Source organism: Streptomyces sp. Root431 (assembly GCF_001426585.1).
GTDB classification, from domain to species: Bacteria; Actinomycetota; Actinomycetes; order Streptomycetales; family Streptomycetaceae; genus Streptomyces; species Streptomyces stackebrandtii.
The window spans coordinates 572,003-798,015 of sequence record NZ_LMEI01000001.1; the positions used below are offsets into that span (position 1 = coordinate 572,003).

Consider the following 226,013-nt stretch of genomic DNA (forward strand, 5'->3'; position numbering starts at 1 on the left):
CAGGGCGACCATGTAGTGGGCGTGCAGGGGTTCGTTGGTGCGGTAGCGGGCGACGAGCCCGGAGAGTTCGGAGACCAGCTCGGCGTGGTGACCGAGGCCCAGCTGGGCCTCGACCCACTGGTCGAGCACGCTCAGGCGGGACGCTTCGAGGCGCTCGATCTCGCGGCGGAGCCGGGGGCCCGCCGCGACGCCCGCGTACGGCTCGCCGCGCCACAGGGCGAGTGCCTCGCCGAGCCGGAGCGCGGCGCGCGGGAGGTCGCCCGCCTCCATCGCCCGGTATCCGGCGCCCGCCGCGCGCTCGAACTGCCAGACGTCGTGGGCTCCGCCGCCGGTGTCGAGGCGGTAGCCGCCGGGCTGGGAGACGAGGATCGCGTCGGCGGTGCGCCGGTCGGACCAGCCCGGACGGGGCTCCGCCGGGTCGGCGCCGCGCAGCGCGCTCGCGATGAGCGTCCGCAGCTCCGCTATGTGGGACTGGAGTTCGGTCCGGGCGCCGCGTGGGGCGCCGGAGGGCCAGAGCTCCTCGGTCAGGACCGTCACGGGGACGACCTGGTCGGCGCTGGCGGTGAGCAGGGCGAGCAGCTGCCGCGGTGCGGCTGCCGTCGGGGTGATGGACACGCCGTTCTCCCGAACCGACAGTCCCCCCAGAATCCGGACGTCCACCTTGCCCCCTCAGTGCCTGTGCGGTGCCTGTGCGCGCGGGATGACCCTCGTTGATTAGAAAAGACCCCCGTAGGCATGTCAATAAGAAACCGTAGGGTACGGAAACCCGACCCGTGATATCGGGGTGCTTCACCCCATTTGTGGGGATATTTCGGCGTCAGGATTTCGTCACTGGCTCAGACCTTTGCCCGCCGAAAGACTGTTTCAGGACTCGGGGGTACGCTTTCGCAGGGTCCTTGCGGATGCCGGAGAGGTCTTCAACCGCGATTTCACGCCAGAAACCGCCCGGTGGGTACGGTTCAGAGGACGGCGGCGGCGGTGATCAGGCCGAACGCGATGACGATCAGGGCCGTACGGACCCGGTGGAATCCGTTCCACCGCTTCTCGAAGGCGGCCCGTACGGCCGCCGGGTCCTCGGCGCCCCCCGGGCGCTCCGAGGCGGCGAGCGCCACGTTCAGCGGGACGTTCCCGGCGACGGTGACCAGGTGGTTGAGGGCCGCGCACACGAGCCCCGCGAGGACCAGCCACTTCTGGGTGTCCGTGCGCCCGTCGACGGGGACGAGGAACGCGGCGGCGGGGAAGGCGACGACCCCGAGGAAGACGAGCAGGAACACGGCCCTCGGGACGCATTCGTTGATCCGGCGCATCGCCGTGACGAACTCCGCGTCCGACAACCGGGCGAGGGCGGGCATGATCCCGGTCTGGAAGATCAGCAGGAAACCGGCGTAGAGCCCGGTGCATCCGACGGCGAGGGCGAGCAGCAGGGTGGCCATGCGGGCCATTCTGTCCCGCCGGCCGCCCCGCGCGTCAGATGTACAACAACTGTGTGGGGGAACCGACTTCGGCTGTGCGGGTCACGTGCACGTCAGCTGTACGGGTCACCCGACCGCAGTTCGCCCTCCCGGGAGGCATCGCCGCCCGGCTCCGCGGCCGGCCCGCGCAGCCGCTCGGCCTGCCGGACCGCCTCCGCGAGCTCCCGGACCGTTGCCGACCCCGACCGTCCCGCGATGGCCTCCGCCCGCTCGGCGAGCGCCGGGAGCCCGGGGTCGCCCGGCAGGTCACCGCCGCGCAGCGCGTCCGCGAAGTAGGCGGCGATCGCCGTCAGCTGGAGGCTGTCGTGGCCGCCGTCCCAGATTCCCGCGGTGAGCGCCTCGACCGCGACCGTGCCGGAGCGCTCCTTCGGCGCCCGGGTCGCCGGGTCGAGCCAGCGGACCGTGGCGGTGGCGACGCGGCCGGTCGCCCCGGGCCGGGTCTTCACCGCGTACAGCGCGGTGACGGTGTGGCCGGCGCCGATCTCGCCGCCGTCCACCGAGTCGTTCCGGAAGTCCTCGTCGGCGACCTCCCTGTTCTCGTACCCGATCAGCCGGAAGCTCTCGACGGTCCCCCGGTCGAAGGCGACCTGCGCCTTGGCGTCGCGGGCGCGCAGCTCGACGTGGGTGGGCAGCTGGTCGACGAAGACCTTCCGGGCCTGCGCGGGCGTGGAGACGTACGTCGTGTGGCCGTCGCCCTTGTCGGCGAGCTTCTCCATGAGGTCGTCGCCGTAGTCGCTGCCGACGCCGACGCCGAAGAGGGTGATGCCGTACTGCCTGCGCTCCTCCTCGATCCGGGCCAGGATCGTCTCCGCCTCGGTCGCGCCGGTGTTGGCGAGGGCGTCGGAGAGCAGCACGACCCGGTTGGTCGCGCCCTCGCGGCGGCCCTCGACGGCGACGTCGTAGCCGGTGCGGACGCCGGCCTCGACGTTGGTGGACGAGGTCGTCTCCAGGGCCTCCACGACCTCGCGGATCCGGCCGCGGGACTCCCCGACGCGGGTCATGGGCAGCCGGGTCTCGGCCTCGTCGCTGAAGGTGACGAGGGCCATCGAGTCGTCGTCGCGGAGCTCGCCCGCGAGGAGCCCGAGGGACTCCTTCACCAGGTCGAGCCGACCGGGCTCGGCCATCGAGCCGGAGATGTCGACGACGAAGGTGAGGGCGGCGGGCGGACGTTCGCCGCCCCGGTCCGCGGCGCGGGTGGCGAGCCCCACCCGGACCAGGGACCAGCCGTCCCGGCCGGTGCGCGCGCCGTCGAGGCTCACGCCGAAGCCGTTGTCGGCGGGGCGCGGGTAGTCGGGGCGGAAGCTGTTGACGAACTCCTCCGGGCGCACCGTCGACGGGTCGGGCAGCCGCCCCTCGGCGAGGGTGCGGCGGGCGTAGCCGTACGAGGCGGTGTCGACGTCGAGGGCGAAGGTGGAGAGGTAGTCGGGGGCGGGCGGCTTCGTGCGCTGCTCGCCCTCCTCGGGTGCGGCGGCGTCGGCACCCGGCGTCGCCGTTCCCGGGGCGACGTACCCCGGGCTCGCGGCCCCGCCGCGGGAGGTGTCCGGTGCGGTGCGGCCGTCCTTGGCGTGCGAGGCGTCCTGGTTCTCGCCCGACGCGGCGCAGCCGCCGACGGCCAGTCCGGCGGCGAGCAGCCCCGCGATCGTGGCCCCGAACCGGGCCCTGCGGCGCCCGTTCGGCACCGCGCTCTGTCGACTCATGTCATGTCCCCCTCTTCGTCCGGCACTTGTGAATGTGACGAACAAAGGGGCTTGGCGGAGCCGTCGGAGGAGTTGCGGATGGATCTCGATGTGGCAACGGCGACGGGGGCTCACGAGGGTGGCATGGATTCGCCATCCTTTTCAACAGGGCTTGTCACCGTGTGCAGTCGCGTGCGTACATGGAGTGGACATCGATCGGGCGGGGGTGGTCAGCGGTGGCAGAGAGCGCGGGCTCCGTGATGCTCGCCCGTTCGGCGATGAACAGGGCCGCGGCCGAGGGACAGCGGCCCGCGGGGCGCCCGGTCCGGGGCGCACGGCGCATCAGCGCCGCGCTCGCCGGGCTGGCCGCTTCCACCCGGCACGAGCTGCTGACCTTCGACGATCCCGTCGCCTCCGCGGGCCGCGCGATCCCCGGGCCGTTCCTGGAACTGGCAGGAGCGTGCATGCGGGCCGCGGCGGAGCGGGCCGAGGAGGTCCGGCGGATCGTGCCGCGGCACGCCCTGCCCAGGCTGGAGGACGGGCTGCGGATCCCCGGCCGGGCCCGGCTCGCGGACGCGATCCCGTTCAAACTGATCGTCGTGGACCGGACGGTGGCGGCGGTCCCGCTCGATCTGGAGCTGCTCTACAACGGGTTGCTGCTGATCCGCGACCCGGTGGTGGTGCAGGCCCTCGTCCGGGCGCACCACGCCTGCTGGGCGGCGGCCGAGGAGCTGACGTACGTACCGCCTCCGCCGCCCCCGCCGCGGGACCTCCCGCCGCAGCTGCGGCCGGTCCTCGACGCGCTCCTGTCGGGGCTCACGGACGAGACGGCGGCGGCCCGGCTCGGCATGTCGGCGCGCACGTACAGCCGCCGGGTGGGCGAGCTGATGGCCGCCCTCGGCACGACGAGCCGCTTCCGCGCGGGTGCGGAAGCGGCTCGAAGGGGGTGGGTGTGAGGGGCCGGCAGCCCCGCTACGACACGATGTCCTTGCGGGCGAAGCCGCGGAAGGCGAGCGCGAAGAGGACCACGGCGTACGTCACCGAGATCGCCGCTCCCTTGACCATGCCGCCCCACTCCAGCTGCGGCTGGAGCGCGTCGATCCAGGCGAACTGCCAGTGCGCGGGCAGGAAGTCGCGCCAGTCGCCGAGCGCCGTGACGGCGTCCAGGACGTTGCCGACGATGGTCAGGCCGACGGCGCCGCCCACCGCGCCGAGCGGGGCGTCGGTGCGGGTGGAGAGCCAGAAGGCGAGCCCGGCGGTGACCAGTTGGGAGACGAAGACGAAGGCGACGGCGATCCCGATGCGCAGGACCGCGTCCATGGCGGGCACGGAGCCGCCGGTCGGGAGCTGGAGCGGACCCCAGCCGTAGGCGACCGTGCCCGCGGCGAGCGCCACGAGCGGCAGCAGGACCATCGCGGCCGCGCTGTAGCCGAGGGCCACCGCCAGCTTCGAGGCGAGGAGCCGGGAGCGGGGCACGGGCGCGGCCAGGAGGTAGCGCAGCGAGGACCAGCTCGCCTCGGAGGCGACGGTGTCGCCACAGAAGAGGGCGACGGGCACGACGAGGAGGAAGCCGGCCGAGACGAAGAGGCAGGTCGCCGCGAAGTTGGCGCCGGAGGCCGTCGCCGTGTCCATGAGCGTGATCCGGCCGTTGCGGTCGCCGTCCCCGGCGCCGCCGATCGCGAAGGCGGCGATCAGGACGAAGGGGAGGGCGACGAGGATCCCGCCCATGATCAGGGTGCGGCGCCGCTTCCACTGGCGCAGGGCCTCGACGCGCAGGGGCAGGGTGCGTCCGGCCCGGTAGCCGGGGGCGGGGACCTCCGACGGGGTCGCGGTGGCCATGGTGGTGGTCGGCGCGCTCACGCGGCTCCTCCTCCGATCAGGGTCAGGAACGCGTCTTCCAGGCGCCGGTGCGGTCCGACCCCGGTCAGCGGTACGTCCAGGCGGACGAGGTCGCCGATGAGGGCGGTCGCGTCCCCGCCGTCGAGGCGGACGAGGAGTCCGCCGTCGGCGCGGGCGGCGGAGCCGACGCCCGGGAGGGCGCCGATCTTCTCGACGAGCGGGTCGTCGACGTCTCCGTCGAGCGTCACGAGCAGGGTGTCGCCGGAGCCGGTGATCTCGGCGACCGGTCCGGCCTGGACGAGCTGCCCTCGGTCCATGACGACGAGGTGCGTGCAGGACTGCTCGACCTCCGCGAGGAGGTGGCTGGAGACGATGACGGTCCGGCCCTCGGCCGCGTACCGGATCATCACCTCCCGCATCTCGCGGATCTGCGGCGGGTCGAGGCCGTTGGTCGGCTCGTCGAGGATGAGCAGGTCCGGCAGGCCGAGCATGGCCTGGGCGATGGCGAGGCGCTGCCGCATGCCCTGCGAGTAGGTGCGTACGGCGCGTTCGAGGGCGCTGCCCAGGTTCGCGATGCGCAGGGCGTCGTCGACGTGGGCGTCCTCGGCGGGGCGGCCGGTGGCCTTCCAGTACAGCTCCAGGTTCTCCCGGCCGGAGAGGTGCGGCAGGAAGCCGGCGCCCTCGACGAAGGAGCCGACCCGGGAGAGGACCGGGGCGCCGGGGCGGATGGCCTGGCCGAAGACCCGGATCTCGCCCTCGTCGGGCCGGATGAGGCCCATCAGCATGCGCAGGGTGGTGGTCTTGCCGGCGCCGTTCGGGCCGAGGAGACCGAGGACCTGGCCCTGTTCGACGCGGAAGGAGAGGTCCTTGACGCTGTACCGGTCGCCGCCCGCGTACTTCTTGGAGAGCCCGGTGATCTGGAGGGGTACGGAGGTGAGCTCCGGGTCCGGCGCGGGGGCGGTGGTGCGGCGGCGGGCGGTCAGGAGGAGGGCCGCGGCGACGGCGAGGCCGAGGAGCGGCAGGCCCCAGACCCACCAGGGCAGGGCGGCGGCCTGCGTGTCGAGGCCGGGCGCGGTCGGGACGGTGAGCGGGCCCTCGACGGCGACGGTGTAGCCGGCGGGGACGGTCGGGGAGGCGTAGCCGAGGTCGGTGGCGGCGAGGACGAGCCGCAGCCGGTGGCCGGCCTCCACCTCGTGGTCGATCGCGGGCAGGGTCAGGGTGACGCTGCGGCCGGCCTTGGCGTCCTCGACGCGGACGGGGGTGACGAGCTGGGAGGGCAGCACCTGCTGCCGTCCGTCGGGCCCGACGTCGTACACCTTGGCGAAGAGGACGGCGGAGCCGTCGGCGGCGGTGGAGGTGACCTTGACGCGGACGGTCGGGGTGCCGGTGATCCGGACGGCCCCGGTCTGCGGCTTCGCGTCGAAGCGGGCGTACTGGCCGGGGAAGTCGAGGGAGAGACCGACGCCGAGGGAGGAGAGGCCGGAGAGCCCGCCGCCGAGGCCGGGGACGGCGGAGATGGCCGGCGGGGCGGCGCCGGCCGGGTTGGCGAAGGTCTGCGGCGGCCCGGCGAGGGCGAACGTCTCGGTGGCGGCGGTGAGGCCCGGGTAGCGGTCGGCGGTGGCGGCGCGCAGGGTGGCCTGGCCGTCGGTGGAGTCGACGCCTCCGGTGCGGCTGACGCGGAAGGCGGGGCCGGTGTCGGCGGAGGTGTCGCGCTTCAGCCAGCGGTCGAACCAGGTGCTGATCCGCCGCTCGACGCGCTCGGTCTCGCGGTCGCCGCCGTCGTGGCCGCCGGCGATCCAGTCGACGGCGACGGGGGCGCCGTTGGCGGTGAGGGTGCGGGCCATGGCGTCGGACTGGGCGAGGGTGAAGAGGGAGTCGGACTGGCCCTGGACGATGAGCGCGGGCACCTTGATGTCCGCGCCGACGGCGGAGGGGCTGCGGGCTTCGAGGAGGGCGCGGGCGGCGGCGTCGGGCTTTCCGCCGACGGCGACGCGCTGGTAGAGGGAGCAGAGTTCGGCGGTGAAGCGCCCGCAGCCGTCGGCGGCGGCCTTGGCGCCGGCGTTCCCGGCGCCGCCTCGCTGGTCGCCCGCCGAGAAGAAGATCCCGGCCCAGAGCTTCTTGAAGACGTCGTTCGGGAAGAGGGCGTCGGCGAGGTTCCAGTAGGTGATCTGGGGCGCGATGGCGTCGACGCGTGGGTCGTGTCCGGCGGCGAGCAGCGAGATCGCGCCGCCGTAGGAGGCGCCGGTGACGCCGACGCGCGGGTCTCCGGCCTTGTCGAGGAGGACCTCGGGGCGGTCCGCGAGCCAGTCGATCAGCTTGCGGACGTCCGCGACCTCGTGGTCGGGGTCGTTGAGGCCGATCTCCCCGGTGGAGTCGCCGAAGCCGCGGGCGGACCAGGTGAGGACGGCGTAGCCGTCGCGGGCGAGCTGTTCGGCCTGGGCGCGGACGTCGTTCTTGGAGCCGCCGAAGCCGTGGCCGAGGAGGACGGCGGGACGCCGCCCGTCTCCGCCGCTCGTGAAGTACGAGGTGTCCAGCCGTACGCCGTCGATGTCGAGCGCCTTGTCCGCGCGGTGCACGGGCGGCGGTTCGTCCGAGGCGACGGCGGTCCAGGTGCCGGCACCCGCGAGGACGGCGAGGACGGCGGTGACCGCGGCCCACCGGGGAAGTCGGAGTCGCATGGGTCGAGCCTATGCGGGCCGACTCGTGCGGCACTGCGGTCCACAGGGGGAGGCGCCCGACCTCCTTGAGGCGTACGGGCGGGCGTGTCGTACACCGGACGCGGTATCCGCACCCGTATCCGCGCGGCTCCTCCACTCGCGCCGGTGGGACCGGACGCGAACGGCCCCCGGTGTGCGGCGGTACGCACACCGGGGGCCGTTCGTCAGGAGCCGCTCGTCACGGCCACGACCGGAAGGTCAGTGGTTGCGGGGGAAGCCCAGGTCCACGCCCGCCGGGGCGTCGGACGGGTCCGGCCAGCGGGTGGTGACGACCTTGCCGCGCGTGTAGAAGTGCACGCCGTCGTTGCCGTAGATGTGGTGGTCGCCGAAGAGCGAGTCCTTCCAGCCGCCGAAGGAGTGGTAGCCCACCGGCACCGGGATCGGCACGTTGACGCCGACCATGCCGGCCTCGACCTCCATCTGGAAGCGGCGGGCCGCGCCGCCGTCACGGGTGAAGATCGCGGTGCCGTTGCCGAAGCGCGAGCCGTTGATGAGGGCCAGGCCCTCCTCGTACGTCTCGGCGCGCAGCACGCAGAGCACCGGGCCGAAGATCTCGTCCTGGTAGGCCGCGGCCGTCGTCGGCACGTGGTCCAGGAGGGACAGGCCGATCCAGTGGCCGTTCTCGTGGCCCTCGACCGTGTAGCCGGTGCCGTCGAGGACGACCTCGCAGCCCTCGGCCGCCGCGCCCGTGACGTACGAGGCGACCTTGTCGCGGTGGACGGCCGTGATGAGCGGGCCCATCTCGGAGGTCGGGTCGTTGCCGGGACCGATCTTGATCTTCTCGGCGCGCTCGCGGATCTTCTCGACGAGCAGGTCGCCGATGGAGCCGACGGCCACGACCGCCGAGATCGCCATGCAGCGCTCGCCGGCCGAGCCGTACGCCGCCGAGACGGCCGCGTCGGCCGCCGCGTCGAGGTCGGCGTCCGGGAGGACCAGCATGTGGTTCTTCGCGCCGCCGAGCGCCTGGACGCGCTTGCCGTTGGCGGAGGCGGTGGTGTGGATGTGGCGGGCGATCGGGGTCGAGCCCACGAAGGAGATCGCGGAGACGTCCGGGTGCTCCAGGAGGCGGTCCACGGAGACCTTGTCGCCGTTCAGGACGTTGAAGACGCCGTCCGGGAGGCCCGCCTCGGCGAGCAGCTCGGCGATCTTCAGGGCCGGCGACGGGTCCTTCTCGCTCGGCTTGAGGATGAAGGTGTTGCCGGTCGCGATGGCGATCGGGAACATCCACATCGGGACCATGGCCGGGAAGTTGAAGGGCGTGATGCCCGCGACGACGCCCACCGGCTGGCGGATCGAGGCCACGTCCACGCGGTTCGACACCTGGGTGGAGAGCTCGCCCTTGAGCTGGACGGTGATGCCGCAGGCCAGGTCGACGATCTCCAGGCCGCGGGCGACCTCGCCGAGCGCGTCCGAGTGGACCTTGCCGTGCTCGGCGGTGATCAGCTCGGCGATCGCGTCGCGGTTGGCGTCGAGCAGCGCGCGGAACTTGAAGAGGATCGTGGTGCGCTGCGCGAGGGACGAGGTGCCCCAGGTCAGAAACGCGTCCTTGGCGGCGGCGACGGCGGCGTCCACCTCCTCGACGGAGGCGAGCGCGACACGGGTGGTCACGGCGCCGGTGGCCGGGTCGGTGACCGGGCCCCAGTTGCCCGACGTGCCCTCGACGGCCTTGCCACCGATCCAGTGATTGACAGTCTTGACGGTGTTCGTCATGACGAGATGCTCCTTCAGAGATGGCGGCGTCGGGCGGTGACGTGCCGGTCGTACTCCTCGCGGGCCTTGACCGCCGACGGGCGGGTCGACGTCTCGGCCACGGGCACATCCCACCATGCCTGGGCCGGGGGCGGGCCCGACACTGTGTCTGCCGTTTCGGTCTCGACGTAGACACATGTGGGAACCGTCGTGGTCCGTGCGTCCGCGAGGGCTTCTCGCAGGTCACGCACGGTGCGGGGGCGCAGCACCCGCATGCCGAGGGAGGCCGCGTTGGCCCCGAGGTCGACGGGGAGCGGCGCTCCGGTGAAACCGCCCCACGCGTCCCGGTGGCGGTAGTCGGTGCCGTACCGCTCGGCTCCGACGGCCTCCGAGAGGCCGCCGATGGAGGCGTAGCCGTGGTTCTGCAGGATGATCAGCCGCAGGGGCAGCCGTTCCTGCACGGCGGTGACGATTTCGGTGGGGTTCATCAGATACGTACCGTCGCCGACGAGCGCCCAGACGGGCCGGTCGGGTGCGGCGAGCAGGACGCCGAGGGCCGCCGGGATCTCGTAGCCCATGCAGGAGTAGCCGTATTCGACGTGGTACTGGTCGGTGGAGCGGGGCCGCCAGAGCTTGTGGAGGTCGCCGGGGAGCGAGCCGGCGGCGTTGATCAGGATGTCGCTGCCGTCGACCAGAGTGTCGAGTACGCCGAGGACCTGGGCCTGGGTGGGGCGGGCGTCCTCGTCGGGGACGGCGTAGGCGGTGTCGACACGGGTCTGCCAGCGGAGTCTGTCCTCGGCGTACTCGTGCACGTAGTGCTCGGTGACGTGGTGCGGCTCCAGGAGCGAGTGGAGCTGTTCCAGGCCCTCGCGGGCGTCCGCCACGAGCGGCAGCGCGGCCATCTTGTGGGAGTCGAAGGCGGCGATGTTGAGGTTGACGAACTGCACGGAGGGGTGGCCGAAGAGCGTTCCGGAGGCGGTGGTGAAGTCGGTCCAGCGGGTGCCGATGCCGATGACCACGTCGGCGGTACGGGCCAGGTGGTCGGCGGCGGCGGTGCCGGTGTGGCCGAGGCCGCCGACGTCCTGGGGGTGGCCGTGCGGCAGCGCCCCCTTGCCGGCCTGGGTGGAGGCGACGGGGATGCCGGTCAGCGCGGCGAAGTCGTGGAGCGCCTCCTCGGCCCCGCTGTAGCGGACGCCGCCGCCGGCGACGATCAGCGGCCGGGTGGCCCCGCCGATCGCCGCGACCGCCGCGTCGAGTTCGTCCTCGTCCGGGGAGGGGCGGCGGACCCGCCAGACCCGGTCGGCGAAGAACCGCTCCGGCCAGTCGTACGCCTCCGCCTGGACGTCCTGGGGCAGCGCGAGGGTGACGGCGCCGGTCTCGACGGGGTCGGCGAGGACGCGCATGGCGGCGAGCGCGGCCGGGATCAGGGCCTCGGGCCGTCCGATCCGGTCGAAGTACTTCGAGACGGGACGCAGGCAGTCGTTGACCGACACGTCACCGGCGTACGGGAGTTGGAGCTGCTGGAGGACGGGGTCGGCCGGGCGGGTGGCGAAGGTGTCGCCGGGGAGGAGCAGCACCGGCAGGTGGTTGATCGTGGCGAGGGCGGCGCCGGTGACGAGGTTGGTGGCGCCGGGGCCGATCGAGGTGGTGACGGCGTGCGCGGAGAGCCGGTTCGACTGGCGGGCGTAGCCGACGGCGGCGTGGACCATGGCCTGTTCGTTACGGCCCTGATGGAAGGGCATCCCCTCCTCCTGGACCAGCGCCTGGCCGATCCCGGCGACGTTCCCGTGGCCGAAGATGCCCCAGGTGGCCGCGATCAGCCGCTGCCGGGTCCCGTCGCGCTCCGTGTACTGGGCGGCGAGGAAGCGGACGAGCGCCTGGGCGACGGTCAGCCGGATGGTCATGCGTATCCCTCCGTGTGGTCCGGATGGAAGGAGATCTTCCACTCCCGCTCGGCTCCGGGGCCCGCCATGACGTTGAGGTAGTAGAGGTCGTGACCCGGCTGGGCGATCGACGGCCCGTGCCAGCCGTCCGGTACGAGCACGGCGTCGCCGTCCCCGACCTCGGCGAGGAGCTCGGCGCCGCCGGGCCGGGAGGGCGAGATCCGCTGGTAGGCGAGGCCGTGCGGGCCGGCGATCTCGTAGTAGTAGATCTCCTCCAGGACGGACTCGGCGCCCGGGCGGTGCTCGTCGTGCTTGTGCGGCGGGTAGGAGGACCAGTTGCCGCCGGGGGTGACGACCTCGACGGCGATCAGCCGGTCGCAGTCGAAGGCTCCGGCGGCGGCGAAGTTCCGCACCTGGCGGGCGCGGTTGCCGCTGCCCCGCGTCTCGACGGGAACCTCCGGCGCGGGGCCGTAGCGGGCGGGGAGTCGTCGCTCGCACTTCGCTCCTGCCAAAGCGAAGCGGCCTCCCGCGCCGGAGGCGATCTGGGCGTGGGCGCCGCGCGGTACGTAGGCGAAGTCGGTGACTCCCGCGAACACGTCGTCGCGGCCCTGGAGTTCGATCACTTGGCCGTCCACGCGCACGCTACAGGCACCGGCTAGAGGAAGCACGACCCATTCGGAATCCCCGCTCTCGAAGGGCTGGTTCTCGCCCGGCCCGAGGGTGAGGACCCGGAGGGCGGAGTGCTCCCAGCCGGCCTGTCCGGGGTCGATGCGGAGCGCGTACGGCCCGTGGGCGGTGGATCCGGCGGGCAGGTGGAGGCGGCCGGTTCGCGTGGGGCCGGGGGCAGAGCCGGGGTCGGGGGCGGAGCCGGGGTCGGGGGCGGGTCCGGGGTCGGGGTCGGGTCCGGGGTCGGGGCCGGGGTTCATGGCGGGGCCGGGGTTCATGGGCGCATCCCTACCCCTTCTCCGGGATCGTTCCCGTGCCCGCCGCGAGTGCCTCGGCGATCTCCTCCGCGTACGGCATGGCGGAGGAGCAGGCGAGGCGACCGGCGACGATCGCGCCGGCGGCGTTGGCGTGGCGCAGGGTCGTTTCGAGGTCCCGGCCGGCGAGGAGGCCGTGGACGAGGGCTCCGCCGAACGCGTCGCCCGCGCCGAGCCCGTTGACGACCTCCACCGGCAGCGGCGGGACCTCGGCGGACGTGCCGTCGGCGGCGACCGCGAGGACGCCGGCGGGTCCCCGCTTCACGACGGCGAGCCGGACCGTGCCGGTGGCGAGGAGGGCGCGGGCGGCGGCGTGCGGCTCGCGCTCCCCGGTGGCGACCTCGCACTCGTCGAGGTTGCCGACGGCGACGGTCGCGTGGCGCAGGGCCTCTGCGTAGTACGGGCGGGCCTCGGCCGGGTCCGTCCAGAACACGGGCCGCCAGTCCAGGTCGAGGACCGTCACCTCCCGGCCGGCCCGGGCGCGCAGCGCCTCCAGGGTCGCGGCGCGGCTCGGTTCGGCGCAGAGGCCGGTGCCGGTCGCCCAGAAGACCCGGGCGGCGCGGATCGCGTCGAGGTCGAGCTCGTGCGGGTGGATCTCCAGGTCGGGGGCCTTGGGACGGCGGTAGAAGTGGAGCGGGAAGTCGTCGGGCGGGAACAGCTCGCAGAAGGTGACGGGGGTGGGGTAGGCGGGGACCTCGGTCACCCAGCGGTCGTCCACGCCGAAGCCCTTGAGATCGTGGTGGAGCGCGGCGCCGAAGGGGTCGGCGCCGGTGCGGGAGACGAGCGCGGTGCGGCGGCCGAGCCGGGCGGCGGCGACGGCGACGTTGGCCGGGGAGCCGCCGAGGAACCTGCGGAAGGTCTCGACGCGGTCGAGCCCGACGCCGCTCTGGAGCGGGTACAGGTCCACGCCGAGGCGCCCCATGGTGATCAGGTCGTACGGCTCCGGTTCCACGCGCCCCTCTTTCGCCTGCGGCCCCGCCCTCAGGTCTAGTCGGGCGCCCGGAGGCGTGTCAACGACATGTCCGGACATTCGGACGCCTTGTCCCTGGGTCCGCCCGCCTGCTTGACGCTCCTCTCCGGCCCCGGCCAAGGTGGCAGACATGACGAAGCCGTCGTTGTCGCCGTCGCATCCGTCCCGCATCCGTGTCGGCTCCGCCCCGGACTCCTGGGGGGTGTGGTTCCCCGACGATCCCCGGCAGGTGCCGTGGCAGCGCTTCCTCGACGAGGTGTCCGGCGCGGGCTACGGGTGGATCGAGCTCGGGCCGTACGGCTATCTGCCCACCGATCCGGCCGTCCTCACGGAGGAGACCGCCCGGCGCGGGCTGCGGGTCTCGGCGGGGACGGTCTTCACCGGGCTGCACCACGGCCCGGCCGTCTGGGAGCGCACCTGGGCGCACGTCGCCGAGAACGCCGCCCTCGCCCAGGCCATGGGCGCCGGTCATCTCGTCGTCATCCCGTCGTTCTGGCGGGACGACCGGACGGGCGAGGTCCTGGAGGAGCGCACGCTCACCGCGGAGCAGTGGCGGGATCTGACCCGTCTGACGGAACGTCTGGGGCGGGAGGTGCGGGAGCGGTACGGGCTGCGGCTCGTCGTCCATCCGCACGCCGACACCCATCTCGACGGCGAGGAGAGCGTGACCCGCTTCCTCGACGCCACCGATCCGGAGGCCGTCGCGCTCTGCCTGGACACCGGGCACTACGCGTACGCCGGCGGGGACAGCGTCAAGCTGATCGAGAGTTACGGGGAGCGGATCGGCTACCTCCACCTCAAGCAGGTCGATCCGGAGGTGCTGGCCCGGGTGGTGGCCGACGAGGTGCCGTTCGGCCCGGCGGTGGCGCGGGGCGTGATGTGCGAACCGCCGTCCGGGGTACCGGCCCTGGAGCCGGTGATCGCCGCCGCGCAGGCCCTGGACGTGGACCTCTTCGCGATCGTGGAGCAGGACATGTACCCGTGCGAGCCGGACGTTCCGTACCCGATCGCGCTGCGTACCCGGCGCTTCCTGCGCTCCTGCGGGGTGTGAGCGGCGCATACCTGTGTGACCAGGGGTGACGCACGCGGACACGCCGTCGTCCGCGCGAGTCCCTGTGCCTCACTTCCGTCACACAGGTCCCCTCCCCGTCACGCATATCTCCATTACGCGGGTCTTCCGTCACAGGCGCTCGACAGCCGCTCTCCTCCTGTCGGCAGGGGTCGTTCAACGGGCACAGGCTCAGTGATCACCAACGCCCGCCCGCAGCGCCCCCGAACGGCACCCCCTGCCGCCGCTGCGCGGTGCGCAGGGAGGTACCAGGCATGACGGACAGAAGGCTCTGGTCGTACAAGGACATCGCCGCGCACATCCGCGTCCAGCCGGACACGGTCCGCTCCTACCGGAAGCACGGCCTCCTGCCGGCCCCCGACCAGGTCGAGTCGGGCAAGCCCTACTGGTACGCGGACACGATCCGCGCCTGGGTCGCCAGCCGCCCCGGCAACCGGGCCCGCCGCGACTGACCGTCGCCCCCGCTCCCCCGGCAGGCGAGGACGCCGGGCCCCGGAACGCTCCGGGGCCCGGCGTCCTGCCGCGTCCGGGGGTCAGCGCGAGGCGCCGGCGGTCACCTTCTCGGCGGCCGGCTCCGCCAGCGGCGCGGGGCCGTCCGACTCGCTGACGCCGAAGCGGTCGTGGAAGCGGCGCAGCGGCCCCGGGGCCCACCAGGTGAGGCGGCCGGTCAGCTTCATCACGGCGGGGACGAGGAGGCTGCGGACCACCATCGCGTCCATGAGGACGGCGAGGGCGACGCCGAGGCCGAGCATCTTGGTGTTGGTGACCCGTGAGGTGCCGATCGCGACCATGACGACGGCGAGGATCACGGCGGCGGCGGTGATCAGGCCGCCGGTCCTGCGCAGGCCGAAGCGGACGGAGTGCTCGTGGTCGCCGGTGGCGTCGTACTCCTCCTTGACGCGGGAGAGCAGGAAGACGCCGTAGTCCATGGAGAGTCCGAAGGCCACGCAGAACATGAGCACGGGCAGCGTGGTCTCGATGTCGCCGGTGGGGGTGAAGCCGAGGAGTCCGGCGAGGTGGCCCTCCTGGAAGACCCAGACGACCGCGCCGAACATCGCCGTGAGGCTGAGGGCGTTGAGGACGACCGCCTGGACGGGTATGAGGACGCTGCCGGTGAGCAGGAAGACGAGGAGCAGGGTGGCGAGGACGACGATCGCCGCCGCCCAGGGCAGCCGCTCGCCGAGGGCGTCCTTGGAGTCGACGAGGACGGCGGCCTGGCCGGTGACGGAGGTGTCGAAGGGGGCGGGCGCGGCGCGGAGTTCGCCCACGACCCGCTGGGCTCCGGCGCCGACGGTCTCGCCCTCGGGCACGACGGTGAAGTAGGCGTGGCCGGTGCCGCCGCCGCTCGCGGTGACGGGGCCGTCGACCCGGCCGACGCCGTCGAGCGCGGCGATCCGCTCGCGGTAGGCCGCGTACTGGGCGGGGGTGGCCCGGCCCTCGGCGAGGACGGTGATCGCGCCGCCGGGGTCGCCGGGGAAGCCGCCGCGGAGCTGGTCCTGGACGACCCGGGAGGTGGCGGTGGTGGGGAGCTGGCGGTCGTCGGCGGTGCCGAATTTCACGCCGAGGAAGGGCAGTCCGAGGAGGACGAGGCCGGCGGCGGTGGCGACGGCGAAGACCGGCGCGCGGCGCATCACGAGGTCGGCGGCCCGGGCCCAGCCGGAGCCTTCGGCGGCGTCCTGCTTGGGCGGGCGGCCGCGCCGGAGGAGGCGCCGCAGGTCCAGGGCGTTGACCCGGTCGCCGAGCAGCACGAGGGCCGCGGGGAGCAGGGTGAGGGCGGCGGTCGCGGCGAGGACGACGACGGCGATCCCGGCGTAGGCGAAGGAGCGCAGGAAGTACTGCGGGAAGACGAGCATCGCGGAGAGCGAGACGGCGACGGTCAGCGCGGAGAACAGCACGGTCCGCCCCGCGGTGCGCAGCGTGGTGCGGACGGCGGTGTACGTGTCGGCGCCGGCGGCGAGCTCCTCGCGGTAGCGGCGGACGACGAAGAGGGCGTAGTCGATCGCGAGTCCGAGACCGAGGGCGGTCGTCAGGTTCTGGGCGAAGACCGAGACGTCCGTGAACTCGGTGATGCCGCGCAGGACGGCGTTGGTGCCGAGGATGGCGACGATGCCGACGCCGAGCGGCAGCAGGGCGGCGACGGCGCTGCCGAAGACCATGACGAGGAGGACGAGGGTGAGGGGCAGGGCGATGAGCTCGGCCCGCAGCAGGTCCTCCTGGATGATCACCTGCATCTCGTGGCGGACGGCGAGGCCGCCGCCGAGGGTGACCTCGACGGGGCCGTGCGTGCCCCGGTACTCGGGGGCGATCCGGTCGAGGATGGCGCCGGCGTCCTTCTCCTCGCCGGCGATCCGGGCGGCGATCAGCGCCTGTCGGCCGTCCTCGGAGCGGAGGGCGGGCGAGCCGGTGGACCAGTAGGAGCCGACGCCGTCGACGCCCGGCTCGGCGTCGAGGCGCTCGGCGAGCCTCCGGGCCTCGGCGGCGACGGCGGGGGCGTCCGCCCCGGCCTCTCCGGCGTCGAGGAGGAGGAGCAGGTTGGGCTGCGAGCCGGGGAACTCCCGGGCCAGCGCCTCCGTCGCGTACGTGGACTCGGCGGCCGGGTCCTCCCAGCCGCCGCTGCCCATCCGGTCGGCGACGCCGCCGCCCGCCAGGACGGCGAGGGCGGTGAGCACGAGCGCCACGAGGAGCGTGAGGCGCGGCCGGGCGGTGACGAACCGCGTCCACCCGCCGCCCGTACGCGCGCCGCCCGTCCTCCCGGAGGACGTCCCCCCGGAGGCCGTACCCCCGGAGGCCGTACCCCCTGCGGGCGGTGATTTCTTGACTTCGGCCATGACGCGGTGTCCCCTTCACCTGACCCATGTGCGCGCTTCCCGGCAGGTCACATGGGTCGCCCATTGCCATAGAATGACAAACACGAGTGATCGCTCGCGTTTCCTTAGAATGCGAGCGACCTCTCGCATTTGTCAAACGTGTGTTGAGGAGAGCTGGGGACAGCCATGTCCGAGAAGCCCGAGATGTCCGAGGATCCGAAGCCGCGCCGCCGCCAGGCGCGCGGCGAGCGCCGCATCACGCAGCTGCTCCAGGCCGCCGCGAACGTCTTCTGCGCGAACGGCTACACGGCGGCCAGCACCAACGCCATCGCCCGCGAGGCGCACGTCTCGCCCGGCACGCTCTACCAGTACTTCCCGAACAAGGAAGCCATCGCCGTCGAGCTCGGCGGCCGCCTCATGCACGAGATGCGCGAGGCCCACGGTCAGGCCTTCACCCCGGAGAACCTGGCCCTGCCGCTGCCCGAGCTGCTCGACGCGGTCGTCGACCCGCTGATCGAGTTCAACTGCGCCAACCCGGTCTTCCTCGCCCTGATGCACGGCTCCGAGATCCCCGGCCGGATCGCGGAGGAGCACGACGCCCTGCACGCCTCGCTGATCGAGCGGGTCCGCGTCCTGATCGCGCACTACCTCCCGGACAGCCCGCCCGAGGAGTGCGTACGGATCGCCGACATGGCCTTCGCGGTCTTCAAGGGCGGCCTCGCCTTGGTCCTCGCCGCCCCCGAGGGGCCCGAGCGGGACGCCACGGTCGACGAGCTGAAGCTCGTCCTCCTGCGCTACCTCGACCCGGTCATCGGCGGCACCCACCACGCCCGCGACACGCTCACCACGTCTCGGAACCACTGACCTCCTCGGAGGGCGACACCTCCTCTCCCGCCCGCGCCCGCAGCTTCAGCGCGAGCAGCGGGAAGACGAGGACGGAGACCATGCCGGCCCCGACGAGCGCCGCCGCGTCGCCCGCCGACAGCTCGTGGTCGTCCACGCCGATGGTCGTGATCGCGACGACGAGCGGCAGCGCCGTGGAGCCGTAGAGGACGAGCCCGCCCCGGTCCGCGCGGTCGAGGTCGCGCGGGGCGAGGAACCAGATCGGCCCGCCGCGCACGACCAGGAAGAGCAGCAGGAAGACCGGCAGGAGGAGCAGGGTCCGGCCGCCGGAGAGCAGCGAGTCCAGGTCGAACTCGATGCCGGTGACGACGAAGAAGACCGGGACGAGGAAGCCGAAGCCGACGGCCTCGATCTTCGCCAGGATCTCCGGGCCGGAATCGGGCGCGGCCCCGGTCAGTACGAGCCGGGTGACGAGCCCGGCCGCGAAGGCGCCGAGCAGCACGTCGAGCCCGAGCGCCGTCGAGGCCCCCAGCATCAGCGCGAGCAGCAGGAAGACGAACCGGACGGCGAACTGGCCGCTGCTGTGCAGGGTCTTGGCGATGACCCGGGAGAACCACGGCGGGCGCGGGCGCAGCGCCCAGAAGACGGCGGCGGCCGTGAGCGCGGCGAAGACCGCGAGGAGCGCGGTCGACTCGGCCGCGGCGCGCCCGCTGAGCAGCAGCGCCATCGCGATGATCGGGCCGAACTCGCCGACCGCGCCGAAGGCCATGACGACGGAGCCGAAGCGGCCGTGGAGCTGCCCGGCGTCCCGCAGCACGGGCAGGACGGTGCCGAGCGCGGTGCTGGTGAGCGCCACCCCGATGAAGACGCCCTTGGCATAGCCGCCGCCGAGCAGGATCCCGGTGCCGAGCCCGAGGGCGAGGGCGGCGACCCAGGCCCAGACGGCGCGCTTGAGGGTGTCGCCGCGGACCTTGCCGAACTCGATCTCGTACCCCGCGAGGAAGATCAGCATGGTGAGGCCGAGCTGGGAGAGGCCGTCGATCAGCTCGCTGGGGTGGGCCCAGCCCAGGACGTCGGGGCCGATGAGGATGCCGAGCAGGATCTCGAAGATGACGAGGGGTACGGGGATCCGGCGTCCCACCGCGTAGGCGAGCAGCGGCGCCAGGACGGCGATCGCCATGATCAGGATCAGCGTGCTCCCCGAATGCGACATAACGGGTATTTACCATAGGATCCGGCCATACGCCTCCGTCAGTTGCCCTGCCGGCGGAGGGACTTGGCGGAGGGACTTGGAGGTCTTCCGGTGCACGAGTACCCGCCCACCACACAGACACCCCCGCCCCCCGCGGCCCCGCCGACCCCGCAGCCGCGCCCCGGCCTCTGGAAGCGGTGCCTGGGGGGCGGCCTGGCGCTCTGGATCCTGACGGCGGTCGTCACGTACGCCACCGAGAACACCACCCTGCTCCCCACCCTCATCCTGCTCGGCAGCTTCCTCGTCCCGGCGGTCTTCGTGCTCTGGGCGTACGAGCGGCACGGCCGGGACTTCGGCGTGCCGGTGATCCTCGGCTGCTTCCTCACCGGCGGCATCCTCGGCGTGCTCGGCGCCTCCGTCATGGAGTACTACCTGCTCCACCCCTCCCTGTGGATGTTCCTGGGGGTCGGACTCATCGAGGAGGCCGTGAAGCTGGCGGCCCTCATGTTCGTCGTACGCCGCTATCCGCAGCTGCGCGGGATCCGCGCCGGACTCGTCCTCGGCGGCAGCGTCGGCTTCGGCTTCGCCGCCTTCGAGAGCGCCGGATACGCCTTCAACGCCGCCGTCACCATGGACGGCATCGACCTGCGCTCGCTCCTGGAGACGGAGATCCTGCGCGGGGTGCTCGCCCCCTTCGGGCACGGCCTGTGGACGGCGATTGCCGGCGCGGTCCTGCTCGCCTACCGCCGCCCCGACGGCCGCTTCCGCTTCGCGGGGCCCGTCATCGGCACGTACCTCGGGGTCGCGGTGCTGCACGCGCTCTGGGACTCCATGCACGGCATCGCGCTCTGGCTGGTGCTGCGCGTGACCACCACCGACCTCGACCGTTCTCTCTTCGCCCAGGGATACCTCCCGCAGCCCACCTCCCAGCAGGAGCACCTCTTCACCCTCTTCTCGGTGGGCGGGCTCGTCCTGGTCACCCTGGCGGGGCTCGGTTGGCTGAGATCGCTCGCGCGGCGCGATGGGCCGGGCGCCATCGGCGGCACCCGGGGCACCGGGAGCGGCGGAACTGGAATTTATACCCCCTAGGGGTATAGTCTGGATTTGTACGGCTCTGAACCCCCGAAGGAGAACGCCATGACCGCTGAGACGAAGACCGAACTCACCACCGTCTACCAGGTCAAGGGCATGACCTGCGGCCACTGCGAGGGCGCGGTCTCCAGCGAGATCTCCGAGCTCCCCGGCGTCTCCTCGGTCACCGCCGTCGCCAAGACCGGCGAGGTCACCGTCGTCTCCGAGGCCCCGCTCGACGTGGAGGCCGTGCGCGCCGCCGTCGACGAGGCCGGCTACGAACTGGTCTGACCGACCCTTCGTGGTCGACACCCCGCAGGGTCGTACCGTTACCGCGTACGGCCCTGCTCTCGTTTGGAACCGCTCATGACGTCCACGATCACCGAGCTGACGATCGGTGGCATGACCTGTGCCTCCTGCGCCGCCCGCGTCGAGAAGAAGCTCAACCGCCTCGACGGGGTGACCGCGACGGTCAACTACGCCACCGAGAAGGCACGGGTCGAGCACCCCCCGGAGCTCACGGTCGACGACCTCATCGCGACCGTCGTGAAGACCGGCTACACCGCCGAGGAACCCCTGCCGCCGGCGCCCGAGCCCGAGCCCGACGAGACGCCCGCGGAGGACCCCGAGCTCGCCTCCCTCCGGCAGCGGCTGACCGTCTCCGCCGTCCTCGCCGCACCCGTGGTCCTGCTCGCCATGGTCCCGGCGCTCCAGTTCGACAACTGGCAGTGGCTCTCGCTCACCCTCGCCTCCCCCGTCGTCGTCTGGGGCGGGCTCCCCTTCCACCGGGCCGCCTGGACCAACCTCCGGCACGGCGCCGCCACCATGGACACCCTCGTCTCGGTCGGCACCCTCGCCGCCTACGGCTGGTCCCTGTGGGCCCTCTTCCTCGGCGACGCCGGCATGACCGGCATGCGCCACGGCTTCGACCTCACCGTCGACCGCGCCGACGGCACCTCCACGATCTACCTGGAGGTCGCGGCCGGCGTCATCACCTTCATCCTGCTCGGCCGCTACCTGGAGGCCCGCGCCAAGCGGAAGGCCGGCGCCGCACTGCGGGCCCTCATGGAGCTCGGCGCCAAGGACGTCGCCGTCCTGCGCGGGAGCACGGAGGTACGGATCCCGGTCACGGAACTGCGGGCCGGCGACCTCTTCGTCGTACGCCCCGGGGAGAAGATCGCCACCGACGGCACCGTCACCGCGGGCGCCTCGGCCGTCGACGCCTCCCTGCTCACCGGCGAATCCATGCCGCTGGACGTCACCGAGGGCTCCGAGGTCACCGGCGGCTGCGTCAACGTCTCCGGCCGGCTCGTCGTCCGGGCCGCCGCCGTCGGCGCCGACACCCGGCTCGCCCGCATGGCCAAGCTCGTCGAGGACGCCCAGAACGGCAAGGCCGAGGTGCAGCGGCTCGCCGACCGGATCTCCGCCGTCTTCGTCCCCGTCGTCCTCCTCATCGCGCTCGGCACCCTCGTCACCTGGCTCCTGCTCACGGACGACCCGACCGCCTCGTTCACCGCCGCCGTCGCCGTCCTGATCATCGCCTGCCCCTGCGCCCTCGGCCTCGCCACCCCGACCGCCCTCATGGTCGGCACCGGCCGCGGCGCCCAGCTCGGCATCCTCATCAAGGGCCCGGAAGTCCTGGAGTCCACCCGCCGCGTCGACACCGTCGTCCTCGACAAGACGGGGACGGTCACCACGGGCCGCATGCGCCTGACCGGCGTCCACGTGTACGGCGGCGGTTACGGCACCTCCGGCACCGACGAGACCGAGCTGCTGCGCCTCGCGGGCGCCCTGGAGCACTCCTCCGAGCACCCCGTCGCCCGCGCCGTCGCGGCCGGCGCCGCCGAGCGGTGCGGCGAGCTCCCCGTACCGAAGACCTTCGAGAACGTCCCCGGGCTCGGGGTCCGCGGCTCCGTCGACGGCCGGCTCGTCCTCGTCGGCCGCGCCGCCCTCCTCGCCTCCGAAGGCGTCGAGGTGCCCGCCGCCGCCGAGCCCGGCGCCGTCCACGTCGCCTGGGACGGCGTCGCCCGCGGCACCCTGACCGTCGCCGACACCGTCAAGGACACCAGCGCCGAGGCCGTCGCCCGGCTCCGCGGCCTCGGACTCCACCCCGTCCTCCTCACCGGGGACCACCGGGCCGTCGCGGAGGCCGTCGCGGCGGAGGTCGGCATCGACGAGGTGATCGCCGGCGTGCTCCCCGAGGAGAAGGCCGGGGTGATCCGGCGGCTCCAGGAGCAGGGAAAGACGGTCGCGATGGTCGGCGACGGGGTCAACGACGCCGCCGCCCTCGCCACCGCCGACCTCGGCCTGGCGATGGGCACGGGCACGGACGCGGCCATCGAGGCGAGCGACCTGACACTGGTCCGCGGCGACCTGCGCGTCGCCGCCGACGCCATCCGGCTCTCCCGCCGCACCCTGGCCACGATCAAGGGCAACCTCGGCTGGGCCTTCGGCTACAACCTCGCGGCCCTGCCCCTCGCGGCGGCCGGACTGCTCAACCCGATGATCGCGGGCCTCGCGATGGCCTTTTCGTCCGTGTTCGTCGTGACGAACAGCCTGCGGCTGCGGCGCTTCTCGTGAATTGACCTACACGTGACGCACAGGACCTTCACAAAGAGATCTAGATCACAGATATTGGGGGGTAACCATCTGGGCTGTTCGCGAGTCTAAGTGGGCGATGCCGAGAACGTCTTGGGGGACGTTCATGGGATGTCTTGGGGGACGTCCCTAGGCAAGCGTTGGCCGGGGCACGTGCACCGGGGAGCTTTGAGCGGCCCTCCCGTACGTACCCCGGCAGACCGCCCCGCGCCCGACCCGCGCAGCTACTGCTGACGCCGGCAGACGCCCGGCCCGGATCCCGTGGGGGGAATCCGCACCGGGGGATATGGGAAGCGCCCCGACCGTCGACCCGTGGGGGGATCGGCGGCGGGGCGCTTCTTGCTGCTCTTTTCGAGGCTCGGTTCGCCTCCGGGGCGCTTCAGTCGGTGTCGAGAGGGCGAACGTGCTCGACCCTCCTTCGTCGGGCCTGCGCGCGATCGCCCTCTCGACACCGACCGCGCCCCTTCGGCTCACTCGCCGGGGCGCGGTCGGGTCAGGTCCTGTGACCGGACTTAGCGGGCCTCGACCGGGACGAAGTCGCGGAGGACCTCACCCGTGTAGATCTGGCGCGGGCGGCCGATGCGCGAACCCGGCTCCTTGATCATCTCGTGCCACTGGGCGATCCAGCCGGGGAGCCGGCCGAGCGCGAAGAGCACGGTGAACATCTCGGTCGGGAAGCCCATGGCGCGGTAGATCAGACCCGTGTAGAAGTCCACGTTCGGGTAGAGGTTGCGCGAGACAAAGTACTCGTCGGAGAGCGCGTGCTCCTCCAGCTTGAGCGCGATGTCCAGCAGCGCGTCGTCCTTGCCGAGCGCCGAGAGGACGTCGTGCGCCGCCGCCTTGATGATCTTGGCGCGGGGGTCGAAGGACTTGTACACCCGGTGGCCGAAGCCCATCAGGCGGACGCCGTCCTCCTTGTTCTTCACCTTGCGGATGAAGGAGTCGACATCGCCGCCGTTGGCCTGGATGCCTTCCAGCATCTCCAGGACCGACTGGTTGGCGCCACCGTGCAGCGGGCCCCACAGGGCCGAGATGCCGGCGGAGATCGAGGCGAACATGTTCGCCTGCGAGGAACCGACCAGACGCACGGTGGACGTCGAACAGTTCTGCTCGTGGTCCGCGTGCAGGATCAGCAGCTTGTCGAGCGCGGCGACGACGACCGGGTCCAGGTCGTACTCCTGCGCCGGGACCGAGAAGGTCATGCGCAGGAAGTTCTCGACGTACCCGAGGTCGTTGCGCGGGTAGACGAAGGGGTGGCCGATCGACTTCTTGTACGCGTACGCCGCGATCGTCGGAAGCTTCGCGAGCAGCCGGATCGTGGAGAGGTGGCGCTGCTTCTCGTCGAACGGGTTGTGGCTGTCCTGGTAGAAGGTGGACAGCGCGGAGACCACCGAGGACAGCATCGCCATCGGGTGGGCGTCCCGCGGGAAACCGCGGAAGAAGTTCTTGACGTCCTCGTGGACCAGCGTGTGCTGCGTGATCTCGTTCTTGAAGGTCGACAGCTCGTCGACCTTGGGCAGCTCACCGTTGATCAGCAGGTACGCCACCTCAAGGAAGGTGGAGCGCTCGGCCAGCTGCTCGATGGGATAGCCGCGGTACCGCAGAATGCCCTGCTCACCGTCGAGGTAAGTGATCGCGGATTTATAGGCGGCGGTGTTGCCGTATCCGCTGTCCAGGGTGACCAGACCGGTCTGGGCTCGGAGTTTCCCGATGTCGAAGCCCTTGTCGCCGACGGTGCTCTCGACCACCGGGTAGGTGTATTCACCGTCCGCGTACCGCAGTACTACAGAGTTGTCGCTCACGTCATCCCTCACCGACGTAGTGCCTCTTCTTCGAGGTGCCCTGACTGTCTCTACCATCCCCCATTTGGCTCAGGAGAGTGCACTCGGGGTCGACCATTGGGCCAATCGGCGGCACTCAGTGCCGCCAACCTTCATATCCTGCCCCCTTCGCCCCGGTTCCGGTAGACCTCCGTGATCTTTCACACGGGAGCTCCACCTGTGAGGCGATGGGACAGTGCGGTAAAGCGCCGGCCCGCGGAGACCGTGCGGACCGCCTGGGCTATCGCCCGCCGCGAGCCGACGAGGACGACCAGCTTCTTGGCGCGCGTCACGGCCGTGTAGAGCAGGTTCCGCTGGAGCATCATCCAGGCACTCATCGTGACGGGGATCACCACCGCCGGATACTCGCTGCCCTGCGAGCGGTGGATGGTGACCGCGTACGCGTGGGCGAGTTCGTCCAGCTCATCGAAGTCGTACGGCACCTCCTCGTCCTCGTCCGTGCGCACGGTCAGGCGCTGCTCGACGGCGTCCAGGGCGGTGACGACGCCGACCGTGCCGTTGAAGACGCCGTTCGCGCCTTTGTCGTAGTTGTTCCTGATCTGGGTGACTTTGTCGCCGACGCGGAAGACCCGGCCGCCGAACCGCTTCTCCGGCAGGTCGGGGCGGGCCGGGGTGATCGCCTGCTGGAGCAGTCCGTTGAGCGCGCCCGCGCCGGCCGGGCCGCGGTGCATAGGGGCGAGAACCTGGACGTCCCGCCGCGGGTCGAGGCCGAACTTGGCCGGAATGCGGCGGGCCGCGACCTCCACGGCGACCCGTGCGGCGTCCTCGGTCTCCTCCTCGACGAAGAGGAAGAAGTCCGGTAGGCCCTGGGTGAGGGGCGGTGTGCCGGCGTTGATCCGGTGCGCGTTGGTGACGACCCCGGACTGCTGGGCCTGCCGGAAGATCCGGGTCAGCCGCACGGCGGGGACGGGGCTGCCGGGGGCGAGCAGGTCGCCGAGGACCTCGCCGGCGCCGACCGAGGGGAGCTGGTCGACGTCCCCCACGAGGAGCAGGTGGGCACCGGGTGCCACGGCCTTGACCAGCTTGTTCGCCAGGAGCAGGTCGAGCATGGAGGCCTCGTCGACGACGACCAGGTCGGCGTCGAGCGGCCGGTCCCGGTCGTAGGCCGCGTCCCCGCCCGGTTTGAGCTCCAGGAGCCGGTGGACGGTGGAGGCCTCGGCGCCGGTCAGCTCGGCGAGCCGCTTGGCGGCCCGCCCGGTGGGCGCGGCGAGGACCACCTTCGCCCGCTTGGCGCGGGCCAGCTCCACGATCGAGCGGACCGTGAAGGACTTGCCGCAGCCGGGGCCGCCGGTGAGGACCGCGACCTTGCAGGTCAGGGCGAGCCGGACGGCCTGCTCCTGCTCGGGCGCGAGGGTGGCCCCGGTGCGCTGGGCGAGCCAGGCCAGCGCCTTGTCCCAGGCCACGTCCCGGAAGGCTGGCATCCGGTCCTCCTCGGTCCGCAGCAGCCGTCCCACCTGCCCGGCGAGGGACAGCTCGGCGCGGTGGAAGGGCACCAGGTACACGGCGGTGACCGGCGCCCCCTCGGGGCCGGGCACCGACTCCCGTACGACCCCTTCGGGGTCCTCGGCGAGCTCGGCCAGGCACTCGATGACGAGCCCCGTGTCGACCTGGAGGAGCTTGACCGCGTCGGCGATCAGCCGCTCCTCGGGCAGGAAGCAGTGGCCCTGGTCGGTGGATTGGGACAGGGCGTACTGCAGGCCGGCCTTCACCCGGTCCGGGCTGTCGTGCGGGATGCCGACGGCCTGGGCGATCTTGTCGGCGGTGAGGAAGCCGATGCCCCACACGTCGGCGGCGAGCCGGTAGGGCTGGTTCCGGACGACGGAGATGGAGGCGTCCCCGTACTTCTTGTAGATCCGCACCGCGATGGAGGTGGAGACGCCGACTCCCTGGAGGAAGACCATGACCTCCTTGATCGCCTTCTGCTCCTCCCAGGCGGCGGTGATGTTCCTGGTCCGCTTGGGGCCGAGCCCCGGCACCTCGACGAGACGCGCGGGGGACTCTTCGAGGATGTCGAGGGTGTCGAGCCCGAAGTGCTGCGTGATGCGGTCGGCGAAGACGGGGCCGATGCCCTTGACGAGACCGGAGCCGAGGTAGCGGCGGATGCCCTGGATGGTGGCGGGGAGGATCGTCGTGTAGTTGTCCACACTGAACTGCTTGCCGTACTGCGGGTGGGACCCCCAGCGGCCCTCCATCCGCAGCGACTCCCCCGGCTGGGCCCCGAGCAGCGCGCCGACGACCGTGAGGAGGTCCCCGGCGCCTCGCCCGGTGTCGACGCGGGCGACCGTGTACCCGCTCTCCTCGTTGGCATAGGTGATCCTCTCCAGCACCCCTTCGAGCACTGCCGGACCACGACCCTCGTTGGACATGCACCGACCGTAGCGAAGGCCTCGGACACCCCGCCGGGGCCTGGGGACAACTCCCTTCCCGGGGTGCCGGGAAACCGGATGAAAAGTAGCGTTTCCGGCATGAGTGAATCTTCCTTCCAGGACGAGGTCCTGACCGAGCTCGGCGACGACCGGCTCCAGGAGATCGCCGGACTCCTCGGCACCGACGCCGGCGGAGCCCAGGAGCTCGTGGGCAGTTCGGTCGCGGAGCTCTCCGGCGAACTGCGGCAGGCGGCGGCCGAGCCGGCCAGCGCGGACGAGGTCCGCGCCGCCGTCGACGAGGTCACCTCGACCGAGCCGCCGCTCCAGGGCGTCGCGACGCTCGGCGGCCTGGCGGCCGGGGGCCTGATGGCGGGTGTCCTCGGCAAACTCGCCCGGCCCGCGGCGAACGCCGTCGCCAAGCGCACCGGCATCCCGCCCGCCACCGTGAACCGGGCCGTCGACATCCTCGTCCCGGTCGTCCTCGCGGTCCTCACCAAGCGCGCCGCCACGAAGAAGGGCGGCGGCACGCCGGCCGGCGGCCTGGGCGACCTGCTGGGCGGCGGCGCCAAGAAGTAACGGCCGCCGGGAAGCGGCGTCCACCGGAAAGCGGCGTCCGCCGGACGCGGTCGTACGGTCCTGGCGCGGCCCCCACCGCACACGGGGGCCGTGCCGTTCCATGGGTCAGACCGCCAGGAAGCGTTCCAGGGTCTCCTCCAGGACCTCCACGCCGTCCCGCGCCCACAGGTCGTCGTTGAAGATCTCCACCTCCACCGGGCCCGTCCAGCCCGCCTTCTCGACCAGGTCCGACCAGGCCCGGAGGTCGATCGCGCCGGTGCCCAACTGACCCCGGCCGTTGAGCACTCCGGCGGGGAGCGGGGTCGTCCAGTCGGCGAGCTGGAAGGAGTGGAGACGGCCCGTCGCGCCCGCGCGCTCCACCGCGGCCGGGGCGCGGTCGTCCCACCAGAGGTGGTACGTGTCGACCACCACGCCCACCTGCTCGGGCGGGAAGTGCTCGGCGATGGCCAGCGCCTGGTCCAGGGTGGAGACCGCGCAGCGGTCGGAGGCGTACATCGGGTGCAGTGGCTCGATGGCGAGGCGGATGCCGTGCTCCCCCGCGTAGGGGGCGAGTTCGCCGATGGCCTCAGTGATGCGGGCCCGGGCGGAGGGCAGGTCGGGGCAGGCGGGGGTCAGGCCGCCGGAGACCAGGACGAGGGTGTCGGTGCCGAGCGCCACCGCCTCGTCGATGGCGGCGCGGTTCTCCGCCTCCCAGCCGTCCGTGGTGAAGAAGCCGCCCCGGCAGAGGGTCGTGACGGCCAGGTCCGCGTCCCGTACGAGCGCGGCGGCGGCCTCGATCCCGTACTCCCGCACGGGTTCGCGCCACAGGCCGATGCCGGGGATGCCGAGGCGGACGCAGTGGGCGACCAGGTCGGGCAGGGCCAGCTGCTTGACGGTCATCTGGTTGATCGAGAAGCGGTCCTGGTTCATCGCGGGACTCCGTGGACCGTGAGGAGGGAGCGCATCCGGGCCTCGGCGAGCGCGGGGTCGGGGAACAGTCCGAGTCCGTCGGCGAGTTCGTAGGCGCGGGCGAGGTGCGGGAGCGAGCGGGCGGACTGGAGGCCGCCGACCATCGTGAAGTGGTCCTGGTGGCCCGCGAGCCAGGCCAGGAGGACGACGCCCGTCTTGTAGAAGCGGGTCGGGGCGGCGAAGAGGTGGCGGGAGAGTGCGACGGTGGGGTCGAGGATCTTGCGGAAGCCCGCGACGTCGCCGGTGTCGAGGGTCCTGACCGCCTCGGCGGCGAGCGGGGCGAGGGGGTCGAAGATCCCCAGCAGGGCGTGGCTGAAGCCCTGTTCGTCGCCGGCGATGAGCTCCGGGTAGTGGAAGTCGTCGCCCGTGTAGCAGCGGACGCCCGCCGGGAGGCGGCGGCGCAGCTCGACCTCGCGCCGCGCGTCGAGGAGGGAGACCTTGATGCCGTCGACCTTGTCGGGGTGGGCCGAGATCACTTCGAGGAAGGTCTCGGTGGCGGCGTCGAGGTCCGCCGAGCCCCAGTAGCCCTCCAGCGCCGGGTCGAACATCGGGCCGAGCCAGTGCAGGACCACCGGCTCGCTCGCCTGGCGGAGGAGGTGGCCGTACAGGTCGAGGTAGTCCTCGGGGCCTGACGCCGCCGCCGCGAGAGCGCGGGAGGCCATCAGGATGGCCTGGGAGCCGGTCTCCTCGACGAGGGCGAGCTGCTCCTCGTACGCCTGGCGGACGGTCGGCAGATCGGCGGGGGCGGTGAGTTGGTCCGTGCCGACTCCGCAGGCGATGCGGCCGCCGACCGCCTTGGCCTCCGCCGCGCTGCGGCGGATCAGCTCGGCCGCGCCGGCCCAGTCGAGGCCCATCCCGCGCTGGGCGGTGTCCATGGCCTCGGCGACCCCGAGGCCGTGGGCCCAGAGGTGGCGGCGGAAGGCGAGGGTGGCGTCCCAGTCGACGGCGGCGGGCGAGTCGGGGGTGGTGTCGGCGTACGGGTCGGCGACGACGTGCGCGGCGGAGAAGACCGTACGGGAGGCCAGGGCGCCGCCCGGGGGTCCGCCGGGGCGATCGCCGCGGGGCTCGGCGTGCGGCGCGTACTCCCGTACGCCTCCGCCGGCCTGCGGGAGGCGGATCACAGGGAGACCTCCGGGACGTCGAAGCGGCGGCCCTCGGCGGCCGACTTCAGTCCCAGCTCGGCGAGTTGGACGCCACGGGCGCCGGCGAGCAGGTCCCAGTGGTACGGCTCGCCGAGCGCGACGTGCCGCAGGAAGAGCTCCCACTGGGCCTTGAAGCCGTTGTCGAACTCGGCGTTGTCGGGGACCTCCTGCCACTGCTCGCGGAAGGACTCGGTCGCCGGGATGTCGGGGTTCCAGACGGGCTTGGGGGTGGCCGAGCGGTGCTGGACACGGCAGTTGCGCAGGCCCGCGACGGCGGAGCCGTGGGTGCCGTCGACCTGGAACTCGACGAGCTCGTCGCGGTTGACGCGGACGGTCCAGGAGGAGTTGATCTGGGCGATCGCGCCGCCCTCCAGCTGGAAGATGCCGTACGCGGCGTCGTCGGCGGTCGCGGCGTACGGCTTGCCCTGCTCGTCCCAGCGCTGCGGGACGTGCGTGGCGACGTGCGCGGTGACGCTCGTGACCCGGCCGAAGAGCTCGTGGAGCACGTACTCCCAGTGCGGGAACATGTCGACGACGATGCCGCCGCCGTCCTCCGAGCGGTAGTTCCAGCTGGGGCGCTGGGCGTCCTGCCAGTCGCCCTCGAAGACCCAGTAGCCGAACTCGCCGCGCACGGACAGGATCTCGCCGAAGAAGCCGCCGTCGATGAGGCGCTTGAGCTTGAGCAGGCCGGGGAGGAAGAGCTTGTCCTGGACGACGCCGTGCTTGATGCCCTTCGCCTCGGCGAGCCGGGCGAGCTCCAGGGCGCCGGCGAGGTCGGCGGCGGTGGGCTTCTCGGTGTAGATGTGCTTTCCGGCGTCGATGGCCTTGGTGAGGGCGTCGACGCGGGCGGAGGTGACCTGGGCGTCGAAGTAGACGTCGATGGTGTCGTCGGCGAGGACGGCGTCGAGGTCGGTGGACCACTCGGTGAGGCCGTGGCGCTCGGCGAGCGCGCGCAGGGCGTGCTCGCGGCGGCCGACGAGGACGGGCTCGGGCCAGAGGGTCTCGCCGTTGCCGAGGTCGAGTCCGCCCTGCTCGCGCAGCGCGAGGATCGAGCGGACGAGGTGCTGGCGGTAGCCCATGCGTCCGGTGACGCCGTTCATGGCGATGCGGACTGTCCTGCGTGTCACGAAATCTTCCTCTCCCCGGCAACTCCGCGCCTCTATAGAAAGCGCTTTCTGTCTGGGAGGAAGCTAACCTGCCGACATCACGCCGGACAAGGGCCTCGGAGGTACGCACACGATGACCGTCACCCTGGCCGACGTGGCCGCCCGCGCCCGGGTCTCCCCCGCGACCGTGTCCCGGGTCCTGAACGGCAACTACCCGGTCGCCGCCTCGACCCGCGAGCGGGTCCTGCGGGCGGTGGACGAACTGGACTACGTCCTCAACGGCCCCGCGAGCTCGCTGGCCGCCGCCACGTCCGACCTGGTCGGCGTGCTGGTCAACGACATCGCCGACCCCTTCTTCGGGATCATGGCGAGCGCGGCGCAGAGCGCGATCGGGGAGGTCGCGTCGGGGCGGGCCGGGGGCGAGAAGCTCGCCGTCGTCTGCAACACCGGCGGCTCCCCCGAGCGCGAGCTGACCTACCTCACGCTGCTCCAGCGGCAGCGGGCCGCGGCCGTCATCCTCATGGGCGGCTCGCTGGAGGACCCGGAGCACCTGGCGGCAACGGCGGGCAAGCTGGCCAAGCTCGCGGAGGCGGGCACCCGGGTGGTGCTCTGCGGGCGGCCGCCGGTGCCGGGCGACGCGCACACGGCGGCGCTCGTCTTCGACAACCGCACCGGCGCGCGGCTCCTGACCGAGCACCTGCTCGGGCTCGGACACCGGCGCGTCGGATACGTGGCGGGGCCGGCCGACCGGACGACGACCCGGCACCGGCTCGAAGGCCACCGTGCGGCGCTCGCGGCGGCCGGGGTCGCCGAGGGTCCGACCGTCCACGGCCCGTACGACCGCCGGTCCGGCTACGAGGCGACCGCCGAACTCCTCGACCGCGCCCCGGACCTGACGGCGGTCGTCGCCGCCAACGACACGGTGGCCCTCGGCGTCTGCGCGGCCCTGCGGGAACGGGGCCTGTCGATCCCCGGCGACGTCTCGGTGGCGGGCTTCGACGACCTGCCCTTCTCGGTCGACGCGGTCCCGGCCCTCACGACCGTCCGCCTGCCGCTGCACGAGGCGGGCATCAGGGCGGGCCGCCTGGCGATGGGCGCGGAGGAGCCCCCGGCGGGGGGTTCGGTGACGGTCCCGGGGGAGCTGGTGGTGCGGGGGTCGACGGGGGCGCCGCGGAGGTAGCAGCGCTGGAAGGCGTCAACCTGCCCGGCGGCTATCGGGTGGAGATCACGGACGGGAAGATCATCCTGACCCCGGGAAGTCGATCGCGACCTGCGACAGGATCCTGCCGCGGTCGGCCGGCTGTTGATCGATCAGGACCTGACCCTCCCCCTCGAAGGGCGGGAGATCGTCGTGAAGACCGACGGATTCCCCCGCTCCGAGAGCCGACCTACTTCTCCGGCGTCAGGCCCGTCGCCGCCAGGACCGCTTCCACCGTCTCCTCGACCGTCTGGTCCGCGTTGTCGATCCAGACGCCCTCGCCGGAGAGCTCCTCGCGCATGGCCTCGTCGAGGAAGGCCCAGTTCGTCGTGAGCTTCTTGTGGCGGGCGTTGTTGCGTTCCCAGGCCTTGTCCGGGCCGGGGGCCAGGATCACCACGTGGAGCTTCGCCGCCTTCGCGTGGGCGCGGTAGAAGTCCAGGTGGGAGCGGCGTACGACCACGTCGTCGAGGACCGGCAGGAAGCCGGCCGCGGCGAAGCTGTCCGCGAGCAGGCAGGCGTTGCGGGCGCGCAGCAGGATCTGGCGGTCCGCCTCCGGGTCGCCGTCCGGGCTGGGCCAGTGGCCGCCCTGGACGATCAGCTCCTGGAGGTCGTCGACCTCGATGTGCGCGGAGCGGGCGAAGCGGGCCGCGAGGGCGGCCGCGACGGTCGACTTGCCGCTGCCCGGGATGCCGGCGAGCAGGAGGGCGACGGGCGCGGGCTCGGGAGTGTCGACGGTGATGTGCGCGAAGGTCATACGGGCCTTTCCTCGCTGGTGGGACCGGACGACGATACGGTCACGGGTTCCCGTACCGCCAGCGAATTCCCGCGCGCAGGCGCCGGGCGCGCACCCGGCGCGAAGGACGTCAGCGCCACTCCCCCGACCAGCAGCGCCGCCGCGCACCAGCGGAGCGGGCTCACGCCCTCCCCCAGGAACAGGGCGGCCGAGGACATGCCGAAGACGGGGACGAGGAGCGAGAAGGGGGCGACGGACGAGGCCGGGTAGCGGCGGAGCAGCCACCCCCAGGCGCCGAAGCCGAAGACGGTCGTGATCCAGGCGACGTAGAGGATGACGCCGACGCCCGTCCAGTCGAGTCCGCGCAGGGCCGCGAGGTCGCGCTCGGGACCTTCCAGGAGGAGGGAGAGGGCGAGGAGCGGCAGGACGGGCACGGTGCTGACCCACACCATGAAGTTGAGGGCGTCGGGCGGGGAGGCCTTGCGGGTCAGGACGTTGGACACGCCCCAGCAGGCCGCCGCCGCGATCACCAGGGCGAAGCCCGTGAGTGCCCCCGCCGCACCGTCGAACGCGCCCTCGTCGACCGCCGCGACGCCGATGCCCGCGAGGGCGACCGCCATGCCCGCCGCCTTGAGGCGGCCGGGGCGTTCGCCGAGGGCCGCGAAGGCGAAGAGGGCGGTGAAGACCGCCTGGACCTGGAGGACCAGGGAGGAGAGCCCGGCCGGGGCGCCGAGGTCCATGCCGGTGAAGAGCAGCCCGAACTTGGCCACGCCCAGGACGAGTCCGACGCCCACGATCCACTTCCAGGCCACGGTGGGGCGGCCCACCAGGAAGACGGCCGGGAGGGCGGCGGCGAGGAAGCGGAGGGCGGAGAAGAGCAGCGGCGGGAAGTGGTCGAGGCCGATCTCGATGACGACGAAGTTGACGCCCCAGACGGCCGCGACGAGGGCGGCGAGGGCGAGATGGGCCGGGGCGAGGCGGGAGGGGGCGGGGCTCATGTGTCGAGCATCGCGCCGGCGACCGTGTAGCACCAGCACGGGTTCCTTCATGGTGAGATGAAGCAACGCTTCATTCTCTCCGTCCGACGGGAGCCCCTCGTGCTGGACCTCGGCCGTCTGCGCGCCCTCCACGCCGTCGCCGTCCACGGCAGCGTCGGCGCCGCCGCCTCCGCCCTCGGCTACACCCCGTCCGCCGTCTCGCAGCAGATCGCGAAGCTGGAGCGGGAGACCCGTACGACCCTGCTCGAACGCAGCGGCCGCGGCATCCGCCTCACCGACGAGGCCCATCAGCTTGCCGCCACGGCGCAGCAGTTGCTGGCCCTCGTGGAGGAGGCCGAGGTGCGGATCGAGGAGCGGCGCGGCCTGCCGTCCGGGCGGCTGACGATCGGCTGTTTCGCGAGCGCGGCGCGCGGCCTGATGCCCCGGGCGCTCGCGGAGCTGGCCCGGCGCCACCCCGACCTCGACGCCCGCCTGTCGGAGGTGGACCCGCACCTCTCGATCGACCTGGTGGCGCGGGGCGTGATCGATCTGGCCGTGGTGCACGACTGGGACATCGCCCCGCTGCCGACGCCGCCGGGGGTCGAGCGGGCGGCCGTCGGCGACGACCTGTGCGACATCCTGGTCCACCGGGACCACCCGCTGGCGGGCCGGGAGTCGGTGCGGCGGGAGGAGCTGGCGGACGAGCGGTGGATCTCGCAGCCGCCGGGGACGGTCTGCCACACCTGGCTGACGCGGACGCTGCGGGCGACGGGGTTCGAGCCGCTGATCGCCCATCAGGCGGAGGAGAACCACACCCAGGTCGCCCTGGTGGCGGCCGGTCTGGGCATCGCGCTCGTCCCGCGGCTCGGCCGTGGCGCACTGCCGCCGGAGGTGACGCCGGTCCACCTCGACCCGGTGCCGACGCGCCGGCTGCACGCCATGTGGAGGACGGGGGCGGCGCGGCGCCCGGCGATCCGGGAGACGGTCCGTACGCTCCAGGAACTCTGGCCCTCTGTCACCTCGACCGTCGAGGCGTAGGAACCTCGATTCCTGCGCGGATCCTTGACCTGGCAGTTACTTTCGGGCTATCCGTGACTCCTTGGAAGTTTCCTTCAATCTCGCACGGCCGGAAGGAGCATCAGTGCACCACCGCGCCCCCGCCCCCTCCCGACGCACCCTTCTCACGGTGACCGCCGCAGCCGCGGCGGCCGCCGTCACCGGCGTCACCGCCCCGGTGGCCCACGCCGAGCAGGAACGGCACGACGACAGGAAGCTCCAGCGGATCATCGACCGGATGTCCCTGGAGGAGAAGGTCGGCCAGCTCTTCGTCATGCGCGTGTACGGCCACTCCGCGACCGCCCCCGACCAGGCCGACATCGACGCCAACCTCAAGGAGATCGGCGTCCGCACCGCCGCCGAGCTGGTCGGGCGCTACCACGTCGGTGGCGTCATCTACTTCTCCTGGGCCCACAACACCCGCGACCCGCACCAGATCGCCGAGCTCTCCAACGGCATCCAGCAGGCCGGTCTCGCGCAGCCGACGCCGATCCCCCTGCTCATCTCCACCGACCAGGAGCACGGCATCGTCTGCCGGGTCGGCGAGCCGGCCACCCTGGTGCCCGGGGCGATGGCCCTCGGCGCGGGCGGCTCGCTCGCGGACGCCCGCAAGGCCGCGCAGATCGCGGGCGCCGAGCTCGCCGCCGTCGGCATCCGGCAGAACTACGCCCCGGTCGCGGACGTCAACGTCAACCCGGCCAACCCGGTCATCGGCGTCCGCTCCTTCGGCTCCGACCCCCGGGCGGTCGCCGGCCTGGTCGCCGCCCAGGTCAAGGGCTACCAGCGGGCCGGGGTCGCGGCCACCTCCAAGCACTTCCCGGGCCACGGCGACACCGCCGTCGACAGCCACTACGGCCTGCCGACGATCACCCACACCCGCGCCCAGTGGACCGAACTCGACGCGCCGCCCTTCGAGTCGGCGATCGACGCCGGGATCGACTCGATCATGACCGCGCACATCGTGGTGCCCGCGCTCGACCCCAGCGAGGACCCGGCGACCCTCTCCCGGCCCATCCTCACCGGCATCCTGCGCCAACAGCTCGGCTACGACGGCGTGGTGGTGACGGACTCGCTCGGCATGGAGGGCGTGCGCACCAAGTACGGCGACGAGCGCGTCCCGGTCCTCGCGCTCAAGGCCGGCGTGGACCAGCTGCTCAACCCGCCGAACCTCGACGTGGCCTGGAAGGCCGTCCTGGCGGCGGTCAAGGGCGGCGAGCTGACGGAGGACCGGCTCGACGAATCGATCCTGCGCATCCTGCGGCTCAAGACGAAGCTGGGCCTCTTCCGGCAGCCGTACGTCACCCGCGCGGGCGTCGACCGGGTGGTCGGCACCCGCGCGCACCTCGACCGGGCCGACCGGATCGCCGAGCAGACCACGACCCTGCTCCTCAACGAGGACGGCTTCCTGCCGCTGAGCCCCGCCCGCCACGGCAAGGTCCTCGTCGTCGGCGCCGACCCGGCCTCGCCGTCCGGCACGACGGGGCCGCCCACGACGACCCTGGCGACGGCCCTCGGGGAGCTCGGGTTCACCGCGACCGCGCTCTCCACCGGGATCACCCCGACGGCCGCGAGGATCGAGGAGGCGGTGGCCGCGGCGGCCGGGCAGGACGTGGTCGTCGTGGGCACGTACAACGTCACCGCGGCCGGCCCGCAGCGCACGCTCGTCGCGCGGCTCGTCGCGAGCGGCGTCCCCGTCGTGACGATCGCGATCCGCAACCCGTACGACATCGCCCGGATCAGCGGCCAGCGGGCGACCCTCGCCGCCTACTCCTGGACCGACGTCGAACTCCGCGCCGCCGTCCGGGTCCTGGCCGGGCGGGCGCGGCCGAAGGGGCGGCTGCCCGTACCGGTGCAGAGCGCGGACGACGCGACCGTGGTGCTGTACCCGGTGGGTCACGGCCTGTCCTACAGCTGACACCCGAGCCGGCACGCGATACGGGTGTGCCCGGCGGCCCTCAGGGGACCGCCGGGCACACCCGCGCGTACGGACAGGAGAGTGACGTACAGGAGAGTTACGGGCGCAGCCCGTGCTCCCGCGTCACGTCCTCGTCGACCGGCTTGTCGAGGCGGGCGTCGAAGCGCGCCAGCGGCTTCGCCGCATCGACGGCCGGGGCGGAGACGCCGGCCCAGGCCAGGATGCGGGCGGTGGCGTTCTCCCGCTCGGCGTCGACGAGCCCGGCGACGTTCGCGCCGTGGTTCGCGCCCGGCGCCGTGTAGACGTAGCTGTCGCGCGCGCCCTTGCCGAGGTGGAACGGCTCGGCGCCCCACGGGTCGTTGCCGCCGTAGACGAAGAGCATCTGATTCGCGTTCCGGCGGACCCAGTTGTCGACGTCCCGCATGGCCTGCGGCTGGAACTTCATCGGGATCGAGCTCGGCACGAAGTTGCGGGCCGGCTGGTAGCCGTAGCGGCTGAGACCCGCGAGGTGCGGCTGCTTGATGCTGGGCGAGCCGAGCTGCGTGGCCGCCTGGTAGTAGTACGGCGTGTAGTAGTCCAGGCCCTGGTCGGTGTACGCGGCCCAGCCCGAGTAGGCGTCGATCGTCTCGTAGACGGTGTCGTCGCTCGCGGTCGCCGCGTCCGGGATCTGGTCGCAGACGTCCTGGCCGTAGTACTGCCAGAAGCCCCAGACGAAGTCGAGGACGACGGCCTCGTAGGCCTTGTCGACGCTGCCGATGGTGTTGAAGGTGGCGCCGTCGGCGTCCGACTTCTCCTTGAACTTCTTCTGCAGCGGCTCGCGGCGGACGAGGGCCTCGCGCTGCATGTTGTTCAGGCGGTCGCGGCACTCCTTGGTGCCCACGTTCTCGAAGAACCGGTCGTAGGCCGAGTCCTCGTTGTTCACCACGTCGTTCGGGGCGACGTACGCGACGACGCCGTCCATGTCACGCGGGTAGAAGCGCTCGTAGTACGTGGCGGTCATGCCGCCCTTCGAGCCGCCGGTGGAGAGCCAGTTCTCCGGGTAGATCTTCTTCAGCGCCTTGAAGATCCGGTGCTGGTCGCTGGCCGCCTGCCAGATGTCGAGCTTCGACCAGTCGGCCGGCTGCGGCCGGGACGGCGTGAAGAAGCGGTACTCCATGGAGATCTGGTTGCCGTCGATGATCCGGGTCGGCTCGGCGCGGCTGGGGGTGGTGCTCAGGCCGTAGCCGCTGGTGCGGAAGACGGTCGGGCGGCTCGAGTCCTTGTGGAGGACGGAGAGCCGCTGCTTGAAGGTGCCCGCCCACGGGCGTCGGTGGTCGACCGGCTGCGTGTACTCCAGGACGAAGTAGCGGTAGCCGGCGTAGGGCTTCTCCTCGATCAGGCTCATCCCGGGGATCGCCAGGATGCGGTCCTTGATGTCCGCGCTCTGCGCATCGGCGACGGCCTGGGTGCCGCTGTCCTCCGTGTCCGCGGCGGTAGCCACGCCCGTGGAGCCGACGGTGCCTATGAGCACCGAGAGCGACACCAGCCATCTGAGCGACTTGCGCATTCGTCCTCCCCTTGGTTCACAACGGTGTCGCGAACCTAGCGGGGGCAACGTGTGGACCGCCAGACCCAGTTGGTCCTTACTCTTGGACTTTCCTGTGCATCTGCAGAGGAACCGGGTGGGAGTCGGCACGGGATCGGGTCGGTGTCAGCACAGGATCCAGCCCGTGGACCTGCCCTGTCCGGCCACCGAACCGTAGGCGCGGACGCAGCGGTTGAGGGCGTGGACGGTGACCGGGCCGGTCTGCCGGCCGAACCGTCCGGCCTTGACGGCGGCGCGGCCGCCGCGCGGCTGGAGGGAGACGCGCATGGGGCGGGCGGCGCCGGGCCGATGGGCGACGGTGACGGCGCAGGCGTAGTCCCGGGTCCGGTAGAGGCGCAGCTCGCCGGTGGCGAAGCGGTAGGTCTTGGCCGGGCGGCCGTGGCAGACGGAGACGGCCTCGGCGGTGGCGCCGCCCGGGCCGGTCCCGGGGGTCAGGAGCAGGGCGAGGGCCGCGAGGAACGGGACGAGGACGCGGGCGATCAGCCGTCGGCGGGGGCGTGGTGCGCGCGTCGTGTGCATGGGCCTGTCCGTGGGCATGCGGTCCCCTCCCGAGCGAGTCGCCGTACGGACGTACGGAGATTCAGGCGTACGGGCGTACGACGCACGAGCCACCGGAATGGTTGCCTCCGGAATGCGGAGGGGAGACGGAGTGAGGTTGCGGGCGGCCTACGCGAAGGTCGTCAGGACGAACAGCAGGAAGACGGCCTCGGCACCGAGCTGGGTCCACAGCGCCGCTCGCCGGACGTCGGCGCGGGAGGTGCTCTGCACGGTCACGAAGGCCGCGCCGGCGACCACCAGGCTCGCGACGTACAGGTAGCCCGGGGCGCCGCCGCAGCCGGTCCCCTTGGCGATGCAGGTGCTCGCCGCCTCGGTCAGGAGGGTGAGGAACCCGGCGACCAGGGTCGCGGGCAGCAGCAGCCCGGCCCAGATCAGCGACCGCTTCCGCAGACGCGCGCCCTCCACGTCCGGCGGGGTGACGGGGACGGGCGAGGCGGCGCGGGTGCGGAGGTCGGGGCTCATGCCCCCATCCAAGCCCGCGGGGCGGGTGGCCGGGAATCCGTCCGGCTACTCATCCGGACGGACCTCCCGTACTCAGACCCGTGCTCGCACCCGTGGTCGCCTTCGTGCTCACGCCCGTGGTCACCCTCGCGCTCACACCCGTGGTCACCCTCGCGCTCACACCCGTACGCGCCCCGTGCTCACACCCGCTCCGGCTCTGCCTCCGCCTCCGGCTCCCCGATGAACGTGCTCCACAGCGCCGCGTACCTGCCGCCCAGGGCGAGCAGTTCGTCGTGGGTGCCGTCCTCCGCGACCCGGCCGTGGTCCATCACGACCACCCGGTCGGCGCGCGCCGCAGTCGTCAGGCGGTGGGCGACGACGAGCGTCGTCCGGCGGCCCGCGAGCCGGTCGGTGGCCTGGTTGACCTGCGCTTCGGTGGCGAGGTCGAGGGCGGCCGTGGCCTCGTCGAGGAGCAGGACGTCCGGGTCGACGAGCTCGGCGCGGGCGAGCGCGATGAGCTGGCGCTGGCCCGCGGAGAGATTGCGGCCGCGCTCGGCGACCTCGTGGAGGTAGCCGCCGTCGAGCGTGGCGATCATGTCGTGCGCGCCGACCGCGCGGGCCGCCGCCTCGACCTCGGCGTCGGTCGCCTCGGGACGCCCGTACGCGATGGCGTCGCGGACCGTCCCGGCGAAGAGGTACGCCTCCTGGGGGACGACCCCGAGCCGGTGGCGGTACGCGGTGAGGTCCAGGTCCCGCAGGTCGGTGCCGTCGGCGGTGACCCGGCCGCCCGTCGGGTCGTAGAACCGCGCGACCAGCTTGACCAGGGTCGACTTGCCCGCGCCGGTCTCGCCGACGAAGGCGACGGTCTGCCCGGCCGGGATGCGCAGGTCGATGCCGGTGAGGGCCTCTTCCTTGGCGTCGTACGCGAACGACACGTCCTCGAAGGCGATCTCGCCGCGCAGCGCCGTCACGTCCCGGGGCGCGTCGGCCGCGGCCGTCGACGTCGGCTCCTGGAGCAGTTCCTGCATCCGCTTCAGCGAGACGGCGGCCTGCTGGTAGCCGTCGAAGACCTGCGAGAGCTGCTGCACGGGGGCGAAGAAGAGGTCGATGTAGAGGAGGTAGGCGACGAGCGCGCCGGTGGTGAGGGTGCCGCCGTCGATGCGGTTCGCGCCGACGATCATGACGGCCGCCGCGGCCACCGAGGACAGCAGGGTCACGAACGGGAAGTAGATCGAAATCAGCCACTGGCCGCGGACGCGGGCCTCGCGGTAGTCGTCGCTGCGGGCGGCGAACCGGGCCGCGCCCGAGCGCTCGCGGCGGAAGGCCTGGACGATCCGCAGCCCGGAGACGGACTCCTGGAGGTCGGCGTTGACGACGCTGATCCGCTCGCGCGCCAGCTCGTACGCCTTCACGCTCGACCGGCGGAAGAAGTACGTGGCGACGGCGAGGACCGGCAGGGTCGCGAAGACGACCAGGGCGAGCTGGAGGTCGAGCACGAGCAGCGCGACCATGATCCCGAAGAAGGTCACGACCGAGACGAAGGCGGTGACCAGACCCGTCTGGAGGAAGGTGGAGAGCGCGTCCACGTCCGTGGTCATGCGGGTCATGATCCGGCCGGTGAGCTCGCGCTCGTAGTAGTCCAGGCCGAGGCGCTGGAGCTGGGAGAAGATCTTCAGGCGCAGGGCGTAGAGGACCCGCTCGCCGGTGCGGCCCGTCATCCGGGTCTCGGCGGTCTGCGCGACCCACTGCACGAGGACGGTGACCAGGGCGAGCGCGGAGGCCGCCCAGACGGCGCCGATCGCGAGCCGGTTCACGCCCTCGTCGATGCCGTGCCGGATCAGGACCGGCAGGAGGAGGCCGGCGCCCGCGTCGAGGGCGACCAGGCCGAGGCTGATGAGCAGGGGGACGCCGAAGCCGCGGAGCAGCCGGCGCAGACCGTACGTGTCCTCGGGCGACACGGCCCGGGTCTCGTCGATGCCGGGGGTGTCGGTGGCGGGCGGCAGGGCCTCGACGGCGGCGAGCAGCTCGGGGGTGGCGCCGGGGGCCGGGCTCTCCTCGGCGGCGCTGCCGTCGCGTACCCACAGGGCCGGGGTGATGCCCCGCTCGGCGTCGAACTCGGCGTCGAGCTCGGCCCGCAGCGTGGCGTCCTCCAGGGGCTCGGCCGGGAGCACGTGGCCGGGCGAGACGGCGCCCAGCTCGTCGGGGTCGGTGAGGAGCCGCCGGTAGAGGGCGGAGCGCTCCTCCAGCTCCTCGTGGGTGCCGATGTCGGAGAGCCGCCCGTCGTCGAGGACGGCGATGCGGTCGGCGAGGCCGAGGGTGGAGCGGCGGTGGGCGATGAGCAGGGTCGTACGGCCCGCCATGACCGACTTGAGGGCCTCGTGGATCTCGTGCTCGACCTTGGCGTCGACGGCGGAGGTGGCGTCGTCGAGGAGGAGGAGCCGGGGGTCGGTGAGGATCGCGCGGGCGAGGGCGACGCGCTGGCGCTGGCCGCCGGAGAGGGTGAGGCCGTGCTCACCGACCGTGGTGTCGTACCCCTCGGGCAGCTCGGCGATGAACCGGTCGGCCTGGGCGGCGCGGGCGGCGGCCTCGATCTGCTCCTGGGTGGCGTCGGGGGCGCCGTACGCGATGTTGGCGCGGACCGTGTCGGAGAAGAGGAACGAGTCCTCGGGGACGAGGCCGATCGCGGCGCGCAGGGAGTCGAGGGTGAGCTCGCGGACGTCGTGGCCGCCGACGAGGACGGCGCCGTGGGTGACGTCGTAGAAGCGGGGCAGGAGGAGCGAGACGGTCGACTTGCCGGAGCCGGAGGCGCCGACGACGGCGACGGTCTCGCCGGAGCGGATGTCCAGGGAGAAGCCGTCGAGGACGGGCCGGCCGTCCTGGTACGCGAAGGACACGTCGTCGAACTCGACGGTGGCGGGCGCGTCGGCCGGGAGCTCCTTCGTGCCGTCCTGGATCACCGGCTCGGTGTCGACGAGGTCGAGGACCCGCTCGACGCCGGCGCGGGCCTGCTGGCCGACGGTGAGGACCATGGCGAGCATGCGGACCGGGCCGACGAGGGACGCCAGGTAGGCGGAGAAGGCGACGAAGGTGCCGAGGGTGATCTGGCCCTTGTAGGCGAGCCAGCCGCCGAGGGCGAGGACGGCGACCTGGCCGAGGGCGGGCACGGCCTGGAGGGCGGGGGTGTACTTCGAGTTCAGCCTGATCGTCCGCAGCCGGCCGGCGAAGAGCTTGCGCCCGGCCTCGCGGATCTTGCCGGTCTCCTGGTCCTCCTGGCCGAAGCCCTTGACGACCCGGACGCCGGTCACGGCCCCGTCGACGACCCCGGCGACGACCGCGGCCTGCTGCTGGGCGTGCCAGGTGGCCGGGTGGAGGCGGGTGCGGCTGCGCTTGGCGATGAACCAGAGGGCGGGGGCGACGGCGAGCGCGACGAGCGTGAGGGGGATCGACAGCCAGGCCATGACGGCCAGCGAGATGACGAAGAGCAGGACGTTCCCGATCGTCATCGGGAGCATGAAGAGAAGACCCTGGATGAGTTGCAGGTCGCTGGTGGCCCGCCCCACGACCTGCCCGGTGGACAGCTCGTCCTGCCGCCGCCCGTCGAGCCGGGTGACGGTGTCGTACATGTCGGTACGGAGGTCGTGCTGCACGTCGAGGGCGAGGCGGCCGCCGTAGTAGCGGCGGACGTACGTGAGGACGTACACGAGGACGGCGGCGCCTATGAGGAGCCCGGTCCAGGTGCCGAGGTCCTTGGTCTTCGTCCCGATGACGTCGTCGATGATCACCTTGGTGACCAGCGGCACGAGGGCGAGCACGGCCATGCCGACGAGCGACGAGCCGAGCGCGAGCACCACGTTGGCCTTGTAGCGCCACGCGTACCCGGCCAGCCTCCGGGCCCAGCCCTGCTGCCGCTCGCCCGTCTGTTTCTGCCCGACCGCCGCCACGAGTGGCCTCCCGTTCGTCCTGCTCTACCGGAAGGCCCAACACACCTGGGCTGCGATTTCATCCCGCCGCAACAAACCGAGTGACCACTCGGTGACAGGGTCGCCGGGGCGCCGGGCGGGGTAGGGAGCCCGGGGGCCGTCGTTCGGGCGGTGCCGGGGTCGGACCGGAAGGGGAGCACATGGCGCGGGTCGAGGAAGGGAAGCCGTACACATGGGGGCGGCTGTACGCGGCGTTCCAGGTCCTTGAGGGGCTCGCCGAGGGGCGGTCGGAGCTGGGGCTGCCGACGAGGCTGAAAGTGACGGTCGGCAAGCCCCGGACCACGTTCGAGGGCCTCCTGGCCAAGGCGGGACCGCAGCTGCTCGCCGCCCGGGAGAAGGGCGGCGACCGGGCCAAGGCCGTCGAGGTGGTCTTCGCGGACGTGGCGAAGCTGATACCTCCGGGGCCGATGAGCAGGGGCGGGCTGGGCCAGGACGAGGCCGAGGCGTTCCGTCAGGGGTACGAGCACCAGATCGCCCTGTACCGCAAGGAGTGGGAGGCGCTCGTCGTCTGAGGCCGACGGCCCCGCCGCCCGCCGGGGTCGGCGGGTGGCGGGGCCGGGGCGCGGCTCAGCGGTGGGTCGGCTCAGAGTGGGTCGGCTCAGAGGTCGGTCGGCTCAGAGGTGGGTCGGTTCGAACATCCTCAGGAGGGCCGGGAGGACGACGACCGAGGGGCCCGGGGCGGCGAGGGCCTTCGCGAGGTCCGCCGTCAGGGTTTCCGGGGTCGTCAGGGTCGCCGGTACGCCGAAGGACTCGGCGAGCGCGACGAAGTCCGGGCGGCTGAGCTCGGTGCCCGTGGCCTCGCCGAACGCGCCCGTCATGTACTCGCGCAGGATGCCGTAGCCGCCGTCGTCGACGATCAGCCAGGTCACGTCGAGGCCGTACTGCTTCGCCGTGGCCAGCTCCGCGATCGAGTACATCGCGCCGCCGTCGCCGGAGACGGCGAGGACCGGCTGCGACGGGTCCGCGGCGGCCGCGCCGAGGGCGGCGGGGAAGCCGTAGCCGAGGCCGCCGGCGCCCTGGGCGGAGTGCATCGTGTTCGGGTGCCGGGCGTCGAAGGCCGACCACGCCCAGTACGCCAGGATCGTCATGTCCCAGAAGCTCGGGGCCCGGTCCGGGAGCGCCTCCCGTACCGCCGCGACGATCCGCTGCTCCAGGCCGAGGTCCTGGGCCGCGATCCGGTCCCGGACCTTCGTCAGGACGGCCGAGACCCGCTCGGGGGCCGTCGGGTCCGTGCGCTCCGGCACCGTCTCCAGGAGCGCCTGGAGCGCGAGCCGGGCGTCCGCGTGGATGCCGAGCGCCGGGTGGTTGGACTCCAGCTTCCCGGCGTCCGCCTCGATCTGGATCACCCGGCCGCGCGGGGCGAACGTGTGGTAGTTCGAGGACAGCTCGCCGAGGCCCGAGCCGATGACGAGGAGGACGTCGGCGTCCTCCAGGAAGTCGGTGGTGTGCCGGTCCTCCAGCCAGGACTGGAGCGACAGGGGGTGCTCCCAGGGGAAGGCGCCCTTGCCGCCGAAGGTCGTCACGACGGGGATGTCGAGCCGCTCCGCGAGCGCGAGGAGCTTGCCCGAGGCGTCGGAGCGGACGACTCCGCCGCCCGCGATGATCGCCGGGCGTTCGGCGTTCGCCAGGAGGTGCGCCGCGACCGCCGTCAGTTCGGGGCGAGGGGCGATGTCCTCGGGCGTCGCGTCCATCGCGGTCACGACCGGCAGGGTGGTCTCCGCGAGGAGCACGTCCTGCGGGATCTCGACCCAGACCGGTCCGTGCGGGGCGGTGAGCGCCGACTCCCAGGCCGCGGCGATGGCGGAGGGGATCTGGGACTGCGTACGGACCGTGTGGACCGACTTCACGACGTCCCGGAAGGAGGCCTGCTGGTCGCGCAGCTCGTGCAGGTAGCCGTGCCGCCCGCCGCCGAGCCCGGCGACCGGGATCTGGCTGCCGATCGCGAGGACCGGCGCGGAGGCGGCGGCCGCCTCCTGGAGCGCGGCGAGCGACATGAGCGCACCGGGGCCGGTGGAGAGCAGCAGCGGGGCCGCCTCGCCGGTGATCCGGCCGTAGGCGTCGGCGGCGAAGCCCGCGTTGTTCTCGACGCGGAGGCCGACGTACCGGAGGGCGGAGCGGCGCAGGGCGTCGAACATGCCGAGGGCGTGCTGGCCGGGGAGGCCGAAGACGGTGGTCGCGCCGAGGCCGGTGAGGGTCTCGACGACGAGGTCGCCGCCGTTGCGCCCTGCGGGCGGGTTGAGCGCGGCCTCCGTCTGGGCGGCGGTCGGGCGCAGGACCAGGTCGTGGTCGTGAGTCATGGACGGGTCCCTCGTGGCGTGGCGTGGTCGGTACGGTGCGGCCCGGTGGCCGGGTGCGGCACGTTGCTCGCGGCGAGCGTGCCACACCCGGCGGGAGCGCCTTACTTCGCGGCGCGGCTCTCGGCGATCTGGCGGGACATGATCGTCGTCAGTTCGTACGCCGTGTGCGAGGCGGCGACGGCGGTGATCTCGGCGTGGTCGTAGGCCGGGGCGACCTCGACGACGTCGGCGGAGACCAGGTTGCAGGAGGAGAGGCCGCGCAGGATCTCCAGGAGCTCGCGGGAGGTCATGCCGCCGGCCTCGGGGGTGCCGGTGCCGGGCGCGTGGGCCGGGTCGAGGCAGTCGATGTCGATGGAGATGTACAGCGGGCGGTTGCCGATGCGCTGGCGGAGCTGGTCGGCGACCTCGTCGGCGCCGCGGCGGTAGATGTCGGCCGAGGTGACGATGCCGAAGCCCATCTTCTCGTCGTCGGTGAGGTCCTGCTTGCCGTAGAGCGGGCCGCGGGTGCCGACGTGGGACAGCGCCTCGGTGTCGAGGATGCCCTCCTCGACGGCCCGGCGGAACGGGGTGCCGTGGGTGTACTCGGCGCCGAAGTACGTGTCCCAGGTGTCGAGGTGCGCGTCGAAGTGGAGCAGGGCGACGGGGCCGTGCTTCTTGGCGACGGAGCGCAGCAGCGGCAGCGCGATGGTGTGGTCGCCGCCGAGGGTCATCATGCGGGCGCCGGTGCCGAGGAGGTCGTCGGCGGCGGCCTCGATGGTCTCGACGGCCTCGTTGATGTTGAACGGGTTGGCGGCGATGTCACCGGCGTCCGCGACCTGGGCGAGGGCGAAGGGGGAGGCGTCCTGCGCGGGGTTGTAGGGGCGCAGGAGGCGGGAGGCCTCGCGGATGGCGTTGCCGCCGAAGCGGGCGCCGGGGCGGTAGGAGACGCCGCTGTCGAAGGGGACGCCGACCACGGCGATGTCGGTGGTGCCGACCTCGTCGAGTCGCGGCAGGCGGGCGAACGTCGCGGGACCGGCGTACCGCGGGGTGCGGGACGAGTCGATCGGGCCGCGCGGGGTGTTCTGGTCGCTGCTGCTCATGGTCGGGTCCTCCTGGGTGGCGGGGTGTCGTCCGGACGGGTCTCGTCCGGAGGTGCGGGTGGTTCAGCCGGTCGTGGCCGCAGGGATGGCCTCGGCCTCCGGCTCCGGTGCTCCGGTGGTGTCCTGGCCCGCGAGCCGGGCTCGCCAGTGCGCGAGCACGGCGGCGTCCGTCGGGCGGGTGGCCAGGGAAACGATCACATACGCGGCGAGTGAGGCCAACAAACCATAGTAAACAGGCTCATTTGCCAAGATTCCGTAAGTCCACATCAGGCCAATGACGGCCAGACCGCCGACGGTGACCGCGGCGAGCGCGCCCTGGACGGTGCCGCGGCGCCAGAGCAGTCCGCCGAGGATCGGCACGAGGAGGCCGCCGACCAGCAGGTTGTAGGCGACGGTGAGGGCCTGCACGACGTCGTTGAGGGCGATGGCGATGACGATGACCGCGGCGCCCATGATCAGGATGAAGAGGCGGTTGCCCTTCACCTCGTCGTGGTCGTCCTCGGCCACCGACGCGGTGCCGCGCAGCCGCGACCAGATGTCGTTGTTGGCGACGGTGGCGCAGGCGATGAGCGCGCCGGAGGAGGTGGACATGACGGCGGCGAGCGCGGCGGCGAGGACGAGGCCGCGGACGCCCATCGGCAGCTCGTCCTTGACGATGGTCGCGAAGGCGTCGTCGGCGCTGGGCAGGTTCGGGTAGAGCACCTTGGCCGCGGTGCCGATGACGGCTCCGGCCAGCGCGTACGCCAGACAGTAGGTGCCGGCGACGGTGCCGCCCCACTTGGCGACCTTGTCGGTGCGGGCGGTGAAGACCCGCTGCCAGATGTCCTGGCCGATGAGCATGCCGAAGGTGTAGATCAGCACGTACGTGAAGATCGTCTCGCCGCCGATGCCGAGGGGCTCGAAGTACGAGGTGGGCAGCGCGGCCTTCATCTCGGCGAAGCCGCCGGCCTTGACGACGGCGATCGGCAGGAGCAGGAGCAGCACGCCGATGGTCTTCACGACGAACTGGACCATGTCGGTGATGGTGATCGACCACATGCCGCCGAGCGTCGAGTAGGCGACGACGATGGTCCCGCCGAGGACGATCGCGACGGTCCGGGGCAGGTCGAAGAGGACGTCGAAGATCGTGGCGTACGCGATGGTCGAGGTGACCGCGAGCATCAGCGTGTACGCCCACATGACGACGCCCGAGATGACGCCGGCCCGGCCGCCGTAGCGCAGGTCGAGCATCTCGGAGACGGTGTAGACCTTCAGCCGCGCGATCCGGGCGGAGAAGAAGACGGAGAGGGCGAGCAGGCCGAGGCCGATGGCGAAGACCATCCAGGCGCCCGAGAGGCCGTACTTGTACCCGAGGCCGACACCGCCGATGGTGGAGGCGCCGCCGAGGACGATGGCGGCCATGGTCCCGGAGTACATCCAGGGCCCGAGGCGGCGGCCCGCGACCAGGAACTCGCTCTTGGACTTGGCGCGGCGCATGCCCCACCAGCCCATCGCCAGCATGCCGGCCAGATACAGGGCGATCACTGTGTAGTCGACGGCCATGCGGCCCTCCTTCGCGAACCTCGGTGGCGTGTCGTGCGGGGGATTGACCCAGGTGCTGATCGCGGGGACATCCGCCCGTACCCGCGGCCCTGGGATGTCACGACAGTAGGTGGCCGGAAAGCGACGAAGAAGTGTACGTTTCCTCCACTGTCCGGGCGGGGGATGTACGAAAGGCCCATGCCGCCCATGACCTCCACGACCCCCTGGGAACCGGCCTCCACTCCCCCGGCGCCACCGGTCCCGCTGGCCGCGCTGCTCGCCCGCCGGGACCTCGGGCTGCGGCTGCTCACCGGGGCCGAGGACGTCCCGCTCCACTGGGTGCACACCTCGGAGATGGCCGACCCGTATCCGTACCTCCTCGGCGGCGAGCTGCTCATGACGGCGGGCGTGCTGCTCACCGACCCGGCGCACTACGTCGCGCGGGTGGTGGAGGCGGGGGCGGCGGCGCTCGGTTTCGGGGTGACGCCCGTCTACGACACGGTCCCGGCGGCGCTCGTCGAGGCCTGCGCCCGGCACGGTCTCCCCCTGGTCGAGGTGCCGCCGAAGACCCCGTTCACGGCGGTGGCGCGGGCGCTGTGGCGGCTGATGGCGGAGGCCCGGCTGCACGAGCTGCGCCGGGTGACGGAGGCGCAGCAGTCCCTGGCGACGGCCGCGGCCCGGCCCGCCCCGGTCCCGGCGGTGCTCGGCGCGCTGGCGTCCCGGCTCGGCGGGCGGGCGGTGCTGTTCGGGGCGGACGGCACGGAGTCGGCGGCGGCGGGCCGCTCGGTCCCCGCGGAGGCGGCGCGGGCGCTGCGCGAGCTGGTGGGCGTCCTCGGCCCGCGCCCGGGCGGCCCGGCCTCGGCAAGCGGGGACGGCGGCGGGCTGCGGCTCGCCGCGTACGCGCTGGGCGGCGGGGACGGACTGACGCTCGGGGTGGCGGCGGAGCGGCGCGACCCCGGCGACCACACGATCGCGGGCGTCGCGGTCGTCCTGCTCTCCCTGCTCACGGCCCCGCACCGGGGCGCGGACGCGACGGTGCGGGACGGTGCCCTCGTACGGCTCCTCCTGGGCGCGGCCCCGGAGGAGGTCGCGGGCGTGCTGGGCGCGGGCCCCTGGACGGTGGTCCACGCCCGCGGCGGCGATGGCACCCCGTTCGCGGCGGCGGCCCTCGCGGCGGCGCTCGGGACACCCCTGGTGGACACGGGGGCGGGCGGGCACGCGGGCCCGGGCGCGACGGACTCCGGCGCCGGAGTCGCGCCCGGGACGGCCGAAGCGGCGCCCCGGGCCGGAACCGTACGGCTCCTCCTCCCCGCCTCGGCCGCCGACCCGGTCCCCCAGCCCGGGTGGACGCTCGGGGTCGCCGCCCCGGCCGGCGCCCGGGACCTCGCCGCGGCCGACACCGAGGCCGCGCGGGCCCTGCGGCGCGCGGAGGCGGCCCGCACCCCGCTGGCCCGGCACCGGCCCGCCGGGTTCGCGGGGCTCGTGGACCCGGCGGAGGCCGCCGCGTACGCCCGCACCCTCCTCGCCCCGCTCACCGAACCGCTCACCGAGACCCTGCGCGTCTGGCTCTCGCTGCACGGCAGCTGGGACCGGACGGCGGTGGCGACGGGCCTGCACCGCAACACCGTCCGGCAGCGGATCGCCCGCTGCGCGGCGCTCCTCGACCGGGATCTGGACGACCCGGACGTCCGCATGGAGCTGTGGTTCGCGCTCGGGTCCGCGTCCGGGTGATCCCGGGGCCGGATCAGTAGAGCTTGTTGACGGCGGTCTTCGTCGTCGTGCGGAAGGCGGTCAGCGGGGCGTCCTTGAAGTCGCCCATCTGACCCCAGCGGACGAGGGTGACGGTGCGGCCGTCGCGGCCGACGGAGAAGAGGTGGATGTCGGTGTTGCCGATCTGCGGGTCGGCGGTGTCCAGGCTGTAGACCCAGGCACCCTCCTCGACGGCGAGCTTGCCGTGGGAGGCGCTGACGGCGTGCAGGCCCGGGTTCTGCCGCTCCAGCAGCGGTCCGCAGCCGGCGAGGGCCTTGCGGAGGGTGTCGACCAGCTTCACGGCGTCGGCCTCGGTGCGGGCGACGGTGGTGACCTGGACGCCGTTGGTGTCGAGCTCGGTGCTGAACTCGCGGTAGCGGGTGTTCTGCGCCGGGATCTTGTACGGGGCGCAGAGGACGCCGCCGTTCTCCGGGACGCCGGTGAAGACCTGGGTGGCGGTCCACGGCGTCGACGACGGCGGCATCTGGGAGGCCGCGAGGAAGGCGGGCTGGGCGGCGGCCTGCGCCGGGGCCGTGGCGAAGGCCGCGAGGCCCAGGGCGGCGGCGGTGGCGAGCGCGGTGCGGAACTTGTTCATGGTGGTGGATCCCCCGTCGGGTCGTTCGGTCAGTGCTCGACCAGCTTCGGGTCGGCGCCCGCCGCCTGCAACGGTGACGCGCCCTCCACCCGTCCCGGAACCATTCCACCCCCACTGACGTGCAAGGACATGAAGCGTGGGACGCAGGGTCGAGGGGGATGGAATGCCGAAGGACGCCGCTGTCGAGGAGTTCTCGGCGCGGCTGCGCGCGCTCAAGGCACGCGGCGGCCGCAGCTACGAAGCGCTGGGCCGCCGGCTCAACGTGAGCGCGTCCACGCTGCACCGGTACTGCTCCGGCGCGACGGTGCCGGAACGGTTCACCGTGATCGACCGGATGGCCCGCCTCTGCGGCGCCGACGAGGACGAACACCGGAACCTGGAAGAACTGTGGACCCGCGCGGACCGCTCCCGCCGCCCGATCCCGCAGGAGCGGGAGCCGGAGCCGGAGCCGGAGCCGGATCCGCAGTCGGAGCCGGAGGTGCAGGAAAGCGAGCACGCACCGGAACCGGAGCCGGAGGTGCAGGAATGCGAACGCGCACCGGAACCGCAACCGGAGGAGCAGGAAAGCGAACGCGCACCGGAACTCGCCGCCCTCGACACCCTCACCACCGCCCCCGCCCCGCGCGCCGCCCGGTCCCGGTCCCGCTCGTGGCGGGGCGCGCTCGTCGCCGGGGCCGGGGCCGCCGTGGTCGCCCTCGCGCTCGTCCTCGTCCTCGTGCGCCCCGGCCTCCCCACCGGCCCGGAGGCCACGGCCCCTCCCACGCCCACGACACCCCCGTCCACCCCCGCCGAGTCCGCCCCGCCCCCCTTCACCTGGACCGCCGATTCCCAGGTCTGGCAGGACGGCTGCGGGCACGTCTATCTCGTCGACCGCGGCCCGCGGGGCTTCGGCCCGCCTCCGCCGCCGGGCGACGCCGCCACCTGGGCGGGCGCGAAGGCGGCCGTGCACGGCGGCGAGACGCGCGTGCGGATCTCGCTCCAGGGCCGGTCGCCCTCGTCCGCCGTCGTCCTCCAGGCCCTGCACGTACGGGTCGTGGGCCGTGCCCAGCCGCTCCCCTGGACCGCCTACCGGATGGACAACGGCTGCGGCGGCGCCGTCACCCCGCGCCACTTCGCCGTCGACCTCGACCGGCCCCGTCCGCTCGCGCGGCCGGTCGACGGGTACGACGCCTCCGGCGCCGAGGGCCGGACGATCCCCGCCGTCTCCTTTCCGTACGCGGTCACCTCCGCCGACCCCGAGGAGCTGCTCGTCACCGCCCGGACCGCGGGCTGCGACTGCCGCTGGTACCTGGAGCTGGTGTGGAGCTCCGAGGGCCGTACGGGCACGGTCCGGATCGGGGACGGCGGGGGGAAGCCGTTCCGCACCAGTGGGATCGAGGGGAGGCCCGTCCACGAGTACGACCCCGTCGGTAGGCGCTGGATCACAGGCGCGGACTCTGGACAGAGCGGGTGACCGATGGGTAACTTCGACAGAGAACCCTGAGCAAGCGCTTAGACAACTGGGCCCGCCCGCACACCGGAGGAGTCGTACCGTGCGCCGTACCGTATTCAACGAGGACCACGAGGCGTTCCGGGAGACCATCCGCGCCTTCATCGAGGCCGAGGTCGCTCCCGTCTACGACGAGTGGTTCGCGGCGGGCCAGGCGCCCCGCGACTTCTACTACAAGCTCGGTGAGCTGGGCATCTTCGGCATCAACGTGCCCGAGGAGTTCGGCGGCGCCGGCCTGGACACCCACAAGTTCGAGGCCGTCCTGTACGAGGAGACCTCGCGCGCGGGCGTGAACTTCGGCGGCTCCGGCGTGCACGTGCTGCTCGCCCTCCCCTACATCAAGATGCTCGCCACCGACGAGCAGAAGAAGCGCTACCTGCCGAAGTTCGTCACCGGCGAGGAGATGTGGGCGCTGGCGATGACCGAGCCGGGCACCGGCTCCGACGTCGCGGGCATGAAGACCACCGCCAAGCTCTCCGAGGACGGCACGCACTACGTCCTCAACGGCTCGAAGACCTTCATCACCGGTGGCGTCCACGCCGACCGCGTGATCGTCTGCGCCCGGACGTCCGCCCCGTCGGCCGACGACCGCCGCTTCGGCATCTCCCTCTTCGCCGTGGACACCAAGTCCGAGGGCTACTCCATCGGCCGCAAGCTGGACAAGCTGGGCCTGCGCACCTCCGACACGGCCGAGCTGGCCTTCGTCGACGTCAAGGTCCCCGTCGAGGACCTGATGGGCGAGGAGGGCAAGGGCTTCTACTACCTCGGCCACAACCTGGCCTCCGAGCGCTGGGGCATCGCCTTCGGCGCCTACGCCCAGGCCAAGGCCGCCGTCCGCTTCGCCCAGCAGTACGTCACGGACCGCACGGTCTTCGGCAAGCCGGTCGCCTCCTTCCAGAACACCAAGTTCGAGCTGGCCGCCTGCCAGGCCGAGGTGGACGCGGCCGAGGCCGTCGCCGACCGCGCCCTGGAGGCCCTCGACGCGGGCGAGCTCTCCCCGGCCGAGGCCGCGAGCGCCAAGCTCTTCACCACCGAGGTCGCGCACCGCGTCATCGACCGCTGCCTCCAGCTGCACGGCGGCTACGGCTACATGAACGAGTACCCGATCGCCCGCCTGTACGCCGACAACCGCGTCAACCGCATCTACGGCGGCACGAGCGAGATCATGAAGTCGATCATCGCGAAGTCGATGGGCCTGTAAGTGCCCGACCCGCACGACGCACTGGATGCCCTGCTCGATCTGCTCGACCTGGAGCGGATCGAGCGGGACATCTTCCGCGGGGAGTCCCGCTCCGCGCTCGTCCCCCGCGTCTTCGGCGGCCAGGTGGCCGCCCAGGCGCTGGTGGCGGCGGGCCGGACCGTGCCCGAGGACCGACTCGCGCACTCGCTCCACGCGTACTTCCTGCGCCCCGGTGACCCGGGCGCGCCGATCGTCTACACGGTCGACCGCATCCGCGACGGCCGCTCCTTCACCACCCGCCGGGTCGTCGCCGTCCAGCACGGGCAGCCGATATTCCACCTCTCCGCCTCCTTCCAGGCGTACGAGGAGGGGCTCGACCACCAGGTGGACATGCCGGCCGCGCCGGACCCGGAGTCGCTGCCGACGGCCGCCGAGATGCTCCCCCGGCACCTGCCGGCGGAGGTCGCGGACCGGCTGGTCGAGGCGCGCGCCGCGGTGGACCTGCGGTACGCCGACACCCCTCCGTGGGGTTCGGTCGGGGAGCCGCGCGAACCGCGCTCGCAGGTGTGGTTCCGTACGAACGGCAAGCTGGCCGACGACCACCTGCTGCACGTCTGCCTGGCGACGTACGTCTCCGACATGACGCTGCTCGACTCCGTCCTGCTCGCGCACGGGCGGGGCGGCTGGGCCGTCGGGGACGTGGTCGGGGCCTCCCTCGACCACGCCATGTGGTTCCACCGGCCCTTCCGGGCCGACGAATGGCTCCTCTACGACCAGGAGTCGCCCTCCGCCTCCGGCGGGCGCGGACTCGGCCAGGCCCGGATCTGGACGCAGGACGGGAAGCTGGCGATCTCCGTCATCCAGGAGGGTGTCGTTCGCGTTCCGCGCTGATGATCGGACATACCGTCCGGTCATGGCGGATATCGGCGAAAGCCCGGGAAAGGGCGAGAGCCCGGGGAACGGCGAAAGCACCTTCACGGTGATCGTGGCGGCGGCGGCGAACCTCGGGATCGCCGTCGCCAAGGCCGTCGCGGGAGTCATCAGCGGATCCAGCGCGATGCTGTCGGAGGCGGCCCACTCGGTCGCCGACACCGTCACCGAGGCCATGCTCCTCACCGCGCTCAAGCGGAGCGAGAAGCCCGCCGACGAGGACCATCCCCTCGGGTACGCGGGCGAGCGGTACGTATGGGCGCTGCTGGCGGCCGTCGCCACCTTCGTCGGCGGCGCGGTCTTCTCGATCTACGACGGCATCCACACCCTCGTCCACGGTGAGGAGCTCGGCGACCCCCTCGTCTCGTACATCGTCCTCGGCGTCGCCTTCCTCCTGGAGGGCTTCTCCCTGCGGACCGGGATCAAGCAGGTCAAGGCCGAGGCGGAGCGGATGGAGACCCCGCTCAACCACTATCTCCGGTACACCGCCGACACCACCGTCAAGGCGGTCGTCATGGAGGACTCCGCCGCCCTCGCCGGACTGATGCTGGCCGCCGGCGGCCTGCTCGGCGGCCAGATCACCGGCTCCGGCGTCTGGGACGGCGTCGCCTCGATCCTCATCGGCTTCCTGCTCGTGTACGTGGCCTGGGTCCTCGGCCGCTCCAACGCCGAACTCCTCATCGGCCGCCCGCTGCCCCGGCACATGCGGGACGCGGTCCGCGAGGAGCTGCTCACCGTCCCGCACATCGTGGACGTCGTCGAGCTGACGACCCTCATCCAGGGGCCCTCCGAGGCCATGATCGCCGCGAAGATCGACTTCCGGGACGTGGCCTCGGCGGAGCAGGTCGAATGGGCCTGCGAGGACGCCGAGGACCAGCTCCGCGAGCGCTTCCCGGCGATCCGCCGGGTGTACCTGGACCCGACGCCGGGCCTGGACCAGCGCCGGGCCCGGCCCTGAGGCGTGCTCAGAGAAGGCCCGCGGCGTCCAGCGTGTACGCCGTCATCGGCTCGTAGTAGCGGGGGTCGATGACGTGGTCGTCGAGCGGGATCGTGACCTGCATCGTGCCCTCGGCCTCGCCGATGAAGAGAGCGGGGTCGTTGCAGTCCGCGTAACCCACGGAGTCGATGCCCCGCTGGCCCGCGCGCCCGGCCCAGCCGTGGTCCGCGACGACCAGGTCGGGGCGGCCCTCCTCGCCGAGGGCGTCGAGGATCGCGTTCATCGGCTCCGGCGAGTGGGTGTGCCAGAGGGTGGCACCGCGCTCGAAGACGGCGACGTCGGCGAACTGCACGACGTACCCCTCGTCGGCGATCAGCCCGCCGGGGATGCGGACGATGTCGCAGCCCTGGGCGCGCAGCGCGGCGGCGACCCGGCTGTGGACGTCGATGAGCGCGCCCGGGTGGCCGGTCGCGAAGAGGACCCGCTCCTTGCCGGCGGCGGCCTTGCGGAGGCGGGCGGCCATCCGGTCGAGGCCGTCGACGGTCAGCTCGGGGTCGATGGTGTCCTGGCCGACCCGGTGGGCCGGGTCGTCGACGACGCCGCACCGCTCGGCCATCACGGCGAGCACGTCCTGCTCGTCGGTCCAGCGGTCACCGAGCTCCAGACCGAGCCAGTAGTGCCGGTCGCCGTTGGCGAGCTTTCTGTAGTGGGAGAGGTTGTTGTCGCGCGGCGTGGCGACGTCTCCGGCGATCCGTGTGCGGACGAGGTGCTCGACAAGGGCGGGGCGGCTGAGTATCGGCATGGGGTTCATTCTGCCGGGCGCCCGTGCGGTCGTGGGCCATCGTCCCGCGGGACGGGACGATGGACACGGAGCAGGGAGGGCGGCTCCCTACTCCGCCTTCAGCGCTCCGAACGCCCCGTGCGCCAGCCGCCGCAGCAGCTCCTCCATCGGTTCGCGGCCGAGCGCGGCCAGGTGCGGGGTCGAGTTCAGGAGCCCGAAGACGGCGTGGACGGCGGTCCGCGCCTCGGCCTCGCCGGCGTCCGGATACAGCTCCCGCACCACCGGCACCCACAGCTCCACGTACTGCCTCTGCAGCTGCCGCACCCGCTTGCGGTCCTCGTCCTTGAGCCGGTCGAGTTCCCGGTCGTGCAGCGTGATCAGCGGCCGGTCGTCGAGGGCGAAGTCGATGTGCCCGTCGACGAGGGAGGCGAGGACGGCCTCGGCGTCGCCGGTGGTCTGGCCGACCCGGATGCGCCCGCCGGTGAGGAGCCGCTCGCTGATGCCGACGAGGAGCTCGGCGAGCATCGCGTCCTTGCCGGGGAAGTGGCGGTAGAGCCCGGGGCCGCTGATGCCGACGGCCGCTCCTATCTCGTCCACGCCCACCCCGTGGAAACCGCGCTCGGCGAACAGGCGGGCGGCCTCTTTGAGGATCTGCTCGCGTCGCGTCGGCGTGGTGGTCCTGGCGGTCGTGGTCATGCGATCGATTCTAGACAACCCGGTTAGCGGTCGTTAACCTGGGCGCCGTACGTTAACGCTCATTAACCGAGCAAGGGAGCTCGAGGGATGCAGCAGGCACCTGTGCTGACGAGCGCGGCGGATCCCGCGTCCGCGGCCTGGCAGGCCAACGAGGCGGCGCACCACGAGCTGGCCGCGACCCTGCGCGCCAAGCTCGCCGCCGCCGCGCTGGGGGGCGGTGAGAAGTCCCGCGCCCGGCACACGGCGCGCGGGAAGCTGCTGCCGCGGGACCGGGTGGACACGCTCCTCGACCCGGGCTCGCCGTTCCTGGAGCTGGCCCCGCTCGCGGCGAACGGGATGTACGGCGACCAGGCGCCCGCCGCCGGGGTCATCGCCGGCATCGGCCGGGTCTCGGGCCGCGAGTGCGTGATCGTCGCCAACGACGCCACGGTCAAGGGCGGCACCTACTACCCGATGACGGTGAAGAAGCACCTGCGCGCCCAGGAGGTGGCGCTGGAGAATCGTCTCCCCTGCCTCTACCTGGTCGACTCCGGCGGTGCCTTCCTGCCGATGCAGGACGAGGTCTTCCCCGACCGGGACCACTTCGGCCGGATCTTCTACAACCAGGCCCGGATGTCGGGCGCGGGCATCCCGCAGATCGCGGCGGTCCTCGGTTCGTGCACGGCGGGCGGCGCGTACGTCCCGGCGATGAGCGACGAGGCCGTGATCGTACGGAACCAGGGCACGATCTTCCTGGGCGGTCCGCCGCTGGTGAAGGCGGCGACCGGCGAGGTCGTCACGGCGGAGGAGCTGGGCGGCGGCGAGGTCCACTCGCGGATCTCCGGCGTCACCGACCACCTGGCGGAGGACGACGCGCACGCGCTGCGGATCGTCCGGAACATCGTCGCGACGCTCCCGGAGCGCGGCCCGCTCCCCTGGTCGGTCGAGCAGGCCGAGGAGCCGAAGGTCGACCCCGCCGGGCTGTACGGCGCGGTGCCGGTGGACTCCCGCACCCCGTACGACGTGCGCGAGGTGATCGCCCGGGTCGTGGACGGCTCCCGCTTCCAGGAGTTCAAGTCCGAGTACGGGCAGACGCTGATCACCGGCTTCGCCCGCATCCACGGCCACCCGGTCGGGATCGTCGCCAACAACGGCATCCTGTTCGCCGAGTCGGCCCAGAAGGGCGCGCACTTCATCGAACTGTGCGACCAGCGCGGGATCCCGCTCGTCTTCCTGCAGAACATCACCGGCTTCATGGTCGGCAAGGCGTACGAGCACGGCGGCATCGCCAAGCACGGCGCGAAGATGGTCACGGCCGTGGCCACCACCCGGGTCCCGAAGCTGACGGTCGTCGTCGGCGGTTCGTACGGCGCGGGCAACTACTCGATGTGCGGCCGGGCGTACTCGCCGCGCTTCCTGTGGATGTGGCCCAACGCCAAGATCTCCGTCATGGGCGGCGAGCAGGCCGCGTCCGTCCTCGCGACGGTCAAGCGGGACCAGCTCGGCGACGAGTGGAGCGCGGAGGACGAGGAGGCCTTCAAGGCCCCGATCCGCGAGCAGTACGAGACGCAGGGCAGCGCCTACTACGCGAGCGCCCGGCTGTGGGACGACGGGGTCATCGACCCGCTGGAGACCCGGCAGGTCCTCGGCCTCGCCCTGACCGCCTGTGCCAACGCGCCGCTGGGTGACCCCCAGTTCGGCGTCTTCCGGATGTGAAGGGCCCTCAAGAGATGCACAGCATGTTCGACACGGTGCTCGTGGCCAACCGAGGAGAGATCGCCGTCCGCGTCATCCGCACGCTGCGGGAGATGGGCGTGCGTTCGGTGGCCGTGTACAGCGACGCGGACGCCGACGCCCGGCACGTACGGGAGGCGGACACGGCGGTACGGATCGGTCCGCCGCCGGCCGCCGAGTCGTACCTGTCCGTCCCGGCGCTCCTCGACGCGGCCCGCCGGACCGGCGCCCAGGCCGTGCACCCCGGCTACGGCTTCCTCGCGGAGAACGCCGGCTTCGCGAAGGCGTGCGCGGACGCGGGTCTGGTCTTCATCGGCCCGACCGCCGAGGCGATCTCGCTGATGGGCGACAAGATCCGGGCGAAGGAGACCGTGAAGGCGGCGGGCGTGCCCGTCGTCCCCGGCGCGGCCGACCCCGAACTGGTCGAGGCGGCCCGCGAGCTGGGCGCGCCCGTCCTCCTGAAGCCGTCCGCGGGCGGCGGCGGCAAGGGCATGCGGCTCGTCCGGGACCTGGCGGTCCTGGAGGAGGAGATCGCGGCGGCCCGCCGCGAGGCGCGTGCCTCCTTCGGTGACGACACGCTGCTCGTGGAGCGGTGGATCGACCGGCCGCGGCACATCGAGATCCAGGTCCTGGCGGACACCCACGGGAACGTGATCCACCTGGGCGAGCGCGAGTGCTCGCTCCAGCGCCGCCACCAGAAGATCATCGAGGAGGCGCCCTCGGTGCTCCTCACCCCGGAGATCCGGGCGTCGATGGGCGCGGCGGCGGTCGAGGCGGCGCGTTCCTGCGGCTATGTGGGCGCGGGCACGGTCGAGTTCATCGTCCCGGGCGTCGACCCGTCGGCGTACTACTTCATGGAGATGAACACCCGCCTCCAGGTCGAGCACCCGGTGACGGAGCTGATCACCGGCATCGACCTGGTGGAGTGGCAGCTGCGGGTCGCCTCCGGCGAACCGCTCCCCTTCGCCCAGGAGGACGTGCGTCTCGACGGCTGGGCGATCGAGGCCCGCATCTGCGCGGAGGACCCCTCGCGGGGCTTCCTCCCGTCGGGCGGCACGGTCCTCGCGCTGAACGAGCCGCAGGGGTGGGGGTCCCCCCTGCTCGGAGAGCTTGGGGGAGGCGTCCGTACGGACTCGGGTCTGTCGCAGGGCACGGAGGTCTCGTCGCTCTACGACCCGATGCTGTCGAAGGTCATCGTCCACGCCCCGGACCGCCCCACGGCCCTGCGCCGTCTGCGCGCGGCCCTCGCGGACACGGTCACCCTCGGCGTCCCCACGAACGCGGGCTTCCTGCGCCGCCTGTTGGCGCACGAGGACGTCGTCGCGGGCGACCTGGACACGGGCCTGGTGGAGCGGGACGCGGAGAGCCTGGTCCCGAAGGACGTCCCGGCGGAGGTGTACGCGGCTGCGGCGGCCGTCCGGCTCGCGGAGCTGGCCCCGGCGCCCCGGGAGGGCTGGACGGACCCGTTCTCGGTCCCGAGCGGCTGGCGGCTCGGCGGCCGCCCGGCTCCGCTGCCCTTCCCCGTACGCGTACCGGGACTCGAGCCGGTGACGGTGGAGGCGCCGGGCGGCGCCCGGGTCACGGACGCCTCGGTGACGGTCACCGTGGACGGGATCACCCATCACTTCCACCGCGCCGGCAACTGGCTGGGCCGGGACGGCGATTCCTGGCACGTGCTCGACCACGACCCCGTCGAGGCGGCGCTCAGCGGGGCCAAGCACGGCGGGGCGGACACGCTCGCCGCGCCGATGCCCGGCACCGTCACCGTCGTCAAGGTGGCCGTCGGGGACGAGGTCGAGGCCGGGCAGAGCCTGCTCGTCGTCGAGGCGATGAAGATGGAGCACGTCATCTCCGCCCCGCACGCCGGCACCGTCACGGAGCTCGACGTCACGCCCGGCTCCACCGTCGCCATGGACCAGATCCTGGCCGTGGTGACGCCCCGCGAGGCCCCCGAGGAGGAGGCGTGATCACCGGCCTGCCCATGACCGTCGCCGACCCGGCGCTGCCCGCCCGGGTCCGGATCCACGAGGTCGGCGCCCGCGACGGGCTGCAGAACGAGAAGACGGCCGTCCCGACCGCCGTGAAGGCCGAGTTCATCCGGCGGCTCGCCGCCGCCGGCCTGGACACGGTCGAGGCGACCAGCTTCGTCCATCCGAAGTGGGTGCCCCAGCTGGCGGACGCCGAGGAGCTGTTCCCGCTCGTCCGGGACCTGCCCGTCCGCCTCCCGGTCCTCGTGCCGAACGAGCGCGGACTCGACCGGGCCCTCGCGCTCGGGGCGCGGGAGATCGCGGTCTTCGCCTCCGCCACCGAGTCCTTCGCGAAGGCCAACCTCAACCGGACCGTCGACGAGGCGCTCGCGCTCTTCGCGCCGACGGTCACCCGCGCCATAGAGGCGGGGCTGAAGGTCCGCGGCTATCTGTCGATGTGCTTCGGCGACCCCTGGGAGGGCGCCGTCCCCGTCGAGCAGGTCGCCCGGGTCACGAAGGCCCTCGCCGAGATGGGCTGCGACGAGCTGAGCCTCGGCGACACCATCGGCGTCGCCACCCCGGGCCACGTCCAGGCGCTGCTCACCGCGCTCAACGAGGCCGGGGTCCCCACCTCCCGTATCGCCGTGCACTTCCACGACACCTACGGGCAGGCCCTGTCCAACACCCTGGCCGCGCTGCGGCACGGGGTGACCACGGTCGACGCCTCCGCCGGCGGCCTCGGCGGCTGCCCGTATGCGAAGAGCGCGACCGGCAATCTCGCCACCGAGGATCTCGTGTGGATGCTCGACGGCCTCGGCATCGAGACCGGGGTCGATCTGGCCGCCCTCACCGCCACGAGCGGGTGGATGGCCGAACAGCTGGGCCGGCCCAGCCCTTCCCGTACCGTCCGCGCCCTCTCCCACAAGGAGTGACCACCGCCATGTCCCTCGACCACCGGCTCTCCGAAGAGCACCAGGAACTCCGCCGCACCGTCGAGGCCTTCGCGCACGACGTCGTCGCCCCGAAGATCGGCGACTACTACGAGCGGCACGAGTTCCCGTACGAGATCGTCGCCGAGATGGGCCGCATGGGCCTGTTCGGGCTGCCGTTCCCCGAGGAGTATGGCGGCATGGGCGGTGACTACCTCGCCCTCGGCATCGCCCTGGAGGAGCTCGCCCGCGTCGACTCCTCCGTCGCCATCACCCTGGAGGCGGGCGTCTCCCTCGGCGCCATGCCGGTCTTCCGCTTCGGCACCGAGGAGCAGAAGCGTGAGTGGCTCCCGAAGCTGACCAGCGGCGAGATGCTCGGCGCCTTCGGTCTGACGGAGCCGGGCGCGGGCAGCGACGCCGGCGGCACCCGCACCACGGCCGTCCGCGACGGCGACGAGTGGGTCATCAACGGCTCGAAGTGCTTCATCACCAACTCCGGTACGGACATCACGGGTCTGGTGACGGTCACGGCGGTCACCGGCCGCAAGCCCGACGGCCGCCCGCTGATCTCCTCGATCATCGTCCCGTCCGGCACGCCGGGCTTCACGGTCGCCGCCCCGTACTCCAAGGTCGGCTGGAACGCCTCGGACACCCGCGAGCTCTCCTTCTCCGACGTCCGCGTCCCCGTGGAGAACCTCCTGGGCGAAGAGGGCCGCGGCTACGCGCAGTTCCTGCGGATCCTGGACGAGGGCCGGGTCGCGATCGCGGCGCTGGCGACCGGGCTCGCGCAGGGCTGTGTGGACGAGTCCGTGAAGTACGCGCACGAGCGCCACGCCTTCGGCCGGCCGATCGCCGACAACCAGGCGATCCAGTTCAAGATCGCCGACATGGAGACGAAGGCTCACATGTCCCGGATCGGCTGGCGGGACGCGGCCTCGCGGCTCGTCCTCGGCGAGTCCTTCAAGAAGGAGGCGGCGATCGCGAAGCTGTACTCCTCCACGGTGGCCGTGGACAACGCCCGCGAGGCGACCCAGATCCACGGCGGCTACGGCTTCATGAACGAGTACCCGGTGGCCCGCATGTGGCGCGACTCGAAGATCCTGGAGATCGGCGAGGGCACGAGCGAGGTGCAGCGGATGCTGATCGCGCGGGAGTTGGGCCTCCCGGCCTGATCCCCCGACCCGTCGTCAGAGCCCGTCGCCCCCACCGGGGGCGGCGGGCTCCGTCGTGTGATCCACGCCTCGCGCCCCCACCCCTACTGATCGACATTTGGTTAGGCTAACCTACCTTCGACTTACCCCGGCCGACCCGGCCGACCCATGTCGACCCCGGCCTCCACCGGCACGTACCGAAAGCGACTTCGCCATGCCCAGCACCGCCAGCGCCACCCGTCTCACCCGCCGCGGCCTGCTGGCCGCCGGCGGCGCTCTCGGACTGGGCGCCGCGCTCGCCGCCTGCGGCAGCGACACGAAGAAGGACGGCGGCTCGACGGCCCCCTCCGCCTCGGCGAAGTCCGGCCCCTGGGCGTTCAAGGACGACCGCGGCCTGACCGTGAAGGCGAAGGCCACCCCGAAGCGGATCGTCGCCTTCACCGGCACGGCCGCCGCCCTGCACGACTTCGGCGTCGAGGTCGTCGGCGTCTTCGGCCCGACCTACGTCGAGGACCCGAAGACCAAGGCGCGGAAGCCGGACGTCCAGGCGGGCGACCTCGACATCGACAAGGTCGCGGTCATCGGCAACGTCTGGGGCGAGTTCAAGATCGAGGAGTACCTCAAGCTCAACCCCGAGGTCCTGATCACGGACATGTGGGAGAAGAACGACCTCTGGTACGTCCCGGCGGAGCAGAAGGACAAGATCCTCAAGATCGCCCCGAGCGTCGCCCTGTGGGCCTCGGACCTGTCGATGCCGGCCGTCCTCCAGCGCCACGCCGACCTGGCCGCCTCGCTCGGCGCCGATGTGCAGACCGCGCAGATCAAGGCCGACAAGGCCCGCTTCGAGGCCGCCGCCGAGCGCGTCCGCAAGGCCGCCAAGGGCAAGAAGGACATCAAGGTCCTCATCGGCTCCGGCTCCCCCGACCTCTTCTACGTCTCCACCCCGGTCCGCCCGACCGACACGCTGTTCTTCAAGGAGCTGGGCATCAACCTGGTCGTCCCGACCAAGCTGGACCAGGGCGGCTGGTTCGAGGGTCTCAGCTGGGAGAACGTCGACAAGTACAAGGCCGACGTCATCATGCTCGACAACCGCACCGGCACCCTCCAGCCCGAGCAGCTGAAGGCCAAGCCGACCTGGGCCGCACTGCCCGCCGTCAAGGCCGGCCAGGTCATCCCGCGCGTGACGGAGCCCGTCTACTCCTACGCCAAGTGCGCCCCGCTCCTGGAGGACCTGGCGAAGGCCCTGGAGAACGCGAAGAAGGTGTCCTGACCCATGACGACCGCCGAGACCGCCCCGTTCCAGTTCTTCTCCCTCCAGGTCGACCGGACGCGGCGGCTCGGCCCGTCGCTGGTCCGCGTCACCTTCACCGGTGAGGACCTGAAGAGGTTCGCCGCCGGGGGCCGCGACCAGTCGCTCTCCCTCTTCCTGCCGCACCCCGGCCAGGACGCGCCCGTCCTGCCGCCGCTGGACGACCCCGACATGTACGCGATCCTCGGCGCGTGGCGGGCGATGCCCGACGACGTGCGGGCCGTGATGCGCTCGTACACGGTCCGCGAGCAGCGCACGGATCCGAACGAGATGGACATCGACTTCGCGATCCACGAGGACGGCGGACCGGCCTGCCGCTGGGCCGGGCGCGCCGCGCCGGGCGACCGCGTGGTCGTCCTCGGCCCGGCGGTCGCCGCGAACACGGGCGTCCGCTTCCAGCTCCCCGAGGACGCCGACTCCGTCCTGATCTGGGCGGACGAGACGGCCCTGCCGGCCGCCTCGGCGATCCTGGAGTGGCTGCCGGCGGAGACCCGCGCACAGGTGTTCCTCGAAGTGCCGTACTCCGGCGACCGCATGGACCTCGCGACCGAGGCGGACGCCACGGTCACCTGGCTCGTACGGGAGGAGGGGGCGCCGTCCGCCGTGGACGCGGTGCGCGGGGCCGAGCTGCCCGGCGAGGCTCCGTACGTCTGGATCGCGGGCGAGTCCGGCGCGGTGAAGGCGCTGCGCCGCCACTTCGTGCGCGAGCGCGAACTCGACCGCCGCCGGGTGACGTTCGTCGGCTACTGGCGCAAGGGGCTGTCCGAGGACGCCCTGCGCGAGGTGCCGGACGAGACGCAGGAAGACGCGTAACCGCCTCTCTCGTCACAGGAAGACGTGTAGCCCCCTCTCTCGTCACAGGAAGACGTGTAGCCCCCTCTCTCGCACAGGGAGACGCGCACCCCCTCTCTTCCCCATGGCCCCCAACCCCGCCGGGTTGGGGGTCCATTGCGTGGGAAAATTAGGTTAGGCTAACCTTACTTCTGCACGGCATCCCTCAGCGTTCCTCCCGAAAGGGCCCCCACATGCGCTCCCACCTGCTCAACGACGCCACGGCGGAGAGCTACCGGCGCTCCGTCACCGAAGGAGTCGAGCGGGTGGCGGACAAACTCGCCGCGACGCGCCGCCCGTTCACCGGTGTCACCCCTGCCGAACTGGCCCCCGTCATCGACGCCGTGGACCTCGACCGGCCGCTCGGTGACTCCTCCGCCGCCCTCGACGAGCTGGAGAGCGTCTACCTCCGCGACGCCGTCTACTTCCACCACCCCCGCTACCTGGGCCACCTCAACTGCCCGGTCGTCATCCCCGCCGTCCTCGGCGAGGCCGTCCTCTCGGCCGTCAACTCCTCGCTCGACACCTGGGACCAGAGCGCGGGCGGCACCCTCATCGAGCGGAAGCTGATCGACTGGACGACCGGCCGGATCGGCCTCGGCCCCGCCGCCGACGGCGTGTTCACCAGCGGCGGCACGCAGTCCAACCTCCAGGCCATGCTCCTGGCCCGCGAGGAGGCCAAGACGGCGGACCTCTCCAAGCTCCGCATCTTCTCCTCCGAGTGCAGCCACTTCAGCGTCCAGAAGTCGGCCACCCTCCTCGGCCTCGGCGCCGACGCCGTCATCTCCATCCCGGTCGACCGGAACAAGCGCATGCAGTCCGTCGTCCTCGCCGCCGAGCTGGAGGCCTGCCGCGCCGAGGGCCTCGTCCCGATGGCGATCGTCGCCACCGCCGGCACCACCGACTTCGGCTCCATCGACCCGCTGCCCGAGGTCGCCGCCCTCGCCGAGGAGTACGGCGCCTGGATGCACGTCGACGCGGCCTACGGCTGCGGGCTGCTCGCCTCCCTCACCCGCCGCCACCTCCTGGACGGCATCGAGCGGGCCGACTCGGTCACGGTCGACTACCACAAGTCCTTCTTCCAGCCGGTGAGTTCCTCCGCGCTCCTGGTCCGCGACGGCGCCACCCTGCGCCACGCGACGTACCACGCGGACTACCTCAACCCGCGGCGCACGATCTCCGAGCAAATACCGAACCAGGTGGACAAGTCGCTGCAGACGACCCGCCGGTTCGACGCGCTCAAGCTCTGGATGACGCTGCGCGTGATGGGCGCCGACGGCGTCGGCGAGCTCTTCGACGAGGTCTGCGACCTGGCCCGGGAGGGCTTCGAGCTGCTCGCCGCCGACCCGCGCTACGACGTCGTGGTCGCGCCGCAGCTCTCCACCCTCGTCTACCGCTACGTCCCCGAGGCCGTCACCTCGCCCGCCGAGATCGACCGGGCCAACCTCTACGCCCGCAAGGCCCTCTTCGCCTCCGGTGAGGCCGTCGTCGCCGGCACCAAGGTCGACGGCCGCCAGTACCTGAAGTTCACCCTGCTCAACCCCGAGACGACCGTGGCCGACATCGCCGCCGTCCTCGACCTGATCGCCGGCCACGCCGAGCAGTACCTGGGAGAGACCCTTGTCCACGCCTGAGACGACCGAGACGTACGACTTCATCGGCATCGGGCTCGGCCCGTTCAACCTCGGACTCGCCTGCCTGGCCGAGCCCATCGACCACCTGAACGGTCTCTTCCTGGAGTCCAAGCCGGACTTCGAGTGGCACTCCGGGATGTTCCTCGAAGGCGCCCACCTCCAGACGCCGTTCATGTCGGACCTGGTCACCATGGCCGACCCGACGTCCCCGTACTCCTTCCTCAACTACCTGAAGGAGAAGGGCCGGCTGTACTCGTTCTACATCCGCGAGAACTTCTACCCGCTGCGGACCGAGTACAACGACTACTGCCGCTGGGCCGCCGGAAAGCTGACCTCCGTCCGCTGGTCGACGACCGTCGCCACCGTCACCTTCGACGAGACCGACGAGGTCTACGCCGTCACCACCGAGTCCGGCGAGACCTTCCGCGCCCGCCGGATCGTCCTCGGCACCGGCACCCCGCCGTACGTCCCCGAGACCTGCCAGGACCTCGGCGGCGACCTGGTCCACAACTCGCGCTACCTCCCGAACAAGGAGGAGCTGCAGAAGAAGAAGTCCATCACCCTGGTCGGCAGCGGCCAGAGCGCGGCGGAGATCTACTACGACCTCCTGAGCGAGATCGACGTCCACGGGTACAAGCTGAACTGGGTGACCCGCTCCCCCCGCTTTTTCCCCCTCGAATACACCAAGCTCACCCTGGAGATGACCTCCCCGGAGTACGTGGACTACTTCCACGCGCTCCCCGAGCAGACCCGCTACCGCCTGGAGACCCAGCAGAAGGGCCTCTTCAAGGGCATCGACGGCGAGCTCATCGACGCCATCTTCGACCTGCTCTACCAGAAGAACCTGGACGGCCCCGTCCCCACCCGGCTGCTCACCAACTCCGCGCTGCACGCCGCCGCGTACGACGACACCACCGGCACGTACACGCTCGGCTTCCGCCAGGAGGAGCAGGAGAAGGACTTCACCGTGGAGACGGAGGGCCTGATCCTCGCCACGGGCTACAAGTACACGCCTCCCGCCTTCCTCGCCCCGGTCCACGACCGCATCCGCTGGGACGCCCAGGGCCGCTTCGACGTGGCCCGCAACTACGCGATCGACACGACGGGCCGGGGAATCTTCCTCCAGAACGCCTCGGTCCACACCCACTCGATCACCTCGCCCGACCTGGGCATGGGGGCGTATCGCAACGCGTACATCATCGGGGAGATGCTGGGCTCCGAGTACTACCCCGTAGAGAAGACCATCGCTTTCCAGGAGTTCGCGATATGACCGTCCGCTTCCGCCCGCTCGATCCCCTCAAGGACGCGGAGCTGATCCACGCCTGGGTCACCCACCCCAAGGCCGCCTTCTGGATGATGCAGGACGCGACCCTGGAAGACGTCGAGCGCGAGTACGCGGCCTTCGCCGCCGACCCGCACCACCAGGCCTTCATCGGCCTGGTCGACGAGGTCCCCGCGATCCTCATGGAGCGCTACGACCCGGCCCACCTGGAACTGGTCGGCCTCTACGACCCGCTCCCCGGCGACGTCGGCATGCACTTCCTCGTGGCCCCGACCGACACCCCCGTGCACGGCTTCACCCGCAAGGTGATCACCGCCGTCATGGCGGAGCTGTTCGCCGACCCGGCGACCGCCCGCGTGGTCGTCGAGCCCGACGTGGCCAACAAGGCCGTCCACGCGCTCAACGAGGCCGTCGGCTTCGTGCCGGAGCGCGAGATCCAGAAGCCCGAGAAGAAGGCGCTGCTGAGCTTCTGCACGCGCGAGCAGTTCGAGTCGGCAGTGACGGTGACGGCATGAGCACGAACGACAACCGGGTCGACCCCGTCGCCCACCTCACCCCCGACCGCTGGGCCGACGCCAACCGCGCCCTGATCCGCAAGGGCCTCGCCGAGTTCGCCCACGAGCGGCTGCTGAACCCGCAGGAGCTGGGCGAGAGCCGCTACAAGGTCCTCAGCGACGACGGCGCGACCGAGTACCGCTTCACCGCCGACCGGTTCGCGCTCGACCACTGGCAGGTCTACCCCGACTCGATCAGCCGCCACCGCGGCGACGAGCAGCTCCCGCTGGACACCCTCCAGTTCATCACCGAGCTGCGCGGCTCCCTCGGCCTGAGCGACGAGATCCTCCCGGTCTACCTGGAGGAGATCTCCTCCACCCTCGCCGGCACGGCCTACAAGTCGACGAAGCCCCGGATCACCTCCGCCGAGCTGGCCCGGGCCGGCTTCCAGGCGATCGAGACCGGGATGACCGAGGGCCACCCCTGCTTCGTCGCCAACAACGGCCGGCTCGGCTTCGGCGTCGACGAGTTCCGCGCGTACGCCCCCGAGGCCGCGAGCGACATCCACCTGATCTGGCTGGCCGCGCGCCGCGACCGCACGACGTTCACGGCGGGCGCGGGCATCGACTACGAGACGTTCGTCCGCGAGGAACTGGGCGACGAGACGGTGGACGCCTTCGCCTCGACGCTGGCATCACGCGGCCTCGCCCTCGCCGACTACCTCCTCGTCCCGGTCCACCCCTGGCAGTGGTGGAACAAGCTCTCCGTCACCTTCGCGGCGGAGGTGGCGCAGCAGCGCCTCGTCTACCTGGGCGAGGGCGACGACACGTACCTGGCGCAGCAGTCGATCCGTACGTTCTTCAACACGTCGGACCCGGCGAAGCACTACGTGAAGACGGCCCTCTCGGTGCTCAACATGGGCTTCATGCGGGGTCTTTCGGCCGCGTACATGGAGGCGACCCCGGCGATCAACGACTGGCTGGCGGGTCTGATCGCCGCGGACTCCACCTTCCGGGCGGCGAACTTCTCGATCATCCGCGAGCGGGCGGCGGTCGGCTACCGGCACATGGAGTACGAGGCCGCGACCGACCGCTACTCCCCCTACCGCAAGATGCTGGCCGCGCTGTGGCGCGAGTCCCCGGTCCCGACCCTCGCCGAGGGCGAACGCCTGGCCACCATGGCCTCCCTCCTGCACGTGGACCACGCGGGCGCGTCGTTCGCGGGCGCGCTGATCAAGGAATCGGGCGTCGAACCGACGGTCTGGCTCCGCCAGTACCTGGACGCCTACCTCCTCCCGATCCTCCACAGCTTCTACGCCTACGACCTGGCCTTCATGCCGCACGGCGAGAACGTGATCCTCGTCCTCGACGAGCGGGGCGCGGTCTCCCGCGCGATCTTCAAGGACATCGCCGAGGAGATCTGCGTCATGGACCCGACGGCGGTCCTCCCGCCGGCGGTGGAGCGCGTCCGCGCCGAGGTCCCGGAGGACATGAAGCTCCTCTCGGTCTTCACGGACGTCTTCGACTGCTTCTTCCGCTTCCTGGCGGCGACGCTCGCGGCGGAGGGCGTCCTGAACGAGGACGACTTCTGGCGCACGGTCGCGGAGTGCACGCGCGCCTACCAGGTGTCGAAGCCGGAACTGGCCGACAGGTTCGCCCAGTACGACATGTTCGCCGAGACCTTCGCGCTCTCCGCCCTCAACCGCCTCCAGCTCCGCAACAACAAGCAGATGGTCGACCTGTCCGACCCGTCGGCGGCCCTCCAGCTGATCGGCGACCTGGTCAACCCGATAGCCCGCTTCGCCTGACCACCCCCGAACCGATGTGAGCCCCGCCGGAGTACGGTCCTCCGGCGGGGCTCACATCCGTTCCCGACCGCCCGCCGCGCGACGCGGGCGTGCCGGCTACTCCCCCGGCCAGGGGACCTGCGGCGAGCGGTAGTAGTCGATGCCGAGCGCGTCGAAACGGAAGGACTGTTCCGCGAGGCGGAGCTTGTACGTGTCCCAGTCGTGGGTGTCCGCCGGGGACCAGCCCAGTTCCGCGAGGCCCGGGAGGCGGGGGAAGGTCATGACGTCGAGGTCGGCCGTCGTGGCGAGGGTCTCCGTCCAGAGCGGGGCCTCGATGCCGAGGACGGCTTCCTCGGGTGCGCCCGGGAGGTAGGTCGCCGGGTTCCAGTCGTACGAGCGCTGGACCTCGACCGTGCCGGCCCAGGCGAGGCCGAGCTTGGTGTCCTTCGTGTACTTCATGTCGAGGTAGGAGCGGTCGGCGGGCGAGAGGACGAGGCCGGCGCCGTTCCGTGCGGCGGCGGCGACGCGCTCCTTCTCGGCGGCGGGGGTGCGGTCGTGGCCCCAGTACTGGACGAGGGCGCCCTCGGCGGGCTTCGTGCCGGTGAGCTGGTGCCAGCCGGCGACCGTCTTGCCGTACTTGGCGACGAGCGGCTGCACCTTGTCCATGAAGGTCACGTAGTCGTCGTGGCTGGTGGAGTGGGCCTCGTCGCCGCCGATGTGGACGTAGCGGCCGGGGGTGAGCGCGGCGATCTCGCGGATCACGTCGTCGACGAAGTCGTACGTGACGTCCTTGGGCACGCAGAGCGAGCTGAGGCCGACCTTGACGCCGGTGTAGAGGGGCGGGGCGACGCCGTCGCAGTTGAGCTCGGCGTACGAGGAGAGGGCCGCGAAGGTGTGGCCCGGCACGTCGATCTCGGGGATGACCTCCTGGTAGCGGGAGGCGGCGTACCGCACGATCTCCTTGTACTCCTCCTTCGTGTAGAAGCCGCCGGGGCCGCCGCCGACCTCGGTGGAGCCGCCGTGGGTGGTGAGGCGGGGCCAGGAGTCGACGGCGATGCGCCAGCCCTGGTCGTCGGAGAGGTGCAGATGCAGGGTGTTGATCTTGTAGAGGGCGAGCTGGTCGATGAACCGCTTCACCTCGTCGACGGTGAAGAAGTGGCGGGCGACGTCGAGCATGGCGCCCCGGTAGGCGTACCGCGGGGTGTCGGTGATCGTGCCGCCCGCGATCTTCCAGGGGCCCTCCTGGACGGAGCGGCGCTCGACGGCGGAGGGCAGCTGCTGGCGGAGGGTCTGGACGCCGCGGAAGAGGCCGGCGGGCGCGCGGGCGGTGAGGGTGACGCCGTCGGGTCCGGAGCGGAGGCGGTAGCCCTCGTCGCCGAGTCCGGTGTCGTCGGGGTCGAGCCGGAGGCGGATGCCGCCGCGGGCCGCGTCCTCGTCGACGATGTGCAGCGGGAAGCCGGTGGCGGGGCGGAGCAGCCCGGCGAGGTAGCGGCCGACGGCCCGGGACTCGCGGGAGCTCTCGTCGATGCCGATGCGGGTGGCGCGGGTGAGGGTGTACGGCTCGCCCTCGGGGGTGACGGATGCGGGTACGGGCACGATGCGGCCGAGCGGGCGGACCTCGGGCTCGGCGGCGGCCGCCTTGCCGTCGGCGCTGCCGCTGTCGGCGGTGGCCTCGCCGCAGCCCACCCCGGCGGTGGCGACCAGGAGGAGTGATCCGATGAGGCGAGGGATCCTTCGGCGCTGACTCACGGGCATGGTCCCCTTCGGGTGGTCGACACGTCCGACCTTCTGTTGGTCTTCAGTTCTGTATATCCAGTCGGCAACCATGCGTACCGTCGCCCGCACTCCGGGTCAAGGTCTGGACCAATGTCCTCGTTTTCGACCCCGAACACGACGCGCCTGCCCGATTTCGGGCAGGATTCTTGCGAAGGGCCCGGGGTACCCCTCAGTATTCACGGGTGCTGGAACGCCGCCCGTCGCATGACGACCTCGTCGACCATCTGGTCCGCAGCACCGCGCTCCAGCGCGGTGAGGCCGCCCGGGTGGTGCTCGACGTGCTGGCGTACTTCGACGAGACGACCGAGGAGTTCGTCCGCCGCCGCCACCGCGAACTGCAGTCCGGCGGGGCCGTGAACGCCGAGATCTTCGAACGGATCGCGGCGGAGCTGCCGCACCGGGCCGTGGCGCCGCCGGAGCTCTCGCTCCGCCAGCTGCGCCGCATCGTCTACGGCTGAGTCCCGGACGGACACGGCGAGCACGAGCACCATCACCAACCTGGAGGGGTTTCACCTTTATGTGCGGAATTGTCGGTTACATCGGAAAGCGCGACGTCGCCCCCCTGCTCCTTGAGGGCCTGGCGCGTCTGGAGTACCGCGGATACGACTCCGCCGGCATGGTCATCACCAGCCCGAAGGCCTCCGGCCTGAAGATGGTCAAGGCCAAGGGCCGGGTCCGTGACCTCGAAGCCCGCGTCCCCAAGCGCTTCTCCGGCACCACCGGCATCGCCCACACCCGCTGGGCCACCCACGGCGCCCCCAGCGACGTGAACTCGCACCCGCACCTGGACCCCGAGAACAAGGTCGCGGTCGTCCACAACGGCATCGTCGACAACGCCCAGGAGCTGCGCGCGAAGCTCGAGGCGGACGGCGTCGTCTTCGCCTCCGAGACCGACACCGAGGTCATCACCCACCTCATCGCCCGCTCCCAGGCCTCCACCCTGGAGGAGAAGGTCCGCGAGGCGCTCAAGGTCATCGAGGGCACCTACGGCATCGCCGTGATGCACGCCGACTTCAACGACCGCATCGTGGTCGCCCGCAACGGCTCCCCGGTCATCCTCGGCATCGGCGAGAAGGAGATGCTCGTCGCCTCCGACGTCGCCGCCCTGATCGCCCACACCCGCCAGGTCGTCACCCTCGACGACGGCGAGATGGCCACCCTGAAGGCCGACGACTTCCGTACGTACACGACCTCGGGCACCACCACCACGGCCACCCCCGAGACCGTGGAGTGGGAGGCCGCCTCCTACGACATGGGCGGTCACGACACGTACATGCACAAGGAGATCTCCGAGCAGCCCGACGCGGTCGACCGCGTCCTGCGCGGCCGGATCGACGACCGCTTCTCCACCGTGCACCTCGGCGGCCTGAACCTCGACGCCCGCGAGGCCCGCACCATCCGCCGCATCAAGATCCTCGGCTGCGGCACCTCGTACCACGCCGGCCTCATCGGCGCCGGGCTCATCGAGTCCCTGGCCCGCATCCCCGCCGACGCCGAGCCGGCCTCGGAGTTCCGCTACCGCAACCCGGTCGTGGACCCCGACACCCTCTACATCGCCGTCTCCCAGTCCGGTGAGACGTACGACGTGCTGGCCGCCGTCCAGGAGCTCAAGCGCAAGGGCGCCCGCGTCCTCGGCGTCGTGAACGTCGTCGGCTCCGCTATCGCCCGCGAGGCCGACGGCGGCGTGTACGTCCACGCCGGCCCCGAGGTCTGCGTCGTCTCCACCAAGTGCTTCACCAACACGGTCACCGCCTTCGCACTGCTCGCCCTGCACCTGGGCCGCATCCGCGACCTCTCCGTCACCGACGGCAAGCGGATCATCGAGGGCCTGCGCAAGCTGCCCGCGCAGATCAGCGAGATCCTCGAGACCGAGGACGAGATCAAGAAGATCGCCGCGGAGTACGCGGGCGCCCAGTCGATGATGTTCATCGGCCGTGTGCGCGGCTACCCCGTCGCCCTGGAGGCCTCCCTCAAGCTGAAGGAGATCTCCTACATCCACGCCGAGGCCTACCCGGCCTCCGAGCTGAAGCACGGCCCGCTCGCCCTCATCGAGCCGGCCCTGCCGACGGTCGCGATCGTCCCCGACGACGACCTGCTGGAGAAGAACCGCGCCGCCCTGGAGGAGATCAAGGCCCGCAGCGGCCGCATCCTCGCGGTCGCGCACCAGCCGCAGGCGAAGGCCGACCACACCATCGTCGTGCCGAAGAACGAGGACGAGCTGGACCCGATCCTCATGGGCATCCCGCTCCAGCTCCTCGCCTACCACACGGCGCTCGCCATGGGCCGCGACATCGACAAGCCGCGCAACCTGGCCAAGTCCGTCACGGTCGAGTAGCAGCCGGTCGGGGCCTGTCCCCCCGACCCGCGCCGCCGGGCCTGTCCCCCGGCGTCGACCGGACACGAGAACGTCCTTGCCGCACACCCAGGTGCGGCAAGGACGTTTTCTTTTCCCCTGTTACCCCGCGGCCGGGGCGCTCGTGCCCGCCGAGCGCCGGAGGGCCATCGGCCAGCCCGCGACCGCCGCCGTGGCGCCGTACCAGGCGACGAGGCCCGCGACGGCCGCGACCCAGCCGCCCGCCTTCGCCAGCCCGCCGTTGTCGGCCAGCGCACCGATGCCGATCAGCAGCAGCGCGACGAACAGCAGCCCGTACACGCCCTGCCCGAACAGACCGCTGCCCGAGGCGGCCATCGTCAGCGTGAGCGCGAGGAGCGCCCACAGGAGCATGAAGAGCCCCACGGCGTCCGCCGAGGCCCCGCCGCCGACGGCGGTCCCCCAGGTGAACCAGAAGGCGCCGAGCGCCGCGTACGCCGTGCCCTCGCCGGTGCTGCCGCCGCGCAGGGCGAGCAGTCCGACCAGGAAGAGCGTCACCCCGCCGACCCAGGTGGCGAGGCCCGCGGCATCGGCTGCCGCGACGTTGTCGATGAGACCCGTCCCGCCCAGCCCGAAGGCGAGCAGAGTCAGTCCGAGTGCGAGGTTGCCGAGAGTGGAGGTGCTGTTTCCCGCGGCGACTTCGTTGTCCACGGCGGGCTCCCTTCAGGAGTGCAGTCGTGCTGCGTGAGCTGCTGTGATCCGGTGACCCTTATCTACCCTTCACAAGCGCACAATTCACCTGAGGAAGGCTGAATTTATGGCCGGTGAACGCCAGTTGAGGATCGGAGCGGGGATCGGGCAGCGGGAGCGAGCCGCCGTGAAGGAGCCCTACGGGATGACGATCACGGGCCGCTGGGCGCGGCGCGCGAGGCGGCCGGCGACCGAGCCGAAGATCCGCCCGACGATCCCGTGCGTGGAGCCGACCACGATCGCGTCGGCCGAGTACTCACGGCCGACCTCCTCCAGCTCGTGGCAGATGTCACCGCCGCGCTCGACGAGGATCCACGGCACCTCGGAGAGGTGCTCGGCGCAGGCCAGCTCGAGACCGAGGACCTCGGTGCGGTGGTCCGGCACGTCGACGAAGACCGGCGGCTCGCAGCCGGCCCACACCGTGGTGGGCAGCCGGTTGGCCACGTGCACGATGATCAGGCCGGAGCCGGAGCGGCGGGCCATGCCGATGGCGTACGCGAGGGCTCGCTCACTGGACATGGAGCCGTCGAAACCGACGACCACCCCGTGCCGGAAGGCCGGGTCGCAGGAATGACGTGGCTGTTCTACCGCGAGGGGGTCGACCGTGGAGTCGGCGACGCGCTTGCGGTCCGCGGGTTCGGGGAATTCGTGACCGGCCATCGGTGTCTCGGCGAAGAGAGTCCTCGTGGGAAGGGACGGGAAAGGGGACGGAACAACGGGTGGCGGCGGAGCTGTGTCCGGGAATCATCTTCCCAAGCCCATACCCCCAAGGGTACGGCGACACTCCTCTCCTGCCCAGAGCCCGCCGTGTCACTCCCCGGCGTACGCCCCGCTCGCGCGCGGCGTTCCAGGGAGCATGCCCGAGGGGTTCGCGATCTGGCAATGCCGGTTGTGCCCTACAGGCGTCCGTACGGGGGCCAAACGGACGTCGCGCACAGTGACCGGAACGTTCCGCTCCTCGTTCCCACAGGTCCAGCCCGCCGTCGCAAGGAGACCGCCCGTGCCCGCACCATCGACCGACGCCGGCCAGAGCGCCACCGGACCCGCCCCCGCCCCCGCGCTCGGCTCGCCCCGCGGCCGCCGCCGCGCGCCCGCCGCCGCCGCGCGTCCGTCCCGGGCCCCCTCCGCGACCGCCCCGGCGGGCGCGGACCGGGAGCGGGAGACCGGCCCCGGGGCAGGAACCGCGGACCCGGCCGGCGACGTCGTCCGATGGGCGGTCTTCTGCTGCGTGCTCGTGCCCGTGGTGCTCGTCGTCTACGGCACCTCGCTCGGCGGGGCCGCCGGAACCGCGCTGGGACTCGTCTCGGTGACGGCGGCGTGCCGGCTGCTTCTGCGCCGCTCGGAGCGCGGACTACGGGCCGAAACGGTACGAACCAGGCGCGGGAACTGAGCCGGGGACGCCTCCGACCCCCTTCGAGTTGACAGGTTCGCACACCCGAACCCATATGTTTTCAGCCAACTTCCATTCACCGGCGAGTCCTTGGCGGAACGGTTGGCCAACCCCGGCGCCGACGGCCCCCGAAGCCCTGGAACAAGGCCCCGCACCCTAGGCCCACCGGGCGTTCACGGCGCCGCCCCTTCCCCTCGGGGCCGCCAGGTGGAACGCTTCGCGATCGATCGCTTCGCGCCAAGTGGCCTTGTCGACAATCCACCGGATGGAGAACTTGTCACGCCGGCGCCATGGGACACAGTAGATTCGATCATGGGTACCGAAGACTGGGGTCTCGTGCAAAACCGAGGGGAAACGTGCAGGAGCGACACGACCAGGGAGACGCGAACACCGAGGGGGGCTTAGCGTCATGAGCCAGGACTCCACCGCACCGGAGGTCGCACGGAAGCTGTCCGGGCGCCGCCGTCGCGAAGTCGTCGCGGTGCTGCTGTTCAGCGGCGGCCCCATCTTCGAGAGCTCCATCCCGCTCTCCGTTTTCGGCATCGACCGGCAGGACGCCGGCGTGCCCCGCTACCGGCTGCTCGTCTGCGCCGGCGAGGACGGACCGCTGCGGACCACCGGCGGACTCGAACTCACCGCGCCGTACGGCCTGGAGGCCATCGGCCGCGCCGGGACCGTCGTCGTGCCGGCCTGGCGGTCGATCACCTCGCCGCCACCGCCGGAGGCGCTCGAAGCGCTGCGCCGCGCCCACGAAGAGGGCGCGCGGATCGTCGGCCTCTGCACGGGGGCCTTCGTCCTCGCCGCGGCGGGCCTGCTCGACGGCCGGCCGGCGACCACGCACTGGATGTACGCGCCGACGCTCGCCAAGCGCTACCCGTCGGTCCACGTGGACCCGCGGGAGCTCTTCGTCGACGACGGCGACGTCCTCACCTCCGCCGGCACCGCGGCCGGAATCGATCTGTGTCTGCACATCGTGCGGACCGACCACGGCACCGAGGCCGCGGGCGCGCTTGCGCGCCGGCTGGTCGTCCCGCCGCGGCGCAGCGGCGGCCAGGAGCGCTACCTCGACAGGTCTTTACCAGAGGAGATCGGCGCCGACCCGCTGGCCGAGGTCGTCGCCTGGGCACTGGAGCACCTCCACGAGCAGTTCGACGTGGAGACCCTGGCCGCGCGCGCGTACATGTCACGGCGGACCTTCGACCGCCGGTTCCGCTCGCTGACGGGCTCCGCCCCCCTCCAGTGGCTGATCACGCAGCGGGTGCTCCAGGCACAGCGGCTGCTCGAGACCTCCGACTACTCGGTCGACGAGGTCGCGGGCAGGTGCGGCTTCCGCTCGCCGGTGGCACTGCGCGGCCACTTCCGGCGGCAGCTCGGCTCCTCGCCGGCGGCCTACCGGGCCGCGTACCGGGCCAGGCGGCCGCAGGGCGACGGCGGCACGGTCGTGCTGGACTCTGCCGTGCCCGCCCAGGTGGGCGCCGGCCTCCGGCGCCCGGGCTCGCTGGAGCCGGGGAAGCCGCACGCGGACGCCTACGCCCCCGGCCGCCCCTCCCTGCCGGGCCAGCGCAGCGCGCCGTAGCGCCGTAACAGAGACCCGCGCGGCCACAAGCGGCGCATCGCAGGACCGACGGGCGCCCGGGGACACCTCCCCCGGGCGCCCGTCGGCCGTTCCCAGCGGGTCGTCGGCCGTTCCCGGGGGCTCGTCGGCCGTTCCCCCGTCACGCCGGGCGCCGCGAGCCCGGCGTGATCGGCGCGACACCCCCTAAGGTGGACGCATGAACGATCGCATGGTGTGGATCGACTGCGAGATGACCGGGCTCTCGCTGACGGACGACGCACTCATCGAGGTGGCCGCACTGGTCACCGACTCGGAACTGAACGTGCTCGGCGACGGGGTGGACATCGTGATCCGCCCGCCGGACGCGGCCCTGGAGACCATGCCCGAGATCGTGCGCCAGATGCACACGGCCTCGGGACTGCTCGACGAGCTCGCCGGCGGCACCACGCTCGCCGACGCGGAGGCCCAGGTCCTCGCGTACATCCGCGAGCACGTCAAGGAAGCCGGCAAGGCGCCGCTGTGCGGGAACTCGGTCTCCACGGACCGCGGCTTCCTCGCTCGGGACATGCCTGCCCTGGAGAGCCACCTGCACTACCGGATCGTCGATGTCTCCTCGGTCAAGGAGCTGGCCCGCCGCTGGTACCCGAGGGCGTACTTCAACAGTCCGGAGAAGAACGGCAACCACCGGGCGCTGGCCGACATCCGCGATTCCATCGCGGAGCTGCGCTACTACCGGGAGGCGGTCTTCGTCCCGCAGCCCGGACCGGACTCGGAGACCGCGAAGCGGATCGCCTCGCGCCACGTCGTGCCCGCGGAGTAGACCCCGTACAGACCCCGTCCGAACGGGGTCGCTCGCGTCCGGAATCAATGCGGGCGCGAGCACCCCCCAGGACCCTGTAGACTTCTTCTCGGCCGGTCGGGGAAACCCAAGAAAATCGCCGGTCATGGTGGGTATAGCTCAGATGGTAGAGCACCTGGTTGTGGTCCAGGATGTCGCGGGTTCGAGTCCCGTTACTCACCCTGAAGGCCGAGGCCCCGGTTCGAAAGAACCGGGGCCTCGGTCGTTTTCGCATGCGCCTAGGAACAGGCGAAGGCCGTCGGCGGCGGGTTGGTGCCCGACCAGGAGCCGTTGAAGCCGAAGGCGGTCGAGCCGCCCGGCGGGACCGTCGCGTTGTACGAGAGGTTCGTCGCCGTCACCTCGGCCCCCGTCTGCGTCGCCGTCGCGTTCCACGCCTGGGTGACCCGCTGGCCGGCCGGCTGGGTCCAGCGGACGGTCCAGCCGTTCAGCGGGGCCGTGCCCGTGTTGCGGACGGTGACCTGCGCCGTGAAGCCGCCCGTCCACTGGCTCGTGACCGCGTACGTGACGGAGCACACACCCGGGGCGGGCGGGGTGTCCGGGGCGAGCGCCTCGGCGAGCCCGGCGCGGGCGGGCTTCGGGGCCAGGGCCTCGTCGTACGGGGTCGCCGCGCCCTGGCCGGGGAAGAAGTCCGGGATCCAGGAGTCGGAGTCGGTGAAGCCCCAGACCGTGACGCCGGCGCAGCGGGTGACGGCCAGGCAGGCGCGCTGGACGGCGGCGTAGTCGGCCTTCTGCTGGGCGAGCTTCGCTTCGGTCGCGGGCAGGGGCATCCGGATGTCGAGCTCGGTGATCGCCACGTCCACGCCGAGCTCGGCGAAGCGGCGCAGGTTGGCCTCCAGGGAGGCGGGGACCTGGCCGAGGACGAGGTGGGCCTGGAAGCCGACGCCGTCGACCGGGACGCCCTGCGCGAGGAGCCGCTCGACCAGGGCGTACATGCCGTCGCTCTTCGCGCCGATCGCGTCGGTCGAGTAGTCGTTGAGGTAGAGCTTCGCGGCCGGGTCGGCGGCCCGGGCGGCGCGGAAGGCGTCGGCGACGTACGACTCGCCGAGGGTCGCGCCGAAAACGGACTGCCGGAGGGTGCCGTCCTCGTTCAGGGGCTCGTTGACGACGTCCCAGTGGTCGATGCGGCCCTTGTAGCGGCCGGCCTCGGCGGCGATGTGGTCGGTCATGAGGGTGCGCAGCCGGTCGGCGGTCCAGGTGCCGCCGGTGACCCAGGCGGGCAGTTGGCTGTGCCAGACGAGGGTGTGGCCGCGGACCCGCTGGCCGTGGGCCTCGGCGAAGGCGACGACGCGGTCGGCGCCGGTCCAGTCGTAGGTGCCCCTGGTGGCTTCGACGGAGCCCCATTTCATCTCGTTGCCGGGGGTGAGGGAGCCGAACTGGGCGGCGGCGACGTCCGCGTACCCGCCGGTGAGCTTCCCGGCGGTGACGGCGGTGCCGAGGTAGCGGCCGCGGGCCTCCGCGAGGTCCCGGAGCGGGGCGTCCGCTGCGGCGGCGGGAGGAGCGAGGGTGAGGGCGGCGGTCAGAAGGGCCGCCGTGGCGATCAGGCGACGGAGCACGTCGCACCTCCGAGGGTGAAGGCGGCGGGTACGGGGTTGGTGCCGGTCCAGGTGCCGGTGAAGCCGAAGGAGGCGGAGGCTCCGGCGGCGACGGGCCCGTTCCAGCCGGCGTTCCCGGCGGTGACGGAGGTGCCGGTCTGGGTCGGGGTCGCGTTCCACATCTGGCCGACGCGCTGTCCCGCGGGGTACTGCCAGCCGAGCGCCCAGCCGGTCCAGGCGGTGGTGGAGGTGTTGGTCAGGGTGACGTCGGCCTGGAAGCCGCCCTGCCACTGGTTGGTGACCTTGTAGGCGACCTTGCAGGTGCCGGAGGGCGTCCCGGGGTCGCCCCCGCCGTCACCGCCGCCGGTCTCGGCGGTGTCGCCGTAGATGATGCCGCGTCCGTTGGTGGAGACGTACACGCGGCCGTAGACGCGGGGGTCGCCGGTGATCGCGCCGCCGGTCCAGCCCCACTGATGGGCGTCGTCGTTGATCCGGACCCAGGTCGTGCCGGCGTCGGTGGAGCGGAAGACGCCCCGTACGCCGCCGATCTTCGCGCTCGTGTAGAGCGCGGGGTACGCGGCGCCGGGTGCGGCCTTGCCGAAGCCGACGGTGTCGGCCTGGTCGACGCCGGAGACACGGGTGAAGGCGGCGCCGCCGTCCGTGGAGTGCCAGAGGCCGTAGGTGGAGTCGGGGGCACCACCGGCGAGCCAGATGTCGCCCTTCCTGCCGGGGACGGCCTTGAAGCGGGCGTTGCCCTTGGCGGGGAGGCCGGTGGCGCGGGCGGTGAAGGTCGCGCCGCCGTCCGTACTGGCGTAGAAGGTGCCGTCCTTGAAGCCGTAGAAGGTCGTGGGGTCGACGCGGTCGGACTCGACGGTCGCTCCGGCGGGGATGCCGGTGGAGGCGGTCCAGGCGCCTCCGGTGCCGGTGTGGACGCCGGTGCCGTCCGGGCTCCACACGTATCGGCCGCCGTCGGCGGAGACGGCGACGGTGCCGCCGCCGGTGACGCCCGAAGGCTCCTGTCCGGCGGTCCAGTTGGCGCCGTTGTCGGCGGAGAAGGCGACGCGCGGCCCGCCGTCGAGGTGACCGGACCTGACGACCACGTCCGGGTTGGTCTCGGCGTAGTCGAGGCTGGTCGTGGAGGTGAAGTTCGGGGAGGTGAACATCATCGACGGGACGGCGGTGAGGTCCGTGTGGCGGAAGCCTCCGATGTCGCCGAGGGCGCTGATCAGCGGGGCGCCGGAGGGCGGCGAGGCGAGGTCGAGGACGGCGGTCTCCTCAAGGCCCTTCACCATGGGCCGGATGGTGAAGTTCGTCCCCGTGTCCCACTTGGTGAGCTCCTGGGTGCCGTAGATCGTGGCGCCCGTGCCGTACATCATGCGGTCGGAGTCGAAGGGGTCGATCTCCAGGGCCTCGGTCATCCAGCCGAGCTTCGGGGTCTGTTCGGGCGCGGCGGGAGTGGCGCCCCAGGTCAGCCAGGGGACGGTGGAGACGTCCATCGTGTAGCGGTTGGCGCGGGTGGGATAGGCCGTGTAGTCCCAGGCCTTGGTCCAGGTGGAACCGGAGTCGGTGGAGCGGAAGATCTGGGTGTCGGGCCACCAGGCGCTGTAGGCGGAGACCATGACCGTGCCGGGCCGCTGCCGGTCGACGGTGAGGCCGCTGAAGCCGTGGAAGGTGTCGGCCTCGGCGACGGGGCTGATGTCCTTCCACTCGCCGGTGGCGGTGGCGTACCGCCAGACCCGGCCCTTGCCGCCGTCGTACGGGCCGGCCGTGTCGCTGTACGCGAGGTAGAGGTGGCCGTTCTCCGCGTCGAGGACGCCCTTGTGGGCGAGGTACCCGGTGGGCTGGCCGGGGAGCCGGGTCCAGGTGGCGCCGGCGTCGGTGGAGCGGTAGACGGCGTTCTCCTTGTCGCCCACGCCGACGTAGATCGTGCCGGTCGCGGTCCCGGGGGTGCCGGTGGACTCGTCGAACGTGACCCAGACGATGCCCTGTTCGTCGGAGTTGTAGCCGCTGGTGTCGGTCGGGTCCTGCTGGTGATTGCCGGGGTTGGTGAAGGAGCCGACCTTCGACCAGGTGACGCCGGAGTCGGTGGAGCGCCACAGGCCGTTGCCGCTGGGCGCGCCGAGGTAGAGCACGCTGTTCTTGTGCGGGTCGACGGCGAGGCGTTCGCCCATGCCGCGGCCCGGCATGTTGCCGCCGAGCTTGAAGGGGAGGTCGGTGCGCTGCCAGGTGGCGCCCCGGTCGGCGGAGCGGAGGACGGCGCCGTTGCCGGGGTCCCAGTCGTTCGTGTACGTGCCGACCGCCGCGTACAGCCGGTCGGGGTCGACGGTGTCGGAGGCGAGGCCGACGACTCCGGTGTGGCCCCAGTGGTCCCAGTCGACGGAGTCGAGGAGCGGGGTCCAGGAGGCGGCGGCCTGGTTCCAGCGGTAGACGCCGCCGATGTCGGTGCGGGCGTAGACGAGGTCCTTCTCGGCCCGGTTGAAGACGATGCCGGGGACGAAGCCGCCGCCGTCGATGCGGACGTTCTTCCAGCTGTACGAGGCGCTGGTAGCGGCGGGGTCGGCCGCGTTGGTGGCGGCGGGGTCGGCCGCGGTGGGTGCGGCGGTGACGCTGGGCGCGGTGGCCGTGAGGAGGCCCGCGGTCAGGGCGAGCCCCGCGAGGAGGTGGCGTGTTCTGCGCATGGGTATCCCGTCGAAGATTGAATGGGAGCGCTCCCACTATTGAGTCGCTGTCAGAACACGGTCAAGGTCCGGGAGTCGTCGAAGACGTTCGACGACGGGCCCGCCGCGTACGGCCGGGCGAGTGGTGCGGGCGGGTGGATTCCGCGCGGCCCGGCGAGCTGCCCCCCGCCGCCCAGGAGGAGCCGCACTACGGTCGGGGCCCATGGGGAGCAGGAGGAGGCACCGGCCCGTCGCCGCACTCGCCCTCGCCCTCCTCCTGGGCGCGGCGCTCTCCGGCGGCTGCGCGACCGACCCCGACCCGGCGCCCGCGGCGGGCGTCCCCGTGCGGGGGCCGGTGGACGGGAGCGGGCGGCGGATCACGCTCACCGTCGGCGTGTTCGGCACGTTCGGCCTCCAGGAGGCCGGGCTGTACGAGACGTACATGCGGCTGAACCCGGACGTCGCCGTCCGGCAGACCTCCCTCACCCGCAACGACGTCTACTACCCGCAGCTCCTCACCCACCTCACCGCCGGCTCCGGCCTCGCCGACGTCCAGGCCGTCGAGGTCGGCAACATCGCCGAGGTGCTCGCCACCCAAGGCGGCCGGCTCGACGGGCTCGGCTCGGCGCCGGGCGTGGACCGGTCCGCCTTCCTGCCGTGGAAGTGGGCGCAGGGCACCGCCCCCGACGGGCGCACGCTCGCGCTCGGCACCGACATCGGGCCGCAGGCCGTCTGCTACCGCAAGGACCTCTTCGCCAGGGCCGGACTGCCGACCGAGCGGGGAGCCGTGGGGCGGCTGTGGGCCGGGGACTGGCGCAAGTACCTCGCGGCCGGGGTCCGTTACCGCGAGCGGGCCCCGGAGGGCACGGCGTTCACGGACTCCGCGTCCGGGGTGATGGCGGCGGTCACGGGCAGCGCGGCGCTCCGCTACTACGACGAGCGGGGCGACCTGATCGTGGCGGTCAACCCTGCCGTACGGGAGGCATGGGACCTCGCCGCCGCGTTCGCCCGGCAGGGGCTGACCGCCCGGCTCCAGCAGTTCACGCCCGGCTGGGACCAGGCCTTCGCGAACGGCGCGTTCGCCACGGTCGCCTGCCCCGCCTGGATGCTCGGCTACATCCAGGACAAGGCGGGCCCGGCCGGACGTGACCGGTGGGACGTGGCGGCGGCACCCCGACCGGGCAGCTGGGGCGGCTCGTTCCTCGTCGTCCCGTCCGCCGGCCGGCACCGCGCCGAGGCGGCCCGGCTCACGGCCTGGCTGACGGCGCCGGCCCAGCAGGCGGTGCTCTTCGCCCGGCGCGGCAGCTTCCCGAGCGCCTCGGCGGCGTACGCGCTCCCTGCGGTCGCGGAGGCCCGGCACCCGTACTTCGGCGACGCCCCGGTCGGCACGATCTTCGCCACGGCGGCCCGCGGCGTCCCCCGCGCCCCGGTCGGCCCGAAGGACGCCCTGATCGCCCAGACCCTGGCGGACGTCGGCATGCTCCAGGTCGACCAGACGGGCCGCGCGCCGGAGTCGGCCTGGAGGGCGGCGATGAAGGCGATCGACAACGCGCTGGACCGCTGATGGCCGACTGGGAGAACCCGACACAGGACGCCACACCTGCGGTAGGCGACCACACCCACCCAGCCGCACCCGGCGACGGCGACCACCCCCACTCGGTCGCACCCACGCTAGGCGGCCATCCCCAACCAACCGAACGCGGCGACGGCGACAAGGGGGTAGGGAACCTGCCTGGCCACCCCCACACGCCCGCAGACGGCGACGGCGGCGAGGGGGCAGGGGCCGGAGGCGGGGGGTGTCCGGACGTAAAAGCGCCGGAACTCGCGCGAAGCGCGGTGAGGACGCAGTCCGGACACCCCCCGCCGGAGGCCCCTGCCCCCGCACCCACCAACCACGGACCCGGCCCCACGACCCGGCGGACGCGCACCCGCCCCACGACCCGGCGGACGCCCACCCGCCGGACTCCGGCCACCACCCGGCGGACGCCCACCGGCTCCCGCTGGGCCCCCTACGCCCTGGTCGCCCCCTTCTTCCTCTTCTTCGGCGCCTTCGGCGTCTTCCCCCTGCTCGCCACCGCCTGGACCTCCCTCCACCGCGTCGAGCTGACCGCCCCCGCCGAGGCGCAGTGGGTGGGCCTGCACAACTACGCGCGGCTGCTCGACGACGCGTTCTTCTGGAACGCGCTCGCGAACACGGTCGTCATCGGCATCGTCTCCACCGTCCCCCAGCTGCTGCTCGCGCTCGGCGTGGCGCACCTGCTCGACGTGCGGCTGCGGGGCCGGGGGATCTTCCGGGTCGTGGCCCTGGCCCCGTACGCGACCTCGGTCGCCGCCGCGACCCTGGTCTTCGCGCTGTTCTACGGACGGGACCACGGGATGGCCAACTGGGCCCTGGGAGCGGCCGGTCTGCCCCCGGTGGACTGGCAGAACGGCCCTTGGGCGTCGAAGCTCGCGGTGTCGTCGATCGTGGTCTGGCGCTGGACCGGCTACAACGCGCTGATCTATCTGGCGGCGATGCAGACGGTCCCGCGCGAGCTGTACGAGGCGGCGGCGCTGGACGGGGCGTCACGGTGGCGCCGGTTCCTGCACGTGACGCTGCCGGGGATCAGACCCGCGATCGCCTTCACGGTGCTGGTCTCGACGATCGGCGCGACGCAGCTCTTCGGCGAGCCGCTGCTGTTCGGGAGCGGGGCGGGTGCCTCGGGTGGCGCGGATCACCAGTTCCAGACGCTCGGGCTCTATCTGTACGAGCAGGGCTGGGTGAACCTCCATCTGGGGCGGGCCGCGGCCATCGCCTGGGCCATGCTGCTGGTCCTGGTCGTGCTGTTCGGGGCGGTACGGCTCCTGCGCGGCGGCCTGGCGCGCAGGAGCCGTACGGGGCGGGCCTCGTGAGGACGGAGCGGGCCGGCTGGGGCACGTACGCGCTGCTCGCGCTCTTCACGGCCGTGTCCCTCTTCCCGCTGCTGTGGACGGCGGTCGCCGCCTCGCGGACCAGTACGCGGCTCGCGGCCACTCCGCCGCCGTTCCGGTTCGGGCGGAACCTGCCCCGGAACCTGGAACTGGCCTGGACCGAAGCCCGGTTGGGCGAGGCCCTGGCGAACACCGCGCTGGTCGCCGGGGTGGTCACTGCGGGAACGGTGCTCTTCTCGACGCTCGCCGGGTTCGCCTTCGCCAAGCTGCGGTTCCGCTTCCGGGGCACGCTGCTCCTGCTGGTGGCCGGGACGATGCTGATCCCGCCTCAGCTGGGGGTCGTCCCGCTCTATCTGCTGATCGCGCGGCTGCGCTGGACCGACGAGCTCCAGGCGGTGATCCTGCCGTCGCTCGTCTCCGCGTTCGGGGTGTTCTTCATGCTCCAGCACCTGCGGCGGGCGCTGCCGTCCGAGGTGCTCGAAGCGGCCCGGATGGACGGGGCGGGGACGCTGCGGACGGTGTGGCACGTGGTGCTGCCGGCGGCGCGCCCGGCGATGGCGGTGCTCGGGATGCTGTCGTTCGTGGCGGCCTGGAACGACTTCTTCTGGCCGGTCCTCGCCCTGACGCAGACCGGGAACCCGACGGTGCAGGTGGCGCTCACGGGCCTGGGGCGGGGGACGGTGCCCGACCAGTCGGTGGTGATGGCGGGGGCGCTGCTGGGGACGCTGCCGCTGCTCGTCGTACTGGCGCTGTTCGGCCGGCACATCGTGGGCGGGGTGATGCGCGGCGCGGTGAAGGGATGAGGCGGGCGTGATGATGGTGCTCTTCTCGCTCTTCGACATGCTGGAGGAGGGGAAGGCGTCGCGGGCGTAGGGCGCGACCTCGCGGGGTCGACGTCCGACAGCCGCCGGCGTGCTCCGCCCCGGGCGATCACGCTGGCGGCATGACGACTACCTCCACCACCGACACCGCCGACACCGCCGACACCGCCGACACCACTGACGCCACCGACGCCACCGACGCCACCGACGCCACCGACGCCACGGCGGACTCGGCGGCCGTCCTGACCGGTATGTACGCGGCGGAGGCCGCCTATCTGGCGGCCGGAGGCCCCGGCCGGGCCTCCTTCGCCCCGCTCGCCCCCTACTTCGCGCCCGACGTCGTCCTCCACCAGGCCGCCGCCCTGCCGTACGGCGGGACCTGGCGCGGACACGCGGGCCTGGAGCGCTTCTTCCTCGCGATGAGCCGGGTGTGGGAGTCCTTCGACATGACGGAGCAGGAGTTCCTCGCCACGGGCGCGACCGCCGTGGTCCTCACGCGCGTACGGGCCCGCGCCCGCGCCACCGGCCGCGAGCTGGCCTTCCCGATCCTGCAGACGATCACCGTACGGGACGGCCGGATCGCCGAGGTCCGCCCCTTCTACTGGGACACCGCGGCGATCGTCGACGCCTGCGCCGTACGGCCGACGGCCGGGTAGGGGTGCGCGCCCCGGCCTGGGGGTGGGGTGGCTCCGGCCGGGGCGCGCGGTGTGGGGGGCCTGTGGGGCCTGCCTACTTGTAGGCGGCGAAGGCCTTCGTGAAGGCCAGGGGCTGCTGGAGGATCGAGGAGCAGGTGGCGTCGGCGTGGTTCACGGCGCCGGCCGCGCACTGCTTGTCACGGGTCGAGGACCACATCGAGAGCCAGCCGAGCCCCTTCGACTTCGCGAAGTCGACGAGCTGCGTGGCGTCGTCGACCCGGAAGATCTCGCTGGTGACGTCGTTGACGCCGATCATCGGGGTGACGGCGACGGCCTTCCAGGCGGCCGCGTCGGAGAGCCCGAGGACGCCCTTGACCTGGGCCTGGGTCGCGGTGGCGGCCTGGATCGCGTAGGTGCCCATGTCCGCGCTGTACGCCGGGCCGTAGTCCATCGCCATGATGTTGACGGCGTCGACGCGGACCCCGTTCTTCTTCGCGTCGGCGAGCAGCGCCACGCCCGGCTGCGTCAGGCCCTCGGGCATGACCGGCAGCGTGAAGGAGACGTCGAGCCCCGGGTGGGTCTTCTGGAGCTGGGCGATCGCCTGGGAGCGGCGGGTGTTGGCGGCGGTGTCCGGCAGGGCCGCGCCCTCGACGTCGAAGTCGACCTTGGTGAGCTTGTACTGGTCGATGACCTTGCCGTACGCGGCGGCCAGCGCCGAGGAGGACGAGCAGTTCAGGGCCAGCTCGTGGCCGGCTGCGCCGCCGAAGGAGACGCGGACGTCACCGCCCTTGGCGCGCAGGGCGCCGATCTGGGCCGCGACCTTGTCGTTCGCCAGGTCGGTGACCCCGCCCCAGAGGGGGGCGCAGGAGCCGCCGGAGGTGATGAAGGCGAGGTTGAACTCCTTCACGCCGGTGGCGTCGGCGGTCGCGAGCAGGTCGTACGCCGGGTAGAGCGAGGTGTCGACGTACGGGGCGTACTTGGCGGCCGTGGAGGGGGCGCCGGTCGCGGTGGGGGTGGGCGTCGGGGTGGTCGCGGTGGCCGTCGGGGTCGGCTTCACGGTGGCGGTGGCGGTGGCCGTCGGGGTCGGCTTGACCGTGGCCGTCGCAGTCGCCGTCGACGTCGGGGTCGGCTTCGCGGTCGCCGAGGGGGAGGCGGTCGCGGTGGGCTGCTCGGTGGGGCGGCCGCTGGGGGTGGGGGCGGGGCCTCCGGCGGAGCAGGCGGCCTTGTTGATGAGGCAGTCGGCCGGATCGCCCGCCGCGCCCGCGGCCGAGGTCACGAAGCCGACGGTGACGGACTGGCCGGGCGCCAGCTGCTTGTTCCAGCTCGCGGGCCGCACGGTGACGTGGCCGCCGGAGACGGTGTACTCGCCGTTCCAGAGGGAGCCGATGGTCGTCCCGGCCGGGAGGTCGAACTCCAGGGTCCAGTCGGTCTGGGTGGTGCTCGACCCGTTGGTGACGACGTACTGGCCGGTGTAGCCGCCGGTCCAGGCGCTGGTCCGGGTGTAGGCGGCGCCGACGCCGGCGGCCTGTGCCGTACCGCTGAGCGCGAAGGCGGTGCCGCCGGCGATCGCCGCCGCGACGACGGCTCCGACGGCCTTGGTCCTGGTGCTCGCCCTGCGCCGGTGCGAACTGGTGCCCATCGCGTGCCTGCCTCTGTGTGCCGGGGTGTGGGGGTGGGGTGCGGCAGCACGCTAGCGACTCGGAAACGGACAAATGGCAGCGATCGGGCCGGGGTTGGGATTCTTAGGCTCCGCTTAAGGAAGGCATCGGAACCACGAAAGGTTCGGCCCCGCGCACCCCGTTCCGCTCAGGCGTCGGCGGCCCGGCGGGTGCCCGTGCCGCCCCGGCGGCGGCGGACCGGGCGGTGGCCGCGGCGGCCGGCCGTGGCGCCCTGGCGGCGCCCGTCGAGCCCGATCCAGACGCGGACCTCGGTGCCGCCGAGCACGGAGTGCCCGATGGCGACGTCTCCCCCGGTGGCCTCCGCCATCCGCCGCACGATGTCCAGGCCGAGGCCCGTCGAGCCGGGCCTGCCCCCGCTGTTGCCGCGGGCCAGGGCGGCGGCCGGGTCGGCGATGCCGGCGCCCGCGTCGGAGACCAGGACGATGACGGCGTCGTCGCCGTTGTGGACGTCGATGGAGAAGGCGGTGCCCTCGGCAGTGTGCCGGAAGACGTTGCCGAGGAGGGCGTCGAGGGCGGCGACGAGTTCGGGCCGGGCCACCGGGATGCGTACCGGACGCTCGACGCCCGCGACCCGTACCCGCCGGCCCTCGTCCTCCGCGAGCGCCGACCAGAAGTCCATCCGCTCGCGGACGACCTCGGCGGCGTCGCAGCCGGCGCCGGGCCCGGTCGCCTGGGTCTGCGGCTTCGCCTCCCGGGCCGTACGGATGATGATGTCGACCTCGCGCTCCAGCTGCTCGACGGCGGCCCGGGTCTGCTCGGCGGCGGGGCCGGAGCCGAGCGAGGCCGCGTTGAGCCGCAGCACCGTCAGCGGGGTGCGGAGCCGGTGGGAGAGGTCGGCGGCGAGCTCGCGCTCGTTGGCGAGGAGCTGGACGACCTGGTCGGCCATCGAGTTGAAGGCGACGGCCGCGGACTTGAGCTCCGGCGGGCCCTCCTCGGGCACGCGGGCGCCGAGCCGGCCCTCGCCGAGGTCGTGGGCGGCGCCCGCGAGCCGCTGGGCGGGCTGGACCATGCGGACGCCGAGCCGGTCGGCGACGGCGACGGAGCCGACGATCAGCGCGAGGCCGACCCCGGCGAGGACGAGCCAGGCGGTGGCGACGCCGTTGGTGACCTCGCCTTCGGGGACGAAGAGTTCGACGACGGCGACCTGGCCGCTGCTGAGCGCCGTGGGCTGGAGCAGTGCGAAGCCGCCCGGCACCTCGGCGATGGAGGCCCGGCCGAGCCGGCGGGTGGCCGCGAGCTCCTCGGCGTCGGCCCTGCGGGTGCCGATCTCCAGCGCGGTCCCGCCCGAGTCCTCGGCGGGCACGTGGACGGCGAGCCGTCCGGCGGCGCCGTCCTCGGTGGTGGCGACGGCCTTGTCCAGCTCCTGGCGGTCGGTGGTGATCGCGAGGACGGGGGCGAGCCCGGCGGCCCGCCGCTCGGCGTTGGAGAAGGCCCGGTCGCGGGCCATCTCCTTGACGACGAGCCCGAGGGGTACGGCGAAGGCGACGACGACCATGGCGGTGACGGCCAGCGACACCTTGACGAGCGCCCACCTCACCGCTGCGGCTCCGGTTCCTGCTCCCGGGGCGGCTCCAGCTTCACGCCCACGCCGCGCAGGGTGTGCAAGTAGCGGGGCCTGGCGGCCGTTTCGCCCAATTTCCGCCGCAGCCATGACAAATGTACGTCGATGGTCTGGTCGTCCCCGTACGACTGCTGCCAGACCTCGGCGAGCAGCTCCTTGCGCGGGACGACCACGCCCGGCCGCCCGGCGAGGAAGGCCAGCAGGTCGAACTCGCGCCGGGTGAGGTCCAAGGGCGCCCCGTCCAGCTCCGCCTGACGGCGCAGCGGATCGACGGTGAGCCCGCCGACGCGGATGGCCCGGGACGGGGGCGCCTCGCCGGCGGCGGACCGCGCCCGGCGCAGGACGGCCGCCATGCGGGCCGAGAGGTGGTCCACCGAGAAGGGCTTCACGAGATAGTCGTCCGCGCCGGCGTGCAGGAGCCGTACGATCTCGGCCTCGTCGTCCCGGGCGGTCGCGATGATCACCGGTACGTCGGTGATCCCGCGCAGCATCTTCAGCGCCTCGGACCCGTCCAGGTCGGGCAGTCCGAGGTCCAGGATGACCACGTCGAAACGGAAATGGGCGACCTCGCGCAACGCCTCCAGAGCCGTACCGACGCTCCGTACCGTGTGGGAGGCCTCGGAGAGCTGGCGGATGAGGGCGGAGCGCACGAACTGGTCGTCCTCGACCACGAGCACACTTGCCATGGGCCGCACCGTACGCCATTCGAGGGAACAGGTGAGCAATGTCCACCCTCCCGTACGCCCCCTCAGGGGGTGGTGCACTATGGGCCGGTGCGAAGAGGACTCGTTCACGCCCTGGCCTGGTCGCTCGCCACCGGCGCGGCGGTCACCCTGTCCTGGTGGGGAGTGCACACGGTGCTGTCCGGCACGGTGTACGACCCCCCGCGCGCGCTCCCCCTCCCGGTCGGCACCACCGAGGACGCGCCGGCCGCGTCCGGCAGCGATCCGCTGACCTCCTCGACGCACCGGCCCGTGACCCCGTCGTCCTCGCCGCCGTCCCCGAAGTCCACGCCGAGCGAGCGGCGCACGACCGCCGCCGCCCCCTCCTCGTCCCCCGCCTCGCCGCCCTCGGACGCTCCGGAGACCACGCCCGCGGCGCCCGCGACCGGAAGGACCGCGCCCGCCACCACCGGCGCGTCCGATTCCGCGTCCTCGGTGAAGAGCTATCCGGTCGACGGCGGCCGGGTCACCTTCGACCTCGGCGAGACCTCCGCCGAGCTGGTCTCGGCGACGCCCGCGTCCGGCTGGCAGATGCAGGTGTGGAAGCAGCCGACCTGGATCCGGGTCACCTTCACCAAGGACGGCCGCGAGCTGTCGGTCTTCTGCCTGTGGCACGACAGCGCGCCCCGCGTGGAGATCGAGGACCGGCAGGCCTAGGGCCTGTCTGACAATTGGCGTCGGATCAGGCCGGGGCGTTCGGCCGTGCGGCGAGCGTGCGGGCCGGGCGGGCCGGACCCGGCGGGAATTGTCAGACAGGCCCTGGCCCCGGGCTCAGCGGAAGACGGACGCGGGCGGTACGGGCGAGGGCTTGGCGCTCGCGTCGGTGACCGGGGCCGCCCCGCCGGCGAAGTCGGCGAGCTCCCGCCCGTGCTCCACCCGGCCCGGGTGCGGATCGGTGGCGACCCGGCGGGTCAGCTCGGCGACCGGCAGCTCGCGGTCGGAGGCGAGCAGCACCGCGTTCCCGAAGCGGCGGCCGCGCAGCACCGTGGGGTCGGCGGTCAGCGCCAGCTCGGGGAAGACCGCGGCGGCCGTGGCGATCTGGCCGCGGAGATGGGTCAGGGGCGGGCCGTCGGCGAGGTTCGCCGCGTAGAAGCCGCCGGGCCGCAGAACGCGCCGCACCTCGCCGAGGAACTCGGTGCTGGTCAGATGGGCCGGGGTGCGGGCCCCGCTGAAGACGTCGGCGATGACGAGGTCCGCCCAGCCGTCCTGCACCTTGGCGAGTCCGGCCCGGGCGTCGGTGGAACGGACGCGGATGCGGGCTCCGGCGTCGAGGGGTAGTTCACGGCGGACGAACTGGACCAGCTTTCCGTCGAGCTCGACGATCTGCTGGGTGGAGCGGGGCCGGGTCGCGGCGACGTACCGGGCGAGCGTGAAGGCGCCGCCGCCGAGGTGCACGGCCTGGAGCGGCCGGTTCGGCGGGGCGGCGAGGTCGGCGATGTGGCCGAGGCGCCGCTGGTACTCGAAGGAGAGGAAGGCCGGGTCGTCGAGGTCGACGTGCGACTGGGGGGCGCCGTCGATGAGCAGCGTCCAGGCGCGCGGGCGCTCCCGGTCGGGTATGAGTTCGGCGAGCCCGCCGTCGACGGTCTCGGCGACGGAGGCGGCGGACGCCGCCCGGTCGCGCTGTTTGTTCCTGGCCACGGGCCCATTATCGGGGCATGTCCGGCAAGGGACCCTCTTAGGGCCTGTCCGGCCCCGAGGGCTCAGTGGCAGCCGTCGGCCGCCTCGATGAGCCGTGCCGCCTCGCCCAGCGCCTCGCGCAGGACGACCGGGTCGGTGACGGGGTCGGTGTCGCCCGGCGGCAGCAGCCAGCCGGCCGGGCGGGGGGTGTCGCCCGTCGGTTCGGGCAGCTCCGGCAGCTCGGGGAGGCGGAGCCCGCGCCCCGAGGTCCGCGTACACGCACTGCCCGGCATGTCCCAGGCCGCGGCCGTGCCGGGCGGGACGAGGAAGCCGAGGGTGTCGCAGGCCCCGTCGTGGACGACCGGGCCGACCGCGGGGGCGCTGCCGCGGCGCAGGATGTCGACGGCCTCCAGGCCCTGCCGGACCGGCACGGTCACCAGGTCCCAGGGTTCGGCGGGGGACTGGGGGGCGCCGCCGTCCGGGGCGGGTGCGTGCCACGTGGCCGACTGCGAACCGATCTCCGACATGGGGACCCCTCCTCGCTCCAGAGGAGACACGTTCCGTCTCTCCCTTACGGTTCAACGCCCGTGCGCGTCAACGGCTACGGCGGCATGCCGCTGCAAAGGATGGCAGTTCATGGCAGATCGCAGGCGAGATATCCGATTTGTAGCCAAACTCAGCGTACGCATCCGGTCACAGCAGGTACGTTCTTGCCGCCGGACCACCCGGCAGCACCAGGAGAGGGCTCGGCCATGGCGATGTCACGGGCAGTTCCCAATCTCGCCTTCCGCCGGCTCCGCGGACAGCACTCGCCGGCGGAGTTCGCCGCGGCTGTCCGCCGGGCGGCGCGGGAGATCGGCGAACAGGTCGCGTGCGACGCCCGCTACATCGGGCGCGTGGAAGCGGGCGAGATCCGTTGCCCCAACTACGCGTACGAGCGGGTCTTCCTGCACATGTTCCCCGGTCTGGACCTCTCCGACCTGGGCTTCTCCGCGCGGGAGACGGTGCGCGGCCGGCGGCAGCCGGTCGCGGCCGGGGCTCCGGCTCCCGCGCTACTCCCGACCCGGAACGATGAGGAGAGCGACGTGCTGCGTCGCGCATTCATGACGAGCGGCTCCGCCACCCTGGCGGCCGCCTCGCTGGGACTCGGCGGCCCCGCCGTCGCGATCCCCGCCCCCCGCGGCACCCACAGGATCGGCGAGGCCGAGGTCCGGGCCGTCGAGGAGGCCGTACGGCAGATCCGTCTGCTCGACGACCGGCACGGCGCCGACGGGCTCTACAAGGTCGCCGCGCAGCCGCTCCGTACCGCGTACGCGCTGCTCGACACGGGAACGATGACCCGCCGCTCCACCGAGGACCGGCTGCACGCGGGCGCCGGCGAGCTGTCCCTCTCCGTCGGCTGGCTCGCCCACGACTCGGGCCGGCACGAGGACGCGCGCTCGCACTACGCCGAGGCCCTCGCCACCGCGCGGGTCTCCGGGAACGCGGCCCTGGAGGCGCACGCCTTCTGCAACACGTCGTTCCTGGCCCGGGACACCGGCAAGTACCGCGAGGCGGTCCGCGCGGCCCAGGCGGGGCTGCGGGCCGCGCAGCCCCTCGACTCGGCCCGGCTCCTTTCGCTGCTCTCGCTGCGGGAGGCGGCCGCGTGGGCGGGGCTCGGCGACCGGTCCGCCTGCGAGCAGGCCCTCGGCCGCGCCCACGGGCACTTCGACCGGGGGCCGTCCGACGGCGACCCCGAGTGGATGTCGTTCTTCGGCGAGCCCGAGCGGGAGGCCCTGGAGGCGCAGTGCTGGTCGGCCCTCGGCGACTGGGGCCGGGCCGCCCGCCACGCCCACCGGGCCACGGTCCTGCAGAATCCGTACTTCGCCCGGAACCTCGCGCTCTACCGCGCCCACCTGGCCAAGGACCTGGCGCACGCCGGGCGCCCGGACGAGGCGGCGGCGGAGGCGAAGCGCGTCGTGGACTCCCTCGAAGGCATCGCCTCGGCCCGGATCCGCGGGATGCTCGCCGAGACGAGCCGGGTCCTCGCGGCGTACCGCTAGGGGATGTCCTGGCGAGCCCGGCCCGACCGACGGGACAACCGCCGGGGCCTCACTGCTCCAGGTGGCCGGTGTCGTTCCAGCGCTCGATCGCCGGTGCGCCGTACGCCCAGCCGAGGACCGAGAGGCTCGTCGGGTCGAGGCGGATGCGCGAGGCGAACGAGACGTCCTCGCCCAGCCAGCGCGCGCCGATCGACCGCAGGATGTGCCCGTGCGCGAAGACCAGGACGTCGCGGTCGGCGGAGCGGACCCGCTCCACGATCTCGTCGGCGCGGGCCGAGAGCTGCGCGAGCGACTCGCCCTCCGGGACCGCGTCGCGCCAGATCAGCCAGCCGGGGCGGATCGCCTGGATCTGGGCCGGGGTCATCCCCTCGTACGCCCCGTAGTCCCACTCCATCAGCGCGTCCCACGGCTCCGCGCGGTCGCCGAAGCCGGCGAGGGCGCAGGTCTCGCTCGCGCGGACCAGGGGGCTGGTGCGCACCTCCACGTCGGGCAGTCCCTGCCAGGGCCCGCGGTGCAGCCGCTCGCCGAGCAGCTTCGCGCCGCGCCGGCCCTCGTCGAGCAGGGGGATGTCGGTCCTGCCGGTGTGCCGGCCGAGAAGCGACCACTCGGTCTGGCCGTGCCGGGCGAGCAGGATGCGCGGTGCCATGGGAAGGCTCTCCAGGGGTTCACGGTGTGCGGACGTGCCTGTCCCATCATCGCCCACCCTCATTCGGGGTGACGTCCGGGCGACCTCGGGACGGTTGTCAGTGGCGGATGCGAGACTTCCGCGGGTGAGCGCATCCCTGGACAGCGGTCTGCCACGACCGTCGCAGACGACACTTCGGCAGGTCCTCGCTGAGCTGCGCGGACCGGGCACCGCGCCGCGCGCCCTGGACGCGCGGGCGCTCGCGGCGCTCGCCGCCAATCCCGGCTGCCGCCGCCGGGCGCTGCTCGACGGCGCCGGGGTCGACAAGGCGGCGCTCGCGTCGAAGCTGGGCTCCCCCGCGCCGTTCGGCCAGTCGCAGTTCGCGATCATGCGGGGCAATTCCTTCGAGGCGAAGGTGAAGGCGGACGGCGGCCGTGAGCTGCTGCGGCTGCTCGGCGTCGAGGAGCCCGGCGCGGTGTCGGTGCCCGATCTGGCGGCGGCCGGACCCCAGGGGCGGACGGCCCGCACGGCGCTCGCGCTGCGGGAGGCGACGGCGGCCGGGGCGTGGACGCTGCTCGACCATCCGCTGCTCGCCCTGGAGGTGGCGGGTGCCCCGGTCTATCTGGAGCCGGACGCGGTGGTCGTCGGTCCCGACGGGCGGTGGACGGTCGTCGAGATCAAGTCCTTCCCGATGATCGACGGCTCGGCCGACGCGTCGAAGGTGGGCGCGGCGGCCCGGCAGTCCGCCGTGTACGTGCTCGCGCTCGAACGGGTGGCGGCGGTGACCGAGGGCGCGCAGGTCGCGCACTCGGTGGTCCTCGTCTGCCCGAAGGACTTCTCGAACGTGCCGACGGCCTCGGTCGTGGACGTGCGCAAGCAGCGGTCCGTCACCCGGCGGCAGCTCGCCCGGCTGACCCGGATCGAGGAGATCGCGGACGCCGTGCCGGAGGGCGTCACCTTCGACGTGGCGGGGTGCTCGGCCGCGGAGCTGACGGAGGCCGTGGAGACCGTGCCCCACGCGTACGCGCCGGAGTGCCTGACCGCCTGCGAGCTGGCCTTCCACTGCCGGGCGCGGGCCCGGGAGGCGGGCGCGGTGGAGACCCTGGGCCGTGCGGTACGGGGTGAACTGGGCAGCCTCACGACGGTCGGCGCGGTCCTGGCGGCGGCGCGCGGCGAGGCCGGGGACCCGGACGACCCGGCGGTCGCGGCCCTGCGCCGGGCGCGGGCGCTGCGGCAGGAGGCGCTGGACGGGGCGTCGGTACGGGACGGGGCGCGCGGGCCGCGCGAGGAGGCACCGGCATGTCACTGATCTCCGCGCTCGCCCGGATGGAGGCCGTCGAGTCGGGCCGCGCCCAGCCGCTGGCCACCGTCCGCCACCGGCACGTGTCCGCGCGGCCGCTCGTCCTCGTCCCGCTGACGACCGCGGGTGAGGCGGGTGCGCCGCTCGGCGCGCTCGTCGGCACCGACCGCGAGGAGCCGCGGCTCCTGGTGGTGACGCAGCCCCGGGACCGGGACCTGCGGTTCGCCTTCCTCGCCGACCTGGCGGAGGAGGTCCTGCCGTACGTCGACGGGTTCACGGACGTCGTCGAGGCGGCGGAGCGCAGCGAGACGGATCCCGAGACCGGCAAGAAGGTGAAGGTCGAGGTCGAGCTGTGCGCGGACGCGCCGCAGCTGATCGTGCCGAGCCGGGCGGGCATCGAGTACGTACGGCTGCTCGGGCGGTCGACGCGGTTCCGGCGGACGGCCGAGCAGGACCCGGAGACGCCGTTCCCCGCGCCGCCGCGCGTGCCGCTGCTGGGGCGCTGGCTGACGCACTTCGGCGAGCGGGCGCGGGTCCCCGGCTCCTCGCTGCTGCTCGCCGCGACCGACCTGCTCAACCGGCACTGGGCGACCGGCCAGTCCTCCCTGGAGGACCAGCACCTGGGCGCGCTGCTCGCCTGGATCGACCCGGACGACGGGGAGAGCGGTCCCGAGGGGGCGCTGCGGGCCGAGGTGGGGCGGGACGCCCAGGGGCAGCTGCTGTGCCCGCCGGCCGGTCCGGCCACCGACCCGGCCTTCGACAACCGGCTCCTCGCGCCCGCGATCGAGCGGTACGACCGGGCCCGGCAGGCGCTCGGGGCGGCCGAGGACGGCGAGGCGGCCGACACGGGTCTCGGCGAGCTGCACCGGGCCGAGCGGGAGGTCCGGCGGCTCGTCGCCTCGCAGCTGAAGCCGACCTGGGACGCGGTCTGGCGGGCGCTCGACCTGCTGCGGGAGCTGCCGGAGGGCGCCAGGGTCGAGGACCGCTGGACCCGCGACCGCTGGTCGTTCACCGGCCACCGGGACCGGATCACGGCCGGCGAGCCGCCGCAGCCGCGCCGGGACGACGCCGTGGGGGCGGCCTCGAAGCTCGCGGCCCGCGAGCAGGCGCAGGGCCAGCTGGAGGCGCACGAGGCGCTCGACGACCCGCTGGTCCTGGCGGGGCGGCGGCTCGCGGGCGAGGCGTTCGCGGCGGAGGTGGCCGAGGTGACGATGGCGTGGACGGAGTCGAAGCGGCCCGCGCCGCGGCCGCTCCTCACGGTCCGCACGGAGGACCGGCCGCACCTCGCCGAGAAGGCGAAGGTGTTCCGCTCGCTCGACGGGAAGCCGCAGGCGGCGGAGTTCGTGCGGTACGAGGAGGACGGCTCGCTGGTGCTGCGGCTGCTGGACAGGATGGGGCGCTCCAAGGAGCCCGCGGCGGGCTCGGTGCCGGAGAAGGGCGAGCGGATCGCCTGGACGCTGTTCGAGCACGAGCAGCGGGTCGGGCCGAAGCTGCCGGACCCGGAGGAGACGCCCTGGACGCACGGCGGTCCGCCGCGGACGGACGCCGTCGAACTGCCCGACGCCGTGACCCCCGAGGACGTGCTGTGACGATCCCTGAGCCTCGTTTCGATCCGTCCGCCGAGGCCGGCCGTGCCACGGACGGCATCCTGGCGGACACCCTGCACGGCACCTCGCGGGGTGTCGTCGTGGACTCCCCTCCGGGTGCCGGGAAGTCGACCCTGGTCGTCCGGGCCGCGCTCGAGCTGGCCGCCGCCGGGCGTTCCCTGATGGTCGTCGCGCAGACGAACGCGCAGGTGGACGATCTGGTGCTGCGGCTCGCCGAGAAGGAGCCCGGCCTGGAGGTGGGCCGGCTGCACTCGAGCGACAGCGACCCGTACGACAAGGCGCTCGACGACCTGGCGAACGTACGGAAGTCGGCGAAGCCCGGGGAGCTGACGGGGCTGCAGGTCGTGCTCTCCACCTCCGCCAAGTGGGCGCACGTGAAGAACGTCGAGCCGTGGGCGCACGCGATCGTCGACGAGGCGTACCAGATGCGCTCGGACGCGCTCCTCTCCGTGGCGGGCCTCTTCGAGCGGGCGCTGTTCGTGGGCGACCCCGGGCAGCTCGACCCCTTCTCGGTGGTGGGCGCGGAGCAGTGGGCGGGGCTCTCGTACGATCCGTCCGCCTCGGCCGTCTCCACGCTGCTCGCACACAATCCGGAGCTGCCGCAGCACCGGCTGCCGGTGTCGTGGCGGCTGCCGGCCTCGGCGGCGCCGCTGGTCTCGGACGCCTTCTACCCGTTCACGCCGTTCCGCAGCGGCACCGGGCCCGGGGACCGGAAGCTCTCCTTCTCGGTGGCGTCGGACGGTTCGGGGCCCGACCGGGTCCTGGACGAGGCGGCGGAGTCGGGCTGGGGGCTGCTCGAACTGCCGGCCCGCACCACTCCGCGCACGGATCCGGAGGCGGTCGGCGCGGTCGCGCAGGTCGTCCGGCGCCTCCTCGACCGGGGCGGGGCGGCGGTCTCGGAGCGGTCCGAGCGTCCGGTGCCGCTGACGCCCGACCGGGTCGCGGTCGGCACCGCCCACCGCGACCAGGCGGCGGCGGTCCGGGCGGCGCTCGCGGCGCTCGGCGTGACGGGCGTGACGGTGGACACCGCGAACCGGCTCCAGGGCCGTGAGTACGACGTCACCGTCGTCCTCCATCCGCTGTCCGGGCGGCCGGACGCGACCGCCTTCCACCTGGAGACGGGCCGGCTGTGCGTCCTCGCCTCCCGGCACCGGCACGCCTGTGTCGTGGTCTGCCGCGCGGGCGTCGCGGAGCTCCTCGACGAGCACCCGTCGACGGAGCCGGTGCGGCTGGGCGCGGCGGTGTCCTTCCCGGACGGGTGGGAGGCGATGATGTCCACGTGGGACGTCTGGTCGCGTCACCGCGTCTCATGGCATCCGTAGTACCGGGTCCGGCTACGTCCTTCTGAACGAGGGCTTCCCGGGCCGCGTCTTCAGGACGCGCGGGGCCGGTGGCGGCCGGTACGGCGTCAGTGGGCCGCCCTGAGGGTCGACGCGAGGGTGAGGAGTTCGTCGACCGACCACTGGTCGTAGACGTGCTCGCCGTACTTCACGGCGGCGATCCGGCCATCGGGAGCGATCAGGAAGTCGGCCGGCAAGCCCAGCCGTCCAGTCGGCTGCGAGGCAGCGGGCAGGCGGCCACGACCGCTGAACAGCTCCCAGGCGCCGCGCGCGACGGCTCGGGCGATGGCCGGCCAACCGCGGGGGTCGAGCAGCGCCCTGCGGTGGGCCTCGACGCCGAACTCGGCGTACAGGAGCCGGCCGGGGTCCGCGACGACGGCGAAGGGCAGATGGGTCACGTGCTCGCGGAGTTCGTCCGCGGGCGAGTGGAAGAACACGACCTCCCGGATTCCGGCCCTTTCGATCTCCTCGTGCCGCTGGACCACCGACCGCAGGTGGAGGTTGCAGACCGGGCAACCCGCGAAGCGCCGGAACTGCACATGGATGTGGCGCTCGGGGTCCGGGAGGGTCACCGGAGGACCGAGGACCGGGTCGAGAGTGCGGAGGGGCACGGAGTGGCCGGGTTCCAGCCGCGTGCGGGATGTGGGCGTGCGCATGGGACACCTTCCTCGCGAAGACCGTAGGCGTACGGCGTACTCCTACAGCGTAGGCGTAGGGCGTACGCTGTCAACCGCCATGCCTCGACCTCGCTCCCTCACCCAGGACCAACTGGCCGCCGGTGCCCTCGCCGTCATCGACCGCGACGGGCTCGCCGCCCTCTCCATGCGCACGGTCGCAAAGGAGCTCGGCATGAGCCCCATGGGGCTCTATCGCTATGTGTCCGACCGCGACGAACTGGAAGAACTCGTGGTCGAGCACGTCCTCGGCTCCGTCGACGCCGGCACGCCCACCACGGCGACGTCCTGGCAGGAGCGGATCGAGATCATGGCCGGGCGGCTGCGCGACGGCGTGATCGCCCACCCCGAGGCCATCCCGCTGACCGTGCTCCACCGGCACCGGTCGCTCGCGGGGCTTCGGTGGTCGGAGACCGTGCTCGGCATCCTGACCGAGGCGGGGATCGACGGCCGTCGGCGCGTCGTCGCCCTGCGCGCCCTGCACGGGTACGTCACCGGGGCGATACAGCTCGAACACCTCGGGCCACTCGCCGGCGAGGGCACGGCGGCCATCGCCGCGCTGCCCGCGGCCGGCTTTCCGCACCTGACGGAGACCGCACGGAGCGCGGGCGAGGTCGGACCGGACGAAGAGTTCTTCGGCGGCCTGCGCTTGCTCCTGCGCGGCCTGACCGGCGAGCCGTCCCCGTAAACCGGGGCCCGGGAGCTGAGCGGGGGCGCTCACCGGGAGCCTCGCGCTCTTGCGCGGCGCGGGACAATGAAAGCGGCCCGGGATCCCGGGCCGTGCCTGTGCGAGGAGGAGAAGAACGATGGCGGAACCCGCGGAGCGGAGCGGACAGCGACGGCTTCGGCCGGCACCGCTGGTCTTCGAGCCTGCCGAGGCGACCGCCGATCCGGAGCACTTCTTCGACCTGGAGTCGATAGAGGACCCGCGCGAGCTGCTGGCCCGGGCGACGGAGCTGACGCTCGCGTTCCGCGCGGCGACGGACCGCGCGACGGAGTTCCAGGCGATCGCGGCGGCGCAGCTCGCGGACCCGCGCCGGTTCGACCGGCTGACGGCGGCGGACGTCGCCGAGCGGGCGGAGTGGACCGAGGACTACGCCCTGAAGATGATCGAGTTCGGCCGCGGACTGATCCGGGCGAACGGGCGTCCGGCGGAGGAGTAGACGCCGGGTCGTAGACGCCAGGGAGTGGACTCCGGGTTGTAGACGCCGGGGAGCGGACTCCGGGTCGTAGACGCCGGGTCGTAGACGCCGGGGAGTGGACTCCGGGGATTAGACCGGGCGAGGGCGTCCCGTGGCATATGCGGGGCGCACGATACTCCTCGGACACCCCTCTTGTCCGGGATTCCGGCAACCCTCGGAAACCGCATGGTGACGGCCGGTAGATCTGGTCGCATGACGACCTGGTTGCGCGACGAGACCCCGTACGACATCTTCCGCTTCCTGCGGGAGGGCGACGAGGGGCGGCACCAGACGGCCCGCGTGACCGCCGACGGGGCGGCCTGGCTCGCCTCGGCCGCCGGGGGCCGGCCAGGGGCCGCGCTCACCCGCTGGGAGGCCAGCCCGGCCTCGCCGGCGGCGCTGCCCTGCGGGACGGTCTTCGACGTCGTCAACGTGGACCCGGTCTTCGGCCGCCGGATGCTGGACCGGCTGTGGGAGGAGGGCCCCGGCTCCGGGCCCGTCGCCGTGCACCGCGGCCGGATGATGCTCTTCGCCGCGCCCGGGACGGCCCAGCGTTTACCAGCGCTGCTCGACTGGGAGGAGTGGGGCGACGCCGTCCCCCGGCCGCTCTGTCACGGCGTCGGGGACGCGGTGACCGTGCCCGCGCTCACCCCGGCCGACTCCTCCGGGCCCCGCTGGCTGGTCGCCCCCGACACGCGCAGCCCCTGGCTGCCGGGTCCCGAGGTCATGCTCTGGGCCTGTGTACGGGCCGTACGGGCGGCCTCCACGCCCGACGTGCGGGTATCGATTTTTCCTCCCGCCGATCCGGATGCTAATGTCTACGACGTCAGCAGGCGCCGCTAGCTCAGTTGGTTAGAGCAGCTGACTCTTAATCAGCGGGTCCGGGGTTCGAGTCCCTGGCGGCGCACAGACGGAAGAAGCCCCTCGCGGAAGCGGGGGGCTTCTTCGTGCTCTCATGACCGCCCGGTCAGCCCACGCCGGGCGGGGTCACCTTCACCGTCCAGCCGCCCGCCTCGGTGCGGTCCGCCACCTCGACGCGGACGCCCGTCCCGGGCACGGTGAAGGTCTCGCCCACCTCCAGCGGCGCGTCCGCGAGCGGCGGGTAGACGGAGCGGTCCCCGCACGCCTCGGTGCGCGGGTGCGCGTCGACGACCTGGACGGGGCCGTCGCCGGAGGCCGCGCCGTTGCGCACGCGGTAGACGAGGACGCCCTCGGTGCAGGTGTCGGCGTCGTTGCCGGTGGAGCTCCGGGCCTCGATCGCCAGGACGCTGTCCTTGCCGGTCCTGACGACGGCGAGCCGGGTGCCGAGGACGCCGCTCTCCGAGGGCGGGGCGTCGGTCGGCTCCAGGCTGACCACCTGGGGGCCGGGCCCCTGCACGCAGGTCACCTGGGCGCGGGAGAGCCAGCCGAGCTTCCACTTGTGCCAGCCGAAGAGGTCGGGAGCGAGTCCGAACTGGCTGCCCATGACGTCCCAGTCCCCCACATGGGTGTCCCAGTCGCCCTTGCCGTCCACCGGACGGTGGTAGAGGTCGGGCAGGTCGAAGACGTGGCCGGTCTCGTGAGCGAGGACGTTCCGGTCGGGCGGGTGCCGCTCGAAGACCGTGACGACCCGCTTGATCTCCGTCCCGTCGACCTCCAGCGGGCGCTCCAGGTTGACGACCTTCGTCGCGTCGGAGTCCACGCCGGGCGCGTCCGGGTCGGCGACCAGGTAGACGATGTCGTACCGCGAGAAGTCGACGTCCGCGTCGGCGGCGGCGACCGCGTCGCGCAGGTAGGCGGCGCGCTTCCCGGAGTCCCAGTCACGCCGTATGTCGTACGCGCTCGACTCCCGCGGCATCGGGGTCCAGTCGGACCGGGGGTACGAGCGCAGGTCGAAGCGGCCGTAGGAGGCGCGGGCGAAGTACTCGCTGGTGGCCGGGAAGTGGTCGGCGGCGAGCTCGGCGGGGGTGGTGAGCGGCGTGGCGTCCGGGAACGACAGGAAGATCATGACCGCGTCGAGGCCGCGGGTGGGGCGCGGATAGGAGCCGTTCCAGGTGTCGAGGCCGAGCGAGTGGTGGGCGGCGGTGCGGGGCAGGGCGCAGGGATGGGCCGCGGGCGCGCCGACGGCGGGGCCGGCGACGAGCCCGGTGGCGGCGAGCGCGGCGAACGCGGTGAAGGCCGCCGCGCCGGCACGCGCCCTCGGCCGCTCCACTCCCCCGGGTGGCTGCTGACCCCTCACGTGGACCTCCGGATCGGTAGGGCGGGACACCATCACCACCTTGTGACGGTTTGCGGCGTTTCGCATGTTTCCGCTGCCCCGGTCGGGTGAGGGAGCGCCACCGGGTCGACGCGACACGAGCGGGCAACGGCTCACGGAAAGTCACATTCGGTCACGTCGTCATCGACCCGTGTCAGACCCGTGCAGAAACGATCGGGCGAGGGGCGGGGATGGGGAGAGTCACAGCGCTCGGCGGCCCCTGCCGGGGCCTCGGAGCTGGAACGGTCCCCCGAGCTGGCTCTATGATCGGCACACTTTCCTTGGCCGACCATCCCGACCACATGTGAACGGCCCGACTGCACTACGGGAGCGAGCTGTGAGCGGAACCCCCGAAGAACCGGTGCATCCAGAGCCGCCGGAGACTCCCCCGTCCGAACGCGCCGTCACGGAGCGTCACGTCGAGCCCTGCGCCACGCGTCAGACCGACCCCCTGATCACCGCCGACCGCCGGGCGGCCGAACTCCGGGACTACCGCGCCGCCTTCCGGGCCGCGCAGCTCGCCATGGCCGTCGTCGACCAGGACGGCATCGTCGTCACGGCCAACGACTCCTTCGGCGCCCTTCTCGGGACCGAGGCCGGGGCGCTCCGCGCGCAGGCCGCCGCCGATCTCGTCGACCTCGCCTCCGACGGCCGCACCTGGCACGCCTACCGCGAGGTGCTCCGCGGCCGCCGCTCGCGCTTCCGCTGCACGCGCCGCCTCAAGCACCCCGACGGCCGCTCGCTGTGGGCCGAGGTCACCGTCTCCCCCGTCCCGGACAGTCGGCGCGTCCTCCTGTCCGTCGCGGACATCAGCGACCGGCGCGAGCTCCACGCGCGGCTGCGCCACCTCCAGATGCACGACCCGGTGACCCGACTGCCCAACCGGGCCCTGTTCTTCGAGCGGCTCTCGGCCGCGCTGGAGGCCGCCGCCCAGGACGCCGTACACGGCACCGCGACGGACGCCGTGGCGTACCCCGCGACGGACGGGCCGCCGGTCGGCTCGTCATACGAGTCGCATGAGTCACACGAGTCGTACGGGTATGGCAGAACAGGGCGGATCGGTCTCTGCTACCTCGATCTCGACGGCTTCAAGGCCGTCAACGACACCCTCGGCCACCGGGTCGGCGACCGGCTGCTCGCCGCCGTCGCCGCCCGCCTCACGGAGTGCGCCGACAGCGACGGCTACACCCGCAGCGGCGGCCACCTGGTGGCACGGCTCGGCGGCGACGAGTTCGCGATCCTCGTCGAGGACTCCACCGGTACGGAGCAACTGGCCGACCTGGCACGCTCGGTGCTCCGCGCGCTCCAGCTCCCCTTCGACCTGGGCGGTCAGCGGCTCTCGGTCTCCGCCTCGATCGGTGTCGTCGAGCGCACCGCGCAGGGGACGACGGCGACGGCGCTCATGCAGGACGCCGACACCACGCTGTACTGGGCGAAGGCCGACGGCAAGGCACGCTGGACCCTCTTCGACCCCGAGCGCAACGCCCACCGGATGACCCGGCAGGCGCTCTCCTCCACGCTCCGCCCGGCCGTGGAGCGCGGGGAGTTCGGTCTCGAGTACCAGCCGCTCGTGGATCTGACGGACGGCGCGGTGCGCGGGGTGGAGGCGCTGGTGCGCTGGAACCACCCGCAGTTCGGCTCGCTCCCGCCGAATCGGTTCATCGCCATCGCCGAGGAGGACGGCTCCATCGTCGAGCTCGGACGGTGGGTCCTCCGGACGGCCTGCCGGCAGGCCCGGCAGTGGCAGAAGGACCATCCGCGCGAGCGCCCGATCTTCGTCAGCGTCAACGTGGCGGTCCGCCAGGTCTGGGACTCCGACCTGGTCGCGGACGTCGCCGGGATCCTCGCGGAGACCGGTCTCGCCCCGCACCTGCTCCAGCTCGAACTGACCGAGTCCGCCGTGATGGGCTCGGCCGGACGGCCGCTCCAGGCCCTCCAGGCGCTGAGCGACATGGGCGTGCGGATCGCGATCGACGACTTCGGCACCGGCTACTCGAACCTGGCCTATCTGAGCCGGCTCCCGGTCTCCGTGCTCAAGCTGGACGGCTCCTTCGTCCGCGGCTTCCAGGACGAGGAGCACGCCAACCCGGCCGACGAGCTGATCGTCGAGGCGCTCGTCCAGCTCGCGCACCGGCTCGGGCTCACCGTCACCGCCGAGTGCGTCGAGACCTCGGGGCAGGCCGCCCGGCTGCGCCGGATCGGCTGCGACACGGGTCAGGGCTGGCTGTACTCGCGGGCGGTGGCCCCGGACCGCATCTCCGCACTGATCGGCACGGCGCCCCAACCGGTCTGAACCCGGCCGAGCCCGGCCGGTCCACCCCCTGCCGGGGGCATGGAACTGCCCCCGGCCGGAGGGACATTCCGGGCGGGGGCAGTGGTTCATGAGGTGGTGCTCAGTGGGTTGCCGAGCGACTCGGCCGGCGAGTCGCTCGGCGGGTCAGGCACTCAGCAGGCGCCGAGGTCCTTCCAGACGCCCCACTCGCCGGTCGTGCCCGGCGTCTCGTTCTGGGTCCACCACTGGGCCTTGTACTTGCGGCCGTTGTGGGAGACCTCGTTGCCCGCGTTGTAGATCGTGCCGGCGGGGTGGTGGGCGGCGTCGTCGGCGGGGTGGTCGGCGGCGTCGTGGTCGGCGGGGTGGTGGTGGCGCCGAGCGCGGTGTTGATCTGGGTCAGCAGGGTGGCGTTGTTGTCCAGGCCGAGGAGCGAGTACATCATCGCGCCGGCCAGGCCGCGCTGCTTGCCGTAGTCCACCCGGGCCTGGATGGACTTCTGGTTGAGGCCGGTGAAGAACTCGCCGTCCTTGTAGAAGTACGAGGACTTCGACTGGTCGTCCCAGAAGGTCGTCGACGCGTTGTCGACGATGCCGCCGAGCTCCTTGTAGTGCGCGATGCCGGCCTGCTGGCTGAGCGGGCGGGCGCCGGAGCCGCCGGTGGCGGTCTGCGCGAGGCCGTTGGTGGTGCCGGCCGGCACACCCTTCCAGCCGCGGTAGTAGAACTCGTAACCCAGGGTCAGCTTGTTGGCGGGGAAGCCGCCCGCGATGCCGTAGGTCGGGTTGCCGTCGATCCAGGAGTCGATGGCCGAGTCGATGCTGTACTTCTCGGTGCCCGGCGCGATCGGGTCGGTCGGGTCGTTCGTCGAGGGGTAGAGCGGGGACTGGTGGTACGTCGGCCCGTCGCCGTCCCAGGCGCCGTGCATGTCGTACGTCATGATGTTGGCGTAGTCCAAGTACTGGCCGATCTTGTCGGTCTCGATGTACTTGATCTTGTCCTGGCCGGCCGGGAGGGCCGAGGTCAGCAGGTACTTCTTGCCGCCGTTGGCCGCGCCGTACTCGTCGAGCTGCTTGCGGAACTCGGCGAGGAGCAGGGTGAAGTTCTGCTTGTCCTCGGGGGCGTAGTGGTTGCCCAGGTGGCCGCCGGAGGAGCCGGGGTACTCCCAGTCGATGTCGATGCCGTCGAAGATGCCGGCCGCCGTGCCCGCGCCGCCGAAGCCGCCCTCGACGGGCAGGTTGCCCTTGATGTACTGGTCGATGCAGGAGGAGACGAGCTTCTTGCGGCTCGCGTCCGTCTTGGCCGCGTCGCTGAAGTACTTGGAGTAGGTCCAGCCGCCGAGCGAGATGTTGATCTTCAGGTGGGGGTACTTCGCCTTCAGTTCCTTGAACTGGTTGAAGACGCCCACGATCGGCTGGTCCCACTTGTCGGCGACGCCGTCGACGCTGTCCGCCGCGCTGAAGGACTTCTGGTAGTCGGCGTACGAGTCGCCCGCACCGTCACCCGCGTTGGGGTTGTTGTCGTCACCCGCGGCCTTGTTGGCCATGAAACAGGTGAGGTTGGTGGGGTGGATGTTGCCGAACGAGTAGTTGATGACGTCCAGCTGGCCCGCGATGCCCCGGGTGTCGAGGTGCTTGGGGTAGAACGCGTTGCCGTAGACGCTCCACTGGTCGTAGTACGCGATGCGCACGTTGCCCGCAGAGGCAGTGGTCGACGAGTCGGCCGCCTGGGCGGAGCCGAGACCGACGGTCGCGGCGAGCGCGCCGGCGGCGAGGGCCGAGCTGAGGAGCGCGGCGATCAATGGCTTACGGGGGTGCACGTGCGGCCTCCGAAGGGGGGAGAACTGGGTGGTGCCGTACAGGAGCTGAGGAAGTGATAACCGGCACATGAACATCGCGTCAATGGTCTGAACCAGATTGAGGACTAGACCAATTCGCGCGAGAAAGCCCTTGTCAGAGAGGTGCAGCACAAAGCGGAACCGCCCGCCACCATGGGTGACGAGCGGTTTAAGGTTCACTTAGGGATGGCGCGAGGGTGATTCGTGGATGAACCAACCACTCGCGGAGACCAGGGTTTTTACCCGGCCGTCCCCGGCTCGGAACCCGACGGCCCCGACGGCCGGGGGCGACTAGGGAAGCTCCGGGAGCTCGGGGAGCTCGTACGCGTCGGCGATCAGTTCGTAGCTCCGGAGCCGGGCGTCCCCGCCGTGCGCGTTGGCCGTGATCATCAGCTCGTCCGCGCCCGTGCGCTTCCGGAGGTCGTCCAGGCCGGTGCGGACCTCGTCCGGGGTGCCGTAGACGATGTTCGCCAGCCAGTCGTTCACGAACTCCCGCTCGGCGGAGCTGAAGTCGTACGCCTCCGCCTCCTCCGGCGTCGGCACCAGGCCGGGCCGGCCGGTGCGCAGCCGCAGCATCGCGAGGGCGCCGGTGAGGACCTGACGGCGGGCCTGCTCCGCCTCGTCGGCGGCGAGGGCCGCGACGCCGATCATCGCGTACGGCGCGTCGAGGACCCCCGAGGGCCGGAAGGAGTCCCGGTAGAGGTCGAGCGCCGGGATCGTGTTCCGGGCGGAGAAGTGGTGGGCGAAGGCGAAGGGCAGCCCGAGCAGGCCGGCGAGGCGGGCGCTGAAGCCGGAGGAGCCGAGCAGCCAGACCGGCGGGCGGCCCTTCGGGCCCTGCACGGGGCCGGGCACGGCGTGGATCCGGGCGTACGGGTGCCCGTCCGGGAAGTCGTCGTCCAGGAAGCGGGTGAGCTCCGAGAGCTGCTCCGGAAAGTCGTCGGCGCCTTCGTTCAGGGTGTTCGTCCGCCGCAGGGCGGCGGCCGTGGCGCCGTCGGTGCCGGGCGCGCGGCCGAGGCCGAGGTCGATCCGGCCCGGGGCGAAGGCCTCCAGGGTGCCGAACTGCTCGGCGATGACGAGCGGGGCGTGGTTGGGCAGCATCACGCCGCCGGAGCCGAGCCGGATGCGGCGGGTGTGGGCGGCGAGGTGGGCGAGGATCACCGCCGGGGAGGAGGAGGCGACCCCGGGCATGGAGTGGTGCTCGGCCACCCAGTGGCGGTGGAAGCCGCGCCGCTCGGCGAGCCGGCTCAGCTCGACGCTGGTGGCCAGCGCCTGGGTCGCGGTCCGCCCGCTGCCGACGGTCACCAGGTCCAGGACGGACAGCGGTACGGGCGCGGTTCCCCGCGCCTCTCCTCGAATAGCGTCGGTCACCTTCGGGACCCTCCTCGGCACACGTGCGGATGGTGCGAACACTGCATTCGATCGATAACAGGAGGGTGTCTCCGGTTATTCCGTACCTTCTCGGCCACCGGTGGAGCCTTGAGCGGGTCCGCTTCCCCGTAAAAAATCTCCCGGCGCCCACCACCCGAACGCGCGCGCGAACGGGGTGCCGCACGGCCCTGACCTGAGACTCTCTAAAGGAGTCATGACAGGGGCATATGCCAGGGTGGTGCGCCGCAGCGTACGGCGGGGATCCTCCGCATCATTCTCGCCAACAGCCGCCCCTGAAAGGGTCCTTGGCGGCTATCGTGGTACGAAAGCTTGCGGTCACAACCTGGTAGGGGGAAACCGTGGCGCTGAAGCCCGAGCCCACCGCGCCGTTCCACTCGGTGCAATACGCCTTGCGCGTCCTCGAGACGGTCTCACGGCACGGTGGCGGAGTGACGGACGTCCAGATCGCCCGCGAGACCGGCCTGCCCGTCGCCCACCTCTCGTCGCTGCTCCTCATGCTCCGCCGCGAGGGGTACGTCGAGCAGGTCGCCGACGGCGCGTACGTCATCGGGGACTCCCTCGTCCTCCTCGGTTCCGGCCTGACCCGCCGCGAAGCGCTGGAGGCCAAGCTCCAGGAGACCCTGACCGAACTGCGCGACTCCGTCGGCGCGGCCGTCTACATCAGCCGGTACATCGACGGCGAGGTGAAGATCACCCAGTTCGCCGACGGGCCGCGCACCCCGAAGGTCAACGAGTGGGTGGACTTCCGCTCGGCGGCGCACGCCAGCGCGGTCGGCAAGTGCCTGCTGACCCAGCTCGATCAGAACGGGCGGCGGGACCACCTCGCCCGCCACAAGATCGCCCGGCTGACCTCCCGGACGATCACCAACGAGCGGATCCTCTTCTCGAAGCTCGACAGCCAGCCGGCGACCGTGCCCGTGCTCGACCTCCAGGAGTACGCGGTCGGCACGGTCTGCGCCGCCGTCCCGCTCACGGCGGGCTCCGCCGTGGGCTGCCTGGCACTCTCCCTGCCGATCGAGCACGCCCACCGGCTGCGCGCGGCGGCGGACACGCTCAACCGGCGGGCCGCGCCGGTGGTGCTCTCGCTGGCGATCTAGGGCCTGTCCGGCGCATCAGGGTCGGATACGCCCTGGCGCCGGCCGAGGATGTGGCGACCCCGCCGGACGGTGCTCCGGCGGGGCGGTCACGAGCACCCCGGAACACCAGGTAGTATTTTCTCTGTCAGCAGGCGCCGCTAGCTCAGTTGGTTAGAGCAGCTGACTCTTAATCAGCGGGTCCGGGGTTCGAGTCCCTGGCGGCGCACAGACAGGGAAAGCCCCTCGCTTCGGCGGGGGGCTTTCTTGTCATGCCCGGAGGTAGGTCAGCACGGCGAGGACGCGCCGGTGGGTGTCCTCGGCCTGCGGCAGGTCGAGCTTGGCCAGGATGTTCCCGATGTGCTTGCCGACGGCGGCCTCGGTCACCACGAGACGGCGGGCGATCTCCCCGTTGGAATGCCCCTCCGCGACCAGGCCGAGGACCTCGCGCTCGCGCGGGGTCAGCGCCTCCAGCGGGTCCCGGTGGCGGCGCAGCAGCTGCCGTACGACCTCGGGGTCGACGACCGTGCCGCCGTCGGCGACCTGCGTGAGGGCCTCGACGAACTCCTCGACCTGCCCCACCCGGTCCTTCAGGAGGTAGCCGACGCCGGTGCCGTCGCCCGAGTCGAGGAGGTCGGCGGCGTAGCTGCGCTGCACGTACTGGCTGAGGACGAGGACCGGCAGGCCGGGCCGCTCGGCGCGGAGCGCGACGGCGGCGCGCAGCCCCTCGTCCTGGAAGCCGGGCGGCATCCGGACGTCGGTGACGACGATGTCCGGGTCGTGGGCGCCGACCGCCGCGCGCAGCCCGTCGGCGTCACCGACGGCGGCGACGACCTCGTGGCCGAAACGGGTCAGGAAGCCGATCAGTCCCTCGCGGAGGAGGACGCTGTCCTCGGCGAGGACGACACGGAGCTTTCGGGGGGCGCGGGGAGCGATCGGCACGGGATCTCCACTCGGAGGAGGGTCGGCCCGCCCGGCGGGCTCATGATCGTCAGTGTGCCATCGAGGACGGCGATCCGGTCGGCGAGTCCGGTGAGCCCGCTGCCCCGGGACGGGTCGGCGGCGCCCCGCCCGTCGTCCTCGACGTCGAGCCGCAGGGCGCCGTCCTCGTACCGGGCGGTGATCCTCGCCTGGGCGGCGCCGCTGTGCTTGCCGATGTTGGCGAGCGCCTCGCAGCCCGCGAAGTAGCCGGCGCTCTCCACGGAGACGGGCAGCCGGGGCAGTTCGATGTCGGTGTCGACGGGGACGGCCGAGCGGTCGGCGGCGTCGGCGAGGGCCGCGCCGAGGCCGTAGTCGGCCAGGACCTGCGGGTGGATGCCGTGGATCAGCTCCCGCAGCTCGGTCAGGACCTGCCCGGCCTCCCCGTGGGCCTTGGCCAGCTGGTCGGCGAGCGGCCCCGGCGGGGCGTCGAGGCGGGCGAGGCCGAGGGTCATGGTGAGGGCGACGAGGCGCTGCTGGGCCCCGTCGTGGAGGTCGCGCTCGATGCGGCGGCGCTCGGCCTCGAAGGCGTCGACGAGCCGGGCGCGGGAGGCGATGACCTCGCCGATCCCGCCGTCGCCCGCGTCGGTCTCGCGCGGGGCGAGCAGGGCCCGGGCGAGGGCGGCGCGTGCTCCGGCGACGGCGGCGAGGGGGTAGGCGAGGGCGACGAGGAGGAGGGCGCCGAGCAGGGCGGCGGCGAAGGCCTCGGGGTAGGAGGTGACCAGGTACGCCTTGACGACCTTGGCCTCGTGGCCGTCCACCGCGAGCTGGAGCGGGGCGCTGAGGAGGGCGAGGGGCAGGCCGACGCCGACGGCGAGCGCGGTGAGGTCGAGCGGCCACAGGACGGTGGCGAGCAGCAGGCCGTACCCGAGCTCCCGCCAGGTCGCCTGCTCCCCCGCCCGGAGCCGGAGCCAGGCGGTCAGGCCGGGGGCGGCGGGGACGCGGTGCGGGTCGGGGGCCGGGTCCAGGTCGACGAGCCGGAGCCGGAGCCGCTCGACGGAACCGAGGGCGATCCCGGACAGGAGGAGCAGCGGCAGCCCGACGAGGAACAGCGAGAACACACCGAGTACGAGGAGCACGAGACAGGCGAGGCCCCCGACGATCCCTCCGGTGGCGAGGTACGCGGCGGCCCGCCAGGGCCAGGGGCCGAGCGGGAAGCGGGACCGGGTGAGCGCCTGCCAGGGGTTACGGGGTTCCATGAGCGCCCACGGTAGGCGCGGGTCCGGTGCGGGGCCATGGGCCTGGGGGGCGTGGCGGGGGTAGGGCCGGCCCTACCCCCGCCTCCGCGCGTCCCCTCTGTCTATGCCGGGGTGCGGCCGTGGCGGGCGTACTCCTCCTGGAGCGTGGCGCTCGCCTCGGCGGTCAGGGGTTCGTACGGGGCGGTGGGGGTCGGGCGCCACCAGACCGGGTCCGGGCAGAGGAAGGACGCCCGGCGCAGGCCCACGCGGTGGATCTTGTTGGTGGCGGTGAGGGGCAGCTCCCGCATGACGCGGACGAAGCGCGGCGGCATCTTCGTGCCCAGGTCCGGCTGGGCGGCGAGGAAGGCCGCGAATTCCGCCGGGTCGAAGGAGGCGCCTTCGCGCAGGGCCATCGCCGCCATGACCTGGTCGCCGGCCACCGGGTCGGGTATCGCGTAGACCGCCACCCCGGCGGCCCGGTCCCAGCGGGCGAGGATGTTCTCGATCATCGCCGCCGCCAGGTTCTCGCTGTCGACCCGCAGGCGGTCGTCCGTGCGGCCCGCGAAGTAGAGGAAGCCGGCCTCGTCCCGGTAGAAGAGGTCGCCCGTCCAGTACCAGCCGCCGCGCAGCCGGACCGCCTCCGCCTCGGGGTTGCGCCAGTAGCCCTCGAAGGGGCTGCGGCCCCGGTTGACGAGCTCGCCGACCGCCTCGTCCGTGTTGAGGAGCCGCCCCGTGGGCGAGAAGCGGGCCGGTGCGCACTCCTTGCCGCTCTCCGCGTCCAGCACGGCCAGGTCGTCGCCCGGCGCGGCCCGCCCGATGGCCCCGGCCGGGGTGTCCGGGGTCCGCTGGATCGCCGCGCCGCCCTCGGACGATCCGTACCCCTCGACGAGCGGGACCCCGAACCGCTCGCGGAAGCGGGCCGCGTCCACGGCCCCCGCCTCCGTGCCGAAGCCGAGGCGCAGCGCGTGCGCGCGGTCGTCGGGTCCCGGCGGGGTGGCGAGCAGGTACTGCACGGCCCGGCCCACGTACGTGAAGTAGGTGGCGCCGAAGCGGCGCACGTCGGGCAGGAAGCCGGATGCCGAGAAGCGGGCCCGCAGCGCCACTCCCGCGCCGGCGGAGAGCGCGGGCGCCCAGTCCGCGATGACCGCGTTGCCGTGGAACATCGGCATGCAGACGTAGTGGACGTCGTCCGGCCGGACGGAGAAGTGGGCGGCGAGCGAGGCGCCGGCGGCCGCGAGCCGCCCCTGGCTGCAGAGCGCGGCCTTCGGCGCGCCCGTCGACCCTGAGGTGAAGGAGAGCAGGAAGCGGCTGTCGGGGCGTACGGGACCGAGGCTCGCGTCTCCCGGACGGGCGTCCGCGTAGGGGGCGAGGAGCTCACGGTAGGCGTCGGTGTCGGTGACGAGGATGCGCAGCCCCGGCAGCGGCAGGCCGTCGAGGAGCGGCAGGTGGGCGCGCTGGGTGACCAGGATCCGGCAGTCGGTGTGCCGGATGTCCCGGGCGAGTTCGGCGCCGCGCCGGGTGGGGTTGATCCCGGCGACGGCGGCCCCCGCGAGGGCCGCCGCGCCGAGCCAGAGCGGGTACTCCGGCGTGTTGTCGAGCAGGATGCCGAGGTGCGGCTCGCGCCCCGGCAGGGGAGGCATCAGGTCCACGAGCAGTGCGGCCCGCGCGGCGGCGCCCGCGGCGACCTCGTGGTGGCTGAGGGTGTGGTGCTCGTCCCTCAGGCCGGTCCGGTGGTCGCCCCATTGGCGTCGTACGAGCTCCGCGACGGTGTCCGCACCACTCCCACTCATGGGCCGGACTGTAACTGACGTACCGTCAGAACTGAATGCCTCAGAACGTGACGTCCGAGCAGGCGTAGAAGGCGTTCGCGGTGTCCGCGATCGTCCACACCGCCAGGATCAGGTGACGGCCCGTCTTGCCCGCCGGGAGGGTCCCGGAGTGCGAGAGGGTCGCCGGCGGCTGCTGGTTGTTGTAGGGGACGGTGAGGAACGGCTGGGGGTCGAGCGCGGCCCGCGTCAGCTTCTGACTCGGGTTCCAGCCGTTCTTGGTGATGTAGTACTTGAAGTCGGTGGTGCGGTGCCGGGCCGTGAACTGCCAGCGGAAGCTGTGGCTCTGCCCCGCCGTGAGGCTCGTCGCCGGCCAGGTGCCACCCCGGGGGTCGTCGAGCTGGGCGAACTGCGTGAGCCCGGCGGAACAGATCTTTCCGTCGGCGGGGCCGGCGGCGGGGAAGCCCTTGGGGCCCTCGACCGACTGCGGCTCCCACTGGATGGAGCCGCAGTTGGTCACGGTGCCGTTGGCGCAGAGCTTCTGGCGGCTGATCGGCGAGTCGGTGTAGCCGTGGCTGCCCGCGCTGCCGGTGGCGAGGAGGGTGGCGCCGGCGACGCCGAGCGCCACCACCGCCGCCCCTACTGACTTCTTGCGCATGTGCATGCTGTCGCTCCAGGAGAACGTGGGGGAGTTCCGTTGGGCCGTGCGCACGCGTGCGGTCTTGCCGGGTGTGGTGCAGGTGACTCATTTTGGTCTGGACCAAGTACCAAGGTATGGACGGAAGTTGAACATGTCCATCCCCTCAGGCCCCTTCGGCGGGTGCCGTCCTCCCCGTGTAGAACGCCACCGTCAGGTCCTTGACCAGCGCCTTGCGCTCGTAGTCGTCCAGCTCGACCAGACCACGACTGGTCAGCCGGTGGACCACGTCGTCCACCGCGTCCACCACCGACGTCAGGACACTGTCCCGGTGCTTCGCGTCGATCGCCGCGATCCGGCGCCGCTGCATCGCCGCCGCGACCTCCGGGGCGTACTCGATGCGCGTCGGCTGCGCCGAGAAGACGTCGACACCGACCGGGGCGCACTCCGCCGACAGCATCCGCGTCAGGGCCTCGCCGACCGCCTCCGCGTCCCGGAGCGTCGGGGCGTCCTCGTGGAAGGCGTCCGCCGGAAGCTGCGACAGCACCCGGGCCATCGCCGCCTCCACCTGCTCCCGCAGATAGTCCTCGTGCCCGTCGACGCCGAGCGCCGCCCGGACGGTGTCCCGCACCCGCCACACCACGAGCACGGTGACATCGAGCGCGGTGCCCTTGGCGTCGACCGCGGGCAGCGGCTCGCTGCGCCAGTGCCGGAGCCGGACGTCGACGCGACGGCGGAGCAGGAGCGGGCTGACCCAGACCAGGCCCGTACGGCGGACGGTGCCGCGGTAGTCGCCGAACAGGGTCAGGACCCAGGCGTAGCCGACCCGGCCGCGGCCGAGCCCGCCGAGCGCGAAGAGGGTGGCGACGACGCCGAGCGCGAGCAGCGCCCACTGGCCGAGGTGGATGCCGTTGTACGGGCGGGCCGGCAGCCGCAGCATCCGCGCCGCCTCCGCGGGCACGGCCCCCGCCCACCACACGACCGCCGCGCAACCGGCGAGCGCGAGGGCACCGCCGGCGACGCCGACCCAGCCGGGCAGCACCGGACCTGGCCGCTCGACGAGATCGGGGTCGGCGGTGGGGGCGGGGCGGGACTGCTTCCGGGCCTGGGAGGAGGACGGGGAGGGCGACTGCTTCTGGGGCTTGGCCTGCCCCTTGGTCTGCCCCTTGGTCTGCCCCTTGGCCTGTCCCTTGGTGGTCGCCCTCGCCTGTTCCTGCGCCTGCTGCTGCGTCTTCGCGGGCGCCGGGATCGCGGCCTTGCCGTTCTTGGCGGGGACGGTGGGCGCGGGCATGGCGACGGTGTCGGGCCCTCCGTCGTCCGGAGTCGCGCCGAGGGCGGTGGCACCGGCGCCCGGCTCGTCGCGGAAGAGCAGGTGCACCGGGATGGAGCCGGTGGTCTCGGCCCCGATCACGTTCTTGCGCCTCGCCACCCGTACGACACCGGCGACGGGCACCGAGAGCGCGGCGACCCGCGCCCCCGTGATCCGCCCGAAGTCGGGCACCTCGACGCGCTCCTTGACCACGGAGACCTTGGCCGCGACGGGGGCCACGGCGGCGGAGGCCGGGACGGGGGCGGAGGAGGAGGAAGCCGGTTCGGCTTCGCGGGTCGGGGTCGGGGTCGGGGTCGGTGAGGGAGTGGGAGTGGGGGCTGCGGCGGCCGGGGTCACGGCGGCTGCCGTGTCGGCCGCCCGCTCGGCGGGGGCGGGCGCGCTCGGCTCGGCGGGGGCTGGGGTAGGGGCCCCCACCCTCGGATCAGTGACCGCGCTCACCGGGGCGGGTGCGCGCGGCGGTGTGGCGGCGGGCGAGCCCGCCGACGCGGGCGCCGTCGTCGGCGCACCGGTGGCCGAGCCGGCCGGGGCGGGTGACCCCGTCCGCGTAACGGCGGACGAGCCCACGGGCGCGGGCGCGTCCCCGGGCCCGGCGGGTCTGCCCGCCGTCGGCCCCGAAGAGGCGGGCGTGCTCGTCGGCGGCGCGTCCGCGGGTGCCGCCGCAGCCACGGTCGGCGACCCCGTCGCCGTTCCGGCGCCCGTCGGCATACCCGCCTCGGGGCCCGGGGAGACGGGCGCGCTCGTCGGTGTGTCGGACGTCGGAAGTGCCGAGGCCGGCGCGCGCTCGGGCGTGTCCGCCGCCGGGGCGGGCGGGCCCGTGCTCTCGCCGGGGGCCGGTAGCGGCGCGGCCCGGTCGCCCGTCGGGGTGTCGGCGACCGGGCCCGTCAGGGCGGTGGGTGCGCTGTCCACCGGGGCGGCGGGCGCCGGGGCGGGTGGTGTCGGGGCCTGGTGCCGTGGTGTGGCCGTGGCGAGCGGCACCGGTTCCCCGCCCGTCGGGGGTGACGTGCGCGGAAGAGTGCCGTCCGTCAGGCGTCTGGCCGTGCGGGCCGCGTCACGCGAGGCCGCCGCGCCGGAGTCCGCGGGGGTCGGGGTCGATGCGGTCATTCGGGTCCACCTCATGCTCTCGGGGTCATCGGAACAAGCGCCGCCAGGTCTCCGGGCCCGGGTAGCCGTCGGCCGCTCCGCCGCGCCAGCCCTGAGCCCGCTGGAACGCCTCGACGTTGCGGCGGTCCGCCTCCGTCCAGCGCGGACCGGGTCCCGACAGGTAGTGCTTGCCGAAGCCCCGCTTCACCAGTTGTTTGCCCAGCTTCTCCACATATGCGTTGGATTGGCCCGGACGGAAGTAGCCACGCCCGGGGAACCCCGTCGCATTCGCGCTCGACCCGCCCGAACCACCCGATCCGCCGATGCTCTTGCCCCCGCCGGTCACGAGGAGCTTCCACGTCTGCGGGCCGGGCAGACCGTCCGCCTCCTTGCCCTTCCAGCCCTGTGCGAGCTGGAACGCCTGGGTCGCCCGGCGGTCCGCCTCGCCCCACTTCGGACCGGCGCCCTTGCTGTAGTACTTCTTGCCGCCGCGCTCGATGAGGAGCTTCCCGAGCTGCGTGACGTACGCGTTGTCGGCGCCCGGGCCGAACATCGCCGTGCCCGGGTACGGGGTCGCCGGCGTCGTCGGGGTCGACCCTCCGCCGGTCGTGCCGCCCCCGCTGCCGCCGCTCACCACGCCCTTGTAGCGGTAGGCCACGTACCGGGCGGAGTTCTCCCAGTACGCCATCGGCGTCGCCTGCTTCCGCGTGCGCGGCTTGGTCTGCTCGTACGCGATGTACGAGGTGTGGGTGTAGTCGGTCCAGCCGCCGAAGATCGTCACGTGCGAGCCGCGCGTCGGGTTGGCCGGGTTGTGGAAGAGCAGGATGTCGCCGGGCTGGAGCTCGGTGCGGTCGATCCGCTCGGCGAAGCGGTCGAGGCTGCCGGTCCACTCGTTGCTGCGCAGGTTCCAGGCCATGGAGATGTAGCCGGAGCAGTCCTGGCGGTACCCGTCCGACCAGTACTTCTCCATCGAGTACGGGACCTGCGCGGTCACCCACAGCTTGGCGCGGTTGATGATCTCGGCCCGGGTCGTCTGCCGCAGCGTGCCCGTCGAGATCTGACTGGTCGTCGGGGTCGTGCCCGTCCCTGTGCCGGTGCCCGGCGTCGGGGAGGGCTGGGGACCCGGGCCCGGCGCTCCGTGCAGCGGTTCCCGTCCGCCCTGCGGGGTCTCCGGCCCGGGCCAGGGGGCCACGGGGTCGGCGGCGTCCACGGCCGAGCGCTCCCGCAGGACCGCCGTGTCCACGTCCGTACCCGCGCCCCCGTTCTTGCCGATGTCCATGCCCAGGGCCGCGCCCGCGCCCTGACCCGTACCCGTACCCGCGCCCGCGTCCGCCGGGGTGAACGGGTCCGTCGGGCCGACCGGCTCCGCCGGGCGGGAGAGAGCCGTCGCCACTCCCGCCCCTCCCCCACCGAGAACCACTCCCGCCGCCGTCACCAGGACCAGCGCGCGGCGCGCGCCGTGCGCCGCCGGGTGGCCGCCCGCCCGCACGGGCAGGCCAAGCGCGAGGCCACGGCGCTGCTGGGCGCAGCCCGGGCAGCCGCAGTCGGCCGCGGGTTCGAACTCCTCGAAGACCGGCACGCTCATGCGATTCCCCTCCACACTCGTCAAGATCTTTTGACCCTCGTTTCGGGCGCTAGTGTCTCAACTGTCTGGACAAATCGCATTTTGACGGATCGAAGGCCTGATACGACCATCCGACAGGCCGGGCGCGACCGGTATTGGTCAGGAGCACACCTCCAGGTCGGGTAGAGTTCTCTCTGTCAGCAGGCGCCGCTAGCTCAGTTGGTTAGAGCAGCTGACTCTTAATCAGCGGGTCCGGGGTTCGAGTCCCTGGCGGCGCACGCAGAGTCAAGACCCCCTCACCATCGGTGAGGGGGTCTTGATCGTTCCCGGACTCTCTCCCGACCCCAACTACCGAACGTTCCGAGCGAGTTCCAGCGCGTACGCGTCGAACCACTCCCCCGCCCTCGGGCCGCCCCCGCACTCCCCGTCCGACTCCCCCGGCCGCTTGATCCACAGGTGCGCCGCGACCAGCGGGTCCCCGGTGCGGCGGGTCGGCGGCGCGCCGAGCGCGCGGCCCGGCGGGTTGCACCAGTTCTGGGCCGGGTCGCCCTCGGTGTAGGGGCCGTTCCCGTTCCTGCTGGTGTCGATCACGAAGGGCTTGCCGCCGACCAGCGCCGACAGCCGGCGGCCGTAGGCGGTGCTCGCCGCGGTCGTCTGGAAGTTCGAGACGTTGACCGCGAAGCCGTCGGCCTCGGCGATCCCGGCCTCCTGGAGCGGTCCGCGCAGCGCCTCGGGCGCGGCCCAGCCGGCGTTGCCCGCGTCCAGGTAGACGGTGGTGGCCGGCTGCCGCTTCAGCCGGCCGACGGCCGCCTTGAGCAGCTCGTACCGCTCCCCGTGGCGCTGCTCCTCGGTGCAGCCGTCGACGACGTGCATCACGGCGTCCGGTTCGAGGACGACGGTCGCGCGCCGCGCGCCGATGCCGCGGGCGACCCCGTCCACCCAGGCGCGGTAGGCGGCGGGGTCCGCCGCGCCGCCCGCCGAGTGCCGGCCGCAGTCGCGGTACGGGATGTCGTAGAGGACGAGGAGCGCCTCGCGCCCGGCGCGGGTGGCGGCCTCGGTGAGGGCGCGGGTCTCGGCCTCGGGCCGGTCGGCGCCGATCCACTCGGCGACGGGCCGGGACGCGATCCGCCGCAGGAGCCCGGCCTCGGCGGTGCGGCCGGCGGCGAGGTGCGCGGCCATCTGCCGGGCGGCCTTGCCGTCGGGGTTCACCCAGTAGGGGGCGGGCGCGGACGGTGTGGGCGCGGGGGCGGGACCGGCGGCGGGCGGCTCGCTCCTGTCCGCACGCGGGGTCGCCGGGCTCGTACAGCCGGCGGCGAGGAGGACGGCGAGCGCGAGAGCCGGGAGGGTGGGTCCCGCACGGCGCGCGCCAGAAAATACGGACATTCGGGGCCCCTCGGCACGTACGGAGCGGTCGTCGTCATCGTGACACGACAGCCCTCTGGGCCGGGCGAGGCAGGGCCTCTACAGTTTCCGGAACCCCGACCTCCCGCGGTCGGCACCGGGCTCCTCCCGCCGCCCGTGAGCCCCGCGGTCGAGGACCGGACCGGCCGGTGGCGCCGCGGGACGCGACCCACCGGCCGGGGCCCGGTCGCCGGGCCCCGTCGGCCGACGGGTGGCCGTCGGACCTCCATCCGTACGGGCCCGGGCGCCCCGGCCCTCAGGTGCCGGTCGCCGCCGTCTCCGTGCCCGTCTCCGTGCCCGTCTCCGTCCCCGTGAGGTACGCCGAGACGACCACGTTCGCCGAGTACGTGCCGGCCGTGCGGTCGAAGGTGCCGCCGCAGGTGATCAGGCGCAGCTCGGCCCTGCGGGGTTCGCGCGGGCCGTAGACCTTCGTCGCGTCGAAGTCCTCGCGCGGGAAGACCTGGACGTCGTCGACCGTGAATTCGGCGACCGTGCCGTCCGTCCGGGTGACCCGGACCTTCGCGCCGGGGCGGGCCGCGCTCAGGCCGTAGAAGACCGCCGGGCGGGTGTCCGTGTCGACGTGGCCGACGAGGAGGGCCGCCCCCGCCGCGCCCGGCTGCGTACCGGCGCCGAACCAGCCCACGGTGTGGGACATCTCGAAGGGCGGCGGGTCGATCGCGCCCGTACCGTCCAGGCCGCGCGCCACGACGGGCGCGGCGATGCCGAGGGACGGGACCTCCACCCGCCGGGGTTCGGCGGGGGCGATCGGCGCGTGGGCCGGGGGCAGGGCCACGCCGAGCGGCCGGCCGACGGCGGCGATGTCGCCGTGGGTGGGGGCGGAGCTGCCCCCGGGGCCCTCGGTGACCTCGCGGCCCCAGAGCCAGAGCCCGAGGAGCAGCAGCGCCCAGGTCACGCCGGTGACGAGCCGCCCGGTGCCCGCCGGGCGGGTTCCGGACGACATCCTCAGTCCGTGCCCGTGCCCGTGCCGGACCCGGCGGCGCGGCGGCGGGAGGAGCTGCGGAAGGCGACCGCCACGGCCGCGATGGCGGCCAGGCCGAGGCCGAGCAGGGTGTACGGCGTGCCGAGGCCGCTCTCGCTCGTGGTCTGGGCGACTCCGGGGGCGGCCGGGGCGGCGAAGGCGGCGGTGCCGCCGCCGCCGGCGCGGACCGGGGCGACCGGGGTGGCGTGGTGGGTCGGCTCGTGCGTCGGCTTGTGGGTCGGCTGCTGGTGCCTGACCTGCACGGTTCCGACGTCCGGGTGGTCGTGGCCGTCGCAGGTCACGCTGACCTTGTACGTACCGTCCTCGAGTCCGGACTTGACCGTGGTGTCCCCGAACAGCGGGTAGTCCCCGCCGTCCCGGCCGGTGAGCTCGACGTCGGCGACGAACGCCGGGGACTTCGCGGCACCGGTCGTGCCCTTGCAGCCCTGGACGCGGACGTCGACGTCGGCGCCGGGCGAGGCGGTGGACGGGGTGACGGTGACCTTCACGCCGTCGTGGGCGTACGCGCTGCCGGCCGTGGGAGCCAGTACGAGTACCAGGGCCGCCCCTGCGGCACGGAGAGCAATGGGACCTGAACGCATCGTGACCTCCTGATACTGGCAGGGTCACCCGGATCGGCGCTCTTCGCATCCGCAGGGGGCGGGCGGAGCGGCCGCTACACGCGGTCGACGATGTCCGCGATCGAGTCGACGATCTTGGACGGGCGGAACGGGAAGCGGTCGATCTCGGCCTGGCTCGTCAGGCCCGTCAGGACGAGGAAGGTCTGCATGCCCGCCTCCAGGCCGGCCAGGATGTCGGTGTCCATCCGGTCGCCGATCATCGCGCTGGACTCGGAGTGGGCGCCGATCGCGTTGAGGCCGGTGCGCATCATGAGCGGGTTCGGCTTGCCCGCGAAGTACGGCTCCTTGCCGGTGGCCTTCGTGATGAGCGCGGCGACGGAGCCGGTGGCCGGGAGGGGGCCCTCCAGGGAGGGGCCGGTCTCGTCGGGGTTGGTGCAGATGAAGCGGGCTCCGCCGTTGATGAGCCGGACGGCCTTGGTCATCGCCTCGAAGGAGTACGTCCGGGTCTCGCCGAGGACCACGTAGTCCGGGGCGTGGTCGGTGAGGACGTAGCCGATGTCGTGCAGCGCGGTGGTGAGACCGGCCTCGCCGATGACGTACGCGGTGCCGCCGGGGCGCTGGTCGTCGAGGAACTTGGCGGTGGCGAGCGCCGAGGTCCAGATGTTCTCGACGGGGACTTCGAGGCCCATCCGCATGAGGCGGGCGTGCAGGTCGCGGGCCGTGTACATCGAGTTGTTCGTGAGCACCAGGAAGGGCTTCCCGGTCTCCCGCAGCTTCTTGATGAACGCGTCGGCGCCGGGGATCGGAACGCCCTCGTGGATGAGGACGCCGTCCATGTCGGTCAGCCAGGATTCGATCGGCTTGCGCTCTGCCATGGGTGCGGGACTCCTGCCGTACAGATGCACGCACGTGACGTGCGGTGTGCTGGGGGCGCCGCGACAGCGCTGTGGCGACGCCCCCAGCCTAATCAGGAAGCCGTGACCTTGACCCCGTCGATCGTCCAGTACCAGTTGTTGGCTCCGGTGTAGCGGAAGCGGAAGCTCACGCTGGACGTCCCGGCGGGGACGTTCACGGTGAGCGACTGGGGCTGGGAGATCACGTCGGAGGTGTAGCTCTTGACGACGGTCGGGGTGCCGCCGTTGAAGCTCGCCAGGACCTGCGCGGACTGGCTGCCCTCCTGGCGGTAGAAGGTCGTGAAGTCGAGGGTGGCCCTGGTCGCGCCGGAGACGCTGTACGCGGGGGTGACCAGGGTCGAGTCGTACGTGCCCGAGAAGGACTTGTCGGCCCATTCGTCGGAGTCGGCGACGGCGAAGACGCCCCGGGCGCGGACGTTCAGCTCGCGGGACTGGTCGCGCTGGGAGCGGGACCAGAACTCGTCGGTGGCGAAGGACCAGCCGCGCCACTCGGTCATGCCGCCGGTGCCCATGGCGTTGTTGATGACGGACCAGCCGCTGGGCGCGGTGTGGGTGAAGCCGAGGATCCCGGCGGGGATGCCGGTCTCGTCGACGCGGCCGCTCAGCGAGCCGTAGAGGCTGTCGAAGGGGTCGGTCGAGCGCTGCTGGACCGGCTTGCCGTCGAGGCCCCAGGACGGGTCGGGGACGATGCCGAGCTGGTGGAAGACGGTGGCGGCGACGTCGACGAGCCGGGTGTCGATCGGGCGGGCGCCGACGGCGATGCCGGGGCCCTGCGCGAGGACGAAGGTGCGGCGCTCCTCGATGGAGGAGCCGCCGTGGCCGCCGCCGTCGGTGTGGCCGTGGTCGGTGGCGACGATGACCGTCCAGCGCTCCGTGGCGTACGAGGGGCGGGCCTTGATCGCGGTGAGCAGCCGGCCGAGGTAGGCGTCCTGGACGTCGATGGCGTCGAGGTACTTGCTGTGCGCCGCGCCGTAGTTGTGGCCGATCTCGTCGGTCTCGCCGAAGTAGACGAAGAGGACGTCCGGGTTCTGGTTGCGGAGGATGTCCTCCGTCGCCTCGGTGATCACGAGGTCGTTGACCACGTAGTCGTTGTTGTAGACGAGCTTGGCGTCGGCGCCGGGGGTGACCGTGCCGTGGGTGTCCAGCTCGGGCCAGTCGACGGCGGCGAAGAGCGAGAGCTCGGGGCGGATCTGGTGCAAGCGGGCCAGGAATCCGGGGTACTTGGCGTAGTTCTTGCCGGTGAAGGTGTTGTCCTTCACGCCGTGCTTGTCGGGCCACACGCCGGTGGAGATCGTGGACCAGCCGGGGCCGGAGGAGGTCGCGGCCATCGGGTTGGCGTAGAGCAGCGAGCGGCCGAACGTGCCGTTCGTCATCAGGGACTTGAGGTTCGGGGCCTGGGCGGCGTCGATCCGGTCGTACCGCAGGCCGTCCATGCCGACGACGAGCACCTTGTCCTTGCTGGTGCCGTCGGGGAGCGCGGGCGCGGCGGTGGTGGCCGCGTGGGCGGCGGGGGCGGTGAGCGCGCCGGTGGCGGCGACGGCCGCGGTGGCGCCGGCGGCGGCGAGCACGGTGCGGCGGGAGATGCCGGTGATCGGCATGTCGGAGTCCTCCGTGAAAGGGGGGCGGGCGTGCCAACGCCCCTGATTCCTCAGGGGCGTTGGTTCGTACCCGTTATCTTTCCGCGATCTGCGGAGGCTTTCCAGGGGCGTGCGGTGAACTCTTGGCTGCCGATCGGCTACCGATCAGCTTCCGGTCGCGGACTTCCACGCGTCGACGTACGTCTTCAGGTTCTTGTCGATGTCGGCCCAGTCCGGCTCGAAGATCTCGACGCCGTCGAGGATCTTGGCGAGCTCGATCGCGTTGGCGTCGGTGGGCTTGACGTCCTTGCGGGCCGGGAAGCCGCCGCCGATCGCGCTGACCTCGCGCTGCGCCTGCTCGCTCAGCATGAAGTCGAGGAGCTTCTTGCCGTTCTCGCCGTGCGGGGCCTTGTCGACGAGGCCGGCGGCGTACGGCAGGGCGAAGGTGGTCGGCTTGCCCGCGCCCTTGGCCGGGAACCAGATGCCGAGGTTCGGCATGGACCGGGCCTGGGCGAAGTTCATCTGGACGTCGCCGTTGGCGACGAGCAGTTCGCCCTTGTCGACCTTCGGGGCGAGCTTGGAGGTGGAGGAGGACGGGCCGACGTTGTTGGCCTGGAGCTTCTTCAGGTACTCCATCGCCGGCTCCTGGCCGCCGAAGTCGTGCATGGCCTTGATGAGGACGGCGGTGCCGTCGCCCGCGACGCCGGGGGTCGAGTACTGGAGCTTGTTCTTGTACTTCGCGTCGAGCAGCTCCTCCCAGCTCTTGGGGGCGGCGGGGAGCTCCTTCTTGTTGTGGATGAAGCCGAAGTAGTTGTTGACGACCGAGGTCCACTTGCCGTCGCCGGACTTGTCGGCGCCGCTGACCTGGTCGGAGCCCTGCGGCTCGTACGCCTGGAGCAGGCCCTTGGAGTCGGCCTGCTGGATGAAGGGCGGCAGGGTCACGATGACGTCGGCCTGGGTGTTGCTCTTCTCGCGGAGGGCGCGCTGCACCATCTCGCCGGAGCCGCCCTCGACGTACTCGACCTTGATGCCCGTCTTCTTCTCGAAGTCCTTGAAGACCTTGTCGTACCAGCCGTCGCCCGCCTCGCCCTTGAGGCCGTCGGCGCTGTAGACGGTCACGGTCTTCTCGTCGGACGCGGCGGAGGATCCGCCGCAGGCGGTGAGGGTGGAGGCGAGGGCGAGAGCGCCGGTGACGGCGGCGATCGGCTTGGCGTACGTACGCATAACGTCGTTTTCTCCTAGCGGGCTGCGGACTGGCGGGCTGCGGATGGCGGACTGCGGACTGCGGACTGCGGACTAGCGGAAGGAAGCTCTGGTGCGGATGCGGGAGACGGCGAGCAGGGCCAGCAGGGTCGCGGTCATGAGGACCACGGCGAGCGCCGAACCGGTGAAGAGCGAACCCCGGTCGGTGGACGTGAAGATGAGCACCGGAAGCGGCAGCCAGTCCGGCGGGTAGAGCATCATCGTGGCGCTCAGCTCGCCCATGGACAGGGCGAAGCAGAGCCCGGCCGCCGCGTTCAGGGACGGCAGCAGGAGCGGCAGCTTCACCCGGAGCAGGACGTACGAGGGGCGGGCGCCGAGGCTGGCCGCCGCCTGCTCGTACATCGGGTCGAGGCGGCGGATGGCCGCCGAGACCGACTGGTGGGCGAAGGCCGTGACGAGCACGGTGTGCGCGAGGATCACGATCCAGCGCGTGCCGTTGAGGAGCAGCGGCGGCTGCGAGAAGGCCACGAGGACGGCGAGGCCGACGACGACGGACGGCACGGCGACCGGCAGCATGAACAGGGCGTCGAGGATCCGGCGGCCCCGCTTGCCCATCGCGGCGGAGGCGAGCGCCGCCCAGGTCCCGATCGTCAGGGCGACGAGGCTCGCGGTGACGGCGGTGACCAGGCTGGTGGTGAGCGCCTGGAGGGACTCCCCTCGCACGGCCGCCGTGTAGTGGGCGGTGGTGGGTCCTGAGGGGAAGGCGCCGGACCAGTGCGTGGAGAACGAGGCGGCGACGATGACGAGCAGGGGCAGGGCGAAGAGGGGGACGAAGAGGAGCGCGAACAGCGCCCAGGCCGTCCACTTGCCCGTACGGCTATGCACCAGCACGGCGGCTCACCCCCCGGTAGAGGACGTAGAGGCCCACGGAGAGCGCGACGTTGACGACGGCGACGACACAGGCGGCCGCGTAGTCGGATTCGAGGATCGCCTTGCTGTAGACGAGCATCGGGAGGGTCGTGACGCCCTTGGCGCCGGTGAAGAGGACGATCCCGAACTCGTTGAGACACATGACGAGGACGAGGCTGCCGCCGGCGGCGAGCGCGGGCAGCGCCTCGGGCAGGATCACCTGCCGGATGATGCGGAGCGGCCTCGCGCCGAGGGAGGACGCCACCTCCAGCTGGGCGGTCTCCAGTTGCGAGAACGCGGCGAGGAGGGGGCGCATCACGAAGGGCGTGAAGTACGTGATCTCGGCGAGGAGGACGCCCCAGGGGGTGGTCAGGAACTGGAAGGGGCCGGTCGCGTCGCCGGTGACGTCCGTCCAGACGCCGTTGGCCATGCCGACCGTGCCGTAGAGGAACAGCAGGGCGAGCGTGATCAGGAACGACGGGAAGGAGAGGAAGACGTCGATGAACTTCGCCACCGCCTTCCCGCCGGGGAAGGGCACGAAGGCGATCACGAGCGCGAGCGCGAAGCCGAGGACGAGGCAGCCGGCGGTGGAGGCGACGGCGAGCCACACGGTGGTGACGAGGGCGTCGCGGAAGGACGCGGAGGCGAAGACGTCGGCGTACGCGCCGGGCGCCAGCGACTCCTGGACGACCAGCGCGAGCGGGTAGAGGAAGACGAGGGCGAGGACGGCGACGGGTGGCAGGGCCCAGACCCAGGCGGGGATCGAGCGGGACGTCCTCGGGGACGGGCCGGGCTCCTGGTCCGTCGCCGCCGGGGCGGCGAGCCGCACGGCGCTAGCCATCGGCCACCCCCGCGCCGAGCAGCACCGCGTCCTCCGGCGCGAAGTGGAGCGTGACCTCGGTGCCGAGGGCCGGCGTCTCCCTGAGCTCCCGTACGTCCGCCTTCACGCGGTGGCCGCCGACCTCGACGTACAGCCGGTGGGTGGAGCCCCGCCACTGGACCTCGGTGATGCGGCCCCGGAGCGCGTTCGGGCCTTCGCCGAGGCCGACGAGGTGCGGGCGGACGCAGAGGGTGGCGCTCGCGCCGGCGGCGACCCCGTCGGTGGGGACCTTCAGCTCGGCGCCCGCGAAGGCCACCCCGTCCGCGCCGACGGTCACCGGCAGCAGGTTGGCGTTCCCGACGAACGACGCCGTGAACTCCGTACGCGGACGGCGGTACAGGTCCTGCGGGGTGCCGCAGTCCTGGAGCCGGGCCTTGTCCATGACGGCGATCCGGTCGGCGAGGGTGAGCGCCTCGACCTGGTCGTGGGTGACGTACAGGATCGACACGTCGGGCAACTCGCGGTGCAGGCGGGCCAGTTCGGCCAGCATGCCGGAGCGGAGCTGTGCGTCGAGGGCGGAGAGCGGCTCGTCGAGGAGGAGGACGCGCGGCCGGATCGCGAGGGCGCGGGCGATGGCGACGCGCTGCTGCTGTCCGCCGGACAGCTCGCGGGGGTAGCGGCGCGCGTACGCGGCCATGCCCGTCATCTCCAGGGCCTCGGCGACCCGGGCCGGGATCTCGGCCTTGGGCGCCTTCCGGGCCTTGAGGCCGAAGGCGACGTTGGCGTCGACGCGCAGGTGCGGGAAGAGGGCGTACTGCTGGACGACCATGCCGATGCCCCGCCGGTACGGCGGGAGGGCGGTGACGTCCTGGCCGCCGATGAACACCCGCCCGGAGGCCGGCCTGACGAACCCGGCGACGGCCCGCAGCGCGGTCGTCTTGCCGGATCCGGAGGGGCCGAGGAGGGCCATGACCTCGCCGGGTTCGACGGTCAGGTCGAGGCCGTCGAGGACGGTCGTGCCGCCGTACGCGACGGAGACGCCGTCGAAGCGGATGCCGCTGTTCATGCCTCCAGCTCCCGGAGGAGCGCGGGGAGTTCGGCGATCGAGGCGAGGACGTGGGTGGCGCCGTGCTCCTGGAGGGCGCTCTCGCCGTGGGCGCCGGTGAGGACGCCCGCGACGAGCCCTGCGCCCGCGCGGGAGCCGCTGAGCATGTCGTACGAGGTGTCGCCGGCGACCGCGATGCGCCGGACGTCGTCGACCGCGCCCGTGCGGAGGAGGGCCGCGAGGACCATGTCCGGGTAGGGGCGGCCCCGGCCGCCGGCGTCGGCCGGGCAGAGGGTCAGCCCGACGAGGTCGCGCCAGCCGAGGGCGTCGAGGATGGCGTCCTGGGTGACCCGGGCGAAGCCGGTGGTGAGGACGACCGTCCTGCCCTGCTCCTTCAGCGTGGCGACGGCCTCGGCCGCGCCGGGGATCGGGGCGATCAGGCCGCCGGAGACCAGCTCTCCGTACGCCTCCTCGAAGGCGAGGTTGGCCTGCTGGGCGCGCTGCTCGTCGCCGCCGAAGAGGTGGCGGAAGACGGAGATCTTGGACTCGCCCATGGTGGCGCGGACGTAGTCGATCATCGTGGCGGGATCCTCGCCGAGGCGCTCGGCGGCGGCGCCGAACGCCCGCTCGACGAGGCCGCCGTCGGCGACGGTCGTCCCGGCCATGTCGAGGACGACGAGGTTCATCGGGTCGCTCTTGGTCATCGGTGTCACCAGCCCAGTTCGTTCGCGGTCGTCTCGGCGATGGCCGGCGAGCAGGTCATGCCGCGCCCGCCGGGCCCGGTCACCAGCCACACGCCGTCGCCGACCTGCTGGCGGTGCACGACCCTGCTGGTGTCGACGCACTGCGCGTACACCCCGGCCCAGCGGCGCTTGATCTTCGGCAGCGGGCGGCCGAGGAACGACTCGACGACGCGGGTGAGGTGCTCGTAGGGGTCTTCGAGGGTGTCGAAGGCGAAGGGGTGCTCGTACTCGTGGGTGTCGCCGATCGTCAGTCCGCCGTCGAGCCGCTGCACCATGAGGAGCTGCATCTTGTGGGCGGCGGCGGTCGGGTCCTGCGGCTGCCCGGAGTTGAGGGCGTCGAGCGCCTCGGAGGCGTACGCCGGGTAGTAGCGGAAGGAGTCGGCGTCGGCGACGGAGGTGGTGAGCGGCTCGCCGAGGGGCTCGGTCTGCATCATCTGGAGCCGGACGCGGCGGACGGGTATCTCGCCGGCGACCTCGCGGACGAGGCCGGAGAGCCAGGCGCCGGTGCACAGGACGACGGCGTCGCCGGTGTGCGTCTCGCCCCGGTCGTCGCGGACGGCGCCCCTGCCGACGACGTCCCGGACCTCGCGGTTCGGCAGGAACGTGTACTTGCCGGTGGCCAGCAGGGCCTCGCGGAGGGCGAGTTGGGCGAGGCGCGGCTCGACGGCGGCGTCCCGCTCGCACCAGAGGGCCGCCTCGAACGTCCCTCGGAGGGCGGGGTTGACCGCGCGGGCCTCGTCCGCCGTCAGCAGCTTGTAGCCGCGGGCTGCGGCGTCGGGGCGCGCCAGGGCGGCCTCGGCGACGGCCAGTTCCAGGTCGTTGCGTACGGGCGTGAGCGAGCCGATGGCCCGGAAGCCGAGGCCGGGGACGCGGGCCCCGACGCCCTCCCACAGCTCGCGGGCGCGCAGGGCGGTGTCGAGCTCCTCCCCGCCCGCGCGTCCGCTCACCCAGATCTGGCCGAAGTTGCGGAGGGACGCTCCGCGCGCCTCCGCCTCGCGCTCGATGTGTACGACCTCATGGCCGCGTTCCACTGCGTGCCAGGCGTGCATGGTTCCCACCACGCCGGCTCCTACGACGATCACCTTCATGGCCGAAACGGTCGTGGCGGCGGGTGGCCCGGACGGATCCGGTGGGCAACGGGACGGTGAACGGCCCGACAAGCTTGGACCAGACCCGTTATCTTCTCGTTACCCAAGGGGTGGGTGCGGGCGGGCGGATCGGGGTCAGTCCTGGCGGCCCAGGTGCGCGGTGAAGCTGAAGCGGTCGCCGCGGTAGAGGGTGCGGACCCGCTCCAGCGGCCGCCCCGAGGTGTCCCGCGAGACACGGTGGAGCAGGAGCATCGGCAGGGCGGGCGGGGTGCCGATGAGCAGGGCCTCGCGCGGGGTCGCGAGGACGGTCTCGATGCGCTCGTCGGCGTCGCCGAAGGTCACGCCGAGGTGGTCGTGGAGGTAGGCGTAGAAGGAGGAGTCCGGGTCGAAGTCGACGTCCAGGCGCGGGGCGCGGGCCTCGGAGACGTACGTGCTCTCCAGGCCGACCCGCTCGTCGTCGGCGAGCAGCACGCGCTCCATGTGCCAGACGGACTCGCCGCGTTCGGCGCCGATCTCCGGCGCGAGCGCCTCCGGGCAGGGGAAGCGGTCGAGGGAGATCAGGCTGCGGCCGGGGCGGCGGCCCTGGCGGCGGACGCCCTCCGTGTAACTGGCGAGCGACAGGGGCTGTTCCAGCTTGGGGCCCGCGACGACCGTGCCCCGGCCCTGGCGGCGCACCCGCCCTTCCAGGAGGAGTTCGCGCAGCGCCTGCCGGACGGTCTCGCGGGACACCTCGTACCGGACGGCGAGGTCGCGCTCGGTGGGCAGCAGCCCGCCCTCCCCCAACTCGTCGACGAGCAGGGCGAGTTTCGCCTTCACGGCGTAGTACTTGGGGACCCTGCCGTGCTCGGGTACTCCGGAACGGACGGGGGCGCCGGGGTCGGTCTGGTAGTTCACGGAGGGATCGTCGCAGACGGGGATGAACGGGAAGGTGTACGGAGCATGGCTCAGGAGTGCCGGGGGCGGCGGGGTCGTTGTGCGGTGCTGGGGACGGTCCGCCGGGCGGTGCGCCGGGCGGTACGGATGAGGGTGGCGCCGCACAGGACGAGCGCGGCGGCGAGCGCGGCCAGGAGGACGGCCTCCCGGTCGGACTCCCGTCCGGTGTGGGCGAGTTCGCGCTCGGGGCCGGTGGCGGTGGCGCTCTTCGGGTCCTTCGGGTCCTTCGGGTCCTTGGCGGCGGGGGCCGTGGAGGCCGGCGGGTCGGCCGGGGTCGCGGTCGGCTCGGGCGTACCGGATTCCTCGGGCGCGACGGGGCCGACGGTCAGGCGGTAGTCGTCGGACGCGCCGACCCAGTCGCCGTCGGCGCCCCGGCGCTGGACGACCGCCGCGCTCACGACGACCTCGTCGGGGACGGTGTCCTCGCGGAACGCGAGCCGTACGGGGACGGTCAGCGTCCGGCCCGCGGGGACCGCGAAGCCGCCGAAGCCGGTGAACGCGCCGACGTTCTCGGCCTCTTCGGTCGCTTCGAAGACCACGGGCCGCCAGTCGGCCGACCCCTCGTCGTAGAACTCGAAGCGGATCTGGCCGGCCCGGAGCGCACGGTCCCGGTCGGTGAGGACGAGGACGGGGTGGACGCCGGTGCAGGGCGCGTCGGTGGTGTTCGTGAGGTCGAGCTTCCAGGCCTGGAGGGGGCCGCCGGCGGGATAGTCGGCCGGGCCGCCGTGGATCCGGGCCGCGAGCGGGAACCCGCCGTCCGGGGCCGCGCCGCAGGACGGGGTGGGCGGGTCGGGGGCGGGGATGTGGGGGGCGGGGGCCCGGGGGGCCGCCGGGGCGTCGGGGGCGTTCGGGGCGGGGGCGGCGGAGGCCGGGGCGGCTGGGACGGCCGGCCCGGCTGGGGCCAAGGGGGCCGCCTTCGGTGCGGGGGCCTCTCTCGTGGAGATGGTCGCCGGGGTCGCGAGTACTGGGGCCGTGAGGCCGAGGGCCGCGGTCGCGGTGACCGCCGAGACGGCCGCCGCTCTCGCCGTCGCGGCCAGGGTCGTGGTCACGGTCTCGGCGAGGGCAGTGCGCTGGCGCAGGGGGGCGGGTGCCATGGGGTGGCTGCCTTTGCTGCTCGCGGGCGTACGGGTCGGCCGCGACGCTGCCACGCCCGGACGGGCGGGCCGGGCAGCGACACCGTGCGCGCGCCCGAACGGCCCGCGTAATCCGCCTGATCAGCCTATTGTCCGAAGATCGGAGCGAGAACGAGCCACGCCGCGCCCACCGCCACGGCCTGCGGGGCCGTGGCCACGACGACCGGCGTCGGGAGCCCCAGCCCGGCGAGGACCCCCCGGACGCCGTCTGCGAAGACCTCCGGCGCGCCGAGCACCACCCGCCCGCCCAGCAGGACCTGATCGATGTCGAGGAGCCGTACGAGGTTGGCCGCGCCCGTGCCGAGGATCCGCGCGGCCTCGGCGAGTTCGCCGCGTACGACCTCCGCCAGGCAGAGGACCTCCAGGCAGCCGCGCCCGCCGCAGCCGCACGGCGGCCCGTCGAGCTGGACGGTCTGGTGCCCGAACTCGCCCGCCCCGGTCCTGTCCCCGCGCAGCGGCGTGCCGCCGAGGACGAGGCCGGCGCCCAGCCCCGTACCGAGGTGGACGTAGGCGAAGGAGCCGGGGGCGGCGGGGCGCAGGGCGAGGCCGAGGGCGGCGGCGTTCGTGTCCTTGTCGAGGACGACGGGCAGCCCGAGGCGCCGGGCCAGCTCGTCGCGTACGGGATATCCGTCCCAGGAGGGGAAGCCGGTCACCCGGCCGGGCACTCCGGCGCGATGGTCCAGGGGGCCGGGCATGGCGACGCCGATCCCGAGGACGGGCCCGGCGGACTCCCCGGGACCCGCCCCGGCGGAGTCCCCGGGCCCCGCCCCGGCGGACTCCCCGAGCCCCGCCGCGGTCTCCCCCGACCCGGGCCTCGCCGCGAGCAGCGCCCGTACCTCCCCCGTCACCGCGTCCAGGACGGGACCCGCCCCCTCGCCCAGGTCGACCGGGCGGCGGCGCAGGGCCACGACCGTGCCCGCGAGGTCCGTCAGGAGGGTCGTCAGCTCGTCGCGGTCGAGGTGGACGCCGACCGCGTGCCCGGCGGAGGGCACCAGGCGCAGGACCGTGCGGGGCTTGCCGCCCGTCGAGGCTCGGTGGCCCGCCTCGGCGGCCAGGCCCTCGGCCCGGAGCCTGGCGGTGATCTTGCTGACGGCCTGCGGGGTGAGCCCGGTCCTCTCGGCCAGCTCCAGGCGGCTGATCCCCGCCTCCCCCGCCGTGCGCAGCAGGTCGAGCACGAGCGCGGCGTTGTGGCTGCGCAGCGCCGGTACGTTCACGCCGCCGAGGCCCTTCGCATGCATCTGCTCCCTGTTCACGCCCCCATTGTCGCGGTCGCTTGCACTTTGGCAACAGCGTTGCTTAAGTGAGACGCATGACTGGCACCGCCCCGCGCACCCCCCTCCGCGTCGGACTCGTCGGCTACGGCCTCGCGGGCTCCGTCTTCCACGCCCCGCTGATCGACGCCTCCGAGGACCTCGTCCTCGCCGCCGTCACCACCGGCAATCCGGAGCGGGCCGCCGAGGTCCGCGCCGCCCACCCGGGCGTGCGGGTCGCGGCCTCCCCCGACGAGCTGTGGGAGCGGGGGGCCGAGGAGCTCGACCTCGTCGTCGTCGCCTCCCCCAACAAGACGCACGTCGCGGTCGCCACCGCCGCCCTGGAAGCCGGCATCCCGGTCGTCGTCGACAAGCCGCTCGCCGGGACCGCCGCCGAGGCACGCGGCCTCGCCGCCCTCGCCGAGGAGCGGGGCCTGCTGCTCTCGGTCTTCCAGAACCGCCGCTGGGACAACGACTTCCTGACCCTCCGCCGCCTCCTCGACGAGGACGCGCTCGGCGAGGTCCAGCGCTTCGAGTCCCGCTTCGAGCGGTGGCGCCCGCAGCCCAAGGGCGGCTGGCGGGAGTCGGGCGCGCCCGAGGAGATCGGCGGGCTGCTGTACGACCTGGGCAGCCACGTCGTCGACCAGGCCCTCGTGCTCTTCGGCCCGGCGGTCTCGGTGTACGCCGAGTCGGACGTGCGCCGCCCGGGCGCCGCCGCCGACGACGACACCTTCCTGGCGATCACACACGCGGGCGGGGTCCGCTCCCATCTGTACGTGAGCGCCACCGCCGCCCAGCTCGGCCCCCGCTTCCGGGTGCTCGGGCAGCGCGCGGGCTTCGTGAAGTACGGGCTCGACCCGCAGGAGGCCGCCCTGCGCGAGGGCCTGCGCCCCGTGCCCGGCACGGTCTGGGGCGTGGAGCCCGAGGGGCTGTGGGGCCGGCTCGGCTCCGGGGAGTCCCCGCTGACCGGCGGCGGCACCCCGGTCCCGTCGCTGCCCGGCGCGTACCCGGCGTACTACGCGGCCGTCGCCGCCGCCCTGCGCGGCACCGGCGACAACCCGGTCACGGCCCACGAGGCCGCCGCCGCGCTCGACGTCCTGGAGGCGGCGAAGCGGTCGGCCCGCGAGGGCGTCACGGTGACGCTGTGAGCACCCCCGAGATCGGCGAACTGGAGGCCCAGGAAGCCCGCCTGGTCCTCCCCCGGTTCACGTACGAGGACGCCTGGGCGCTCGGCACCCTCCTCGTCCGCCTGGCCCGGGAGCGCGATGCGCCGGTGGCGATCGACATCCGACGCGGCGCACAGCAGCTGTTCCACTGCGCGCTGCCGGGGTCCAGCGCGGACAACGACGCCTGGATCGACCGGAAGCGGCGGGTCGTCGAGCGGTACGGCGCGAGTTCGTTCCTGGTCGGCGCCCGGTTCCGCGCCAAGGGGACGACGTTCGAGGCGTCCTCGCGCCTCGACCCCGACCGGTACGCCGCCCATGGCGGTTCGTTCCCGGTCGCGGTCGAGGGCGCGGGGGTGATCGGCTCGGTCACGGTCTCGGGGCTGCCGCAGGCCGAGGACCACGCGATGGTCGTCGAGGCGCTGGAGCGGCTGCTCAGCTCGTACGGCTCCGGCGACGGCGGCTGACGGTCACGAGGATCCCGCCGCCGAGGGCGAGGCCGGCGGCGAGGGCGCCCATGACGACCGTCCCGGTGCCGGCTCCGGTCTCGGACAGTTCGCCCTGCGGGCCGTGGTTGCCGCCGGAGTCGCCGTAGCCACCCGAGTCTCCGTAACCGCCGGAGTCGCCGTAACCGCCGGTGTCTCCGCCCGAGTCACCGCCGTTCGAGCCACCGGTCGTGGGGTCGGTGGGCGTGGGGGTGGGGGTGGGGTCGGTCGGGGTCGGCGTCGGGTCCGTCGGGGTCGGCGTCGGGTCCGTCGGGGTCGGCGTCGGGTCCGTCGGGGTCGGCGTCGGATCGGTCGGCGTGGGAGTGGGGTCCGTGGGAGTCGGGGTGGGATCCGTCGGAGTCGGCGTCGGATCGGTCGGCGTCGGTGTGGGGTCCGTCGGGGTCGGTGTGGGCGTGGGGTCGGTGCAGGACGGAAGGTCGCCGTCGAACGGGTAGGCGTGCATCTCCTGGCCACCGCCGCCGGTGGCCTCCGAAGCGTGTGTCAGGTTCCCGGTGGTGAAGAAGCGGCCGTTGGTGCCCGGCATCGTGACCGTCGCCGTGCTGGCCTGGTTGCCGATGAGCACACTGCCCGCGAACTGGGCCGTGCCCTCGAACTTGACCGTCGTCGCGTCCGGGAAATTCCACAGGACGCGCTCGCGCAGTCCGTCCGGCAGTCCGTTGATGTACGTGTCGACGGTGCGGTCGGCGCCGAGGACGTTGACCAGGACGGTCGCGTCGGCGGGGATGTTCTCGAAGCGGATGCCCTGCTGCCCGCCGCTCGCCGACTCCAGGTCGAAGTCGACGTTGAAGACCTGGAGATCCGAGCTGCCGTCACCCGTGAAGAGGGTCTCGGTGTCCTTGTTGACGGCGGTTCCGGTCTCGGTGCGGGAGGCGCCGTTCACGTAGGCGTAGCACTGGCTGGCGTCGGTGAGCTGCCCCCGGAGGGCGGTGTACGGGTCGGCGGCCGCGGTGTCGTGGACGGGGGTGGGGTTGACCGTCCCCGAGAGCACGCCCCCGTACCGTACGACGCCCTTGACGACGCCCTCCTCGGCGAGGAGCGTCTGGCCGGAGGCCACCGTCAGGTCCTTGCCGACGGTGAGGAAGTCCTTGCCGTCCTCGGGTGGGATGCGGGAGCCGGCGCCGACGATGCCCACGTTGTAGACGCTGGAGACGCCTGCGCGCTTGTTCTGGTCGAAGCCGCCGAGGACGACGACCTTGCCCTCGGCCTCGGCCGCGGCCTCGCGGACGAGGAAGTCGCCCCCGACGAAGATGTTGATGTTGTTGTCGCGGTAGATGACGGCGTCGCTGTTGATGCCGGGGTAGCCGTCGGGCGGGCACTTGCCCGGCAGGCAGGGGCCGAGGCCACCGGGGAGCGGATCCGCGAAGCCGTTGACGGCCAGCGCGCCGACGAGGGCGGTGGCCCCGACCGTGGCCGCGGCGATGACTGCGAGGCGGCGGCGGGAAGGCCGCCGGTTATGCGTGTCTTGTTCTGGTTCCATACCGGGCAATATGCAAAAAGGATACGAAAATAGCGACGCCCCACGCGGGGCGCCGCCATCTTCAGGCCAGCGTGTTCAAGCCACGGTCAGGCGCCCTTCAGCTCCTGCCGCTGCCGGCCGAGGCCCTCGACCTCCAGCTCGACGACGTCGCCGGGGCGCAGGTACGGCTTGGGCTCCGGCTGGCCCATGGCGACGCCCGCGGGTGTGCCGGTGTTGATGATGTCGCCGGGGTAGAGCGTCATGAACCGGCTGACGTACCGGACGACCTCCGCGACCGGGAAGATCTGGTCGGAGGTGTGACCGTCCTGCTTGAGCTCGCCGTTGACCCAGAGGCGGAGGGAGAGGGCCTGCGGGTCGGGCACCTCGTCGGCGGTGACGAGCCAGGGGCCGAGGGGGTTGAACGTCTCGGCGTTCTTGCCCTTGTCCCAGGTGCCGCCGCGCTCGATCTGCCACTCGCGCTCGGAGACGTCGTGGGCGACCGCGTAGCCCGCGACGTGCGCGAGGGCCTCCTCGTCGGTCTCCAGGTAGCGGGCGGTGCGGCCGATGACGATCGCGAGCTCCACCTCCCAGTCGGTCTTCACCGAGCCGCGCGGTACGAGCACGGTGTCGTCCGGGCCGACGACGGTGTCGGCGGCCTTGAGGAAGACGACCGGCTCCGCCGGGGTGGCCTGGCCGGTCTCGGCGGCGTGCCCGTGGTAGTTCAGCCCGATGCACACGACCTTGCCGATGCGGCCGACCGGCGGGCCGACGCGCAGCCCGGTCGCGTCGAGCGCGGGCAGCACGCCGGCCCCGGCGGCCGCCCGGATCCGGTCGAGCGTGGAGGCGTCGGAGAGCAGACCTCCGTCGATGTCGTCGACCAGCGCGGACAGGTCGCGGAGGGTCCCGTCCCGGTCGAGCAGGGCGGGACGCTCGGCTCCCGGCGGGCCTACGCGCAGCAGCTTCATGGTCTTCTCCCGGTGGTCGAGGTGGGCCCGGGAAGGGCCCTGAGGGTGCCCCGGCCGATGGAGTGCGGCCATCGGAGGATTGGTCGATCCTCCAAGAGAACGGGTCGCTCTGCAAGACCCCGTTCACACACTGGACCCTTACGCGCGAGTAGCAACGGCGCCCGAAGGCTCCCGCTTCGCCTGGTCGCGGTAGAGGAACGCCCGCTCGACGGCGGTCCAGGTGGTGCTGGTGACGACGTAGAGGGCGGCGGCGAGGGGGACGACGGCGACCGTGATGAGGGTGGCGAAGGAGAGCAGCGGCATCACCTTGGCGATCGCGCCCGCGCCGGGCGTGGGCTGCCCCAGGTCGAGGGGCTGGACGGCGAGCTGCTGCTTCGTGCGGCGGTAGGTGAAGACGGCGACGGCGGCGACGACCGCGAAGAGGACGAGGTAGACGCGCCCCGCCGGGCCGAGGACTCCGCCGTGGGAGAGGACGTCGGCCCAGTGGTCGCCGAGCGGGGCGGCGAAGAGGGTGTGCCCGGCCATCCGGTCGCCGGAGAACAGGTGGTACATCAGGAAGAACGCGGGCGCTTGGAGGAGGCTGGGCAGGATCCCGGCGAAGGGCGAGACCTTCTCCTTGGCGTGGAGCTCCAGCATCGCCTTCTGGAGTCGCTCGGGGTTCTTGGCGTGCTTCTTGCGGAGGGCGGCGAGCTGCGGGGCGATCCGGGTGCGGGCCTTCTGGCCGCGCGCGGCCGCCCGGGAGAGCGGGTGGATCGCGAGCCGTACGAGCATCGTGAAGAGGATGATCGCGGCGGCCGCGGCGGTGGTGGCGAAGAGCGGCTGGAGCAGGTCGGCGAGCCGCTCGACCAGGGAAGCGAAAACGGACAAGGGAGCCCTCCGTGGGGTCTCGTCGTGCCGGGAGAGATTCGGGTCTCGGCATGACGGATCCGCGTGAGGACCTTCCGGTGTACGTCGGACTCCCGGCAGGCGACCGAGGTCACCGACCGGCGTGGGCTCCTACGCGGCCGTCGGGAGGGGGCGGCCGGGAGCTCGGGGTCTGCGGCGGCCGGCGGCGTCGGGATCGCGCTGGGGCAGGAAGGCGGTGCGCCGCTCGCGGTCGCGTATCGCCGTGCGGACGCGGGTCGCCGGGACGGCGGGGGCCGTGGGGGCGCCGATGAGGGCGCAGACGACGGTGGTCGCGGCGAGGACGACGGCGGCGAGGCCCGCGCCGTCGGAGAGGAAGAGGTCGGCAAGGGCGAGGAGGAAGAAGAGCGGCGCGAGCACGCGCAGGACCAGACTCCTGACCGTCATCTCACCACCCCCTGCTTCCCGCTCGCCGGCACGCTTCTCGCGCGATTCCGACGCGATTCCGACGCGATTCCCACGCACTTTCCACCATGAGGACGTACCGCACCGATCAGGAGTTCCCGCGCTCCGGCGTGTCCTCGCGCACGACGGGGACGACCGGGACGAGCAGCCGGCGGGGCCGGAGCAGGGCGCGGCCGACCGGATCCACCGGGTCCCGGTCGAGCCCGGCGCCGGGCCGCATCTCGACGTCGGCGGGCGGCACGGGGACGCGGCAGGCGGGGCATTCGCCGTACGAGCCGAGCTCGGTGCCGCAGTCGGCGTGGTGGAAGTGGCGCACCGGTACGGCTCCGGGGACCTCGGCGCGCCCCCAGGCGCCGAGCGAGCGGAGGACGGGCCAGAGGGCGAGGCCGCGCTCGGTGAGCACGTACTCGTCGCGCGGGGGCGACTCCTGGTAGCGCCGCCTGTCGAGGACTCCGGCCTCGACGAGGGCCTGGAGGCGGGCGGCGAGGACCGCGCGCGGGGCGCCGAGGTGGACGAGGAAGTCGTTGTAGCGGCGGACGCCGTAGAAGGCGTCGCGGACGACGAGGAGGGTCCAGCGCTCGCCGACGACCTCGAGGGCGCGGGCGATGGAGCACTGCTGGTGGGCGTAGTCCTTGCCGAGAGCCATGGCTCCATCGTACCCATTCAAGGTTCGGTGAACGAACCGAGCTGCTAGGTTGGGTTCATTCACTGAACCGACGGTCACCGAACCGAGTGCACCGAACCGACGGGTGGAGGTCCCTGCCATGCCCCAGCTCGCCACCGCCCACGGCGCCCCCGCGCGCACGCGGCGGGCCCGCCCCGCCGCCACGCTCGCCGTCACCGGCGCCGCCACGGCCGTCGCGCTGATGAACTACACGGCCCCAATGCTCACCCTCCCCGACACGGCGGCGGCCTTCGGGACCCCGGACTCGGCCCGGGCCTGGCTGCTCAACGGCACCCCGCTCGGCCTCGCCGTCCTCCTCCTCGTGGCCGGCAGCCTCGCCGACGCGCACGGCCGGCGCCGGGTCTTCCTCCTCGGCACCCTCGCCCTGGGCGTCACCACCGCCCTCGGCGCCTTCGCGGGCTCCACGCTCACCTTCACCCTGGCCCGGATCGCCCAGGGCGCGGCGAGCGCGGCGGTCCTCGCGGGCAGCCTGGGCCTGCTGGCCGACGCGTACCCCTCGGGCCGCGACCGGATCAGGGCGACCGGCATCTGGGGCGCGTCGGTGAGCGGCGGCATCGCGCTCGGCCCGCTGCTCGCGGGCGCGCTGAGCCTGGTGGACTGGCGCCTGGCGTACGAGGTGCTGGGGCTCGCGGCCCTGGCGACCGCGGCGGCGGGCGCCCGCGCACTCGGCCCCGACACGGCGGAGCGGCCGCGGCAGGCGCGCCCCGACATCCCGGGCGCGCTCGCGCTCGGCCTGGCCCTGGCGGCCCTGCTCACCGCGCTCACCCTGGGCCGTGACGGCTGGCTGCGCGCCCCGGTGGGCCTCCTCTTCCTCGCCTCGGCCGCCCTGTCGGCGGTCTTCGTGGCGGTCGAGCACCGGAGCCGTACGCCCATGGTCGACCTGGCGCTCCTGCGCCGGCCCGCGTTCCTGGCGTCGACGCTCGGGGCGCTGTTCACGGGCCTGGCGGTGATCGGCCTGTTCAGCGTGGTGCCCGCGCTGCTCCAGAGCGGGGCGGGGATGTCGCCGCTGGGGGCGGCCGGGCTGTTCGTGCTCTGGTCGGGCACCGCGTTCGTCGTCGCCCTCCAGGCGCGCCGCCTCGCGGGCCGGCTGTCCGCCGCGTACCAGCTGACCGTGGGCTTCACCCTGTCGGCGACGGGCGTCCTCGCCCTGCTCGGCGGCCTGGAGGGCCCCTGGCCGCGCCTCCTCCCCGGCCTCCTCGTGGCCGGCGCGGGCAGCGGCCTCCTGAACGCGGCGCTGCCCCGGCTCGCCGTCGACTCCGTACCGCCGGAGCGGGCGGCGATGGGCTCGGGGGCCAACAACACCGCCCGCTACATCGGTTCCGCGGCGGGCGTGGCCCTGACGCTGGCCCTGACGACGGCCGGCGCGGACGCGGCGCTCCTGGTCTCGGCGGGCCTGGCGCTGTCCGGCGCCGTGATCACCCTCGTCCTGGGAAGGCGGCCGGAACGACGGCCGCGTCGGTGAACTCCTCCAGGGCGAGGACGTCCTCGTCACCCCGCTCGTCCCCGGTCTCGGGCGCCCCGAGGAGGCTGACGGAGACGGCCACGGCGAGATTGACGACGAGGGCAAGCAGCCCGGCGTTGACGCCCCACAGCGGATCGTTCCCGGAGAAGACGAGCGCGCAGACGACCGCGACCCCGACCCCCAGCCCGCACACCCCACCCCTCAGGGTCATCCCCCGCCACACGAGCCCCAGCAACACCAACGGCAGCAACTGCGCCATCCCCTCGTACGAGATGAGAGAGAGCCGCACGAGGGTGTTGGGGGCGGTGTACGTCATCACAAGGGCGAGCACCCCGGCGACGACGACCACGAGCTGGGCGGCGCCCTTCTCCCGGCGGCGCAGGCGAGGGGAGAGCGAGAGCACGCTCCGCCCCCACATGGTGCCGATGACCAGCATGAACACGGCCATAGGGACGATCGAGGAGAGCGCGGCCGCCACGCCGACGAGGCCGACGGCCCAGGCGGGGAGCGAGTCGGTGACCAGCTTGAAGAGGGCGAGGTTCGACTCGGCGCCGACGAGCCCGGGGACGACGAAGAGGGCCGCGGTCCCGAGGAGCATGGGAACGAACAACAGGACGTTGTAGGCGGGCAGCCAGACGGCGTTGCGCCGGAGGGTGTCGGCGTCACGGGCACCGAGATACCCGGCGACGGTGGTCGGAAAGATGACCACGGTGAGGGAGTTGAGGACGGTGGTGGAGGCGAACCAGCCGACGCCGTACCCGCTCTCCTCACCCCCGTGCCCGGGCAGGGACAGCCACTCGCTCTTCTCGTCGACGAGCCGCCCGAAGAACTCCCCGAACCCGCCGAAGTAGTGCAGCGGCACGTACACGAAGAGAAACCCCAGCGTGAGGATCACGAGCGCGTCCTTGAGGACGGACACCCAGGCGCTCCCCCGCAGCCCGCTCACCACCACGAACCCGGTGGTGACGGCGAAGGCGAGGAAGTAGGCGAGGTCGAGGCCGATCGTGCCGTACGAGATCGTGGACACGACCACGCCCATGCCGGTGATCTGGAGCTGGATGTACGGCAGGAGGAAGACGGTCGCGAGGACGGCGACGGCCGCACCGAGCCAGGGCCGGCGGTAGCGGTGGGCGGTGATGTCGCTGAGGGAGACGAGCCCGTGCTTGCGGGCGTACCCCCAGAGCATGGGCCCGACGACGTAACCGACGGCGTAGCCGCAGGACATGTACGCGACGACGTACAGCACCGGGGCGCCGTAGTTGTATCCCCAGCCGGCGGCGCCGAGATAGCTGAAGCTGGTGTACCCCTCCCCCGCCATCAGCACCCAGATGAAGACGGGCCCGAGCGAACGCCCGCCGACGGACCACCCGTCGAGCCCGCCGCTCTGCTCCCTGCGCACGGCGAGCAGCCCGAGAAGAACGGTCAGCACCATGAACACACCGAAGACGGACACGGCGACGGCGGCGGAACTCACGACCGGTCCCCCCTACGGGCAAGGGCGACGGCGACGGGGGTGACGAGGGTCGCCCCGAACAGCCACAGGACGAACAGGGGAACGGAGTTCACCAGCGGCAGCGCGACGACGAACAACAGATACGGGAGGAGAAGCCAGAGCAACCGGGGCCTACGTCTGATCACCCGGTCGACCCTAACTAGGAGACCAGCTTCGCCCAGACGACGAGCCGGTAGGCGCTGCTGAACTCGGGGGTGCAGGTGGTGAGGGTGAGATAGGACCCCGGACGGGAGTACCCGTAGGACGGCTTGACGAGGGACCGGGGAACGGCCTGGATGACGCCGACGTCACGGGGAGCGGTCTGCGGGAGGACCTGGTCGACGCGGTACGTGAACGTCCGCTCGCGGGTCCGCACGGTGATGCGATCCCCCTCGCGGAGCCGGTTGACGTACCGGAAGGGCTCGCCGTGGGTGTTCCGATGCCCGGCGAGCGCGAAGTTCCCGGAAAGCCCGGGCCCGGCGGTGCCGGGATAGTGCCCGACGTACCCCTTGTCGAGGACGGAACGCTTGGAGACGCCGCGGGCGACGGGGACGGTGAGGCCGAGGCGGGGGATACGGAGGATGGCGAAGGCGCGGGAGTCGGGGGCGGGAGGAGTGGGGGAAGGGGCGGCGGACTCACCGCTCGCCACAGGAGGCTCACCACCCTCAACCGTCACATCACTCGCAGCATCACCACTGCCGGCATCACCCCTGCCGGCATCACCCCTGCCGGCATCACCACCCGCAGCATCACCACCCCCCACCTCGCCACCCCCCGAAGGAGAGATCCCCCACTCCCCCCACTCCCGCTCCAAAACCCTCACCTGCTCGCGGGCGTCGGCACGGGCCTGCTGATTGGTCCACCAGAGCTGGTGGACGACGAGGAGGAGTACGAGAACCCCGCAGGTGACGAAGGTTTCGGCGCACGCCCAGAGCACGCGGCCACCGGCACGGCGACGCCCCCGCGTCTGAACGACGACCGGCACCCGCACGCGCCCCCTGCCCCGCTCCCTGTCCCGCACGCGGGGCACGATAAGCGTTGAGGCGCCAACTCTCCAGGCCCGTACAGCAGTACGGTGGAGAGCATGCGCCCCGACACTCCTGCCGCCCACACCACCGAAGCCGAGCGTCTGCTGCGCACGGCAGCCCAGTACCCGGGAGACCGGGAACCCCTCTACCTCCAGGCCGCGGCCCACCGGGAACTGGCGGGCGACCGCCCGGGGGCGACGGCCCTCTACGACGAGCTCCTCTCCGGCGAGCCGGCCAACCCGCACCTGATCAGGTCGCTGAAGGCGGCGAACCTCTGGGAGTACGGCCACGAGGCGGAGGCCCGCGCGATCATCGACGGGATCCGCCGCGAGAAGCCGGCGGACGCGGCGCCGTGGGAGATCACGGCGGAGACGCTGGAGGCGCACGACGAACTGGAGGCGGCGGAGGCCACGCTCACCGAAGCGGCCACGCTCCTGCTGCAGGCGCCGACCCCCCTCCCCCACCCCACTCAATCCCTGGTCATCACCAGGCACAGGATCCGCAGGATGCTGGCGCTCCCGCACGACGACTGGGACACCCTGGCGGACCGGCTCCACACGGCGGCGGTCCCCCTAGACGAACTCCACGACCCGAAGCGCCTGTGGTCACTGGGCTCGGATGACCCGGCAGAACTCCAAGCGGAAATCACGAGGCTCCGCTCGGAACTGGGCACCTACCGCACGGCCCTCTCCCGCCCCTTCCCGGTAGCGGTCCTGCACTGGCCGAAGGCGGAACTGGACGAGCTCCTGGCGGCGTACCCGGAACTGGAGGCGGAGTACCCCACGTACAGAGCCCACCTCACCGACATCGAGGCCTCCCTCCGCGAACTCTCCCAGGCGGGCACCCCCAACCTGGGCATCGTCCGAGCCACGGTCCCCTCCTACGAAGCCTTCGCCGCCTCGGAATCCACCCACCCCTCCAACTCCGACCTCCTCCCCCAATACGCCACCACCCTCGCGGCCCGAGCCCGAGCGACGGCTTGGCCGCCGTCGCGGGACGCGGGGTGCTGGTGCGGATCGGGGTTCACGTACGGGGAGTGCCACGGGGGCACGGTCTCCGCCTGACGAACAGCCGTCCGGGTACCGATGTCGGCGCCGTCCATTAGGGTCAGCCTTGTTCGGATGTAGGCGCATATCCCAAGGCGAACATGACGACTGACTGGCAGTTCGAGGTACCCACCACCGGCAGCAAGCACCTGCCTCCGGACGCTCGGTACATGGAGGCCCTCAGCAGTCAGGGCTACGGCTTCGAGGCGGCGATCGCGGACCTGGTGGACAACTCCATCGACGCCGGCGCCAAGGACGTCGTGATCCACTTCCTGCGTGACGGCGACAGGCTCGTCAGCCTGCTCGTCGTCGACGACGGCAAGGGCATGGACGAGGAGGAACTGGACGTCGCGATGACGGTCGGCGGTCGCCGTCAGTACGACACGAAGGCCCTCGGCATGTTCGGTACCGGCCTGAAGTCCGCCTCGCTCAGCCACGCCGGCGCCGTCACCGTCGTCAGCAAGGTGCGCCGCACTCGTGCCGCGGCCCCCGCGGGGCGCCGCTGGACGATGGAGCGGGCGGTCACCGGCTACCAATGCGACATCGTCGCCCCGGACTACGCCCAGCAGCTCATCGATCGCTACTACGACTGCCCGATCGTCTGGCAAGGCACGGTCATCCGCTGGGACGCCGTCAAGGACTTCCCCCACACCGGCGGTGGCGGCCAGACCGACCGCTACCTGCACCGCACGATCAACAAGCTGGGGCTCCACCTCGGCCTGTACCTGCACCGCTTCCTGGCCCGTGACGACTTCAACATCACCATCGCGGTCGAGGACGTCTCCACGGGTGTCGAGTACATGAACTTCGGCGTCCAGCCGCTCGACCCGTTCGCCTACCCGGTCAGCGGACATCCCGACTACGCCCGCGCCTTCGTCGCCGACGTCCCCTCCGTCGGCCCGATCGCCTTGACCGCGCACGTCTGGCCGGCGAAGTCGAACCTCGACGAGTTCAAGGCGGTGGGCACGGTCATCGACCGGCAGGGCTTCTACTTCTACCGGCACGACCGCCTCGTCCAGGCCGGCGGCTGGAACAACTTCCGCCAGCCCGAACAGCACCTCGCCCTCGCGCGCGTCGCCGTCGACCTCCCGGACGACTCCATCGCCTCCGAGGTGTTCCGCCTCACGGTGAAGAAGGACGGCGTCTCCACCTCCCCGGAGTTCGTGACGTCCCTGGAGACCGCGGCGGACACCGACGGGAACCCGTTCTCCCGGTACGTCGCCGACGCCGACGCGACGTACCGGGAGGCACGGAAGCGGACCGGCACGACGCGGAAGCCGGTGATCCCTGCCGGGAAGGGCTTCGAATCGTCCGTGCGGGAGGCGATAGAGGACGAACTGCCCATCATCCCCGGCGAGGAGCCGATCGCCGTCCGCTGGCAGAAGATCGACAACAGCGCCTTCTTCGAGGTCGACCGGGAGAACCGGACGATCATCCTCAACCACCACTACCGTGCCGCGATCCTCGGTGGCCGGCGCGGCGGACTCAACGACGCCCCGACCCTCAAGTCCCTCATGTACCTGCTGCTCCACCAGATCTTCGAGAAGGAGTACAGCGGCAGCCGCGAGAAGGACAACCTGCAGCTGTGGCAGTCCGTGCTCGTCGCGGCCGCCCGTGCCGAGTTGAACCGAGTGGCGGACGATGAGTGACTTCGCGACCGGTCCGGCGCTGGCCTGGTCCACGGTCGAGCACTACCTGGGGGAAGGGCTCGGCACCAGCTACCGCCTCTCGGCCGCCGACGGTCACCCCGTCGTCTCGTACGAGGTCGGGCACGGCGGTGGGGACATCGCCCTGCTCGTCGAGCTCGGCCGGAACCAACAGCCGCCCCGTTCCGCTCTGCCCGCCGTCCGCATCGACCAGGTGGCCATGGGCGACGGGCGACGGATGGCCCGCATCCGGACCACCCAGGTGGAGTCGATGCGCGACTTTCACGACATGCTGCTCGCCGTCGCCGATCGGATCGTCGCGAAGAACCGGTCACTCGACCACGCCTTCGCCGAGACCGTGGACGGATGGAGCTCGTTGCTCGGCCGCCCTCGGGCGATGAGCGTCGAGCAGCGGATCGGGCTCCTCGGCGAGGTGTCGATACTGGCTCGACTCGCCCGGACCTACGGCTGGGAACCGGCCGTCGAGGCATGGACCGGCCCCTACGGGGAGGAACACGACTTCGCCCTCGTGGACTTCGACATCGAGGTGAAGACGACAGCGGCGGAGCGGCGACGACACACGATCCATGGACTCGGGCAGTTGCAGGCGGCTCCCGGCCGCCCTCTCTGGTTCGCCTCGCTCCGGCTTACCCGCGGCGGCACCGGCGGTCGCACGCTCGCCGAGTCGGTCCAGGCGGTGCGCGATGCCGTCACCAAGCAGGCTCCGACGGTGCTGACCCGACTGGATTCCGCCTTGGAACGTGCCGGCTGGTCGGCCGAGTACACGGACGACGAGCGTTGGACGCCACGGGACGAGGCTCTGGTCCTGGCCGCCGACTCCGTACCGCGCCTCGACCCCGCACTGCTCGCCGCAGCCGCGCTGGAACGGATCTCGGCCGTGACCTACCAAACCGATCTCACCGGGCTCGCCCCCACGGTCGGCGCACCGGTGGACCTGACCGGTCTTCGTCTCCCGTAAACCCGCCGGCCTCTCCGCCCCCGCCCTCCCGACAGCCGAGGAACCACCGATGAACACCCCCGACGCCGCCGCCGGCATCCGCCTCGACCTGCATCACCACGCGCTCGGCGACATGAGTTCGGGAAAACCGAAGCGACTCGTCCGTGCCCTGGAGTACCAGGCCGAGGACCTCGCGCCGGAAGCCATGGAGTACGCCACCGAAGCCGACTTCCTGTCCGTACTCCGCCAGGCGCGCGCCACCGACCAGTTGGTGGAGGTGTGGCGCAAGCAGCTCACTCGCTGGGACTACAGCGAGAACGCCGCCTGGTCGTCCCACCCTCCCCGTACCGACGAGCGGCGTGCCGACACGTACGCGCTGCTCGGCGTCTGCCAGGAGACCGGCAAGCTCCTCGACGACCTCGTGCCCGTCTCCAAGGCCACCGGGACGGTCGTCATCAGCGCCGAACACAAGCCCTGGTACACCCCGCAGTCCCTCCAGGGTCGTCCCTGGTACTGGCCCGCGTACCGCAAGCTGCTGGTGGACAAGGGCTGGCCCGAGAACGTCGTCGCCGGTCTCGACGAGGCCTCCGACCGTGTCGTGGAGCGGCTCGCGGACCCGGCGGCGGTCGAGGCCTACCAGTCGAAGGGACTGGTGGTCGGATACGTCCAGTCCGGCAAGACCGCCAATTTCGCCGGTGTCATCGCGAAGGCGATCGACGCCGGCTACCGACTCGTGATCGTCCTGGGCGGCACTCTCAACATGCTGCGCGCCCAGACCCAGCGGCGCCTGGACATGGAGCTGGTGGGCCGGGAGAACATCCTGCGCGGCGCGAGCGAGTACGAATCCGAGTACGCGGACGACCCCGCCTGGAGCCAGGGCAGGTTCGCCACGTTCGGCGCGCTGCCCTCCGCCCTCGGAGCCTTCGACATCCACCGGATGACGACCCATGGCAAGGACTACCAGAGCCTTCTGCAGGGGATCGTCGCCCTCGAAGCCGACAAGCAGGAACCCGCACTCCCTCTCTACGACCCGCGCAACCTGCATCGGGCAGCGGCCCGCCTGATGGTGGTCAAGAAGAACAAGACGGTCCTGACCAAGCTGGTCAACGACCTGCGGAAGATCAAGACGCCGCTCTCCGAGATCCCGGTCCTGATTGTGGACGACGAGTCCGACGAGGCCTCCGTGAACACCACCGACCTCGCCAAGCCGGACGCCGAGCGGACGGCGATCAATCAGAAGATCTCCGAGCTGCTGCGGATGTTGCCGCGCGCCCAGTACGTCGGTTACACCGCGACGCCCTTCGCGAACGTCTTCATCGACCCGAGCGACACCGAGGACATCTTCCCGAAGGACTTCATCATCTCCCTGCCTCGTCCGGACGAGTACATGGGGGCCCGCGACTTCCACGACCTCGACTCCGCCGTGGCCGAGGAGGAGCGGACCTACGCGAACTCCAACGAGATGGCCCACGTCCGCGACATCGTGGCGGAGGACGACGAGAACGACACCCACCTCGAACGCGCCATGGACATGTTCGTGTTGACGGCCGCGATGAAGTTGTACCGCGAGGCCAAGGGCGGTCTCGGCGATCGCTACTTCCAGCACCACACCATGCTGATCCACGAGTCCGTCCGGCAGGACGCGCACCGCGAGCTGCTCGGTCGGGTCACCCGGCTGTGGTGGAACGCCGGCTACCTCGGTGCTCGTGGTCACGAGCGGCTGCGCGACCTGTTCGACACGGATATCGCCCCGGTCTCGGCGGTACGCGCCGACGGCCAGGCCGTGCCCGCCTCGTTCGACGACCTCGCGCCCTACATCGGCCCCGCCGCGATCCGGATCGGCGGCGACGACAAGCCGATCATCGTGGTCAACGGCGACAAGGACATCGACTCCGGCGAAGCCGACTTCGACAAGCGGTCCATCTGGAAGATCCTCATCGGCGGTCAGAAGCTGGCCCGCGGCTTCACCGTCGAAGGGCTGACCGTCTCGTACTTCCGGCGCCGTGCCGGCAATGCCTCCACCCTCATGCAGATGGGCCGCTGGTTCGGCTTCCGCAACGGCTACCGGGATCTGGTACGGCTCTACCTGGGCCGCCAGGAAACCCTGGGGAAGAAGGAAGTCGACCTCTACGAGGGCTTCGAGGCCATCTGCCGTGCCGAGGAGGAGTTCCGCGCGGAGCTGGCGCAGTACTCACTGCCCGTCGACGGCCGGCCGCAGATCACCCCGGACAAGGTGCCGCCCTTGGTGTCGCAGCACATTCCGTGGCTCAAGCCGACCAGCCCGAACAAGATGTACAACGCGCGCCTGGTCACCCTTCGTTCGCCCGGCCGGTGGCAGGAGCCGACCGCCTACCCCATGAAGGTCGCCGATCTCCGGCACAACACCAACCTGTGGACACCCGTCCTGGACTCCCTGTCCGCGGAGCCGACGGAGTTCTCCTACCACTTCCGGGAAGACGGCGTCACTCACCGCTTCTCCGCTCTCACCGGGCTGATGGGAGCCGCTGATCTCGTCGATCTGGTGTCACGCCTGCGCTGGGAAGCCCCGTCGCAGTTCGCCCCTCACCTGGACTATCTGCGAGAGATCACCACGAGTGCTCCTGCCCAGGTGGACGACTGGGTCGTCCTGGCACCCCAGCACGCACAAGCAAGTCGACGGATCCGGTTCGGCAACGCCGGCCGTGCGTTCTCCTACTTCGCTCGTGATCGTCGTCGCCACCCGCTCTTCGGTGCCATCAGTGACGTCAAGCACCGTGCGGCGGCGCTGCGCATCGCGGGTGCGCTCACCGATCCCGGCGACGCCGCCACCGAGAGCCTCGTCGCCCCTCGGCGGGGTGTGGTCGTCCTCTACCCGATCGTCGAAGCCGCGCATCGGGCCGCACTCGTCGGGGACGACCCGCTCGACCCGAGTCGGATCGTGACGGCCTTCGACTTCGTCGCCCCGGCGTCGGCGCGCAGCGACGACGGCCGTGTGCTTCGGTTCACGACCGTCGACTCCTCTCGGGAAGGCGTCGCCATCATCGACACCTCGCCGCGAGAGACGGCGACGCCCTGACACCCGACGGATCGTGGTGGGCAGGCGCGGTCCGGCCCTGCCCACCGGACGACGAGCAACGTCCGTCTCGCTGCCCGGTGCCGGCTCCCCACGGCCACTTCAAGTGACTCCCGCCTTGGTCCGCAGCAGGGCCTTCCGTGCCTCGACGACCGCCGCCACCCGCGCGGCGGCCTCATCCGCGGCCTCGTGCTCCCAGACCCGTACGGACACCCACCCCGCCGCTTCCAGGCGAGCGTCGGTGTCGGCGTCCCGTGTCCGGTTCTTCTCGATCTTCGTCCGCCAGAACTCCGAGTTCCTCTTCGGCCACGTCGCGTGCTCCGGGCACGCGTGCCAGAAGCAACCATCGACGAACACGGCCACTTTGGTGGGCCCGAAGACGATGTCAGCCTCGCGCCGCACACCCCTGAGCGGACGTCGGTGAACCCGATAGCGGAGCCCGGAGGCGTGCAGAATACGGCGCAGCGCCACCTCCACACCGGTGTCCCGACTGCGCTGCTTGCTCATTCGGGAGCTGGTCGACGCCGTCGTCTCCAAGACCCTCATGGTGACCATTGTGACGTGGTTTCCCTGGTGGTTTCCCTGGCCCGCTCGCGAGCGGGGACACCGTCCGCACCTCGTACGATCGAAAGACGACACACCGACCCGAAAGGCCCCCGTCATGCCCCGCATCCTCTCCCCCGCCATAGCCGCCGCCGGACTCGTCGGTGGTTATGCCGTTGCCCGGTGGACCAAGAAGCGGCCGCTTGGTGGGGTGGTGCTCGCCGTTGCCGGTGGCGTGGCCGCTCGGGAGTGGCAGCAGGTGGGTGGGGCCAAGGCCGCCGTCGGGCTGACCGGTGCCTACGTGGCCGCGTTCGCCGGGTCCCATCCGCTGGCGAAGAAGATCGGGGCCTGGCCCGCCGTGTTCTCCGTCGCCGGGGCCGTGGCCGCTGCCTCCTGGGCCGTCACCCGCGACAAGGGCTGAGGTCCGGGGCCGGCCCTCGCTCGCGCGAGGTCCGAGCGGCCTCTCAGCCGCCCAGTGCGTGGCTGAAGGTGTAGATCAAGAGGCCCGCAAGCGCGCCCACCACCGTGCCGTTGATGCGGATGAACTGGAGGTCGCGGCCGATGTTGGCCTCGATCTTCTTCGAGGTCTGAGTGGCGTCCCAGCCGGCGACGGTGTCCGTGATCAGGGACGTGATCTCGTGGCGGTAGGTGGTGACGACGTAGGCCGCGGCGTCCTCGGCCCAGCCTTCGACCTTCGCCTGGAGGCGGGGGTCCGTCGCCAGGCGGTTGCCGAGGGAGATCAGGGACGCGCGGGCGCGGAGGCGGAGCTGGCTGCGGTCGTCCTCGGCGGCGGCGATGATCAGGTTGCGGATCGAGGACCAGGCCGAGGCGATGATGTCCTGGATCTCCGGGCGGGCCAGGAGGTCCGCCTTCAGGCGCTCCACGCGGGCCCTCGTGTCCGTGTCCGCCTGGAGGTCGGCCGCGAAGTCCGTCAGGAAGCGGTCGATCGCACCGCGCGCCGGATGGGCCGGCATGTCCCGCATCTCCGTCACGAAGCGGAGGAGCTCCTTGTAGACCCGCTCGCCGATGCGCTTGTCGACGAAGCGCGGTGTCCAGCCGGGCGCGCCGCCCTGCACCGCGTCCATCACCGACTCGCCGTGCGTGACCAGCCAGTCGTGGGCCCGCGTGCAGACCAGGTCGACCGCCCGGTGGTGCGCACCGTCCGAGACGATCTTCTCCAGGGTCTTGCCCAGGCCGGGGGCGATCTCCGCCGACTCCGCCCGGCGCGTGATGGCCTCGCCCACGACCGCCTGCACGTCCGAGTCCCGCAGGACCGTCAGCGCGCCCCGCAGCGCCGTCGACGCCTCCGCCGTCACCCGGTCCGCGTGCGCCGGGTCCGCCAGCCACGCCCCCAGCCGGCGGCCGATCCCGAAGGCCTGGAGCCTGCCCCGTACGACGTCCGCGGAGAGGAAGTTCTCGCCGACGAAGGAGCCCAGCGAGGCGCCCAGCTGGTCCTTCTTCGTCGGGATGATCGCCGTGTGGGGGATGGGGAGTCCCAGCGGGTGGCGGAAGAGGGCCGTCACCGCGAACCAGTCCGCCAGCGCGCCCACCATGCCCGCCTCCGCCGCCGCCGCGACGTAGCCCGTCCAAGGTCCCCAGCCCGCGTTCCGCGCCCAGGTCGCCAGGGCGTAGATCACCGCCACGGCGAGCAGCAGCGCCGTCGCCAGGGACTTCATGCGGCGGACGCCTCTACTCTTCTCCTCGTCCGCAGCCGTGTACGAGAAACTCACCATCGACTCGACCTCCTACGTCAGAGACTCCCGGCGCTCGTCGCGAGTTCCCCCGTACATCTTCGCGATCACGGCCTCGATGTCCGGCTCCCGCACCGAGAGGTCCACCAGGGGGTGCTTCGCCGCCACCGCCGCCACCAGCGGCGCCGCCGATTCCGTCGCCGGGAAGGCCAGCCACTGGCGCGGTCCCTCCGACCGTACGTAGCGGGCTCCCGCCACGTCGTCGATCGGGGGCAGCTCCCGCTCCAGGTCCACCACCAGGAGCCGCTCGCTCTCGCCGACCGCGTGCAGCCCGGCCAGCTCCCCGTCGTACATCAGCTTCCCGTGGTCGATCACCATCACCCGCGAGCAGAGCTGCTCGATGTCGGTCAGGTCGTGGGTGGTGAGGAGGACCGTGGTGCCGTTCGTCGTGTTCAGTTCCCTCAGGAACTCCCTCACCCGCGCCTTCGACACGACGTCCAGGCCGATCGTCGGCTCGTCCAGGTACAGCACGTCCGGGTCGTGCAGCAGCGCCGCCGCGATGTCGCCGCGCATCCGCTGCCCGAGCGAGAGCTGGCGCACCGGTACGTCCAGGAGCTCGCCCAGCTCCAGCAGCTCCACGCAGCGCGCGAGGTTCTCGGCGTAACGCGCGTCCGGGATCCGGTACATGCGGTGCATCAGCCGGTACGAGTCCTTCAGCGGAAGGTCCCACCACAGGGTCGTGCGCTGCCCGAAGACCACGCCGATCCGCTGCGCCAGCCGCGTCCGGTCCCGCGCCGGATCGATGCCCGCGACCCGCAACCGGCCCCCGGTGGGGGTGAGGATGCCGGTCAGCATCTTGATCGTGGTCGACTTCCCGGCGCCGTTCGGGCCGATGTACCCGACCATCTCCCCGCGTTCCACGCCGAAGCTGATGCCGTCGACCGCCCGGACCTCGCGCTTCGACCTCCGCAACAGGCCCGTCCTGCGGCGGATCGTGAACGTCTTCTCCAGTGACTCCAGCTCGATGAACGGCACGGCCTCAGCTTCCTGTCGATCGGTACGAACGGATTCCGGCCCGCCACGCGAGCCCGGCCACCCCGCAGCAGACCGCCGCCACCAGCGGCGACGCGAACACCGCCCAGCCCGGCACGCCCGCCGGGGCCGGCCGGTCCAGGACGTACAGCGCGGGCAGCCAGTTCACGAACGCCAGCGGTACGACGTACACGACCCCCCGCACCAGCTCCTGCGCGAAGATCGTCGGCGGGTACCCGAGGAGGGTGTTCCCGCCGTACGTGAACGAGTTCGTGACCTCGGCCGCGTCCTGCATCCAGAACAGGGCGGACGCTCCGAGCACCATCACCGCCGCGAAGATCACCGCCCCGCAGACCAGCATCACCGGCAGCAGCACCACCTTCACCGGCGTCCACTCCACGTCCAGCAGCACCAGCGCCCACACCAGCACGAACAGGCCCTGCGCCACCCGACCGAACCGGCGCAGCGCGAACTTGTCCGCCGCGACCTGCGCGAGCAGCGGCGCCGGCCGCATCAGGAACGTGTCCAGCGAGCCGTCCCTGACCCGCTTCCCCATCCGCTGGAGCGACCCCATCGTCAGGTCCGCCAGGCCGAACGACGTGCCCGCCGTCCCGTACAGCAGCGCGACCTCCGCGAAGGAGAAGCCGCCCAGGCCCTTCACCTGACCGAACATCAGCAGGATGACGACGAAGTCGAAGAAGGTGACGCAGAAGCTGGTCACCAGGGTCAGGGCGAAGGAGGAGCGGTACGTCATCGTCGACCGGATCCACATCCCGGCCACCATCCGGTACGTACGCCAGGACTCGGCCAGCAGCCCCGGTCGAGCCGTGTCGGCCCAAGATTTCGGATGAGCGGTGCCGGCCGGAGACTCCGGACCAGCCCCCTCAGCCAGAGACTCCGGGCGCGCGGTGTCCGCCAGAGACTCCGGGCGCGCGGCGTCCGCCAGAGACTCCGGGCGCGCAGTGTCCGCCAGAGACTCCGGACTGGTGGTGTCGGCCGCCTGGCCCGGACCGGCAGCCTCGGCCATCCGCCCCGGACGCGCAGTGTCAGCCACCCTGCACCACCACCTTCCGCGTCGCCGCCGCCTGCGCCGCCCGCCCGGCCCCGAGCAGCACCAGCGCCCAGCACCCCTGGAAGGCGTACGCCCCCGCCAGCTCGCGCCCGCCCTCGTACTTCCCCAGGTACACGTCGGCCGGCACCTGGAGCATCGACGCCCACGGCAGCACCCGCGCCACCTCGCCCAGCGCGCCCGGGAAGACCGTCAGCGGGAGCAGCATCCCCGAGAAGAACAGGCCGCCCAACCAGGCCACCTGCACCACACCCTGGCCGTCGAGCAGCCAGAACGCGCTCATCGCCACCAGGTACCAGATCGCGAAACTGACCACCGAGCCGAGCGCCACCGCCACCAGGAACGCGAGCCACGTCCCCGGACCCGACGGCAGCGTGAAGTCGAAGGCGAGCGCGCCGACCGCCATCGGGACGACCCCGCGGCCGAGCAACTGGTAGGCCGCCCGGCCGAGGTTGGCCGAGAACCACCAGGTCTGGAGGTCGGCGGGGCGGTAGAGGTCGACCGCGATGTCCCCGGTCCTGATCCGCTCGATCAGCTCCTCCTCGAAGCCGCCGCCCATCAGCCCGCAGACGGTGATCAGCGCCTGTCCGATCCACACATAGGCGAGGGCGTCGTCCATGGAGTAGCCGCCGAGCTGCGGCCGTTCGTCCCAGAGGGCGATGTAGGTGTACGACAGGATCAAGCCGAAGACGGTGTTGGTGAACACCCCCGCCGCCGTCGCCACCCGATAGGTCGCATGGCGCCGGAAGCCACCCGCGGCCACCGTCGCGTACAGCCGCAGCATGCCGCTCCTTCCCGGAAACATGCGCAATGCGCCGAAAAACGCCGAAGCGCACGACCCTAGCGAGGTACGGCTCCCCCTCGCGAGGGGATTTCGCGCCGGGAGCGGTTTCGCGCCGCGCGCGGATTTCGCACCGCCTTCGCGTCACTTTCGGGTCGTGTTGCGGAGATTCCTCGCCTTAAGGGCAATATGAGGTGCCATGCCCCCTTCCTCCGGTACGAGCGACACCCCCCGGCCATCCCGACCGGGCTGGGAGCCGAGGGACCCCACCCTCTCCGCTCCGCCACCCCCGGCGCCGAAACCCCGGCGCGCGGGACGCGTCCGCCGCGTCCTGCGGACCCTGCTCGGCCTCTGCCTGCTCGGCGTCCTGCTCCTCGCCGGGGCCTTCACCGCCGGCTACCTCCTGGTGGAGATCCCGCCCGCCAACGCCGCCGCCGTCGCCCAGTCCAACGTCTACCTCTACCGCGACGGCAGCCCCATCGCCCGCGACGGCGAGGTCAACCGCGAGAACGTCCGGCTCGACCAGGTCCCCCTCGGCGTCCGCCAAGCCGTCCTCGCCGCCGAGGACCGCGACTTCCACACCTCGCACGCCGTCGACCCCAAGGCCATGGTCCGCGCCACCTGGAACACCGTCACCGGCAAGGGCCGCCAGTCCGGCTCCACCATCACCCAGCAGTACGTCAAGAACTACTACCTCGGCCAGGAACAGACCCTCACCCGCAAGGCCAAGGAATTCTTCATCGCGATCAAACTGGGCCGCGAGAAGACCGAGGAGGAGATCCTCCAGGGCTACCTGAACACCAGCTACTTCGGCCGGAACGCCTACGGCATCCAGGCCGCCGCCCGCGCCTACTACGGCAAGGACGTCGAACAGCTCGACACCGCCCAGGGCGCCTACCTCGCCTCCCTCCTCAAAGCCCCCAGCGCCTACGACGTCACCACCCACCCCGAAAACCGGGCCAAGGCCGTCGCCCGCTGGAACTACGTCCTCGACGGCATGGTCACCGAGGGCTGGCTCGGCCACGCCGAACGCGCCGCCGCCCGCTTCCCCCTCCCCCAGACCGCCCGCCCCGCCACCGGCCTCTCCGGACAGCGCGGCTATCTGGTCCAGGCCGTCGAGGAGTACCTGACCGGCCACGGCGTCATCGACGAGAAGACCCTCGCCGGCGGCGGCTACCGCATCACCACCACGCTGGAGCGCGCCCAGCAGGAGACGCTCGTCCAGGCCGTGGAGGACCGGGTCATCTCCCGGCTCGACCCGGCCCGCGACCCCGCCGACCGGTACGTACGCGTCGGAGCCGCCGCCGTCGACCCGGCGACGGGAAAGGTCCTCGCGATGTACGGCGGCATCGACTACACCCAGCAATACGTCAACAACGCCACGCGCCGCGACTACCAGGTCGGCTCCACCTTCAAACCGTTCGTCTTCACAGCGGCCGTGCAAAGCGGGGCGCAGACCCAGTACGGCATGCCGATCACCCCGTACACCCTCTACGACGGAACCAACCGGCGCCCGGTCGAGGGCTGGAACGGCAGCCCCTACGACCCCGCCAACGAGGACGACGCCAGCTACGGCGAGATCGCCGTCGGCGAGGCCACCGACCTGTCGGTCAACGCCGTGTACGCCCAGATGGCCGTGGACGTCGGCCCCGCCCACGTACGACGGACCGCCGTCGCCCTCGGCCTGCCCGGCTCCACCCCCGACCTCACCGCCTCCCCGTCCATCGCCCTCGGCCCCGCCACCGCCAGCGTCCTCGACATGGCCTCGGCGTACGCGACGCTCGCCGCGCACGGCCGGCACGGCACGTACACCCTCGTCGAGGGCGTCACGAAGGGCGGCGAAACGGTAGACCTGCCGTCCCGCCCGGCCCGGCAGGCGGTCACCCGGGAGGCCGCCGACACGACCACGTCGATCCTGCGGAGCGTCGTCGAAGCGGGTACGGGCACGGCGGCACAGGCCGCCGGGCGGCCGGCGGCGGGCAAGACCGGCACGGCGGAGGACGACAGAGCCGCCTGGTTCGCGGGCTACACCCCGGAACTCGCGACGGTCGTCGCGCTGATGGGCCAGGACCCCGAGTCGGGCCGGCAGGAATCGCTCTACGGGGCGCTCGGACTGCCCCGGATCAACGGCGGCGGGGCACCGGCCGAGATCTGGGCCCAGTTCACCCGGGAGGCGCTGGCCGGAACGCCGCCGCGCGACTTCGACCTCCGGCTGATGCCGGGGGCGGAGATCATGCCGCCCGTGCCACCGATGCCGGACGGCCCGGACGGGCCGGTCGGCGAGGAGAACCAGGACCCCTACCTGACCGGCGAGGCGGGCCCGGGGGCAGCGGTCTCCCGCAGCCCCCTACCGGCCCGCAGCAGCCCGCGTCAGTGACCCGACGTCGCCTTGAGACCCACCACGGCGACGAGCAGCAGACAGACGAAGAAGATCCGGGCGGCGGTCGCCGGCTCACCGAGCACCACCATGCCGAGCACCGCCGCACCGGCCGCGCCGATGCCGACCCACACGCCGTACGCGGTGCCGATGGGCAGCGTCTTCGCGGCGTGCGACAGCAGGAGCATGGAAGCGACGATCCCGGCGCCGGTGAACACACTGGGCCAGAGCCGCGTGAAGCCCTCGGTGTACTTCATACCGATCGACCAGCCGACTTCGAGCAGACCCGCGACCACAAGAAGAACCCAGGCCATGACGACACACCTCCGCGAGACGGAACAACAGGAGTGCGTCGTCTTGTCGTCATCCCGGTACGGCGCGTCTCGTCGGGTGTCCCCAGGCTAGCAAAGAACATGCAAAGGCCCTGGTGACGATGGTCACCAGGGCCCTCGGGAAGCCTTCGGCTACAGATACAACCCGGTCGAGTCCGTCGTGCCCTGGAACCGGTCCGCGGCCACCGCGTGCAGGTCCCGCTCCCGCATCAGTACGTACGCGGTGCCCCGCACCTCGACCTCGGCGCGGTCCTCGGGGTCGTACAGCACCCGGTCGCCGATCTCGACGGTACGGACGTTCTGGCCGACCGCGACCACCTCGGCCCAGGACAGCCGGCGGCCGACGGCCGCGGTCGCCGGGATCAGGATGCCGCCGCCGGAGCGCCGCTCCCCCTCCGGGGAGTCGGTGCGGACCAGGACCCGGTCGTGAAGCATCCGGATGGGCAGCTTGTCGTGCGTGTTCTCGCTCACGGTCCGAACCTACCTGCCCGGGCGTGTCGCCCGTGGCGGGGAGGGGTCACCCCTTGCTCTTCCGCGACGAGGACACGATCAGCCCGACGACCGCGACGGCGACGAGCGCCACCGGCACGACCCGCTCCAGGCGGGGTGCGCCGTCCTCGTGGGTGAAGCGGGCCTTCACGTCCGAGACGACCCGGTTGACGGCGACGAAGGCGCGGCCGGCGGTCTGGTCGACCGTCGAGGCGACCTTGGCCTTGGCGTCCCCGATGATCGTCTTCGGGTGCACCCGAATGCCGATCTCGTCGAGAGTGACGGCGAGCTGCTCGCGCCGGCGGACGATGTCCGCCTCGATCTGCGCAGGGGTCCTGGCCTCTGACACCGCGCTGCCTCCGTAGTCGTGTATCCGGTCGTTGACGGACAGTCTGTCAGCTCGATCGCCGATGGGCCGCCCCCGACCCCCATTAGCGGACCGCCATTAGGCTCTGAACGCGTAAGCGCATCTTCCCGAGGAGAGCCATGAGCGAGCGACTGCAGCCCGGCGACACCGCCCCCGCCTTCACCCTGCCCGACGCGGACGGCAACGAGGTCTCGCTCGCGGACCACAAGGGCCGCAAGGTCATCGTCTACTTCTACCCGGCGGCCCTCACTCCCGGCTGCACGAAGCAGGCCTGCGACTTCACCGACAACCTGGACCTGCTGACGGGTGCGGGCTACGACGTCATCGGCGTCTCCCCCGACAAGCCGGAGAAGCTCGCGAAGTTCCGCGAGAAGGAGAACCTGAAGGTCACCCTCGTCGGCGACCCGGAGAAGAAGATCCTGGAGGAGTACGGCGCCTTCGGCGAGAAGAAGCTGTACGGCAAGACGGTGACGGGCGTGATCCGCTCGACGATCGTCGTCGACGAGGACGGCAAGGTCGAGCACGCCTTCTACAACGTGAAGGCGACCGGCCACGTGGCCAAGATCATCAGGGACCTGGGCATCTGAGCCCTCCGCCTTCGGCGCCGAACGGGCCGCATCGCCTTCCGAGGGCGGTGCGGCCCGTTCCGTTTATCGGACGCGACAGTCGTACGCGATATGGCGTAACCGTCCGATATTCGGCTCGTTACTCCGTGCGAGACCACGAACGGGTGGTCGGGGCGGAGGGGCTCGATGGGCACGAGCGCGTACACGAGGGAACGGCTCGAAGCGGCGGCGCGGGGAGCGCGGACGCTGACGGAGGCGCTGGAGCGGCTGGGGGTGGATCCGAAGAGCTCGACGCGACGGTACGTGCGGGAGCGGATGCGGAAGCTGGGGGTGGACATCTCGCACTTCGAGCGGGAGGGGATTCGATGGACGCGTGAGGTCCTGGCACAGGCCGTGGCTGCCTCGACGAACATGTGTGATGTGCTGCGGCGGCTCGGGGTGGAGGTCGTGGGCGGGCAGCACACGCACATCAGCCGCCGCATCAAGGCGTACGGGATCGACACCTCGCACTTCCGCGCGCCGTCCCGGCGAGGCAAGCCCTGGCGCCCCCGGACACCCGAGGGCCTGCTCATCGAGCAGACCGGCCCGCAAACCCGACGCGTCCCGAGCGATCGCCTCGCCTGGGCGATGACGGAATCCGGGGTGCGTAAGCAGTGCGCGATGTGCGGCGCCGAGGCCGTATGGCGCGGCCGACCGCTCCCGTTGGAGATCGACCACGTCGATGGAGACTGGCGCAACAACCGCATCGAGAACCTGAGGTTCCTGTGCCCGAACTGCCACTCGGCGACCGATAACTACCGGGGGCGCGGCAGGAGGCGGAACTCTTGACGAGCGGCCCGCGATACACCCGCGAGCGGTTGGCCGAAGCCGCCGCGCGGTGCTCGAACATGGACGAGGTCGTCGCCTTCTTCGACTCGCCGCCGTACGACAAACTCCGCCGCTACCTGCTGAAGCGCTTCGATCACTACGGAATCGACGTCTCACACCTCATCCACCGGAAGCGACGAGGCGGGCAGCCTCCTCGCCCAGCACCGGGCGAGCTGAGGCAAGCTGTCGACCAGGCCACATCCGTGGCCGGTGCCCTTCGCATCCTGGGTAGGCCCTGCACCGGGCAAATGCGCGCGCTGTTCCAGCAGTGGGCCGAGGAGGACAGCCTCAGTACGTCGCACTTCCTGGGGCAGGCACACCAGCGGGGCAAGCAAGGGCCCACTCCGGTCAAGCGGCCCGAGGACATTCTTGTGCGCCACGACCGGGGGCGCCGGACCAGAACTCGCCTGCTCCGTCGAGCGCTCCGCGAGTCCGGTGCCCCCGAGAAGTGCGCCGACTGCGGCATCGGCACCGAGTGGTTCGGCAAGCCCATGACTCTGGAGGTCGACCACATCAACGGAGATTGGGCCGACGACCGGCGCGAGAATCTGCGGTTGCTCTGCCCCAACTGCCATGCGACCACGGATACCTGGTGCCGGGGAGGCAAGCGTTCCCGCGCTTCAGATGGGCAGTAAGGTAGTCGGCGTCTGGGCCCGTATCCCAGCTGGTTAGAGGACGCCGTTTTAGAGGCGGTGCGTCGTGGGTTCGAGTCCCACCGGGCCTACATCAAAGGCGCGGCACCCTGATGGTGCCGCGCCTTTCCGCGCCCCTCAGCCCAGCAGCTCCCGCACCACCGGTACCAGCGCCCGGAACGCCTTGCCCCGGTGGCTGATCGCGTTCTTCTCCGCCGGGGTCAGCTCCGCGCAGGTCACCTCGTGGCCGTCCGGCTGGAGGATCGGGTCGTAGCCGAAGCCGTTGGTGCCGACGGGGGCGTGGCGGAGGGTACCGGGCATCGTGCCCTCGACGACGCGTTCCGTACCGTCCGGGAGGGCCAGGGCCGCCGCGCAGGCGAAGTGGGCCGCGCGGTGGACGTCGTCGATGTCGGCGAGCTGGGCCAGGAGGAGGTCCAGGTTCGCGCGGTCATTGCCGTGGGTGCCGGACCAGCGGGCCGAGAAGATGCCGGGGGCGCCGTTCAGGACGTCGACGCAGAGGCCGGAGTCGTCGGCCACCGCCGGGAGGCCGGTGGCCTGGGCGAGGGCGTGGGCCTTGAGGAGCGCGTTCTCGGCGAAGGTGACGCCGGTTTCCTTGACGTCGGGCACGTCGGGGTACGCGTCCGCGCCGACGAGTTCGAGGTCGAGGCCCGCGTCGGCGAGGATCGCGTGGAGTTCGGTGATCTTGCCCGCGTTGCGGGTGGCGAGGATCAGACGGGTCATGCCCCCGATTATCCGGGGTCCGCTGATCATCCGGGGTCCGCGCCGGCCTTTAGCCCGGAGTGCAGACCTTCGCCACTTCGCTCGCCCCGTCCGTGATCGGCTGGATGTCCGGCGTCGTGTCGCCGTTCTTCACCGCCGTGCGGACGGACTCGACGCCCTTGGTGAGGTCGTCGACGGCCTTCGCGAGGTCGGCGTTGTCCGTGGTGTCCTTGAGGTTGCCGAGCTCGGTGGAGATCGAGTTCAGGGACTCCTCGATCTGCGTCGGGTCGTTCGAGGCGTTGGAGACGGCCTGCTGGAGCTTGTCGACGGAGGTGGCTATCGCGTCGGCGGTCTTGACGCAGTCCATGGCGGTGTCGAGGGCTCCGCAGCCGCTCAGGACGGTGGTGAGCGCGGCGGCCGTGGCCACGGTGAGTGCGAGACGGCGCTTCAAGGCGGGTCCTCCCCTGTACATGACAGTCGTGCGGGCGCACGGAGCTTATCCGTGCGCCCGTTGCCCGTCATGACGCAGCCAGGGGGTCAGAGGGTTCCTTCGAGCGCCTTGCGCTGGATCTCGGCGAGTTCGGCGCAGCCGCCGGAGGCGAGGTCGAGGAGCGCGTTGAGCTCCTTGCGGTCGAAGGGCTCGGCCTCGGCGGTGCCCTGGACCTCGACGAAGCGGCCGTCGCCGGTGCAGACGACGTTCATGTCGGTGTCGGCGCGGACGTCCTCTTCGTAGCAGAGGTCGAGGAGGGGGACGCCGTCGACGATGCCGACGGAGACGGCGCCGACGGTGCCGGTGAGGGGCTTGCGGCCGGCCTTGACGAGCTTCTTGGTCTGGGCCCAGGCGACGGCGTCGGCGAGGGCGACGTAGGCGCCGGTGATGGCGGCGGTGCGGGTGCCGCCGTCGGCCTGGAGGACGTCGCAGTCGAGGACGATGGTGTTCTCGCCGAGCGCCTTGTAGTCGATGACGGCGCGCAGCGAGCGGCCGATGAGGCGGGAGATCTCGTGGGTGCGGCCGCCGATCTTGCCGCGGACGGACTCGCGGTCGCCGCGGGTGTTGGTGGCCCGGGGCAGCATCGAGTATTCGCCGGTGACCCAGCCTTCGCCGCTGCCCTTGCGCCAGCGCGGGACGCCTTCGGTGACGGAGGCGGTGCAGAAGACCTTGGTGTCGCCGAAGGAGATGAGGACGGAGCCCTCGGCGTGCTTGCTCCAACCGCGTTCGATGGTGACGGGGCGGAGCTGTTCGGGGGTACGGCCGTCGATACGAGACATGGGACGAGGGTAGCGGGACATGGCGGGCGGCCCGTTCCTCCGCGGTGAAGGGCCTGCTCGTTCATGACGAAGGGCCTGTTCGTCCATGACGAAGGGTCGGCTCGTTCATGACGAAGGGGTCGGCTCGTCCATGACGAAGGGCCCGTTCCCCTGTCGGAACGGGCCCTTGTCGATGCGAGTCAATCGCTCACATCATGTCTTCGATCTCCGCGGCGATGGGGTCCGCGTCGGTGCCGATGACGACCTGGATGGCGGTGCCCATCTTCACGACGCCGTGGGCGCCGGCGGCCTTCAGCGCGGCCTCGTCGACGAGGCTGGGGTCGTTGACCTCGGTGCGCAGCCGGGTGATGCAGCCCTCGACCTCTTCGATGTTGTCGAGGCCGCCGAGCCCGGCGACGATCTTCTCAGCCTTGCTGGCCATGTGTTTCTCCCTGTCCGTTCCGTTCGCGCGAGCGCGAATCTCGGCGCACCTGTGGTCCGCTTTGTCACGGTAACCCACGGTTGGCCCAACTTCGCGAGCGAGTGCCGCCGTTCTGCCGAATGATGACGATCACCGGCGGCCTGTCCTCAGCGGGCTCCCGGAGCCTATCGCAACTGGTCTACACCAGTGTGCAACGAGAAGCGGACCCGGCTTGTTCCGGGCAGGGAGGACGCCGATGAGTACGGACAGCGCCGCGGCGCGGCCGCAGAAGTCCCTGTGGGGCGGGCTCTTCCAGGGGCTTCAGAAGATGGGGCGCAGCCTTCAGCTCCCCATCGCCGTGCTGCCGGCCGCGGGCATCATCAACCGGCTGGGGCAGCCGGACGTCTTCGGTGCGGAGGGGCTCGGCTGGGACAAGGTCGCCGCGGTGATGGCGGGCGCGGGCGGCGCCCTGCTCGACGGCAACCTCGGCCTGCCGCTGCTGTTCTGCGTCGGTGTCGCCATCGGCATGGCGAAGAAGTCGGACGGATCGACCGCGCTCGCGGCCGTCGTCGGCTTCCTCGTCTACTACACGGTCCTGCGTCAGTTCCCGAAGGACTGCCCGCCGGGTACGAGGGACATCGGCGGTGGCTGCCTGGCGCCCGATGAGGCCTTCGGCGCCTACACGTACCAGAACCCCGGTGTCTTCGGTGGCATCGTCATGGGTCTGCTGACCGCGTACCTGTGGCAGCGGTACCACCGGACGAAGCTGGTCGACTGGCTGGGCTTCTTCAACGGCCGCCGTCTCGTCCCGATCATCATGACGTTCGTGGCGATCGTGTTCGCCTCGCTCTGCCTGTGGGTCTGGCCGCCGATCGGTGACGCCCTGGAGAACTTCAGCGACTGGCTGGTCGGCCTCGGCTCCTGGGGTTCCGGGATCTTCGGTGTGGCGAACCGTGCGCTGCTCGTCATCGGCCTGCACCAGTTCCTGAACGTGCCCATCTGGTTCCAGTTCGGCACGTACGAGAAGCCGGACGGCACGGTGGTCCATGGCGACATCCCGATGTTCCTGGCGGGCGACCCGAACGCCGGCCAGTTCCTGACGGGTTTCTTCCCGATCATGATGTTCGCCCTGCCGGCGGCTGCGCTCGCGATCACCCATTGCGCGAAGCCGCATCGCCGCAAGGAGATCGGCGGCATGATGCTCTCGGTGGCGCTGACCTCGTTCGTCACCGGTATCACCGAGCCGCTGGAGTACTCGTTCCTCTTCATCGCGCCGGTGCTGTACGCGATCCACGCGGTGCTCACCGGTGTCTCGATGGCGGTGACATGGGCGTTCGGCGTGAAGGACGGCTTCAGCTTCTCGGCCGGTCTGATCGACTACGTGATCAACTGGGGTCTCGCGACGAAACCGTGGCTGATCATTCCGATCGGCCTCGCCTTCGCGGTCGTGTACTACGCGATCTTCCGGTTCGCGATCACCAAGTTCAACCTGCAGACGCCGGGCCGTGAGCCGGACGAGGTCGGTGACGAGATGGAGCGGGAGAACGTCAAGTAGTGCTGCGGTCACCCTGGAGAGCCTGACCGATTCGGGGCTTTTGACCCCCTCGTAAGCCCCACAGAAGGCCCCTGGACCTGACAGTCCGGGGGCCTTATGTCGTGCATTTCCGGCTATGGCTGAGCACACAAAATTCGCAGGTTCCTTATCTAAGTCTCACGTGCTAAAACTGGTCTACACCACTGATTGGTGTAGACCACGCGGTCCAGACCACCGCGTTCCACGAGATGTCGCCTCCCCCCGTGTTCACTCCCTGGCGGCGCCTTGCCTTACTGGAGGAAGTTGATGAGTACGGCCACCGCCCAGGCCGCCGCTCCCGCGAAGAAGCGCGGATCCGGCCTGTTCCAGGGCCTGCAGAAGGTCGGTCGCAGCCTGCAGCTGCCGATCGCCGTTCTGCCGGCCGCGGGTATCTTGCTCCGTCTCGGCCAGCCCGACGTCTTCGGCGCCGAAGGCCTCGGCTGGGGCAAGGTCGCCACGGTCTTCGCCTCCGCCGGAGATGCGGTCTTCGCCAACATGCCGCTGCTGTTCTGCGTCGGCATCGCGATCGGCTTCGCCAAGAAGGCCGACGGCTCCACCGCCCTCGCCGCCCTCGTCGGCTTCCTCGTCTACTCGAGCGTCCTCAAGGCGTTCCCGGTCAGCGAGGCCGTCGTCAACACGACCGCGAACAAGGGTGTCGACGTCGCCGCGACGTACAACGACCCCAAGGTCTTCGGCGGCATCATCATGGGCCTGCTCGGCGCCGTCGTCTGGCAGCGGTTCCACCGCACCAAGCTGGTCGACTGGCTCGGCTTCTTCAACGGCCGCCGTCTCGTCCCGATCCTCATGGCCTTCGTCGGCACCATCATGGGTGTTCTCTTCGGTCTCCTCTGGGAGCCCGTCGGCAACCTCATCACCGACTTCGGCAACTGGATGACCAGCCTCGGCGCCCTCGGCTCCGGCATCTTCGGCGCCATCAACCGTGGTCTGCTCCCGGTCGGCATGCACCAGTTCGTGAACACCGTCGCCTGGCAGGAGATCGGCACCTTCACCGACTCCACCGGCGCCGTCTGGCACGGCGACCTGCCCCGCTTCTTCCACGGTGACCCGTCCGCCGGTCAGTTCATGTCCGGGTTCTTCCCGATCATGATGTTCGCCCTGCCGGCCGTCGCCCTGGCGATCACCCACGCCGCCCGCCCCGAGCGCCGCAAGGTCGTCGGCGGCATGATGTTCTCGCTCGCCCTGACCTCGTTCGTCACGGGCATCACCGAGCCCATCGAGTTCGCGTTCATGTTCCTCGCGCCGCTGCTGTACGTGATCCACGCGGTGCTCACCGCCGCCTCGATGGTCATCACCTCGGCCCTCGGCGTGCACCACGGCTTCACCTTCTCCGCCGGTGCGCTGGACTACTTCCTGAACTGGACGTACGCCTCCAAGCCCTGGCTGATCATCCCGATCGGCCTGGTCTTCGCGGCGATCTACTACGTGGTCTTCCGCTTCGCGATCACCAAGTTCAACCTCGCCACCCCGGGCCGCGAGCCCGAGGAGGAGCTCGAGGACCTCACCAAGGCGTGAGCCCTCTCGCCTGACGAAACGTCGGCCTTCAGGACCTGATCGTGGTCCTGGAGGCCGACTTTCTTTTCGGGGTGCATGCCGGATTCACGGCCCGGAAATTGACACCGGAGCAACCTGACAAACTCACGGACAAGATCACGTACATTCCTTCCTCCCTCCATAGGATTAGACCAATCGAGCCGGGGGAACCGCTCGGCGCACCATCCCGATGGGCAGGACCAGCCCGTCACGACCAGGAAAGAGAAGCACATGAGCCTCTCCACGCTGCGCGAGATGAACTTCACGACCATGTCCGACAGCGAGACCGACGCCGTTTCCGGCGGCCGCCTCTCCAAGGCCCAGTGCGCCGCGATCTGGGCCAACGCCCAGGCCAACATGATGGGTTACGGCTGTGGCGGCAGCTACACGGACTACATGGGCATCTACAACCGTGAGTGCCGGTAGCAGATAACGCTGCCAGGAATCACCTGACAGCAGTCTAAGAGCGGCGGCGCCTCCACTCCGGGAAGGAATCCCGGAATCCGAGGCGCCGCCGATCCGCATCCCAGGGGGCGCAAGATGAAATGGCAGGCCTATCACACGCATCAGGAAGGTGATACGGACTGCGGCCCAGCCTGCGTGCGCACTGTCCTGCGGAGACACGGAGTGCACGTGGACTCCGCGATTCTTCGGGAATCCGTGGGGCTCGGCGAAGGCGGTGCGAGCCTTTTCCGGCTCCAGCAGGTGCTCGACGACTACGGCGTCACCTCCCAGGCCTTCCGCCTGACCGTGAACGAGCTGCACCAGGCTGTCACGCTGGCAGGACCTGCCATCGCCCTGACGTCGGACGAGGGACTCTCTCACTTCGTCGTCGTCCAAGAAGCCCTGCCCAACGGCGACTTCGTCATCAGCGACCCATGGTTCTACCGGCCGAGGACCGTGACCGCCGACGAGCTGTCGCAGACCTTCTCCGGTGAGACCCTCGTCTCCGAGACCCCCTCGACCAACGTCAGCCGATGGGGGCGCTTCAGGCATTCCTGGAAGCAGAGCGTCTTCGTGAACGAGGTCCGCGAGAACCGGCGGACAATCACCGGGGTCATCGCTCTGACGCTCCTCGTGGCCGCGCTTTCGATCTCCAGCAGCATATATCTCCAGGTGTCCGTCGACGGATTCCTGCAGTCGGACAGCATCAGCGCCCTCACGCTGACCTCCCTTGCGTTCGTGGGAATGGTCCTGGCCGCCGGAGCTCTCCAATACATACGCGGGCTCATCATCGTCAGATTCGGGCAGCGCGTACAGAAGAACCTGTCCGAGCGCTACGTGGAGAAACTCCTCCGTCTACCGGTCCGCTTCTACTCGGGCCGTAGAACCGGAGACCTGGCAAGTCGGCTCGATGACGTCCAGGGAATACAGACGCTTCTGACTTCCACCACGATCGGCGTGTCGGTGGACATGGCCATCGTGCTCATCGTCGGCAGCTACCTCGCTTGGTCGAGCCTGCCCCTCTTCGGCATCCTCATGAGTTCCGCATTCATCACGGTCCTAGCCTCGTGGAGTCTCTATCGCGGAATTCGGGAGACGTCCGAGGAAGCATTGCAGCGTGACGCCACGCTCAAATCCGAACTGATCAACGTCCTCAATCACCACGAGGTCGTGATCTCTCATGGAAAGCGTGATTTCGCGGCCCGGCGGATCTCCGACGCTTTGTCACGGCGTATCGAATCCGAGACGAGACTCGGGCGCCTCGACAACCTCTCCGCCACGATCCGGCTGGTGACCCACGGCTGCTTCGCCGTCACCGTGACCTGGATCGGCCTCCTCCAGGCCCAGAGCGGCCGGATCTCGCTGGGGCAGGTCCTCAGCTTCATCTCGCTGTCCGGGTACTTCCTCACCTCACTGGTGAACATCTCCACCCTGCAGACCACGCTCCAGCGGAGCTCCGCCGCGATCGGCCGCTATCGGGACATCATGACCCAGCGTGAGCCCGTCATCCTCCCGTCTCCCACGGGCGCCCACGCACGTACGGGCGGCGCGCCCGCACAGCCGGACCTCCCGCACGGAACGCCCTCCGCCCTCTCGGCGCGAGGCCTGACGTTCTCGTACCCTGGCGCTGCGCGCCGCGTCATCGAAGACGTCTCCGTGACCGTCCCCGCCGGGCGCTCGGTGCATCTGGCAGGGGACAACGCCTCGGGAAAGAGCACTCTCCTGAAGCTCCTGGCAGGCCTGCACACGGCGGACGACGGGACGGTCTTCCTCGGTGGTGTGCCGCTCGAAAGCCTCGATCCCGACACCGTCCATCGCAAGGTCCTCTATCTGCCCGAGATCCCGATGATCGTCAACGCGACCGTCCGGGAGAACCTGACGCTGGGAGCGCACTACTCCCAGGACGAAGTCGATCAGGCTTGCGCCTTGGCCCATGCGACATCCGTCGTCGACTCCCTGGACAAGGGCTACGACGAGGTCCTGCGGGAGGACGGGACCCGCCTGTCCCGAGGCCAGCTGCAGAAGCTCGCGCTGGCACGCGCGGTGTTGATCCGCCCCGACGTCTTCCTGTTCGACGAAAGCTTCAGCGGCATCGACCAGGACGCCTTCGTCCGGATCTGGGACTCCCTGGCCACGACGGGAGCCACTCGCGTCCTGGTGGCTCACCGAGAGGTCGACGACCTGCGGTGCGACCTGACCATGCGCCTGGACAGCGCCCCCGACCGTGCCGCCCTGACGAAGGAACCCGCATGAAGTTCGCCGATGTCCTCGATCAGGCCTGGGCCGAGGATTCCGGCCCGGCGACCGCGCTGGGCCGGGATCTGCGGCTCGTCCGCGCGGCCGCCCCGGAACTGCTCGCGCTGGACGTCCCGGCCGGCTCGTACGGCGAGCTCGCCGGCTCCTATCGGCCGGACCGGGCAGGCGCCGTCACCGCCGTCGTACTGACACACGACGAGGAGCAGGTGATCGGTGCGTGTCTGCGCGCCCTGACCGATGACTGCGACCGCATGCTCCTCGTCGACGCCGAGTCCCAGGACTCGACCTTGGGCACCGCGAGGTCCGCCGTCGCCCATGTGGAACACGTCACCCGTGCGTGGACCGACGACTTCGCGGCACAGCGCAACGCCGCGTTCGGGCACGCCCGCGCCGGCGGCTGGCTCGCCCATGTGGACGCGGACGAAACCCTGTCGGCGGAGAGCAGGGGGCGGCTGCGGGCAGTCCTGTCGGCTCTGGACCACGTCCTGCCCGGTGCCGACCTGGTGGTGTCCCCTCGCATTCTCGACACGAGTCGGGAATGCCATACGAACACCCGGCGGGTCGTCCGCTCCGACTCGGCCCTGCGGTTCAAGGGGCGTCTCCACGAGCGGCTGTACGACGCACACGGCGCCCAGCCTCCGTCCGTCGAGGTGGACGTGGTCTTCCACCACACCGGCTACGAGCCGGAGGTGATCACGCGCAGGGGCAAACGGGAGAAGTACGCACGGCTCGTCGAGGTGTGTCTGGCGGAGGAGCCGTCGAATCCGAAGTGGCACTTCTACGCGGTGCGCGACGGCCTCGTGGGTCGTCAGCCCGGTCCCGACGAAGCCCTCGCACTGTTCCGGAGGCTCCGGGAAGCACACGCCCTGTACGACCGGGTTCCTCTGTCCGACTACGAGGCGGAGCGCTGGACCGACAGTCTGGTCCTCCAGTGCGAGCTGGCCCTGGGGTTCGGCGGCGGCCGTGAGATCGGGGAGCTCACGCCTCTCCTGCACGCGCGGGGACGCCTCCTCGAAGCCTCGTACTACCGGACGTTCGCCGAGTTCAGTGCCCTGCTCAACCGCTCCTCGCGACTGCTGGACGAGCTCTCCGAGGGAAGCCGGCACCAGCTGCCGGACCATCGGCAGCTGGTGGGCCGCAGCTACGACCTCCAGGCCCTGCTGGCACTGACCTGCGGCCGCTACGACGAGGTGCCCGTGTTGTTGGGCGAAGCCCGGTCCCGCCAGGCCGGATCGCTCACGACGGCCACCGTGGAATCTCTCGCGGACCGGCTGCCGAGCTGGCGGGACCTTCCTCAGATCTCGTAGACCGCGCCGGGCCTCGCCAGCTCCGACGGGCCCGTGTACACCGCGCGCGCGTCCGCCAGGTTCTGCTCGCCGTCCGTCCACGGCGGGATGTGGGTGAGGACCAGCCGGCCCACATCGGCCCGGGTCGCCTGCGCCCCGGCCTCGCGGCCGTTGAGGTGGAGCGCCGGGATGTCCTCCTTGCCGTGCGTGAAGGAGGCCTCGCAGAGGAAGAGGTCGGTGCCCTCGGCGAGCTCGTGCAGCGCGTCGCAGACCCCGGTGTCGCCGGAGTACGTGAGCGAACGGCCGCCGTGCTCGACGCGGATGCCGTACGCCTCGACCGGGTGGCAGACCTTCTCCGTGCGGACCGTGAAGGGGCCGATCTCGAAGGAGGCCGACTTCAGCGTGTGGAAGTCGAAGACCTCGCCCATCGCGGTGGGCGAGGGGGTGTCCGCGTACGCCGTGGTCAGCCGCTGCTCGGCGCCCTCCGGCGCGTAGACGGGGATCGCGTCGCAGCGTCCGCCCTCGTGCCGGTAGTAGCGGGCGACGAAGTAGCCGCACATGTCGATGCAGTGGTCCGCGTGCAGATGACTGAGGAAGATCGCGTCGAGGTCGTACAGACCGATGTGTCGTTGCAGCTCGCCGAGGGCGCCGTTGCCCATGTCGAGGAGCAACCGGAAGCCGTCGGCCTCGACGAGGTAGCTCGAACAGGCCGAATCCGCGGACGGGAACGACCCGGAGCAACCGACGACGGTGAGCTTCATGGAGCGTGAACCTCCGTGGACGGGTGCGGAAAGCGCGCTGAGGGAGGGGGAGGCTGTGCGGTCTGTCGAGCGTAAGGCGCACCCGGGCCTGTCGCTCCTTTGCGGCGGCCCGTTGTGGGCGAACTCACGGGCTCTGTCACCGGTTCGGATGGATGGCGGGGCGTCACGGCGGAGTGAGCCACGCGCCGGTACCGTCTTGAGGTATGGACACGTCATGGTGGCCCGCGCTGGTCGCGGTCGTGGTGATCGCGCTGGTCGTGGTGGTCGCCGGTGGGCAGAAGCGTTCCGCGCGGAAGCCCGTCGGCCGGCGGCCCCCGGGGCGGAGCCGCGCGCCGGAGCGGACCCGCCCGCCGGCCCGGCCGGCCGGGCCGCGGAAGGCGCCGTCGCGGTTGCCGCGGGCGGGCGAGATCTGGTGGGCGGACGTGCCCTTCGAGGACGGTCCCGGTTCGAAGGACCGGCCGTGTCTGGTGCTCTCGCTGCGGGGCGACAGTGCGCTCGTCGCCAAGATCACCAGCAAGTACCACGACGAACGGCCGGGCGTGATCGCGCTGCCGCCGGGGGCGGTGGGCGACGCTCAGGGGCGGCCGAGCTTCCTGGAGACGGACGAGCTGCGGGACGTTCCGGTGGCGGACTTCCGCCGGAAAGTGGGAACGGCGGACCCGGTCGTATGGGACCAGGTCCGCCATCTGGCGCGCTGAGGGCGCCGTGAGGGCTCCCGCGTCGAGGGGGCCGTAGCGGCGCTCCCGCGTCGAGGGGGCCGTGCGGCGCTCCCGCGCTGAGGGAGCCTTGCGGGCTCAGGCCCAGAGCTGGCCCTGGACCGTTTCGATCGCCTCTTCCGTCGTCGCGGCCGTGTAGAGGCCGGTCGACAGGTACTTCCAGCCGCCGTCGGCGACGACGAAGGCGATGTCGGCGCTTTCGCCGGCCTTGACCGCCTTGTTGCCGACGCCGATGGCCGCGTGCAGGGCGGCGCCCGTGGAGACGCCCGCGAAGATGCCCTCCTGCTGGAGGAGTTCGCGGGTGCGGGTGACCGCGTCCGCGGAGCCGACCGAGAAGCGGGTGGTGAGGACGGAGGCGTCGTACAGCTCGGGTACGAAGCCCTCGTCCAGGTTGCGCAGGCCGTAGACGAGGTCGTCGTAGCGCGGTTCCGCGGCGACGATCTTGACGTCGGGCTTGTGCTCGCGCAGGTAGCGGCCGACGCCCATGAGCGTGCCCGTCGTGCCGAGGCCGGCGACGAAGTGGGTGATCGAGGGGAGGTCGGCGAGGATCTCGGGGCCCGTGGTGGCGTAGTGGGCGCCCGCGTTGTCCGGGTTGCCGTACTGGTACAGCATCACCCAGGACGGGTTCTCGGCGGCGATCTCCTTGGCGACGCGCACCGCCGTGTTCGATCCGCCCGCCGCGGGGGACGAGACGATCTCCGCGCCCCACATGGCGAGCAGCTGGCGGCGCTCCTCGCTGGTGTTCTCGGGCATGACGCAGACGATGCGGTAGCCCTTGAGCTTGGCGGCCATGGCGAGGGAGATGCCGGTGTTGCCGCTGGTCGGCTCCAGGATGGTGCAGCCGGGCGTGAGCCGGCCGTCCTTCTCCGCCTGCTCGATCATGTGGAGCGCGGGGCGGTCCTTGACCGAGCCGGTCGGGTTGCGGTCCTCCAGCTTCGCCCAGATGCGGACGGAGTCCGAGGGCGAGAGCCGGGGGAGGCGGACCAGCGGCGTGTTGCCGACCGCCGCCAGCGAGGAGTCGTAGCGCATGTGGATCAGACCATGCCGCCGGCGACGGCCGGCAGGATCGTGACGCTGTCGCCGTCGGTGAGCTTGGTGTCGATGCCGTCGAGGAAGCGGACGTCCTCGTCGTTCAGGTAGACGTTGACGAAGCGGCGGAGCTTGCCGCCGTCGACGATGCGGGCCTCGATGCCGGTGTGGCGGGACTCCAGGTCGGCGAAGAGGTGGGCGAGGGTGTCGCCGCTGCCCTGGACGGCCTTCTCGCCGTCGGTGTAGGTGCGGAGGATGGTCGGGATGCGGACCTCGATGGCCATGACGTGGGCTCCTGTCGGAAGTGGCGTGATCGGCGCGTGGCGGGGGCCCCCGCGCGGAGAGGGGGTCGTACGGGAGTGCGCTCGATGTCGCGTGGGTCGCTCAGAGCGCAGCGCGGTACGTACACATCGCGCTGGAGAGGCGGCACAGGTCGACGTGCAGGCGTGCCACGAGCAGGGGTGTGCCCGGAGTCTCTTCGCTCACGTCGTGGGAAACCATGGGCTCATCGTATCGATTCCCGGTCCGGGTTCCGGAATGTGATCTCACATGGTGGATAGTTTCTGACCGACTGCCGGACCGTGCAGGTAGACGACGGTGGGGCTGCCGGTCCTGGGATGCGGGATGACCTCGGCGTCGACCCCGTAGACGGCGTCGAGGAGGGCGGGGGTGAGGACCTCGGCGGGGGTGCCGCCGGTGACGACCCGGCCCTGCTCCAGGACGTAGAGGCGGTCGCAGTACGCCCCCGCGAGGTTGAGGTCGTGCAGGGCGAGCAGGTTCGTGGTGCCCAGCTCGCGGACGAGGCGGAGGACGTCGAGCTGGTGGCGGATGTCCAGGTGGTTGGTGGGCTCGTCGAGGACGAGGAGAGCCGGGTCCTGGACGAGGGCGCGGGCGACGAGGGCGCGCTGGCGTTCGCCTCCGGAGAGGGTGGGGTACGCGCGGTCGGCGAGCTCCGTGAGGCCGACGCGGGCGAGGGCGGCCCCGGCGCGCTCCCGGTCGGCGCCGGTGTCGCCCTCCCAGAACCGTTTGTGCGGGGAGCGGCCGAGGGCGACGAGCTCGCGGACGGTGAGCTCGAACTCGGTGGCGCTGTCCTGCGGGACGGTGGCGACGCGGCGGGCGCGGGCCTTGGGGCCGAGGGCGTGGAGGTCGTCGCCGTCGAGCGTGGCCCGTCCGGCGGTGGGGGCGAGGGTGCCGTAGACGCAGCGCAGGAGGGTGGTCTTGCCGCTGCCGTTGGGGCCGATGAGGCCGACGGTCTCGCCGGGGCCGACGGTGAGGTCGACGGAGCGGAGGCGGTCCTCGTACGAGAGTCCGTGCAGCCGCAGTTCGGTCACGGGAGTGCTCCTTCGGTGAGCCGTGAGGTCACAGCGGTGTGCCTTCGGGGCGGCGGCGCATGAGCCAGAGGAAGAACGGGCCGCCGATGAGCGCGGTGAGGACGCCGACGGGGAGGTCCTGGGGCGCGGTGACGGTCCGGGCGGCGAGGTCGGCGAGGACCAGGGCGACCGCACCGCCCAGCGCGGCGACGGGCAGGAGGCGGCGGTGCGGGGCGCCGACGGCGAGCCGGGCGGCGTGCGGGGCCATGAGTCCGATGAAGCCGACGGCGCCGCTGGCCGCGACCATGACGGCGGTGACGAGGGAGACGAGGACGAAGACGGCGGCGCGGAAGCGGGCGGTGTCGAGGCCGAGGACGGTGGCGCCCTCCTCGCCGACGAGGAGCAGGTCGAGCGGGCGGGAGAGGGTGAGCAGGAGGCCGATGCCGAGGGCCAGGACGGTGACGGGCAGGACGAGGGTGTCCCAGCGGGCGCTGCCGAGGCCGCCGAGGGACCAGTACAGCGCCTCACGGAAGTGCTCGGGCCGGCCGGCGGCGGCCAGGATCAGGGTGGTGAGGGCGGAGAGGATGTACGAGACGGCGACTCCGGCGAGGACGAGCCGGGGGCCGGTCATGGTCCCGCCGCGGCGCGCGAGCCCGTAGACGAGGACGAGGGCGAGGAGGGCGCCGGCGAAGGCCCCGCCGGGCAGGGCGATGGTGGTCGTGACCCCTCCCCCGACGCCGAGGACGAGGACGAGGACGGCTCCGGCGGAGGCGCCGGAGGAGATCCCGAGGAGGAAGGGGTCGGCGAGCCGGTTGTTGACGAGGGCCTGGAGGACGGCGCCGACGACGGCGAGCCCTGCGCCGACGACGACGCCGAGCAGGACCCTGGGCAGCCGGACGTCGAGCACGATCGTGCGGTACGGGGAGGGGCCCGCCCGCCCGGTCAGGGCGTCGAGCACCTGGCCGGGCGGGATGCGGACGGAGCCGAGGGCGAGGGAGGCGAGCCCGGCGAGAGCCAGGGCCAGGACGAGTCCGGCGACGACGAGGACGTACCGCGACGTCCCGGCGGCCGGCGCGCGCTTCTCGGCCGAGGTCCCTTCCGGAGTGTGTTCCGGAGTCCCCGACCGTTCGAGGACCGCGGTCACCGGGCCGGCTGGGACGTGGCCGGCTGGGACGTGGCCGCCCGGGACGTGGCCGGGTGGAGCTGGGCGGCGAGCTTGTCGACGGCGGCCGGGACCCGGACGCCGAGGACGGTGTCGGAGAGCGGCATGACTGCGAACCGGCGGTTCTTGATCGCGGGCACGTCCTTGAGCGCCGGGTCGTCGAGGAGCCGCTTCTTCTTCTGCTCGACGGTGGTGGAGCCGTAGTCGTAGATGACGATGACGTCGGGCCGCCGGTCGACGACCTGCTCCCAGGTGGCGTCGCCGAAGCTCTTGTCGAGGTCGGCGAAGACGTTCCGGCCGCCGGCCCGGGTGATGAGCTCGTTGCCGATGCCCTTGCCGCCCGCCGTGAACGCGGTCTTGTCGCCGCTGTCGTAGACGAAGACGGAGACCGGCGGGGTGCCCTTGAGGCGCTTCTCCGTGGCGGTGACGGTCGTGCGCGCCTCGCGGATCCAGGTCTCTGCCCGGTCGGGGACGCCGAACGTCCGCCCGATCTCGCGGACTTCGCGGTAGAGGTCGTCGACGGTGGGCGAACCGGACGGGCAGTACTCGATGTTGAGGCGGCTGCCGATGCCGGAGCGCTTGAGGTCGTCGCGGCCGCGGCCGTCCTTGGCGTCGAAGGCGGAGGCGTAACCGCCGTACACGAAGTCGGGGTTCGCGGCGAGGAGGGCCTCCTTGGAGGGGTACTCCTTCGCGAGGACGGGGACGGAGTCGTAGGCCTTCTTGTACGCGGGGAGGGCCGCGTCGTCGAGGTAGGCGGTGCCGACGAGCGACTTCTCCAGGCCGAGGGCGAGCATCACCTCGGTGACGTGCTGGTTCATGGTGACCACGCGCTTCGGCGGGGCCTGGTAGGTGCTCTTCACACCGCAGTTGTCGACGCTGTACGGGAATCCCGGCGCGGGCTTCGCCGCGGAGGGCTGCTCCGCGGGGGCCGAGCAGGCGGCGAGGAGCGGGACGAGGGCGAGCGCGGGCAGCAGGGCGCGGGCACGGCTGGGCCTGGTCATGACGGGATGCCTCCTCCGGGGATTTCCACGTCCCCGATCGGTGGTGGGAGGCGGCAGGTCAGTTCCTGGCTCCCGGCGCCCGAGGGCGCCGGTCACAGTGGCGGGACCGTGCCGGATTCACACCGGCTTCCTGGCTCCTGCCGCCCGTTGGTCCCGGCCAGTCTCTCACTCGGGCCAGGACGACTCGCGGATGGTGGTCACGAAGTCGCCGGGCGTGAAGCCGGGGACGTAGTGGCGCAGGACGTCGGCCTTCACGTTCCCGAAGGCGGTGTCGGGCTTCGGCGCGATGCCCTCGGCGAAGGCCTCCAGGATGCGGGTCTTGAAGCCGGGGCGGGGGTGGGCGGCGACGATCGCGGCCCGGTCCTCGGGGGTGACGGCGGCGGGGTCGTCGTAGCCGATGCCGAGGACGTCGTACTCGACGCCGGCGGTGACGAGCGCGATCTCGGGCTCCATGAACTCCGGGATCCCGGGGGTGGTGTGGAGGGCGATCGCGGTCCAGACGCGGCGGACGGCGTCCTCGTCGGCGCCCTGCGCGCGGAGGAAGGCGGCGGCCTCCTCGGCGCCGTCGACCTCGAAGCGGCGGCCGCTGGCCCGGTGGGCCTCGCCGAGGCCGAGGTCGTGGAACATCGCGCCGACGTAGAGGAGTTCGGGGTCGAAGGCGAGGCCCCGGGCCCGGCCCTGGAGGGCGCCGAAGAAGTAGACGCGGCGGGAGTGGTGGTAGACGAGCTCGCTCGCCGTGTCGCGGACGAGTTCGGTGGCGGCGGTGGCGAGCTTGCTGTCGGGGACCAGCGCGAAGGGGTTCATGCGGACCAGCCTCGCCGCCGGGCCCGCACCCTCGCCATGTCCTCACGGACAGGCATCCCACAGAATCGGACACATGGCTCTTCACTCCGTGCTCGTGCTCGCCTTCGACGGCGTCCGGCTGCTCGACGTCTCCGCTCCCCTTGAGGTGTTCTCCACGGCGGGAGCAGGCTACGGGGTACGGGTGTGCTCGCCCGGCGGGCGGGACGTCCGCACCGCGTGCGGGCTGCGGATCGGCGCCGACCTCGCGGCCGGGGAGGTGTCCGGCGCGGACACGCTGATCGTGCCGGGGGCGGTGGACGTGGACCTCTGTACGGCGGCGGCGCCGACGGTCGCGGCGCTGGCGGCGCGCTCGGGGCGGGTGGCGTCGGTCTGCACGGGCGCGTTCGCGCTCGGGGCGGCGGGGCTGCTCGCCGGGCGGCGGGCGACGACGCACTGGGAGCACGCGGCGGAGCTCGCCCGGCGCCATCCGGACGTGGAGGTGACCGCCGACGCGATCCACGTGCGGGACGGCGAGGTGTGGAGCTCGGCGGGGGTGACGGCCGGGATCGACCTGTGCCTGGCCCTGGTGGAGGAGGACCGGGGGCCGGAGGCGGCCAGGGCCGTGGCGCGGGACCTGGTGGTCTTCCTCCAGCGGCCGGGCGGGCAGTCGCAGTTCTCGGCGGCCTCGCGCACTCCCCCGACCGGACATCCGGTGGTCCGCCCGCTCCTGGACGCGGTGGTGGCCGACCCGGCGGCGGATCACAGTGCGACGGCGCTCGCCCGGCGGGCCGGGGTCAGCGCCCGGCACCTGGCGCGGCTCTTCCGGGAGCAGATCGGGGCGACCCCGGCGGCGTACGTGGAGCGCGTACGGGTGGAGGCGGCGCGGATGCTGCTGGAGGGCGGGGCGAGCGTGACGGGGGCGGCGGCGCGGAGCGGGCTCGGCAGTGACGAGAGCCTGCGGAGGGCGTTCGCCCGGCATTTCGGGGTGACGCCCTCCGCCTACCTGGCGCGCTTCCGTACGACGACGAGGTCGGGAGAGTCCTACGCGTAGGCCTCGACGATCTCGACGTCCTCCTCGGTCACGACGCCCTCGACGATCGTGAAGGAGCGGAACTGGAAGGGGCCCGCGCCGTCGGTGTCGGCGGTGGAGACGAGGACGTAGTGGGCCTGCGGCTCGTTCGCGTACGAGATGTCCGTGCGGGACGGGTAGGCCTCGGTGGCGGTGTGCGAGTGGTAGACGATCACGGGCTCCTCGTCCCGGTCGTCCATGTCGCGGTAGAGCTTGAGCAGGTCCGCGGAGTCGAACTCGTAGAAGGTGGGCGAGCGGGCGGCGTTCAGCATCGGGATGAAGCGCTCGGGGCGGCCGCTGCCGGCCGGGCCCGCGACCACGCCGCAGGCCTCGTCGGGGTGGTCCGCGCGGGAGTGTTCCACGATCTGGTCGTACAGGGCCCGGGTGATGGTCAGCATGCCGACAGGATAAGCAGACGGGCCGTCCCGTACCGAGGAGTGGTACGGGASGGCCCGGATGCTGGACAGGAGCCTGTCAGGAGCGCTTGGCGAAGGCCGCGCCCTCGGGGTTGCGGGCCTTGAGGACCAGGTACGAGACGGCAAGGAGCAGGCCCCACACCGGCGCGCCGTACAGCGCGACCCGGTTGCCCTCGTCCATGCCCATGGTCACGACGACCATGGCGATGAAGGCGAGCGAGAAGACGCTGAACCAGATGCCGCCGGGCGCCTTGAACGGCGACTGCGGCAGCTCGCCCCTGTCGGCCTTGATCCGGTAGCGGATCTGGCAGATCAGGATGACGATCCAGGCCCACATGCCGGAGATGGTGGCGAAGGAGACGACGTAGTTGAACGCCTCGCCGGGCCACTGGTAGTTGATCCAGACGCCGACCATCATGAGCGCGGCCGAGACCGTGGTGCCGATCAGCGGGGTGCCGGACTTGGTCAGCTTGGTGAAGGCCTTCGGGCCCTGGCCGTTGAGCGCGAGGTCGCGCAGCATGCGGCCGGTGGAGTACATGCCCGAGTTGCAGGACGACAGGGCCGCGGTCAGGACGACGAAGTTGACGATGGCGGCACCGACGCCGAGGCCCATCTTCTCGAAGGCTGCGACGAAGGGGCTGACGCCCGGCTTGAACTCGGTCCACGGGACGACCGACAGGATCATGATCAGCGCGCCGACGTAGAAGACCGCGATGCGCCACGGGACGGTGTTGATCGCCTTGGGCAGGACCGTCTTCGGGTCCTTGGACTCGCCGGCGGTGACGCCGACGAGCTCGACCGCGAGGAACGCGAACATGACCATCTGGAGGGTCATCAGGGTCGAGAAGATGCCGTCCTTGCCGGCGAAGAAGCCGCCGAGGTCCCACAGGTGGGTGACGGAGGCGGTGTCGCCGGCGTCGGAGAAGCCGAGGGTGAGGATGCCGGCGCAGATCAGGATCATGCCGACGATCGCGGTGACCTTGACCATGGAGAACCAGAACTCCAGCTCACCGAAGAGCTTCACGGAGATCAGGTTGGCGCCGTAGAGGATCACGGTGAAGACGAGGGCGGAGAGCCACTGGGGGATATCCCACCAGTACGTCATGTAGGTCGCGGCGGCGGTGACCTCGGTGATGCCGGTGACGACCCAGAAGAGCCAGTACGTCCAGCCGGTCGCGAAGCCCGCGAACGGACCGATGAACTCCCGTGCGTACTCGGAGAAGGAGCCCGAGACCGGGCGGTACATGAGGAGCTCGCCGAGCGCCCGCATGATGAAGAAGATGACGAGGCCCGCGGCGGCGTACGCGAGGATCAGGCTGGGTCCCGCGATGGAGATGCCCTTGCCCGCACCGAGGAACAGTCCGGTGCCGATGGCGCCGCCGATCGCGATCATCTGGATCTGGCGGGCGCCGAGTGCCCGGTGGTAACCCTCGCCCGATGCGGAGTCCTGGGCCTCATTGCCGTCGTGCTGCTTGTCGACCTGCACTGAGGTCATGGTGGTGCGCCTTTCTCCATGCTGATCCGCGCGACTGCGAGTGCGTCTGCCGCGGATCAGATCCTGATCCCCCCGGATGTGGATGGAGTGCTACCGGCGGTCAGCCGGCCAAAGCGCCCTCGGGGTCATGGGTGGCGTCCCCGAGTGGTCGTGAAGATTTATCACGGGGTGGGACGTGATCGACGGAGCTGCGTGTGGCGCGGACCACATAAAAAGGCGGACGAAAAGGACTCAACACGGCAAAGGCGGACGCCCTGATAACGCATTCGTTATCCGGATTTGAGCGTCCGCTGAGCGAACACCGCGTGCCTCCGCGGTGGCGCTACGACATCAGGGTCTCGACGAGGGACTCCTGGAGGGCGCCCAGCCAGAGGTACGCCATGACCATCGGCTTGCGCGGGTCGGAGTCCGGCAGCCGGTACAGCTGCTCGCTCTCCTCGTCCGTGACCTCCAGACGGGTCCCTATGGTCAGCCGGAGGTCGTTGAGCGCGCCGAGCCAGGCCCGGGACTCGTCCGGGCCGAGCTTCAGGACCGCCCCGCCCTCGCCCGCCGATTCGCCGGAGAGCGCGTCCAGGGCGCGCACGACGACGAGGGCGTCCTGGCGCTTGCGGGCCCGCAGGTCGTTCTCCGTGTAGCGGCGGAAGTCGGCGGCGGAGGCCCGCAGCTCCTCGCTGTCGTCCCCGTACGCGTCGGGGAAGAGGCGCCGGAGGGCGGGGTCGGACGGGGGCTCGCTCGGACCCTCGGCGAAGAGCGCGGCCAGCGGGTCGGCGTCGGCCGCGGGCTCGTCGCCGGGGCCGATCAGCTCCATCAGCTGGACGGAGAGGGAGCGGAGGATGGAGATCTCGACCTCGTCGAGCGCGACGGCCGCACCGCCGCCGGGCAGGGCTTCGAAATGGCCGGCCATCAGAAGCGGTCCTGCGAGAGGGTCGCCCAGAGACCGTAGCCGTGCATCGCCTGCACGTCCCGTTCCATCTCCTCGCGGGTGCCGGCGGAGACGACCGCCTTCCCCTTCTCGTGCACGTCGAGCATCAGTTTGTGCGCCTTGCCCTTGGAGTATCCGAAGTACGACTGGAAGACGTAGGTCACATAGCTCATCAGGTTGACCGGATCGTTGTGCACGAGGGTCACCCAGGGCACGTCCGGTTCGACGACCGCGGAGACCTCCTCGGCCGATTCCGTACGTTCGATCTCAATAGGCGCGACGCTCACTCACCCCATGCTGCCACCCCGAGGGCTCCGACGCACAAACGGGTCACCCCGCGTCGCATGGACGAACCGCCCGCTCAGCCCACGATCCGACACGACCCGACACCCCTATTCGTCACTCTGACGATTTCTGCGCTAGCATCGCTGACATGAACGCTGCGGACCTTGGGCTTCCGGTGGACGTGCCGTCGACCGCGCTCTTCACCGATCAGTACGAGCTGACCATGCTCCAGGCGGCCCTCCGGGCCGGCACCGCCGACCGGCACTCGGTCTTCGAGGTCTTCACCCGGCGACTGCCCGAGGGGCGCCGCTACGGCGTCCTCGCGGGCGTCGGCCGGGTCCTGGACGCCGTCGAGAACTTCCGTTTCGACCCGGCCGTGCTGGGCTTCCTGCGCGAGCGCGGCATCGTCGACGAGCCGACCCTCGACTGGCTGGCCGGATACCGCTTCTCCGGGGACATCTGGGGCTACCCCGAGGGCGAGGTGTACTTCCCCGGCTCGCCCGTCCTGCGCGTCGAGGGGTCCTTCGCCGAGTGCGTGCTCCTGGAGACGGTGATCCTCTCGATCCTCAACCACGACTCGGCCATCGCGGCCGCCGCCTCCCGCATGTCGGCCGCGGCCGGCGGGCGCCGCCTCATCGAGATGGGCGCCCGGCGCACCCACGAGCTGGCGGCCGTCGCCGCCTCCCGCGCCGCGTACGTCGGCGGTTTCGACTCCACGTCGGACCTCGCGGCCGGCTTCCGCTACGGCATCCCGACCGTCGGCACCTCCGCGCACGCCTTCACCCTGCTCCACGACAGCGAGCGGGACGCCTTCCAGGCGCAGGTCGAGACCCTCGGACGGGGTACGACCCTGCTCGTCGACACCTACGACGTGACCGAGGCCGTCCGTACCGCCGTCGAGGTGGCGGGGCCAGAGCTGGGCGCCGTCCGCATCGACTCGGGCGACCTGCTGCTCGTCGCCCACCGGGTGCGGCAGCAGCTCGACGAGCTGGGCGCGCGGGACACGAAGATCGTCGTCACCTCGGACCTCGACGAGTACGCCATCGCCTCGCTCGCGGCGGCGCCGGTCGACGCGTACGGGGTGGGCACGCAGCTGGTCACCGGCAGCGGCCACCCGACCTGCTCCATGGTCTACAAGCTGGTCGCCCGGGCCCGCTCGGCCGACCCGAAGGCCCCCCTGGTGCCGGTCGCGAAGAAGTCCATGGGCGGCAAGGCCTCCGTCGGCGGGCGCAAGTGGGCGGCCCGCCGGCCCGACGCGACCGGGGTCGCCGAGACCGAGGTCGTGGGCACGGGACCGGTCCCGCCGGAGCTCATGGACCACCAGCTCCTGGTCGAGCTGGTCAAGGGCGGCGAGGTGGTGGCCAGGGAGCCGCTGGAGGCCGCCAGGTCCCGGCACATCGCGGCCCGCGCCGGACTGCCGATGTCGGCGATCCAGCTCTCGCGCGGCGAGCCTGTGCTGCCTACGGAGTATGTCTAGGAAGCCTTGAGGGCTTGCCCCTCCCCCGGGGAGGGGGAAGTCTCTAGGCTCGATCCCACCCCTATCCGACGCGCTAAGGACACCCGCCATGCACCGCGCATTGATCGTTGTGGACGTTCAGAACGACTTCTGTGAGGGCGGCAGCCTCGCGGTGACGGGCGGCGCGGACGTCGCCGCCGCCATCACCGACCTGGTCGGCCAGACGGCGGGCAGCTCCTACCGGTTCGTCGTGGCCACCCGCGACCACCACGTCGACCCGGGCGCGCACTTCGCCCCGGAGGGCGAGGAGCCGGATTACGTGACCTCCTGGCCGGTGCACTGCGTGGCCGGCACGGAGGGCGTCGGCTTCCACCCGAACTTCGCGCCCGCCGTCGCCAGCGGGGCGATCGACTCGGTCTTCGACAAGGGCGCCTACGACGCGGCGTACAGCGGCTTCGAGGGTCTTGACGAGAACGGGCTGACGCTCGCGGAGTGGCTCCGGGAGCGGGACGTCACCGAGGTCGACGTGGTCGGCATCGCCACCGACCACTGCGTCCGGGCGACGGCCCTGGACGCGGCGCGGGAGGGCTTCCGGACCCATGTGCTGCTGGAGCTGACGGCCGGGGTCGCGAAGGCGACGACGGCGAAGGCCCTGGAGGAGCTCCGGACGGCCGGCGTCGAGCTGACGGGCGAGCCGGTGGTGTGACGGCGGCGGCGGGGGCGGTGGCCTACGCCGCGGGCTCCTTCGAGAGCTCTACGCCGCGGGCTCCTTCGGGAGCGTGCGGACCGGGTGCCAGAGCTCTTGGGCGGCGCCCGGGGCGGATCTCCAGAGCAGGCCGTCGGGGTGGTGCAGGACGGCCGTGATCTCGTCCGGTGTGGGCGGCTCGGAATTGCCGCGGAGGTAGACCGCGCGCAGGCCGAGGTTCCGCAGCCGGGTCAGGGCGCGGGCACGGTTGGCGGCGTGGACCAGGAAGCGGACCGAGGCGCCGTCGCGGGCCGGGCTGGGCAGCCCTATCGCGACGACCACGCTGCCGCCCGGCAGCTTGCAGAACCCTCCGTTGGGCATGCGGAACCACTCCCCCGTGGATCAGATGTCAATAAGAACTGCGGTCAGACGCACCTAAACACGATCGGCCGCCGCCCGCTAGGGGGCGACGGCCGATCATGCTTTGACCTGCAGCTTTATCGACTACTTGGTCGACGGGCCAACCTGGACCGTGATCGTCTGGCCGTTCTTCGGCTCCTTGACGACCTGGATCTTGGTGTTGGTGTCAGTTACCTTCACACCGGCCCGCTCGGTCTCCGGGTACCAGTAGGTGCCCTTGCGGTCGTCGAAGGTCGGGTTGCCGGCCTGGGACGGGACCCAGGTGCCGACGCCGGCCTTGTGGAGCTGGAAACCGTCCGTGCGGGAGAGGCTGAACGGCGAGTCGTACGCCTGGACGCGGTTGCGCATCAGGGTGCCGTCGGACCACTTCAGCGGGCTCGGGTGCGCGTCGATCGGGAGGACCCGACCCACGCCCGGGTGCTTCGAGGTGTTGTTGTCCTTCTGGGACAGGTCCCACTTCCAGATGAGCAGACCGTTCTGGTACGGGTAGTGCTCGACCCAGCTGGACTTGTCACCCGTGAAACCGAAGTTGTACGGGCCGACCTTGAGGGTCGCGTCGTACGAGACGTACTGGCGGTTCTCCGCGATGTAGTACTGCTCGTAGTCCTTGCTGAAGCCCTTCGCGATCCGCGAGAAGCCCTTCGAGACCCAGCCGTTGTCACCGTTCTCGGCGTTGTCCGAGAAGACGGTGGCACCGTCCGCGGCGAGGGTGATGGCGTCGGCGGTGAAGCCCTTGCCGCCCGCGCCGCCGTCCGTCTGGTAGCGGAAGCGGAGGTCGAACTTCTTGCCCGCGTAGGCGTCGAGGCCGTAGACGAGCTTCTTGTGCGCGCCGGAGACGTCCGTCAGCGACGGGGAGCCGGCCGCGTCGCGCGGGAGCGCCACGCCGTCGGCGGTGCCGTCGAGGGCGGTCCAGTTGGCGCCGCCGTCGGTCGAGACCTCGGCGTAGAGGAAGTCGTACCCCTTCTCGATGTCCCACCAGCCCTGGAGCTCCAGGGAGGCCGAGGACTTGCCGGTCAGGTCGACCGGACGGGTCAGGGTGTTCTTGAGGTCGTCGCCCATGTTGCTCCACCACTGGGTGGCACCCTCGGCGGGGGCCACGACATCGGTGGGGACGGACTTCTTCGGCAGCTCGACGACGAGCGCCTGCGGGTTCTCGGTGTTGTACTCCGAGACGCCCAGCTTGTGGGTGGTCTTGGTGCCACGCTGCCAGTCGTTGACCTTGGCGTAGTTCAGCCAGCCGAGCTGGAGCTTGTCCCAGGCGGTCATGTCGCCGGGCAGGTCGCCGATCGCGTCCTTGCCCTGGCCGAGCCAGGAACCGGACGACATCAGGGTCCAGAACCCGGTCGAGTTCTCGCCGCCCGAGGTGTCGTAGTGGTCCGGCAGACCGAGGTCGTGGCCGTACTCGTGCGCGAAGACGCCGAGGCCGCCGTTCTCCGGCTGCATCGTGTAGTCGCCGACCCAGATGCCGGTGTCGCCGATCTGCGTGCCACCGGACTTGTTGTTGGCCGGGCCGGTCTTGCCCGCGTTGGTGCCGTACGCGTACCAGCGGTGGGCCCACAGCGCGTTGGTGCCTTCGGCACCGCCACCGGCCGACTCGTCCTCGCCCGCGTGGACGATCTGGAAGTGGTCGATGTAGCCGTCGGGCTCGTTGAAGTTGCCGTCGGCGTCGAAGTCGTAGCGGTCCCACTGGTCGTACTGCGCCAGCTCGGCCTTGATCTGGGCGTCGGTCTTGCCGGCGGCCTTCTGGGCGGCGGCCCAGGCGGTGACGCCGTCACGGACGGTGTCCCAGACGTTGGAGCAGTTGGTGTCGCCGCACCAGTTCGAGCCGTAACGGGCCTCGTTGTACTCGACCTTGACCCAGTCGGAGACCGTGCCGTCGACCGAGTAACGGCCGGACGAGGTCTTCTCGTAGTAGGTCTTCAGGGACTGCTTGGGCTGCCCCTTGGCGTCCTTGCCGGTACCGAAGTACAGGTCCTGGAAGTGCTTCTGGTTGAAGTCCGCCTGCCAGGCCGTGGAGTTGTCGTTCGCACGGTCCGGCTTGGCTATGGCGTTGTGCAGGGGGCCGGGCTCGCCGCCGTACTTCGGCTTCAGCTCGGTCGTGTCGTCGTCCTCACGGTCGACGAGGGTGGTGTTGTCCACCTTGTCGCCGAACTCGACGAGGATCGTGAAGATCTTGTCGGTCTTCTCGCGGCCCAGCTCGACGTACTTCTTGCTGTCGAGCTTGACGACCTTCGAGCCGCCGCGGCTCTCGACCTTGGCCTCGCCGTTCAGCACCTGCTCCAGGGCAGCCTTGCGCTGCTGCTCCTGCTGCTTGCTGAACGGACCGTCGAGGTCGTGGTCGACCGTCGTCTTGTCGACGGTCTGGATGCCGGCCGGCGACACGTTTCCGTTGCTGTCGGCCCAGGCGGTGGAGAAAGTCGAGGCGGTGGCGGCGGTGGCCGCGAGCGCCACGACGACTGCGGACGCTCTGATCGCCCGTCGTCTGTTGGTCACTTGATGTAGTCCTCCCCGGCGCCCACGCACCCGGACCGAGGTGGGGAGTCCGGCCGGCGGGGGTCGCGCGTCACAAGTGACGACATTTGACCGGAGTGGCGTCAGAAAAGACAGATCTTGACTTGCACATACCAACTGCACTATGCGGGTGCGGAATTCCGATAATCGGTCACCCCGCAGGCGCATTGCCGCCGGCGCTCAGGGGTCGCGTGACTCCGTGCGCCCCCCGTGCACCGGCACGGTGGGTTAGGTCACGCTTACCACTGGTTCCCTCCGGGCATCCACCGACATAGAGTCGAACCGATGTCCTGAGGGGGCGGTACCTGTCATGCAGCGACCGAACGCCGCACAACTCGCCTACGGTTCGGCCACCGTCGTCCTCGCGACCGTCGCCCTGCTGTTGCTCTCCCGTACGACGACGACCCTCGGGATCGCGGTGATCTGCGCCGCGGGCCTGCTGCTCGGCGTGCTCGTGGCGGTGACGATGCCGGTACGGACGAGGCCCGTCAAGACCTCCGCGCCGCCTGCTCCGGCCGCTCCCGCAGCCCTCGGGAACGAAGAGATCCGGATACCGGCCCCGCGCGTGGGTGCGGGTGCCGATACCCGGATCGGTTCGTGACGCTTCGTCCGTACTCGTACCGGACGGATTCCTGCGGGACCACCGCTACTGAGTTCTTCTACTGCGCGGTGACGACCACCGTCTTCGCCGCCTTGTCGTGCAGGCCCTGCTTGTAGGGCTTGTCGACCAGGATGAGGATCAGCAGGAGCAGCGGCCACAGGCAGGCGCAGCAGATCAGCGCGGGCAGCCACAGCACGACGGCGCGCAGCAGCGACTGGCTCATCGGGGGCGTCGAGCCGTCGTTGAGCATCGCGACACGGAGCTTGAACAGCTTCTTGCCGAGCGTCTGGCCGCCCTTCGCCACCATCACCGTGTCGTAGGCGACGTACGCAACGATCGTGATGAGCTGGAAGACCAGCTGGCTGCCGCCGTTGAGGCTGTTGACCGTGTCGCCGAAGTCGTTGCCGTCCCGCGTCGCCCGCTCGTAGATGTCGAACGGGATGCCGATGATCGCCAGCGGCACGGCGACGATCAACCAGTCGATGATGCGGGCCACGATGCGCTTGCCGGACTCGGCGAGCGGCGGCATCCCGGAGAGCGGATCGGTCCCGCCGTACCCACCGCCGTAGCCGCTTTCGTACGGAGGCGGGGGCGGCGGCATGTTGTCGTACGGGGAGCCCGACGGGGAGCCGTAGGGGTTCCCGGGCGGGGGCCCACCGGGAGGCGGGCCGCCCGGGGGCGGTCCGGGCGGGGGCGGTCCGGGCGGAGGCGTTCCCGACGGGGGCGTTCCGTCAGGCGGTGGCTGGCCGGCGGAGGGCTGCGGGGGCTCCTGCGGCCTCTTGAGGAACGGGTCCTCCTCGGGCGGCTGGCCGGGCGGCGGCTGGTCGGTGCTCATGGGGGCAGTGCATCCCGGGGGCGACCACCTCGCAAGGAATCATGACCCGTTCGGGGGACCGCCCCCGAACGGGCCGGGTGTCATCCGGTCCCGGCCCGACGCCCCCTAGCGGGCGACGAAGGTACGGGCCGCCTTGTCGTGCCAGCACTGGCGCCACGGCCGGTCGAAGAGGCACCAGAGGACGTTGAGGACGCCGATGGCCAGGATCCCCAGGACGCTGTAGACGAGCCAGCGCCGCAGGGCCGCGCCGAACCGCGGCGGCTGGTGCGACTCGATGTCCCGCACCTCGAGCCCGCACAGCTTCTTGCCCAGGGTGCGACCCCACTTGGCGGTGGGCAGCGCCTCGTACAGGACGCCGATGACGAACAGCGAGGCGAGCGCGATGCCGAACTGCACGGAGGTCGTCGAGTCCAGGAGCCAGACCTGGACGGTGGTGCCGGACTGCTTGGCCGCCTCGATCTTGCCGTCGATGTGGTCGAGGGCGGCGGTCACGAAGGGGACGGCCGCGGCGCCGACGAGCGCGCCCAGGACGACGGTGTCGACGAGCCGGGCCAGCAGGCGCCTGCCGAGACCCGCGGGGCGGGCCGAGGCCTGGGCCCGGGCCGCCTGCTGGAACACGTCCTCGACGGGCGGCTTCCACGGCAGGACCGGCTGCTGCGGGTCCTGCTGCTCCTGGGATTGGGGCTGAGGTCGGGGCTGGGACTGGACCTGGGGCTGGGGCTGCTGTGCCCAGGAGGGCGTGGAAGGGGCGGGGGCGGGGGCCTGGGCCACGGGCTCGGGGGCCGACCGCTGCTGGGGCTGAGGCTGGGGCCGGGATTGCGGCTGCGGCTGCGGCTGCGGGGCGGGCGTGGGCACGGGGGTGACGGGCATGCCGCCGAGACGTGCGGCTCCCCCGGTCGACCGGGGGTCCGCCGCCGGGGCGGGTGCCGGGGTGGGAGCGGGTGCCTGGGCGGCGGCGCGGGCCTCGGCGGGCTCGCTCGCGCCCGCGACGGGCCACTCGGCCGGGCTCCGCGGGTCGGGGACGGCGGGGGCCTGCCGCTGCGGCTGCGGCTGCTGCGGCTGCTGCGGCTGCTGGTGCTGCTGCTGGTAGGCAGGGGCCTGTTGCTGGGCCGGGGCCGGGGCCTCCGCCTGTTCCTGAGGCGCTCCCCAGGCGACGCGCTGGTCGCGGTCGCCGCCGAAGCCGGTCTGCCGGGAGGTGTCCGCCTGCCAGGCCGAGGAGGGCTCGGGCGTCGCCGGCACCTCGTCGAAGTCGTCGAAGAAGACGGGCCCCGTCTCCTCGACCGCCGGTACGGCGGCCGCGGGAAGGGCCGCAGGGACGGGCGCCGCGGCCAGGGCCGGGCTGTGGCCCTGGTGCTGCTGCTGTGCCGCGCTGGGCGCCGGGTTCGGCGCGGGGGCCTGGCTCTGCGCCGGCGCGAGGTTCTCCGCCGCCGACGGGTACTGCGCGACCACGGGAGCGGGCGCCGGTCCCGAGGCCAGGATCGGACCCGCGGGGACCGCCCCGGCGGGCGGGTTCGGCGTGCCCTCGCCGTCCTTGGGGGCCGGCCGGCTCGTACCGGGCACCCAGGCGCCCCCGTTCCAGTACCGGATGTACCCGGGAATGGACGGGTCCGGGTAGTACCCCGCCTGCGGTACCTCTCCGCCGCCTCCAGGAGGAGTAGCCACTGCCCCGACTCCGTTCAGTCACAACGCCTTTGATCCCACGGCCGCACCCCCGGGCATGCCGCGCCCAAGGAGGACAGTAACGAAGAACGTCCCCGAGGGAAGAAAGAGCCCACGAGAAAGACCGCCTTCGGGCGACAGAGGCCGGAATCGATCACTCACCGTGATGTTCGGGCCGTCACCTCCGGGGTCGGCCGCCGGATCGGATGCGGGTCGAATGCGGGTCGGACGCGGGTCGAATGCGGGGTCGGACGCGGGGTCGGACCCGTTCCGAGGGGGCTCTCAAAAACTTTCCGAAAAAACTTCCCGAAGTCGCGTAATGAACGGCGTGGACCCCGCTCTCTCCAGGTGAAGGCCCGTCCGGGGCCCACAGCGAGAGGACGTACGACCATGCAGAACACCGACAACACCACCGTCGAGCGCGAGCTGGAGCTCAAGCTGGTGCTCTCCCCCGAGCGCGCCGTCCCCGTCCCCGCCCGGCTCGCCTACCGCACCGACGACCCGTACGCCGTCCACATCACCTTCCACGTCGGCTCGGACCACCCGGTCAACTGGACCTTCGCGCGCGAGCTGCTCGTCGAGGGCGTCTTCCGGGCGTGCGGCCACGGCGACGTCCGGATCTGGCCGACGAAGGTCGAGGGCCGCAGCGTCGTCCTGATGGCGCTCTCCTCCCCCGACGGCGACGCCCTGCTCGAAGCCCCCTCCGCGCAGGTGTCCGCCTGGCTGGAGCGGACCCTGCGCGCGGTGCCGCCGGGCACCGAGTCGGAGCGGCTCGGCATGGACGACGGGCTCGCCGAACTCCTGGCGACCACCGTGATCACCGACGAGCTGTGGCTGCGCGACCCGTGGCCGTCGGACGAGTCGCAGGACGGCGAGCTGTGAGCCGCGCGCGCCGTCCCCGGCCCCGCCACCTGACCCTCGTGCCCCAGGCACCTCTCGTACCTCTCGTACCCCACGTGCCTCTCGTACCGGAGGTCTCAGAAGAGCTTTCCGGGGTTGAGCAGTCCCAGCGGGTCGAAGGTGTGCTTGATCCCGCGCTGGAGCTCGAGACCGACCGGACCCAACTCCCTGGCCAGCCACTCCTTCTTGAGGACGCCCACGCCGTGCTCGCCGGTGATCGTGCCGCCGAGGGCGAGCCCGAGCGCCATGATCTCGTCGAAGGACTCCCGCGCCCGCCGCGACTCGTCCTCGTCGGCGTGGTCGAAGCAGACGACGGGATGGGTGTTGCCGTCCCCCGCGTGCGCGCAGACGCCGATGGTCAGGTCGTATTTCTCCGCGATCGCCGACGTGCCGTCGAGCATCGCGGCCAGCTTCGTCCGCGGCACGCACACGTCGTCGATCATCGTCGCGGTCTTGATCGTCTCCAGGGCCGTGAGGGAGAGCCGGCGCGCCTGGAGGAGGAGTTCGGACTCGGCGGTGTCCGCGGCCGGGACGACCTCGGTGGCGCCCGCGGCCGTGCACAGCTCTCCGACGGCGGCCAGATCGGCGGCCGGGTCAGGAGTGTCGAAGGCACACAGGAGGAGCGACTCGGTGGTGTCGGGCAGACCCATGCGCGCCAGCTTGTTGACGGCCTGGACCGTGGTGCGGTCCATGAGTTCGAGCAGCGACGGGGTGTGGCCGCGCTCCATGATCGCGCAGACGGCCTCGCAGGCGGCGGCCGCGGAGGGGAACTCGGCGGCGAGCGCGAGCTGCGCCGGGGGCTGCGGCCTGAGCGCGAGCACGGCCCCGACGACGATGCCGAGGCTTCCCTCGGAGCCGACGAAGAGCCTGGTCAGGTCATATCCGGCGACGCCCTTGGCGGTGCGGCGGCCGGTGGTCAGGAGGCGGCCGTCGGCGAGGACGACGTCGAGGCCGAGGACGTACTCGGCGGTGACGCCGTACTTCACGCAGCACAGACCTCCGGAGGCGGTGCCGATGTTCCCGCCGATGGTGCACGTCTCCCAGCTGGAGGGGTCCGGCGGGTAGTACAGGCCGTGTTCGGCGACGGCCCGTGACAGCACGGCGTTGACGACACCCGGTTCGACGACGGCGATCCGGTCGACCGGGTTGATCTCGAGGATGCGGTCCATCTTGACCAGGGAGAGCACGATGCAGCCCTCGGAGGCGTTGGCGCCGCCGGACAGGCCCGTGCGCGCTCCCTGGGGGACGACGGGGACACGGAATTCGGTCGCGGTCCGCATGACGTGCCGGACCTGTTCGACGGTGCGGGGGAGCACGACGGCCGCGGGGGTGCCGGCCGCGCAGAAGCTCGCCATGTCGCGGGAGTAGGAGGCCGTCACGTCCGGGTCGGTGAGGAGCGCCTCGGCGGGTAGCCCGGCGCGCAGCCGCGTCAGAAGATCGTCCATGCGTCCAGCGTGGCACCCGGGGCCATCGGTGTGAACCCGCCGGAGCGGGCGCTTCGTGTGCTCTTCGTACAGGCGCGTACGGGCGCACAGTGAGCGCCATGAAGACCCAGAACGTGTCGAGGACGGTCCTGGCGGCGGGTGCGGGCGCGGTCCTCGCGGCGACGGCCCTGCTGTACGTCCCCGAGCTCGTCGGCCAGGGGCCGCCGGCCCCGCCCGGTCCGGCGGAGCGGGCGACGATCGCGGCGCACGCCGGCGCGCAGGCGGCGCTGCCGGATCTGGCGGCGCTGATCACCGACCGGGAGAAGTGGCTGAAGGCCCACCCCGACGACGACGCGTCCTGGGCGGCGCTCGGCGCGGCGTACACGGAGCGCGGGACGCGGATCGGTGACGTACGGGACTACCCGAGGGCCGAGAAGGCGCTGAAGCGCTCCCTGGCCGAACGGCCCGCCGCCCGGGGCAACGTGGACGCGCAGCTGGGACTCGGGGCGCTCGCGGGGGCGCGCGGCGACTGGCGGTCCGCCAAGGAGTGGGGCGAGCGGGTACGGAAGGCGGAGCCGGGGCGCTGGCCCGCGTATCCGGTCCTGATCGACGCGTACAACGGCCTCGGCGACTACGAGGCTGCGGGGAAGGCGACGGAGAAGCTGGAGGAGCTCCACGCGGGCGCGGTCGTGCGCGCGCGTGCCTCGCTCACGTACCGGAACCGCGGCTGGCGCGAGGACGCCGACGCGGCGGCCCTCGACGCGGTCGCGCTCGCGGAGACGGACGCGGAGAAGGCGGCGTCGCTCGCGCGGCTCGGGGACCTGGCGTGGGAGCGGGGCGAGGCGGCGGAGGCCCTCGCCCGGTACGGGGCGGCGCTGCGGCTCGTACGGGACCACGGGCCGTCCCTCGCGGGGCGGGCGCGGGCGCTCGCGGGCCTGGACCGCCCTGACGAGGCGCTGCGCGACTGGCGGGCGGCGCTGGCTCGGCTGCCGCTGCCGGAGTACGTCCTGGAGGCCGGTGAGCTGTACGAGGCGATGGGCCTGGACGGGGACGCGCGGGCGCTGTACGAGCGGCTGCGGACGGGGACGTGGGTGCGGGCGGAGGTGGCCCTCGGGCTGCTCGACGCGGACCACGGCACCCCGGCGGCGGCGGTCACGCGGCTGCGGGGGGAGTGGGCGCGCGGGCACCGCTCGGTGGCGGTGGCGGACGCGCTGGGGTGGGCGCTGTACCGGGCCGGGGAGCCGAAGGAGGCGCTGGAGTACGCGAAGCGGGCCACGGACGAGGGGCTGCGGAGCGCGCTCTTCGCGTACCACCGGGGGGAGATCGAGCGGGCCCTGGAGCAGCACGGACCGGCCCGCCGTCATCTGGCCGAGGCGCTGCGGATCAACCCCCGCTTCTCGCCGCTGCTCGCGCCGAAGGCGGCGGAGGCGGTGGCGGCGCTGGGCGAACCGTCGGACGAACTCCCGCGGGAACTGCGGCCGGAGAAGGCTTCAGGCACTGCGGAGAAGGTCTCGGGGGCGGCAGAGAAGGCCTCGGGGGCGGCGGAGAAGGCCTCAGGAGCCGAGAAGGCCTCGGAGGCGGATGCGGGTGGTGACGGCGTCCCGGGCGAGCCCCGTGTCCCGTCCGGGACGCCGTAGGGCCGGTCCGGGCCCGGCACGGCCGGGCGTCCGGGCCGACCCGGTCGTGGGCGCGCGTGAGGGGCCCGGGGCCGTGGCCCCGGGCCCCTCACGGCAGCGACCGTCAGAGGTTGCCGCGCTTCTCCTGCTCGCGCTCGATCGCCTCGAACAGGGCCTTGAAGTTGCCCTTGCCGAAGCCCATCGAGCCGTGGCGCTCGATCATCTCGAAGAAGACGGTCGGGCGGTCCTGCACCGGCTTGGTGAAGATCTGCAGCAGGTAGCCGTCCTCGTCGCGGTCGACGAGGATCTTCAGCTCGCGCAGGGTCTCGACGGGCACGCGGGTCTCGCCGGCCCACTCGCCGAGGGTGTCGTAGTACGAGTCGGGGGTGTCGAGGAAGGACACGCCCGCCGCGCGCATCGCGCGGACCGTGGCGACGATGTCGTTGGTGGCGAGGGCGATGTGCTGGACGCCGGCGCCGCCGTAGAACTCCAGGTACTCGTCGATCTGCGACTTCTTCTTCGCGATCGCCGGCTCGTTGATCGGGAACTTCACCTTGAGGGTGCCGTCCGCGACGACCTTCGACATGAGGGCGGAGTACTCGGTGGCGATGTCGTCGCCCACGAACTCCTTCATGTTCGTGAAGCCCATGACCTTATTGTAGAAGCCGACCCAGTCGTTCATCTTGCCGAGCTCGACGTTGCCGACGCAGTGGTCGATGGCCTGGAAGGTGCGCTTGGCCGGCGGCTCGACGATCGGGTTCGCGGAGACGAAGCCCGGCAGGTACGGGCCGTCGTAGCCGGAGCGCTCGACGAGGGTGTGGCGGGTCTTGCCGTAGGTGGCGATCGCGGCGAGGACGACGGTGCCGTTCTCGTCCTTCAGCTCGTACGGCTCGGTGACGCCGGTGGCGCCGTGCTCGACGGCGTAGGCGTACGCGGCACGGGCGTCCGGCACCTCGATGGCCAGGTCGACGACGCCGTCACCGTGCTCGGCGACGTGGTCGGCGAGGAAGCGGCCACGGTCGGTCGAGGCCTTGATGACGGAGGTGAACACGAAACGGGCGGCGCCGTTGGTGAGCACGTAGCTGGCGGTCTCTCGGCTGCCGTTCTCCGGTCCGGAGTAGGCGACGAGCTTCATGCCGAAGGCCGTGGAGTAGTAGTGCGCGGCCTGCTTGGCGTTGCCGACGGCGAAGACGACCGCGTCCATTCCCTTGACCGGGAAGGGATCGGCCTTACGCGCGGTGGAGGGGGTGTGATCGATGGTCTCAGTCATGGCAGCAATGTCCCGCCGTTCGGCAAGGTGCGCAAGAGTTTGCTGATCTGCTGGTCAATCTGCACAGCGACAGACGAGTATGGCCGGGCGACTTGTACATCCTGACCACGAGGAGACCGCTGTGGCGATCGATCATTTGGACGGCCGGCTGATCACGCTGCTCGCGCGCGAGCCGCGCATAGGGGTCCTGGAGGCGTCCCGGCGCCTCGGGGTGGCACGCGGGACGGTGCAGGCGCGGCTCGACCGGCTCCAGGCGACCGGGGTGATCTGCGGCTTCGGGCCGCAGGTGGACCCGGCGGCGCTGGGCTATCCGGTGACGGCCTTCGCGACGCTGGAGATCAAGCAGGGCCAGGGCGCGGACGTGCGGGGGCATCTGGCGACGGTTCCGGAGGTGCTCGAACTGCACACGACGACCGGCCACGGCGACATGCTCTGCCGGCTGGTCGCCCGCTCCAACGCCGACCTCCAGCGGGTGATCGACAAGGTGGTGGGCTTCGAGGGGATCGTGCGGGCGTCGACGGCGATCGTGATGGAGAACCCGGTGCCGCTGCGGATCATCCCGCTGGTGGAGCAGGCGGCGCAGGAGTAGGGCCGCCGGATCTGCGCCGAGCGGCGCTGACGCAAAGAAGTTGCTGCAAAAAGGTCTCTGCAAAGAGGAGGTTGCAAAGAATCCCTTGCAACTCCTTCTTTGCAACTCTAGGCTTGAGTCATGTCCGAGCCCGAGGAATTCCTGAGCCGCACCCTGGACCCGCGCTCCCTGCGCGGGCTCGCCCACCCGCTGCGCATCCAGCTGCTGCGCGCCCTGCGCCGCCACGGGCCCGCCACCGCCTCCCAACTGGCGGAGCGGCTCGGCGAGTCCAGCGGCGCGACCAGCTATCACCTGCGCCAGCTCGCCGCCGTCGGCTTCGTCGAGGACGACCCGACGCGCGGCAAGGGCCGGGAGCGGTGGTGGAAGGCGGCCCAGCAGGGGACGTCCTTGGACGAGACGCTCCACAAGAACCCCGACCCCGAGGTGCAGGGCGCCATCGAGGTCTTCCTGTACGAGATGGCGACCATCCACACGCAGGAGCTGAACACCTACCTCGGCACCCGGCACGACTGGGACATCGAGTGGAGCGGCATCTCGGACATGAGCGACTTCACGCTGAGACTGCCGCCCGAGAAGCTCCGCGAGCTGACCGGGAAGCTCCACGAACTGATCGACACCTACCGCGACACCGCCGACGCGGACGCGCCGGGCGCCGAGCGCGTGCGGGTCCACCTGCACGCGTTCCCCCAGCAAGAGGACTGACCGCCGCGCCTCATCGCTCGCGGCTCATCGCTCACAGCCCACAGCTCACCGCTCACCGCTCACCGCTCACGGAAGGAACCCGCACGATGCATGCCGACATCCACCTCCAGCTGCACGCACTGGCCGCCGCGGAACTGCGAAGCGAGGCGGCCGCCGCCCACGGGCACACCCCCACCGAGACCCCCGCGACCCCGCTCCGCGTGCAACTGGGCTGGAAGCTGGTCGAGTTGGGCCTGCGGCTGGCCACGCCGGCGAACCGTCCAATCACCCTGGCCGCATGACCGTTCCGGGGGGAAAAGAAGCCGACGCCGCTGCGACGAAGGAAGCACGTGGCCCGCTGGCCACCGTCCTGGCCGCCAACGCCGTCTCGATCACCGGCAATTCACTCACGCTGATCGGCGTCCCGTGGTTCGCGCTCGACACCACGGGAAGCCCCGGCAAAGCAGGGCTCGTCGCCTTCTGCGCGGCCCTCCCCGTCCTCCTCTCCACCCTCGCCGGCGGTCCGGTCATCGACCGCCTGGGCCGCCGCCGCATCAGCATCGCCTCCGACCTGATCTGCGGGCTCGCACTCGCCTCGATCCCCCTGCTGCACCGCCTCGGCGTCCTCGAGTTCTGGATGCTGTGCGCGCTGATGGCGGTCAACGGCCTGTGCCACGCGCCCGGTGAGATGGCCCGGCACGTCCTGGTCCCCGACCTCGCTCGGCGCGCCGGGACCGCGCTCCCCCGGGCGGCGAGCCTGTACGACGCCGTGGCGCGCGGTGCCCGGATGGCGGGCGCCGCGATCGCCGGACTGCTCGTCGCCTTCCTGGGCGCCGACACGGTCCTGCTCCTCGACGCGGCCACCTTCGGCCTCTCCGCGCTGCTCGTGACCGTGGGGCTGCGCGGGGTGCCCGCGGCGGAGCCGATGCGCGACGGCCCCCCGCTCTCGCCCGCCCGCTACCGGGCCGACCTGCGCGAGGGGTACGCCTACCTGTTCCGGTCCCGGCTCCTGCTCGGCATCATGATCATGGTGATGGTCACCAACGGCCTGAGCCAGAGCTGGAGTTCGGTGCTGCTGCCGGTCCACGCCCGGGAGGAGCTGGGCGGGGCTGCCGCGCAGGGCCTGCTGGTCGCGGTCTTCGGCGGCTGCGCGCTCGCCGGCGCGCTGCTGTACGGGGCGGTCGGGGAGCGCTTCCCCCGTCGGGCCGTGTTCGCGGCGGGGTTCCTCGTCGGCGGCGCCCCGCCGTACGTGGTGGCCGCGCTGACCGACACCACGGCGCCGTTGCTCGTGACGATGGCGGCGGCCGGGTTCGGCGTCGGGGTCCTCAACCCGATCCTGACGACGGTCATGTACGAGCAGGTGCCGGACGCGCTGCGCAGCCGGGTCGTGGGCGCGAGTACGGCCGGGGTGCTGCTGACGACCCCGCTCGGGGGTCTGGCGGCCGGCTTCCTGGTCGAGCGGGTGGGACTGACGTCCACGCTGCTCGGGATCGGCGCGCTCTACTTCCTCACGACGCTCGCCCCGCTGGTCTTCCCGGCCTGGCGGGCGATGAACACCAGGCCGCCGGAAGACATACCCGCCGGCTCTGAGCCCGCCGGGCCCGTCAGCAGCTCGGGACCTTCGATTCCTGTCCCTGTTCCAGGGCCCGGAGGGACGCCACGGCGTCGCTGAGCGCGGTGACGGGCACGAGCCGCAGGCCCTTCGGCTGTTCGGCCTGGGCGTCGGAGCACTCCGCCTTCGGTACGAGGAAGACGGTGGCCCCGTCCCGCGCGGCGGCCTGGGTCTTGAGGGAGACGCCGCCGACGGCGCCGACCGTGCCGTCCGGCTGGATCGTTCCCGTACCGGCGACGATCCGGCCGCCGGTGAGATCGCCGCCGTCCCCGTCGCCGTCGAGCTTGTCGACGATGCCGAGGGAGAAGAGCAGCCCGGCGCTGGGCCCGCCGATGTCGGCGAGGTGCAGGGTGACCTTCACCTTCTCGGGGTCCATCTTGAGATAGTCGAGGGCGGCGAGGGTGGCCGCGTCCTGCGACTGCTTCATCTGGCCGAGGTTGTGCTTCTCGATCTCGGCGTCGGACTTCCCCGAGGGGTAGACGGAGTCGTGCGGCAGGACGGCCCGGTCGGTCCGGAACCAGGCGTCGGCCACGTCCCCGAGGTCGACCTCGGTGGACGGCCCGGTCGCGACGATGGTCGTCATCCGCAGCTGCCCCTTGGTCGGCCGGACCGGGGCACCGGTGATGGTGATGACCTCCCGTCCCTTGTCCTTGCCGAGCACGTCGGCGGTCGTGCCGGGCTGCGCGATCGCGTACGGCAGCGGCGCGAGCCCGACGACGGCGAAGAGCGCGGCGACGGGCAGGGCGCAGAGCGCGAGGGCGCGGGGACGGGAGAGACTGGAGAGCACGCCCCCAATCTACTGGGACGCGCCTCCCGGGACACGCGAGCTACCGGGGCACGGGCAGATGGCGGGCGAAGAAGGACCGTACGAGCTTGCGGACGGCGGGCACCGAGACCCGGGGGTCGAGGGTGCCGATCATGTCGGCGCGCCCGGCGGCGGTCGTCAGACCGGCGGCCTGGAGCTGCGGGACGAGGGCGGCGTAGTCGGTGAAGACCCAGTGGTCGCTGTCGGCGAGCTGCCGGCGGGCGACGGGACCGCCGTGTGCGAGGAGCGCCGACCAGGAGCGGTCGAGGCGGTCGTCGCGGAAGCCGTCGGTACCGGCGAGGAGCAGCGGCCGGTCCGTGCCTTCGCGGGCCACGGGGAGGAGGGTGCCGTCCATCCAGTCGAGGTGTCCCTCCAGGTTCACGGCGGCGGCGACCCTCGGGTCCTCGTGGAGGGCCTGGGCGACGGCGGTGCCGCCCGCGGAGTGGCCGTAGAGCCCGACCCGGTCGAGGCCCAGGGCGTCGAGGGCGAAGCGGAGGTCGGCGACCCGGGTGTCGATCATGGTGTGGAAGGTCCCGGCGTCCATGTCCGGGCGGAGCACGGTGGTCCGGATCGGGTCGCGTCCGGGCCGCTCGTCGGGGAACTCCACCTCGGACGCGTCGCCGGGGTGGTCGACGGTGACGACGGTCCAGCCGTGGGAGGCGAGGTCGATCGCGAGGGAGCTGCCCATGGCGCGGGAGTCCCCGCCGCCGGGGCTGTAGAGGAGCACGGGGCGGCGGCCGGGCAGGGGCGGGGCACCGGTGTGGGCGTGGGTGAGGGTGGCCGCCCAGTCGGCCCCGGCGGCCGGCAGGTGCGGGCGGATGAGGTGGGCGAGGTCGGTGAACACCTCGGCGGCACCGGGAGTGAGCTGGGGCATGCGCGGGAAGCCCCGGCCGGTGGCGGTCGGCCGCAGCACGGTGACCATCAGCTCCCGTACGCCGATCTCGGGCGCCCAGGGGTCGTTGCGGGAGGGGTCGACGAGGTGCCGGACCGTGGCGCCGACGGCGTACGGGCCGGTGGGCGCGGGCAGCCGGAGGCGGCACCCGCCGGAGGTGCCGGCCGGGCCGGGGGCAGCGTCGGGACCGGGGGCGACGCCGGGACCGGAGGCAGCGGCGGGACCGGAGGCAGCGGCGGGGGCGGTCAGGGCGGGGGTGGCGCCGAGCAGCAGGGCGGCGGCCCCGGCGAGGGCTCCCCTGGCGACGGTGCGGCGGGTGGGTGCGTGGTGGGATGTCATGGGCGCCATCCTGGGAACGGCAGAAGACCGGCGCGAAGGTTGCGGCCCTGCCCGAAAGGCTGGCGGCAGACGGGGGGATGTGCGGTGCTCCGCATCCGTTTCACGGCGGACGACCTGACCCGGGTACGGCTCGCGCCGCTCCCCTCCCCCGTGCCCGAGCTGCACGCGGCGCTGCTGATGCTGGGCGCCCCGCACGAGGGGCTGCTCTTCGGCCGGTGGCGGGGCAGGCTCCTGCGGTCCCTGCCGGGCGCGGCCGAGCCGCTCGCGGAGCTGGTGCCGGGCGGGACCGCCCCGTACTTCCTCGATGTCCTCGGCGGGACGCGCGAGGAGGGCTTCGCGCTGATCCGGGCGGCGCGGCCGGAGACCGTACGGTCCGAGCTGGAACGGGTGTACGCGGGACAGGGCCCCGTACCGCCGTGGATCCGGTCCCTGCACGCCGGGGACTCCGAGGCCTGGGGCACGCTCGACCGGGCCCAGCGGGCGGCGTACGAGACGGTCCTCGCGCCCGTGTGGCCGCTGGTCCAGGACCTGCACCGGGCGGAGTTCACCCGGTTCGCGCTGACGGCCGCCGAGCGGGGTCTCGCCGCCGCCCTGACGGCGGTGGCGCCGGGCTCGCGGCTGCGCGACGGGGTCTGGGAGTGGCCGGCGGACCCGGCGGACCGTGAGATCCAGCTCGACGGGCGGGGCCTGGTCCTGCTGCCGACCTTCCACTGGCGGGGCGGCCCGCTGGTCCAGGACCTGCCGGACCGCCCGGTCGTCCTCGGCTACCCGGCGGGCCGGGGCCTCCCGCTCACCCCGGACGACCGGGGCGGGGACGGGGGCCTGGCGGCCGTTCTGGGCCGTACGAGGACCGAGGTCCTGCACGCCCTGGCGGAGCCCGCCACGACCACGGACCTGGCCCGCCGTACGGGCGTCAGCAACGCCACGGCCTCGGCCCACGCTGCGGCCCTGAGAGCGGCGGGCCTCATCAGCACGACGAGAACCGGCAGATCCGTCCACCACGAACGAACGCCGCTGGGCGCCCTCTTGGTGGGCCTGCCTTGAGCCGGGGGTCCTCCCTGGACGTAGTCCGTGGAGGAGGAACCCGGGGCCACGTCCGTGGAGGAGGAACCCCGGGCCGCCGCGCGTCCTAGCGCAGGGCGTCGGCGACCTCGCGGGCCGCGTCCACGACGCGGGGGCCGACCCGCTCGGGGACGGCGTCCGCGAGCATCACGACGCCGACGCTGCCCTCGACGCCCGTGACGCCGACCAGCGGCGCGGCGGCTCCGCTCGCGCCGGCCTCCAGCTCGCCGTGGGTGAGGGTGAAGCCGGGTTCGGTCAGGGAGCCCTGGCGGGCGGCGAGGATCGCGCGGCCGGCCGCGCCCCGGTCGAGCGGGTGACGGAAGCCGGCCCGGTAGGCGACGTGGTAGTCGGTCCAGGTCGGTTCGACGACCGCGACGGCGAGCGCCTCCGCCCCGTCGACGAGCGTCAGGTGGGCCGTGGCCCCGATGTCCTCGGCGAGCGAGCGCAGCGCGGGCAGGGCGGCCTCGCGCACCAGGGGGTGCACCTGGCGGCCGAGCCGGAGCACGCCGAGGCCGACGCGGGCGCGGCCGCCCAGGTCGCGGCGGACGAGGGCGTGCTGTTCGAGCGTGGCGAGCAGACGGTAGACCACCGTCCGGTTGACACCGAGTTTGTTGGACAACTCGGTGACCGTCAGGCCGTGGTCGGTGTCGGCGAGCAGTTTGAGGACTCTGAGTCCCCGGTCGAGCGTCTGGGAGGTCTCCGCGGTCACGACGCCCTCTCCTTCGGAGTGAGTGGCGGCGGGCTCTCACGGGATTGCGACGCCGGTCCCGTCGGCGACGCACGTCAGAGGCCGCCGGCAGGAAGGGGTACACCGGCTGCGCTCCGCGGCGGCGCTGCCACGGGGCGATTGCTTTTGAGCCGGGACAGTAGCGACCCGCTCCGCTCAGCGGAAGACCTCGTCCAGAATCCGGGCGTCGGGGACCGGATAGAGACGGTTCGGGACCTTCGTCGGCCTGACGAGGGACTTTGGCTGACAAGATCGGCTTTGTCGTGCATCTAGCGTGGAGGGTGCCCGGAGGCCGACCGTGGGGGCCTGCCTCCGGACCGCGTCCCGTCCCCGCGGGACGCCTGAGGCCCGTACGCGCAGACTCGTACGGGCCTCATCGACGTCTCCGGGAGGGCACTCACCGCGTGCGGGTGGGGCCCTCCGCGTCCGGGAGGGCGGTCACCGCATGCGGGTGGCCCACTCCTGGACCTTCTTGATCCGCTCGCGGATCTGGCCGGCGGTGGCCTCGGCGCTCGGCGGTCCGCCGCACACCCGCCGCAGCTCGGTGTGGATCACCCCGTGGGGCTTGCCGGTCTGGTGGACGTAGGCGCCGACCATCGTGTTGAGCTGCTTGCGCAGCTCCAGGAGCTCCTTGTGGGAAACGACAGGGCGCCGCTCGGCAGGAAGCTCCAGGAGGTCCGCCTCCTCGTCCGGCTTCTTGCGGCTGTGCGCGATCTGCCGGGCCTGGCGCTTCTGCAGCAGCAGCTGGACCTGGTCGGGTTCGAGGAGCCCGGGGATGCCGAGGTAGTCCTGCTCCTCGGCGCTGCCGGGGTGGGCCTGCATACCGAACTCGGCGCTGTTGTACAGCACGCGGTCGAAGACGGCGTCGGACTCCAGCGCCTCGAAGGGCAGCATGTCCTGCTCGCCGGTGTCCTCGTCCTGCTGCCGCTCGGCCTCGGCGAGCTCCTTCTCGGACTCGGCGTACGGGTCCTCCTCGCCCTGCTTCTTCGGCTTGTCGAGGACGTGGTCGCGCTCGACCTCCATCTCGTTGGCGAAGCCGAGGAGGCTGGGGATCGTCGGAAGGAACACGGAGGCGGTCTCGCCGCGCCTGCGCGAACGCACGAAACGACCGACGGCCTGGGCGAAGAACAGCGGGGTCGAGATGGTCGTCGCGTACACGCCGACCGAGAGGCGCGGCACGTCGACGCCCTCGGACACCATGCGGACCGCGACCATCCAGCGGTCGGTGTTCTCGCTGAACTCGTCGATGCGGTTCGAGGCGCCGGTGTCGTCGGAGAGGACGACGGTGGCCTTGGTACCGGTGATCTCGCGGATCAGCTTGGCGTACGAGCGGGCCGAGTCCTGGTCGGAGGCGATGACGAGACCGCCGGCGTCCGGGATCGACTTCCTGACCTCGGTGAGCCGCTGGTCGGCGGCGCGCAGGACGTTGGGCATCCAGTCGCCCTTGGCGTCGAGCGCGGTGCGCCAGGCCTGCGAGACGGCGTCCTTGGTCATCGGCTCGCCGAGCCGGGCGGCGATCTCGTCGCCCGCCTTGGTGCGCCAGCGCATGTTGCCGCTGTAGGAGAGGAAGATGACCGGCCGGACGACGCCGTCGCCGAGGGCGTTGCCGTAGCCGTAGGTGTAGTCCGCGGAGGACCGGCGGATCCCGTCGTTCCCCTCCTCGTACGTGACGAAGGGGATGGGGTTCGTGTCGGAGCGGAACGGGGTGCCGGTGAGCGCGAGGCGCCGCGTGGCGGGCTCGAAGGCCTCCAGGCAGGCCTCGCCCCAGGACTTGGAGTCTCCGGCGTGGTGGATCTCGTCGAGGATGACTAGGGTCTTGCGCTGCTCGCAGCGGTTGCGGTGGAGCATGGGCCGGACGCCGACGCCGGCGTAGGTGATGGCGACCCCGTCGTACTCCTTGCTGAGCGGCCCGGCGCTGTAGTCCGGGTCCAGCTTGATCCCTATCCGCGCGGCGGCGGCGGCCCACTGCTTCTTGAGGTGCTCGGTGGGCGCGACGACGGTGATCTGCTGCACGACGTGGTGGTGCAGCAGCCAGGACGCGAGGGTCAGGGCGAAGGTCGTCTTGCCGGCGCCGGGGGTGGCGACGGCGAGGAAGTCTCGGGGCTGCTCCTGGAGGTACCTGTCCATGGCACCCTGCTGCCAGGCTCGCAGCTTGCCGGCGGTACCCCAAGGGGCCCGTCCGGGGAAGGCGGGAGAGAGGTGATGGGAGGAGGTGGTGGTAGTAGTCACGATCTCCGGGTTCGACGCTCGTCCAGATATGACAACCGGGCCACCTTACCGGCGGCCCGGTCGGAACCTCGTATGAAACGGGGTGGGGATGGTGCGGTTGCGATTCAGCTCACGCCGGCTCACGCGGCCTCGTGCAGCCCCCGCAGACGTCGCGCGATCAGGACGACGTCCTCCAGGTCACCGGTGGCCACGTCGATGACCAGCTTGTACGCCTCGTCCTGGTCCACGCCGACCATCTCGGTTCCGTTGAAGTCGAGGAAGACCACGGTGCACATCCAGGCCATGCGCTTGTTCCCGTCGACCAGCGGATGGTTCACCGCGAGCGACTGCAGGAGGGCGGCGGCCTTCTCGAAGAGATCGCTGTACGCCTCGACGCCGAACATCTGGGACTGCGGGCGGTGCACCGCCGAGCTCAGGAGTCCGAGGTCCCGCACGGCGATCTGCTGGCCCGCGCAGGCGAAATCTGCCAGCTCCAGGACCTCCTGGACCGTCAGGTACTTCACCTACTCCCCCAGGCGCTTCAGCAGGTCGGCGTGGTGCAGGGCGTACTTGGCGCCGAGCTTGCGGACGGCCCCCCGGTCGGCCTCCTGCTCCAGGTAGCGGTCGATCGCCTGAAGCACTATGGCGTGCATGCTGCGGCCCTCCTCCTCAGCGCGGAGCTTGAGGGCCTCTTGCTGGTCGTCACGGAGACGCAGGTTCATTGCCATACCTTGACGGTACCACCAGAGGGGTCACAGTGGTACTAGATTCTCAAGCCCGCACCGGCTCCACATGGAGCCGCGTAGCGACCCACGCCCCCACCGCCGCCACCCCCGCCATCGGCAGGAAGACCGCCGCGAAGGCCGCCGGGTGGGACCCCGTCGCCGCGTCCGAGCTCACCGCGTGGCCCACCGCGCCGCCACCGAGGGCCGCGAAGGCCGCGCCGCCGACGGCGAGGAGCAGGACGTTCGAGAGGCCGTCCGAGATCTGGAGCGCGGCCGAGTTCGCGCCCGCCTCCTCCGGGGCCGAGAGCTTCATGAGGAGCACGCTCGTCGAGGCGATCACCGCGCCCATGCCGAGGCAGCCGAAGCCCCAGGCCACCGCGACCACCCACACCGGCACCGCCGTGATCAGCACGCTCGGCGCCGCCGCGATCGCGAGCGCGACGAGGACCATCCCGAGGACGACCAGGCGCTCGCGGTACGGCTCTGTCCACGGCCGGGACTGGATCCACGAGCCGAGCGCCCAGGTCGCGCCGCCGACGGCGAGGGAGAGCCCGGCCAGGGTCACGCTCAGGCCGCGCTGGGTGACCAGCATCAGCGGGACGAAGGACTCGGCCGCGATGAAGGACCCGGCGGCGATGCCGCGCAGCAGGATGACCGAGGGCAGGCCGCGCGCGGCCCGGACGGTGCCGCGGGGCAGGAGCCCCCGGATGGCGGGCACGAGGAGCGCGGCGCCCGCGGCGGCCGGGAGCAGGGAGAGCCAGCGCAGCTCCTGCCCCGCGTACTGGAGCAGCCCGGCGCCGGCCGAGATGGCGAGCGCGAGTCCGATCCGCCGCCGGTCCCAGGCGGCGACGGGCGCGGCCGGGTCGGCGGGGCCGGAGGCGGTCCTGCGTATCGCGGGGAGGGCGAGGGCGAGCGGGACGACGACGAGGACGGGGATGCCGACGAAGACCCAGCGCCAGCCGAGGTGCTCGGTGATCGTTCCGGCGGCGAGCGGTCCGACGACCGAGGGGACGACCCAGCTCGCGGCGAACGCGGCCATGATCGCGGGCCTGAGGTGTTCCGCGTACGCCCGGCTGACCACCACGTACAGCGCGACGATGACCAGGCCGCCGCCCAGTCCCTGCACGGCCCGGCCGAGGATGAACAGCCACATGCCGCCGGCGGTCCCGGAGAGGAGCAGTCCGGCGGCGAAGGCGCTGATGCCGGCGGTGAGGGACGCGAGCGGGCCGCTCCGGTCGGACCACTGGCCGGCCAGGACCATGCCGAAGAGGCTGGTGGTGAAGTACGCGGAGAAGGCGAAGGCGTAGACGGAGACGCCGTTCAGCTCGCGGGCGGCGACGGGCATCGCGGTGCCGACGGCGGTCGCCTCGAAGGCGATGAGCAGGACGACGGAGACGATGCCGATGCTGAGCGCCCGGTGATCGCCGTCGAGGACGGAACCCTTGGTGGCGTCGGAGGTATCGCGTGGGGCGACGGCTTCGGCGACGGCTTCGGCTTCGCGGGGTTCGAGGGCACTCATCCCCCCAGAGTAAGAGGTCAATCGCTGTATGACCCCTGTCGGATTCTCGGTCTTTGGTCCCCGGTCGCTGGTCCCGGCCGCTGGTCCCATGAGCCCCGGAAACGCCGATGGGGCGGCGTACTCCGACGCGGTGTCGGGGTACGCCGCCCTCAGGGCGGGACGGTTCGCGCTCTCACAGCGGCTGCTTGCTTCCTACTTCGCGTCGCCGTTGAACTTCGACGTCGACCAGAAGTAGCCGAGGACCGTGAGGCCGACGCACCAGGCGACGGCGAGCCATCCGTTGTGGCCGATCTCGGTGCCGAGCAGGAGGCCGCGGAGGGTCTCGATGGCGGGGGTGAAGGGCTGGTACTCGGCGATCGGCTGGAACCAGCCGGGCATCGAGGCGATCGGGACGAAGGCGCTGGAGATGAGCGGGAGGAAGATCAGCGGCATCGCGTTGTTGCTGGCCGCCTCGGCGTTCGGGCTGATCAGGCCCATGCCGACCGCGATCCAGGTGAGGGCGGTGGCGAAGAGGACGAGCAGCCCGAAGGCGGCCAGCCACTCCAGGGCGGTCGCGTCGGTGGACCGGAAGCCGATGGCGACGGCGACGGCGCCGACGAGGACCACGCTCATCACGCACTGCAGGACGCTGCCGACGACGTGTCCGACGAGGACCGACGGGCGGTGGATCGCCATCGTGCGGAAGCGGGCAATGATGCCCTCGGTCATGTCGTTGGAGACGGACACCGCGGTGCCGATGGTCGTACTGCCGATGGTCATCAGGAGCAGACCGGGCACGAGGTACGCGATGTAGTCGGAGCGGTCGCCGCCGCCGATGCCGGCGCTCATCGTGTCGCCGAAGATGTAGACGAAGAGCAGCAGGAGCATGACCGGCGTGAGCAGCAGGTTCAGCGTCAGGGACGGGTAGCGCCGGGCGTGCAGGAGGTTGCGGCGCAGCATCGTGGACGAGTCGCGGACGGCGAGGGAGAGGGAGCTCATCGGACAGCCTCCTTGGGCTGGTTCGGCTGGGCGGGCACCTTGGAGCCGGTGAGGGCGAAGAACACGTCGTCGAGGTCGGGGGTGTGCACGGTCAGTTCGTCCGCCTCGACGCCGGCGGAGTCCAGCCGGTCGAGGAGGGAGCGCAGTGCGCGCTGGCTGCCGTCGCTGGGGACCTGCAGCGTCAGCGACTCGTCGTCGCCGGCGGCCTTACCGAGGGCGGCGGCCGCGCGCCGGTACGCGGTCGGGTCGGTGAAGCGGAGCCGTACGTGGCCTCCGGGGACGATCCGCTTCAGTTCCTCCGCGGTGCCCTCGGCGGCGATCTTCCCGTCGTTGAGGACGGCGATGCGGTCGGCGAGTTCGTCGGCCTCTTCCAGGTACTGGGTGGTGAGGAAGACGGTGACGCCGTCGGAGACGAGCTCGCGGATGATCTGCCACATGTTGTGGCGGGAGCGCGGGTCGAGGCCGGTGGTCGGCTCGTCGAGGAAGATGATCCGCGGGTCGCCGACGAGGGTCATGGCGATGTCGAGGCGGCGCTTCATGCCTCCGGAGTAGGTGGAGGCGGGCTTCTTCGCGGCGTCCACCAGGTCGAAGCGCTCCAGGAGTTCGGCGGCGACCCGCCGCCCCTCGCGCTTGGAGAGGTGGGTGATCAGGCCGTCGACCGCGGAGAACTGGCCGGTGACGCCGATCGCGGCGCGGACCGCCTGTGGGTTCGCCGCGAGGTCGTGGCCGCCGACCCTGATGGCGCCCGAGCCGGGTCCCGCGGAGACGAGGGTGGAGAGGATCTTGACGGCGGTGGTCTTGCCGGCGCCGTTCGGGCCGAGCAGGGAGAAGATCGTTCCTTCGGGGACGGCCAGGTCGATTCCGTCGAGGACGACCTTGTCGCCGTAGGACTTGCGCAGCCCGTTCGCCGCGATGGCCAAGTCGGTCATGGGGAGTGCTCCTTCAGAGGCTGGGACGATCAGGGGGGCTGCGGGTGTCGCGGATGCTTTGGATCGCTCGGATGCGTCGGATCGCTCGGATGCGTCGAATCGCTCGGATGCGTCGAATCGCTCGGATGCGTCGGATCCTTCGGATGCTTCAGAGGCTGCGGGCGGTGATGTCGCCGTGGGCGGTCGTCGCGCGGATGGCGAGGCCGGCGGCGGAACCCTCGCTGTTCTGGAGGGAGTTGACGATCCGGCCGTAGGTCGTGCCGGCGTCGAGCGTGGCGGAGACGCCCCGGCCCGCGCCGATCTCCAGGTCGCCGGACTCCGTACGGAGCACGACCTCGCCGCGCAGGGCCTCGGCGACCTTGATGTCACCCTTCTGCGTGCGGAGCTCCGCCGCGCCGCCCGGAGCACGACCTCGCCGCGCAGGGCCTCGGCGACCTTGATGTCACCCTTCTGCGTGCGGAGCTCCGCCGCGCCGCCCAGGCGGCCGACCGCGATGTCGCCGGCCTGGAGGGTGAGTCGGGCGCTCGCGGCCTCGTCGAGCTTGACGGTGCCCTGCGCGCCCTCGAAGGTCACGTCCCCGAGGCGTCCGACGCCCCGGAGTTCGGCGGCGGCCGTCTTGGCCTCGACGCGGGAGCCGGCGGGGAGCTGGACGGTCACCTCGACCGCTCCGGAGCTGCCCAGGATCCGGTTCTTGGCCTCGGCGGCCTCGATCCGCAGGACACCGTCGGCGTAGGCGACGGCGACGCGGTCGGCGGCCTTCACGTCGCTGCCCTTCGAGGCGTTCGCCGGGAGGACCTCGACGATGGTGTCGGCGCGGTCGGCGGCGATGAAGCGGATGTGGCCGGCGGGGACGTCCAGGAGGACGGCGATCGGGGCGGCGGTGGCGAAGTTCTGCATGGCGGACTTCCGGGCTTCGGACTCTTGTCCGCGCCGTTTCTGACAAGAGAAACGCTACGTTGCGTTCAAGGATCGAGCAACAAGCATGTTGCGTCAGATCCCCATAACCACAGGTCAAAGCCTGGATTTCATTGCAATCATTCTGAGGCCTAACGCAACAGCCTCCATCATTTCGTTGCAATGGATTGAGCGTGAACGCTATAGTGAGGGCGAGGGCACCCGAGACGTACGAAGGAGAACGCGATGCCAGGTGGCAGGCTCACCCAGCAGGAACGACAGCAGATCGCGCTGGGACTGGCCGACGGCCTCGCCTACGCCGAGATCGCCCGGCGTCTCGACCGCCCGACCTCGACCGTCACGCGCGAGGTGATGCGGAACGGCGGCCCCACCGGATACCGCGCCGACCTCGCCCACCGCGCCACCGAACGCCGCGCCCACCGCAGCCGGCAGGCCACGCCCCGCAGCCCGGAGGCGCTCCCCCAGGCCCACGGACGCGACCCCGAGGCCGTGCGCGACTACGAGGAAGTCCTCACCACCGTCTTCATGCAGTCGGGCATGCCCAAGATGATGTCCGGGGTGATGGCCTGCCTCTGCATCAGCGACTCGGGCAGTCTCACCGCGGCCGAACTCGTCCAGCGGCTCCACGTCAGCCCGGCGACCGTCTCCAAGGCGATCGCGTTCCTGGAGAGCCAGGACCTGGTCCGTCGCGACCGCGACGAGGGCCGCCGCGAGCGCTACACCGTCGATGCCGATGTCTGGTACCAGTCGATGATGGCCAGCGCCCGGTCCACCGCCCAGATCGTCGAGACCGCACGTCAGGGCGTCGGCGTCCTCGGCGCGACGACCCCCGCCGGCACCCGCCTCGAGAACATCGCCCGGTTCCTCGACTTCGTCAGCGAGAGCACCGCCCGCGCCGCGGAACAGGCCCGCGCGATCCTCCACGCGGGCCCCGAAACACCCTCGGACGGCACGCCTTCCTGAGCCGACTGTGAACGGCGTGTGGCAGCACCATTGCAGTCGCGTGGCACGCCCCCGGAAACCCTTGAGCCCCTCCAGGCCGCCGCCCTACGGTCGTACCAGTGCACAACACGACCGTGTGCCCGAGTGGTTCAGGGACTCGCCTGCAAAGCGAGTTACGTCGGTTCGATTCCGATCACGGTCTCTCAGTCTCCACCGATCACGGATCACCAATCACAGGTCACGGATCGCGGATCGCGGATCGCGGATCACGGATCACGGATCACGGATCACGGATCACGGATCACCGAAGGCCGACGGCTCGCCCGTCGGCCTTCTTCTCTCTCACGGCAGCAGGTCGTCCGGGACCGCGGTCTTCTCCTCGCACCCGAGGAGCGTGCGCGTGCTCTCGGCCAGGGACTTCAGCAGCTGCTCCGTGGACACGGCCGCGTCGCCACTGCCACTCTTCCGGGCCGCGTCGTTCACCGCGACCTGGAGCGGCAGCTCCCGGCCCTGGCCGGCGGCCGTGCCCGGGATCGTGCAGGCCATGACGAGCGGCATGCCCCAGGCATCGGCGCGGGAGGCGACGTACACCCCGTCCGCGACCGCGCGCCAGCGCTGCCTGCCCTCGCCGGAACCCAGGAAGGCGATGTCGTACATCGACCAGCCGACGGTGCCGGTCACGCGTGCCGTGGCCCCGTCGCCCCCGCCCTCCATCTCACACGGGTGGTACGTGGTGCGCTTGAGGTCGTCCTTGCCGGCGGTCCAGCCGCGCGCCTCCGCGGCCATGCGGTCCTTCATCTCCGCGAGCGAGCGGTCGTACGGGCGGAACGCGTCGCCGAGATCGGCGCGCACCGCCTCGACGTTCGCCTTGCCGAAGACGTCCTCGCAGGTCTTGAGGGCGGTCGGCGACACGGCGTCCGTCGCGTTCGGCTCCGGTGAGTCCCCGCCGCCGCAGGCCGCCGCCGAGAGCACGACGGCGAGCACGACGGCGCTCCTGCCCACCCACCCGCTGGTGACCGACATGCTCACCTGACCTTCTGTTCGGTGCCGCTGACGAGCTGTTCGCCATCCAGGTAGGCGCCCCTCGCGTCGTCGAGGAACGCACGCCGCTCGGCCTCCGTCATGCCGGTGGCCTCCGCGTAGTTCATCAGCGGGCTCATCGCGCTGCCGCGCCCGGCCTCGCGCGTGGAGCCGATCGACACCCGAGCCTCGTCGTCGTTCTTGAACTCGTTCTCCTTGAGGTACTCAAGGGTGCCGGACGCGTACGACGTGCTGACGGTCGAACCGACGCTCTCCATGATGATCGGCACGACGGTGGCCGCCACGACGCCCGCCGCGGGGCCGAGGACGACGGCCGAGCCCACGCCGACGACCGCGGCGACGCCGCCGCTGACCGCGGACTTCCGCCACTCGGCCTGCTGCTCCAGCGCGAGGTTCTTCTTGTCCTCGTCGTCCTTGAAATCCTCGGCGATCTGGGTGACGCGCGATTCGTCGAGGACGCCGTGGACCAGGGAGCCGTTCTTGGCGAACGCCATCGCGTCGTCCCGGTCACCCTCCAGCGCCTTGATGCCGCTCGCCTCGAAGACCTGCTGGGCCGCGGACATGCTCTTGTACGCGCCCTCGTCGCCCGCGACGGCCTTCATGAACTCCAGCGACGAGTTGAAGCCGAAGTCCGTCCGCTTGCTTCCGTCGCTGCTGTTCCCGAAGAGCTCGTCGCGGTTGTACGAGTCGCCCGTGCCGCCGAAGTTCATCATCGAGTAGTTCAGGTCGTCGATGTAGGCCGCGCCCATGTTGCCGAGGCTGTCCATCATCGCCTTGTGCTGCTCCCGCAGTTCGGTGCTCGAACCGTAGGAGTCGATGACCTGCTTCATGATCTCGGCGGACTTCTCGTCGCGGTGCAGCTCGGGGGTGGGGTCGTCCCAGCCGTGGCCCGTGGTCGCCGCCTCCAGGGCGTGGCCGAGGGCGTCCGGCATGTAGTCGGCGGTCTTCTTCCAGTCGTCGGGGTTGTGGCCCTCGATGTCGGGGAAGAAGTCGTACTCCTTGTTCTGGAAGTAGTCCAGGTAGCCCTTCTGGTTCCCGTCCTTCTTGGGGTCCAGGTCGACGGTGCCGCCGAGGCTGCCGTCCTTGTTGTAGGACGTCGGCTCCTTGGAGAAGTACTCCTTCGCCGCCTCCGGGCTGTGCCCCAGCGCCTCCAGCATCGGGATCATCGGGTCGAAGCCCGAGCCGTTGACGCCCGAGGGGTTGTACTGGTTCTGCAGCCAGCCGCCGCCCATCGGCTTGCTGTTGGCGAAGAGGTACGGGTCCTTGGCGTGGAGCTGGGTGACGTGCTCCGCGATGGGGACCAGGAACTTCTTGTCGTAGTCGCCGTAGCGCATGATGCCGCCGAGCAACTGGTAGCCGAAGGCCGGATTGTTGTCGTACTTGACGAGCGGGATGCGCTCCGTGCCGAGCTTGCGCATGTCCGTGGACCACTTGTCGGTCCAGGCGTCGCCGCCCTGCGTGGCCGTCGCCAGGTTGAGGCCCAGGTTCCTCTGGAGCTCCTGGACGTCCGCGAGGCGCTCCTTGTCGACCTTCGAGTAGTCGTACGTATCCGTGGACAGCTGCCCGAAGAACTCCAGGGAGCCCTTCGGACCGAGGCCGTCGTAGAAGGTCCTGGAGAACTCCTTCGAGCTGCTGTTGTCCTTCAGCAGCTCGTTGAGGCGCATCAGCTCCTCGTGGGAGATGTCCCGGCCCTTCTTGGCCAGGTCGACGGCGCGCTGCGCCTCCTCGGCGTCGAGGCTCGCGTACTTCGGGGCGCTGAAGTTGTTCTTGTCGCCGGTGATGTTGGCCTTGAGGGCGTTGGAGCAGGCCACGTCGGCGTCGTCACAGGTCTCGATGATGTCGTCGATCCGCTTCTGCATCGCCGCAATGTCGGCACGCTCCTTGCGGACCATGTCCTGGAAGTCGGGGTCGTGCCGCATCCCCTGGTCCTTGGTCGAGGAGAGCGGCTCCCTGGCCTCGACCCTGCCGTCGGCCTTCACGACGAAGCCCTTCGCGGGCGCCTCCGTGTCGACGATGTTCTTGAGGTCGTCCTTCGCCTTCTTGAAGGCGTTGTAGCCGTCCTCCAGGACCTTGTGGATGCCGTCGGCGGCCTTGGCGGCGTCGTCGAACTCCTTCGCCGTCTTGTCCACGAACGGCTTCGTGACCTCGGCGTTCACGCCGCGCCAGTAGTCGTCCTTGGCCTTCGCGGCCATCGTCGTCCGGGCGTCCTCGGCGAGCTTGTCCAGCTTGCCCTTCATCGCCGACCAGTCGTCGGCGGCCGCCTTCATCTTCTCCAGCGGCGCGTGGAAGAGGTTGTCGTAGGTCAACACAGCAGGGCCCCCGGCCTACTTGAAGTACTCGTTGATCTTGGAGGCCGCCAGGGCCGCCCTGATGTCTTCCTCTTCCTTCGCGTGGGAGGCCGCGCTGTAGTCGAGGTGGTTGGAGATGTTGGCGCAGGCGTCGAGCAGCGTGTTCAGCTGCGAGCTCCACGTCTCCTGCACGGTCGACATCGCGGAACCCGTGAGGAAGCCGTTGGACGACATGCCCGTCGCCGCCTCCGTGGTGTTCGTCCGCGCGTGGTTCCCGTCCTTGACCAGCCGGCCGTGCAGCGCGTACGCGGCGCTGCCGATGGCCCCGAGCTTGTCCTGGTCGACGCTGAGGTCGGCATTGCCGCCACCGCCGCCGGGCTCCGGGGCGACCTGGTTGAGCCTCATGCTCACGTTGGTCGCGGAGGCGGACCGGACCGACGCCCACTCCTCTTCGAACGACATGCTCTCCCCCGTGCGGTGATCGTGCCGACGATCGCTTGTGATCATTTCGGCTTCGCCTCAGCAAGTTCCGTGCCCACGGAATCACGGCGATCGTAGTCCCACGACCCTGCGTTCGAGCACTCCCCGCCCGGAAATCCCTCCCGGAACGAGATCTTCACGACGCTTCACCGCGCGCACGGCCTCACTTCACCTTCGCAACCCGGACAGCCTCGGACGTTCCGGGCCCACCCGTCCCCGGCCCGTACGCCTCCGGGCTCCACGACCTTCCCCCGCCCCGCCGGAGGGGTCGGCAGCCTCGATAGGCTCGACCCCGTCCCGGGCCGCCCGGGAGACACCGCAGCAAACAGTCACAGCAACGGGGGACACACCGGTGGAACGGTCGCGCACGCAGGGGGACTCCGCGCCATCCGGAGCGGCTCCCCGGACCGCCCCGAACCGCCCGGCGGCCCCGGACCGGCGGATCGGCCCGTACCGGCTGATCACCCGCCTCGACCCGCCCGGCCCGGCCGGCTCGGCCGTCTCCTGCCGTCGGTTCGTGGCCCGCACCCCCGACGGCGGCCGTACGGTCCTGCTGAGCACCCCGCTGCCCGGCACCGACCCGGCGCGCTTCGCCGCCGAGGCCACGGCGGCCCGGCACCTCCTCGGCCCGTGGATCGCCCCGGTGACGGACGTGGCCGAACCGGCCGCCCCCGCCTGGTACGCGAGCCCGTACGTGCCCGCGCTCCCGCTCCCCGTGGCCCTCGCCGTCCACGGCGGCCCGCTGCCCGAGGCCACCGTCCGGGCCGTCGGCGCCGCCCTCGCCGAAGGGCTCGCCGCTGCGCACTCCCAGGGCCTCACGCACGCCGGGGTCTCCCCCGCCGCCGTCCTGCTCACCGCCGACGGACCGAAGCTGACCTGCTTCGGCGCGGTACGGGCCGCCGCGGCCGACGGCGAGCCGCGCACCGGCCTGCCCGGCCTCGACCCGGGATCGCTCGCCCCCGAGCAGGCCTCGGGCGGCCGTCCGCGCCCGCCGGGCGACGTCTTCGCGCTCGGCGCCGTCCTCGCGTACGCCGCCACCGGCCACACCGTGCCCGAACGCGAGGAACTCCCGCCCGCCCTGCGCCCGGTGGTCTCCTCCTGCCTGGCCCGCGACCCGGCCGACCGCCCCACGGCGGCTGCCCTGATGGAAGCGCTCGCCCCGCCGACCGCGCACCAGACGGTGCTGAACTCGGCCGGCACCCTGCTCACCCCCGGCTGGCTGCCGGGCCGGGTGGTCGCGGCACTCGCCCGCCAGTCGGCGGAGCTGCTGGCGGCGGAACTGCCGGTGGTTCCTGAGCAGACGGCCCCCGCAGAGCGGGCGACGCCCGCCCGCACGTGACGCGTCCCCCCTCATCCCCTCCCGTTCTCGCTCTCGACCGACGGACCTGACCTCATGCTGTCGCCCCTGACCCACGACGACCCGGCCGCCGTCGCCACGTACCGCCTGCTCGCCCGCCTCGGCTCCGGCGGCATGGGCACGGTCTACCTGGCGCGCACGCCCGGCGGCCGCACGGTCGCCCTCAAGACCGTGCACGCCCGGCTCGCCACCGACCCCGCCTTCCGCGCGCGCTTCCGGCTGGAGACGGACGCGGCGCGGATCATCGGCGCGCGCCACGGCGCGGCCGTCGTCGACGCCGACCCGCTCGCCGAGACGCCGTGGCTGGCCACCGAGTACGTCCTCGGGCCGCCGCTCGACGACGCCGTCGCACTCGGCGGCCCACTCCCCGAGCCGACCGTCCGCGCCCTCGGCGCCGCGCTCGCCGGAGCCCTCGCCCAGCTGCACTCCTCGGACGTGGTCCACCGCGACCTGAAGCCCTCGAACGTCCTCGTCACCGCCTACGGCCCGAAGATCATCGACTTCGGCATCGCCCGCGCGGCCGGCGACGACCACCTGACCCGTACGGGAGCGGCAGCCGGCACGCCCGCCTTCATGTCGCCGGAGCAGACGAGCGGCCAGGAACACCCGCCCGCGGGCGACGTGTTCGCGCTCGCCGGCGTCCTCGTCTTCGCCGCCACCGGCCACGGCCCCTTCGGTACGGGCTCGCCGGCCGACCTCCTGTACCGGGTGCGCTACGCCGAGCCCGACCTCACCGGCGTACCGGAGGCGCTGCTGCCGCTCCTGACGGCCTGCCTGTCCAAGGACCCGGCGGCCCGCCCCACCACCGCCCACCTGACCGCCCATCTCCACGACGGCCACGGCGAGTTCGCCGACCACCTCCCTCCCCTCCTCCTCGCCGACATCGCCCGCCGCGCCACGGACGTCTGGCTCCACGCACCCCACCGCCTCCCGGTCCCGGCCGGAGCGGCGATCGCGGAGACGACCCCGAACACCCCGCTCTCCCGCCGCCGCGCCCTCACCCTGGGCGGCGGCTCCGTCCTGGGCCTCGCGGGAGCGGGCGCGGGGGTGTGGGCGTGGGTGAACTCCCGGGAGACCACCACCGCGGCCGGCGGCACCCCGGCCCCCACCGGCCCCACCGCGATCCCGGCCAAGACGGCCTCGGACGGGGCGCCGGCGGCGCTGTGGCGGGGCGAGTCGCTCGACCGCGAGGAGAGCATCACGCCGCTGGTCGCAGGCGATGTCGTGGGATTCGCGGAGACGGTCTCCTTCCGGGCCCTCGACACGGGGAAGGGCACCGAGCTGTGGACCGACTCGATGGCGGAGCCGAACCAGATCGTCACGGACGGAACGTCCTTCTACACGTCCGAAGGCCCCAGCGACGGCCCCAGCGCCCTGGAGATCCGCACGCTCTCGCCCCTCACCGGTAAGGAATCCGCCCGGATCATCAAGCTCAAGGGCTTCGAGGGCTCCATGTTCGGCACGGACCTCCTCACCGCGTCCGGCGGACGGATCTTCGCCGCCTCGCGCATCGGTAACCGGGAAGACGACAAGGCGATCGGCCGCTATCTGCTCTCCGTCGACCTGCGCACGGGCAAGGAGCTCTGGCGGCAGCCGTACGCGTGGGGCAACGCACGCCCCTGGCTCTCCCGGGTGGTCGGCAATCTGCTGGTCCTCGGCAAGAACAGCGACGACCTCACGTCCTTCGATCTCCAGGCACGTGACGTGCGCACCGGGCGCCAGTTGTGGCGGCGGACCATCCCGTTCGAACTCTCCCAGTACTACTCCCCCGGCCAGCTCGCGACCGACGACCGGCACGTGTACGTCGGCGGTGACCGCCTCCGGGCGCTGCGCCTCGCCGACGGCGTCGTCGCGTGGGAACACGGCAAGGGTTCCGACTTCGGGTTTCCTGCCGTCTCGGGCGGCCTCGTCCACGCCAACGAGTCCGGCCGCGGTCTCGTGGTCGTCAGCGCCGACAAGGGTGCCAAGCGCTGGGAGGAGACTCCCTCCGGCCGTAGCCTGACACCGGAACTCCGGAGCGTCCCAGTGGTCGGAACGAAGTACGTCTACGCCCCCGTCCAGGGCGGTCTGAGCGCGGTCGACCGCGCGACCCGCCGCTCGGCCTGGGTGTTCCCGACGGACGCGACCCGGTACGTCGTCGACAGGAAGCGGACCCGGATCCTCGGGGCGGGGGCGTCGTCCGTCGTCGCCATCCCGTTCGCCTGATCCGCCGTCTCGACGCGCCCCAGCTACCCCCATCGACTCGGAAAGCAGCCTCGTGACCACGCAGCCCCTCGCCACCGGCGACCCGCTCCGGCTCGGCCCGTACCGCCTCCTCGGCGTCCTCGGCGAGGGCGGCATGGGCAAGGTGTACGTCGGCCGCGACGCCTCCGGCACCCCCGCGGCCGTCAAGGTTCTCCGCCCCGAGCTCGCCCACGACCAGCACCTCGCCCAGCGCTTCGTCCGCGAGGCCGACATGGCGCGGGCCGTCACGAGCCACGGCGTGGCCCGGGTCCTCGACGCGCAGACGGAAGGCGGGCGGCTGTGGATCGCCGCCGAGTTCCTCGCCGGCCCGACACTCGACGACGCCGTCCGTACGTACGGCCCGATGGACGTACCCACGGTCCGCGCCCTCGCCGCCCAGCTCGCACGCACCCTGCATGACATCCACGTGGCGGGCCTGATCCACCGCGACCTCAAGCCGGCGAACATCGTGCTCACCTCGACCGGCCCCCGGATCATCGACTTCGGCATCGCCCGCCCCGAGCACGGCCTGACCCTCACCACCACGGGCCAGATCCCGGTCACGCCGGGCTACGGGGCGCCGGAGCAGGTCCTCGGGCAGCGCGTCGGCCCGTCCTCGGACGTCTTCTCCCTCGGCGCGGTCCTCGCCTACGCGGCGAGCGGACGGCGCACCTTCGAGGGCGCTCACGTGGCCGCGGTCCAGTACGAGGTCGTGCACGGGACCCCGGACCTGAGCCTGGTGCCGCCGGAGCTCCAGGAGCTGATCGGCCCGTGCCTGGCGAAGGACCCGGCGTTCCGCCCGGCTCCCCCACAGGTGGCCCAGGCCTTCGCCCCGCCGAAGGGCGCCGACCGCGCCTGGCGCAAGGGTCCGCTCGCCGAGGACATCAAGCGGCGCGAGACCGCGACGAAGCGCCTCGCGGCCACCGAGGAGACCGCCGTACCCGGAGGCAGGCCGTCCCGGCGCCGCTTCCTCACCGCGGCGGCGGTCGGCGTGGCCGTGCTCGGCGCGGGCGGTGGGGCAGGGGCTTGGTGGCTGAGCCGGGACGGGGAGAAGTCCCCGACCGCCGACGTGCCACCGGCCGTCGCGACCCCCGAGGCGGCCTTCGTCTCACTCATCGACAGCGCGCCGGGCGAAGCCCCGAAGACGCTGTGGGGGCCTCTCGACGTGACCGCCCCGAGCGATCACCTTCCCCTTCCCGTACGCGATGTACTGATCGTGCGGGCGAAGACGGGAGGGCTGCTCGCCCTCTCCGTCACGGACGGCAGGGAGCGGTGGCGGGCCAAGGAGATCGACGCGGACGCCGGATTCGTCTCCGTCGCCGACCGGCTCGTCGTCGGCGGCGACGAGAACGGTGCCTTGAACGCGTTCGTCGCCTCCACCGGCGCCCCGGTCTGGCAGACCGGCAGCGACGTCCAGGACGTCCTCGCCGCCGACGGCACCCATGTCTACGTGGTGACGAAGGACGACCAGCTGCGCGCCGTGAACGCCTGGACGCTCACCACCGCCTGGACCCGCCCGATGACGTCCCCGCGCTCGTCGAGCGGCCCCGCGAAGGCGGCCACGGGCGGGAAGCGCCTCGTGGTCCACGGCCGGGACGGACACGTCGAGGCCATGGACACCACGACAGGCGAGACCGTGTGGAAGAGCAAGGGCCAGGGCACCCACGGCCAGGCCCCCTCGATCAGCGGCAACACCGTCTATCTCGGTGGTCCCAACCTGATGGCCAGGCGTCTCGACGAGGGCGACTTCCTGTGGAAGGAGGAGACCCACAACCTGGGTGACCGGCAGTTCGGCTTCGGCAGCCCGACCGCCGAAGGCGAGAGCGTCGTCGCCGTCGACGGCTACATGGCCTTCCGCTTCAGCACGGTCGTCGAAGCCCGCCACGCAAGCACGGAGTGGTCGGACGTACTGGGCGAACTGGGCGCCACACAGGGCACTATCACCGCCCCGGCGGTGGAAGGCACGACGGTCTGGCTGCCCGAACCCGACGACAGTGCCGTCCGGGTGGTGAAGAAGACCACCCGCGAGAAGCTGTTCAGCGCGAGGATGGAGGGCGGGGGCCCCTACCAGCTCGCCAGCGACGCCCATCGCGTCTTCATCGCACGTGGCGGCCAGATCGCGGCCATGCCGGTCTACGGCGAATGAGGGGAATCCCCCGTTCCTACGGCTGCGCCTTCGCCGGCACGCCTGTGACCAGCCGCGCGTCGGCACACCCCAACGCGGCGGCCACGTGCCGGGCAGCCGCGTTGGCGAGGGTGATCTGCTCGTCCCTGATCCCCGGGTGATCGGCCTCGTTCTCGTCGGCCCGGTCCAACTCGGCGACGAGGAGGATCTCGTGGGCCGGCGCCTTCGTCCGGCACGTGAAGTAGAGGGAGGCGAAGAGGTCGGACGAGGTCGCCAGCCGACCGACGGAGTAGGACGTCACGAACTCCTCCGAGGAATCGGACGAGGGGATGGCGAGGGCCTCGCGGAGGACGATGCTCAGGACGTCCTTCTCATCCCCTGCCGTCTCCAGCGTGCAGAACGGAATACCCCGCATCCGCTCCTTGCCTCCCTGCGGAGTCCGAGCCGCCTCCCGAAGTTCCGTGAGAACCCTCTCCGGCTCGGACCCGTCACTCGTCAGCGACGCGCCCTTGCCCGCGATGGCCTCCAGCGCGGCCGCCACGGTGGGATCCGCGGCGAATCCGCCGCAGACCTCCGACGCCGGCTGCCCCTTGGGGGTCGCACTGTCGGAGCCCGAAGTGCAGCCGACCGCCGCCATCATGAGGACGACGGCCGGCAGCGCGACCCTGCGGACGGTGGCGCGCATGGAATGAGTTGCCCTCTCAGGACGTCGGGTTCGCGGTGGGCGACGGCACGCCCTTCGCGAGCCCGTCGTCCTCACAGCCCAGCTTTGCTGAGACCTGCCGGGCCGCCGCGTTGGCGAGGGTGATGAGACGGGTCCGCTGCTCCAAGTCCGTCTTCAGGGCGTCGGCAGGTCCCCAGATGGTCGTCTCGACGACGATGGTGTGGGCGGGTGCCGTGAGCCGACAGGAGAAGTAGAGATGGCCGAGGGTCGACGAGGTGAAGGCCTCAAGTCCCGAGGCATAGGAGGTCACCTTCGGGGCGAGCTTCGGGCCCAGGTACGGGCCCTTCCCCACCGCTCCCACCTCGATCTTGAGGTCCTTCGGCCCGCCCTCGGCGGGATCGAGGCCGCAGTACCGCACCGCCTGCGGCCGGTAGGAGTCGGCCCACGGCGCGGCAGCGTCCTCACGCAGCCTGGCGAGAGCCTTGTCCGGCTTCGACAGGTCGTCCTCGAAGCGCTCGGTGCCCAAGACAGCCTTCAGCGCGGCAGCGGCGGGCTCATCCTTGGCCAAGCCCCCGCAGGCCTCGGCTGCCGTCAGCCCCTCCGGTTCCTTCGTGGCTTCACCGCCGTCACCGCCGGAGCAGCTCGTGAGGAGAGCGGCCACAACGACTGCCGCACCGATCCTCTCCAGCGCAGACCGCATGTCAGACCTTCTTCTCGTACGGGTCGGGGAGGTTGTTGTCCTGGGCGTGCAGGCGCCCGGTCCGGATGCGGTCGACCAGATCCTCATTGAGGATGTTGCGCTGGTCATAGGTCCAGCCAGGGGCCGTCGCGTAGGCGATGCCAGGCCTGAGCGAGTTCTCTTTGCCGTCGGTCAGAGCTTTCTCCTTCAGCTCGTCCGAGTTCTTCTTGAGCATCTCGTCCTTCTCGTACTTCTCCGCCAGGTCATCGGCTTCCATCCCGATGAAGGTCGTCACCGCGCCGCCGACCGTCTCGGCCGCCAGGGGTACGAGTACGCCGCCGGCACCGCCGGTCAAAGCTACGACGCCGCCCGCCGCGACCGCGCCGACGCCGAACTTGACCCACTCGGTCGACTTGGCGACGGCCTTCTTGTGCTCCTCGGAGTCCTTCTCGTAGTCCATGTCGATCTGCGCCATGCGGGACCCGTCCATGATTCCCTGCGCCTCCGACCCGATGCGCAAGGTAGTCCGCGCGTCAGTGAGGTCCCGGTCCTGGAAGTCGGTCCCGGGCTTCGGGCCCACCTGCTCAAGGACGCTCGTCGTATACAGCGACTCGGCCGCCGACAGCGTGGAGTGTCCGCTCTCACTCTGCGACACGATGCCCATGAAGTTGATGGCATCACCACGGTTCCAGAGCAGCCCGGTGTCGAACTCCTCGCCGAACCGGGACTTCCCCTTGGCGTCGTTGGCGCCGAAGGGCGATCGCTCCTGCTCCTCCATCGTCGAGTCGCTGTTCGTCTCCAGGGACCGGTTCAGCTCGTCGATGTAGGCGGCACCCATCTTGCCGAGACTGTCGTCGATGCCCGGCTGCTCGTGCATGAACTTCGATTCGCTGCCGTACCGCTCGACGACCTTCTGCATGACCTCCGCGTTCTCCTTGGTCCGGACGTCCTTGAGGCCCTCGGCCTCGGCGTCGTACGGGTGGCCGGTGGTCGCGGACTCCAGGGCGTGACCGAGCGCGTTGTAGCCGGGCTCCTTGGTCCGGTCACCCTTGTCGTTGAGCTCCTCGGGCCACCCGCGGTCCTTGGTGAAGTAGTCGAACGGGTCGAGCTTCTTGTTGTCCTTGGTGTTCTCGGGCGTGACGTCGATGCTGCTGTTGAAGAAGTCCGTCGACGCCTTGGGGTTGTGCCCGAGCCCCTCCATGAAACCGATCATGGGGTCCTTGCCGAGGTCACCGCCCTGCCAGTTCAGGTGGCTCGGCATGCCGCCCATCTGCTGCCAGGCACGGTCGGCGGGCAGCCGGCCGTCGTGCGTCATCTTCCGCTCGGTGACGACGAGGGCGTTGCCGTAGTTCTTCAGGAACTTGTCGTCGTACTCGCCGGCCCGCATCAGGTTGCTCATGACCTGGAAGCCGTACGGGCTGGTGCCGCGCGTCTGGATGGGCTCGCTGCCGGCCTTGATGACGTCGGCCTTCCACTGCTCCATCTCGGGGCTCGTGGAGTGGGTCGCGGTGGCGAGCGTCATACTCCAGTTCGTCTGGAGTTCCTTCAGCTTGTCCCGGTGGTCGACACCGAGGCGCGAGCCGTCGCTCGGGTCGCCCATGTCGGCCCAGTACTCCATGCTGCCCTTCGGTCCGACCTCCAGGGCGAACTTCTCAGCGAAGTACGGGTCCTTCTGGTTGTTCTTGAACAGGGCGTTGAGCTTGTCGATCTCCGCCGGGGTGGCCTCGTCGCCCTTCTTGTACAGCTCGTAGGCGGCGTGCGCGTCCTCGGCGTCCTGGGCCTTCGAGGCGGCGGCGAGCGAGTCGTACTTCGTGCCGGAGAAGTTGTTCTTGTCGGCGCCGACGAGGCCGCGCAGGGCGCGGGACGCCACGTCGTCGGCGTTGTTCGCCCGGTCGATCGCGGCCTTGATCGCCGCGGACATGGCCTCGAAGTCGGCCACCTCGGGCTTGGGTCCGTCGTAGTCCTTGGACCGGCTGTCGGGGCGGATCAGATGACTGACGGTGCCCTGCTGGTCGATCCGCATCCCCTTGCCGGGGGCCTCCGCGACCAGCTTCTCCAGCTCGCTCTTCGCGGCCTGGAACTCGCTCTCCGCGTCCCGAAGGATGTTGCGGATGCTGGTCGCCTCGGTGAGGGCGTCGCCGAACTCCTTGGCGGTCTTCCGGACGAACGCCTGGGTCACCCCGGCGTTCTCGCCCTTCCAATCGGCCTTGTCCGCCTTGCCCTGGAGACCGGATTCGGCCTTCTCCTTGGACTTCTCCAGCTTGGAAACCGCCTCCGACCAGCCCGTGACAGCCTCCTTGAGGCTGCCGAGATGGGCGTGGAGAACCTGGTCGAACTTCAGCATCTAACGTCCCTCGTCAGCCGTTGCCGTACCGCGTCGTACCGTGCCGTGCCGCGCCGTCGGCTTACTTGAAGTGTGCGTCGATCGTGGACATGGAGAAGTTCGTGACCAGCACTTCTTCATGGTTGGCGTGACTGATGACCGTGTCCTCAAGGTGGTTGTGGATGTGCGCGCAGGCGCTGAGGAGCGTCTCGCACTGGTCGCGCCACGTGTCCCACATGGTCCACATCGCCGAACCGGTCAGGAAGCCGTCACCATCGAGGCTCTTGGCTGCGGTGCCGGTCTGGGCACCCGCGTGGAAGGCATCGCGCTCGAACCAGTGGAAGAGCTCCTGGGCCTCGTTGCCGATGGCCTTGAGGTCGGCGGAGGTGACCTTGTAGTCGCTGGGACCGCCACCGCCGCCACCCTCGGCGGGCACGCTGTTGAGCCTCATCGCAGCTGCTTCGCTGCGGACTTGGCCCCACTCCTCGTCGAACGACATCTACTTCTCCATGTGAGTCACGGATGTTCAGCGGCGGAGACGGACGGACTCAGCTCCGCCGCGAACGGAGTACGGATACGGCCACGCCGGCACCGAGGAGCACGGCGGCACCGATGCCGAGCCCGATCCAGAGGCCGGTGTTGCCGCCTTCCTCGGCGGCGGCCTGCGGGGCCGGCGCGGGGGCGACGGTGGTGGTCTCCACCGGACCGGGGTCGGCCGGGGGCAGGGTTTCGGGGGCGGAAGGCGTGGCGCTCGCGGTCTCGGGCGCGACCTCGGTGAGGTCGTCGATCGGCCGGACGTCGGCCGGGCCGGGGTCGCCGGGCGTCTTCAGCGTACGGAGCGGACGGATGGCCCCGTACCCGATGAAGTCGCTGCGCTTGTCGCCACCTTTCGGCTTCGCGATGGTGTTGAGCATGACCTTCAGGACCTGGTTGTTGGTCCAGTCGGGGTGCTTCGACCACAGGAGCGCGGCGGCGGCGGAGGCCAGGGCCGTGGCGTCACTGGTACCGATGGACTTGCACATGCCCGTGCCACCGCCGCAGGCGTGCACGATGTCCTTGCCGGGCGCGACGATGTCGACCTGGTCGCCATGCTGGGAATTGGAGACTCGCGTCAGCTTCTTGTCGATGGCGCCCACCCCGACGACACCGGGAGTCGCACCCGGGAACTCCAAGAGGTTGCCCTTGTCGCCGCTGTTGCCGACGGCGGCGAAGACGAGTGATCCCTTGTCGAGGGCGTACTTCACCGCGTCGGTGAGCTGCTGCGAGCCTTCCCCCGTGCCCAGGGAGATGTTGATGACCTTGGCGCCGGCGTCAGCCGCGTACCTGATCGCTGGAGGAACGTCGCGGTTGAAGTCCTCCTCGCCCTGGGTCATGCTGGCGTTGCCGCCCTCCAGCCGGGGAACGCGGACCGGGAGGATCTTTGCGCCGGGGGCCAGTCCGAATGCCCCGTTGCCACCATCACGTTCACCGGTGCCCGCGATGATGCCTGCCATGCCCGTGCCGTGCCCGGTGTAGTCGGTGAACTGGTCGCCGGACTGGACAGCGGCCGCGAAGTCCTTGCCCTCCAACACCTGACCCCGAAGATCCGGATTCTGCTTGTCCACACCGGAGTCGATCACCGCGACGGTGACGCCCTTGCCCGTGCTGAGCTGCCAGATCTCCTCGGCGCCCATGGCGTCCAGGTGCCACTGCTGGGCGCGGAAGTCCTCCGCGTGGGCGGGGACGGAAGCGATGCCCACCAGCAGCATCCCCAAGGCGGCCGAGGCGGTGACTCGGGCACGGCTCCGACGCGTACTGCTGGTAGACATCTTCTTCCTCGCGCTGATCAGTCGATGACGGGCGGCGCCACGCGGCGGTTGCCCTGCTGCCAGGTTTCCTCGTCCTCGACAAGGTAGTCGGGACGCTCTCCGTTGGTGTCCTCGCGGTCACCGGCCTGCGTGGTGCCTCCGCGCACGAGGCCGGAGCCGCCGGGCGTGAAGGGACGCGCGCCGCCTGCGGCGGTGCCGGCCGCGCCGGGGCGCTGTGCCTTGCCGCCGACGACCCCGCCGGTCTCACCGGCGAGGCGGCGACCGCCGCTGATGCCGTTCTGTCCGGCGCCCATGCCGCCGCCGCCCATGGAACCGCCGCCCATGGGGCCGCGACCCATGCCCGTGCCGTTGCGGCCGCCCTGCTCCGTGCCGATCGCCATGCTGCGCGGCAGGCCCGTCGCGGGACGCCCCTGCGTGCTCTGTACCTGGCGTCCGCCGCTGATGCCCTCGCGGGGAACGTGGAGACCGGAGCGCTGGCCGCCGGTCACCGGGCCGCGGGGGTTGCCGGTACCACCGGTGACGGGAGCGGTGGGGGCCAGAGGGCCCGGTCCGCCCTTCGTCGGCAGCGGAGGCATGCCGGTGGTCACGAACGGAGGCGTACCGCCGTCCTTCGTGATCGGCGGGGGCGTGCCCTGCGTCGGCCCCGGGCCCGGGTTCGTCTGGGTCGGGGACGGCAGCGTGTCCACGCTGTCGATGCCCAGGTCCACGGGAACCTCGGGCCGGACCACCGTGCTGTCGTCGGGCCTGGCCACAGTGCTGTCGTCGGGCCTGACCACCTGGGTCGGCCCGTGCGTGTCGCCCGTCGGCGGGGTCACGGTCGTGTCAGGCGTGGACCGGTGGCCATCCGACTCGGTGCGTGTCCGCTGCGTCCCCGTGGTCGTGTCCGTACCGCCGGACCTGTCGCCCTGCGGAGTGGAGCCGATGTAGGAAGAGCCGTCCCGCCCGTCCGGGTCCTCCGGGACGAACGCCCCCGGCGGCGGCGGGAACGTCGGCGCTTCCGTGGTCCCCATCTGGAAGCTCGACCACTGGTACGCCTGCGAGAGGCGGATCATCTCGGTCGCCGCCGCCTGCCGGTTCGCCTCCTCCTTGGCCGCGATGGCCGCGAGCTCCTCGCTGGGCCCCATGGCGTTCTTGGCGTTGCGGGCGACGGTCGGCGAGTCGGGGTCGTTGCGCTGCTTCAGTGCGGCTTCCAGGTTCGCCTTGGCGACCTCGTGGGAGGCGTACGGAGGCATGGCGCTCTGCGCGAAGCCGATCGCGGCGGCGTTCTCCTTCATCCAGATGGCGCCGCGCGCACTGTAGTCGGCCAGCCCGGCCGTGGAGTTGGCCACGTTGTTGGCCCACTCGACGAAGGCCTTCTCGGCCTCGCCCTCCCAGTCCATGCGGCTCATGCTGGCGCGCAGCTGGCCGGCGATGTGCTCCAACTGCTCCGAGACGACCGACAACCGCTGTGCCGCGTCGCCGACGGCATCGCCCTTGGCTTCGTTGAGCCAGTCCAGCATCTGCTGATGCTTCATGCTGCGGAAGTTCGTTCCGCCGACGCTCGCGCCGGCGCCTCCGCCGCCCTCTGCAGGCCTCATCCCTCGCCTCTTCCCCGTGTCCCCGACATTCCGTCCGCACCCGCCTACTTCAAGGAGTCGTCGCCATCGGCTGCCTGGTTGCCGGTGCTCTCCGGCGCTCCGCGGCCCGCTTCCTTGTCCGCCTTCTCCTTGGCGTCGAAGGTCCGCTGGTGGA

At 72.0% G+C, this 226,013-nt stretch carries 198 protein-coding genes, 6 tRNA genes, 2 pseudogenes and 2 riboswitches (2 of these 208 running past the window's edge); of the genes and pseudogenes, 85 read left to right on the forward strand and 121 right to left on the reverse strand.

Annotated features, from left to right (window positions below; translation table 11 throughout):
* The 3 genes from ASC82_RS02525 to ASC82_RS02535 form a co-directional block, all read right to left on the reverse strand.
* Positions 1-615, reverse strand: partial view of an AfsR/SARP family transcriptional regulator gene (locus tag ASC82_RS02525; RefSeq protein ID WP_242427521.1) — the 5' portion only. The gene continues 294 nt to the left of window position 1, outside the view; 615 of the gene's 909 nt are visible here — the first part of the coding sequence; its start codon is at positions 613-615; the stop codon falls past the left edge of the window.
* Positions 616-959: 344 nt separating this feature from the next.
* Positions 960-1,433 carry an anthrone oxygenase family protein gene (locus ASC82_RS02530; RefSeq protein ID WP_056641484.1) on the reverse strand — a complete coding sequence of 158 codons (474 nt, stop codon included), beginning with the start codon at positions 1,431-1,433 and terminating at the stop codon, positions 960-962.
* 92 nt (positions 1,434-1,525) lie between these two features.
* A complete protein-coding gene (locus ASC82_RS02535; RefSeq protein ID WP_056640761.1) occupies positions 1,526-3,169 on the reverse strand; it encodes a von Willebrand factor type A domain-containing protein in 1,644 nt (547 codons plus the stop codon).
* Between the two features lie 215 nt (positions 3,170-3,384).
* Between ASC82_RS02535 and ASC82_RS02540 the strand changes: the two genes are divergently transcribed.
* The gene (locus ASC82_RS02540; RefSeq protein ID WP_056640763.1) at positions 3,385-4,104 is read left to right on the forward strand and encodes a hypothetical protein; all 720 of its coding nucleotides are present in this window, start codon (positions 3,385-3,387) and stop codon (positions 4,102-4,104) included.
* 16 nt (positions 4,105-4,120) lie between these two features.
* Here ASC82_RS02540 and ASC82_RS02545 read toward each other — a convergent pair whose 3' ends face one another.
* From ASC82_RS02545 to iolC, 6 genes are all read right to left on the reverse strand, one after another.
* Entirely contained in the window at positions 4,121-4,987 is an 867-nt protein-coding gene (locus ASC82_RS02545) for an ABC transporter permease (RefSeq protein ID WP_056641485.1), read from the reverse strand.
* Between the two features lie 17 nt (positions 4,988-5,004).
* Complete coding sequence (locus tag ASC82_RS02550; RefSeq protein ID WP_056640766.1) at positions 5,005-7,665, reverse strand: CocE/NonD family hydrolase; 2,661 nt, start codon at positions 7,663-7,665, stop codon at positions 5,005-5,007.
* A 237-nt stretch (positions 7,666-7,902) separates the two neighbouring features.
* Positions 7,903-9,414 carry a CoA-acylating methylmalonate-semialdehyde dehydrogenase gene (gene mmsA, locus ASC82_RS02555; RefSeq protein ID WP_056640768.1) on the reverse strand — a complete coding sequence of 504 codons (1,512 nt, stop codon included), beginning with the start codon at positions 9,412-9,414 and terminating at the stop codon, positions 7,903-7,905.
* A gap of 14 nt (positions 9,415-9,428) precedes the next feature.
* The gene (iolD, locus tag ASC82_RS02560) at positions 9,429-11,297 is read right to left on the reverse strand and encodes a 3D-(3,5/4)-trihydroxycyclohexane-1,2-dione acylhydrolase (decyclizing) (RefSeq protein WP_056640771.1); all 1,869 of its coding nucleotides are present in this window, start codon (positions 11,295-11,297) and stop codon (positions 9,429-9,431) included.
* Positions 11,294-12,220 (reverse strand): 5-deoxy-glucuronate isomerase, encoded by a 927-nt coding sequence (gene iolB / locus ASC82_RS02565; protein ID WP_079038987.1) that lies wholly within the window; start codon positions 12,218-12,220, stop codon positions 11,294-11,296. Before iolB ends, iolD begins: the two co-directional genes overlap by 4 nt.
* 10 nt (positions 12,221-12,230) lie before the next feature.
* Positions 12,231-13,286, reverse strand: coding sequence for a 5-dehydro-2-deoxygluconokinase (gene iolC / locus ASC82_RS02570; protein WP_079038988.1), 1,056 nt, complete (start codon positions 13,284-13,286; stop codon positions 12,231-12,233).
* Between the two features lie 70 nt (positions 13,287-13,356).
* Here iolC and ASC82_RS02575 point away from each other — a divergent pair, with 70 nt between their 5' ends.
* Positions 13,357-14,277 (forward strand): sugar phosphate isomerase/epimerase, encoded by a 921-nt coding sequence (locus tag ASC82_RS02575; RefSeq protein ID WP_199862450.1) that lies wholly within the window; start codon positions 13,357-13,359, stop codon positions 14,275-14,277.
* 272 nt (positions 14,278-14,549) lie between these two features.
* Complete coding sequence (locus ASC82_RS02580) at positions 14,550-14,747, forward strand: hypothetical protein (RefSeq protein WP_024758354.1); 198 nt, start codon at positions 14,550-14,552, stop codon at positions 14,745-14,747.
* A gap of 81 nt (positions 14,748-14,828) precedes the next feature.
* Here ASC82_RS02580 and ASC82_RS02585 read toward each other — a convergent pair whose 3' ends face one another.
* Complete coding sequence (locus ASC82_RS02585) at positions 14,829-17,123, reverse strand: MMPL family transporter (RefSeq protein ID WP_199862451.1); 2,295 nt, start codon at positions 17,121-17,123, stop codon at positions 14,829-14,831.
* A gap of 165 nt (positions 17,124-17,288) precedes the next feature.
* Here ASC82_RS02585 and ASC82_RS02590 point away from each other — a divergent pair, with 165 nt between their 5' ends.
* The gene (locus ASC82_RS02590; RefSeq protein WP_056640775.1) at positions 17,289-17,966 is read left to right on the forward strand and encodes a TetR/AcrR family transcriptional regulator; all 678 of its coding nucleotides are present in this window, start codon (positions 17,289-17,291) and stop codon (positions 17,964-17,966) included.
* Here the strand turns inward: ASC82_RS02590 and ASC82_RS02595 are convergent.
* Positions 17,944-19,158, reverse strand: a complete 1,215-nt coding sequence (locus ASC82_RS02595) for a cation:proton antiporter (protein ID WP_056640778.1) — start codon at positions 19,156-19,158, stop codon at positions 17,944-17,946. The genes ASC82_RS02590 and ASC82_RS02595 overlap by 23 nt on opposite strands.
* Before the next feature lie 90 nt (positions 19,159-19,248).
* Between ASC82_RS02595 and ASC82_RS02600 the strand changes: the two genes are divergently transcribed.
* The 3 genes from ASC82_RS02600 (at position 19,249) to ASC82_RS02610 (ending at position 22,788) form a co-directional block, all read left to right on the forward strand.
* Entirely contained in the window at positions 19,249-20,226 is a 978-nt protein-coding gene (locus ASC82_RS02600) for a PrsW family intramembrane metalloprotease (RefSeq protein ID WP_242427522.1), read from the forward strand.
* Positions 20,227-20,274: 48 nt separating this feature from the next.
* Complete coding sequence (locus tag ASC82_RS02605; protein WP_056640781.1) at positions 20,275-20,499, forward strand: cation transporter; 225 nt, start codon at positions 20,275-20,277, stop codon at positions 20,497-20,499.
* Positions 20,500-20,574: 75 nt separating this feature from the next.
* Positions 20,575-22,788 (forward strand): heavy metal translocating P-type ATPase, encoded by a 2,214-nt coding sequence (locus ASC82_RS02610; protein WP_056640784.1) that lies wholly within the window; start codon positions 20,575-20,577, stop codon positions 22,786-22,788.
* Positions 22,789-23,318: 530 nt separating this feature from the next.
* Here ASC82_RS02610 and ASC82_RS02615 read toward each other — a convergent pair.
* Both ASC82_RS02615 and ASC82_RS02620 read right to left on the reverse strand, forming a co-directional pair.
* Positions 23,319-24,608, reverse strand: coding sequence for a citrate synthase (locus ASC82_RS02615; RefSeq protein ID WP_024758361.1), 1,290 nt, complete (start codon positions 24,606-24,608; stop codon positions 23,319-23,321).
* Between the two features lie 179 nt (positions 24,609-24,787).
* Positions 24,788-27,013 (reverse strand): ATP-dependent RecD-like DNA helicase, encoded by a 2,226-nt coding sequence (locus tag ASC82_RS02620; protein WP_056640787.1) that lies wholly within the window; start codon positions 27,011-27,013, stop codon positions 24,788-24,790.
* 99 nt (positions 27,014-27,112) lie between these two features.
* Here ASC82_RS02620 and ASC82_RS02625 point away from each other — a divergent pair, with 99 nt between their 5' ends.
* Positions 27,113-27,589 (forward strand): DUF937 domain-containing protein, encoded by a 477-nt coding sequence (locus ASC82_RS02625; protein ID WP_056640790.1) that lies wholly within the window; start codon positions 27,113-27,115, stop codon positions 27,587-27,589.
* 105 nt (positions 27,590-27,694) lie between these two features.
* Here ASC82_RS02625 and ASC82_RS02630 read toward each other — a convergent pair whose 3' ends face one another.
* From ASC82_RS02630 to ASC82_RS02640, 3 genes are read right to left on the reverse strand one after another with little or no spacing between them, the layout of a single operon-like run.
* Positions 27,695-28,498, reverse strand: coding sequence for a sugar phosphate isomerase/epimerase family protein (locus ASC82_RS02630; protein ID WP_056640793.1), 804 nt, complete (start codon positions 28,496-28,498; stop codon positions 27,695-27,697).
* Positions 28,495-29,658 carry a dihydrodipicolinate synthase family protein gene (locus ASC82_RS02635; RefSeq protein WP_056640796.1) on the reverse strand — a complete coding sequence of 388 codons (1,164 nt, stop codon included), beginning with the start codon at positions 29,656-29,658 and terminating at the stop codon, positions 28,495-28,497. The genes ASC82_RS02630 and ASC82_RS02635 overlap by 4 nt, the downstream gene beginning before the upstream one ends.
* On the reverse strand, positions 29,655-30,806 hold the full coding sequence (locus ASC82_RS02640) for a Gfo/Idh/MocA family oxidoreductase (RefSeq protein ID WP_056640799.1): 1,152 nt from the start codon (positions 30,804-30,806) through the stop codon (positions 29,655-29,657). Before ASC82_RS02640 ends, ASC82_RS02635 begins: the two co-directional genes overlap by 4 nt.
* 112 nt (positions 30,807-30,918) lie before the next feature.
* Here ASC82_RS02640 and ASC82_RS02645 point away from each other — a divergent pair, with 112 nt between their 5' ends.
* Positions 30,919-31,965, forward strand: coding sequence for a LacI family DNA-binding transcriptional regulator (locus ASC82_RS02645; RefSeq protein ID WP_056640802.1), 1,047 nt, complete (start codon positions 30,919-30,921; stop codon positions 31,963-31,965).
* A 208-nt stretch (positions 31,966-32,173) separates the two neighbouring features.
* Here ASC82_RS02645 and ASC82_RS02650 read toward each other — a convergent pair whose 3' ends face one another.
* Positions 32,174-32,737 carry an AAA family ATPase gene (locus ASC82_RS02650; protein WP_056640804.1) on the reverse strand — a complete coding sequence of 188 codons (564 nt, stop codon included), beginning with the start codon at positions 32,735-32,737 and terminating at the stop codon, positions 32,174-32,176.
* Positions 32,734-33,714 (reverse strand): EamA family transporter, encoded by a 981-nt coding sequence (locus ASC82_RS02655; protein ID WP_056640807.1) that lies wholly within the window; start codon positions 33,712-33,714, stop codon positions 32,734-32,736. The genes ASC82_RS02650 and ASC82_RS02655 overlap by 4 nt, the downstream gene beginning before the upstream one ends.
* 99 nt (positions 33,715-33,813) lie before the next feature.
* Between ASC82_RS02655 and ASC82_RS02660 the strand changes: the two genes are divergently transcribed.
* Both ASC82_RS02660 and ASC82_RS02665 read left to right on the forward strand, forming a co-directional pair.
* Entirely contained in the window at positions 33,814-34,731 is a 918-nt protein-coding gene (locus ASC82_RS02660; protein ID WP_056641499.1) for a LysR family transcriptional regulator, read from the forward strand.
* Between the two features lie 103 nt (positions 34,732-34,834).
* Entirely contained in the window at positions 34,835-36,664 is a 1,830-nt protein-coding gene (locus ASC82_RS02665) for a glycoside hydrolase family 3 protein (protein ID WP_056640810.1), read from the forward strand.
* Positions 36,665-36,761: 97 nt separating this feature from the next.
* Here the strand turns inward: ASC82_RS02665 and ASC82_RS02670 are convergent, their stop codons facing one another.
* The 4 genes from ASC82_RS02670 to ASC82_RS02685 all read right to left on the reverse strand — a co-directional run bounded on the left by ASC82_RS02670 (position 36,762) and on the right by ASC82_RS02685 (position 43,189).
* Positions 36,762-38,210, reverse strand: coding sequence for a S28 family serine protease (locus ASC82_RS02670; RefSeq protein ID WP_056640812.1), 1,449 nt, complete (start codon positions 38,208-38,210; stop codon positions 36,762-36,764).
* A 144-nt stretch (positions 38,211-38,354) separates the two neighbouring features.
* A complete protein-coding gene (locus tag ASC82_RS02675; protein ID WP_107105795.1) occupies positions 38,355-38,786 on the reverse strand; it encodes a hypothetical protein in 432 nt (143 codons plus the stop codon).
* 129 nt (positions 38,787-38,915) lie between these two features.
* Positions 38,916-39,269 (reverse strand): hypothetical protein, encoded by a 354-nt coding sequence (locus tag ASC82_RS02680; RefSeq protein ID WP_056640818.1) that lies wholly within the window; start codon positions 39,267-39,269, stop codon positions 38,916-38,918.
* Positions 39,270-39,448: 179 nt separating this feature from the next.
* Entirely contained in the window at positions 39,449-43,189 is a 3,741-nt protein-coding gene (locus tag ASC82_RS02685) for an ABC transporter ATP-binding protein (RefSeq protein WP_056640820.1), read from the reverse strand.
* A gap of 179 nt (positions 43,190-43,368) precedes the next feature.
* Here ASC82_RS02685 and ASC82_RS02690 point away from each other — a divergent pair, with 179 nt between their 5' ends.
* Positions 43,369-43,740, forward strand: coding sequence for a hypothetical protein (locus tag ASC82_RS02690; RefSeq protein ID WP_056640823.1), 372 nt, complete (start codon positions 43,369-43,371; stop codon positions 43,738-43,740).
* Between the two features lie 102 nt (positions 43,741-43,842).
* Here the strand turns inward: ASC82_RS02690 and ASC82_RS02695 are convergent, their stop codons facing one another.
* The 3 genes from ASC82_RS02695 to ASC82_RS02705 form a co-directional block, all read right to left on the reverse strand.
* Positions 43,843-45,525 (reverse strand): thiamine pyrophosphate-binding protein, encoded by a 1,683-nt coding sequence (locus tag ASC82_RS02695; RefSeq protein WP_056640826.1) that lies wholly within the window; start codon positions 45,523-45,525, stop codon positions 43,843-43,845.
* A 101-nt stretch (positions 45,526-45,626) separates the two neighbouring features.
* Complete coding sequence (speB, locus tag ASC82_RS02700) at positions 45,627-46,604, reverse strand: agmatinase (RefSeq protein WP_024759016.1); 978 nt, start codon at positions 46,602-46,604, stop codon at positions 45,627-45,629.
* 63 nt (positions 46,605-46,667) lie between these two features.
* Positions 46,668-48,146, reverse strand: coding sequence for a sodium:solute symporter (locus ASC82_RS02705; RefSeq protein WP_056640829.1), 1,479 nt, complete (start codon positions 48,144-48,146; stop codon positions 46,668-46,670).
* A gap of 186 nt (positions 48,147-48,332) precedes the next feature.
* Here ASC82_RS02705 and ASC82_RS02710 point away from each other — a divergent pair, with 186 nt between their 5' ends.
* A complete protein-coding gene (locus ASC82_RS02710; protein ID WP_056641502.1) occupies positions 48,333-49,856 on the forward strand; it encodes a PucR family transcriptional regulator in 1,524 nt (507 codons plus the stop codon).
* Positions 49,857-49,869: 13 nt separating this feature from the next.
* On the opposite strand, the gene ASC82_RS02715 is transcribed toward ASC82_RS02710, so the two are convergent.
* A complete protein-coding gene (locus ASC82_RS02715; protein WP_056640831.1) occupies positions 49,870-50,469 on the reverse strand; it encodes a hypothetical protein in 600 nt (199 codons plus the stop codon).
* A 163-nt stretch (positions 50,470-50,632) separates the two neighbouring features.
* On the opposite strand from ASC82_RS02715, the gene ASC82_RS02720 reads away from it, so the two are divergent.
* The 4 genes from ASC82_RS02720 (at position 50,633) to ASC82_RS02735 (ending at position 55,026) form a co-directional block, all read left to right on the forward strand.
* Positions 50,633-51,922 carry a helix-turn-helix transcriptional regulator gene (locus ASC82_RS02720; protein ID WP_056640834.1) on the forward strand — a complete coding sequence of 430 codons (1,290 nt, stop codon included), beginning with the start codon at positions 50,633-50,635 and terminating at the stop codon, positions 51,920-51,922.
* A 79-nt stretch (positions 51,923-52,001) separates the two neighbouring features.
* Positions 52,002-53,159 carry an acyl-CoA dehydrogenase family protein gene (locus tag ASC82_RS02725; protein WP_056640838.1) on the forward strand — a complete coding sequence of 386 codons (1,158 nt, stop codon included), beginning with the start codon at positions 52,002-52,004 and terminating at the stop codon, positions 53,157-53,159.
* Entirely contained in the window at positions 53,160-54,029 is an 870-nt protein-coding gene (tesB, locus tag ASC82_RS02730) for an acyl-CoA thioesterase II (protein WP_056640840.1), read from the forward strand.
* Positions 54,030-54,051: 22 nt separating this feature from the next.
* Positions 54,052-55,026, forward strand: coding sequence for a cation diffusion facilitator family transporter (locus tag ASC82_RS02735; protein WP_056640845.1), 975 nt, complete (start codon positions 54,052-54,054; stop codon positions 55,024-55,026).
* 7 nt (positions 55,027-55,033) lie between these two features.
* On the opposite strand, the gene ASC82_RS02740 is transcribed toward ASC82_RS02735, so the two are convergent.
* Positions 55,034-55,807, reverse strand: coding sequence for a phosphatase (locus ASC82_RS02740; RefSeq protein ID WP_056640847.1), 774 nt, complete (start codon positions 55,805-55,807; stop codon positions 55,034-55,036).
* Positions 55,808-55,894: 87 nt separating this feature from the next.
* Positions 55,895-56,482 carry a TetR/AcrR family transcriptional regulator gene (locus ASC82_RS02745; protein WP_056640849.1) on the reverse strand — a complete coding sequence of 196 codons (588 nt, stop codon included), beginning with the start codon at positions 56,480-56,482 and terminating at the stop codon, positions 55,895-55,897.
* Positions 56,483-56,569: 87 nt separating this feature from the next.
* On the opposite strand from ASC82_RS02745, the gene ASC82_RS02750 reads away from it, so the two are divergent.
* The 10 genes from ASC82_RS02750 to ASC82_RS02795 all read left to right on the forward strand — a co-directional run bounded on the left by ASC82_RS02750 (position 56,570) and on the right by ASC82_RS02795 (position 69,600).
* On the forward strand, positions 56,570-58,177 hold the full coding sequence (locus ASC82_RS02750) for a carboxyl transferase domain-containing protein (protein ID WP_056640852.1): 1,608 nt from the start codon (positions 56,570-56,572) through the stop codon (positions 58,175-58,177).
* A gap of 14 nt (positions 58,178-58,191) precedes the next feature.
* The gene (locus ASC82_RS02755; RefSeq protein ID WP_056640857.1) at positions 58,192-60,162 is read left to right on the forward strand and encodes a biotin carboxylase N-terminal domain-containing protein; all 1,971 of its coding nucleotides are present in this window, start codon (positions 58,192-58,194) and stop codon (positions 60,160-60,162) included.
* Between the two features lie 14 nt (positions 60,163-60,176).
* Positions 60,177-61,094, forward strand: a complete 918-nt coding sequence (locus tag ASC82_RS02760; RefSeq protein ID WP_056641504.1) for a hydroxymethylglutaryl-CoA lyase — start codon at positions 60,177-60,179, stop codon at positions 61,092-61,094.
* Between the two features lie 8 nt (positions 61,095-61,102).
* Positions 61,103-62,263, forward strand: coding sequence for an acyl-CoA dehydrogenase family protein (locus ASC82_RS02765; protein ID WP_056640860.1), 1,161 nt, complete (start codon positions 61,103-61,105; stop codon positions 62,261-62,263).
* A 193-nt stretch (positions 62,264-62,456) separates the two neighbouring features.
* A complete protein-coding gene (locus ASC82_RS02770) occupies positions 62,457-63,512 on the forward strand; it encodes an ABC transporter substrate-binding protein (protein WP_056640864.1) in 1,056 nt (351 codons plus the stop codon).
* Positions 63,513-63,515: 3 nt separating this feature from the next.
* A complete protein-coding gene (locus tag ASC82_RS02775; protein WP_056640867.1) occupies positions 63,516-64,364 on the forward strand; it encodes a siderophore-interacting protein in 849 nt (282 codons plus the stop codon).
* A 212-nt stretch (positions 64,365-64,576) separates the two neighbouring features.
* Positions 64,577-66,016 carry an aspartate aminotransferase family protein gene (locus ASC82_RS02780; RefSeq protein ID WP_056640873.1) on the forward strand — a complete coding sequence of 480 codons (1,440 nt, stop codon included), beginning with the start codon at positions 64,577-64,579 and terminating at the stop codon, positions 66,014-66,016.
* Entirely contained in the window at positions 66,003-67,286 is a 1,284-nt protein-coding gene (locus tag ASC82_RS02785) for a lysine N(6)-hydroxylase/L-ornithine N(5)-oxygenase family protein (protein WP_056640878.1), read from the forward strand. The genes ASC82_RS02780 and ASC82_RS02785 overlap by 14 nt, the downstream gene beginning before the upstream one ends.
* Positions 67,283-67,813, forward strand: coding sequence for a GNAT family N-acetyltransferase (locus tag ASC82_RS02790; RefSeq protein ID WP_056640881.1), 531 nt, complete (start codon positions 67,283-67,285; stop codon positions 67,811-67,813). Before ASC82_RS02785 ends, ASC82_RS02790 begins: the two co-directional genes overlap by 4 nt.
* Positions 67,810-69,600, forward strand: coding sequence for an IucA/IucC family siderophore biosynthesis protein (locus ASC82_RS02795; RefSeq protein WP_056640884.1), 1,791 nt, complete (start codon positions 67,810-67,812; stop codon positions 69,598-69,600). The genes ASC82_RS02790 and ASC82_RS02795 overlap by 4 nt, the downstream gene beginning before the upstream one ends.
* 96 nt (positions 69,601-69,696) lie before the next feature.
* On the opposite strand, the gene ASC82_RS02800 is transcribed toward ASC82_RS02795, so the two are convergent.
* Positions 69,697-71,328, reverse strand: a complete 1,632-nt coding sequence (locus ASC82_RS02800) for a beta-N-acetylhexosaminidase (RefSeq protein ID WP_107105812.1) — start codon at positions 71,326-71,328, stop codon at positions 69,697-69,699.
* 209 nt (positions 71,329-71,537) lie between these two features.
* Between ASC82_RS02800 and ASC82_RS02805 the strand changes: the two genes are divergently transcribed.
* Together ASC82_RS02805 and glmS are read left to right on the forward strand one after the other, a co-directional pair.
* Complete coding sequence (locus tag ASC82_RS02805) at positions 71,538-71,813, forward strand: hypothetical protein (RefSeq protein WP_024758123.1); 276 nt, start codon at positions 71,538-71,540, stop codon at positions 71,811-71,813.
* 59 nt (positions 71,814-71,872) lie between these two features.
* On the forward strand, positions 71,873-73,690 hold the full coding sequence (gene glmS, locus ASC82_RS02810) for a glutamine--fructose-6-phosphate transaminase (isomerizing) (protein WP_056640890.1): 1,818 nt from the start codon (positions 71,873-71,875) through the stop codon (positions 73,688-73,690).
* Between the two features lie 120 nt (positions 73,691-73,810).
* Here glmS and ASC82_RS02815 read toward each other — a convergent pair whose 3' ends face one another.
* Together ASC82_RS02815 and ASC82_RS02820 are read right to left on the reverse strand one after the other, a co-directional pair.
* Positions 73,811-74,377: a GPR1/FUN34/YaaH family transporter gene (locus ASC82_RS02815; protein ID WP_024758121.1), complete on the reverse strand. Its 567-nt coding sequence runs from the start codon at positions 74,375-74,377 to the stop codon at positions 73,811-73,813.
* A gap of 177 nt (positions 74,378-74,554) precedes the next feature.
* Positions 74,555-75,076, reverse strand: a complete 522-nt coding sequence (locus ASC82_RS02820) for a universal stress protein (protein WP_056640892.1) — start codon at positions 75,074-75,076, stop codon at positions 74,555-74,557.
* A gap of 340 nt (positions 75,077-75,416) precedes the next feature.
* On the opposite strand from ASC82_RS02820, the gene ASC82_RS02825 reads away from it, so the two are divergent.
* The 4 genes from ASC82_RS02825 to ASC82_RS02840 all read left to right on the forward strand — a co-directional run bounded on the left by ASC82_RS02825 (position 75,417) and on the right by ASC82_RS02840 (position 78,381).
* Positions 75,417-75,806 (forward strand): hypothetical protein, encoded by a 390-nt coding sequence (locus ASC82_RS02825; protein WP_056640896.1) that lies wholly within the window; start codon positions 75,417-75,419, stop codon positions 75,804-75,806.
* Between the two features lie 409 nt (positions 75,807-76,215).
* On the forward strand, positions 76,216-77,382 hold the full coding sequence (locus ASC82_RS02830) for a helix-turn-helix domain-containing protein (protein ID WP_056640899.1): 1,167 nt from the start codon (positions 76,216-76,218) through the stop codon (positions 77,380-77,382).
* Positions 77,383-77,578: 196 nt separating this feature from the next.
* Positions 77,579-78,181, forward strand: a complete 603-nt coding sequence (gene orn / locus ASC82_RS02835; RefSeq protein WP_056640901.1) for an oligoribonuclease — start codon at positions 77,579-77,581, stop codon at positions 78,179-78,181.
* 127 nt (positions 78,182-78,308) lie between these two features.
* Positions 78,309-78,381: transfer RNA gene (locus ASC82_RS02840), tRNA-His, on the forward strand.
* Between the two features lie 57 nt (positions 78,382-78,438).
* On the opposite strand, the gene ASC82_RS02845 is transcribed toward ASC82_RS02840, so the two are convergent.
* Complete coding sequence (locus ASC82_RS02845) at positions 78,439-79,773, reverse strand: endo-1,4-beta-xylanase (protein ID WP_242427523.1); 1,335 nt, start codon at positions 79,771-79,773, stop codon at positions 78,439-78,441.
* Positions 79,758-82,430, reverse strand: a complete 2,673-nt coding sequence (locus ASC82_RS02850) for a cellulose binding domain-containing protein (protein WP_056640903.1) — start codon at positions 82,428-82,430, stop codon at positions 79,758-79,760. The genes ASC82_RS02845 and ASC82_RS02850 overlap by 16 nt, the downstream gene beginning before the upstream one ends.
* A 202-nt stretch (positions 82,431-82,632) precedes the next feature.
* Here ASC82_RS02850 and ASC82_RS02855 point away from each other — a divergent pair, with 202 nt between their 5' ends.
* The 4 genes from ASC82_RS02855 (at position 82,633) to ASC82_RS02870 (ending at position 86,796) form a co-directional block, all read left to right on the forward strand.
* Positions 82,633-83,973 carry an extracellular solute-binding protein gene (locus tag ASC82_RS02855; RefSeq protein ID WP_056640905.1) on the forward strand — a complete coding sequence of 447 codons (1,341 nt, stop codon included), beginning with the start codon at positions 82,633-82,635 and terminating at the stop codon, positions 83,971-83,973.
* Between the two features lie 272 nt (positions 83,974-84,245).
* Positions 84,246-85,301, forward strand: a complete 1,056-nt coding sequence (locus tag ASC82_RS02860) for a sugar ABC transporter permease (RefSeq protein ID WP_056640908.1) — start codon at positions 84,246-84,248, stop codon at positions 85,299-85,301.
* On the forward strand, positions 85,298-86,122 hold the full coding sequence (locus tag ASC82_RS02865; protein WP_107105797.1) for a carbohydrate ABC transporter permease: 825 nt from the start codon (positions 85,298-85,300) through the stop codon (positions 86,120-86,122). The genes ASC82_RS02860 and ASC82_RS02865 overlap by 4 nt, the downstream gene beginning before the upstream one ends.
* Positions 86,123-86,391: 269 nt before the next feature.
* Positions 86,392-86,796: a nuclear transport factor 2 family protein gene (locus ASC82_RS02870; RefSeq protein WP_056641513.1), complete on the forward strand. Its 405-nt coding sequence runs from the start codon at positions 86,392-86,394 to the stop codon at positions 86,794-86,796.
* A gap of 73 nt (positions 86,797-86,869) precedes the next feature.
* Here the strand turns inward: ASC82_RS02870 and ASC82_RS02875 are convergent, their stop codons facing one another.
* The 3 genes from ASC82_RS02875 to ASC82_RS02885 all read right to left on the reverse strand — a co-directional run bounded on the left by ASC82_RS02875 (position 86,870) and on the right by ASC82_RS02885 (position 90,701).
* Positions 86,870-88,414, reverse strand: a complete 1,545-nt coding sequence (locus ASC82_RS02875) for a cellulose binding domain-containing protein (protein ID WP_056640911.1) — start codon at positions 88,412-88,414, stop codon at positions 86,870-86,872.
* 167 nt (positions 88,415-88,581) lie between these two features.
* Positions 88,582-89,991: a HAMP domain-containing sensor histidine kinase gene (locus tag ASC82_RS02880; RefSeq protein ID WP_056640914.1), complete on the reverse strand. Its 1,410-nt coding sequence runs from the start codon at positions 89,989-89,991 to the stop codon at positions 88,582-88,584.
* Positions 89,988-90,701, reverse strand: coding sequence for a response regulator transcription factor (locus ASC82_RS02885; RefSeq protein ID WP_056640917.1), 714 nt, complete (start codon positions 90,699-90,701; stop codon positions 89,988-89,990). The genes ASC82_RS02880 and ASC82_RS02885 overlap by 4 nt, the downstream gene beginning before the upstream one ends.
* An 87-nt stretch (positions 90,702-90,788) precedes the next feature.
* Here ASC82_RS02885 and ASC82_RS02890 point away from each other — a divergent pair, with 87 nt between their 5' ends.
* The gene (locus ASC82_RS02890; protein ID WP_056640921.1) at positions 90,789-91,394 is read left to right on the forward strand and encodes a hypothetical protein; all 606 of its coding nucleotides are present in this window, start codon (positions 90,789-90,791) and stop codon (positions 91,392-91,394) included.
* A 114-nt stretch (positions 91,395-91,508) separates the two neighbouring features.
* Here ASC82_RS02890 and ASC82_RS02895 read toward each other — a convergent pair whose 3' ends face one another.
* Together ASC82_RS02895 and ASC82_RS02900 are read right to left on the reverse strand one after the other, a co-directional pair.
* Complete coding sequence (locus tag ASC82_RS02895; protein WP_056640924.1) at positions 91,509-92,375, reverse strand: fused MFS/spermidine synthase; 867 nt, start codon at positions 92,373-92,375, stop codon at positions 91,509-91,511.
* Between the two features lie 62 nt (positions 92,376-92,437).
* On the reverse strand, positions 92,438-92,881 hold the full coding sequence (locus ASC82_RS02900) for a hypothetical protein (protein ID WP_024759080.1): 444 nt from the start codon (positions 92,879-92,881) through the stop codon (positions 92,438-92,440).
* Positions 92,882-93,106: 225 nt separating this feature from the next.
* Here ASC82_RS02900 and ASC82_RS02905 point away from each other — a divergent pair, with 225 nt between their 5' ends.
* Positions 93,107-94,396, forward strand: coding sequence for a hypothetical protein (locus tag ASC82_RS02905; protein ID WP_056640927.1), 1,290 nt, complete (start codon positions 93,107-93,109; stop codon positions 94,394-94,396).
* Positions 94,397-94,445: 49 nt separating this feature from the next.
* Here ASC82_RS02905 and ASC82_RS02910 read toward each other — a convergent pair whose 3' ends face one another.
* On the reverse strand, positions 94,446-95,042 hold the full coding sequence (locus ASC82_RS02910; protein WP_056640930.1) for a histidine phosphatase family protein: 597 nt from the start codon (positions 95,040-95,042) through the stop codon (positions 94,446-94,448).
* A gap of 124 nt (positions 95,043-95,166) precedes the next feature.
* Here ASC82_RS02910 and ASC82_RS02915 point away from each other — a divergent pair, with 124 nt between their 5' ends.
* Genes ASC82_RS02915 through ASC82_RS02925 form a run of 3 tightly spaced genes read left to right on the forward strand, consistent with a single transcriptional unit; the run spans position 95,167 to position 99,250 of the window.
* Complete coding sequence (locus ASC82_RS02915) at positions 95,167-96,330, forward strand: hypothetical protein (RefSeq protein ID WP_056640934.1); 1,164 nt, start codon at positions 95,167-95,169, stop codon at positions 96,328-96,330.
* Positions 96,321-97,910: a hypothetical protein gene (locus ASC82_RS02920; RefSeq protein WP_056640939.1), complete on the forward strand. Its 1,590-nt coding sequence runs from the start codon at positions 96,321-96,323 to the stop codon at positions 97,908-97,910. The genes ASC82_RS02915 and ASC82_RS02920 overlap by 10 nt, the downstream gene beginning before the upstream one ends.
* Positions 97,907-99,250: an AAA domain-containing protein gene (locus ASC82_RS02925; protein WP_056640942.1), complete on the forward strand. Its 1,344-nt coding sequence runs from the start codon at positions 97,907-97,909 to the stop codon at positions 99,248-99,250. The genes ASC82_RS02920 and ASC82_RS02925 overlap by 4 nt, the downstream gene beginning before the upstream one ends.
* A gap of 86 nt (positions 99,251-99,336) precedes the next feature.
* Here the strand turns inward: ASC82_RS02925 and ASC82_RS02930 are convergent, their stop codons facing one another.
* Positions 99,337-99,924: a peroxiredoxin-like family protein gene (locus tag ASC82_RS02930; protein ID WP_056640945.1), complete on the reverse strand. Its 588-nt coding sequence runs from the start codon at positions 99,922-99,924 to the stop codon at positions 99,337-99,339.
* Between the two features lie 79 nt (positions 99,925-100,003).
* Here ASC82_RS02930 and ASC82_RS02935 point away from each other — a divergent pair, with 79 nt between their 5' ends.
* From ASC82_RS02935 to ASC82_RS02945, 4 genes are all read left to right on the forward strand, one after another.
* Positions 100,004-100,630 carry a TetR/AcrR family transcriptional regulator gene (locus ASC82_RS02935; RefSeq protein WP_056640948.1) on the forward strand — a complete coding sequence of 209 codons (627 nt, stop codon included), beginning with the start codon at positions 100,004-100,006 and terminating at the stop codon, positions 100,628-100,630.
* 118 nt (positions 100,631-100,748) lie between these two features.
* A complete protein-coding gene (locus ASC82_RS02940; protein ID WP_024759088.1) occupies positions 100,749-101,105 on the forward strand; it encodes a hypothetical protein in 357 nt (118 codons plus the stop codon).
* A gap of 231 nt (positions 101,106-101,336) precedes the next feature.
* Positions 101,337-101,966 (forward strand): hypothetical protein, encoded by a 630-nt coding sequence (locus ASC82_RS29185; RefSeq protein ID WP_079038992.1) that lies wholly within the window; start codon positions 101,337-101,339, stop codon positions 101,964-101,966.
* Positions 101,957-102,030 (forward strand) — tRNA-Lys (locus ASC82_RS02945). Before ASC82_RS29185 ends, ASC82_RS02945 begins: the two co-directional genes overlap by 10 nt.
* Positions 102,031-102,090: 60 nt before the next feature.
* Here ASC82_RS02945 and ASC82_RS02950 read toward each other — a convergent pair.
* A complete protein-coding gene (locus ASC82_RS02950) occupies positions 102,091-103,341 on the reverse strand; it encodes a M6 family metalloprotease domain-containing protein (protein WP_242427524.1) in 1,251 nt (416 codons plus the stop codon).
* Positions 103,342-103,810: 469 nt separating this feature from the next.
* Between ASC82_RS02950 and ASC82_RS02955 the strand changes: the two genes are divergently transcribed.
* A complete protein-coding gene (locus ASC82_RS02955) occupies positions 103,811-105,652 on the forward strand; it encodes an EAL domain-containing protein (RefSeq protein ID WP_277914769.1) in 1,842 nt (613 codons plus the stop codon).
* A gap of 152 nt (positions 105,653-105,804) precedes the next feature.
* Here the strand turns inward: ASC82_RS02955 and ASC82_RS02960 are convergent.
* Positions 105,805-107,444: pseudogene (locus ASC82_RS02960) on the reverse strand (glycosyl hydrolase family 18 protein).
* A gap of 309 nt (positions 107,445-107,753) precedes the next feature.
* Positions 107,754-108,830: an LLM class flavin-dependent oxidoreductase gene (locus tag ASC82_RS02965; protein ID WP_056640954.1), complete on the reverse strand. Its 1,077-nt coding sequence runs from the start codon at positions 108,828-108,830 to the stop codon at positions 107,754-107,756.
* Positions 108,831-109,189: 359 nt separating this feature from the next.
* On the opposite strand from ASC82_RS02965, the gene ASC82_RS02970 reads away from it, so the two are divergent.
* Positions 109,190-109,948, forward strand: a complete 759-nt coding sequence (locus ASC82_RS02970) for an IclR family transcriptional regulator C-terminal domain-containing protein (protein WP_024758909.1) — start codon at positions 109,190-109,192, stop codon at positions 109,946-109,948.
* Positions 109,949-110,079: 131 nt separating this feature from the next.
* A tRNA-Lys gene (locus tag ASC82_RS02975) sits at positions 110,080-110,153 on the forward strand.
* A gap of 41 nt (positions 110,154-110,194) precedes the next feature.
* Here the strand turns inward: ASC82_RS02975 and ASC82_RS02980 are convergent.
* The 6 genes from ASC82_RS02980 to ASC82_RS03005 form a co-directional block, all read right to left on the reverse strand.
* Positions 110,195-110,860: a response regulator transcription factor gene (locus tag ASC82_RS02980; protein WP_056641519.1), complete on the reverse strand. Its 666-nt coding sequence runs from the start codon at positions 110,858-110,860 to the stop codon at positions 110,195-110,197.
* Positions 110,788-112,101 carry a sensor domain-containing protein gene (locus tag ASC82_RS02985; RefSeq protein WP_056640960.1) on the reverse strand — a complete coding sequence of 438 codons (1,314 nt, stop codon included), beginning with the start codon at positions 112,099-112,101 and terminating at the stop codon, positions 110,788-110,790. Before ASC82_RS02985 ends, ASC82_RS02980 begins: the two co-directional genes overlap by 73 nt.
* A gap of 101 nt (positions 112,102-112,202) precedes the next feature.
* Positions 112,203-113,870 carry an AMP-binding protein gene (locus ASC82_RS02990; protein WP_056640963.1) on the reverse strand — a complete coding sequence of 556 codons (1,668 nt, stop codon included), beginning with the start codon at positions 113,868-113,870 and terminating at the stop codon, positions 112,203-112,205.
* A 40-nt stretch (positions 113,871-113,910) separates the two neighbouring features.
* Positions 113,911-114,504 (reverse strand): lytic polysaccharide monooxygenase, encoded by a 594-nt coding sequence (locus ASC82_RS02995; protein ID WP_024758913.1) that lies wholly within the window; start codon positions 114,502-114,504, stop codon positions 113,911-113,913.
* 145 nt (positions 114,505-114,649) lie between these two features.
* Positions 114,650-116,914, reverse strand: a complete 2,265-nt coding sequence (locus ASC82_RS30885) for an SPFH domain-containing protein (protein WP_242427525.1) — start codon at positions 116,912-116,914, stop codon at positions 114,650-114,652.
* Between the two features lie 25 nt (positions 116,915-116,939).
* A complete protein-coding gene (locus tag ASC82_RS03005; RefSeq protein ID WP_056640966.1) occupies positions 116,940-118,478 on the reverse strand; it encodes a peptidoglycan-binding protein in 1,539 nt (512 codons plus the stop codon).
* Positions 118,479-118,661: 183 nt separating this feature from the next.
* On the opposite strand from ASC82_RS03005, the gene ASC82_RS03010 reads away from it, so the two are divergent.
* Positions 118,662-118,735: transfer RNA gene (locus ASC82_RS03010), tRNA-Lys, on the forward strand.
* A 70-nt stretch (positions 118,736-118,805) separates the two neighbouring features.
* On the opposite strand, the gene ASC82_RS03015 is transcribed toward ASC82_RS03010, so the two are convergent.
* The 14 genes from ASC82_RS03015 to ASC82_RS03080 all read right to left on the reverse strand — a co-directional run bounded on the left by ASC82_RS03015 (position 118,806) and on the right by ASC82_RS03080 (position 133,021).
* Entirely contained in the window at positions 118,806-119,840 is a 1,035-nt protein-coding gene (locus tag ASC82_RS03015) for a glycoside hydrolase family 6 protein (protein WP_056640969.1), read from the reverse strand.
* 274 nt (positions 119,841-120,114) lie between these two features.
* Positions 120,115-120,819: a class F sortase gene (locus tag ASC82_RS03020; protein ID WP_056640971.1), complete on the reverse strand. Its 705-nt coding sequence runs from the start codon at positions 120,817-120,819 to the stop codon at positions 120,115-120,117.
* Between the two features lie 2 nt (positions 120,820-120,821).
* On the reverse strand, positions 120,822-121,439 hold the full coding sequence (locus ASC82_RS03025) for a hypothetical protein (RefSeq protein WP_056640974.1): 618 nt from the start codon (positions 121,437-121,439) through the stop codon (positions 120,822-120,824).
* A gap of 74 nt (positions 121,440-121,513) precedes the next feature.
* Positions 121,514-122,293: an HAD-IIA family hydrolase gene (locus ASC82_RS03030; protein ID WP_024761102.1), complete on the reverse strand. Its 780-nt coding sequence runs from the start codon at positions 122,291-122,293 to the stop codon at positions 121,514-121,516.
* 92 nt (positions 122,294-122,385) lie between these two features.
* Positions 122,386-123,930: an alkaline phosphatase family protein gene (locus tag ASC82_RS03035; RefSeq protein ID WP_056640977.1), complete on the reverse strand. Its 1,545-nt coding sequence runs from the start codon at positions 123,928-123,930 to the stop codon at positions 122,386-122,388.
* A gap of 144 nt (positions 123,931-124,074) precedes the next feature.
* The gene (locus ASC82_RS03040; protein ID WP_056640980.1) at positions 124,075-125,133 is read right to left on the reverse strand and encodes a 2-aminoethylphosphonate ABC transporter substrate-binding protein; all 1,059 of its coding nucleotides are present in this window, start codon (positions 125,131-125,133) and stop codon (positions 124,075-124,077) included.
* A 72-nt stretch (positions 125,134-125,205) separates the two neighbouring features.
* Positions 125,206-126,003, reverse strand: a complete 798-nt coding sequence (locus tag ASC82_RS03045) for an ABC transporter permease subunit (protein ID WP_056640983.1) — start codon at positions 126,001-126,003, stop codon at positions 125,206-125,208.
* A complete protein-coding gene (locus tag ASC82_RS03050) occupies positions 125,990-126,862 on the reverse strand; it encodes a 2-aminoethylphosphonate ABC transporter permease subunit (RefSeq protein ID WP_056640986.1) in 873 nt (290 codons plus the stop codon). The genes ASC82_RS03045 and ASC82_RS03050 overlap by 14 nt, the downstream gene beginning before the upstream one ends.
* Positions 126,855-127,907 carry an ABC transporter ATP-binding protein gene (locus tag ASC82_RS03055; protein ID WP_056640989.1) on the reverse strand — a complete coding sequence of 351 codons (1,053 nt, stop codon included), beginning with the start codon at positions 127,905-127,907 and terminating at the stop codon, positions 126,855-126,857. Before ASC82_RS03055 ends, ASC82_RS03050 begins: the two co-directional genes overlap by 8 nt.
* Positions 127,904-128,590, reverse strand: coding sequence for a phosphonatase-like hydrolase (locus ASC82_RS03060; protein ID WP_056640994.1), 687 nt, complete (start codon positions 128,588-128,590; stop codon positions 127,904-127,906). Before ASC82_RS03060 ends, ASC82_RS03055 begins: the two co-directional genes overlap by 4 nt.
* A gap of 5 nt (positions 128,591-128,595) precedes the next feature.
* Entirely contained in the window at positions 128,596-129,717 is a 1,122-nt protein-coding gene (locus ASC82_RS03065; RefSeq protein WP_056640997.1) for a TIGR03364 family FAD-dependent oxidoreductase, read from the reverse strand.
* 135 nt (positions 129,718-129,852) lie between these two features.
* Positions 129,853-130,611 carry a GntR family transcriptional regulator gene (locus tag ASC82_RS03070; RefSeq protein WP_056641000.1) on the reverse strand — a complete coding sequence of 253 codons (759 nt, stop codon included), beginning with the start codon at positions 130,609-130,611 and terminating at the stop codon, positions 129,853-129,855.
* 50 nt (positions 130,612-130,661) lie between these two features.
* Positions 130,662-131,744, reverse strand: coding sequence for a hypothetical protein (locus tag ASC82_RS03075; protein ID WP_056641002.1), 1,083 nt, complete (start codon positions 131,742-131,744; stop codon positions 130,662-130,664).
* Between the two features lie 125 nt (positions 131,745-131,869).
* Positions 131,870-133,021 (reverse strand): ROK family transcriptional regulator, encoded by a 1,152-nt coding sequence (locus ASC82_RS03080; protein WP_199862457.1) that lies wholly within the window; start codon positions 133,019-133,021, stop codon positions 131,870-131,872.
* 71 nt (positions 133,022-133,092) lie between these two features.
* Here ASC82_RS03080 and ASC82_RS03085 point away from each other — a divergent pair, with 71 nt between their 5' ends.
* The gene (locus tag ASC82_RS03085) at positions 133,093-134,181 is read left to right on the forward strand and encodes a Gfo/Idh/MocA family oxidoreductase (RefSeq protein ID WP_056641005.1); all 1,089 of its coding nucleotides are present in this window, start codon (positions 133,093-133,095) and stop codon (positions 134,179-134,181) included.
* Entirely contained in the window at positions 134,178-134,663 is a 486-nt protein-coding gene (locus tag ASC82_RS03090; protein WP_056641009.1) for a heme-degrading domain-containing protein, read from the forward strand. The genes ASC82_RS03085 and ASC82_RS03090 overlap by 4 nt, the downstream gene beginning before the upstream one ends.
* On the opposite strand, the gene ASC82_RS03095 is transcribed toward ASC82_RS03090, so the two are convergent.
* The 5 genes from ASC82_RS03095 to ASC82_RS03115 form a co-directional block, all read right to left on the reverse strand.
* Complete coding sequence (locus tag ASC82_RS03095) at positions 134,632-136,179, reverse strand: choice-of-anchor A family protein (protein ID WP_079038993.1); 1,548 nt, start codon at positions 136,177-136,179, stop codon at positions 134,632-134,634. The genes ASC82_RS03090 and ASC82_RS03095 overlap by 32 nt on opposite strands.
* Positions 136,180-136,265: 86 nt before the next feature.
* Complete coding sequence (locus tag ASC82_RS03100; RefSeq protein ID WP_056641012.1) at positions 136,266-137,123, reverse strand: fumarylacetoacetate hydrolase family protein; 858 nt, start codon at positions 137,121-137,123, stop codon at positions 136,266-136,268.
* 138 nt (positions 137,124-137,261) lie between these two features.
* Positions 137,262-137,990, reverse strand: a complete 729-nt coding sequence (gene yidC, locus ASC82_RS03105; RefSeq protein WP_056641015.1) for a membrane protein insertase YidC — start codon at positions 137,988-137,990, stop codon at positions 137,262-137,264.
* A gap of 129 nt (positions 137,991-138,119) precedes the next feature.
* Positions 138,120-138,413: a DUF6412 domain-containing protein gene (locus tag ASC82_RS03110; protein WP_024756352.1), complete on the reverse strand. Its 294-nt coding sequence runs from the start codon at positions 138,411-138,413 to the stop codon at positions 138,120-138,122.
* A 106-nt stretch (positions 138,414-138,519) separates the two neighbouring features.
* Positions 138,520-139,077 carry a helix-turn-helix domain-containing protein gene (locus ASC82_RS03115; protein ID WP_056641018.1) on the reverse strand — a complete coding sequence of 186 codons (558 nt, stop codon included), beginning with the start codon at positions 139,075-139,077 and terminating at the stop codon, positions 138,520-138,522.
* Positions 139,078-139,195: 118 nt separating this feature from the next.
* Here ASC82_RS03115 and ASC82_RS03120 point away from each other — a divergent pair, with 118 nt between their 5' ends.
* Positions 139,196-140,578 carry an MFS transporter gene (locus ASC82_RS03120; RefSeq protein WP_056641021.1) on the forward strand — a complete coding sequence of 461 codons (1,383 nt, stop codon included), beginning with the start codon at positions 139,196-139,198 and terminating at the stop codon, positions 140,576-140,578.
* On the opposite strand, the gene ASC82_RS03125 is transcribed toward ASC82_RS03120, so the two are convergent.
* Genes ASC82_RS03125 through ASC82_RS03130 form a run of 3 tightly spaced genes read right to left on the reverse strand, consistent with a single transcriptional unit; the run spans position 140,532 to position 143,265 of the window.
* On the reverse strand, positions 140,532-142,010 hold the full coding sequence (locus ASC82_RS03125) for a hypothetical protein (protein ID WP_056641529.1): 1,479 nt from the start codon (positions 142,008-142,010) through the stop codon (positions 140,532-140,534). The genes ASC82_RS03120 and ASC82_RS03125 overlap by 47 nt on opposite strands.
* 38 nt (positions 142,011-142,048) lie before the next feature.
* Complete coding sequence (locus tag ASC82_RS30300; RefSeq protein ID WP_157848181.1) at positions 142,049-142,216, reverse strand: hypothetical protein; 168 nt, start codon at positions 142,214-142,216, stop codon at positions 142,049-142,051.
* 14 nt (positions 142,217-142,230) lie between these two features.
* Complete coding sequence (locus tag ASC82_RS03130; protein WP_347336063.1) at positions 142,231-143,265, reverse strand: class E sortase; 1,035 nt, start codon at positions 143,263-143,265, stop codon at positions 142,231-142,233.
* On the opposite strand from ASC82_RS03130, the gene ASC82_RS03135 reads away from it, so the two are divergent.
* The 4 genes from ASC82_RS03135 to ASC82_RS03150 all read left to right on the forward strand — a co-directional run bounded on the left by ASC82_RS03135 (position 143,155) and on the right by ASC82_RS03150 (position 149,803).
* On the forward strand, positions 143,155-144,162 hold the full coding sequence (locus tag ASC82_RS03135; RefSeq protein WP_056641026.1) for an SEC-C domain-containing protein: 1,008 nt from the start codon (positions 143,155-143,157) through the stop codon (positions 144,160-144,162). The two genes, ASC82_RS03130 and ASC82_RS03135, sit on opposite strands and share 111 nt — an antisense overlap.
* A gap of 83 nt (positions 144,163-144,245) precedes the next feature.
* Entirely contained in the window at positions 144,246-145,793 is a 1,548-nt protein-coding gene (locus ASC82_RS03140) for an ATP-binding protein (RefSeq protein ID WP_056641027.1), read from the forward strand.
* The gene (locus tag ASC82_RS03145; RefSeq protein WP_079038994.1) at positions 145,786-146,769 is read left to right on the forward strand and encodes a PD-(D/E)XK motif protein; all 984 of its coding nucleotides are present in this window, start codon (positions 145,786-145,788) and stop codon (positions 146,767-146,769) included. Before ASC82_RS03140 ends, ASC82_RS03145 begins: the two co-directional genes overlap by 8 nt.
* Positions 146,770-146,818: 49 nt before the next feature.
* Entirely contained in the window at positions 146,819-149,803 is a 2,985-nt protein-coding gene (locus ASC82_RS03150; RefSeq protein WP_056641030.1) for a Z1 domain-containing protein, read from the forward strand.
* A gap of 99 nt (positions 149,804-149,902) precedes the next feature.
* Here ASC82_RS03150 and ASC82_RS03155 read toward each other — a convergent pair whose 3' ends face one another.
* Positions 149,903-150,346, reverse strand: a complete 444-nt coding sequence (locus ASC82_RS03155) for a very short patch repair endonuclease (RefSeq protein ID WP_056641537.1) — start codon at positions 150,344-150,346, stop codon at positions 149,903-149,905.
* Between the two features lie 115 nt (positions 150,347-150,461).
* Between ASC82_RS03155 and ASC82_RS03160 the strand changes: the two genes are divergently transcribed.
* Positions 150,462-150,764: a hypothetical protein gene (locus ASC82_RS03160; RefSeq protein ID WP_056641033.1), complete on the forward strand. Its 303-nt coding sequence runs from the start codon at positions 150,462-150,464 to the stop codon at positions 150,762-150,764.
* A gap of 43 nt (positions 150,765-150,807) precedes the next feature.
* Here ASC82_RS03160 and ASC82_RS03165 read toward each other — a convergent pair whose 3' ends face one another.
* The 4 genes from ASC82_RS03165 to ASC82_RS03180 all read right to left on the reverse strand — a co-directional run bounded on the left by ASC82_RS03165 (position 150,808) and on the right by ASC82_RS03180 (position 154,916).
* Positions 150,808-152,076 (reverse strand): DUF445 domain-containing protein, encoded by a 1,269-nt coding sequence (locus tag ASC82_RS03165; protein WP_056641036.1) that lies wholly within the window; start codon positions 152,074-152,076, stop codon positions 150,808-150,810.
* 12 nt (positions 152,077-152,088) lie between these two features.
* Complete coding sequence (locus tag ASC82_RS03170) at positions 152,089-153,069, reverse strand: ATP-binding cassette domain-containing protein (RefSeq protein WP_056641040.1); 981 nt, start codon at positions 153,067-153,069, stop codon at positions 152,089-152,091.
* Between the two features lie 4 nt (positions 153,070-153,073).
* On the reverse strand, positions 153,074-153,850 hold the full coding sequence (locus ASC82_RS03175; protein ID WP_056641042.1) for an ABC transporter permease: 777 nt from the start codon (positions 153,848-153,850) through the stop codon (positions 153,074-153,076).
* 262 nt (positions 153,851-154,112) lie between these two features.
* The gene (locus ASC82_RS03180; RefSeq protein WP_056641539.1) at positions 154,113-154,916 is read right to left on the reverse strand and encodes an ABC-2 family transporter protein; all 804 of its coding nucleotides are present in this window, start codon (positions 154,914-154,916) and stop codon (positions 154,113-154,115) included.
* A gap of 199 nt (positions 154,917-155,115) precedes the next feature.
* On the opposite strand from ASC82_RS03180, the gene ASC82_RS03185 reads away from it, so the two are divergent.
* Entirely contained in the window at positions 155,116-157,293 is a 2,178-nt protein-coding gene (locus ASC82_RS03185) for a transglycosylase domain-containing protein (RefSeq protein WP_056641046.1), read from the forward strand.
* Here the strand turns inward: ASC82_RS03185 and ASC82_RS03190 are convergent.
* From ASC82_RS03190 to ASC82_RS03200, 3 genes are all read right to left on the reverse strand, one after another.
* Positions 157,287-157,607 (reverse strand): multidrug efflux SMR transporter, encoded by a 321-nt coding sequence (locus ASC82_RS03190; RefSeq protein WP_037642369.1) that lies wholly within the window; start codon positions 157,605-157,607, stop codon positions 157,287-157,289. The genes ASC82_RS03185 and ASC82_RS03190 overlap by 7 nt on opposite strands.
* Before the next feature lie 32 nt (positions 157,608-157,639).
* Positions 157,640-157,710, reverse strand: a riboswitch (guanidine-III (ykkC-III) riboswitch).
* Positions 157,711-157,757: 47 nt separating this feature from the next.
* Complete coding sequence (locus ASC82_RS03195; RefSeq protein WP_024756367.1) at positions 157,758-158,096, reverse strand: co-chaperone GroES; 339 nt, start codon at positions 158,094-158,096, stop codon at positions 157,758-157,760.
* A gap of 46 nt (positions 158,097-158,142) precedes the next feature.
* A complete protein-coding gene (locus ASC82_RS03200; RefSeq protein WP_056641048.1) occupies positions 158,143-158,463 on the reverse strand; it encodes a DUF3618 domain-containing protein in 321 nt (106 codons plus the stop codon).
* A gap of 137 nt (positions 158,464-158,600) precedes the next feature.
* On the opposite strand from ASC82_RS03200, the gene bcp reads away from it, so the two are divergent.
* The 4 genes from bcp to ASC82_RS30305 all read left to right on the forward strand — a co-directional run bounded on the left by bcp (position 158,601) and on the right by ASC82_RS30305 (position 160,638).
* Positions 158,601-159,068, forward strand: a complete 468-nt coding sequence (bcp, locus tag ASC82_RS03205) for a thioredoxin-dependent thiol peroxidase (RefSeq protein ID WP_056641052.1) — start codon at positions 158,601-158,603, stop codon at positions 159,066-159,068.
* A 165-nt stretch (positions 159,069-159,233) separates the two neighbouring features.
* The gene (locus ASC82_RS03210) at positions 159,234-159,875 is read left to right on the forward strand and encodes an HNH endonuclease signature motif containing protein (protein WP_056641054.1); all 642 of its coding nucleotides are present in this window, start codon (positions 159,234-159,236) and stop codon (positions 159,873-159,875) included.
* On the forward strand, positions 159,872-160,549 hold the full coding sequence (locus ASC82_RS03215; RefSeq protein WP_056641057.1) for an HNH endonuclease signature motif containing protein: 678 nt from the start codon (positions 159,872-159,874) through the stop codon (positions 160,547-160,549). Before ASC82_RS03210 ends, ASC82_RS03215 begins: the two co-directional genes overlap by 4 nt.
* 14 nt (positions 160,550-160,563) lie before the next feature.
* Positions 160,564-160,638, forward strand: a tRNA-Leu gene (locus ASC82_RS30305).
* A 46-nt stretch (positions 160,639-160,684) separates the two neighbouring features.
* On the opposite strand, the gene rdgB is transcribed toward ASC82_RS30305, so the two are convergent.
* From rdgB to ASC82_RS03240, 4 genes are all read right to left on the reverse strand, one after another.
* Positions 160,685-161,287 (reverse strand): RdgB/HAM1 family non-canonical purine NTP pyrophosphatase, encoded by a 603-nt coding sequence (gene rdgB / locus ASC82_RS03225; RefSeq protein WP_056641060.1) that lies wholly within the window; start codon positions 161,285-161,287, stop codon positions 160,685-160,687.
* A gap of 49 nt (positions 161,288-161,336) precedes the next feature.
* A complete protein-coding gene (locus ASC82_RS03230; RefSeq protein WP_056641063.1) occupies positions 161,337-161,738 on the reverse strand; it encodes a hypothetical protein in 402 nt (133 codons plus the stop codon).
* Positions 161,739-161,803: 65 nt separating this feature from the next.
* A complete protein-coding gene (gene rph, locus ASC82_RS03235) occupies positions 161,804-162,535 on the reverse strand; it encodes a ribonuclease PH (RefSeq protein ID WP_015033860.1) in 732 nt (243 codons plus the stop codon).
* Positions 162,536-162,722: 187 nt separating this feature from the next.
* Positions 162,723-162,995, reverse strand: a complete 273-nt coding sequence (locus tag ASC82_RS03240; protein ID WP_078626940.1) for a PTS glucose/sucrose transporter subunit IIB — start codon at positions 162,993-162,995, stop codon at positions 162,723-162,725.
* Between the two features lie 196 nt (positions 162,996-163,191).
* Between ASC82_RS03240 and ASC82_RS03245 the strand changes: the two genes are divergently transcribed.
* The 5 genes from ASC82_RS03245 (at position 163,192) to ASC82_RS03265 (ending at position 170,066) form a co-directional block, all read left to right on the forward strand.
* Positions 163,192-164,490 carry a PTS transporter subunit EIIC gene (locus ASC82_RS03245; protein ID WP_056641066.1) on the forward strand — a complete coding sequence of 433 codons (1,299 nt, stop codon included), beginning with the start codon at positions 163,192-163,194 and terminating at the stop codon, positions 164,488-164,490.
* A 285-nt stretch (positions 164,491-164,775) separates the two neighbouring features.
* On the forward strand, positions 164,776-166,041 hold the full coding sequence (locus ASC82_RS03250; RefSeq protein ID WP_056641069.1) for a PTS transporter subunit EIIC: 1,266 nt from the start codon (positions 164,776-164,778) through the stop codon (positions 166,039-166,041).
* Between the two features lie 249 nt (positions 166,042-166,290).
* Positions 166,291-166,485, forward strand: coding sequence for a hypothetical protein (locus ASC82_RS03255; protein ID WP_056641071.1), 195 nt, complete (start codon positions 166,291-166,293; stop codon positions 166,483-166,485).
* A gap of 114 nt (positions 166,486-166,599) precedes the next feature.
* Entirely contained in the window at positions 166,600-168,756 is a 2,157-nt protein-coding gene (locus ASC82_RS03260; protein WP_079038996.1) for a peptidase domain-containing ABC transporter, read from the forward strand.
* Positions 168,753-170,066, forward strand: a complete 1,314-nt coding sequence (locus ASC82_RS03265; RefSeq protein WP_056641076.1) for a glycosyltransferase — start codon at positions 168,753-168,755, stop codon at positions 170,064-170,066. The genes ASC82_RS03260 and ASC82_RS03265 overlap by 4 nt, the downstream gene beginning before the upstream one ends.
* On the opposite strand, the gene ASC82_RS03270 is transcribed toward ASC82_RS03265, so the two are convergent.
* Positions 170,054-170,806 (reverse strand): MBL fold metallo-hydrolase, encoded by a 753-nt coding sequence (locus tag ASC82_RS03270; RefSeq protein WP_056641079.1) that lies wholly within the window; start codon positions 170,804-170,806, stop codon positions 170,054-170,056. The two genes, ASC82_RS03265 and ASC82_RS03270, sit on opposite strands and share 13 nt — an antisense overlap.
* Before the next feature lie 203 nt (positions 170,807-171,009).
* Between ASC82_RS03270 and ASC82_RS03275 the strand changes: the two genes are divergently transcribed.
* On the forward strand, positions 171,010-171,504 hold the full coding sequence (locus ASC82_RS03275; protein ID WP_056641081.1) for a type II toxin-antitoxin system PemK/MazF family toxin: 495 nt from the start codon (positions 171,010-171,012) through the stop codon (positions 171,502-171,504).
* Positions 171,505-171,600: 96 nt separating this feature from the next.
* On the opposite strand, the gene ASC82_RS03280 is transcribed toward ASC82_RS03275, so the two are convergent.
* The 7 genes from ASC82_RS03280 to ASC82_RS03305 form a co-directional block, all read right to left on the reverse strand.
* Entirely contained in the window at positions 171,601-172,551 is a 951-nt protein-coding gene (locus tag ASC82_RS03280; RefSeq protein ID WP_024756378.1) for a cysteine synthase, read from the reverse strand.
* Positions 172,552-172,556: 5 nt separating this feature from the next.
* Positions 172,557-172,835, reverse strand: coding sequence for a MoaD/ThiS family protein (locus ASC82_RS03285; protein ID WP_056641084.1), 279 nt, complete (start codon positions 172,833-172,835; stop codon positions 172,557-172,559).
* A gap of 100 nt (positions 172,836-172,935) precedes the next feature.
* Entirely contained in the window at positions 172,936-173,052 is a 117-nt protein-coding gene (locus tag ASC82_RS31440; protein ID WP_312846890.1) for a putative leader peptide, read from the reverse strand.
* Between the two features lie 44 nt (positions 173,053-173,096).
* Positions 173,097-173,882 (reverse strand): ABC transporter ATP-binding protein, encoded by a 786-nt coding sequence (locus ASC82_RS03290; protein ID WP_056641087.1) that lies wholly within the window; start codon positions 173,880-173,882, stop codon positions 173,097-173,099.
* A gap of 28 nt (positions 173,883-173,910) precedes the next feature.
* Complete coding sequence (locus ASC82_RS03295) at positions 173,911-174,885, reverse strand: iron ABC transporter permease (protein WP_056641542.1); 975 nt, start codon at positions 174,883-174,885, stop codon at positions 173,911-173,913.
* A 116-nt stretch (positions 174,886-175,001) separates the two neighbouring features.
* Complete coding sequence (locus ASC82_RS03300; protein WP_056641090.1) at positions 175,002-176,024, reverse strand: ABC transporter substrate-binding protein; 1,023 nt, start codon at positions 176,022-176,024, stop codon at positions 175,002-175,004.
* 59 nt (positions 176,025-176,083) lie between these two features.
* A riboswitch (cobalamin riboswitch) is annotated at positions 176,084-176,157 on the reverse strand.
* A 32-nt stretch (positions 176,158-176,189) separates the two neighbouring features.
* Positions 176,190-176,828, reverse strand: coding sequence for an HD domain-containing protein (locus ASC82_RS03305; RefSeq protein WP_056641093.1), 639 nt, complete (start codon positions 176,826-176,828; stop codon positions 176,190-176,192).
* A gap of 73 nt (positions 176,829-176,901) precedes the next feature.
* Between ASC82_RS03305 and ASC82_RS03310 the strand changes: the two genes are divergently transcribed.
* Positions 176,902-177,858, forward strand: coding sequence for a DJ-1/PfpI family protein (locus ASC82_RS03310; protein WP_056641095.1), 957 nt, complete (start codon positions 176,902-176,904; stop codon positions 177,856-177,858).
* Here ASC82_RS03310 and ASC82_RS03315 read toward each other — a convergent pair.
* From ASC82_RS03315 to clpS, 4 genes are all read right to left on the reverse strand, one after another.
* Positions 177,849-178,274, reverse strand: a complete 426-nt coding sequence (locus tag ASC82_RS03315) for a M67 family metallopeptidase (protein WP_056641099.1) — start codon at positions 178,272-178,274, stop codon at positions 177,849-177,851. The genes ASC82_RS03310 and ASC82_RS03315 overlap by 10 nt on opposite strands.
* 76 nt (positions 178,275-178,350) lie before the next feature.
* Positions 178,351-179,787 (reverse strand): amino acid permease, encoded by a 1,437-nt coding sequence (locus ASC82_RS03320; RefSeq protein WP_056641102.1) that lies wholly within the window; start codon positions 179,785-179,787, stop codon positions 178,351-178,353.
* Positions 179,788-180,109: 322 nt separating this feature from the next.
* Positions 180,110-180,691 (reverse strand): DUF2017 domain-containing protein, encoded by a 582-nt coding sequence (locus tag ASC82_RS03325; protein WP_056641106.1) that lies wholly within the window; start codon positions 180,689-180,691, stop codon positions 180,110-180,112.
* On the reverse strand, positions 180,691-180,996 hold the full coding sequence (clpS, locus tag ASC82_RS03330) for an ATP-dependent Clp protease adapter ClpS (RefSeq protein ID WP_024756388.1): 306 nt from the start codon (positions 180,994-180,996) through the stop codon (positions 180,691-180,693). The genes ASC82_RS03325 and clpS overlap by 1 nt, the downstream gene beginning before the upstream one ends.
* Positions 180,997-181,142: 146 nt before the next feature.
* Between clpS and ASC82_RS03335 the strand changes: the two genes are divergently transcribed.
* Both ASC82_RS03335 and ASC82_RS03340 read left to right on the forward strand, forming a co-directional pair.
* Entirely contained in the window at positions 181,143-182,471 is a 1,329-nt protein-coding gene (locus ASC82_RS03335) for a nicotinate phosphoribosyltransferase (RefSeq protein WP_056641108.1), read from the forward strand.
* 88 nt (positions 182,472-182,559) lie between these two features.
* On the forward strand, positions 182,560-183,156 hold the full coding sequence (locus ASC82_RS03340) for an isochorismatase family protein (RefSeq protein WP_056641111.1): 597 nt from the start codon (positions 182,560-182,562) through the stop codon (positions 183,154-183,156).
* 48 nt (positions 183,157-183,204) lie between these two features.
* Here the strand turns inward: ASC82_RS03340 and ASC82_RS03345 are convergent, their stop codons facing one another.
* Positions 183,205-183,516, reverse strand: coding sequence for a hypothetical protein (locus ASC82_RS03345; RefSeq protein WP_024756391.1), 312 nt, complete (start codon positions 183,514-183,516; stop codon positions 183,205-183,207).
* 123 nt (positions 183,517-183,639) lie between these two features.
* Entirely contained in the window at positions 183,640-186,048 is a 2,409-nt protein-coding gene (locus ASC82_RS03350; protein WP_056641114.1) for an immune inhibitor A domain-containing protein, read from the reverse strand.
* A gap of 328 nt (positions 186,049-186,376) precedes the next feature.
* Between ASC82_RS03350 and ASC82_RS03355 the strand changes: the two genes are divergently transcribed.
* Positions 186,377-186,667, forward strand: coding sequence for a hypothetical protein (locus tag ASC82_RS03355; RefSeq protein ID WP_056641117.1), 291 nt, complete (start codon positions 186,377-186,379; stop codon positions 186,665-186,667).
* Positions 186,668-186,725: 58 nt separating this feature from the next.
* Here the strand turns inward: ASC82_RS03355 and ASC82_RS29190 are convergent, their stop codons facing one another.
* Together ASC82_RS29190 and ASC82_RS03365 are read right to left on the reverse strand one after the other, a co-directional pair.
* A complete protein-coding gene (locus tag ASC82_RS29190) occupies positions 186,726-187,502 on the reverse strand; it encodes an RDD family protein (protein ID WP_079038998.1) in 777 nt (258 codons plus the stop codon).
* Between the two features lie 105 nt (positions 187,503-187,607).
* The gene (locus ASC82_RS03365; RefSeq protein WP_107105800.1) at positions 187,608-189,164 is read right to left on the reverse strand and encodes an RDD family protein; all 1,557 of its coding nucleotides are present in this window, start codon (positions 189,162-189,164) and stop codon (positions 187,608-187,610) included.
* A gap of 387 nt (positions 189,165-189,551) precedes the next feature.
* On the opposite strand from ASC82_RS03365, the gene ASC82_RS03370 reads away from it, so the two are divergent.
* Entirely contained in the window at positions 189,552-190,043 is a 492-nt protein-coding gene (locus tag ASC82_RS03370) for an SsgA family sporulation/cell division regulator (RefSeq protein ID WP_056641124.1), read from the forward strand.
* Between the two features lie 95 nt (positions 190,044-190,138).
* Here the strand turns inward: ASC82_RS03370 and ASC82_RS03375 are convergent, their stop codons facing one another.
* Positions 190,139-191,506: an FAD-linked oxidase C-terminal domain-containing protein gene (locus tag ASC82_RS03375; protein WP_056641127.1), complete on the reverse strand. Its 1,368-nt coding sequence runs from the start codon at positions 191,504-191,506 to the stop codon at positions 190,139-190,141.
* A gap of 98 nt (positions 191,507-191,604) precedes the next feature.
* Here ASC82_RS03375 and ASC82_RS03380 point away from each other — a divergent pair, with 98 nt between their 5' ends.
* Positions 191,605-193,122: a hypothetical protein gene (locus ASC82_RS03380; RefSeq protein WP_242427526.1), complete on the forward strand. Its 1,518-nt coding sequence runs from the start codon at positions 191,605-191,607 to the stop codon at positions 193,120-193,122.
* 103 nt (positions 193,123-193,225) lie between these two features.
* Here ASC82_RS03380 and hppD read toward each other — a convergent pair whose 3' ends face one another.
* Positions 193,226-194,371, reverse strand: a complete 1,146-nt coding sequence (hppD, locus tag ASC82_RS03385) for a 4-hydroxyphenylpyruvate dioxygenase (RefSeq protein ID WP_056641130.1) — start codon at positions 194,369-194,371, stop codon at positions 193,226-193,228.
* Between the two features lie 121 nt (positions 194,372-194,492).
* On the opposite strand from hppD, the gene ASC82_RS03390 reads away from it, so the two are divergent.
* The 4 genes from ASC82_RS03390 to ASC82_RS03405 all read left to right on the forward strand — a co-directional run bounded on the left by ASC82_RS03390 (position 194,493) and on the right by ASC82_RS03405 (position 197,313).
* Entirely contained in the window at positions 194,493-194,960 is a 468-nt protein-coding gene (locus ASC82_RS03390; RefSeq protein WP_024761701.1) for an Lrp/AsnC family transcriptional regulator, read from the forward strand.
* Positions 194,961-195,080: 120 nt separating this feature from the next.
* Positions 195,081-195,662 (forward strand): helix-turn-helix domain-containing protein, encoded by a 582-nt coding sequence (locus tag ASC82_RS03395; protein WP_056641133.1) that lies wholly within the window; start codon positions 195,081-195,083, stop codon positions 195,660-195,662.
* Positions 195,663-195,748: 86 nt separating this feature from the next.
* Positions 195,749-195,943, forward strand: coding sequence for a hypothetical protein (locus ASC82_RS03400; protein WP_056641137.1), 195 nt, complete (start codon positions 195,749-195,751; stop codon positions 195,941-195,943).
* A complete protein-coding gene (locus tag ASC82_RS03405) occupies positions 195,940-197,313 on the forward strand; it encodes an MFS transporter (protein ID WP_056641140.1) in 1,374 nt (457 codons plus the stop codon). The genes ASC82_RS03400 and ASC82_RS03405 overlap by 4 nt, the downstream gene beginning before the upstream one ends.
* Here ASC82_RS03405 and ASC82_RS03410 read toward each other — a convergent pair.
* Both ASC82_RS03410 and ASC82_RS03415 read right to left on the reverse strand, forming a co-directional pair.
* Complete coding sequence (locus tag ASC82_RS03410) at positions 197,246-198,040, reverse strand: S16 family serine protease (protein WP_056641143.1); 795 nt, start codon at positions 198,038-198,040, stop codon at positions 197,246-197,248. The two genes, ASC82_RS03405 and ASC82_RS03410, sit on opposite strands and share 68 nt — an antisense overlap.
* 40 nt (positions 198,041-198,080) lie before the next feature.
* Positions 198,081-199,289, reverse strand: coding sequence for an alpha/beta fold hydrolase (locus ASC82_RS03415; RefSeq protein ID WP_056641146.1), 1,209 nt, complete (start codon positions 199,287-199,289; stop codon positions 198,081-198,083).
* 84 nt (positions 199,290-199,373) lie between these two features.
* On the opposite strand from ASC82_RS03415, the gene ASC82_RS03420 reads away from it, so the two are divergent.
* Complete coding sequence (locus tag ASC82_RS03420; protein WP_056641149.1) at positions 199,374-200,333, forward strand: helix-turn-helix domain-containing protein; 960 nt, start codon at positions 199,374-199,376, stop codon at positions 200,331-200,333.
* Positions 200,334-200,418: 85 nt separating this feature from the next.
* Here ASC82_RS03420 and ASC82_RS03425 read toward each other — a convergent pair whose 3' ends face one another.
* The 8 genes and pseudogenes from ASC82_RS03425 to ASC82_RS03460 form a co-directional block, all read right to left on the reverse strand.
* On the reverse strand, positions 200,419-201,060 hold the full coding sequence (locus tag ASC82_RS03425; RefSeq protein ID WP_056641151.1) for a helix-turn-helix domain-containing protein: 642 nt from the start codon (positions 201,058-201,060) through the stop codon (positions 200,419-200,421).
* Between the two features lie 456 nt (positions 201,061-201,516).
* Complete coding sequence (locus tag ASC82_RS03430) at positions 201,517-203,310, reverse strand: DEAD/DEAH box helicase (RefSeq protein WP_037646594.1); 1,794 nt, start codon at positions 203,308-203,310, stop codon at positions 201,517-201,519.
* Positions 203,311-203,426: 116 nt separating this feature from the next.
* A complete protein-coding gene (locus ASC82_RS03435; RefSeq protein ID WP_056641154.1) occupies positions 203,427-203,810 on the reverse strand; it encodes a type II toxin-antitoxin system death-on-curing family toxin in 384 nt (127 codons plus the stop codon).
* Entirely contained in the window at positions 203,811-204,008 is a 198-nt protein-coding gene (locus ASC82_RS03440; RefSeq protein WP_024761692.1) for an Arc family DNA-binding protein, read from the reverse strand.
* A 49-nt stretch (positions 204,009-204,057) separates the two neighbouring features.
* Positions 204,058-205,530: an MFS transporter gene (locus ASC82_RS03445; protein ID WP_056641156.1), complete on the reverse strand. Its 1,473-nt coding sequence runs from the start codon at positions 205,528-205,530 to the stop codon at positions 204,058-204,060.
* 192 nt (positions 205,531-205,722) lie between these two features.
* Positions 205,723-206,508, reverse strand: a complete 786-nt coding sequence (locus ASC82_RS03450; protein WP_056641159.1) for an ABC transporter permease — start codon at positions 206,506-206,508, stop codon at positions 205,723-205,725.
* On the reverse strand, positions 206,505-207,437 hold the full coding sequence (locus ASC82_RS03455; protein WP_056641161.1) for an ATP-binding cassette domain-containing protein: 933 nt from the start codon (positions 207,435-207,437) through the stop codon (positions 206,505-206,507). Before ASC82_RS03455 ends, ASC82_RS03450 begins: the two co-directional genes overlap by 4 nt.
* Positions 207,438-207,585: 148 nt before the next feature.
* Positions 207,586-208,334: pseudogene (locus tag ASC82_RS03460) on the reverse strand (DUF4097 family beta strand repeat-containing protein).
* A gap of 243 nt (positions 208,335-208,577) precedes the next feature.
* On the opposite strand from ASC82_RS03460, the gene ASC82_RS03465 reads away from it, so the two are divergent.
* A complete protein-coding gene (locus tag ASC82_RS03465) occupies positions 208,578-209,315 on the forward strand; it encodes a helix-turn-helix domain-containing protein (RefSeq protein WP_056641165.1) in 738 nt (245 codons plus the stop codon).
* A gap of 109 nt (positions 209,316-209,424) precedes the next feature.
* Positions 209,425-209,496: transfer RNA gene (locus tag ASC82_RS03470), tRNA-Cys, on the forward strand.
* 140 nt (positions 209,497-209,636) lie between these two features.
* Here ASC82_RS03470 and ASC82_RS03475 read toward each other — a convergent pair.
* Genes ASC82_RS03475 through ASC82_RS03485 form a run of 3 tightly spaced genes read right to left on the reverse strand, consistent with a single transcriptional unit; the run spans position 209,637 to position 213,085 of the window.
* Entirely contained in the window at positions 209,637-210,317 is a 681-nt protein-coding gene (locus tag ASC82_RS03475; protein ID WP_056641169.1) for a hypothetical protein, read from the reverse strand.
* Between the two features lie 2 nt (positions 210,318-210,319).
* A complete protein-coding gene (locus ASC82_RS03480; protein ID WP_056641172.1) occupies positions 210,320-212,644 on the reverse strand; it encodes a DUF6571 family protein in 2,325 nt (774 codons plus the stop codon).
* Positions 212,645-212,659: 15 nt separating this feature from the next.
* Entirely contained in the window at positions 212,660-213,085 is a 426-nt protein-coding gene (locus ASC82_RS03485) for a hypothetical protein (protein ID WP_056641175.1), read from the reverse strand.
* Between the two features lie 475 nt (positions 213,086-213,560).
* On the opposite strand from ASC82_RS03485, the gene ASC82_RS03490 reads away from it, so the two are divergent.
* Genes ASC82_RS03490 through ASC82_RS03500 form a run of 3 tightly spaced genes read left to right on the forward strand, consistent with a single transcriptional unit; the run spans position 213,561 to position 218,829 of the window.
* Positions 213,561-214,442 (forward strand): serine/threonine protein kinase, encoded by an 882-nt coding sequence (locus tag ASC82_RS03490; RefSeq protein ID WP_157863430.1) that lies wholly within the window; start codon positions 213,561-213,563, stop codon positions 214,440-214,442.
* A 54-nt stretch (positions 214,443-214,496) separates the two neighbouring features.
* The gene (locus tag ASC82_RS03495; protein ID WP_056641179.1) at positions 214,497-216,665 is read left to right on the forward strand and encodes a serine/threonine-protein kinase; all 2,169 of its coding nucleotides are present in this window, start codon (positions 214,497-214,499) and stop codon (positions 216,663-216,665) included.
* A gap of 52 nt (positions 216,666-216,717) precedes the next feature.
* The gene (locus tag ASC82_RS03500; RefSeq protein WP_056641182.1) at positions 216,718-218,829 is read left to right on the forward strand and encodes a serine/threonine-protein kinase; all 2,112 of its coding nucleotides are present in this window, start codon (positions 216,718-216,720) and stop codon (positions 218,827-218,829) included.
* Between the two features lie 16 nt (positions 218,830-218,845).
* Here the strand turns inward: ASC82_RS03500 and ASC82_RS03505 are convergent, their stop codons facing one another.
* From ASC82_RS03505 to ASC82_RS03535, 7 genes are all read right to left on the reverse strand, one after another.
* Complete coding sequence (locus tag ASC82_RS03505) at positions 218,846-219,493, reverse strand: hypothetical protein (RefSeq protein WP_056641185.1); 648 nt, start codon at positions 219,491-219,493, stop codon at positions 218,846-218,848.
* 16 nt (positions 219,494-219,509) lie between these two features.
* Positions 219,510-219,998 carry a hypothetical protein gene (locus tag ASC82_RS03510; protein WP_242427527.1) on the reverse strand — a complete coding sequence of 163 codons (489 nt, stop codon included), beginning with the start codon at positions 219,996-219,998 and terminating at the stop codon, positions 219,510-219,512.
* A gap of 175 nt (positions 219,999-220,173) precedes the next feature.
* Positions 220,174-222,495 carry a hypothetical protein gene (locus ASC82_RS03515; RefSeq protein ID WP_056641190.1) on the reverse strand — a complete coding sequence of 774 codons (2,322 nt, stop codon included), beginning with the start codon at positions 222,493-222,495 and terminating at the stop codon, positions 220,174-220,176.
* Between the two features lie 61 nt (positions 222,496-222,556).
* On the reverse strand, positions 222,557-222,925 hold the full coding sequence (locus tag ASC82_RS03520) for a hypothetical protein (protein WP_242427528.1): 369 nt from the start codon (positions 222,923-222,925) through the stop codon (positions 222,557-222,559).
* A 97-nt stretch (positions 222,926-223,022) separates the two neighbouring features.
* A complete protein-coding gene (gene mycP, locus ASC82_RS03525; RefSeq protein WP_056641193.1) occupies positions 223,023-224,282 on the reverse strand; it encodes a type VII secretion-associated serine protease mycosin in 1,260 nt (419 codons plus the stop codon).
* Between the two features lie 17 nt (positions 224,283-224,299).
* A complete protein-coding gene (locus ASC82_RS03530; protein WP_242427529.1) occupies positions 224,300-225,796 on the reverse strand; it encodes a hypothetical protein in 1,497 nt (498 codons plus the stop codon).
* A 107-nt stretch (positions 225,797-225,903) separates the two neighbouring features.
* Positions 225,904-226,013, reverse strand: partial view of a hypothetical protein gene (locus ASC82_RS03535; RefSeq protein WP_056641199.1) — the 3' end only. Its footprint extends 361 nt past the window's final position; the window shows 110 of its 471 coding nt (coding positions 362-471); its start codon lies off the right edge, out of view; the stop codon is at positions 225,904-225,906.

What these genes read in the sequence shown, in the direction of transcription:
- ASC82_RS02530 (WP_056641484.1), bottom strand. Translation starts at nt 1,433, where the DNA reads ATGGCCACCCTGCTGCTCGCCCTCGCCGTCGGATGCACCGGGCTCTAC.
- ASC82_RS02535 (WP_056640761.1), bottom strand. Translation starts at nt 3,169, where the DNA reads ATGAGTCGACAGAGCGCGGTGCCGAACGGGCGCCGCAGGGCCCGGTTC.
- ASC82_RS02545 (WP_056641485.1), bottom strand. Translation starts at nt 4,987, where the DNA reads ATGGCCACCGCGACCCCGTCGGAGGTCCCCGCCCCCGGCTACCGGGCC.
- ASC82_RS02550 (WP_056640766.1), bottom strand. Translation starts at nt 7,665, where the DNA reads ATGCGACTCCGACTTCCCCGGTGGGCCGCGGTCACCGCCGTCCTCGCC.
- mmsA (WP_056640768.1), bottom strand. Translation starts at nt 9,414, where the DNA reads ATGACGAACACCGTCAAGACTGTCAATCACTGGATCGGTGGCAAGGCC.
- iolD (WP_056640771.1), bottom strand. Translation starts at nt 11,297, where the DNA reads ATGACCATCCGGCTGACCGTCGCCCAGGCGCTCGTCCGCTTCCTCGCC.
- iolB (WP_079038987.1), bottom strand. Translation starts at nt 12,220, where the DNA reads ATGAACCCCGGCCCCGCCATGAACCCCGGCCCCGACCCCGGACCCGAC.
- iolC (WP_079038988.1), bottom strand. Translation starts at nt 13,286, where the DNA reads ATGTCCGGACATGTCGTTGACACGCCTCCGGGCGCCCGACTAGACCTG.
- ASC82_RS02575 (WP_199862450.1), top strand. Translation starts at nt 13,357, where the DNA reads ATGACGAAGCCGTCGTTGTCGCCGTCGCATCCGTCCCGCATCCGTGTC.
- ASC82_RS02580 (WP_024758354.1), top strand. Translation starts at nt 14,550, where the DNA reads ATGACGGACAGAAGGCTCTGGTCGTACAAGGACATCGCCGCGCACATC.
- ASC82_RS02585 (WP_199862451.1), bottom strand. Translation starts at nt 17,123, where the DNA reads ATGGCCGAAGTCAAGAAATCACCGCCCGCAGGGGGTACGGCCTCCGGG.
- ASC82_RS02590 (WP_056640775.1), top strand. Translation starts at nt 17,289, where the DNA reads ATGTCCGAGAAGCCCGAGATGTCCGAGGATCCGAAGCCGCGCCGCCGC.
- ASC82_RS02595 (WP_056640778.1), bottom strand. Translation starts at nt 19,158, where the DNA reads ATGTCGCATTCGGGGAGCACGCTGATCCTGATCATGGCGATCGCCGTC.
- ASC82_RS02605 (WP_056640781.1), top strand. Translation starts at nt 20,275, where the DNA reads ATGACCGCTGAGACGAAGACCGAACTCACCACCGTCTACCAGGTCAAG.
- ASC82_RS02610 (WP_056640784.1), top strand. Translation starts at nt 20,575, where the DNA reads ATGACGTCCACGATCACCGAGCTGACGATCGGTGGCATGACCTGTGCC.
- ASC82_RS02620 (WP_056640787.1), bottom strand. Translation starts at nt 27,013, where the DNA reads ATGTCCAACGAGGGTCGTGGTCCGGCAGTGCTCGAAGGGGTGCTGGAG.
- ASC82_RS02625 (WP_056640790.1), top strand. Translation starts at nt 27,113, where the DNA reads ATGAGTGAATCTTCCTTCCAGGACGAGGTCCTGACCGAGCTCGGCGAC.
- ASC82_RS02630 (WP_056640793.1), bottom strand. Translation starts at nt 28,498, where the DNA reads ATGAACCAGGACCGCTTCTCGATCAACCAGATGACCGTCAAGCAGCTG.
- ASC82_RS02645 (WP_056640802.1), top strand. Translation starts at nt 30,919, where the DNA reads ATGACCGTCACCCTGGCCGACGTGGCCGCCCGCGCCCGGGTCTCCCCC.
- ASC82_RS02650 (WP_056640804.1), bottom strand. Translation starts at nt 32,737, where the DNA reads ATGACCTTCGCGCACATCACCGTCGACACTCCCGAGCCCGCGCCCGTC.
- ASC82_RS02655 (WP_056640807.1), bottom strand. Translation starts at nt 33,714, where the DNA reads ATGAGCCCCGCCCCCTCCCGCCTCGCCCCGGCCCATCTCGCCCTCGCC.
- ASC82_RS02670 (WP_056640812.1), bottom strand. Translation starts at nt 38,210, where the DNA reads ATGCGCAAGTCGCTCAGATGGCTGGTGTCGCTCTCGGTGCTCATAGGC.
- ASC82_RS02675 (WP_107105795.1), bottom strand. Translation starts at nt 38,786, where the DNA reads ATGCCCACGGACAGGCCCATGCACACGACGCGCGCACCACGCCCCCGC.
- ASC82_RS02680 (WP_056640818.1), bottom strand. Translation starts at nt 39,269, where the DNA reads ATGAGCCCCGACCTCCGCACCCGCGCCGCCTCGCCCGTCCCCGTCACC.
- ASC82_RS02690 (WP_056640823.1), top strand. Translation starts at nt 43,369, where the DNA reads ATGGCGCGGGTCGAGGAAGGGAAGCCGTACACATGGGGGCGGCTGTAC.
- ASC82_RS02695 (WP_056640826.1), bottom strand. Translation starts at nt 45,525, where the DNA reads ATGACTCACGACCACGACCTGGTCCTGCGCCCGACCGCCGCCCAGACG.
- speB (WP_024759016.1), bottom strand. Translation starts at nt 46,604, where the DNA reads ATGAGCAGCAGCGACCAGAACACCCCGCGCGGCCCGATCGACTCGTCC.
- ASC82_RS02705 (WP_056640829.1), bottom strand. Translation starts at nt 48,146, where the DNA reads ATGGCCGTCGACTACACAGTGATCGCCCTGTATCTGGCCGGCATGCTG.
- ASC82_RS02710 (WP_056641502.1), top strand. Translation starts at nt 48,333, where the DNA reads ATGACCTCCACGACCCCCTGGGAACCGGCCTCCACTCCCCCGGCGCCA.
- ASC82_RS02715 (WP_056640831.1), bottom strand. Translation starts at nt 50,469, where the DNA reads ATGAACAAGTTCCGCACCGCGCTCGCCACCGCCGCCGCCCTGGGCCTC.
- ASC82_RS02720 (WP_056640834.1), top strand. Translation starts at nt 50,633, where the DNA reads ATGCCGAAGGACGCCGCTGTCGAGGAGTTCTCGGCGCGGCTGCGCGCG.
- ASC82_RS02735 (WP_056640845.1), top strand. Translation starts at nt 54,052, where the DNA reads ATGGCGGATATCGGCGAAAGCCCGGGAAAGGGCGAGAGCCCGGGGAAC.
- ASC82_RS02740 (WP_056640847.1), bottom strand. Translation starts at nt 55,807, where the DNA reads ATGCCGATACTCAGCCGCCCCGCCCTTGTCGAGCACCTCGTCCGCACA.
- ASC82_RS02745 (WP_056640849.1), bottom strand. Translation starts at nt 56,482, where the DNA reads ATGACCACGACCGCCAGGACCACCACGCCGACGCGACGCGAGCAGATC.
- ASC82_RS02750 (WP_056640852.1), top strand. Translation starts at nt 56,570, where the DNA reads ATGCAGCAGGCACCTGTGCTGACGAGCGCGGCGGATCCCGCGTCCGCG.
- ASC82_RS02755 (WP_056640857.1), top strand. Translation starts at nt 58,192, where the DNA reads ATGCACAGCATGTTCGACACGGTGCTCGTGGCCAACCGAGGAGAGATC.
- ASC82_RS02760 (WP_056641504.1), top strand. Translation starts at nt 60,177, where the DNA reads ATGACCGTCGCCGACCCGGCGCTGCCCGCCCGGGTCCGGATCCACGAG.
- ASC82_RS02765 (WP_056640860.1), top strand. Translation starts at nt 61,103, where the DNA reads ATGTCCCTCGACCACCGGCTCTCCGAAGAGCACCAGGAACTCCGCCGC.
- ASC82_RS02770 (WP_056640864.1), top strand. Translation starts at nt 62,457, where the DNA reads ATGCCCAGCACCGCCAGCGCCACCCGTCTCACCCGCCGCGGCCTGCTG.
- ASC82_RS02775 (WP_056640867.1), top strand. Translation starts at nt 63,516, where the DNA reads ATGACGACCGCCGAGACCGCCCCGTTCCAGTTCTTCTCCCTCCAGGTC.
- ASC82_RS02780 (WP_056640873.1), top strand. Translation starts at nt 64,577, where the DNA reads ATGCGCTCCCACCTGCTCAACGACGCCACGGCGGAGAGCTACCGGCGC.
- ASC82_RS02790 (WP_056640881.1), top strand. Translation starts at nt 67,283, where the DNA reads ATGACCGTCCGCTTCCGCCCGCTCGATCCCCTCAAGGACGCGGAGCTG.
- ASC82_RS02795 (WP_056640884.1), top strand. Translation starts at nt 67,810, where the DNA reads ATGAGCACGAACGACAACCGGGTCGACCCCGTCGCCCACCTCACCCCC.
- glmS (WP_056640890.1), top strand. Translation starts at nt 71,873, where the DNA reads ATGTGCGGAATTGTCGGTTACATCGGAAAGCGCGACGTCGCCCCCCTG.
- ASC82_RS02820 (WP_056640892.1), bottom strand. Translation starts at nt 75,076, where the DNA reads ATGGCCGGTCACGAATTCCCCGAACCCGCGGACCGCAAGCGCGTCGCC.
- ASC82_RS02830 (WP_056640899.1), top strand. Translation starts at nt 76,216, where the DNA reads ATGAGCCAGGACTCCACCGCACCGGAGGTCGCACGGAAGCTGTCCGGG.
- orn (WP_056640901.1), top strand. Translation starts at nt 77,579, where the DNA reads ATGAACGATCGCATGGTGTGGATCGACTGCGAGATGACCGGGCTCTCG.
- ASC82_RS02850 (WP_056640903.1), bottom strand. Translation starts at nt 82,430, where the DNA reads ATGCGCAGAACACGCCACCTCCTCGCGGGGCTCGCCCTGACCGCGGGC.
- ASC82_RS02855 (WP_056640905.1), top strand. Translation starts at nt 82,633, where the DNA reads ATGGGGAGCAGGAGGAGGCACCGGCCCGTCGCCGCACTCGCCCTCGCC.
- ASC82_RS02870 (WP_056641513.1), top strand. Translation starts at nt 86,392, where the DNA reads ATGTACGCGGCGGAGGCCGCCTATCTGGCGGCCGGAGGCCCCGGCCGG.
- ASC82_RS02875 (WP_056640911.1), bottom strand. Translation starts at nt 88,414, where the DNA reads ATGGGCACCAGTTCGCACCGGCGCAGGGCGAGCACCAGGACCAAGGCC.
- ASC82_RS02885 (WP_056640917.1), bottom strand. Translation starts at nt 90,701, where the DNA reads ATGGCAAGTGTGCTCGTGGTCGAGGACGACCAGTTCGTGCGCTCCGCC.
- ASC82_RS02900 (WP_024759080.1), bottom strand. Translation starts at nt 92,881, where the DNA reads ATGTCGGAGATCGGTTCGCAGTCGGCCACGTGGCACGCACCCGCCCCG.
- ASC82_RS02905 (WP_056640927.1), top strand. Translation starts at nt 93,107, where the DNA reads ATGGCGATGTCACGGGCAGTTCCCAATCTCGCCTTCCGCCGGCTCCGC.
- ASC82_RS02910 (WP_056640930.1), bottom strand. Translation starts at nt 95,042, where the DNA reads ATGGCACCGCGCATCCTGCTCGCCCGGCACGGCCAGACCGAGTGGTCG.
- ASC82_RS02920 (WP_056640939.1), top strand. Translation starts at nt 96,321, where the DNA reads ATGTCACTGATCTCCGCGCTCGCCCGGATGGAGGCCGTCGAGTCGGGC.
- ASC82_RS02930 (WP_056640945.1), bottom strand. Translation starts at nt 99,924, where the DNA reads ATGCGCACGCCCACATCCCGCACGCGGCTGGAACCCGGCCACTCCGTG.
- ASC82_RS02935 (WP_056640948.1), top strand. Translation starts at nt 100,004, where the DNA reads ATGCCTCGACCTCGCTCCCTCACCCAGGACCAACTGGCCGCCGGTGCC.
- ASC82_RS02940 (WP_024759088.1), top strand. Translation starts at nt 100,749, where the DNA reads ATGGCGGAACCCGCGGAGCGGAGCGGACAGCGACGGCTTCGGCCGGCA.
- ASC82_RS29185 (WP_079038992.1), top strand. Translation starts at nt 101,337, where the DNA reads ATGACGACCTGGTTGCGCGACGAGACCCCGTACGACATCTTCCGCTTC.
- ASC82_RS02985 (WP_056640960.1), bottom strand. Translation starts at nt 112,101, where the DNA reads ATGGAACCCCGTAACCCCTGGCAGGCGCTCACCCGGTCCCGCTTCCCG.
- ASC82_RS02990 (WP_056640963.1), bottom strand. Translation starts at nt 113,870, where the DNA reads ATGAGTGGGAGTGGTGCGGACACCGTCGCGGAGCTCGTACGACGCCAA.
- ASC82_RS02995 (WP_024758913.1), bottom strand. Translation starts at nt 114,504, where the DNA reads ATGCGCAAGAAGTCAGTAGGGGCGGCGGTGGTGGCGCTCGGCGTCGCC.
- ASC82_RS30885 (WP_242427525.1), bottom strand. Translation starts at nt 116,914, where the DNA reads ATGACCGCATCGACCCCGACCCCCGCGGACTCCGGCGCGGCGGCCTCG.
- ASC82_RS03005 (WP_056640966.1), bottom strand. Translation starts at nt 118,478, where the DNA reads ATGAGCGTGCCGGTCTTCGAGGAGTTCGAACCCGCGGCCGACTGCGGC.
- ASC82_RS03015 (WP_056640969.1), bottom strand. Translation starts at nt 119,840, where the DNA reads ATGTCCGTATTTTCTGGCGCGCGCCGTGCGGGACCCACCCTCCCGGCT.
- ASC82_RS03020 (WP_056640971.1), bottom strand. Translation starts at nt 120,819, where the DNA reads ATGTCGTCCGGAACCCGCCCGGCGGGCACCGGGCGGCTCGTCACCGGC.
- ASC82_RS03025 (WP_056640974.1), bottom strand. Translation starts at nt 121,439, where the DNA reads ATGCGTTCAGGTCCCATTGCTCTCCGTGCCGCAGGGGCGGCCCTGGTA.
- ASC82_RS03030 (WP_024761102.1), bottom strand. Translation starts at nt 122,293, where the DNA reads ATGGCAGAGCGCAAGCCGATCGAATCCTGGCTGACCGACATGGACGGC.
- ASC82_RS03035 (WP_056640977.1), bottom strand. Translation starts at nt 123,930, where the DNA reads ATGCCGATCACCGGCATCTCCCGCCGCACCGTGCTCGCCGCCGCCGGC.
- ASC82_RS03040 (WP_056640980.1), bottom strand. Translation starts at nt 125,133, where the DNA reads ATGCGTACGTACGCCAAGCCGATCGCCGCCGTCACCGGCGCTCTCGCC.
- ASC82_RS03050 (WP_056640986.1), bottom strand. Translation starts at nt 126,862, where the DNA reads ATGGCTAGCGCCGTGCGGCTCGCCGCCCCGGCGGCGACGGACCAGGAG.
- ASC82_RS03055 (WP_056640989.1), bottom strand. Translation starts at nt 127,907, where the DNA reads ATGAACAGCGGCATCCGCTTCGACGGCGTCTCCGTCGCGTACGGCGGC.
- ASC82_RS03060 (WP_056640994.1), bottom strand. Translation starts at nt 128,590, where the DNA reads ATGACCAAGAGCGACCCGATGAACCTCGTCGTCCTCGACATGGCCGGG.
- ASC82_RS03065 (WP_056640997.1), bottom strand. Translation starts at nt 129,717, where the DNA reads ATGAAGGTGATCGTCGTAGGAGCCGGCGTGGTGGGAACCATGCACGCC.
- ASC82_RS03075 (WP_056641002.1), bottom strand. Translation starts at nt 131,744, where the DNA reads ATGGCACCCGCCCCCCTGCGCCAGCGCACTGCCCTCGCCGAGACCGTG.
- ASC82_RS03080 (WP_199862457.1), bottom strand. Translation starts at nt 133,021, where the DNA reads ATGCATGCGAAGGGCCTCGGCGGCGTGAACGTACCGGCGCTGCGCAGC.
- ASC82_RS03085 (WP_056641005.1), top strand. Translation starts at nt 133,093, where the DNA reads ATGACTGGCACCGCCCCGCGCACCCCCCTCCGCGTCGGACTCGTCGGC.
- ASC82_RS03095 (WP_079038993.1), bottom strand. Translation starts at nt 136,179, where the DNA reads ATGGAACCAGAACAAGACACGCATAACCGGCGGCCTTCCCGCCGCCGC.
- ASC82_RS03100 (WP_056641012.1), bottom strand. Translation starts at nt 137,123, where the DNA reads ATGAAGCTGCTGCGCGTAGGCCCGCCGGGAGCCGAGCGTCCCGCCCTG.
- ASC82_RS03110 (WP_024756352.1), bottom strand. Translation starts at nt 138,413, where the DNA reads ATGACGGTCAGGAGTCTGGTCCTGCGCGTGCTCGCGCCGCTCTTCTTC.
- ASC82_RS03115 (WP_056641018.1), bottom strand. Translation starts at nt 139,077, where the DNA reads ATGGCTCTCGGCAAGGACTACGCCCACCAGCAGTGCTCCATCGCCCGC.
- ASC82_RS03120 (WP_056641021.1), top strand. Translation starts at nt 139,196, where the DNA reads ATGCCCCAGCTCGCCACCGCCCACGGCGCCCCCGCGCGCACGCGGCGG.
- ASC82_RS03125 (WP_056641529.1), bottom strand. Translation starts at nt 142,010, where the DNA reads ATGGTGCTGACCGTTCTTCTCGGGCTGCTCGCCGTGCGCAGGGAGCAG.
- ASC82_RS03135 (WP_056641026.1), top strand. Translation starts at nt 143,155, where the DNA reads ATGCGCCCCGACACTCCTGCCGCCCACACCACCGAAGCCGAGCGTCTG.
- ASC82_RS03140 (WP_056641027.1), top strand. Translation starts at nt 144,246, where the DNA reads ATGACGACTGACTGGCAGTTCGAGGTACCCACCACCGGCAGCAAGCAC.
- ASC82_RS03145 (WP_079038994.1), top strand. Translation starts at nt 145,786, where the DNA reads ATGAGTGACTTCGCGACCGGTCCGGCGCTGGCCTGGTCCACGGTCGAG.
- ASC82_RS03150 (WP_056641030.1), top strand. Translation starts at nt 146,819, where the DNA reads ATGAACACCCCCGACGCCGCCGCCGGCATCCGCCTCGACCTGCATCAC.
- ASC82_RS03155 (WP_056641537.1), bottom strand. Translation starts at nt 150,346, where the DNA reads ATGAGGGTCTTGGAGACGACGGCGTCGACCAGCTCCCGAATGAGCAAG.
- ASC82_RS03160 (WP_056641033.1), top strand. Translation starts at nt 150,462, where the DNA reads ATGCCCCGCATCCTCTCCCCCGCCATAGCCGCCGCCGGACTCGTCGGT.
- ASC82_RS03165 (WP_056641036.1), bottom strand. Translation starts at nt 152,076, where the DNA reads ATGGTGAGTTTCTCGTACACGGCTGCGGACGAGGAGAAGAGTAGAGGC.
- ASC82_RS03175 (WP_056641042.1), bottom strand. Translation starts at nt 153,850, where the DNA reads ATGGTGGCCGGGATGTGGATCCGGTCGACGATGACGTACCGCTCCTCC.
- ASC82_RS03185 (WP_056641046.1), top strand. Translation starts at nt 155,116, where the DNA reads ATGCCCCCTTCCTCCGGTACGAGCGACACCCCCCGGCCATCCCGACCG.
- ASC82_RS03190 (WP_037642369.1), bottom strand. Translation starts at nt 157,607, where the DNA reads ATGGCCTGGGTTCTTCTTGTGGTCGCGGGTCTGCTCGAAGTCGGCTGG.
- bcp (WP_056641052.1), top strand. Translation starts at nt 158,601, where the DNA reads ATGAGCGAGCGACTGCAGCCCGGCGACACCGCCCCCGCCTTCACCCTG.
- ASC82_RS03210 (WP_056641054.1), top strand. Translation starts at nt 159,234, where the DNA reads ATGGGCACGAGCGCGTACACGAGGGAACGGCTCGAAGCGGCGGCGCGG.
- rdgB (WP_056641060.1), bottom strand. Translation starts at nt 161,287, where the DNA reads ATGACCCGTCTGATCCTCGCCACCCGCAACGCGGGCAAGATCACCGAA.
- ASC82_RS03230 (WP_056641063.1), bottom strand. Translation starts at nt 161,738, where the DNA reads ATGTACAGGGGAGGACCCGCCTTGAAGCGCCGTCTCGCACTCACCGTG.
- rph (WP_015033860.1), bottom strand. Translation starts at nt 162,535, where the DNA reads ATGTCTCGTATCGACGGCCGTACCCCCGAACAGCTCCGCCCCGTCACC.
- ASC82_RS03245 (WP_056641066.1), top strand. Translation starts at nt 163,192, where the DNA reads ATGAGTACGGACAGCGCCGCGGCGCGGCCGCAGAAGTCCCTGTGGGGC.
- ASC82_RS03250 (WP_056641069.1), top strand. Translation starts at nt 164,776, where the DNA reads ATGAGTACGGCCACCGCCCAGGCCGCCGCTCCCGCGAAGAAGCGCGGA.
- ASC82_RS03255 (WP_056641071.1), top strand. Translation starts at nt 166,291, where the DNA reads ATGAGCCTCTCCACGCTGCGCGAGATGAACTTCACGACCATGTCCGAC.
- ASC82_RS03260 (WP_079038996.1), top strand. Translation starts at nt 166,600, where the DNA reads ATGAAATGGCAGGCCTATCACACGCATCAGGAAGGTGATACGGACTGC.
- ASC82_RS03265 (WP_056641076.1), top strand. Translation starts at nt 168,753, where the DNA reads ATGAAGTTCGCCGATGTCCTCGATCAGGCCTGGGCCGAGGATTCCGGC.
- ASC82_RS03270 (WP_056641079.1), bottom strand. Translation starts at nt 170,806, where the DNA reads ATGAAGCTCACCGTCGTCGGTTGCTCCGGGTCGTTCCCGTCCGCGGAT.
- ASC82_RS03275 (WP_056641081.1), top strand. Translation starts at nt 171,010, where the DNA reads ATGGACACGTCATGGTGGCCCGCGCTGGTCGCGGTCGTGGTGATCGCG.
- ASC82_RS03280 (WP_024756378.1), bottom strand. Translation starts at nt 172,551, where the DNA reads ATGCGCTACGACTCCTCGCTGGCGGCGGTCGGCAACACGCCGCTGGTC.
- ASC82_RS03285 (WP_056641084.1), bottom strand. Translation starts at nt 172,835, where the DNA reads ATGGCCATCGAGGTCCGCATCCCGACCATCCTCCGCACCTACACCGAC.
- ASC82_RS31440 (WP_312846890.1), bottom strand. Translation starts at nt 173,052, where the DNA reads ATGGTTTCCCACGACGTGAGCGAAGAGACTCCGGGCACACCCCTGCTC.
- ASC82_RS03300 (WP_056641090.1), bottom strand. Translation starts at nt 176,024, where the DNA reads ATGACCAGGCCCAGCCGTGCCCGCGCCCTGCTGCCCGCGCTCGCCCTC.
- ASC82_RS03305 (WP_056641093.1), bottom strand. Translation starts at nt 176,828, where the DNA reads ATGAACCCCTTCGCGCTGGTCCCCGACAGCAAGCTCGCCACCGCCGCC.
- ASC82_RS03310 (WP_056641095.1), top strand. Translation starts at nt 176,902, where the DNA reads ATGGCTCTTCACTCCGTGCTCGTGCTCGCCTTCGACGGCGTCCGGCTG.
- ASC82_RS03315 (WP_056641099.1), bottom strand. Translation starts at nt 178,274, where the DNA reads ATGCTGACCATCACCCGGGCCCTGTACGACCAGATCGTGGAACACTCC.
- ASC82_RS03320 (WP_056641102.1), bottom strand. Translation starts at nt 179,787, where the DNA reads ATGACCTCAGTGCAGGTCGACAAGCAGCACGACGGCAATGAGGCCCAG.
- ASC82_RS03325 (WP_056641106.1), bottom strand. Translation starts at nt 180,691, where the DNA reads ATGGCCGGCCATTTCGAAGCCCTGCCCGGCGGCGGTGCGGCCGTCGCG.
- ASC82_RS03335 (WP_056641108.1), top strand. Translation starts at nt 181,143, where the DNA reads ATGAACGCTGCGGACCTTGGGCTTCCGGTGGACGTGCCGTCGACCGCG.
- ASC82_RS03340 (WP_056641111.1), top strand. Translation starts at nt 182,560, where the DNA reads ATGCACCGCGCATTGATCGTTGTGGACGTTCAGAACGACTTCTGTGAG.
- ASC82_RS03345 (WP_024756391.1), bottom strand. Translation starts at nt 183,516, where the DNA reads ATGCCCAACGGAGGGTTCTGCAAGCTGCCGGGCGGCAGCGTGGTCGTC.
- ASC82_RS03355 (WP_056641117.1), top strand. Translation starts at nt 186,377, where the DNA reads ATGCAGCGACCGAACGCCGCACAACTCGCCTACGGTTCGGCCACCGTC.
- ASC82_RS29190 (WP_079038998.1), bottom strand. Translation starts at nt 187,502, where the DNA reads ATGAGCACCGACCAGCCGCCGCCCGGCCAGCCGCCCGAGGAGGACCCG.
- ASC82_RS03370 (WP_056641124.1), top strand. Translation starts at nt 189,552, where the DNA reads ATGCAGAACACCGACAACACCACCGTCGAGCGCGAGCTGGAGCTCAAG.
- ASC82_RS03375 (WP_056641127.1), bottom strand. Translation starts at nt 191,506, where the DNA reads ATGGACGATCTTCTGACGCGGCTGCGCGCCGGGCTACCCGCCGAGGCG.
- ASC82_RS03380 (WP_242427526.1), top strand. Translation starts at nt 191,605, where the DNA reads ATGAAGACCCAGAACGTGTCGAGGACGGTCCTGGCGGCGGGTGCGGGC.
- hppD (WP_056641130.1), bottom strand. Translation starts at nt 194,371, where the DNA reads ATGACTGAGACCATCGATCACACCCCCTCCACCGCGCGTAAGGCCGAT.
- ASC82_RS03395 (WP_056641133.1), top strand. Translation starts at nt 195,081, where the DNA reads ATGTCCGAGCCCGAGGAATTCCTGAGCCGCACCCTGGACCCGCGCTCC.
- ASC82_RS03400 (WP_056641137.1), top strand. Translation starts at nt 195,749, where the DNA reads ATGCATGCCGACATCCACCTCCAGCTGCACGCACTGGCCGCCGCGGAA.
- ASC82_RS03405 (WP_056641140.1), top strand. Translation starts at nt 195,940, where the DNA reads ATGACCGTTCCGGGGGGAAAAGAAGCCGACGCCGCTGCGACGAAGGAA.
- ASC82_RS03415 (WP_056641146.1), bottom strand. Translation starts at nt 199,289, where the DNA reads ATGACATCCCACCACGCACCCACCCGCCGCACCGTCGCCAGGGGAGCC.
- ASC82_RS03440 (WP_024761692.1), bottom strand. Translation starts at nt 204,008, where the DNA reads ATGAACCTGCGTCTCCGTGACGACCAGCAAGAGGCCCTCAAGCTCCGC.
- ASC82_RS03445 (WP_056641156.1), bottom strand. Translation starts at nt 205,530, where the DNA reads ATGAGTGCCCTCGAACCCCGCGAAGCCGAAGCCGTCGCCGAAGCCGTC.
- ASC82_RS03450 (WP_056641159.1), bottom strand. Translation starts at nt 206,508, where the DNA reads ATGAGCTCCCTCTCCCTCGCCGTCCGCGACTCGTCCACGATGCTGCGC.
- ASC82_RS03455 (WP_056641161.1), bottom strand. Translation starts at nt 207,437, where the DNA reads ATGACCGACTTGGCCATCGCGGCGAACGGGCTGCGCAAGTCCTACGGC.
- ASC82_RS03465 (WP_056641165.1), top strand. Translation starts at nt 208,578, where the DNA reads ATGCCAGGTGGCAGGCTCACCCAGCAGGAACGACAGCAGATCGCGCTG.
- ASC82_RS03475 (WP_056641169.1), bottom strand. Translation starts at nt 210,317, where the DNA reads ATGTCGGTCACCAGCGGGTGGGTGGGCAGGAGCGCCGTCGTGCTCGCC.
- ASC82_RS03485 (WP_056641175.1), bottom strand. Translation starts at nt 213,085, where the DNA reads ATGTCGTTCGAAGAGGAGTGGGCGTCGGTCCGGTCCGCCTCCGCGACC.
- ASC82_RS03495 (WP_056641179.1), top strand. Translation starts at nt 214,497, where the DNA reads ATGCTGTCGCCCCTGACCCACGACGACCCGGCCGCCGTCGCCACGTAC.
- ASC82_RS03505 (WP_056641185.1), bottom strand. Translation starts at nt 219,493, where the DNA reads ATGCGCGCCACCGTCCGCAGGGTCGCGCTGCCGGCCGTCGTCCTCATG.
- ASC82_RS03515 (WP_056641190.1), bottom strand. Translation starts at nt 222,495, where the DNA reads ATGCTGAAGTTCGACCAGGTTCTCCACGCCCATCTCGGCAGCCTCAAG.
- ASC82_RS03520 (WP_242427528.1), bottom strand. Translation starts at nt 222,925, where the DNA reads ATGAGGCTCAACAGCGTGCCCGCCGAGGGTGGCGGCGGTGGCGGTCCC.
- mycP (WP_056641193.1), bottom strand. Translation starts at nt 224,282, where the DNA reads ATGTCTACCAGCAGTACGCGTCGGAGCCGTGCCCGAGTCACCGCCTCG.
- ASC82_RS03530 (WP_242427529.1), bottom strand. Translation starts at nt 225,796, where the DNA reads ATGAAGCATCAGCAGATGCTGGACTGGCTCAACGAAGCCAAGGGCGAT.